Origin of the sequence: Bradyrhizobium oligotrophicum, from assembly GCF_051168495.1 — a bacterium.
GTDB lineage: Bacteria > Pseudomonadota > Alphaproteobacteria > Rhizobiales > Xanthobacteraceae > Bradyrhizobium > Bradyrhizobium oligotrophicum_A.
This window is the reverse complement of record NZ_JBNPVB010000002.1, coordinates 1-227123: the sequence shown is the minus strand read 5'-3', so window position 1 is coordinate 227123 and position 227123 is coordinate 1. Positions and strand designations below refer to the sequence as shown.

Sequence of the window (227123 nt, the reverse complement as noted above, 5' to 3'; positions counted from 1 at the left end):
GCTCGCGCAGCCACGGATTCCACGGTCCGAGCAGCGCGCCGTCGTCGCGGATGTTGATGAAGCCCTTGAAGCTCGCCTGAATGCCCTGCTTCATGTCGGCATAAAGCGGCTTCTGCTCGTCGCTCAACGCGTCCGGGCTGAGAATCGGGAGGCGCATGATCGATGTTCTCCTGTTGCGGTGCATCAAGGATAGGGACCCAGCGCAGCAGGGCAAGTACCGGACCGGTCACGATCAGGGCCGTTTCGACCTCGTTGATGAACTTTTGGGCAGATCGGGCTGTAGTGGCCGCGTGCAGTGGACGATGAGAGTCGACGCTGCTCCGCGATTGCCCTGATCGCGCCGAGCATGCGCCGACGATTGAGGCCGCTCGCGGGCCGGATCGACCAACACGGCAGGACCGTCGGCCGCGACGCACGATCCCGACGGTCGACCCGCGTCTCGGTCACGCGGCACGTCCACTCGCTTTCGGATACAGTGGATCCGAGCGGTCGCGCGGCAGCTCCAGGTCTGGATGAGATCCGACAGTGCGCCGGGCATGCGCATGACGTTCGCCGGATTGGTAGTTCGGAAGAACGCGATCGATCGAGACCATGAGGCGATCTTACAGGACGTCGCCCACCCGAGCGCGAGCGGCCTGCGGAACGGCCACGTCCAGGAGGCGTCCGCGACGCACCCGCGCTGCGCGACTTCGCATGCCCGCCATGCCGAAGCCGCTCGTCGTTGCAGTTTTCTGCAGGACTTCTGCTTGCGCCGCGGGGCAAATCGCTCCACACTTGCCGGCACCGCGCGAACATCGACGATGTCGTGCGCCACTTCAAATGACACCCTGCGCTGGTTCGAAATTTCTCCATCCATCCGTGTTGGACAGCTGAACCTCGGTCGCCTGGATCGAGGAGGTCAACCACCGGATACTTTTATGTTCGTTTCACCCTGAATGGGCCTTCGGGCCCTTCGCAACCAAAGATTTAGACTAAGGATTTTTCCCGTTATCGTCGGTTCGACATCCGGCGGTGACCGCAGAGGCAGCAGAGGTCGAACCGGGCTCGCCCGGATGGCTCCGAACATGGACCGCAACTGAAGCCCGAGAGGTCGCTCCTCTCGGGTGCGGCGAATATGACGGGCCGACAACCTCAGCCGTCGGATTTCAACCGCCCGGGCACGCTGCTCGGGACAATTAGAGGTGCAGGGGCAATGCTTGCGACGTATGGGGCCAAGATCAACACGGTGCTGAATGCCGTCGGCCTTCAGCTCGTCCGTCGGTCGACGCTGGATCGATTGATCTCCGAGCGGGATCGCGACGCATCCCCCACCGCCGTCGCGGCACCTCCCGAGCCCGTGGAGCTCGCCCCCGTGGAGCTCGATGGCGCGCTGCGCTTCAATGAGGCGTCACATAATTTCAGAAAGGTTCCGCGGAACGGTGAGCCGGTCGAGGCTGTCCCGGTCTGGTATCTGCAGAACCTGCAGCGTGAGAGCCTTGCCCTGCGCGATGCCACGGCCGAACTGGTCAGCCTGCGGCTCCAGCTTGCAAACGCAGCCGGTTCTCCAACGTCATCTTCGCCCGGGCCGGCGACGGCACCGCCGCAAGACGGGCTCTACACCCCGGTCTACGATCATTGGGGGCTGCGGACCGACCCGGCCATCGTGCACAACCACGACTTCATGCGCGACCAGCGCTTCGTTACGGCCTATGAGCGTGGCGCGATCGCCGAGGGCTATGATCCCAAATATTTCTGGCGCACTCACGTCGCCCTCTGGTGCGCCAGCGTCGCGCGGGCCTTGGGTGGCGACTTCGTCGAGTGCGGTGTCTGCCGCGGGATGCTGAGTTCGTCGATCATGACCTATCTCGACTGGAACAACATCGACCGGCGGTTTTTCCTGTTCGATACCTTTACCGGCCTCGACGAGACCCAGTTGACCGAGGAAGAGGTCGGCTCCGGAAATCTCGCCAATTTTCGCGAGATGTACAAGGAAGACATCTATGAGAGGGTCGTAAAAAACTTCGCCGAGTTCAAGAACGTCGAGATCGTTCGTGGCAGCGTCCCCTCGTCTCTCTCCAATGCTGCGGTCGGCGACGTCGCCTATCTCTCGATCGATATGAACAATGCCACGCCTGAAATCGCGGCCGTGAACTACTTCTGGGACAAGCTGCAGCCCGGCGCCCCGATCCTTCTCGACGACTATGGCTTCGTCCGCTACGAAATCCAGAAACGGGCCTTCGATGCATGGGCAGCGCAGCGCGGTGTCGAGATCCTGGCACTGCCGACCGGGCAGGGCTTGATCCTCAAACCGCCCGGCTAGGATCGGCAGCAAGTTCCGGCTCGTTGCTATCTTGCTATTTCGTCAGGCCGAGATGATTTCGACCGGATCTTGATCGGCCTGGCCTTCGGATGTGATGACATCCTTGCGCGAAACCTCGCGCCGTCTCCTCGCTCCTGAGGCGACGACTGATGCGCTGCCTTGCGCGTCGAGGCATTTCGAGCGGAGCGGCTCGCGTGTCCGTCGTCTTCACGGGCGCGGGCGACGTGCGGGTGCGTGGCGATTCCGGGTGTTGCAGAAACTCGCCTGGTCGGCATCGCGGCCACGCCCCTTGATTTGCGGGGCGCAGAGACCAGAACAATGCTGAAGCTCGATCATCTCACGGTCATCGCGCCGAGCCTCGCTGAGGGCGTGGCGCATGTCCGTCATTGCATCGGTCTCGATGTCCCGTTCGGGCAGCGCCATGCCTATATGGGGACTCACAATCATCTGCTGCAGCTCGGCGATTCGGTCTATCTGGAGATCGTGGCCGTCGATCCCGCGGCGGCAGCGCCGCGGCGGGCGCGCTGGTTCGGTCTGGATGACCATGAGCGGGTGAGGGCGGATTGGGACGAGGGACACCGCCTGCGCGGCTGGGTCGCAAGGACCGATGCGATCGATCAGGTGATGGCCGGGCATCCCGACGTGTTCGGCGAGAAACTCGCATTGCCCGACCGCGATCCGGTCTTCGATTTCACCGTTCCGAACGACGGCTCGCTGCCGCGCGACGGCGCAGCCCCCTCCCTCATCGACCGGCGCGGCCGGCCGCGTGCGATGGCGGGCATCGCCGATCTCGGCGCGCGCTTGCGGTCGTTCACGCTCGAACATCCGGACCCCGGGGCGCTGCAAACTTTCTATCGCGCGCTCCCGGTGGATCGTCCGCCCGAGATCAGGCCCGGGCCGCGGTTGCGCTATCGCGCGCAGATCGAAACACCGGCCGGCTTGAAGGAGCTGACGTGACCGGCAGCGATGTCACCGTTCCGGCTCGCCATCGCACCCAGAGCGATCGCATTTTTGAGAGAATGGAGCAATCGCGACACGGACGCCTGCTCATGAGTTGCTCCGTCATGGCCGGGCTTGTCCCGGCCATCCACGTCGTCCTACGCCCGTGGAATGAAGTGGATGCCCGGGCCTTCGCCGCGCCGAAGCGCTTCGGCCGCGCAGGCGAGACAAGCCCGGCCATGACGGCGTGAAACAGACGAGCGCGATACGTAGAGCGCCATATGCGATCCCCCGCCATCGCACCGTGGTTTTCGACGTGGGATTTGATCCAGCTGGCCTGCTCGATGTGACGCCAGAGGCGCGCTAACTAAGCCGGCCTGCGCTGCTCCGCGATCGCCCTGATCGCGCCGAGCATGCGCCGGCGAATGAGGCCGCTCGCGGGCCGGATCACGAGCCAGTACGGCAGGAACCTCAAGTAGGACATGCGGTCGGGACAATAGACCCGCGTCTCGGTGATCAGTCGTGTGAGCTCGCCCTCCGGCTCCGCCATGAAGCCGAGCACCAGCTTCGGCGTGCGCGGCGCGTTGAAGGCGATGAACGCCTCCGGGCTCGCGATGGGCACGAGCCCGAAATCGTTGCGCCAGAACTGCCCGATCAGCCCGCCGACCATGGCGCCGTCGCCGTCGCGGCCGAGCGGCGCAAAGCTCTTCAGGCCGAACGGCTGCGGCGCCGCATGCCGCCCCGGCGCCAGCCGATGCATCAGCCGCGCCGGCATCTGGCGTAGCGTCATCGCGATGTCGGAGAAGCGGTCGCGCGGCGGCTCCCAGCTCTGGATGAGGTCGAGCAGTTCGCCGGGCGGGCAACGCACCCGCGTCTCGTGGCGTTCTGAGAATTGATAGTTCGGCAGAAAGCGGTTGAGCAGGCACATGAGGCGATCTTACAGCATGTAGCCTGCATGTGCGTCAGCGATATGCGGGTGTCGCTGACCCGATCCGGGCTACGGGCCAGATCAGGTCATCCACCTTGATCCGTGGCACGCGGGCGACTGTCTTGAGCGTGGCGGCGTATATTGCGGCCTTGGTCAGACGCTCACATGCGCCGCGCTCGTCATCTTGGAAGCGCTTCCGTGGCACTGGTCATTCGTCGTCAGACCAGGTCGTCAATACGGAGCTTCAGCACGTCGGCGAGCTTCTTGAGCGTCGCGGCCGTGCCCGGCTTGTTGCCCGCCTCGATCTCGGAAATGACGCCCTGCGCGACGCCCGACGCTTTGGACAATGCGCCTTGCGTCAGACCACGCTTCTTCCGCCAGAAGCCCAACGGGATCGGGGCGGCCAACAGCTCCTTTGCTTCGTCGCTGGTCAGGGTTTCCAGTTCGCCGCGCTCGATCGCCAGCCGGGAGCGCTCGGCGAGCGCGCTGTCATGCGCGTCTTCGGCGGCCTCCACCAGGCGCTCATAATCGGCGGCCGCCATGATCACCATGTCATCGCCGCTCGGGCTCTTGATGCGCTGTACCTTCATCGTCCCGTCTCTCAATCGTAGATGCCGCCGCGAGGGCCGACGCCATGAATGGTGATGGTATCTGCCGTTTCCGTGAAGACTATCCGGAAGTCGCCGACCCGCAACCGATAGTCGGGGCGGCCCTTCAGCTTCTTGACATTGTTGGCCTGCGCGGCCGGGTCTCTTGCATAGGCGTCGATCTTCGACATGATCAAGGCCTTGCGGTTTGAATGCTTCCGCAAGTCTCGGATGGCATCGACGCTGAAAATGACCTGTTTCACGGGCGGTGCAATACCGTAACCCTTCCGCCGCAATCAATCCCATTTCAGATATATATTATCTCCTATTTGGAGATCTCATGCAAACCCATACCTTCCTGCGATAAGTGACTACCGCTCGATTTCGATGAAGTAGGTACGGCGGCTCGCCACGAAACCAGAAGGCAATACTTTGGTGTTCAACAGGTAGGTTGGTGAAATTCGTTATCACAGTCATATCTTTCCTTCGCAAAATCAGAATCTCGCATCCTGATGTATACGTCAAAACGAAAATGATAACCTGGGGCACATGGGTGCTTAAGAGAGCATAAAAAAGGGGGCCGGACTGTTCTGCGAAGAAAGGTCGGCCCTTGATCACCACCCCATGGTCTCGACGAAGGCATCACGTGCACAGGTTGGGAGTCTCGTCAATCTCGCTGCCGGTGGTTTCGGCTTTCGAGCTTCTGACCCGCGATAACGCCCCCGCATGCTGTCACGCACGCGAACATGATATCCGCCAGTTTCTTCACAAGAAAGTCGGCTAGAGGGATATGAAACCACGCATCGAGCCCGGCCAAAGCGCCGGCCAACAAAGCGCTAACTAGGAAAATGGTGCTGAATAGACGCAGCACTCTTTGGAAGTCAGACACGACGCTCTCCCATGAGTTGGAGAAAGCGTAGGGCGGACACCCTAACAAAAAGGTTAATGCGCGTTAGGGATTGTGGCGGGGAGAAAATACCAAACATGTCGGCTCCGACAGTTTGGCCTCTTTCGCAGGGGTGTGGTCTTGAATTGTCAAGGCACATCGAACCCCGGCTTCGAGAAGCCAGTAGTTTGAAGTGCTTGACGGCGCTTGTCCCCTCAAAACCGTAAGCGGATGAAAGTCTTAGTGTCGGGACACCTTTCCGCGAACCTCGCGGCGGCGAGTCTAGACAAGCTGGGCCACAGCGTGTGGCCTGATGATTATGTATTGGCCTGTTCCTCTCCGCAAGAGGTTTAACCGAAAATCCCGGCCTAGGCGGCCGGTGTCGTCTCAATGGGCGCCAGGATCTGGCGGCTGTAAGGTAGGAGGGTTGGGCAGAAGACGCCAACCGGACGTCCGTGGATTACGGTGACGGTGCTGGACTGCACCAAACAAAGCCGCTCCGCCGTCTGCATCCCAGCTCTGCTAAGACTGCCCGTCGTGCCACTCTGCCGCACTCATTCCCCTTGCACCGTCGGGCAAATCACCTTCACATTTCCGCCCGTCCCGCGCTCATCGAAGAGGGGCGCTTCGCGAATCGTCACGAGCGTTGGGTGTGGGATGCGATGGCCGGATTGAAGTTGCAGCTACGCATTCGCGGGCGGACGAACGACTTCGATGCGGACGATGAAATCGTGTGGTCCTGGCCTCCCGACGCTGAGGCCAAGCTCGCTGGTGTGCGTCACGCGCATCGCGGGTGATGGGGGCAAACAAGCCGGTCCCCAGGGAGAGCGCGTATAATTCGTAAGCCCATCGCGCAGGGAGGGCCGGGTGTGTTCGGCCAGACCTGTGGTACCTGCCGCCTGCATTTTTTTTCGCAGGCGGGCCACGGGCGCGGCCAGCGCCCGGCCTTCCCTGCGCCCTCTATCGAAGAGGGCGGTGCTCACCGTAAAGCTCGGACGCAAAACGCGCCGCGAGGACGCGGGTCCATGACCTCCAACTCGCATGCACCGTGATCCCAATCCTCTGCACGAGAACGCCGGGAACCTTCGGCTGCGCAGGATTTTGATTCGGCCGCGACCACCCGGCGCGGGTAACACGTATCAAAGCCTCATCCGATGGGCTTCCCGTGCCTCATCACGTCAAGGACATTCTCAGCATGACAACCATTGCAGACCAGATCGTCGACACGCTCGAAATGGCCGGCGTCAAGCGCATCTACGGCGTCGTCGGCGACAGCCTCAACGGCCTCACCGAATCGCTGCGCGTCCGCAAGACGATCGACTGGGTCCATGTCCGCCACGAGGAGGTGGCGGCGTTCGCGGCGTCGGGCGAGTCGCAGGTCACGGGCCGACTTGCGGTGTGCGCCGGCTCCTGCGGGCCCGGCAATCTGCATCTCATCAACGGCCTCTACGACGCGCAGCGCAGCCGCACGCCGGTGCTGGCGATCGCGGCGCAGATCCCGTCGGCCGAGATCGGCGGCGGCTATTTTCAGGAGACGCATCCGCAGAATCTGTTCCGCGAATGCAGCGTGTATTGCGAGCTGGTCTCCGATCCCGCGCAGATGCCGTTCGTGCTGGAGAACGCGATCCGTGCCGCGACCGGCGAGGGCGGCGTGGCCGTGATCGTCATTCCCGGCGACGTCGCGCTGAAGCCGGCGCCCAAGCGCGCGCCGTCGCCGGCGATCGGCCTGCTGCCGCCGAAGCCGCTGGTGCGGCCGGCCGAGCCGGAGCTCGACGCGCTGGCGGCGTTTCTCAACAGAGCAAGCCGCGTCACGTTGTTCTGCGGCCGCGGTTGCGCCGGCGCCCATGCCGAGCTGATGCAGCTTGCCGAGACCCTGCAGAGCCCGATCGTGCACGCGCTCGGCGGCAAGGAACATGTCGAATACGACAATCCCTACGACGTCGGTCTCACCGGCTTCATCGGCTTCTCGTCGGGCTATCACGCCATGCATAGCTGCGACGCGCTGCTGATGCTCGGGACTGATTTTCCCTACAAGCAGTTCATCCCCTCCGACGTTGCGATTGCGCAGGTGGACATCCGGCCGAGCCAGCTCGGCCGCCGCGCGCGGCTCGATGTCGGCGTGGTCGGCGATGTCGGCGAGACCCTGCGCGCGCTGTTGCCGAGGCTGACGGCGAAAACCGATCGAAGCCATCTCGACGACAGTCTGGCGCGCTATGTGTCGGCCCGCAAAGGCCTCGACGATCTCGCCGTCGGCACGCCCGGCCGCCTCCCGATCCATCCGCAATATCTGACGCGCGTCATCAGCGATATGGCCGCGGCCGATGCGGTGTTCACCTTCGACGTCGGCACGCCGACGATCTGGGCCGCGCGCTACCTCGCGATGAACGGACGCCGTCGCCTGATCGGCTCGCTGGTGCACGGTTCGATGGCCAATGCGATGGCGCAGGCGATCGGCATCCAGGCGGCGCAAGCCGGACGGCAGGTGATCTCGCTGTCGGGCGACGGCGGCTTTGCGATGCTGATGGGCGATCTGATCACCCTGACGCAGGAGAAGCTGCCGGTGAAGGTCGTGATCTACAACAACGGCACGCTCGGCTTCGTCGCGCTGGAGATGAAGGCCTCCGGCTTCGTCGAGCACGGCACCGATCTGGAGAATCCGGATTTCGCCGCCATGGCCCGCGCGATGGGTCTCCATGCCCGCCGCGTCGAGGATCCCGGCGAACTGCCGGGCGCCGTCGCCGACTGGCTCGCGCATGACGGCCCCGCCGTGCTCGATGTCGTTACCGCCAAGCAGGAGCTGTCGATGCCGCCGACCATCGCGCTCGAACAGGTCAAGGGCTTCAGCGTCTGGCTGATCCGCGCCGTCATGAGCGGCCGCGGCGACGAGGTGATCGACCTGGCAAAGGAGAATCTGCTGCCGCGGTGAGGCGAGGTGCTGAGCTGCGATGACAGCGCGGAGCCGACACTGGAGGCCATGTTGCATCTGGGGCGCACAGCTGGCGCCACGACGACGCTGCACCTCTCCCGCTTGCGGGTGGGGGAAGTCTCTCCACACCAAGAGTTTCGCTTGGAGCTGCCCCCACCCCAACCCTCCCCCGCGAGCGGAGGAGGGGGCGCATAGCCGGTTTGGCGGGCGTCTCGACTCAAACTCGCGGTGACGCCATCGCCCCTCATGGTGAGGAGCGCCGCGCCCTGGTCGAGGCGGTTAGTCGCGATACCAGAGGCGGCGCGTCTCGAACCATGAGGCCGAGATGGTGAAGGCAAGCTGGGGGAAATTGAATGGTGCTGCCGGACAGGATTGAACTGTCGACCTCTCCCTTACCAAGGGAGTGCTCTACCACTGAGCTACGGCAGCAAAGGGACTCGGCGGTGGCGGGCCCGAAGGCCGCGACCGAACGCGGGCGGTTCTTGCCACAAGGTCCCCGCCTGCGCAAGCGCGGCTCGTCCGGTTTTCGGGGAAAGACGGCAGGCAGATCCATCGAAACGGATCCAAAGACCTCCGAATCGGACCGAATCGCCCGTTCACAGCGGATTCTCGCGGGTTTGTCGCCGGAGGCGGCAGATGACGGCGACCGCCGCGGCAACTCCCCATCCGGGCAGGCGACGTCGCGCGGCGCGGAACCTAGCGTCTGCGTCGCCAATGCCTCTTGGCTTTCGCACCCGTGGCCCCAATTGTGCGTCTGGTATGGGATGACCGGGAGACGGGGATGGCGGATCAGACCGGCAAGGCGGCGCCTAAGGGCTCGCGGGAGCAGCGGCTGAAGCTGGCGCTGCGCGAGAACCTGAAGCGGCGCAAGGCGCAGAGCCGCGGGCGCAGCCAGGCGGTGGCCGCCACGGAGGCCGGCTCGGACGAGGCCGCGGCGTGCGGTCCCGAGGAATCGAAGCGTTGAGCAGATGGGAAGCGGGGACAGTGATGGCGAATGACGGGATGGCGGATGCGACGGCACAACGGGCGGAGCTAGCGAAGATGCTGCCGCGCTTCGAACAGACTTTTCCGGACCTGACGCCGCAGGAGATCGCGCGCCTGCGCGGCTTCGGCGAGATTCGCAGCTACCACGACGGCGAGCTGTTGTTCGAGACCGGCAAGCCCGGCCCCGGCATGTTCGTGATCCTCAAGGGCCATGTCGCCATCACCCAGCGCGACGGCCTCGGCCATGTCACCCCGGTGATCGACCAGGGGCCGGGCCAGTTCGTGGCCGAGATCGCCCAGCTCTCGGGCCGCGCTGCGCTGGTCGACGGCCACGCCGAGGGCGATGTCGAGGTGATCCTGATTCCCCCGGAGCGGTTGCGGGCACTCCTGATCGCCGAGGCCGAACTCGGCGAGCGCATCATGCGGGCGCTGATCCTGCGCCGGGTCAATCTGATCCAGGGCGGCGCCAGCGGCCCGGTCATCATCGGCCCGCCGCAATCGGCGGCGATCGCGCGGCTGCAGAGCTTCCTCACCCGCAACGGCTTTCCGCACCATCTGCTCGATCCCGCCACGGATCATGACGCCGCCGAGCTGATCGCGCGCTATTCGCCGACGCCGGCCGATCTGCCGCTGGTCGTCCTGTCCGACGGCAGTGTGCTGCGCAATCCGGGCGAGACCGAAATCGCGCGCGCGATCGGCATGATCGGCGGGCCGCGCGGCGAGAAGATCTACGATGTGGCGATCGTCGGCTGCGGGCCGGCGGGGCTCGCCACCGCGGTGTATGGCGCCTCCGAAGGTCTGTCGGTGGCGGTGCTGGATTCGCGCGCCTTCGGCGGCCAGGCCGGCGCCAGCGCCCGCATCGAGAACTATTTCGGTTTCCCCACCGGCATCTCGGGTCTGGCCCTGACCGCGCGCGCCTTCAACCAGGCGCAGAAATTCGGCGCCGACATCATGATTCCCGTGTCGGTGTCGGCGCTCGACTGCGAGCGCAAGAACGGCGCCTTCGTGCTGGCGCTCGACGGCGGCGACGAGGTGCGGGCGCGATCGGTCGTGGTCGCGAGCGGCGCGCGCTACCGCCGCCCCGGTCTCGACCGGCTCAAGGAGTTCGAGGGCCGCGGCGTCTGGTACTGGGCCTCGCCGATCGAGGCGCGGCTGTGCGCGGGGCAGGAGGTGGCGCTCGTCGGCGGCGGCAATTCCGCCGGCCAGGCCGCGGTGTTTCTGTCCGGGCATGTGAAGAAGGTGCGGATGATCGTCCGCGGCGGCGGGCTCGCCGCATCGATGTCGCGCTATCTGATCGAGCGCATCGAGGCGACGCCGAACATCGAGCTGTTGTTCAACACCGAGGTGGTCGCGCTCGATGGCGGCGCCGACACCGGGCTCGAGCAGATCACCCTGAAGAGCCGGCTGTCCGGCGAGCAGACGCCGGCCGAGATCCGCAATCTCTTTCTGTTCGTCGGCGCCGATCCGGCGACCGCCTGGCTCGGCGATTGCGGCGTCACGCTCGATCGCGCCGGCTTCGTCGTCACCGGCGCGCAGTCGGAGCAGAATGCCGGGCGGATGGTGTCGCCGCTGGAGACCTCGGTGCCCGGCGTCTATGCGGTCGGCGACGTCAGGTCGGGCTCGGTCAAGCGCGTCGGCGGCGCCATCGGCGAGGGCGCCCAGGTGGTCGCCGCGCTGCATGGGTTCTTGGCCGATGCGCTGGTGCCGCCCGTCTGATTCGCGGCCGCTGCCGCGACGGGCTGCATCGCCGTGGGATGATTCCCAGGGCGATGCGACCTGCCGTTGCGAACCCATCAAATCGCCGTAATGTCGGTCCTGTTGCGCCAACCTCACTCCGATTTCCCGGCCAGCTCCACAGGATCAGCATGGATCGCATTCGCATCGTCGGCGGCACCCCGCTTCACGGCATCATCCCGATTTCGGGCGCGAAGAACGCTGCCCTGCCGCTGATGATCGCGGGCCTTTTGACGCCGGAGACGCTGATCCTGGACAACGTGCCGCGGCTGGCCGACGTCGCGCAGCTGCAGCGCATTCTCGGCAATCACGGCGTCGACATCATGGCCGTCGGCAAGCGCCCGGGCGATGGCCAATACCAGGGCCAGACCCTGCAGATCTCCGCGGCAAACATCATCGACACCACTGCGCCCTACGAGCTGGTGTCGCGGATGCGCGCCAGCTTCTGGGTGATCGCGCCGCTGCTCGCGCGCATGCACGAGGCGCGGGTGTCGCTGCCCGGCGGCTGCGCCATCGGCACGCGTCCGGTCGATCTCCTGATCATGGCGCTGGAGAAGCTCGGCGCCAGCATCGACATCGACGCCGGCTATGTCGTCGCCAAGGCGCCCGGCGGCCTGCGCGGCGGTCGAATCGAGTTTCCGAAGGTCACCGTCGGCGGCACCCATGTCGCGGTCATGGCGGCGAGCCTCGCCAAGGGCACGACGATCATTGCCAACGCGGCCTGTGAGCCTGAGATCACCGATCTCGCCGACTGCCTCAACAAGATGGGCGCACGCATCACCGGCGCCGGCACCCCTGTCATCGAGATCGAGGGCGTGGCGTCTCTGCATGGTGCGCGGCATACCGTGCTGCCCGACCGCATCGAGGCCGGCACCTATGCGATCGCGGCCGCCATGACCGGCGGCGACGTCCAGCTCGCGGGCGCGCGGCCGGAGCTGCTGCAGTCGGCGCTCGACGTGCTGGCCGAGGCAGGTGCGGAGATCAGCAGCGACGCCGAGGGCATCCGCGTCGTCCGCAATGGCCACGGCATCCGCCCGGTGCAGGTCACGACCGCGCCGTTTCCCGGGTTTCCGACCGACCTGCAGGCGCAACTGATGGCGCTGATGGTCCGCGCGCAGGGCGCATCCGCAATTACCGAGACCATCTTCGAGAACCGCTTCATGCACGTGCAGGAGCTCGCCCGCTTCGGCGCGCGGATCAGCCTCGATGGCGAGACCGCGCGGATCGAGGGCATCTCCACCCTGCGCGGCGCGCCCGTCATGGCGACCGACCTACGCGCCTCGGTGTCGCTGGTGATTGCGGGCCTTGCTGCGGAAGGCGAAACCATGATCAATCGCGTCTACCATCTCGATCGCGGCTTCGAACGGCTGGAGGACAAGCTGAAGGCCTGCGGCGCCACGATCGAGCGCATCCGCGAGTGAGGGCGCAGCCCAAGGGAATGATGCCGTGACCGACCGGCTGAAACTGATCGCGCTCGATGCCGACGACCTCGCCGTCATCTCCGCCCATGTGCAGGACGCGCGGGTGCAGGCGGCCGACATCATCTGGCGCCAGGCCGAGAAGCGGCTGGTGATCGGCATGAACCGGCTCGACTGGAATCAGGCGCTGCATGGCGAGAGCGAGCCGCGCCGTCTTTTGGCGGCGCTGCGCTTCGACCGGGTGCTGGCCTGCAAGTCGCGCCGGATCGACCTCGACGCGCCCCAGACCGTGCTGGAGCTGATCGGCATCGAATTCCATGCCGGCGCCGAGCCGCCGGCGGGTAGCGCGCTGCTGCTGTTCTCTCACGGCGGCGCGCTGCGGCTGGATCTCGAATGCCTGGAATGCGAGCTGACCGATCTCGGCGAGGACGATCTCGGCACCAGCGACATCGACGACGTCCCGCCGCTGACCGGGTAGGCGCGGGTTCTGAGGGTTGACGGCCCCGCGCTGCCGCGCCATTGAGCAGGAGGTCGGGGGCCAGCCACCCCTTCGGAAAGTGCCAGAGATGTCCATTCGCCTGTCCCGTGCCAGCACCGATTTCGACGCCCAGTTTCGGCAGTTTCTCGCCGCCAAGCGCGAGACCTCCGCCGACGTCGAAGCCGCCGCGCGCGCGATCGTCGACGACGTCGCCAAGCGCGGCGATGCGGCGCTGCTCGAGGCGACGCGCAAGTTCGACCGGCTGGAGCTGACCGCATCGTCGCTTCGCGTCACGGCCGCCGAGATCGAGGCCGCAGTGAAGGCCTGTGATGCCGCGACCGTGGATGCGCTGAAATTCGCCCGCGACCGCATCGAGGCGTTTCATCTCAAGCAGCTGCCGGTCGACCAGCGCTTCACCGATGCCGCCGGCGTCGAGCTCGGCTGGCGCTGGAGCGCGATCGAATCCGCCGGTCTCTACGTGCCCGGCGGCACCGCGGCCTACCCGTCCTCGGTGCTGATGAATGCCATTCCCGCCAAGGTCGCCGGCGTCGGACGCCTCGTGATGGTGGTGCCGGCGCCGGACGGCAGGCTCAACCCGCTGGTGCTGGCGGCCGCCTATCTCGGCGGCGTCTCCGAGATTTACCGCGTCGGCGGCGCCCAGGCGATCGCGGCGCTCGCGCATGGCACCGCGACGATCGCGCCCGTCGTCAAGATCGTCGGTCCCGGCAATGCCTATGTCGCCGCGGCCAAGCGGCTGGTGTTCGGCAAGGTCGGCATCGACATGATCGCCGGGCCCTCCGAGGTGCTGGTCATCGCCGACGACAGCGGCAATGCCGACTGGATCGCTGCCGATCTGCTCGCCCAGGCCGAGCACGATGCCAGCGCGCAATCGATCCTGATCACCGACAGCCGCCGCCTCGCGGACGACGTCGCCCGCGCCGTCGAGGGCCAGCTCAAGACCTTGCCGCGGGCGCAGATCGCCGCAGCGTCCTGGGCCGATTTCGGCGCCATCATCGAGGTCGACGATCTCGATCAGGCGGTGCCGCTGGCGGACGCCATCGCCGCCGAGCATCTGGAGATCATGACCGCCGACCCGGACGCGTTCGCGGCCCGGGTGCGCAATGCCGGTGCCATCTTCCTCGGCGCGCACACGCCGGAGGCAATCGGCGACTATGTCGGCGGCTCCAATCACGTGCTGCCGACCGCGCGCTCGGCGCGGTTCTCCTCGGGCCTCGGCGTGCTGGACTTCATGAAGCGCACGTCGCTGTTGAAATGCGGTCCGGAGCAGTTGCGCGCGCTGGGACCAGCGGCGATGACTCTGGGCAAGGCCGAGGGTCTCGACGCCCATTCACGCTCCGTGGGAATACGCCTCAATCTGCCATGACCCAGCACCCGCCAGGCGACGACCGGACCAATCGCATCGTGGCGGTGACGCTCGACGAGGAGTCGATCGGCCGCTCTGGTCCGGACATCGAGCATGAGCGGGCGATCGCGATCTACGACCTCGTCGAGGAGAACCTGTTCGCACCCGAAGGTGCCGACGGCCAGGGCCCCTTCACCCTGCATCTCGGCATCACCGCCAACCGGCTGATGTTCGACATCCGCCGCGAGGACGGCACGCCGGTGGTGACGCATCTGTTGTCGCTGTCGCCGTTCCGGCGGATCGTGAAGGACTATTTCATGATCTGCGACAGCTATTACAACGCGATCCGCACCGCGACGCCCGACAAGATCGAGGCGATCGACATGGGCCGCCGCGGCATCCATGACGAGGGCTCGCGCACGTTGCAGGAGCGGCTGAAGGGCAAGGTGCGGGTCGATTTCGAGACCTCGCGCCGGCTTTTCACGCTCATCACCGTGCTGCACTGGAAGGGCGAGGGCCAGTGACGCCGCGGGCCTGCGATCGCGCCGTGCCGACCGCCGCCGAGGGCGCGTAGGCATATGGCCGATCTGCCGCCGCGCGCCCGCCAGCCGCAGGCGGTGCTGTTCGCCTGCGGCCAGAACAGCGTGCGCTCGCCGATGGCCGAGAGCCTGCTGCGCCAGATGTTTCCGAAAGGCCTCTACGTCCGTTCCGCCGGCGTCAAGAAGGGCGAGCTCGATCCGTTCGCAGTGTCCGCGATGGCCGAGCTCGGCCAGGACATCTCGCAGCACAAGCCGACCACCTTCGAGGAGCTCGAGGACTGGGAGGGGTTGAATTTCGACCTCATCATCACCCTCTCGCCCGAGGCGCACCACAAGGCCCTGGAGCTGACCCGCACCATCGCCGCCGATGTGGAATACTGGCCGACGCCCGATCCGACCGGCGCCGACGGCAACCGCGAGCAGAAGCTCGCCGCCTATCGCGAGGTCTGCGACGGCCTGTTCACGCGGATCCGCAAGCGCTTCGGCAAGCCGGGCCCCGCCGGCCTGTAGGAGCCTGGTTCCCGCACGGGTGTCATCGAACCGAAATACCAACGTCGTCCGCCGCTCAAACTGGCGCCGTACAGCAAGCCTGTCGCAGCCTTGTCGCACCCGGCGGGTTGTGGAATGGCAGCCCTTCCGATAGGTTCCGCGCGCCCGCCCCACAGCTTTCGAATCCCTCAGCGAAATCAGCATGCTCGGCCGTCCCAAAATCGTTCTTGCATCCGGTTCGCCGCGGCGGCTGGCGCTGCTCAACCAGGCCGGCATCGAGCCCGACGCGCTGCGCCCGGCCGATGTCGACGAGACGCCGAAGCGCGGCGAGCTGCCGCGCGCCTGCGCCAACCGTTTGGCGCGCATCAAGGCCGATGCCGCGCTGAAATCGGTCCAGCTCGACGACGAACTGCGCGGCTCCTTCATCATCTCCGCCGACACGGTGGTCGCCGTCGGCCGCCGTATCCTGCCGAAGGCCAACCTGGTCGACGAGGCCTCGCAGTGCCTGCGCCTGCTGTCCGGCCGCAACCACCGGGTCTACACCGCGATCACCCTGGTGACGCCGAAGGAGGCGTTCCGCCAGCGCCTGGTCGAGACCCGCGTCCGCTTCAAGCGGCTCAGCGAGGACGACATCCAGGCCTATATCGGCTCCGGCGAATGGCGCGGGAAGGCCGGCGGCTACGCCGTCCAGGGCATCGCCGGCTCGTTCGTGGTCAAGATGGTCGGCTCCTACACCAACGTCGTCGGCCTGCCGCTCTACGAGACCACGACGCTGCTCGCCGGCGAGGGGTTCCCGATCCGCTTCGGCTGGCTCAACACCGTCGGCGTCTGACCATTCGCGTACGGGGGTGCATCCGCGCGTCCGGCCCATTAAATAGCCGCCGATGTCCGACGAATCGCCCAGCCGGAGCGCCCCCGCTTCGAAATCCGCCAAGCCCATCCGCCGCTGCCCGATCTGCAGCCGGCCCGCGGCCGAGGCCGTTCGCCCGTTCTGCTCGCCGCGCTGCCGCGACGTCGACCTGCACCGCTGGCTGAGCGGCTCCTATGTCATCCCGGCCACCGAGGGCGACGAGGACGACGTCGAATAGCCCCGTTTCTTCATGGCTTTGCCCTTGCGGCATCCACCGCCGCAGGCGGGCCTGCGCCGCTGCTGCGCGACTGCAAAAGGAATGTGAAAACTTCGCCTCAGGGCGGTAGACAGCGCCGGCCGGTCCCACTATAACCCGCCGGCTCGCCGGGCTTTTCCGCCCGCAAGAGACCTGCCCAGGTAGCTCAGTTGGTAGAGCATGCGACTGAAAATCGCAGTGTCGGTGGTTCGATTCCGCCCCTGGGCACCACGCTTCGCCCTGCGGGCTACGCGTGGCGCAGCCGCGCAGTAGCCCGCAGGGCGAAGCGTGCCCGGCGTAGCCTCTTGGCGAAGCCGGGCGTTTGAGCCCGCCAAGTGCCAGCTTGAGCCGCGCTCTCTGATCTCCGATCAACCCTGTCAAACAGCCTGCCGCGCATCGCAGCTCGCGCCCACGCCGCCGCGATCCCGCAGGCTGATCGCCCCGAGCTCTGCTGCCGATGGCGTCCTCATCGATTGAGAGGGCGCAGGGAAGGCCGAGTGCCGACTGGCACCCGCGGCCCCCGTGCGAAAGATAAGCACGGGGAAGGAACCACAGGCTCAGCCGGAAACAACCCGGCCTTCCCTGCGCGATGGTTTGAACGGCTGCTCCGCGCTCTCCCAGGGGACCGGGCTTGCTTGCCCCCGTCATCGGCATCGTCGCCGACCAAGACACCAGCGTCGGGGTGTCGGGACCACACGGCTTGACCGTCCGCACGACGACGTTCGTCCGCACCCCCAATGAGATGCTGCGTCGCCCCACGGCCACCACTCCCCGCCGCAACGTCCCGTGACGATCGCGATACGCCCCTCTCAGTGCGGGCGGGATGGCGCGAAATGTGGAGCTGATTTGCCCGACGGTGCAAGGGGAATCAGCACGACGGGCAGTTTGTGCAGGGCTGAGATGCTCTGGCCGATGACATGTGAGTTGGCAGAAATAGCGCGAGCAACTCAGAGACATCGCCATCGTTTGACGTATGTATCATTAGATGATACATACGTCAGCATGATCAGAAGCTTCCGGGACAGGATCACCGAGGCTGTCTTCGACGGTGAGAACCCGAAGGGCTTTCCGTCCGATCTGCTGAAAGTGGCCCGCCGGAAGTTGCGCTACCTCAACGCTGCGGCAGATCTTGGCGACTTGCGATCGCCGCCCGGCAACCGGTTGGAGGCGCTGATGGGCGATCGCCAGGGGCAGCATTCGATCCGCATCAACGATCAATTCCGGGTATGCTTTACCTGGACGGTGGACGGCCCAGCGAACGTCGAGATCGTGGACTATCACTGAAAGGCGCTGCAATGACCAAGAAGTTGAAGCCGATGCATCCCGGTGAAGTTCTGCGCGAGGAGTTTCTCACTCCGCTCGGAATGTCTGCCGGCGCGCTCGCCAAGGTGTGCGGCCTGCCGCGGACACGGATCGAGCGGATCGCGAGCGAGCAGACCGGCATCACCGCAGACACCGCGCTCCGGCTCGCCAAGGCGCTCGATACGACGCCCGAACTCTGGCTCAACCTGCAGACGGACTACGACGTTCAGATCGCGAAGCGCAGCATCGGCAAGACGCTCGACCGGATCGAGACGGTGAACAAGCCGCGGGCGGCGTGACCGGGCCGCGGGCGCCGAGCAGTCGCGCATGGCGGCCCGGAGTTTTGTGCGTCACCGCAACTTCCACGAGATGAGGACACCGCGTGGTGGCCGCCGGTATCAGTTCTCGGTGGCGAACCTGCTGCGGAGGCTTGAGGTAGTCTGACCGTCAGAGTGCCTTGACCAATTCGCCCCATGCTGGGCGCCACAGGCGGGATTCGTCGACTACCAGGACATGCTGCACGCCGTGCCGCCGTGCGATCTCATTCACCATCGAAATGGCTCGTTCAATCGGCGGGTCATTTGGAAATGTTGAGCCCATGGACGGAAGCCCGGAGGCCACGATGCGTCCGTTGACGGACCCGTCTTCCGCTTGGAGCACGCCCAACGTGAGAGGTGACTGCGGGCCTTTCCCCTCTGTCCAATCGATCAGTGTAACCACAGGCCAATCCATTCCCGCTGTTTGCTGCTGCAACAGATATGTTGCCCCCCCCCCCGAGAGTTTCAAGGGTAGGACAGGCTACGGAGGCGCCGGGTGGTGCAGTCTGGGACTTCCATCGTTCATTCGCTGAGCCTGTCGTCCAGGCCGCCCTCGTGGCGAGGTATGCGGGGGAAGTCGCTTTGAAGCTCCCACGCCGTAGCCTTCGTAATTTGAACCACTTAAATGTGGTGGAAGGGTCGAACCTATATTAGTTCTGCGTGGCGTAGGAACTCTTCGACTACAACGCGGAGGCCCGTCTCAAGCTTGTCAATGTCGGAGGGCTGCGCGGTGAAGTAGCGACCGTGCGCGGACATGTGTCCCACTGTTTTCAGCTTGGGCAGCGCGGACTTGGCGTTGCGGCTGAGTGCGAATTTTGGCTCATTTAGCGCTCGATCAATCAATGCTGTCAGTTGGAAGTAATCGTCATTGGCATCTTTGATTTTTGCGGCAATCCCTTTCTTCTCGAAAGCTTCGATAATTGCAATTTCGATCAAGCGCCTCATCATCACCGCGCAGGCGTCCAGCCATCCCTCTCTTCGGCACCCGTTCATCTGCTTAGCAATCGTGGTCAAATAGCCTCGATTAGCCTTGGCGATCAATGCGAACGGGAATAGCTCATTACCTGGTGGCTTTGCCTCCGTAGTACCAACCCACTTGGTGCGCAACAAATGCGACAGCTCGCGGAAAGCATCCAACCTGTCGGATGATTTGGTGTCGGGGCTGAAGCACGTATCTATTAGCTCCGCTAGATCGGATGTGTCATCAACCGAATGACGTGATAGCGCTGCGAGCTGTATCGTGGCATCACTTCGAAGGCTGGCAAATTTGTTGCCATAAAAGTTGTCACCTTTGAGACTATTTCGATGTCGGCGAGCGGTCTTGGCGACATTCAGTGCATCCTTGGCCAGCTTCTCAAGCGATGCGCTCGGCGAAGCCGTCTCGTTATTGGTAGTCTTCTGCTTCACCCTCTCTCGCTTGGCCATCGAAGTCGGCTTCAATAATTTGAGTATGCGAAGGTTTTCTTGCTGCCCGACCCGCCAGTCTTCTGTCGCCGAAGCACTTTCTCTTTGCAGAGGGCCTGGAGAGGGCCACTAAGCGAGGTGCGTGGAATATGGTGCCCTCGGTTTTCTAGTTCGTCCTTCACCTCCCCCATCGTCTTCTGCTTCTTGAAGAACGCATCCTCCACCATCTCCAGAATATAGGCTTTTGGACCGGTGGCCGCCTTGGCTCCCTTTGAGGTGGGACGATGCCCTGTGCGAGGCGCCTGCGTCCGCCTTGACGAAGGAGTTGATGAGCCCCCTCCAGCCAGCAACTCATCCAGCACTTTCTGAAAAGCGATCCGCTTTAGCTCCGGGTCTTTGACGCCTGCCACGGCCTTTTCAGCCTGTGCAACTAAGGCCGCAAAATCTGGTGCTCCGCTCACGGCAACTCGCTCCGACAATCGCAATACGTGCATCAGTAGGAACGTGCGCCTGATTCGCAAGCGACTGCGCCCGTGTACTCTCGATGTTCACAGGCGCCTGCCTGAGGGGAGTGATCTTAGGTGCGTGACGTTACAGGTAAACATTTGCGCCGTTCCGCTAGAAATTCACTAGATATTTCAATGGTAAGATTGTCGGAAAGCGCAATCCGCGCCTGGGCACCACGGTTCGCCCGGGCTACGCGTGGCGCGGCCGAGCCCGGTTCCTTGACCCGCAAAGCGGTGAAGCGTGCCCGAGCATAGCCTCTTGGCGAAGCCGGGCGTTTGAGGCCCCCTTTGCTCGCCATTGAGTTGCGCTTGGATCTCCAATCAACCCTGTCAAACAGCCTGCCGCTCTTCGCAGCCTTGTCCACGCCGCCTTCTATGAGTTCAGTTCAGTGCGCTACAGTCACCAGGATTACCGTGACGGTGCACGAAATATCCTGCTGGGCTTTATGCACTTCAATTTGGAATCCGCCCGTCGCCGCGCGCAGGATGGCGCATGGCTCGCCTTGCCCGTGTCGTCATCCCCGGCCTGCCGCACCACGTCACCCAGCATGGCAATGGCTGTGCGCGGACGTTCTTCGGCGATGACGATTATGCGCTCTATCGCGACCTGCTCGCGACCCATTGCCGGGCGGCTGATGTCGCCGTGTGGGCGTGGTGCCTGATGCCGAACCACGTGCATCTGATCCTGGTGCCGTCGGACGCCGATGGCCTGCGACGTGCGCTGTCGCGCGTGCATCGCACCTACGCCGGCGTTGTCCAGGCGCGCCGCAAGCGCAGCGGCCATTTCTGGCAGGGGCGGTTCGGCGCCGTGGCGATGGACGAGGCGCATCTCGCCGCGGCGTTGCGCTATGTCAGCCTTAACCCGGTGCGGGCGCGGCTGGTCACGCGCACCCAGAACTGGGCGTGGTCGAGCATGCGCGCGCATCTGCGCGGCCGCGACGATGGCGTGACCGCGCGCGAGCCGGTGAAAGCGATGGTCCCGGACATCGCGGGGCTCCTGGGCGGCGGGCTGGACGACGAGGAGGCTCTGCTGGCCCGCCTTCGCGCCGCCGAGAGCATCGGCCGGCCGATCGGCAGCGATCGTTTCCTGAGCCGCATCGAGAAGATGACCGGTCGCGTGCTCAAGCCGGGCAAGCGCGGGCCGGAGCCGGCCGAGGGGATGAGCGGGAGCGGACTTGGCAAGCTGGCTCTGCGGAGCTTTATGCACCGTAACGATTGAGGTATATGGAACATTCTCCGCGTGTTTCGTGCACTGCGACCCAGTCTCGCGCGTCGAGAAGAAAGCCATGGTTGGTTCCTCTCCAAAGATCCCATTCGACGAATACTGCGCGATGCTGCTGGAGTTCGTCGAAATGCCGGAGGCGCGTGAGCGGCTTGCGGCCTGGGACGCTGCGGAAGAGCGCTATTTTGAGAAGGGCGGTGAATCCGACTCGCCCTATGAAGATGATGACGACGTCTATGATGCGCGATCACGCTTTCAGCATGTAGGCTTTCTCGTCTTGAAGCGCCATGGCTGGGGTGCCCGTCAGGATATGACGGGCGATAAGACTTCGCAGGCCGTCGCATTCTGTGGCCTTGGCGAGATGCTGCTCAGAGGGCGGCTGCCGGGTTGGGCGGAGGATGCTCCAGCGCCGAATCATCGTGACAAGGCGGAGGTCCGCTCCTTCGTGAAGCAATTCATGCTGCGCTTTCCGAACAGTCGTAGCCGGTTTCCGATCGACTTCGGGGACGAGGGGGACATCGGACCCGAAACATGGTGGCCAATCCGATGCGGTGAGCGAGACTCGGACTGATCGCCAGCTTCCGCCTGCTCTCGAACTCGCGGCCTGCCGCCGGATTGTGGCGATAGTGCTGGACTGCACCCTCAATACGGTCAGACAGGCGCGACGCCGCGCCTGAGACTTTCAAATATCACCGGCAATTGCCTCTTTGCGTCATGAGGAACCGCAGCTACCATGATGACGATGGCGGAGGAGATGGCGCCGAAGCCGATGCGTTCCGGCGCGGCCGCTTGATCGCGGCTATCATGTATTTTTCACGTAACTATCTTTGCCGGAGGGACGAATATGCGTGCCCTCCCTCGAAAAAATCTCGGGAGGGATCGCTCCGTTCCAGGCCGTCCTTATGAACCTACGGCATTGTCACGGGTGCTCAGCTATCATTTATTCATCAATACTAATGGAGTAATGATGCGCCAACCCAGAGACTTTGATGCAGATCTAAAAGCGCTCGAAGACAAGGCGCGCGGACTAAAAACCCGCAAGTTGCGCCAGCTCGGCGAACTGGTCATAGCAACCGGAGCTGATGCACTCACCGTTGAAGAGCTGGCCGGTGCGCTGATCGTGCCGGCCGAGACGAAGGAGGCCGGAAGGAGGGAGGTATGGGCGAGACGCGGGGCTACGTTCTTTCAGAGCCGATCGCGGCGAACTGCTCCGGCAACTGACCGCGACGCTGGCGGCGCTCCGGCGCAACTGGGCGGCACGCAACCGGCATCAGGCCGCAAGGGCAAGATGTGATATGCGCACGTGGCAGGTCAAGCGCCGCAAGCGCACGCGGCATCTCATCGAACTCGGCGGTCTCGTCGTCAAAGCCGGGATCATCGAACTGACCAGTGACGATCGCGTCATCATCCTCGGCGCGCTGCTGTGGATGGCCGAAAAGCTCCAGAGTGACCAAAGCGAACAGGCCCGCGCGCTCAAGGTGACGTAACAGTCGCGACATCGCTCCGCACTGGCCTGCAAGGGCCAAATTCTATCAAATCGCCACCGCCATCGAGTGTCGGTATCGGTGGTTGCGCCGCAACCAACGACACTCCCGTAGCCTTCCAGGCTGCGGGAGTTTTCGTTTGAGCTCGAAAAATCTCGGGAGGCGCCGTCCCGATGACTTTCCAGCATTGCGCAGGTCGTCCAGCTTTCGATTCTCCGTCAACACGATGAAGATGAAGAGACGCAAATCGAGGCCCCCGGCGGCTGCACGACGTGAGCGTGGCTGGGCGATGCAGGATAGCTGCAGGGCTGCTCAGCGCTCCGGCAAGCCCGCGTCGACCATGAGCTGAACGATACGGCTCGCGGCCTCGCGATACACCGGACTTGTGTTCTTCATCGGCGGGGCGACGTTGAGCGCCGTCGTGCCTGGCCGCAGCTTCAGGCCCTTCTCGATCGCGGCCTTGGCCTCCTCCGTCTGGCCAGCTTTCTGATACGCGGCAGCGAGGAGCAAATACGGACGCCCGGACGCGGCCGTAATGGCGATCGAGCGCTGCAGCCAGGGCAGGGCGTCATCGGCACGATCCATCGTCATGTAGGCCCACCCGATGCCGAGAAGCCACGTCCACCGCGACACCGACGGCGTGTCGTAGCGGTCAGCCTGCTGGAATGTCGCAAGCCCATCCTCGAAGCGGCCAAGATGCAATTGTCCGAGACCGACGAGATAGAGCGCGAGCCCGTCCCATGGATCGAGACTCAAGGTCCTGGCGCAGATGACGAGGCTTTCGACGAAATGATTGGTCGCACTGAGGAAGCGGCAATAGGTTTCGAGCACTGCAATGGAGTTCGGCTTGGCGCGCAACGCGCGCTCCATGCTCGCGGCCGCCTGGGACTCGGCCGCCGCGGCGGCATCGGGATCGTACCAGACCATCTGGATGCCGCGCATTTGCAGCGCTGCAAGCGCGACCGCTGCGTCGACATTGTCGGGCTGCTCGGCGAGAGCATTCTGCAGCATCGTCTGGGCCATGACGAAGCGCTCTTGCGTCACGCTGTTGATCGATGCGGTCGCCTGTTCGATGGCGACCTTGACGCGGCCCGACGTGGCGGGACCGTCCGCAGCAGACGTCCCAGCCTCCGTCAATTCGTTGAGGCGGCGCGCCAGCACGTCGCCCACGCCTGCAGCGAGCCGCGTATGTTGCAGCTGCGGGTCAAGTTCATCCGCTTCGACGGAGATGGCCGCGACGGCTTCAACCTTGCCCGTCGCGGTCTGGAGTAGGCGGCTGCGCAAGGTCCAGGACGATCCGCTGCGCTGCAGCTCACCACGAATCTCGAAATCCGGCGGCGCCAACGATGCGGCCGCCAACTCCGGCTGCGGTGCGGCCGAGCGGGGGGCGATCACGCTGATGGTGTTGATCCTGGCGAAGCCGTCGGTCAGGCGGCCGGTGACTTCCGCTGCCATCGCTGTCCCGAGCGGATTACCGCTTGCGTCGGCCACTGCCATCACCGCGACCACCGGCGGCGTGCGCTTGAAGATGAGTTCCGATTTCAGCAGCGGCGCGGCCACTGCAAGCCCTACGACGGCGCAGAGTCCGACAACCGCGGCGGCCGCCATCCGTCCGGTGAGCGCCGACAGCCATGAGACTCGCGACGGCTCAGCCGTTCGATCCATGGACGGCGCGGCATCGGGGTCAACCCCGGCGGCCGTGACGGCTTCGGGTGGGGCGTTATCGGGGGACCGTGCGGGGATGTCAGCCGCCGGCGACACGTCGGCCGTGAAGATGTATCCGCCTCCGGACGCCAGCTTGACCGTCTGACGGCGGTCGTCGCCGAGTGCGCTGCGGATCTCCCGGATGCACTGAAACAGGTTGTCTTCGCCGACATGGACGTCTGGCCAGATCGCCTCCATCAGCTCCTGCTTGGTGAGCACCCGGCCAGCATTGGTCACCAGCAGGCGCAGCATCTCGAAGGTCTTCGGTCGTAGCCTGATCGGCGCACCATCGGCGCCGCGCAGCTCGGCGCGCTGCTGGTCGAGCTCAAACCCGGCAAAGCGGAATATCATTCAGCAGACTCTCGGAACGCACGGCTGTCGCGGCGGCAAGGTAGCAAAGCGGGGTGCCAATAGGTCGGATGACCATAGGCTGAAATCAGGCTGAGGTGAAAATTTCAGAAAACTTCAGAAATGCCATCGCTATCATATTACCGTAAAAACCCCGGGAGGTGACCCTGTCCCACCTCCATCCTGCCTCCGTTTGCGTGTGAGCCGAGGGCAGCCGTCAACGGTGCGCCATCGTGTCGCGACAGGCCGCCGTTCGCAATTGAGGCGGTCTTTCCGGGTGCTCCGGCTCGCATGGCTTTTCGGGTCGCAGGGGAACGGGGGGCTTCACACGGCGATTTCATCAACATTTCAGAAAATTTCAGAGTCCCCACGGCCGCCCCCTCAGGACATCTCATCGTGCAGATGAGACACGATGCAAGGAAGGAATGCCCTGTCCGGTGATGACCTGAAGGGGGACATCCGGGGCATCGCCGCGACGCGATGACGGCAGGGGCATGACGCTGACGATCGATGAGATCCCGGATCCTCCAGCCCTGGCGCTGAGCGTTCGCGGTCGGACACCGCGGAAGCAGCTTCCTACGCCAGGGGAGCCAGCGCCGGTGGCTGACAAGGCGGCGCTCGCATGAGACCGGATTCTCACTCGGGCCAAGTTTTTTGAATGTCGGGGCGAGCGACCCGCCCAGCGCTGAGGGCGCGTTGTGACGCTTGAATACGTGCCCGACGCATTGTCGACGAGGATATTTAAATGTCGGAAACGACGCTCGGGACGGCTGGTATTATCTCGTCGGATACGTCGCACGTCCCGTTGATTGCGAGTTCATCAACCGGCCAGGCCGGCACGCTTGCCGACGCGGGAGCCCTGGTCGATCCCGTCCATCGAGGCCCGGACCAGCGTCAGGCGAATTCGGTCGGGCCGGTCGACGCCGTGAGCAGCCCGCCGTGGGGAAAGCAGCCTTCGGCCCGGCCGTCCGCCAATGCAACACGCAGTGACGACCGGTTCATTCCTCTCGCCGGCCGCCAGGATGTGGCCGGACAGGTCCCGCCGCATCTCGCCACGCAGGTCATTGGACGCGTTGTCGAAACCAAAGGACACGTGGTCGTCGTCCGCAACGGCGTCGAGATCGCACTTCACGATGGAGACCCGCTGCGGAAGGGTGACGTCGTCCAGACCGATCGCGACGGCGGCGCCAGCCTCGTCTTCAAGGACGGCAGCGTGTTTCAGCTCGGGCACGATTCGCGCCTGGCGCTGAGCGAATTCGATTATGGCCGCCCAGGTCAGGCCAATCTGGAACTTTTCAACCTCCTGCACGGCGCGTTGAGCTTCGCTTCCGGCGCAATTGCGCGCAGCGGCGACATGCGCATCGGCATGGCCTCTGCTTCGGTCAAGATCCTCGGCGGGATTGGCGGCGCCGAGATTGCTGATCTCGACGGCGCCGTCACGTTGTCCATCTTCCATCAGGACCGCGGCCTGAGCCGCGCAACCATCTACGACCAGAATGGCGAACCCATCACGGCGATCAGTGGCGACGGCGGCAAGCTGACCTTGACGCCCACCAGCTTCTCGCATCTCGACACCGACATGCAGGCCAAGTCGGATGCCGACAGGGCGTTCGAGTTCGACTCGCTCAATCGAATCCTGCAGATCAGGACTCGCGCGGGAGAGTTCGTCGCTATCGGTACGCACGGCTCATCATCTGCATCGATCGGTGACGATGGTGGCAGCCAGGCTCAATCTCCCCATACGTCCGTCGGATATACTCCGGCCCAAAATTTTCCAGGTGCAGAGAGTTTCCTCCCGCGCGACCGCGATGGCCTCTCTGCAAATCAGCCCGCCAACCCGCCTGTCACCATCGGGCCGGTCAACCACGCGCCGGTGCTCGATCTCCATGCCAATGCGATCGGAGTGTCCGCTGTCGAGCAGGTGCCGATCGCGGTCGTGCCGCGACTGACGCTGACCGATGACGACAGCAAGACGCTGCTGCAGGCGACGGTCAAGATCACCGGCCATTTCGAGCCCAGCAAAGACACCCTGTCCTTTGCCGGCACGCCCTCGATCGAAGGCAGCTTCGACGCCGGCACGGGGACGCTGACGCTGCGTGCCGTGCCGGGCCACGCGCCGAGCCTGGCCGACTTTCAGGCTGCGCTTCGTACGGTCATCTACACTTATGCCGGCGATGCGCCTTCGACCTCGCCGCGCACACTCACCGTCACCGTGCAGGATTCCGACGGCACCGCGCACGGCGGGCACGACATCGCGTCCGCCTCAATCACGCTGATCGTTAAGGGCATCAATGACGCGCCGACGCTTGCGTTGGGCGAAGTCTTGGTCGTCGCCGCCGAGCAGACCGCGACGGCCGTTGCGCCGCACGTGTCGCTGTTGGACGTCGACAGTGCGACGCTCGATCATGCCACGCTGCAGATCACCGGAAACTATCTGCCCGGCGAGGATGTGCTGTCGTTCACCGCCACGACACAGATCCACGGGTCCTTCGACGCTGCGACCGGCACGCTGACCTTGACCGCGCGCCCAGGTCAGTCGCCGACGGTTGCCGATTTCGAGGCCGCGCTGCGATCGGTCACCTATACCGACATCAGCGATAATCCGTCGCCGCTGACCCGCACGCTGACCATCACCGTACAGGATGCGGATGGAACTGCCAATGGCGGGCACGACACGACGGTGCGCAGCGTCACCCTGACGGTCGTTCCCGTCAACGATCCGCCGGCCATCACCGGCGGGACCAATCCGGCCGCGGTGTCTGAACTCCTGGACGCGCGGGCGCAATTGCTTGGACCGATCACGGGTACGCTGTCGGCAAGCGACCGCGATATCGGCGACGTTCTGACCGGGCACGTGGCGGTGTCCGCCACGGTGAGCTACAGCGCTGGAGCGCTGCCGGCCGGCGTCAATCTAGACGCGTTACGCGATGCTTCAGCGATCTCGTTCGACAGCGTCACGACCACGATCAGCGGCGCCGCCAACACGCTGACTTGGACCTATCATCCCGCCGCGGCCGACCTGGACTGGCTGGCCTCCGGAGAGACGCTGACGATCACCTATCTGGCTGAGGTCACCGACGGGACGGCAAGCGCCGGCAGCCAGCCGCTCACCATCACCATCATCGGCAGCAACGACACGCCGGCCATCATTGCCGCGCAGACGGCGGCAACGGTGACGCAGGATGTCGCTGTCGATGCGCAAGGACAACTGCATGCTGGCGGCAGCTTCGGTTTCATCGACCTGGATCTCTCCGATGCGCATTCCGCCTCGGCCACGCTGCTGAACACGACCGCTTCCGGCGGCGTGGCGCTCGGGACCATGAATGCGCTGGTCGACAACGATACGGTCAATGGTGTCGGCGGCGAGGCGGCCTGGAGCTACCACGTCGACAACAGCGCGGTGCAGTTCCTCGCGGCCGGCGAGAGCGTGGTCGAGACCTACCGGGTTACGGTCAGCGACGGACATGGCGGATCGGTGAGCCGCGACGTCAGCGTCACCATTACTGGCGCCAATGATGCGCCCGTGATCACCGCTGCGCAGACGACGGGCGCGGTGACCGAAGACAGTACCGCCGATGCGCAGGGGCGGCTGCATGCCAGCGGCGTCATCGGCTTTGGCGATGTCGATCTGACCGACACCCACAGCATCTCGGTCGCCCTTGTCAGCTCGAGCCATGCCGGCGGCGTCGCGCTGGGGACGATGAGCCCGCAGCTGACCGCCGAGACGAGCCACGGTCTCGGCGGTGAGATCGCGTGGACCTACCAGGTCGACAACGGCAGCGTTCAATTCCTGCAGGCTGGTCAGACCGTCACCGAGATCTATGCGGTGACGGTCAGCGACGGTCATGGTGGACTCACGACGCAGAACGTGACGGTCACGGTCACCGGCACCGAGGATGCGCCGACGCTGGCTGCCGGCGGCTCGGGCGCCGTGACCGAAGCTGCCGATGCCAGCGCTCAGGACATCGCACCGATCACCGGTACGCTCGACGTGACCGATCGCGACATCGGCGACACGCTCGTCGCGTCCATCGTCGGTTTGCCCGCCGTCATGCTGGACGGCCGCGCCTTCTCGCTGCCGGCCGGGGCCGCATCGCTGATCGACCACGCACTGTCGTTCCAGACCGGCGTCACATCGAACGGTAGCGCGGCGAGCATCGGCTGGAGCTACGATCCCGCGGCCGCCAATCTCGATTTCCTGCGGGAGGGACAGCAGCTTGTCCTGACTTACACCATCGCCGTCAATGACGGGCATACCGGCAGCGGCACGCAAACCGTCACGATCATCATCACCGGCACCAATGATCTGCCGGCCATCAGCGGCAGCGCTGCCGCGATTGATGAGGCCGGCGACGCCCACGCCCAGACGATCTCGCTGGGCGGTACGATTGCTGTCACCGATTTCGACACCGGCGACATGTTGACGGCCTCGGTCACGGGCGCACCGGTCGTCATGCTGGATGGCCACGCCTTTACTCTGCCGACCGCGGCGGCTGCGCTGATCGACAGCGCGGCCTTGTCGTTCGACAATGCCGGACACCTGTCGAATGGCGGCGCCACCGGCATCGCCTGGACCTATCAGCCGGGCGCTGCGGATCTGGATTTCCTGAAGCAGGGCCAGACGCTGACGCTCACCTACGACGTCGATGTCAGTGACGGCACCGGGACCAGCGCGCCGCAGACCGTGACCATCACGATCAGCGGTACCAACGATGCGCCGGTGGCGACCGGGGACAGCTATGCGACGGCCGAAGACACCGCGCTGATCGTCCCAGGCGCAGGCGTGCTCGCCAACGACCGCGATGCCGACGGCGACGCGCTCAGCGCCATCCTGGTCAATGGCCCCAGCCACGGCACGCTCGCGCTGAATCCCGACGGCTCATTCACCTATACGCCGTTCGCCGACTACAATGGCACCGACAGCTTCACCTACAAGGCCAATGACGGCGTCGCCGATTCCGGCAACTCGACCGTCAGCATCACCGTCACGGCGGTGAACGACCCGGCCGTGATCTCTGGTGTCACCACCGGCTCGGTCACGGAAGCCGGGGGCGTGAACAACGCCGTCGTGGGGACGCCGACCGCAAGCGGCATGCTGACCGATACCGACGTCGACAATCCGGCCAATACTTTCACCGTGGTCACGACGCCGGCCGCGAGCGCGGGCGGTTACGGCACCTACACGATGACCTCCGGCGGCGTGTGGACATATACGCTCGACAACAGCAATTCCGCGGTTGAGGCGCTCGACGTCGGTGCGACGCTGACCGATACGTTCACGGTGACCACCATCGATGGCACCGCACAGCTGGTGACGATCACCATCAACGGCGCTCATGATACGGCCACGGTGACGGGGGCAATCACCGGCGCGGTCACCGAGGCCGGCGGCGTCGCTAACGGCACGCCGGGAACGCCGGTCGCGACCGGCACGCTGACAGTCGCCGAGGGCGCTTTCGTCGCGGTGGCTGCCGCCACCTCCAGTGCCGGCGGTTACGGCACCTACGCCCTGACGTCGGGTGGGGTATGGACCTACACGCTCAACAACAGCAATCCGACGGTCCAGGCGCTCAATGCGGGCGCCTTTCTCACCGACACCTTTACCGTGACCACGACAGGCGGCAGCACGCAGGTCGTCACCATCACGATCGCCGGCACCGACGATGCGCCGGTTCTCTCCGGCGATGCTTCGGCCTCGCTGCTGCAGGGGACGTCGACGGTGATCACCACCGCCGACCTTAGCGCTGCTGATATCGACAACACGGCGAGCCAGCTCACCTTCAACGTCAGCAGCGCCGTTCACGGCTACGTCGCACTGGCGAGCGCGCCGGGCGTGGCGGTCTCGAGCTTCACCCAGGCCGAGCTCGCGGCCGGTCAGGTGATCTTCGTCCACGACGCGAGTCAGAACCCCGCAGCGAGCTTCACAGTCCGCGCGACCGATGGCAGCCTGAGCACGGCAGGAGTCACCTTCAATGTCGCCGTCAGCAGCGACTTCGTCATTGCGAGCAATGTCGATCTCGGCGGCGTCTCGGAGACGATCCACAGTCTGAGCCAGTCCGGCGGCACGTTGTCAGGCACGGGTACGCTGATCGACAGCGGCGGCGCGACGTTCACCGGCGGCACCGAGAGCGGTAGCGGCACGACGGTCGTCAACGGCCTGGCGACGTTTTTCGATGCCGGCAACCAGACATTCACGCTGGACGGTCGAACGATGCAGTTGCACGGCTCGGCGCAGAGTGGCGCGTTCGCCGGCGATACGCTGCATCTCAACAATGGCGCGGTGCTCGAGATCGACGCCGGCGCCACCTTCACCGATGCATCAGCCAGCGGCGCTGCCTTCAGCATTTCCTCCAGCGCCGGCACGGGCGCGGTCAATGTCGCCGGCAGCTACGAAAAGACCGGCGCCGGGACCACGGCGATCTCGACCGCGCTCACCAACACCGGAACGATCGACGCCAAGGCCGGCACGCTCGACCTCGCCGGCAGCGTCGCCAACTCCGGTACGCTGAAGGCGGAAGGCGGCGGTACGCTGCTGGTGACCGGCAACGTCACCGGATCGGGTGTCGTGGTCGTCGACGACAACGGCACGGTCGAGTTCGGCGGCAATGTCGGCGCCGGGCAGACGATCACGTTCGGCGGCTCGTCGGGCACGCTGAAGATCGATCATCCCGCCAGCTTCGCAGGCACTATCACCGGCTTCAGCGGCGCGACCGATTCGATCGACCTTGTCGGGATCAACCACAACTCGGCGCAGTTCGCGCAGTCGTTCAACGCGGCGACCGGCATCCTGACGGTGACCGACGGCATCAACACCGCCAGTCTGCATTTCAGCGGTGCCACCTACGGCTTCGCCGCTACGAGCGACGGCGCCGGCGGCACGGTCATCAAGCCGGCCAATGTCTACACGGTCCACAACGCGGCCGAACTCAACGCGGCGCTGCTCGCGGTCAGCCAGGGCGGCTCGGCGGCCGCTGCCAACACCAGCTATTCGATCGAGCTCGCCGCCGACATTTCGATGGCCTCGCTCGGCGCCAATCTGACCGCGATCAATCTGGCGAGCGGCAGCTCGCTCGTCATCCACGGCGCGGGACATTCGCTGGATGGCGGCAACGCCTATCGCGGCCTGTTCGTCTATGGCGGCAATGTCGCGATCGATAATCTCGCCATCAACCACATGCTGGCGCAGGGTGGCGCCGGAGGGCGACAGGGTGGCGGTGGTGGCGCCGGATTGGGCGGCGGCCTGTTCGTCGCTGCGGGCGCGACGGTGTCGATCAGCGACGTCAGCTTCAGCGGCAACAGGGCGGTCGGCGGCAATGGCGGGGGCCTCGACGGTGGCGCCAACTGGGGGGCCGGTGGCGGCGGCATGGGATCGGCCGCCAGCGCCAACAGCGGACAATATCGGCACGACACGACACAAGGGCCGCAGGGCCATGCCACCTACGTCGCAACAGCGATTGATGGCACCGCCGGCGGTGGAACCGGACTCAACATTCCCGGTCAGCCCGGCCTCGCGCATGGTGGTGCCGGCGGTGCGTGGAGCGGCGGAAGCCTCCGCAGCTACACGGCGGCTGCCACCGGTGGGTTCGGCGGCGGCGGCGGTGGCGGCTTCTATGCGTACGCGAACAGCATCGAAAGTACCCCCCAAGGCTCGGTTGATCATATCTCGCGGGTAGGCTCAAACGGCGGCAATGGCGGCTTCGGCGGCGGCGGTGGCGGCGGGGCGAGCGGCTCGGCCCGTTTGCACACCACCGGCGGCACCGGCGGCTTCGGTGGTGGCGGCGGCGGCGGGTATTATGGGGGCGCCGGCGGCTACGGCGGCGGCGCCGGTGGTGGCCATGGCAGCCCCGGTCTGCTCGGGGCTGGCGGCGGTGGCCTCGGCGCTGGCGGCGATATCTTCGTCCAGGAAGGCGGACATCTCATCGTCGGCGGTGGCTCGCTGTCGGGAGGCACCGTTGCCGGCGGTGCGGCAGGTACGAACGGTACGGCCGCGCAAGGCGGCCAGGCGCTCGGCTCCGGCATCTTCATCCAGGGCAACCAGACGGTCACCTTCGCGCCGGCCTCGGGCGATGACCTCACCATCTCTGACGTCATCGCCGATCAGCATGGCAATGGCGGCACCGGCAATGTCGAGATTTCCGGCGCCGGCATCGTGCATTTCGCCGCGGCCAACAGCTATGTCGGCACGACCACCGTCGACGCCGGCGCCACGCTCAATATCGACACGAGCGGGGGACTGGGAACGGGCGCGGTGACCGACAACGGCATCCTGAACGTCAACGCCGCGACGACGTTTGCCAGCGGGGTCACCGACGGCGGGGTCCTCAACGTCAACGCGGCGACCACCTTTGCCGGCGCAGTCACCGACAGCGGCGTTCTCAACGTCAATGCGGTCACGACCTTCGCGAGCACCGTCACCGACAACGGCGTGCTCAACGTCAACGCAGCGACGACATTTGCAAACACCGTCACCGACAACGGTGCCCTGACAATCAACGCGGCAGCGATCTTCCAGGGGACCGTCGTCAACAACGGCACCGTCACCATCAACGCCGCCAGCGCCGATTTCGCCGGATCGATCACCGGCAGCGGCACGATCAACTTCGGGACCTCGGGCGGCACGGCCGTGTTCGAGCACGGCGTGCCGACCCAGACCATCACGGGATTTGCCAATGGCGACGTCATCGACCTCAGGTCGGTGGTGGCGACCACGGCTTCCGTCGAGGCCGGCAACGTCGTGACGTTGAAGAACGCCGGCGGCACTGTCGTCGCGACGCTGCACTTCGATCCGTCGCAGACGCTCAGTCCCTTCGGCGTGACGAGCGACGGGCAGGGCGGCACCAAGGTCGTCGCGATCCGCACCAGTTTCGACGTCGGCTCCGCCGCGGAGCTCAATGCCGCGCTTACCGCGATCAGCCAGGGCGGCACGTCCTACGCGAAGAACGTCGCCTATACGATCCACTTCTCCGGCGACATCTCGCTGGCCTCGCTCGCCACCTCCGCGCAGCTCGCCGCCATCAATCTCGACACCGGCAGTTCGCTGCTGATCGACGGCGCCGGCTTCACGCTCGATGGCGCCGGCGTCCATCGCGGCTTCTTCGAGTATGCCGGCAATGTGAGACTCCAGAATCTCACGATCGCGCACACGCTGGCGCAGGGCGGCGACGGCGGCATCGGTGGTGGCGGCGGCGGCGCCGGGCTCGGCGGCGGCCTGTTCGTCGCAGCCGGCGCGTCAGCGACGATCGCCAACGTGACCTTCCTGGACAACGCGGCCCATGGCGGCGACGGCGGCGGCGTGAACCCGGCCGGCCGGATTTTTCAAGGCGGCGCCGGCGGCGGCGGCATGGGCATCGACGGAGCCGCTGGCGCCACGACCGGGGTGCAACATCTTTATGGCTATCGGGGCTACACCGGCTGGGGTTATGCAGGTGGCGGCGGCGGCGGGCTCGGCCTGTCGAATCTTCCGGGCGGAGGCGGCGCGGGAGCGACGTCGTACCGCGGATCGTCCCCGGCCTCCGGCAGCTTTGGCGGTGGTGGCGGCGGCGGCAACGGCTATCTCGCCACACGGAAAGCCGGAAGCGCCGGTGCGAACGGCGGCTTCGGCGGCGGCGGCGGTGCCGGTGGCGGCTACAACAGCAATGATTCCTACGGCGGTGGCGCCAACAGTGCCGGCGGCAATGGCGGCTTCGGCGGCGGCGGTGGCGGTGGCGGGTTCCGCGGTCACGATGGCCTGGGCGGCTTTGGTGCCGGCAACGGCGGCGCCGCGCTCGCCTATCTTGCCGACGGATCGTTCCAGGCGAGGATCGGCAATGTCGGTGGCGGCGGGCTTGGCGCAGGCGGCGGCGTCTTCGTCCAGGAAGGCGGCACGCTGATCTTCGAGAGCGGCTCGCTGTCCGGCGGCTCCGTGGCCGGAGGCGCTGCGGGTGCCATCCAGGCGGCCCATCAGTTGTATGACATGCCCGGTGCGGGGCAGGGGCTCGGCAGCGGCATCTTCTTCCAGGGCAATCAGTCGATCGTGCTCGCGCCGACGTCGGGCAACGCGATCACGATCGCTGATGCGATCGCCGACCAGGGCGGCAATGGCGGCAGTGTCTCGATCGAGATCAAGGGGCCGGGTACCGTCGAGTTCGACGGCGCGAATTCCTATGTCGGCGGCACCACGATCGATGCGGGTGCCAAGCTCACGCTTGGCGGCCAAGGGACGCTCGGCAGCGGCGCCGTCGTCGACAATGGCGACCTCGTCATTGCCCATTCCGGCACGTTCGGCAATGCGTTCACCGGCAGCGGCGATCTCGCCTTCGGCGCCCAGATCATCACCGTCACCTTCACCGCGTCGGTCTCGCTCGGTGGCTCACTCGACCTCGGCAACGGCGACAATGTGGCCGCCTTCAACGGCGGGCTGTCGGGCGTTCAATCGATCAATTTCGGCACGGGGATCCAGACGCTGTCCGTCGCGGGCGCGATGCCTGGTGCCGTCGTGCACGGCTTCGGTGCCGGCGACACCATCGATCTGACCACGGTCAATGCAACCGGCATCGGCAGCTTCGTCAATAACGTGCTGACGCTGACCGGGCCCGGCGGCACGCCGGTCGCAACCATTCATTTCGATCCGGCCCAGCAGAATCTCGCGCCGCACGGCTTTCTGCTGGTGTCCGATGGCGCCGGCGGCACCGACGTTATCCTCAACGAGGTCCCAGTCTATCACGTGTCGACCGCGGCCCAGCTCGCTCGCGCGATCAACGAGATCAGTGTCGGCGGTGTGTTTTCCTCCACCAATCAGAACTACGAGATCGACATCGTCGGCAGCTTCACGCTGGATGGCGCGCTGCCCGACATCAATCTCGCCAGCGGCGACACGCTGACGATCCATGGGCTCGGCCATGAGATCGACGGCGCCGACACCTATTCCGGCTTCGTTCTGCGATCCGGCGATGTGACAATTGATCACCTGACCGTCGCCGACTTCGTCCGGCACGGCGGTGACGGGTCGTCCCCGGGAAGTGAGTCGAAGTTTGGCGGCGGCGGTGGTGGGCTCGGTGCGGGCGGCGCGTTGTTCGTGGGTGCCGGTAGCTCGGCGAGCCTGACCGATGTCGCTTTCACCGACAATCACGTCGTCGGCGGACATGGCGGTCAGGGCGGCTACTACGCACCAAGGGTGCCGAATGGCGATCAGGGGATCTCGACGGGAGGCGCATCGAGCCCGGGGCAGGTGGGCTTCGGCTATGGCGGGGCCGGTGGTCATTTCACTGCCAACGGAGGCGGCGGAAGCTTCGGCGGTGGTGGTGGCGGTGGCGGCGGTGGACGCAGTCCGGTCTCGTCGTTTCCGCCCGGTGGTGGCGGCGACGGCGGCTATGGCGCCGGCATGGGCGGCACTGGAACCTCTGGTGGTGGAGGTGGTGGCGGCGGCGGTGGCGGCGGCGCGGGCCTCGGCGGCGCGGTCTTCGTCGCCTCCGGCGGCGAGTTGAACATCACCGACTGGACCTTCTCCAACAATGGTGCAACGGGCGGCGCCGGCGGCGGCAGCCTATGGGCCGGCAGCGGGACGGCGGGCCAGGGCATCGGCAACGATCTCTTCAACTACGGCGGCACCATCGGCTTGAGCTCCAGCGCCGGACAAACGCTCACGATCGATCAGTACGTCGCCGGCACGCAAGGCACCTTCAACATCTACGCGTCCGGAATCGTCGTGCTGTCGCAGGGCATCGGCACCGGCGTGCTCAACATTTCCGGCGCCGGCAATGTCACCGTGCTCAACGACATCACGGCCACCGCCATCAACGTGACGGGAGCGGGCAATGTGCTGTTGCAGGGCGAATTCCACGGCCAGCAGTCCATCACCCACACCGGCGCCGGCACGCTGACGATCAAGCCGGTCTACACCGTCTCGACGGCGGCCGAGCTCGTCACCGCCATCCAGACCATCGACGGCAATCCGATCTCGGGTCTGCCGGTCAACTACGTCATCAACCTCACCGCGGACCTGAACCTGAGCGCGGTGCTGCCGTTCCTGTCGATCGCAGCCGGAGACACGCTGACCGTCGAAGGCAACGGCCACATCATCGACGGCGGCAACCTCTATGGCGGCTTCTCAGTGCAGTCCGGCGTCGTCACCTTTGACAACCTCACCATGCAGCACATGGTCGAGCGCGGTCAGGACGGCTCTGCCGGCATCACCAACCTCGGCCACGCGTCGGCGGCGGGTGGCGGCGGCGGTGGCGGTCTCGGCGCGGGCGGCGCGTTCTACATCGGCGGCGGTGGCTCGGCGACGCTGACCAATGTCAACGTGCTGAGCAATCAGGCCGTCGGCGGCAATGGCGGCGCCGGCATCGGGACCTACTCGAGTCCCAATGGCGGATCCCGGGCCGGTGGTGGTGGCGCCACCAATGGCGGGCTGACCGGAATCAAGTCGGGCGGCGATGGTGGCAACTGGAACACGGGCGGCGGCTTTGGCAGTGGCGGCGGCCTCGGTGGGGGCGGCGGAGGCGGATATGGTCCCTGGCAGGCGGCGGGCATTCCCTGGGCTTTTCAATATCCGGGAGGCGCCGGTGGTTACGGCGCTGGCGCCGGCGGCAGGGCCGCTTTTGACGGCAACAACTCCGAGCACGGCGGTGGCGGTGGCGGCGGCGCCGGCCTTGGCGGCGGCATCTTTGTCGCGTCCGGCGGCTCGCTGACCATTGGCGGCAGCACATCGGTTGCCGGCAACGCGGTGCAGGGCGGCCTCGGCGGCGCGGGTGGGAACGCCGGCGCCAACGGAGCCGGCATCGGCGCGGGTCTCTTCACCGCGTCGAGCAATGTCACGCTGGCTCCTTCGCTCGGGCAGACGATCCATATTTCCGATTCGATCGCCGGCAACATGACCGGCACGCTCCATATCGATGGCGCCGGCATCGTCGTGCTGGACGCGATCGCGGCGACGGTCATCGACATCACCGGCAGCAGCGCGCTGACGCTGCCTGCCTCGCTGATCAACGACTCCCTGACCGTGTCGGGTTCGGCCACCTACACCATCACCTCGACCGGGTTCAGCGGCGCCGGCCACTTCGGCGCCAATGGTTATGGTGTGCTCACGATCGCGGTTGCGGAGACCGTGACCGGTGGTGTTCAACTGGCCGAGCACGGCACGGTCGAGCTTGGCGCCGCCAATGCGGCCGGCAGCGGCGCGATCACCTTCCAGTCGGGCGCGCAGGCGACCCTGATCATCGATCAGGGCGCGACGCCGACCAATGAGATCGACGGCTTCCTTCCCGGCGACACGATCAAGTTGGCCGGCTTTGCCGCCGGCGCGACCGCTGTGCTCGGCGCCGGCAATGTGCTCACCATCAGCGACGGCGCGCACAGCGCCCAACTCCATCTCGACCCGAGCTTCAATTACTCGACCACCCAGTTCAACGTGACCGCCTATAATGGCGGCATCGCGCTGACCGGGATCATCTCGCCGAAGATCACGCTGGTCGGCCAGCCGTTGAACGGCAACCAGGTCGTGCTCAGCGGCAGCGGGGCGCCCGACAGTACCGTCCAGATCTTCATCGACGGCAATCAAGTCGGTACCGCTACGCCTGATGGCTCCGGACGTTTCACGTTCTCGACCTCGGCGCTCGCCGACGGCGAGTACCATTTCACGGCGACCCAGACGATCAGCGGCCAAGCCCCGATCACGACCTCGCTGGTCGTCGACGTATTGCCAAGCGCACCGTCGATCGCGCTGGCGCCCGGGCAGCCGCTGCTGGCCACCAATGTCGGCGTGCATCTGCAGGGCAGCGGCGAGCCGAACCAGACCGTCACGCTGCATCTCAGCGGGCCCGGCGGCAGCACTTTCACATACACCACGGCAACTGACGACAGCGGCAATTACGACTTCGTCACGCCAAATCTGCCTGACGGCCACTACACGCTCAATGTCACCGAGACCAACGCGCAAGGCCTGGTCAGCCCGGCATCGGGCGTGTTCGCCTTCGATGTCCATCCCAAAGCCCCGGTGATCGCTGTGGTCGGGCAGCCGCTCGACGGGGGCAGGATCGAGGTCGCCGGCAGCGCCGATCCCAACATCACGATCAACATCTGGGTCCGCAATCCGTCCGGCGACCAGTTCATCGGTTCCGGCAGGGCCGACGCCACAGGCCATTTCGATTTCACGGCGAGCCAGCCGATCGGCCACGGCAACTACACGCTGCTCGCATTGGCGCAGGATTCCGTAAACCTGATCAGCGACCAGGCGATCCCGTTCACGTTCCACGTCGATCCGCAGGCGCCCGTGATCACCTCGATCGTCGGGCAGGGCGTCAACGGCGGTACCGTCGAGGTCAAGGGCTCTGCGCTCGCGTTGAGCACCGTCACGCTCTATGAGGGCAGCACAGTGGTCGGATCTGGCGTCGCCAATGCCGCCGGTGTTTTCGACATCGTCACCACCGCCACCTTCGCCGAGGGCGTCCATTCCTTGCGGGCGACGGCCGCGGATGCCGACGGCCTGACGAGTTCGCTCTCCACCGCGATCAACGTCACCGTTCTGCCGACGGCACCGGTGATTTCGGCCGTCATCGCGACAGCGCCGCAGACGATCGAGGTTCAAGGCACCGGCGAGGTCGGAGAGACCATCAAGGTCTATGCCGATGGCTCCACGCTGTTGGGCTCTGGCGTGGTCGATCAGACCGGGCATTTCGATTTCAGCGTCGATGCACCCGGCGGTCATCACGTCATCACCACGACCGAGACCAATAGCAGCAATCTGACCAGCCCTGTCTCGGCGGGCGTCGCGATCGACGTGACACCGAAGGCGCCCGTCATCACGTCGGTAGCGCCGCTGGTCGCGACACAGATCGATGCCAGCCACGACTTCATCGTCAAGGGCACCGGCCAGCATGTCGGCGAGACCATCACGCTCTACGCTGATGGCGGCACAACCCCGATCGGCACGGGTGTCGTTGCAGCCGACGGTACCTTCACCATCACGACCACGGTGGCGCTCACGAACGGCAATCATACGCTGACCGCCACCGATGCGGCGGGCGCCGACGTCAGCGCGCCATCGAGCGGCTTTGCGATGTACGTCGATCCGGCTCCGGTCACCAATATCAGCCAGGTCGGGGTCGCCGCGGATCACGGCGTCATCGAGCTGCAGGGCACGGGCCAGCCGGGCGACACCATCACGCTGATGCTTGGCAACACCGTGATCGGAACCGGCGCGGTCGATGCATTAGGTCATTTCGACGTGACGACCGATCCCGCTGCGGGCGCGCTGCTAGGCCCCGGCCACCAGCATATCACGGTCATCCAGACCGACAGCCTCGGTCACGCCAGCCCCGGTACCACGTTCGATGCCGGTGTGGCGCCGGCCGCGCCCGTCGTCGCGTCCGTTCTCTCGGTGCCCGACGCGGTCGGCCGCGTGGAGGTGAAGGGCAGCGGCGAGGCCGGCACCATCGTCAAGCTCTATGCCGACAATGGCACCACGGTGATCGGCGCCGGCACGGTCGACGCATCAGGCCATTTCGACATTTACAGCGACTTCCAGTCTGTCGGCGGCGGCGCGCACAGCATCGCCGTGACCGCGACGACCATCGACGGCATCGTGGGACCGGCCTCGGCGGGCGCTGATGTCACGGTCACGCCGGTGGCGAACACCTGGACCATCACCTCGGCGGTCGATCTCGCCAAGGCGATCGCCGCGATCGACGTCTCCGGCGCGAGCGCGCAGACCGGCGCGCACTACACGTTCGATATCGTCGGTGATCTGCAACTCAGCGATCAGTTGCCGGCCTTCAATCTTCCGCCGGGCGCCTCGCTCACGATTGCCGGCCATGGCCATGTGCTCGATGCCCACGGCCTGCCGGGGCTGTTCGTCTATGCCGGCAGCGTCGAGATCGACGATCTCGGCATCGTCAATGCCGTGGCGAAGGGCGGCGACAGCAATTTCGGCGGCGGCGGCGGCGCGGGTCTCGGCGGCGGCCTGTTCATCGCATCGGCAGGCACGGTGACGCTGTCCAACGTCAATTTCGCCAACGACAAGGCGGTCGGCGGCAACAGCAGCGGCGCGTTCGGTTATATGGGACTTGCGCTCTATGGCGGCGGCGGAGGGCTCGGCGGGGCCGGCGGTTTCCAGGGCGGTGGCGGAATTGGCATTCATGCCGCCGGCGCCAGCGTTTCGCATGCGTTCTATAGCGGCACGCCTGCCGGGGCGGGCATCGCCCTTGGCGCGGCGTCCGGAGGTGGACAGGTCGTCGGTACGAACCCGGCCTATCTGGGCGGAGCCAATGGCGGCGGCGGCGGCCTGGGCGTTGGCTTCTACACCAGCGCGGCCATTTTCGGCGTTCCTGGATACGGCAACCCGGGCAGCGGCGGTGGCATCGGCGGCGGCGTCGGCACCGTCGATGGCAGCAGCGGGATCGCGACGGGCGGTGCGGGCGGCTTTGGCGGCGGCGGTGGCGGCGCCACTCTGGTGCTGCCGTCGAACGTCAGTGGATATGGCGGCACCGGCGGCTTCGGTGGCGGCGGCGGCGCCGGCCGGCATGGCGGCGGCGCCGGTGGTTTCGGTGGCGGCGGCGGTGCTGGCGGCTACGGCACGGCTGGTGCGGGCGGCTTTGGCGGCGGTGCTGGAGGCGCATGGGGCTATGGCGGCGGTGGTCTCGGCGCCGGCGGCGCGATCTTCGTGCAGCAGGGCGGCACGCTCATCTTCGTCGGCTCCGGCAGCGAGCAGAACGGCGGCGTGACCGGCGGCACCGCTACGACCTGGACCGGCGCCCAGGCAGGCGCGGCGTTCGGCAGCGGCATCTTCCTGCAGGGCAACCAGACCATCACCTTCGCGCCCGACGCAGCGCATATGATCACCATCAGCGACGTGATCGCCGACATGACCGGCTCGCATGATGCCAGCGGCCAGACCGGCGCCGGACATCTGCTGCTCGATGGCGGCGGCACACTGGCGCTTGCCGGTGCCAACACCTTCACCGGCGGCATCACGATCGAGAACGGCACGCTCGATCTGACCGCGCACGGCGCGGCAGGGTCCGGCGCGATCGTCTTCTCTCCGGCCGACCACGCCGCGCTGGAATTCAGCGCTGTGAACGCGCCCACCAACGCGATCGAGAATTTCGGCACCCGCGACCAGATCATCATCGATGGCTTCCATGCCACCAGCGAAAGCTACAGCAACGGCGTGCTGGTGCTGAACAGCGCGACCGGCTCGGTCAGCCTCACCGTCGGCGGTGCGGATCTGCACGGGCTGTCGGACTTCCAGTTCGCCTTCGACGCCGCCACGGGCAATACGATCATCACCGGCGGACCCGACCGGTCCGGCGCCGATGTGATCCATGGCGGCCCTGGCGCGCATGTCCTGACCGGCGGCACCGGCGACGACGTGTTCTACTTCCGCGCCGCCGATCTCGCCGCTGATGTCACCGACAAGATCGCCGATCTGTCGTGGGCAAACGGCAGCGGCGAGCACGACCGCATCCATCTCGAAGGTGTCGATCCGAATGCGGTCACCGTCACCAGCATTAATGGCGGCCATGACACCGACATCGCGATCGGCGTCAACGGCGGCACCGCGCATATCCTGGTCCAGGGCAGCGGCGCGTCGCCGCTCGAGATCGAATTCCAGAACACGATTCCGACCAGCGATGCGGATCTGAACACGCTGCTGACGCCGTCGACCATCAACGAAACCGTCGGCCAGTTCACGACCGGCGCCAATCCGCCCTACATCAAATCCCTGGTCAGCTACGGCGCCGATGGCGGCGTTGTCGCGCAGGACGTCACCAACAATGACGGCTCGCACACCATCACGGTGCAGGCGCCGAATGCAGCGCTCACCGCCTCCGCTGCCAACGACACCTTCGTGTTCCAGTTCGGCTCGCAGCCGGCCGGCAACGCAACGATCGGCAATTTCGATGTCGCGCACGATGTCCTGCAACTCAGCCACAGCGTCTATGCCGATGCCGCGGCGGCGCTGGCCGCGATCGCCGCGGATCCGCACAACGCCGGAAGTCCGGTTGACACGACCATCACGATCGACGCCAATCACATCATCACGCTGACGGGCGTGAACCCGACCCAGCTTGCACAGCACGATATTCTGCTAGTGTAGGGTTCACAATTGCAGGCTATCGAGGATCATGCAGGGCGACATTCACTTCATTTCCGGCCTGCCGCGCGCCGGCTCGACCTTGCTGTCGGCCATCCTGCGGCAGAACCCGCGCTTCCGCGCCGGCATGACCGGACCGGTCGGCTCGCTGGTCGACGCCATGCTGCGCAGCATGAGCATGAGCAACGAGACCTCGATCTTCATCACCGACGCGCAGCGCAGGGCTTTGATCGAAGGCATTTTCTCGGCCTATTATTCCGACGTGCCCAAGGGCGATGTGGTGTTCGACACCAACCGCAACTGGTGCACGCGCCTGCCGCTGCTGACCGAGCTGTTTCCGCGCGCCAAGGTGATCTGCTGCGTGCGCGACATTCCCTGGATTCTCGACTCGGTCGAGCGGCTGATCCGCAGGAACAAGTACCAGCCCTCGGGCATCTTCAGCTTCGAGCCGGGCGGCACGGTGTACTCGCGCGTCGACGGGCTGGCCGCGCCCAACGGCATGGTCGGCTTCGCCTGGAATGCGCTGCGCGAGGCGTTCTGCGGCGAGCAGACCGATTGCCTGCTGGCGCTCACCTATGAGACTCTGACGCGGCGGCCCCAGCAGGCGATCGCCGCCGTCTACGAGTTCATCGGCGAGACGCCGTTCGCGCATGATTTCGAGAACATCGAGTTCGACGCCGAGGAGTTCGACCGCAGGCTCGGCACGCCCGGCCTGCACAAGGTCGGCCGCCGCGTCGAGGCCGCGGGCCGCAAGACGGTGCTGCCCGGCGATCTCTGGCGCAAATACGAGAACGACGCGTTCTGGCGCGATCCGGCCCGCAACCCGAACAAGGTGCGGGTCATCTAGCCGGGTTCATCGCCGCGCCCTCGAGAACATGTCGCGTGCACGACGTGCGCACGAGCGGAGACGGCGCAATCTTTTTTTGCTGGATTGCGACAAGCAGGCGACGTCGGTATCGATGGTTGCGCCTCCCCTCAACCACCTACGGCATGAACAAAAAGCTTACACGGCGGCCGGGTTACGGCGAAAGCGAGCGGGTATACTGGCGGGTACACTACAGAGGAAGCATACAAAAAGTGCCTTGATTTCAAATCGGTAACTGGATGTTCGATTCCGCCCCTGGGCACCATCCCCCTTTTCCGGTTCCGTTCGTTCCCGGTGGTGCGCGTTCGTCAAGAAGGTCGGGCGCAGGCCGTCTCTCGCGAAGGAAGACGAAGATATATGGAGTTCTCGGTCGGCGCTCCCGCGCCATCGGTCCATGCTTTTCCTGCAGTCGCGCCATAGCTCATGACAGGAAGTCATAGCGGCGAAAGAATGCACGCAAGTGGATGCCGAGGGCGGGCTCCGGCATGGATGTCCGCTCCTGTGTCGGTTGATTTCAGATTGCCTCTGTCGAAGCCACCATATGCAAAACCGATGAGCCAATGCAATCTAAACGTGTATTTTAATATGATACCGCGCCGAGATGTTTGGTGATCTTCTAGCGCTCCTGCGGGATGCGCCTTGGGCATGATCTCAAGCAGCGCTGCCCGGGAAAAAGTCGCTCGACGATGTGGCTCTGGATTCAGGGCGCGTCGTAGCTCAGGTCGAGGAGCATCGGAGGAGGTGGAACCTTGTATTTGGGACCGCCTGTGCGGTGGCCGACATTCGATGTCGGCTCGGTCATTGTCGAATATGTCAGCTATTCAGGCGGAGCGAATGTGGATCGCGTACGAGTCGCAATGCCTCAAATGCTCGCGCTCGACGAATTGGCTGAGCCGCCGCCAATGTCGGTCGCTCTCGTGTGCTGGCCGGCCAAGACGCCGTTCGGTGGCCATGCAGCAAACGGCGGTTGATCGTGCAGAGGCCGACTCTCAGTGTCGCGAAACTGAAGCCTGTTCCTTCATACTACCTTAAGTTATGTCCCGTAGTTTTGCGGAGTGAGGATTTTGGCGGTCTGCGGGCCTTTGGCCGGGCTACGAAGCCCTGCCTGAGGGTTGCTGCAAGGATCTGCTCGGTGGGAATGCGATCAAATGCGCCTTGGCTTCCCTAGATGTCGTGCTCGATCATCGAAAGAGCTTCGTCGAAGGAAATGGCGGCCTGCCCCATGAACAGTGACGAAGCAAGCCTCGCATGGAGCACGTTCAATCTCAATTGGCTGCCGGTCGCTCTGTTGGGTGCGGCGCTGTTGAGCGCCATGGCATATTCCGACTTCTCGCTGGAGCCCAAAGGCTTCGGTTTTTTCGTCGGCATTGCGGGTTCGCTTGCGGCTGTCGCCTACACTTACGCTCACATCAAACGATCTTCCGCAGATCCAAAGCTCGTTTTCTGGTTCGGTGTAACCGCTCAGATCATGTTGCTCACGGCGATCGCCGGGCCTCTCAGCTACGTCGCAAACGCGACGAGTTGGCCACTGCAGGATCAAAGTCTGCTATGGATCGACCGGGCGCTCGGGGCTGATCCGCAACGAATCGCGGCATTTTTCAACGACCATAGTTGGATCGTGCGCTATCTCAAGGTTGCATACAGTTTCATCAAATGGCCCTTGCTGGGCATCCCGATCATTCTGACGATGGGATCGCGCTTCTTCAGACTTCAGCAGTTCGTTCTGACGTTGAGCGTTGCGCTCGCCGTAACGATTGTGCTGTCGGCATTCGTTCCGGCGATAGGGACCTACTATGGTCTGGGCTTGTCGCCAGGCGAGCAGTTTCCGCGGATCGATTCGACGAATTACGCGGCGCAGCTTCGAGATATTTATGCGCTCCGTGACGGATCGCTGCGACAGCTCGACGTGCTGAGGTTGGCGGGCATCGTTTCATTCCCGAGTTTCCATACGGCATCGGCGGTTCTCTATGTCTGGGCTCTGTGGCCGATCCGAGCTTTGCGGCCGGTGTCGATCGCGCTCAATGGCTGGATGGTCGCGGCGACGCCCTTGATCGGTGCGCACTACATCATCGACCTCATCGGAGGCGGTGGTGTGGCTGTCGGATCGATCATCCTGGTCAAGCATGTCCTGAGTTCTGCGCCCGCCGATTCGCAGGGCCGGGCGGAATGGGAGCCAGCCATGCAAAATGCGGAGCGAGTCTCCGACCCGACCCGGGTCACATCGTGATAGCAGCCATGGAGTCCGGAGGGGCTCAGTGCTCTGCCGGAGTTCGGATAGCGCGGATGTACGCCGCTGGTTGAGTTCTAAGTCAGTTCTTGTCGCCGCGGATGTTGATGGGCGCGCCATGGCAGATGTCGTTTCAGATTCGGGCCCGGTTGCAAACCAGCCAAGAGCAGCAACCATCGGTGTTCCGATCGCGCTGCTCGGGCTTGCTGCCGTGATGGCGTTCAAGCTGCTCTCGATCAGGAGCGGCACCTTCGACGCCATGTCGACCGATGATGTGATGCGCTTGGTCGAAGTCCGCGACTTTCTCGACGGCCAGGCCTGGTGGGATCTCCGGCAGTATCGCTTGGGGCCGTCCGGGGTGCTCATGCATTGGTCGCGGATCGTCGATCTGCCGCTGGCGATGTCGATCCTGGCGCTGAAACCTTTGGTCGGTTCGCACGAGGCCGAAGCGGTGACGCTGTTTGTCTGGCCGCTGCTGTTGTTTGGCGTGGCGCTCATACTTGTTGGAAAGATTGCGTCCCGTCTGAGTGGAGGCGCCTCGAGTTCCGTGCTGGGCGCCGCCGTCTTGGCCATGCTGGCCGCGCCGGCGTTGATTCATTTCAAACCGGGCGCGATCGATCATCACAACGTGCAGATCGACCTGTTGCTCCTGATGCTTCTCTCTGGCGTGCAGGCCGAGCGGAGTGCGACCATGGCCGCGCTTGCGGGAGTGACGGCAGCGGTGTCGCTCGCGATCGGGGTCGAGATCCTGCCGGTGATCGCCACGATATGCGCTGCTCTCGTCGGCCTCTTCATCTGGCGCGGCGGGCCGGTTGCGCGCCAGATCTCGGCGTTTGGCATCGCGCTGGCCGGATCGTCGGCCGCTCTCGGCCTGATGTTGGTTCGGCCGGAGGCGCTGACCTTGCCGGTGTTCGACGCGCTCGGAGGCCCGCTGCTGTTGCTGACCGTGGGCGGGGGGATCGGCCTGGTCCTGATGGTCGAAATCGATCGGTCCCGATCCGCGCTGTGGCTGCGTGCCGTCACGGCGACCGCAACCGCGATCGTCCTGATCGGGGCGTTCGTCCTGCTGTTTGCGAAATCGCTCGTGTCGCCCTATTCGCAGCTCGATCCCCTGGTCGTTTCGCTGTGGCTCGACCATGTTCAGGAGACCGTATCGCTGGTGACGATGGCCCGGCTCGGCCCGGAGGAGGTGCTCGGCTTCTACGCGTTTCCCTTCATCACGCTGGCAATCGTAACGGCGGCCTTCTTGCGATCCGACCCGGCCGATCGATTTCGTTGGGGTCTTTGTGGGGCTGCGCTCGCGGCGTTGATCGCGATCAGCGTCTGGGAAATGCGCGGAACGGGCGGAGCTGCGATGGCGGCCGCGCCGATATTCGCTGCGGCCGCCGTGTTCGTCTGGCCATCTCTTGCGCGGGGAAACAACCTCGTGCTGCTGGCATTCGCCGTCTCTCCGGTGATGTTGTCGATCCTTGGGCAAGGCGCGAAGCCACTGATTGAAACGATGGTGCAGCCGACGGACATCGTGTTCGATTCCGACGCGTCCCGTTGTCAAACTGTTTCCGACGCCGAGCCGATGAGGCGGCTGCCGAGAGGAAACGTCGTGGCGCCGATCGATCTCGGCCCGGCCATCCTGGCCGACACGACACATGTCGTGTTTGCGGGCCCGTATCACCGGAACAATGACGGCAATCTGGCGATGCTCAAGCTGATGCTGGCGTCGGCGGCGGCTGCGCAGCAGATTCTTCGGGACTATCACGTCGACTATGTGGTCGTGTGCCGGACATCTCCCAATCGGGACATCATCAAGCTCGCTCCGGATGGCTTGGAGTCGTTGTTGGTCCAAGGTGAAACGCCTGAGTTTCTCGAGCCGTTGGAGTTCGCGTCCTCACCCAAGATCGCGGTCTGGCGCGTGCGGCAATGACATCCAGAACCGAGCAATGGCTAGCCCTTCGCGGCGGGGGCCGGCGGCACCGGCAGGATGATTTCGGACGCGACCTTCCAGTCCTCGCCGACGCGCAGCCAATTGATGATCATCAGGAACGGCCTGGGTGTTCCATCCTGTCCCGCGTAGGAGACCGTGATGGTCATCGGCACGTAGGATTCCGCGACGTCGCGCGTCAGGCCGACGACCTTGAGCTTCGAATAATCCGGCTCAAGCACGACGGGACCGGAGCTACCGATGTCGTGCAGCTTTTGATCCACCGCTTCGTTGCCCCAGAAACCGGCCCAGTTGCCCTCGGACGGGATCGCGCTCTTCGCCACCAGCAGGGTCGATGGCGACTGCCAGAACATCCCATGCAGCGCCTCGAAGTCGTGCTTGTTGGCCAATTGCATCAGCCTGCCGAACTGCGATTTGATGGTGTCGAGCGCCGCGGCATCCAGCGGCTCGGCGCTGACGGCGAGAGGTGCCGCGACAGCCATGGTGGAAAGAACCGTGGCGGCGAGGGCGGCAAGGAGTGTCTTGGACATGTCGGGAGTCCCTTCCAGGTTGAACGGCCATGCGTCCGGGCCGCGTCACGGCGTTGCCGTCGTGCGTGGCGCGGCCGGACACGTCATCAGAGCGTCTCAGTTTGCACACTCGCGCAACAGGGTCGTAATTTTCGCATCGAGATTGCGGGCGACGGTGAGGGCTGCCGAACTGCCATAGGGCAGCAGATAGCTCTCCATCTTGTCGTAGGTGACGTGCACGCCGTCGGGACGTTCATCGATCAGAATCGTGACTGGCGCGTAGGATCCGGCGTCGGGGACGTGCTTGACCATGTCTTTCATGATGAGCGGATTGCCCACCACGAACCGCATGATCCTGGGCGCCTTGGCTCCCGTCTCGCGACGCAGAATGTCGCCCAGGTCGAATTCCGCGAACAGCATGAGGCCCGTGCGGCCGAGGCCGCGTTGGACAACGCGCTCCAAGTCCGGGAAGGAATTTGTCGCCCTCGTCGCTTTGAAAAATTCGACCATGTCGGGTTGCCCGACCGCCGATTTGAGCGCGGCCACGACGGCGTCGAACGGTTTCGAGCTCGTGAGACTGAACCGTTCCACTTCGACTCTTGCGCTTGTCATTCTCTCCTCCGTAACATCTCGCACGATGCCGCCGCGGATCACGCGGCCACGGGCGGTGCGTCCAGGAAGGTGCGGACGTGACTGACGAACGTCTCATGGTGCTGAAACAAGGCGCCGTGCCCTGAATCGGGATACAGCGCCAGTTGCGCGTTGCTGAGATGCTCGAACATTGCGTAGGCGTTGTTGGCGGGCAGCATGGTGTCGTGGCTCCCGCTGACCACGAGCGTGGGCTGGCGGATGGCCGCGCAGAAGGGCGTGCTCGGGATCGGGTGTGGCGCACCAGGTGATCAGCGCCTTGGCTTGCGGATCGGTGACTGCGCTGCCGTTGTCGGTGTCCCGATCGTCCTTGCGCAGCCTCGTCCGCGTCAGGAACGCCAGGCCGGACGACTGGCTGGCCGACGACTGGGTGAAGAACAGCGGCAGGCGGGGGTCGGGCGCATCGGTCTGGGCAAACGCCTCCTGGAGAACCGCCAACAGGTGTTCCTCGCCGCCCTTCGGCGCGGTGCCGACCAGGATGAGCTTGCGGACCAGCCGTCCGTGCTCGGCGGCGATCTGCTGGGCGACGCAGCCGCCGAGCGAAAAGCCCATCAGGTCGACCTCGGACAGGCCGAGCAGGGTGATGAAGGTGACCGCGTCTCGCGCCATCGCCTCGACGTTGTCCGGCGTCTGGCCGGTCGAGCGGCCGACCCCGGCATTGTCGAAGGCGATGACCGGGCGATCGGCGGCGAGGGCGTTGACGACGGCGGGATCCCACGCATCGATGTTGCCCGAGAAGTGCTGCAGCAGCACCAGCGGCGTTCCGAGCTGTGGGCCAAGACGGCGATAGGCGAAGCGGATTCCGCGGCCTTCGATGTAGCGGGTGGGCGCCGTTTCGAGCGTGGCGGCCCGGGTCGCGATGTCGAGTTCAGTCATGTCATTCTCCGGATGCTGGGCATGAAATGATCGCGTGGGCGCTCCCGGCCCGAACGTGCAGGGAGCGGCGCTGTCACTTCACGAAACTGGCCTTTTCGATCACCGCGGCGACGTCCTTCGCATGAACCACGAGCGACGCATGGCTGCCTGCGACATCCGTCGTCTCGGCCTTCATCTTGTCGGCGAAAAACTTCTGGGCCTCGGGCGCGATCACCTTGTCCTTGGTGCTGATCACGTAGAACGTCGGCTTGTCGCGCCAGGCGGCCGTATCGACCGGGGCCTCGAACGCCACGTGGTTCAACGGCAGCTGATGGTTCGCCAGGGCTTCGGCGATATGCGCGGGAAGATCAGCGGCGACCGCCGCAGGAAACACCTTGGGATCGATGGTGAGATCGCCCTTGTCGTCGGCATGAATCGCCGTGGCGCCTTCGGTTGCCGGACCGCTCTTGGCGAGGGCGGCCAGAGATTGTCCGACGTCGGGCGCGAAAGCGGAGACGTAGACGAGCGCCGAGACCTTGGGATCGTTGCCGGCCTGCGTGATCACCACGCCGCCCCAGGAGTGGCCGACGAGAACGGTCCTGCCGTTCTGCTTCGCCAGCGCGCGTTTGGTGGCATCGACGTCAGCAGCGAGCGAGGTCAGCGGATTTTCGACCAGCGTGACGTTGTAGCCCTTCTTCGTGAGGATGTCGGCCACCGGCTTCCAACTCGTCTGGTCGACGAAAGCGCCGTGGACCAGCACGATGTTGTGAGCCGCGCCCTTGGGCAGTTCAGCCGATGGCGCGGGGGCGGCAAAGGCCGCTCCGCCAAGGATGGTGGCGACGGTCGACAGCAGAAAATTTCGCATCAACAGCTCCTGTTGGACAATGGACGACGCAAGGTCGGGGGGATGGGCAGACGCTGAGTAGAGGCGCGAATGTTCCATCGGCCGCTTTGAAAATGGACGGCCGCATGATGCGTCCGCCCCTCGGGAGGACCTAATACGAGGCTTGATCGGACGGTAGAGCTCGATCGTCCAAGTGTTGTGTCGGATCGTCCGCGGGACTAGCATGACCGCCATGGACATCCTCGCCGAAGTACTCGACCGCGTTCGCCTGGGCGGGACTCTGCTCTTCCATTTCGAGCTCGGCCAGCCGTGGAGCCTGGCGTTGCCGCAACGCCCGTACGCCCTGTTCCACTATCTCAGTCGTGGCGCGGCGACCCTCGCGCTCGAAGGCGGGCGAGAACTCCGGATGACCGCCGGCGACTTCGTCGTCATCGCGCGCGGCGAGCCGCATGAGTTTTATTCGGATCGCGGCACGAAACCATTCTCGGTTCTCGACCTCGATCGATCGTCCGCGCATCTCGGCGTCGTTCGCCATGGCGGCAGCGCGCAGCCGGTGTCGACGATGATCTGCGGCAAATTCACCGTGGCGCGGCCGTCGCGCGGCAACGTGTTGCAATTGCTTCCGCCGGTGCTTCTCCTGAAGCCGACCGAGGACGGCGAATGGCTCGAGGCGATCCTGCGACGCATGGTGAGCGAGTCGGCGCGTCAGCGTCCCGGCCAGGGCGTCGCGCTGTCGCGGCTGACGGAAGTGCTGTTCGTCGAGGTGTTGCGAAGCTGGATCAAGTCGCTCGCTCCCGGAGAGGGCGGCTGGCTCGGCGCGATGGCGGATCCGCACATCGGGCCGGCGCTGCAGTTGATCCACGAACGGCCGGACCGGCCATGGACCCTCGACGATCTCGGGCAACGCGTGGGGCTCGGCCGCTCGGCGTTTTCGGCCCGCTTCACCAAACTCGTCGGCGAGTCCATGTATCGCTATCTGATCGCGCGCCGGATGTCGGAGGCGGCGTTTCTGCTCGAAACGAGCGACGAGGGGATTGCGCGGATTGCGAGCCGTGTCGGCTACGAGACCGTGGCCGCGTTTTCGAAGGTGTTCCTTCGACATCACGGCCTGTCGCCCGGCCGCTACCGCGCAGTTCGCGGCTCTGACGGCGACCGCACGCAGCAAGACGTTCTGGAAACGGCAGGCGCCGATTGATCGCGGCCGGGCGCGCGGCCTTGTCATCATCGATCGATGATCCGGACGAACGCCATTTGCTTCGTCGGTATCCGCCTGTCGACCTATCAATGGGAGCGGTCGGCGAGGGGGTATCAGATCAACGGGCAAGGCGTGCCCGGCGAGCCTCCGGCCAAAACGGCGGCGTGCGCCGAACCTCCTGATTTACGGATGTCATACAGCCCGCAGGCGTGCGGAGACGAGCTCGCGGCCCGAATTGCCCGAGTTGTTGTTGGATCGTGTCGCCCTCGCTTGCGAGAGGGTGCGGGAAAGGCCGGGTGCTGGTCGCACCCGCGGTCCGCGTGCAGCAAAAAAGCACGCGGCAGAACCACAGGTACGGCCGAACATCCGGCCTTCCCCGCGCAATGGCTTTACGGCTTATACGCGATCTCCCCGGGGACCGGCTGTCTTGCCCCCGTCGCCCGCAGCGCTCGTCATGAACGCTGCGACCTTGACGCCAGCATCGGGGCGCCAGGACCACGCGACTTCGCCGTCCGCACCTCATCACTCGTCGCGCAAGAGCGCCTGACGAGGCCGCGGCCACCGCATCCCCGCCTCACGTGCCGTGACGATCGCGATACGCCCCTCTCGGCGAAGCAGGATGGCGGGATAAGATCACTGATTTGGGGGCGGTGTCAACCGAATTTCTGGTATTCGGAATTTTTGGCGTGCGTGTTGACGCGCCGCACACGTCGATCGCTTCGTGTTGATCGCCGTCAAACTCATGTTGATGCCGACCAGCTTCCCAAGCACGACGAACATCGTCGTTTGCCGGCCCGTCAGAAACGCCACGAGAAAAGCTCCGTCACCGCGCCTCGAAAAAAAGCCCGTTCAAATAGGCAACAGTATACCTCGATACAGTTGCATATCCGACATTTCGCTTTTTGGTTGATATTGTCGATTTCACTATCCATAATTTTGATGCTGTTACAACTAAATCACCATTGCACCCGAGGCATCTTGGATGTTTCCGCTAGATATTCTCCAGATGATGAGCGACTGGGCGACAAATACTGTTCGGCACACAGGCGTCGACAAAATTTTCGTATTTGGGAGTCTAGTTCAGGACGAAGGCAAACAATTCGACGCAGCCACCAGTGACATTGACTTGCTCACTGTCTTGAAACCCAATGAGGCCCTCTACTCCAGAGTAGAAATTCTGAAGAAGTTGCGTCACTCCATGGAGGAGTTAGAGCTTATCCTACTAAAACTACTGAAGCGCCGTGATGCGGGACAATCGATAGTCAGCAATGTTGTCATGACGCCAACGGAACTTGAATACAGCATCCACAAATCTGGCGATCGCTCGCTTCTATCATTCCCTCGATTTGTCGACCTAGTTAATCCGACAAGTAATCCGCAAAGCTTGTCCTCGGGTGAGGATGAAGCACACTTCCTTAGCAAGAACTCTGATCAGCTGTCGATCATCAGACACTGCCAGGACAAACGAAACAAATTCTTGTCGACCTCCGTGAACGGATCAAAGATTTTCTTGGAATTTGACGGCTTGGATGCGATCCCGAAAGATATTATGCGAATGTCAGCAATTCTCTCCTGGAATCGCGGCGATTCAACTGACGATCGACGAGAAGATTTAATTGAAGGGATGTCGTTTTTTCAACGTCGACTGGATGATTTAGCCCCCAAGGATTTCTTCATTGAGAGGACTGGCATTCTAGTCGCGCGACGTCGGACTGACCGTGGAGTGCGCCCTCCGTTGCCCGACGAGCATGTACTGGCGCTCTACGAAATCCTTTTTGATGAGGCCGTCCTCCAGCTTTCACCCAGTTTGCGAAAGCGGATCGACGACTTCATCTCAGATACGGCAAGCAACAGCAGAAGATGATGTGATCATACAGAGAATTGTAGAAGTGAGGTGAAGTAAGCCTTGTTTTCATATTGTATTTTAGATTCGTTTCAAAAAAGCGATTGTGGAAATCGAAGTAGAATTTTACGTGATCCTTGACGCATGATGAGCCGTCGCATTTCTGCGATGTGAATTGGCTACAATGACATCGTACATGGTCATCGAACGGCGCAGAGCCGCCACCAGTCGTACCTAGAAACATAAGGCCAAGCTCAATCGCTACATCCTCGTTGACATCAACAATTTCAGCGAGGCTTTTGTCGACCGGGTAAGAAGGGTGCGCCGTTTCATAGGCTACAGAAATTGGCCTCAGGCGAGCGATCCAGTAAGTTAAGTATGCACAAAACTTGGTAACGGATAACTCGCCGTCTTCTGCGGATTCCACCCTGTACATATCCCTTAGAAAGTATCTGGCGACGTCGAAGATTCTCTCGCGGGAAAGGGTGAAATCGCTTGCCTCCTGCGCAAGAGCGCAACGAATGAGCTCCTCGAGGGTGCTAGCAAAATGAACGCTTTGCTTTTTCGGTGGGAATTCGGTCGAGCGGCGATCGCCAGCCATGCGAAAAGGGTCCCGCACTAGGGCAGAGAAGCATTGACAATGAAACTTTGGTCTACGAGGCGGACTTCTTTGGTGATGCCCGGAATAGAACAGCTCCGGTAGGTCGATAGTTTTTGACGAGCTCGTCTGCCCTTACAAGAAAGCTTGAGAGCGCTCGCCCGGCATTCTTGGGACGATCGTTCTTGATATTGTCAGCTATGTCTTGATAGTATTTTTCATATTTAATCTCTAAGTCATTAGGAAGTACGGATTTATCATCTGTCTTATTCATAGTTATTCCTCGCTACATGCCTTGTTGATTTGTGACTCGCAACCGAATGTTCCGAAATAGAGCGCCATGGGTATCGACCTGTCTTGCCGCCCGGCTAACGGTCGCGATGCTGACCTTCGCCATATTTCGCACCTCGCGTTGCGATCGTCCGTCTAGCAGTAAAGATATGGCCATCCATCGATGACTGACCTTTCGAATCTCGGCAGGGCTCAACAGGGCTGTCAAAAACTGGCGCCGATCGGTGTCGGTCGTGAGGCAAGCCAACGTCGCTACTAAGGCGTCCACGGCGAAGTTCCTGATGTTCTGCTGTACTAGTACACGCTCAGTTAGGGCCAGTATTGCCTCTTTTGATATTCAAGTGAATAGCCGTTGCTCAACCTGCGCGAGTAACTCTGTGCGTGAATATATCGTTCTCGATCAGAGGTTTACGGTTCGTTTCAATGCAAACCCTCCGTGAGGATGGTAAATCAAAATCACAGATTCGTTATCGATGTTGCCTAAAATCCACAGAAAATCGCGATTGTGAACGAAGCGCGGCTATTTGTTCGCCGCCTAAGTGCACTTGCTCGTTCGTCTAAGCCCCAATCGCTAGCCAGCAGGCGCCCTCCAAAGGAGGTGGTTGTTCTGAGCGCCCGACCATTTTTTGCCTGCTGTCGTCTGAGCTGGAGCGAAAGAACAAGTGCGCGGGGATTGCGGTGACGCTGCTGGACTGCATAAATTCCGCCGAGGCATCCGGCAAGCCGATGCCCCCCGCGAACAAGCGTCGGCTCAGGAGCTGAGATAACGGCTTGATGTCGATGTGACATCTCTGACGGCCCGCCCTGCGATCGCGCGTCAAACCATTCCCATGTGTTCCCGATACGTCGAACAAGGGGGGGTGATGACATGCGGTGGAGTGACTCAGCCTAGGGATTTGCGGTCGTCCTGATGGTGGCTGTCGCCGGATGCCCATATCAGGACCTTTGCCGCCGTTCTTGCAGCGAGGCATTTCGCCTCTCGGCATCGGTCGCCGATTGCTGCGGAGCAGGTGATGAGTAAGATACATCTCCCAAAATCGCGGCTCGGGCTGGCAGGAAAATTCCCTGCGAAACGCCGCGTCGGCGTAAAGCTCGTGCACCTGCCATGGACGTTCGAGTTCCGCCTTTATCAAGGCTTCGGTTTTGTATTCAGCAGCTTTGATATTGCGCGCACCCCTGGGTCGCCCCTTCGGCCTCGATATCAAATAGAGTCGTCGGGCGGTGCCGGCTCAGACCAGATCATCCACAGTGAGCTTCAGGACGGCGGCGAGCTTCTTGAGCGTCGCGGCGCCTCCCGGCTTGTTTCCGGCCTCGATCTCGCTGATGAAGCCCTGCGCTACGCCCGAAGCCTTGGACAAGGCGCCCTGCGTCAGGCCGCGCTTCTTCCGCCAGAAAGCTAACGGGCTCTTTGCCGCCAGCAGCTCCTTCGCCTCTTCGGAGGTCAGGTATTCGGACTCGCCGCTCTCGATTGCGCGGATGCGTCGCTCGCCGATTTCGATGTCACGCAGGTCCTCGGCGGCCTCCACCAGGCGCTCGTAATCGGCGGCGGACAGCATCACCATGTCCTCACCATTCGGTGTCTTGATCCGCTGTACCTTGTTCATTGCCGTGCCTCTCACTCGTATATGTCGCCGCGCGGGCCGATGTCGTGGACGTTAATGGCGTCGTCCGTCTCAGTGAAGACCACCCGGAAGTCGCCGACGCGGAGACGAAGCAGCACGCTACCCTTCAGCTTCTTCACGTTGTTCGCCTGCTCGGCCGGATCGCGAGCATACTGCTCGATCTTCGACACGATCACCTTAGCGCGGTTCGCGTGTTGCCGCAGGCTCTTGCCGCGATCCGGCAGTCAATCCCATTAGAGATATTGTTTTAATTCCCATAGAGATTAGGATTGCGGTGATGCTGCTGCACTAAATAATTGCCCAAGGGCGCCGAGGCATCCCGCAAGCCCAAGGCCGGCCCCCGCAAACAAGCGGGCCGATAAGGAGCCGAGACAGCGGCTCGATGTCGATGTGACCTCTCTCACAGCCCGCTGGGCGATTGCGCGTCAAACCATTCCCACATGTTCCTTATACGCCGAACACGGGGATTGATGACATGCGTTGGAGTGACTCAGCCAAGGGATTTGCGGTCGTCCTGGTGGTGACTGTCGCCGGATACGTGTCCACGACCTATGTCGATCACCGATTTGCCGCGCTCGACGCGACCTCGGAGGCGACAACGAGTCCGGCCCCAACAGGCTCCGCCTGCGTCGGCGACGATGGGCGCTGGCAGAATTGGCCGTGGGCGAATGTGCCGATGCTCTCGCCGGCGTGTCGGAGCGACCGTTAGTGCTGTGACGGTGAACTCAAAGAGCTAAGGTCAGGCACCCGAGATAGAGGTGGTTCGTCCGTATTGCTGTCGCGGTGGGACCGCGCGGCGGCGTGTGTGGATGGGTCTTGCCATCTGCCGCTCTTGATTCGTCGTGGGCCTGTTGATAATGCGCCGCTCGTCTGGTCATCGATACGCTGGGGCTTCCATGACTCGAAAGAACAAGCAACCGCTGTCCGACCGCGTTTCCCGCGCCGCCGAGGCGGCGTTGGCGCGCGAGCACTCCGTCAGCGTCGTCGACGTGTTCTGCGGGCTCGGGTGGCTCGATGCGTCGTTGCTGCAGCAGTGGCGGCGCGGGCAGGTCGGGTCGCTGGAGGAGGTGATGCGCGCGAGCCCGCCGCGCATCGGCGAGGCGATGACCCATCTTCGCGAGTGGGCCACGGCGAAGGGGCTGACGCCGAGCGAGACCGCCTATGTCGCGCAGACGCCGCGGCGCCAGACGCTCCGCTTCAGCCTCGGCGACGATCCCGACATCGAGACGGCCTACCGGACGCATTGGATGTCGCCGGCGCTGCCGGAGAAGAAGCGGGCGCGCATCGCCGCGATGGCGAGCCGGGCGCCGGAGCTCATCGCGATCGTGCCGACGCGTGACGACTGGACCTGCCATCGCTGCGGCGGCACCGGCGATCTCTTGATGATGGAGGATGGCGGCCCGGCGTGCCTTGCCTGCGTCGGGCTGGGCGATCTCGTCTTCCTGCCGGCCGGCAACGCGCTGCTGTCGCGGCGGGCCAAGGCGAACAGCAAGCGCCATGCGGTCGTGGTGCGCTTCAGCCGGACCCGCGGCCGCTATGAGCGGCAGGGGCTGCTGGTCGAGCCGCAGGCGCTCGCCGGGGAGACCGCGTGACGGCGGCGCGGCAGGTGCGGCGGATCGCCTCGCCGCCGCCTCGGCCGTAGGTCAAAACGCTCAGCGAGCGCCTGCAGCCATCGGCATGGATGGGCAAGCGGCGTCTCGATACCGGCGTGCGCTGCGGCGGGCCACCCGCTGGCGACGATCTTTGCATTGCTACACGTCGTCGGAGTGGACAACCTGTACGGGTTGTGAGACGCTTGTCGTGCACTCAGGCTTTCAGCAAGAACTCATTACTACTCCTTACTACTCTATTGATTGGTCGCCGTGACGGCGATGCCGGCAGGTTGATGTCGGCGAAGACGATGCAGACAAGCAACGACATTTGATCAGGGCGAGGTCAGCCCATGACTGTTTTTACCGGTCCTCCACCCGGTGCCACTCGAAACCAGCCGATCACGGACGAGCTGAAGCGCGTCCTCGACGCCGCGGCTCGGGCGGCCGGTGTCGATACGGTACGGATCACGTCGGGCGGCCAGGATCCGCCGGGGCCCGGCGCGCGCCGGACCGGGTCGACGCGTCACGATCACGGCCGCGCGGCCGACCTGCAATGCGTCGTCGGCGCCACGACGCTGACCTTCACCGATCAGTCGGCGCCACCCGGCATTCTGACATTCGTCACCGCCGCCGCTGCGGCCGGTGCGACCGGGATCGGCGCCGGCGTCGGCTACATGGGAAACAGGACGATCCATGTCGGCTTCGGCACCTCCGTGAGCGACAAGACGAGGCTGACCTGGGGGGCAGGCGGCCGGTCGGCGACGGCGCCGCAATGGCTGCGGGACGCCGCGGGTGCCGGATGGGCGGCCCCGGCGCCGATGCAGCCTGCTGCTGCCGGCGCCGACATGGCGCCCGGCCGCTATGCGGTGATCGCGCGCAATGGATTGAAGTTGCGCGGTGGCCCCGGCACCAATTTCGCTTCGGAGATCACGCTGCCCGCCGGCACCGAGCTGACGCTGGTCGAAAAGGCCGCATCGAATCCGGCCTGGGCCCGCGTCGACGTGCAAGGCGATGGCCTGCTCGACGGATACGTCTTCGCGGCCTTTCTGGCGCCGTCCGGTCCGGGCGGCCCTCATCAAGACGCGCTTGAAGACGCGCTTGGGCCCGGCGGCGGCAACTGATTGCTGACCGGCAAGGCCAGTCGCGAACGTCGAGTCTCGACCGTCTCGGGTCTCGAACCTCTCAAATCCTGAACGTCTCTTCCTGTGATGGAGCGTCCCGTGGTTACAGCTGACGACATCGGATGGTTCAAGCGGCAGTTTCGCACCCAGACCCAGGCGGCCCTGGCGGGGACGCCCTTCGATCTCGACATGATCGTCGCGATCGCATGCCAGGAGACGGGCTACATCTGGGCCGTGCTTCGCAAGAAGGAGCTTTCGCTGGATCGCGTCCTCGCGCTGTGCGTCGGCGACACGATCGATTTCCGCGGGCCCGGCAAGGGCCGGCAGGCGTTCCCGCGCAACAAGGAGGCGCTCGTCGCCGAGCCGAACGGGCAGGCGATGTTCGACATCGCGCGCAAGGCGCTCGAGGACATGGCGGCGTTCATTCCGGGCTACAAGGATGCGGTCGCCAATCCGAAGAAGTTCTGCCACGGCTTCGGCGTGTTCCAGCGCGACCTGCAGTTCTTCAAGGTTGACCCGGACTACTTCCTGCAGCGACGCTACGAGACCTTCGCCGACACGCTCGCGCAATGTCTCGGCGAATTGCGGCGCGGATTGAAGAAGCTCGGCTTCGAGTCCAGGACGAGCCTGACCGATCTCGAATTCGCGAAGGTCGCGATCGCCTACAACACCGGCGGCTTCAACCCGGCCAAGGGGCTGAAGCAGGGATTTTTCGACGGCGAGAAGTTCTATGGCGAGCGGATCTTCGACTATCTGGAGCTGTCGCGCACCGTCGAGACCGGCACCGCACTCGCCCCGGGGCGCTACGTCGTGGTCGCGCGCGGCGGCCTCAAGCTGCGCGGCGGCCCGGGAACGAACTTCCCCTCCGACCGGACGCTGGCGGCCGGAACGGAGCTGACGGTGGTCGAGAACGACGACCACGATCCGGCATGGGTGCGGGTGGATCTGGAAGGCGACGGCCTGCTCGACGGCTACGTCTTTGCCGGCTTCCTCGCGCCGGCCGAGCAGCATGTCGCCGCCAGAGAGGATGTCCCCGAGCCCGCATGACCGGCGTTCGGGCTTCGTCGGAAGTCGGCTAGACCTTCATGTCGATGACGGTGCGGCTCATCTCGTCGCTCGCCTTCAGCACCTGCGCGTTCGCGGCGAAGCTGTATTTGGCGAGGAGCTGGCTGATCATCTCCTGCGCGAGGTCGATATTGGGCGAGGCGACGAGGCCGTCCTCGTTGGCGAACGGCGCTGACGGATCGTAGCTCGCCGATGTCCCCTGGCTCACTTTGGTGATGGTCGCCTGCGTGCCGCCGCCGGCGACGTCGCTCTGCACCAGTTCGAGCGGCACATAGGCCATCGGCGCGCCTGTCGGCACGTTGCCGTTCGCGTCGGGCAGGGCGCCCGTGCTCCTGGCGTTGGCGACGTTCGAGGCGGACACTTCGAGCCGTGTCGAGGCCGCTTTCATGCCGGAGACTGCGATGGTGGCGATGCTGCTCATGGGCCGCTTGCTGCTGAGGACGAAGCCGCAGCTAACCCCTGGAGTCGCGAAGCAAGCGTCAAGCCGGAGGCGGACATTCGAGCGACCGGAGCAAGGTTTCGTTCACCATCGGTGCACCTTGCCGGTTGGCCCGGCTCAGCCCATCTGTCGCCACATCTTCCCGGTGGATTTGGCTCCGGCGGCGGTGTCCGCCGGACCCGATTTTGCGTTAGCTTCGCGAGAAGGAGCCGCCTCATGGCCAAACCGCACGCAAAACCATCCGGTCTCGACCATCACGCCAGGACGCTCGCGGCCGGGTTCGCCAAGGGGCGGCTGCCGCGGCCCACCCCGGACCTCGAGCGCTTCCTGCTCGCCAATGCCACCGAGATCTTCGCGGCGGCCGAGGGCGTCTGCCGTCACATGCCGCCGGCCGGCGACGACGAGGCGCTCGGCACCGGCTATCTGTTCCTGCTGCAGATCCTGCTGACCGGTTTGAACGAGCGGGCCAGGCGCGGCGCCAAGGACGCGGCCGATCTCATCGCGCGCTTCCAGTCCGATTTGGCCGGGCGCGCCGCAGCCGGCGAGATCGAGGGCACGCTGCTCGCTTATCTCGGTGGTGCGCTGCACCAGGCCGGCATCGCCGCATCGCCCGAACTCACCGCGGTCTCGGCCGCTCTCGGCGACGACGATGATGCCGAGGTGCTGCCGGCCGACATCATCGCGGTGCTCGACGAAATCCTCGAGGCCTGCGACGGCGATCCGTTCGAACTGGTGTCCTCGTTCGCCGACGGCGGGCACCTGCTCCCCGAGGAGGCCAAGCTGGCGCTGATCGGTCATCTGGCGCAGAACGAGCGGCCGGATGCCCGCGCGGCCGTGGTGCTGTTCCTGCAAGATGACAGCGCAGTGCTGCGCAAGGCAGCCGCCCGGGCGCTCGCGGAGCGGGCTTCGAGCTTGTCGCCGGTCGACCTGCGGCGCCTGATCGCGATCCGCAACTGGCGGCCGGAGCGCGAGCGTGCCGACGTCGACGCGGTCATCCAAAAGGCCCGCGCCGCCGGCGTGCCCTGTGCGCCGTGGCCCGAGGGCGCGGTCGACGAACTGAAGGCCAGCGCGATCGACGGCTCCGGCGCGCAGCTCCTGATGGCGGTCTCGCCGGTCGACCGCAAGACCAGGCGGATCTCGACGATCTTCACCCGCAGCGGGATCAACGAGGCGATGACCAGCCCGCCGCAGCCGGTTCGGACCATCAAGCAGGTGATGGGTCCGGGAACGGTCGGCCCGGTCCTGGGCGTCAGCCGCGCCTTCGTCGTCCGCATGATCGGGCATCATCTCGGGCTCACGGTCGGACGCGGCGAGGTGCCGCCGGCCGGGCTGTTGCAGGTCGCCGAGACGATCGGCGGTACCGACTGGCAGCCGTCCCGTCTCGACGTTCGCGAGGTCTTGAACGAGCTGATCGCTGACCTGCCCGAAGAGCTGCAGGACCCCGAGGACATCGCGCTGGCGCTCGCAGACAGCGACGATATCGCCATGCTGGAGGATATCCAGGACAGCTGGTTCGAGGACGACCCCGAGCTCGAGAAGAAGGTGCGGAGTGCGAGCCGCCGTGCCCGCGACAAGATGCCGGCCAAGCTGCTGCAGCCCGGCGGCGCGATCGGTGCCAACCGCGCGCGCTGGGCCGAGCTGTTCGTGTTCACGGCGCTGTGGATGCGCGAGGGGGTGCATGACGCAGGGGCCGACTGGGCCGATCTCGCCGTGGTGGCGCGGGCCGTGCTCGACGGCCACGATCTCGGCCAGATCGGGCTGATGCGCGCGATCGCCGAGCGCTCCGTCCTGGATCCGGTCGAGGATGACGACGCTTTTCAGGACGATCCGTTCTGATCTTTGCGAAGCAGGGTCAGGGCGGCGTCGACTTCCGCGGCGTCAGCGATCAGCACGTAGTCGCCGCGCGCCGCGCCGGGGCCGCCGGTGACGACGACCGCCCGCTTCGGACACAGGCCGAAGCAGGACGTCATGATGACGCGCGCCGGCTTGCCGCGCGAAGGGGCCGCGTGCGTCGTCGCTTTCTTGATCGCCTTCTTGATCCCTTTGGGGTCGTCGCTGCGCCCGAGGCATTTGCGGCAGACGAACACGGGAGCGGGGCGGCGCGGGCTCACGAGGGAGGGGGAAGCCATGCCCTCCAGGTGGGAGGCCGTGTGATGCGCCGCATCCCCTCGCCGATGCGCAGCCGGTGTGCGGCAGGCGGGGGTCCGCGCGCATGTGCGGGGGCAGACGATTACGGCGGGCTATTGCTCATGTCCGGAGCATATGATCTGGTTCGCAGGAATGGCGGCGGCGCGCGGGTTCGCGGAGCCAGCGCGGCTGGATGAAGGAGAGCGCTCGGCGTCATGGCGGGCAGCGACAACGACAAATCACGGCTCGACGACGCCGCGCGCGCCGGATGGCTGTATTTCATCGCCGGCCACACCCAGGACGAGATCGCGCGGATGCTGCAGGTGTCGCGCGCCTCGGCGCAGCGGCTGGTGTCGCTGTGCCTCGCCGAGCGGCTGATCACGTTCCGGCTCGAACATCCGATCGCCTCCTGCATGGCGCTGGCGGCGCAGCTCAAGGAGCGGTTCGGGCTGGTTCACTGCGAGGTGGTGCCGACCGATCCGGCCGCGCCCGCCGGCGCCGCCGGCATTGCCGAGCGCTGCGCCAATCTGCTCGAGACGACCTTGCGCGCCGAGACGCCGGTGATCATCGCGCTCGGCACCGGGCGCGCGGTGCGCGCGGCCGTCGAGCGCGTCTCGCCGGTCGACCGGCCCGAGCACCAGATCGTCTCGCTGGTCGGCAACATCCTCGCCGATGGCTCGGCGAGCTTCTTCGACACGGTCGGGCGGCTCGCCGACCGCACCGGCGCCCGGCATTATCCGATGCCGCTGCCGTTCCTGATGGGCTCGCAGGACGAGCGCGACCGCATGGTGCGGCTCGATGCCATCGCCAAGGTGAAGGCGGTCGCGGACAAGGCCGACCTCAAGCTCGTCGGCATCGGCCAGATGGACCAGAAGGCGCAGATGCATGTCGACGGCTTTGTCACCCGCGACGAACTCACCGAGATGATGCGGCTCGGGGCCATCGGCGAGATCACCGGCTGGGCCTATGACGCCAAGGGCAAGCTGATCGCCGGCGGCACCAACCGGCGGCTGACCAGCATTCCGCCCGACGTGCCCGCCCGCGCCATGACCATCGCGGCCGCGCTGGGCCCGGCGAAGATCGCCGCGATCCGCGCCGCGCTCATCGGACGGCTGATCAACGGGCTGATCACCGACGAGGCCACGGCGCGCGCCATTTTGGCGTAGCCGGCCGAGACGGGTCGCGAGCGCTCGATTTCAATCTCAGGACCTCTACCTCTCGCATCGCACAACCTGTGAGTGACGACGCATGCTTGACAAAGTCTAACCGTTGTTGTGAACATCAGCTCAGCCCGTGAGCATATGTTCAAAAGACACGGGAAGGGAGGGACATCGTGAAGACGATCTTCAGTCGGACGAGCATGCTTGGCGCCCTGATGGGTGCTGCCGCGCTGCTGACCGCGGCGCCCGTGATGGCCGAAACGGCGCTGACCATCGCCACCGTCAACAATGGCGACATGATCCGGATGCAGGGCCTCACGAGCGAATTCACCAAGGCCAATCCCGACATCTCCGTGAAATGGGTGACCTTGGAAGAGAACGTGCTGCGCCAGCGCGTCACCACCGACATCGCCACCAAGGGCGGCCAGTTCGACATCCTCACCATCGGCACCTATGAAGTGCCGATCTGGGCCAAGAAGAACTGGCTGGTGCCGCTCGACAAGCTCGGCGCCGACTATGACGCGGGCGACATCCTGCCCAAGATCAAGGATGCGGTCTCCGTCGACGGCAAGCTCTACGCCGCGCCGTTCTACGGCGAGAGCTCGATGGTGATGTACCGCACCGACCTTTTCGAAAAGGCCGGGCTGAAGATGCCGGAGAGCCCGACCTGGGACTTCGTGATCGACGCCGCCAAGAAGCTCACCGACAAGCCGGGCGGCGTGTTCGGCATCTGCCTGCGCGGCAAGGCCGGCTGGGGCGAGAACATGGCGTTCCTGACCGCGATGTCGAACTCGTTCGGCGCGCGCTGGTTCGACGAGAAATGGCAGCCGCAGTTCAACACGCCGGAATGGAAGAAGACGCTGTCGACCTATGTCGACCTGATGAAGGACGCCGGCCCTCCCGGCGCCAGCTCCAACGGCTTCAACGAGAACCTCGCGCTGTTCAATTCCGGCAAATGTGGGATGTGGATCGATGCGACGGTCGCGGCCTCGTTCGTGACCAACCCGAAGGAATCCAAGGTCGCCGACAAGGTCGGCTTCGCCCTGGCGCCGAACACCGGCCTCGGCAAGAACGCCAACTGGCTGTGGGCGTGGAGCCTCGCGGTTCCGGCCGGCTCCAAGAAGGTCGAGGCGGCCGAGAAATTCATCGCCTGGGCGACCAGCAAGGACTATCTGAAGCTGGTGGCCTCGAAGGACGGCTGGGCCAACGTGCCTCCGGGCACGCGCACCTCGCTCTACAAGAACGAGGAGTATCTCAAGGTCGCGCCGTTCGCCAAGCTGACCTTGGCCTCGATCGATGCCGCCGATCCGAACAAGCCGACGGTCAAGCCGGTGCCTTATGTCGGCGTGCAGTACGCGGCCATTCCTGAATTCCAGGGCATCGGCACCGCGGTCGGGCAGCAGTTCTCGGCGGCGCTCGCCGGCTCGATGACGGTCGACGCGGCGCTGGCTGCGGCGCAATCGTCCACCGAACGCGAGATGAAGCGGGCCGGCTACATCAAATAGGCGCGTCACGGTCATCAGCTCGAAGCCAAAACTCCTCCCGAGCTGATCACTGGCGGCCATCCCTCCCCATAAGGGATGGCCGCATTTTCTCTCCGCTCCAACGCGAGATCCGTAGGGTGGGCAAAGCGCAGCGTGCCCACCGCGGAGCGGCCAGCCGCGAGGACGGTGCCCATGAATGCGCCCTCTCCCCCAAGGCGAAGCGTAGCTTCGCCAGGGTGGGAGAGGGCATCTCCGGCCCATCCGCGCGCAAGGTTGGGTGAGGGGTATGTCTCCGCAAGCGGCGCTCGTGGAGAGAGACCCCTCACCCAACCGAGTTGCCGCACTTTCCTACATGCCCTCTCCCACAAGGGGAGAGGGCGCATTCACGGACACCGCCCCTGGGCTACGGTGAGAGTCATTTTGTTGCTAGTGCAAGCTATCACCTCGTCATTGCGAGGAGCGAAGCGACGAAGCAGTCCAGAGCCCCGCCTACGACTCTGGATTGCTTCCGCCTTCGCTCTTCGAGCTACGGCGGACAAGTCGCTTCGCTCGCAATGACGGCACTGCTGATTCAGCGAATGGGACAACCCGAATGGCCACCAGACAGACGCAACTCCTCGCCCGCGCGCTGCTGTCGCCCGCGGTCATTCTGCTGTTCATCTGGATGATCGTGCCCTTGGCGCTGACCATCTACTTCTCGACCTTGCACTACAGCCTGCTCGATCCCGGCTCGGAGCGCTTCGTCGGCCTGGAGAATTTCGAATACTTTCTGACCGATCCGGCCTTCCTCGCGTCGCTGCAGAACACGCTCGTGCTGGTCGGCTCGGTGCTGCTGCTGACCATCGGCCTCGGCATTCCCCTGGCGATCCTGCTCGACCAGCCCGTGATCGGCCGCAGCATCATCCGGCTGATGGTGATCGCGCCGTTCTTCGTGATGCCGACCGTCAGCGCGCTGGTGTGGAAGAACCTCTTGATGCATCCGGTGTCCGGCCTGTTCGCCTGGATCGCGACCTCGCTCGGGATGACGCCGATCGACTGGTTCACCGATGCGCCGCTGCTCGCGGTCATCTTCATCGTCGCCTGGCAATGGCTGCCGTTCGCGACACTCATTCTGCTGACGGCGCTGCAGTCGCTCGACGAGGAGCAGAAGGAAGCGGCGGAGATGGACGGCGCCAGCGCGCTGTCGCGCTTCATCTACCTGACCGTGCCGCATCTGGCGCGGCCGATCACGGTCGTCATCCTGATCGAGACCATCTTCCTGCTCACGGTGTTCGCCGAGATCTTCGTCACCACCGGCGGCGGGCCGGGCCTGCAGACCACCAACATCGCCTTCCTGGTCTATTCGCAGGCGCTGATCCAGTTCGATGTCGGCACGGCGTCGGCGGGCGGCCTCGTCGCCGTCGTCATCGCCAACATCGTCGCCTTCTTCCTGGTCCGCATCGTCGGCCGCAATCTGGAGGCATGAGATCATGGCGCGCAAGGTCACCGGACGTCATGTCGCAATCGCCACCGTGGCCGCGTGGCTGGCCGGGTTCGTGATCTTCTTCCCGATCCTGTGGATGGTGCTGGCGAGCTTCAAGACCGAGCTGGAGGCGTTCGCAACGCCGCCCTCGTTCCTGTTCTTTCACTGGACCACCGAGAACTACGCCACCGTGCAGGAGCGCAGCGACTATCTGCATCACGCGATGAACTCTCTGATCGTCGCCGGCGGTTCGACCTTGATCGCGATGCTGATCGCTATCCCTGCGGCATGGTCGATGGCGTTCTCGCCGACCAAGCGCACCAAGGACATCCTGCTCTGGATGCTCTCGACCAAGATGATGCCGCCGGTCGGCGTGCTCGTGCCGATCTACCTGATCTACAAGAACATGGGATTGCTCGACACCCGCAGCGGGCTGGTCTTCATCCTGTGCCTCGGCAATCTGCCGATCGTGATCTGGATGCTGTTCACCTACTTCAAGGAGATCCCGAAGGACATCCTGGAAGCGGCGCGGATGGACGGCGCCACGATCGGGCGCGAGCTGATCTATGTGCTGACGCCGATGGCGATCCCCGGGCTCGCCTCGACGATGCTGCTCAACCTCATCCTCGCCTGGAACGAGGCGTTCTGGACCTTGAACCTGTCGACGTTGAATGCGGCGCCGCTGACGACCTTCATCGCCTCCTATTCGAGTCCGGAAGGCCTGTTCTGGGCGCGGCTGTCGGCGGCCTCCACGCTCGCGATCGCGCCGATCCTGATCATCGGCTGGTTCAGCCAGAAGCAGCTCGTGCGCGGGCTGACCTTCGGCGCAGTGAAGTAACGAAAGGGCTGGGATCACATGGGACGGATCACGCTGGAAGGTGTGCAGAAATCGTTCGGGCCGGTCCACATCATCAAGGGCGCCGATCTCGACATTCCCGACGGTGCCTTCGTGGTGTTCGTCGGCCCCTCCGGCTGCGGCAAGACCACCTTGCTGCGGCTGATCGCAGGGCTGGAGGACGTCTCCGGTGGCCGCATCCTGATAGACGGCAACAACGTCGTCGACGTGCCACCGGCCAAGCGGGGCCTGTCGATGGTGTTCCAGTCCTACGCGCTCTATCCGCACATGAGCGTGCGCGGCAACATCGCGTTCGGTCTCAAGATGGCCGGGCTGCCGAAGGCCGAGATCAACCAGAAGGTCGAGGCGGCGGCGGCGACCCTGAACCTCACGCCCTATCTCGACCGCAAGCCGCGTGAACTCTCCGGCGGCCAGCGCCAGCGCGTTGCGATCGGCCGTGCCATCGTGCGCGAGCCCAAGGCGTTCCTGTTCGACGAGCCCTTGTCCAACCTCGATGCGGCGCTGCGGGTGCAGATGCGGCTGGAAGTCACGCGGCTGCAGAAGCAGCTCGGCACCACCGCGATCTACGTGACGCATGACCAGGTCGAGGCCATGACCATGGCCGACAAGATCGTGGTGCTCAACGCCGGACGCATCGAGCAGTACGGCTCGCCGATCGAGCTGTATCAGCGCCCGGCCAATCTGTTCGTCGCCGGCTTCATCGGCTCGCCGAAGATGAACCTGATCACCGGCGCGGAAGCGGCGAAGTACAAGGCTACCACCATCGGTGTGCGGCCGGAACATGTCGTGGTCGTCGATGAGGGCGGCGAGGGCTGGCCCGGCAAGGTCGTGATTGCCGAGCATCTCGGCAGCGACACCTTTCTCTATGTCGATGCGGGCGCGCTCGGCACGCTCACGGTGCGCGTCGTCGGCGAGAAACGCCTCAGCGCCGGTGACGCCGTGACGCTGCGGCCTGAGCCCAACCGCATCTATCGCTTCGATGCCGACGGCAATTCCATCTTCGCATGAGAGGTGACGTCCCCTCCGGACGTCAACGACAACAACGGACGAACGACCATGTATCTTGAGAAATTCAAGCTCGACGGCAAGACGGCGCTGGTGACCGGCGGGGGGCAGGGCATCGGGCTCGCCTGCGTCGAGGCGTTGGCGGAGGCAGGCGCGCGCGTCGTGATCGCCGATCGCGACGCCAAGGCGGCGGCGGACGGCCAGGCCGCGATGAAGGCCAAGGGCTTCGCCACCGAGACCGCGCTGATGGACGTCACCAATTCTGCGCAGGTGACGGCGGTCGCGGACGATCTTGTGGCGCGGTACGGCAAGGTCGACATCCTCGTCAACAATGCCGGCATCGCCCGCAGCGAGACGCCGGCCGAGACCGTCACCGACGAGCACTGGCTCAACGTGCTCGACGTCAACCTCAACGGCACGTTCTGGTGCTGCCGCGCCTTCGGCAAGCACATGCTGGCGGCCAAGAGCGGCACCATCGTCAACATCGGCTCGATGTCCGGCTTCATCGTCAACAAGCCGCAGGAGCAGTGCTTCTACAACGCCTCCAAGGCCGCGGTGCACCATCTGACCAAGTCGCTGGCGGCCGAATGGGGCGCGCGCGGCATCCGTGTCAACGCGGTCGCGCCGACCTATATCGAGACGCCGCTGAACGCCTTCGTGAAGAGCAATCCGCGGATGTATGACGCCTGGATCGGCGGAACCCCGATGGCGCGGATGGGGCAGGTCGAGGAGATCGCTTCGGTCGTGCTGTTCCTGGCGTCGGAAGCTGCAAGTTTGATGACCGGAAGCGTCGTCGTTGTCGATGGCGGCTACACTTGCTGGTAAGCTCACGTCAAAATTGACGGGAGCGGAACATGGGTCAGGCTTTTGCCGGTGTCGCCTCTGCTGGCGTCGCCTTTGTCGGTGTCGATGTCGGCACGACCAGCACGCGCGCCGGGATCTTCGACGGTCACGGGCGCCTGCTTGCCGCGGCGCGGCATCCGATCCAGACTTGGCATGAGGCCGGCGATGTCGTCGAGCAATCCTCCGACGACATCTGGCGTGCCTGCTGCGCCGCCGTCAAAGCCGCCTTGGCGGAGGCGGCGATTGCGCCGGAGCTGATCAAGGGTATCGGCTTCGATGCGACCTGCTCTCTGGTGGTGCTCGATCCATTGGGCCGGCCGCTGACTGTGAGCAGCTCCGGCGATGCCGCGCGCAACGTCATCGTCTGGATGGATCATCGCGCGCTGACCGAGGCGCGTGACATCAATGCCACCGGGGACGAGGTGCTGCGCTATGTCGGCGGCTCGATCTCGCCTGAGATGGAGATGCCGAAGCTGTTGTGGCTGAAGCGGCATCTGCGCGCGAGCTTCGACGCCGCCGGGCATTTCTTCGATCTCGCCGATTTCCTCACCTTTCGCGCGACGGACTCGCCGGCGCGTTCGATGTGTACGGTGACCTGCAAGTGGAACTATCTCGCCCATGAGTCGCGCTGGAGCGCGGCGTATTTCCGCCGCATCGGGCTCGACGACTTCGTCGCCGAGGATTATGCGCGGATCGGCACCGCGATCGTGGCGCCCGGCACGCCGCTCGGCCGCGGGCTGTCGCAAACGGCAGCGGCAGAGCTGGGCCTCGTCGCGGGCACGCCGGTCGGCGCGGCGCTGATCGACGCCCATGCCGGCGGCATCGGCGCGATCGGCGGCCGCGCCGCCGACGGCGGCGAGGTCGAGGTCTGCGACCGTCTCGCCTACATCATGGGGACGTCGGCCTGCATCATGGCGACGACGCGAACGCCGTCCTTCGTGCCCGGCGTGTGGGGGCCTTATTATCAGGGCATGGTGCCGGGGCTCTGGCTCAACGAGGGCGGCCAGTCCGCAGCAGGAGCTGCGATCGACCATCTCCTGCGCGCGCATCCAGCGTCTGCCGAGGCCGGCGCTGCGGCCCGCGCCGAGGGGCTCGACGTCATCAGCTTTCTCGAGAAGCGGATCATGGCGCGATCGCAGAGTGTCGGTGCGGCGGCGCTGCTGGCGCGTGACATCCACATCCTGCCGGAATTCCTCGGCAACCGTTCGCCTCATGCCGATCCGGGCTCGCGCGCCGCCATCGCCGGCCTCGATCTCGATTCGGATATCTCCGCGATGGAGCGGCTGTTCGTCGCGGGCCTGTGCGGGCTTGCTTATGGTCTGGCCGACGTGATCGACGCCTTCGCCGCCAACGGCGTCAGCAGCCGGACGCTGGTGATGGCCGGCGGGGCCTCGCGCAGTCCACTGGTCCGCCAGATCATGGCGGATACGACGGGATTGACGGTGGCGCTGCCCGGCACCCAGGAGCCCGTGCTGCTCGGCGCGGCCATGCTCGGTGCGGTCGCCAGCGGCGCATTCCGCTCGATCGGCGAGACGATGGCCTCGATGTCCTCGCTCGGCCGCCTCAGCGATCCGACCGAGCCCGGCATTGCCAGCTTTCATCACCGCAAGCGGCGCGTCCATCGCCTGCTGCAGACGCTTGATCGCGAGAGCCGTTCCGTGATGCATGGGGCCGATGGCCGGCAAGAGCACGCATCTTGACATCGGATTCAGGCTCTTGAAGGCAAGGACGGTGCGCTCCCTCGCCCCGCTTGCGGGGAGAGGGTTGGGGTGAGGGGGACTCTCAACGAGCGCGGTGCGTGGAGAGTCCCCCTCACCCGGATTGCATCTTTCGATGCAATCCGACCTCTCCCCGCAAGCGGGGCGAGGTGAGGTCCCGACGCCGCGAGGATGCGTGCTCAAACTAGGGCCGATGGGGAGGGCTGACCATGATCCTGAGCTGCGGTGATGCGCTGATCGATTTCGTTCCGGCCCGACTGGCCGACGGCCGCGACGTCTTGCGGCCGGTGGTCGGCGGCTCCTGCCTGAACGTCGCAGTCGGCGTCGCGCGGCTGGGCGCGCCGACCGGCTTCGTCGGCGGCATCTCCACGGACCTGTTCGGCACCATGATCGCGGCCCATGCGCAAGGCTCGAACGTCGACCTCGGCTACGCGACCCGCAGCCCCGACCAGACCACGCTGGCTTTCGTGCGCCATGTCGGCAGCGAGGCGCAATATGCCTTCTACGACGCCGAGACCGCCGCGCGGAAATGGACGTTCCGGCCGGGCAGCATTGCCTTCGCCGGCATCGACGCCATCCATGTCGGCTCGACCACGCTGATCCATGACCAGGGGGCCGCGGAGACCCGGGCCCTGGTCGCCGCCACGCAGGGCGCCGTGACGATCTCCTTCGATCCCAACTGCCGCCCGAACCTCGTGCAGGACAAGGCTGCCTATCGTGCACACATGGATGGGTTTGCCGCGAGCGCCGACCTGATCAAGATGTCGGACGTCGATTTCGACTATCTGCATGGCCACGATGATTATGCCGCGCGGGCCGCCGACTTGCTGGCGCGCGGCACCCGCCTGGTCGTCGTCACCCGCGGTCCGAACGGTGCGATTGGCTGGCATGCGCAGGCAGGCGCGGTCGAAGTCGCGGTCCCGGCAGTCGATGTGGTCGATACGATCGGCGCCGGCGACACCTTCCAGGCCGGCCTGCTGTTCGCGCTCCGCAAGCTCGGCCGGATCGGCAGGGACGCACTTGGCGCATTGAGCCAGGCCGAGTTGCGCAGGGCCCTCGCCTTTGCGGCGGCGTGTGCCGCCGTCACCTGCACGCGCGAGGGGGCCGATCCGCCCCGCTGGAGCGAAATGGCCGCAACCTGGAATCATCTTGGCTGAAGCTTCCCATTGCGCTCGGCATTGGGAACTGGTTGGCTAGTTTCCCGTCATATGTGAGGACCCGCGAACCGGCGCGCGCTCGCGAAGGCGCGCACGGCCCCGCCGCCGACATGACGCACAACGCGTTTGCAGGGAGGAGACACATGGCACCAGCCGCCAGGACTGAACCGCTGTCCCGTCATGCGCTGGCCTTCGTTCTGGCCGGCGGACGCGGCAGCCGGCTGCTGGAGCTGACCGACCGGCGCGCCAAGCCCGCCGTCTATTTCGGCGGCAAGTCGCGCATCATCGATTTCGCGCTGTCGAACGCGGTCAATTCCGGCATCCGGCGGATCGCGGTGGCGACCCAGTACAAAGCGCACAGCCTGATCCGCCATCTGCAGAACGGCTGGAACTTCTTCCGCCCCGAGCGCAACGAGAGCTTCGACATCCTGCCGGCCAGTCAGCGCGTGTCCGAGACCATGTGGTACGTCGGAACGGCCGACGCCGTTTATCAGAACATCGATATCCTCGAGACCTACAACACGAAATACATCGTCGTGCTCGCCGGCGACCACATCTACAAGATGGACTACGAACTGATGCTGCAGCAGCATCTCGACCAGCGCGCCGACGTCACCGTCGGTTGCCTGGAAATGCCGCGCGAGGAATCCTCGGGCTTCGGCATCATGCACGTCAACGAGGACGACACCATCCGCGACTTCATCGAGAAGCCGGCCGATCCGCCGCCGATGCCCGGCAAGCCGGACAAGTCGCTCGCCAGCATGGGCATCTACGTGTTCGACGCCAAGTTCCTGTTCGAGGAGCTGAAGCGCGACGCCGCCGACCCGAACTCCAACCACGATTTCGGCCGCGACATCATCCCCTACATCGTCAAGAACGGCCGCGCCGTTGCGCACCAGTTCTCGCGCTCCTGCGTCCGCGCCAGTCATGATAAGCACAGTTACTGGCGCGACGTCGGAACGGTGGATGCCTATTGGGCCGCCAATCTGGATCTGACCGACGTCGTGCCCGAGCTCGATCTGTACGATCGCTCCTGGCCGCTCTGGACCTATTCCGAGATCACGCCGCCGGCGAAGTTCGTCCATGACGAAGACGGCCGGCGCGGCGAGGCCACCTGTTCGCTGGTGTCGGGCGGCTGCATCGTCTCGGGCGCCTCGGTGCAGCGTTCGCTATTGTTCACGGGAGCTCATCTGCACTCCTATGCGAAAGTGCATAATGCCGTGCTGCTGCCTTACGTCACTGTCGCCCGCCACGCGCGGCTGACCAACGTGGTCGTCGATCGCGGCGTGCAGATTCCGGAAGGGCTGGTTGTCGGCGAGGATCCGGAATTCGATGCCAAGCGCTTCAGGACGACGGAGACCGGCGTGACCTTGATTACCCAGCCGATGATCGACGGGCTCAATTCATGACGTTGCGCGTCCTCTCGGTCGCGTCCGAGGTCTATCCCCTCATCAAGACCGGCGGTCTCGCCGATGTCGCCGGCGCGCTGCCATGGGCGCTGATGGCCGAGGATGTCGAGGTCCGGACGCTGATCCCCGGCTATCCCGCAGTGATGGCCGCGCTGGAGCAGCCCAGCGAGATCAGCTCGCTGCCGAATTTCTTCGGCGGCAACGCAAGGCTGGTCGGCGGCAGCCACGGCGCGCTCGACCTGTTCGTGCTCGATGCGCCGCATCTCTACGAGCGCGAGGGCAATCCCTATCTCGGGCCGGACGGCAAGGACTGGCCGGACAACGCCTACCGTTTCGCGGCGCTGGCGCGTGCGGCCTCCTATATCGGTCTCGGCGCGGTGCCGGCGTTCGTTCCCGATGTGGTTCACGGGCACGACTGGCAGGCGGGCCTCGTGCCGGCCTATCTGCTGTACAGCCACCGGCCGCATCCCGGCACGGTCATGACCGTGCACAATCTGGCGTTCCAGGGCCGCTTTCCCCGGCACTTCCTGCCGCCGCTCGGACTGCCGCCGGAATCGTTCTCGATCTATGGCCTCGAATATTACGGCGACATCAGCTTCCTCAAGGCGGGACTGCAGTTCGCCGACAAGATCACGACGGTGTCGCCGACCTATTCCAGGGAGATCCAGAGCGACGAGCACGGCATGGGCCTGGGCGGCCTGCTGCGCCAGCGCTCGTCCGACCTCGTCGGCATTCTCAACGGCATCGACACCGCGGTATGGGATCCCGGTAGCGACTCGGCGATCGCGTCGCATTTCGGCATCGAACGGATCGAAGCGCGGGCGCCCAACAAGGCCGCGCTGCAGGCGCGCATGGGCCTGCAGGTGTCGCCGGAGACGTTGCTGCTCGGCGTGGTCAGCCGGCTGACCTCGCAGAAAGGACTCGATCTCCTGCTGTCCTGCCTGCCGACGCTGACGAGCAGCGGCATCCAATTGGCCCTGCTCGGGGACGGCGAGGCCGAACTGCGCGAAGGGTTTCGGGCGGCGGCCGCGAACCATCCCGGGCAGATCGGCGTCGTCATCGGCTATCACGAAAACCTCGCCCATCTGATCCAGGCGGGCTGCGATGCTCTGGTCGTGCCGTCGCGGTTCGAGCCGTGCGGGCTGACGCAACTCTGCGCGCTGCGCTACGGCGCGCTGCCGATCGTCGCGGCGGTCGGCGGGCTTGCCGATACGGTGACCGACGAGACCGAGGCGGGTGTCGCCGCCACCGGCTTCAAGTTCAGCCCCGTCACCGCCGAGGCGCTCGACCAGACCCTGCGCCGCGCCGCCGCCGCCTTTTACGCCGCCCGCAGCAACGCCTCGAACTGGACCCGCATGCAGCTCAACGCGATGCTGACCGACGTGTCGTGGCGGCACCGGGCCGGGCGCTATGCCGAGCTGTACCGGCAGATCGTGGCGCAACGGCGCCCGGCAGGTTGAGCACAGCAACCATCTCAAGCCTTTCTCGCTGCACCTCGCTCCGCTTGCGGGGCGAAAGAGCGCACGGCCCGTGATGCCTAGAGCTCGCGTCCAAATGTGCTGATCGACGTCGCCTTCGTCAGTCTCCCGAGGGCCTGAAGGTCTACCATACCGACAGCCCAGCTCAGCGTGCGCCTCATGTGGATCGTGCTGGACGCATCGAGGTGCTCCGCGGATAGTCTCGCCACCTTCGACCCAATTCCGCGCGAGACCTCATGACCGATCCCCAGCCTTCCTCCGTCTCCTTCGATCTCATCATCCGCGGCGGCACCGTCGTCGACGGCACGCGGGCGCCGCGGTTCGAGGCCGATGTCGGCGTCAGGGATGGCCGTATCGTTGCGATCGGTGATCTCGCGGGCCGGACCGCGCCGCGCGTGATCGATGCCACCGGACGCATCGTTGCGCCGGGCTTCATCGATTCCCACACCCATGACGACGGCGCGGTGCTGATCGATCCCGACATGATCTGCAAGGTCTCGCAAGGCGTGACCACGGTGGTGACCGGCAATTGCGGTGTCAGCATCGCGCCGCTGAAGCCCGGCACCTCGCGGCCGATGCCGCTCGGCCTGCTGTCACCCGGCGAGGGCCCGCTGGTCGAGTATGCGGCGTTCGCCGATTACGTCGCTGCGTTGCGTGCGGCGCCCGCTGCGGTCAACGTCGCGCCGATGGTCGGCCACACGGCGCTGCGCGCCTCGGTCGTGGGCGATCTCGGCCGTGCCGCGACCGGGCCGGAGATGGACGAGATGCGCGGCTTCGTGCAGGAGGCGCTCGATGCCGGCGCCATCGGGGTCTCGACCGGGACTTTCTATCCGCCGGCAGAAGCAGCGTCGACCGAGGAGATCATCGAGGTCTGCCGCCCGCTGACCGGCAGCGGCGGCGTCTACGCGACGCATATGCGCAACGAGGCCGACGAGGTGATCCGGTCGCTGGAGGAAAGCTTTGCCATCGGCAAGGCGCTCGACGTGCAGGTCGTGATCTCGCATCACAAGGTGGTGGGACCGGCGAATTTCGGCCGCACCAAGGAGACGCTGCCGCTGATCACGAAGGCGATGAGCTGCCAGTGCGTCGCGCTCGACTGCTATCCCTACAACGCGTCCTCGACCATGCTGCACACCGATCCGGCCAAGCTGCAGGTCAAGGTCGTGGTCGCTGCGTCGAAGCCGCATCCGGAAGTCGCCGGGCGCGATCTCGCCGACATCGCAGCCGGCTGGGGCGTCGACCGGCTCGAAGCCGCCAGGCGGCTGCAGCCGGCGTCCGCGATCTACTTCGCGATGGACGAGGCCGACGTGCGGACGATCCTGGCGTTCGAGCCGACCATGATCGGCTCCGACGGCCTGCCGTTCGGCGAGCGTCCGCACCCGCGTCTCTGGGGCACGTTCCCGCGCGTGCTCGGCTATTATTGCCGTGAACTGGAGCTGTTCTCGCTGGAGACCGCGGTCTGGAAGATGAGCGGGCTGACCGCGCAGAATTTCGGCATCGGGGAACGCGGCACCATCGCGGTCGGCAATCATGCCGACATCACGATCTTCGATGCGGCCTCGGTGCGCGACACCGCGACCTATGACGACCCGTGCGTGCCCGCTGCCGGGATCGAGGCCGTCATCGTCAACGGCGCGCTGACATGGTGGCAGGGCCACCATGAGGGGACGCGCGCCGGGCAGGTGATCTCGCGCGCCGCGCGGCAGTGATCAGGATCGCTGCGCTGCCGTCGAGCCGCGCAGGATGAGGCTCGGGGTCAGCACGATGTGCTCACCCTCTGCGGCCGGATCGGTGATGCGGGCCAGCAGCAGCCGCGCCGCCGCTTCGCCCATGTCGCGCTGTGCAATCCGTACCGTGGTCAGCGGCGGCGACACCAGGTCGACGAACGGCATGTCGTTGTGTCCTACTACCGAGACGTCGCCGGGGCAGGCGAGGCCGTGCGCGGCGAGCGCGTCATAGACGCCAAGCGCGAGCAGGTCGTTGGCGGCGACGATCGCGGTCGGCGGCGTCCGGCGCACGAACAGGCGCAACGCCGCCTCGCGGCCGGCCGAGCGTGTATAGGCTTCGGTCGTTTCGACCGGCGCTTGGCGCGCGGACAGGCCGGCCTCCCGGACGCTGGCCTCGAACCCGGCGCGTCGGCGCGCACCGGTCGAGATGTGCTGCGGGCCCGCGACATGGCCGATGTGCCGGTGGCCGAGCGCGACGAGATGTTCGACGGCGAGACGCATGCCGGCGGCGTCGTCACTGGCCGCCGAGGGCAGCTGTCCGGCGGCATCGACGCGATTGACCAGCACCACCGGCAGCGCCGCGTCCAGGCAATGCGTCACGACCTCGTCGTGCAAGGTCACCGTGGCCAGCACCAGACCGTCGACGCTGCGGGCGATCAGGCGGTCGACCAGCTCCTGCTCCGACCCCTCCTTGCCGGCGTCGGCCACGATCGTTGCATAGCCTTGGGCATGGAGGTGGTCGGCGATGCCGGAAAGAACAGGCGGAAAGCCGGGGTCGGCGATATCGGGCGCCAGCACGCCGATCAGGCCGCTGCGTCCGGTGCGCAGGCCCTTCGCGGCCATGTTGAGCCGGTATCCGAGCGCGTTGGCCGCGGCCTGGATTTTCTCTGCGACATCGGCAGCGACGAGGTGCTTCATCGCCGGGCTGAGGGCGCGCGAGACCGTCGAGGGATGTACGCCGCAACGGGCGGCGACGTCCTTGATCGTCGGGCGCGAGGATGCCGCCTGCACGCCTGCTTCCGATCGCAATGTCTGCTTCATTCCCATCCCCCGATGTCGTCGCGAAATGACGTTTTGATCATGCTATACCTTGACGCGAGTCGCGTATATGCATTAAATCGGGCATTGCAATCGATTGCAATGGAACCATGGGAAACGTCCACATGACAGCGAGTGCGCTGAAGCCGCATCTTGTCAGCCCCGAGCATCTCGATCCGCATTGGCGCTGGACCCGTGCGATCCCCTCGCACGGCCACGTTTCGGTGGATTTCGAGCGCCGCGTCGACTTCGACCGGCTGAGGCGCTACCGGCTGGCGCGGGCGCGGGTGGCTCTGAAGAACTCCGGCTGCGGTGCGCTGCTACTGTTCGACGTCAACAACATCCGCTACGTCTCCGGCACCAAGATCGGGGAATGGGAGCGCGACAAGCTGTGCCGGTTCGCGCTGCTGGCCGGTGACGGCGAGCCGATCGTGTGGGATTTCGGCTCGGCCGCCGTGCATCACCGCATCTTCTGCGACTGGCTGGCGCCGGATAATTGCCGCGCCGGCATGCTCGGCATGCGCGGCACCGTGCCGCCGGCCGTCGGGCTGATGAAGGCGCATGCCGAGGAGGTGATGAGCCTGCTGCGCGCGGCCGGCGTCGCCGACATGCCGGTCGGGGTCGACCTGGCCGAAACCGCCATGTTCTTCGAACTGCAGAAGGCCGGCATGAAGGTGGTCGACGGCCAGCAGGTGATGCTGGATGCGCGCGAGATCAAGAACATCGACGAGATCATGCTGCTCAACCAGGCCGCCGCCATGGTCGACGGCGTCTATCATTCGATCTACGAGAACCTGAAGCCGGGGATCCGCGAGAACGACATCGTCGCGCTCGCCAACAAGATGCTCTACGAGATGGGCTCCGACGACGTCGAGGCCATCAACGCCATCTCCGGCGAGCGCTGCAATCCGCATCCGCACAATTTCACCGACCGCATCCTGCGCCCGGGCGATCAGGCGTTCTTCGACATCCTGCAGTCCTATCAGGGCTACCGCACCTGCTACTACCGCACCTTCAATGTCGGCCGCGCCACGCCGGCCCAGCACGACGCCTACAAGCAGTGCCGCGAATGGCTCGACAATGCGATTGCGTTGATCAAGCCGGGTGTCTCCACCGACGTCGTCGCCAAGGTCTGGCCGAAGGCCGAAGAGTTCGGTTTCCCGTCCGAGATGGCCGCGTTCGGCCTGCAGTTCGGCCACGGCCTCGGGCTGGCGCTGCACGAGCGCCCGATCATCTCGCGGCTGGTGTCGCTGGACAATCCGATGGAGATCAAGACCGGCATGGTGTTTGCTCTGGAGACCTATTGTCCGGCGACCGACGGCTTCTCCGCCGCGCGCATCGAGGAGGAGGTCGTGGTGACCGACAAGGGCTGCCAGGTGATCACGCTGTTCCCGGCGGAGGAACTGCCGATCGCCAACCGCTATTGAGCGAACACATCAGATGGGAGTGACGCAAATGTCAGCGACGCATTCGCTCGGCTGGATCGGCATGGGGCGCATGGGCTATCCGATGGCCGAGCGCCTGCTCAAGGCCGGCCACGAGGTGTCGATCTACAATCGCACCCGCGCCAAGGCCGAGCCGCTGGCGGCGAAAGGCGGCGTGATCGTCAACCAACCCAGCGACCTCGCCGGCTGCGACATCGTGTTCTCGATGGTATCGACCGGCAAGGACCTCGAGCAGGTCTATTTCGGCGATAACGGCGTCGTCGCGTCGCCTGCGGGGCCGCGTCCAAAAATCCTGGTCGACTGCTCCTCGATCGGGGTCGAGCAGTCGGAGGCGATCGATGCGAGACTGAAAGAGCTCGGCTGCGCATTCGTGCGCGCGCCGGTGTCGGGCAATGGCAAATGCGTCAAGGCCGGCAAGCTGTCGTCGGTGGTCTCCGGTCCAAAAGCGGCGTTCGATGTCATCGCGCCGTATCTGGCCAAGATCGCCGTCTCCGGCGTGTCCTATGTCGGCGAGGGCGAACTCGCGCGCATCTGCAAGATCGCCCACAACGTATTCCTCGGCGTCGTCATCCAGAACCTCGCCGAGATCACGATCCTGGCGCAGAAGGCCGGCGTGCCGCGCCATGCCTTCCTGAACTTCATGAATGCCAGCGTGATGGGCTCGACCTTCACCAGGTACAAGAGCAACGCGCTGGTCAATCTCGACTGGACCACGACCTTCACGCCGCCGCTGCTGCGCAAGGATCTCGATCTCGGCCTGTCGGCGGGGCGCCAGCTCGACGTCGCGATGCCGGTGACGGCGGCGGCGCGCGAGGCGCTGCAGGCCCATGTCGGCGCGGCCTCGCTGCAATCCGATCCCGCAGGTTACCTGGAGAAGGATTTTGCGGCGCTGCTGGAGACTGTCGCGCTTGCCGCCGGGCTCAAGCTGCAGCCTGAGAATGTGCCGATGCCGACCGGGCTGGAGACGGAGGGATAGCTTCCGTCATCCAACCGTGAGCGCCCGCCACCGCATGTCCCGCGCGGAGGGGCGGCGGTGCAGGCGGGCGTCGAGCACGGCGCGCGCCTTTTCCGTTGCGCCGCTGCGGATCAGGGCCAGGATCCAGGTATCCTCGATCACCTCGCGCTGGGCATGGCTGCCGCCGAGGCGGGCGAGATCGCCCATGACCGGCGTCAACTCGCGGGCGCAGCCGCGCCAGTTGCCGTCGGCAAACGCGCGCAGGGCCCGCAGCATGTGCGGCACAATGCGGCCGGCCGCGAGCTTGCCTTCGGCCAGCCGCCGCTCCATGGCCGCGAGCCGGCCCTTGAGGGCGGGGCCGTCGTGCATCGCCGCCGCAATCATCACCAGGTGCATCTCCGCGAACGGCAAGGTCGATCCGGCGAAGCGGTTCTGCGCGTAGGTCGCGACCTCGGTCCAGGCGTCCGGCGGAATCGGCTGCGCGTCGGCCATCAGCCGCCACAGCAGGGAGGCGCAGTCGGACAGCGTATTGAGCGGCGGCGCGGTGTCCATCGCCGGCCGCAGCACGTCGGCATAGATCGCCAGCGCCTTGTCGGCATCGCCCCGGTCGAGCGCGCCGAGCGCCTGGTGCCAGCAGATGTGACCGTGCAGCATCCCGGTGCGATCATAGTCGCCGATCCACCCCTCGACCAGCGCGTCGGCCTCGTCCGGCGCACCGGCCTCGAACATCGCATGCAGCAGCGCATGCACGGCATAGGCGTTGTGCCGGCGCAGCGCGAAGCTGCGTTCGGTGATCTTGCGGCCCTTGGCGAGCTCGCCGGCCTCGGTCAGCGCCCAGCCGTGGTTTGACATGAACCACCAGTCCTCGCCATAGGCGCTCGCAAAGCTGTCGCAGAGATCGCGGCGCGCAGCGTCGTGGTCGGCGCGGCCGGAGAAGGCGAGCAGGCCGAAGGCGCCGAGCGGCAGCGCCATGATCATGGCGTCGCGCGGCCAGCTTGCAAGATGAGTCAGCGTCGAGGCCAGCGCGTCCGTACCGCGGCCTTCGATCGCGAGCACCAGCGCCGCGACATGGCTCTGCTCGCGCGCAGTGCCACGCTTGGCGACGAGGTCGCGGGCGCGGGCGATGGTCTGCAGCGCCGCTTCGCGCTGCAAGTAGATGGCATGGATACGGGCACGCGCGGCATGCGCCAGCGCGAAATCCGGATCGAGCATGATCGCGCGCTCGAACGCTGCGGTGGCGCCCGGCCAGAACGCAAGCAGCAGATCGATGCCCTCGCGATAGGCGGCCGCCGCCTCGGCCGAGGCGGTCGACAGCGGCAGGCCGTAGCGATCCTCCTCCATCTCAGCCCACCCGCGGCCTGCGGCCTTCGATCGGATAGGCCGGATCGTTGTAGCCAGGGGTGGAGGCGTGGCCGGTGACGACCAGCCGGTCGATCAGCGCCTCGTCGTCGGCGGAGAACGGATAGTCCAGCGCGCGGATGTAATCGTCCCACTGCGCCTCGGTGCGCGGCCCGGCGATCACCGAGCTGATGAAAGCCGAGTTCAACACCCACGCGACCGCGAACTGGCCGGGCGCAAAGCCGTTGGTTTCGGCGTGGCGCTTGATCTCCTGCGCCAAATTCAACGACTCCGGCCGCCACTCGGTCTGCATCATCCGGGTGTCGTTGCGGCCGGCGCGCGTCTCCTTGTCCGGCGGCGCATCGGGGTTGTATTTGGCCGTCAGCACGCCGCGCGCCAGCGGGCTGTAGGGCACGACGCCGAGGCCGTAATAGCCGCAGGCCGGCAGGTGCTCGACCTCGGGCATGCGGTTCATCGCATTGTAATAAGGTTGGCTGACGACGGGACGGTCGATGCCCATCCCGTCACAGAGATTGCAGATCTCCGCGACGCGCCAGGCCCGGTAGTTGGAGACGCCGAAATAGCGGATCTTGCCGGCGCGGATGAGGTCGCCGATCGCGCGCACGGTCTCCTCCAGCGGCGTCGCATGGTCCTCCTTGTGCAGGTAATAGATGTCGATATGCCCGGTGCCGAGCCGCCTCAGGCTTTCGTCGGCCGCCTGCAGCACCCAGCGCCGCGACAGGCCGGAGCGGTTGGGATCGTCGCCCATCGGATTGGCGAGCTTGGTCGCGACGATCCAGCGGCCGCGCTCCCTGGCGATGGCGCGGCCGACGACTTCTTCCGAGGCGCCCTTGTTGTATGCGTCGGCGGTGTCGATGAAGTTGATGCCGGCGTCCCGCGCTTTCGCGATGATGCGCCCCGACGTCGCTTCGTCGGTCGGGCCGCCGAACATCATCGTGCCCAGGCAGATCGGCGACACTTTCAGGCCGGAACGGCCGAGCTGGCGATAGTTCATGAATGCCTCATTCCTGACCATATCCGCGCACGGACATGCATCGATACGATAACCGTCTCTGCCCGGCATTGCGAGCGCAGCGACGCAATCCAGTGCCGGGTCGGGACTCTGGATTGTTCGTCGCGGCGCCTCATCGGGCCGCGCTTGGCGCGGACCGGCTGGCTTCTCGCAATGGCGGCTTCAAGAGCGCGAGCCTCACTCGCTCTTCAAGATCTTGAACACGCCCGACGCCATCGCGATGACGCGGCTGGCCGCCGTAACCTCGGTGGTGATGAACACCAGGCTGCGAGTGATCCGGACGACGTGCGGCCGTGACACCAGCGTCTCGCCGATCTTTCCGGACTCGACGAAATGCGTATCGAACTGAATGGTCGCCATGTGCTCCTTGCCGGCGGCGTAGCGGGCGGTCATGCCACAACTGCGGTCGGCAAGCGTCATGATCACGCCGCCCTGGACCAGGCCGCGGCGGTTGTGATGCTTGTCCTCGGTGACGATGGCATATTCGTGGGCGCCGTCCAGGTTCCGCTGCCACAGCGGGCCGATCAGATGCAGGAAGCCGGAGGTATCGACGATCTCCCAGCCGTCGGACTTCATTTTCGCCGCGGCCGATTTGGTCATGTGGGGGCACCCTTCGAAGTCGCTGCCGCACGCCGGCACGTGGTCGTTTCATCCGTCGCGGGGCTGGTGTAGTCAAGCCGCATGCCCATGCCGTTCGACGATGCCACAAGGCGGAAAATCGAGAGACGCTGCGCCGGCTTCGTGCGCCGGGATGCTGGGGCGCCGACCACGCCGCTCAAGCGTGCAGCGGTGGCCCTCGTGCTGGCCCCGCACCCCGAGACCGACACCACGGCGCTGCTGCTGACCTTGCGTGCCGCGCGTCTGCGCAGCCATGGCGGGCAATGGGCGCTGCCGGGCGGACGTTGCGAGGCCGGCGAGACGCCTGTCGAGGCCGGCTTGCGCGAACTCGCAGAAGAGCTTGGGCTCAGCTTGGCGCCGGACGCCGTGCTGGGCCTGCTCGACGACTACCCGACACGGTCGGGCTATCTGATTACCCCCGTGATCGTGTGGGCGGCCGATGGCCGCACGCTGCGGCCGAATCCGGACGAAGTCGCCTCGGTGCATCGGATCGGACTGGATGCCGTCATGGCGGATGACGCATTCGATTTCACCGCGATCCCCGAAAGCACGCGGCGGGTGGTGCGTTTTCACGCCCGCGAGGGCGTGATTCACGCGCCCACCGCCGCCTTGATCTATCAGTTCCGCGAGGTGCTGGCCGGCCGCGACACCCGCGTGCACGAGCTGGAACAGCCGGTGTTTGCCTGGAAGTAGCCGCGGTTTCGGCTACAAGGGCGGCATGCTCCATCAGCCGATTCGCAAGCTTGCCCTGATTCTCGCCTGCGCCGTCTCGAGCGCGCCGCTCCTGCTGGCCGCGGAACCCGGCTCGCTGGCCGCGCCGCGCGAAGCTCTGGCGCAGATGGCCTCGCCTGCCGCGATCGAGGAGTACCAGCGCAGGCTCGCCGAGTATCAGCAGGCGCGCGCCGAATTCGACCAGGGGGCGGGCGCCTATTGGAAGGCGATCGCCGACAAGCGCCGCGCCCGCAATGCCAAGCGCCGCGATCGGCAGCCGATCGGTCTCGACGATTATGTGCTGGAGCAGCCGCCGGTCTACACGGGGCCGAAGCGGCCGGTGAATCCGGAGCCGGAGCCCGAAGGCGAACCGCGCGAGCGAAAATACATCCCTGTCGTCGCTGATCTCTTGAAAGCGGCGCAGGAGCATTTCCAATGGTCGCCGCAGCGCCCCGCCAACGACACCGATTTCAAGCGCGCCTATGCGCGGTTCGCGTCCGCCGCGGGGCTGACGCGCGAACAGGCGGTGCGGGTCTACGCCTTCGAAACCGGCGGCAACGGCAAGCATGACTCGCAATCGGGCTTCAAGGGCAACCGCGCGATCTCGACGGCGATCGGCTACAACCAGCTTCTGACCACCAACAGTGTCGAGTTGCTGGCGGAGCAGGGACCGCTGTTCATCCGCCTGCTCGGCGAGCGCGTGGCGAAATCATCGGGCCCGGCGCGGGCCGCGATGGAGCACAAGCTCGCGGTGCTGAAGAAGATGGTCGCGATCGCCCGTTCGGTGCCGGACGACTGGTCGGCGCATGAGAAGATCGGCAACACCCAGCAGGGCTGGGCGATGCATGCGATGGTGCTCGACATCGACGTCGGGCCGATGCTGCAGACCCACAAGCTGCTGACGTCGGTGCTGTTCGCGCGCGCCAAGGGCTACACGCGGCCGCTCTCGGCCGCGGAGCTCGAGATGATGAACCTCACCGGCGACGGCACCGGCTTCGACATGGTGACCATGCCGCTCGAGATGCGTGAGCAGGTACCGACCGCGAACTTCTTCCAGCGCGGCGGCTATGAGCGCAATCCCGTCGCGGTACGCCACAACACGGTGGCGAAACTGCTCGCCGTCACCGATGCCAGGATGGATTCGCTGAGCAACCTGCCCGGCGCCAAGGAGCTGGCGGCGGCGTTCTGAGGAACGGCCCGTGCCGTCGTGTCGGTGTACGACGCGCGACCGCGCCACATAGTCCAGTGTCGTCCCGGGCAAGCCCTGACGTCGCATCGCGACGGCAGGGCGCCGACCCGGGATCCATAACCCGAGGCGCTCGTGATTGCGACGAGCGTAGCTCCAGCGTGCTCAACAACCGGGGACGGTGGTCATGCTTTCGCTGGGGCTATCGCATGTGACAATCTGAGTTTTTCGCGAGTCTGTCTCCACATCGTCATGCCCGGGCTCCGTCCCGGGCATCCATGTGCTTCCCAGGATGCCGAACGACGTGGATGGCCGGGACGGAGCCCGGCCATGACCGTGTGGAGGGAGCCAAACTCAAGCTTGGATCACCACATGCGATAGCCCTGCTCTCCAGAGCTGCTTTCGCAGGGACGACACCGTCGGTGAAGCGAGATCAATCATCCGCGCCGAACGAGAAGCTGCCGTCGCCTTCGAGATAGGGCGCAGTGCGCATGTAGAGCTGGCCGTTCTGGCCGACGAAGAACAGCGTGCCCTTCGGCACCTTCTTGGCGCCCTTGAGCAGCATGTCGGCGTTCTTGGTGCCCATCTTGTAGGCGAGCGTCTTGCCGTCCTTGCCGTAGGCGTAGCCCGTATCGGGCTTCAGCTCCCACGTCTCCGGCGGGGCCGCACGGGTGACGCCGGTCAGCGCGCACAGCGCTGCCACGGCGACGAGGGCTTTCAAAACCGGGCTCTTCATGTCCTCCTCCAATAACGGCTCAGCATCACATTGAACAAATCACGAACATTGCTGCGGCGGCAACGTCGCCGACCCGCAGCGTCCGTAATCGTTTCCGGATTTCCCATTCCTGATCTCGCGATTATCGTGCAGCGTGGTTTAGAAACATACGTCAATAAAACACTTTGGGGATGATTCGGATGAGCCTCGTCACGAAGATCGGTTGGGTTGCGGCGCTGTCGCTGGTGACGTTGGCATCCGCCCGGGCCGACGACTTCAAGCTGTCGAACAACCAGCGCATCGCCTGCAGCCGCGGCCTCTCCGCCGGCAAGCTCAATACGGCCGTGTGCAAATCCTACGCCTACCTCTTCAACGTGAAGACCTCGGAATATTTCCGCTGCCAGGTTTCGCTGTCGCTGACGCGCGACAACAAGGAGGTCATCAACGTCCAGACCGACGGCGGCTGCGCCAAGAAGCCGCGCGTGTTCGACACCGACTCGAAATACGAGTTCGACGCGACCGAGACCGAGCCTGCGAACACCAATTCCTTCTTCGGCAATGGCGGCTACTCGATCTGGGTGGCGGATACGACCCAGCAGAAGGTGCGCGGCTGCATCACCATCTCCTCCGGGCTCGGCTCGGACATCTCCAAATGCCTCGACATGTCCTTTCAATGAGCGCATCGCGCTGGACCGGTTGCCCGTAAACCACCTGGTGAAGCGACTGCGGCCGTCAATGCAGGGGCGAAACCGAGCCGGCTCGGCTCCCGGCGCGCCGGACGGCGGTCCGGCCGCCTTTCGGATGGGTTGACCCCGCGCCTGCATCCGTCCAATTTGCCGCCAAACAATGGGAGGACCAATGCGTTTCTTGAAATCCTTTGGCACTGCAACCGGCCTGATCGTGGCCGCCGCCGGCCTGTTTGCGGCCCCCGCGGCGCAGGCGCAAAACTTCATCAACGTGCTGACCGGCGGCACCTCGGGCGTCTATTATCCGCTCGGTGTGGCGATTGGGAAGATCTACGGCGACAAGATCCCGAACGTGAAGACGCAGGTGCAGGCGACCAAGGCCTCGGTCGAGAACCTGATCCTGTTGCAGCAGGGCCGCGGCGAACTCGCCTTCGCGCTCGGCGACTCCTTGAAGGCGGCCTGGAACGGCGAGGAGGAGGCCGGCTTCAAGAGCAAGCTGGATAAGCTGCGCACGCTCGGCGCGATCTACCCGAACTACATCCAGATCGTCGCGACCGCCGAGTCCGGCATCAAGACCTTGGCGGACCTCAAGGGCAAGAGCCTGTCGGTCGGCGCGCCGAAGTCCGGCACCGAGCTGAACTCGCGCGCGATCCTCGCGGCGGCCGGCATGAGCTACAAGGATCTCGGCAAGGTGGAGTATCTGCCGTTCGCCGAATCCGTCGACCTGATGAAGAACCGCCAGCTCGGCGCCACGCTGCAATCGGCCGGCCTCGGCGTCGCCTCGCTGAAGGACCTGTCGACGTCGTCGCCGATCACGGTGGTGTCGGTGCCGAAGGAGGTGGTCGACAAGATCGGCGCGCCATTCGTGGCGGCGACCATCCCAGCCAACACCTATACCGGCCAGGACAAGGACGTGCCGACCGCGGCCGTGATCAACTATCTCGTCACCAGCTCCGCGGTGTCCGACGACGTCGCCTATCAGATGACCAAGCTGATCTTCGACTCGCTGCCTGAACTCGCCAATGCGCATGCGGCCGGCAAGGAGATCAAGCTGGAGACGGCGGCGCAGGACAGCCCGGTGCCGCTGCATCCCGGCGCCATCCGCTACTACAAGGAGAAGGGTGTCCTCAAGTAAGGGCGCCGTTCGGTTCGCAGGCCGGATCGTTCACAATCGGCTGCGCGGAAAGCTCCCGCGCAGTCTCGTCGTTCCAGGCGGTTGCGCGCATCGTCGGCAGCGCCTGATCGGGGCGCGTTTGGGGGGATCATGACGATTGAAGCCGTGAACATGGAAACGCCGGTGAAGGTCGAGTTCGATAATTTCGAGCACGGCTTTCCGGACGGCTTCGGTCCGGGCCGCTGGGGCTATCTCGCCTATGGCATCGGGCTCGCCTTCGCGGTGTTCCAGCTCTATGTCGCCGCCTTCAACTATCTGCCGAGCCAGGTCGTGCGCGGCGTCCATGTCGGCTTCCTGCTGCTGCTCACCTTCGGCCTGATCGGCAATTTCACGGCCAAGACCGATGCAGGCCGCATCGCCGGCTGGACCATCGGCACGATCGGCTTTCTGTGCGGCCTCTACCAATGGATCTTCTACGCCGACCTGATCGCGCGCGACGGTGATCCGACCCGTATCGATCTCGTGGTCGGGACCTTGCTCGCCGTGCTGATCTTCGAAGGCACGCGGCGGTTGATGGGGCTGGCGCTGCCGCTGATGTGCGGCGCCTGCCTGCTGTACTGGTTCTTCGGCCAATACCTGCCGGCGCCGCTCAACCATCGCGGCTATGATTTCGATCAGGTGATCACGCATCTCTCCTTCGGCACCGAGGGCTTCTACGGCGTGCCGATCTACGTCTCGGCGACCTACATCTTCCTGTTCATCCTGTTCGGCTCGTTCCTCGAACATGCCGGCATGATCCAGCTGTTCACCGACGTCTCGCTCGGCCTGTTCGGCCGCACCCGCGGCGGCCCCGCCAAGGTCGCGGTGTTCGCCTCGGGCATGATGGGCACGATTTCCGGCTCCGGCGTCGCCAACGTCGTCACCGTCGGCCAGTTCACGATTCCCTTGATGATCCGGTTCGGCTACCGCCGCGCCTTCGCCGCCGGCGTCGAGGCGACCGCGTCGATGGGCGGCCAGATCATGCCGCCGGTGATGGGCGCGGTGGCTTTCATCATGGCCGAGACGCTCGGCGTCGACTACTCGGTGATCGTCAAGGCGGCGGTGATTCCGGCCATCCTGTATTTCGCCTCGGCGTTCTGGATGGTGCATCTGGAGGCCGGCAAGCATGGCCTGACCGGAATGAAGCCGTCGGAGATTCCGAGCGCCTGGAAGGCGCTGGTCGCGCGCTGGTACCTCGTGCTGCCGCTGGCTGCGCTGGTCTACATGCTGTTCGAAGGTTTCACGCCGCTCTATGCGGGCTCGATGGGCCTCGCGCTCACGGTGGCCCTGATCCTCGGCACATCGATCACGATGGGCTTCTCCAACCAGGTGCTGCGCTACGTGTTCTGGATCGGGCTCGCGCTCGTGGTCGGCGCGCTGTCGCGCAACGGCCTGCAGATCGTCCCGGTCGCCGCCGTCGTGGTCGCGCTCGTCGTCATGACCGGCTTCGTCCGCGGCGGCATGGGCACGCTGCATGCCTGCCGCGATTCGCTGGCTGAGAGCGCGAAGTCGGCGCTGACCGTCGGCATGGCCTGCGCCATCGTCGGCGTCATCATCGGCATGATGACGCAGACCGGCGTCGGCTCGATCTTCGGTAGCTGGGTCATCGGCCTCGGCAAGACCAGCCTGTTCGCGGCGCTGATCATGACGATGCTGCTGTCGATCCTGCTCGGCACCGGCATCCCGACCATCCCGACCTACATCATCACCGCGGCGCTGGCTGCGCCCGCGCTCGCCAAGCTCGGTGTGCCGCTGATCGCGAGCCATATGTTCGCGTTCTACTACGGCATCATGGCCGATCTCTCGCCGCCGGTGGCGCTGGCGGCGCTGGCCGCCGCGCCGATCGCCAAGGAGAACCCGGACAAGATCGGCTGGGAGGCGATGCGGATCGCCCTCGCCGGCTACGTCATTCCGTTCCTGTTCGTCTACTCGCCGGCCTTGATGCTGCAGCCTGGCGATCCGATGGAGGCGCAACTCGGCTTCGTCGGCGCGGTGGCCTATGCCGGCATGAAGGCGCTGATCTCGATCGCGCTGTTCGGCATGGTCGCGATCGGCTTCCTGTACGTGCGCATGACCGTGATCGAGCGGCTGATTGCCTTCGTCGCGTCGGTCTGTCTGCTAGGCGAATTCCCCTACAGCGATCTGCTCGGCTTCGCGCTGGCGCTGGCCATTATGGCGTGGCAGTGGCGGCAGCGGCCGCCGGCCGCGGTGGTGGCCTCCGCGTGAGCCTCTGTCTCGCGTCGGCCGGCATCGTGAAGGCGCTGGCGCTGGCCGGCTTCACGCTGGCCTGGACCCATTCGGTCGAGAAGACGGCATGGCAGGAAGACTGGCGCGTGACCGCCGACGGGCTTCAACTCGTCGCGGCCCGCGTCAAGGGCTCGGGCGCCGGCATGGAGCCGCCGCCGGGGGCGCGGCTGGTGGATGGCTGGTTTCAGTGGCCGCTGGATCGCCCGCCGCTGTCGCGGATCGTGCTCGCCAATTCCGGCGCGGCCGGGGAGTGGCGGATCTGCGCGGACGGGCAATGCCGGACGATCTCGGAGATCTTCGGTCACGACGTCGGCGTCGCGACCATCACGATGAGCGCCTGCGACCAATAAACGAACAACAAAGGGAGGACGCGATGGATCGTCTCGAGGGCAAGGTGGCGCTGGTGGTCGGCGCCGGCTCGATCGGACCGGGCTGGGGCAACGGCAAGGCTACTGCCGTGACCTTCGCGCGGCAGGGCGCCAAGGTGTTCTGCGTCGACCGCAATACCGAGGCAGTGGCGGAGACGGCGTCGATCATCTCGGGCGAGGGCGGCCAGGCCGAGGCGTACACCGCCGACGTGTCGAAGGCGGCCGAAGTCGAGGCCATGGTCAAGGCCTGCCTCGCGGCTTACGGCCGCATCGACGTGCTCGACAACAATGTCGGGATCGCCGAGATGGGCAGCGTCGTCGACGTCGAGGAGGCCGAGTGGGACCGCGTGTTCGCGGTCAATCTCAAGAGCGCCTATCTCGCCATGAAGCACGTCATTCCGGTGATGATCGGGCAGGGCGGCGGCTCGATCATCAACATCTCCTCGGTCGCCTCGATCCGCCAGGTCGGGATCACCTATGTCAGCTACGGCGCCAGCAAGGCGGCGATGAACCAGATGACGCGGACGACCGCGGTGGAGTTCGCGCCGAAGCACGTCCGCGTCAATGCGATCCTGCCCGGACTGATGAAGACGCCGATGGTCGCGCATTCCGCGGGGCTGGCGGCGAGCTACGCCAAGGGCGATCTCGAAGAGATGTGGCGCAAGCGCGATGCGCAGGTGCCGATGGGGCATATGGGCGACGCGTTCGACGTTGCCAATGCCGCGCTGTTTCTCGCCTCCGACGAGTCGCGCTACGTCACCGGCATCACGCTCGTCGTCGACGGCGGGCTGACATGCCGGAGCTAGGTCTCGGCGGTGAGAGTGTCGCCATCATTGCGAGTGGCTTCTTGCGATGATGGCGATGATGAGACGGGGCGTCTATTGCGCCATCGCCAGCATGCCGCCTGCGATCGCATGCCACGCCGGGGTCATGCTGATCGGCCAGTTCAGGAGCTTCACTGCGATCAGTGCAAGCCCGCCATAGACATACACCGGATGCACCCGTCCGAACGTGCGGCGATCGTAGATGATCGCGACGACGAGCAGCAGATAGGCGACGAAGGCCGGCGGGATCGTGACTGGCACGGGGGGAGGGCCGAGCGGACCGGGCGGGGCCAGGAATGTCAGGAACCAGCGCGCCACGGCCGCATCGAGCAGCGAGATGCCGGCGAGCAGCATCAGCCGCTTGTGGGTTTCCGGCCGGCGCACCTGGGCGACCGCGAGCGCAAACACCACGGCGAAGAAGGCGATGCCGCTGAGCGGCACGATCGCAAAGGCGATGCCGGCATCGGCTTGGCCGATCGCTGCCGAGCGCTTCATCGCCTCCACGGCCACGAGAAAGCCGAAGATCGTCATGGCCGTGGCGAGCGACACGCCAAAGATGCCGAGCGAGCGATGCCACGCCGTGCGGCCCGATGCAGCAAGCCAGCTCTGCAGGGTGAAATACAGCGTCCAGGTGAAGAACAGGAAGCCGTGGAAATGAACCACGGGCGCGCCGGAAAATGAGCCGCGCGCCAATGGCAGCCAGTAGGTCGGCGCAAAGCCGAGCAAGGCGGTGGCCATGCAGGCCAGGGCCATGTTGAAATAAGAATAGCGCGCAGGGGACGCAATGACGCCGCGTGCGCGCGAATGGTCTGTCAAAATCGTCATGCCGGTTCTGTCTGCGTGAGACGCAACAGGTTCAATGCCGGCTCAACGGGCGATCATTGTGCCGATCCCGATCTCGCGAGAGCAGCGCATGGCAGGATCACGCGCATGTCATTTCGGGAAGACCAGTCGTTGGTCGGCAGGATGCGATTCGCGGGTGGCGGATTCGCAGGAGAGGACTGTCGCGGCGAGGCTGCCGCTGTATAGTTGTTGGAGCTGCGGCATCGATCAGGCTTCGCGGCATTTGTCATGATCGCCCGCCCCTCGAGGAAGCATCCGTCGTGTCTGTTGCCGTCCCGGCTCTTGCCACAGCCGTTTGCCATCGCTGGTCCCGTCGTCTTGCCGCGCTCGTCGTGCTGGGATGGCTGGTCCCAACGCAGGCCCATGCGGTTGGTGCTGCCGAGCCGGGCAAGGAGCCCGTGGCGGACGCCGGCGCCTGCATCGCCGCATCCGAGGCGCGCGATGCCGACAGGGTGCTTACCGAATGCAGCGTGGTGATCGACAACATCAAGGCCGCGAAGAGCGACCGCATCAACGCGTTGATCGCGCGGGCGTCGATCTTCATCACCAAGGGTGAAGCCGATCGCGCCATCGCCGACTACGACGTCGCACTCCAGCTCGATCCGACGCTCGCCGACATCTTCAACGCGCGCGGCGAGCTGCACCGGAAGAGGGGGGATCGTCCCAAGGCGCTGGCCGATTTCGCCGCGGCGCTGCGGCTCAATCCGGATCATGCCAGTGCGCGCAGCAACTATCACGTGCTCGCCGTCGAGCTCGAGCGTCTGGGCGCGCAGATGGCGGTCGCGGGACGGCCGAGCTTCAACTGCGCGACCGCGCGGCGCGCGGTGGAGAAGGCGATCTGCGCCGATCCGGAGCTTGCCAATCTCGATCGCGAGATCGACGGCTCGCATGCGCGTGTCGTTCGCGCGGCCGCAGGGCCGGCCGCGGCGCGCGCCCTGCAGCGCGACCAGGACGCCTTCATCGCTCGCCGCAACGCCGCCTTTGGCCAGCCCGGCTACGATCTGAAGAGGGCGATGCAGGATCGCCTGCGGCGGCTGAACGGCGTTGACGGCTATTAAACATCGTTCAGGCGGCTTGAACCCGGTTCCGGGCGGAGACGACAACGGGAGAGACCCGCGTCTCTCAACCATTGTCCGTCCACGCCACAGCCGAAAAGCCGACGACCATGCACGCTTCCGTTCATGCAAGCCCGCTCCGCCGATCGTACCGCACGTCCGCCTGCGCTCTTCGTCTCGCGGCCGGCTTTCTCCTCTGCCTGGGTGCCGTCCCCGCCTATGCCGCGGAGACCGAATGCGTGGTCGGCAGCAAGGCGCCTCCGTCCGAGCTGATCACGGCCTGCACGAGTGCGATCGAGCAGAGCGCGAGCTCGTCCCGGGATCAGGCGGCGGCTCTCGTGGCTCGTGCCGATGCCTATGCCCGAACGTCGAGCGGGATGACCCGCGCTCTGAAAGACCTCGACCGGGCAATCGCGCTGGACGGCAAGAATGCGCGCGCCTATCGGCTGCGCGGCGATCTGATGCGCGAGGGCGGTGGCGATGCCAGCAAGGCGGCGGCGGATCTCAGCATGGCGATCTCGCTCGATCCTGACGATGCCGAGGCCTATGAGCTGCGCGGCGTCATCTACACCGGCCAGCGCCGGCTCGAGCGCGCCCTTGCCGACTACGACCAAGCCATTCGTCTCAAGCCGGATTACGCCCAGGCCTATGCCGACCGCGGCGTCGCCTTTTATCTGCGCGGCGACAACGAAAAGGCCGTGCGCGACTATGACGAGGCCATCCGCCTCGATCCCGATCGTCCCCGCACCTTCACCAATCGCGGCGCCGCCTACAAGAAGCTCGGCGATCTGGACAAGGCGCTCGCCGATGACAGCGAGGCGATCCGGCGCGATCCGAAAGTGCCGGAATATTACGACAATCGCGGCCTGACCTACGCCGCCATGAAGGACTACGACAAGGCGATCGCCGATTACGACCAGGCGATCAGGCTGCAGCCGAAGCCGAACTTCCTGACCAATCGCGGCGACGCCTATCAGTTCAAGAACGAGCTGGGCTCGGCGCTGGCCGATTACGACGCGGCGTTGCGGCTCGATCCGAATTTTTCGCTCACCTACAACAACCGCGCCGTGCTGTTCAAGAAAATGGGCGAGCGCGCCAAGGCGCTGGCCGACTACGAGGCTGCGCTGCGGCTGAATCCTGGCAATGAGAACGCCGCGAGCGGCCGCCGCATCATGATCGCCGAGATCAAGAAGTTCGGCGCCGAACCGCCACGTCCGCTGAATGCGCCGTCGGAGCGCAGCGGCCCGTCGTTCGATTGCGCGACCGCCGGGCGCGAGGTCGAGAAGGTAATCTGTGCCGATCCGCAGCTGTCGGTGCTGGATCTCGGCATTGCCGAGAGCTACGCCCGGCTGGTCAAATCCTCCCGTGGCCGCTTCGCCGCAGAGCTGCGCACTGCGCAGCGCGACTTCCTCGCCGAGCGCAACGCCCGGTTCGGCAAGCCCGGCTACGACCTTCGTCTAGCCCTGCAGCGCCGCCTCGATACCCTGCGCGACGCAGCGCATTGATCTTCGCCGGAAAATGACCGGGCGTCGGGGGGCTCCTGATCTGGATCAATTCATGACGGCTTGAACTGTCGCTTTGTCCCGGACAATAGTCGGGAATAAACACAGATCTTGGGGAAACGTCATGAGCGCTGCGAGCCGCTATCACGAGGTCCATGCCCGGTCGCTGCGGGACCCGGAAGGATTCTGGGCCGAGGCCGCCCGCGCGATCGACTGGATCGAGCCGGCCGCGAAGATCTTCGATCCATCGATGGGCGCCTATGGCCGCTGGTTCGCCGGCGCCGTCGTCAACACCTGCTACAATGCGCTCGATCGTCACGTCGCCGCCGGCCGCGGCGAGCAATTGGCGCTGATTCATGATTCGCCGCTCACCCATTCCGTCACCCGGCTGACCTATGCCGAGATGCTGAAGGAGGTGCAGACGCTCGCCGCGATCATGCAGGATTTCGGCGTCGGCAAGGGCGACCGCGTGATCCTCTACATGCCTATGGTGCCGGAGGCGATGGTCGCGATGCTTGCCTGCGCGCGCATCGGCGCGGTGCATTCGGTGGTGTTCGGTGGCTTCGCGGCCAAGGAGCTTGCGACCCGCATCGATGATGCGACGCCGAAGCTGGTGCTGTCGGCGAGTTGCGGCATCGAGCCCGGCCGCATCGTGCAGTACAAGCCGCTGCTCGACCAGGCGATCGAGCTGGCCGACAAGCGCCCGCAGGCCTGCATCATCCTGCAGCGGCCCGAGCATGTTTGCGAGCTCAAGCCCGGCCGCGACTATGACTGGGCGGCGCTGCGCAAATCCGCGCTCGCCAATGGCAAGCGCGCGTCCTGCGTGCCGGTGCTGGCGACCGACCCGCTCTACATCCTCTACACGTCGGGCACGACCGGCAAGCCGAAGGGCGTGGTGCGCGACAATGGCGGGCATCTCGTCGCGCTGAAATGGTCGATGGAGAATCTCTACGGCATCAAGCCCGGCGAGGTCTGGTGGTGCGGCTCCGACATCGGCTGGGTGGTCGGCCACAGCTACATCATCTATGGCCCGCTGATTCACGGCGCGACGTCGCTGATGTATGAGGGCAAACCGGTCGGCACGCCCGATGCTGGCGCCTTCTGGCGCGTCATCGCCGAGCACAAGGCGGTGGCGCTGTTCACCGCGCCCACCGCGTTCCGCGCCATCCGCAAGGAGGATCCGGACGGCAACTTGCTGCGCCAATACGATCTGTCGCAGTTCCGCACGCTGTTTTTGGCCGGCGAGCGCGCCGATCCGCCGACTGTGGAATGGGCCGAGCAGCAGCTCAAGGTGCCGGTGATCGACCATTGGTGGCAGACCGAGACCGGCTGGTGCATCGCCGGCAATCCGGTCGGCCTCGGCCTGCTGCCGGTCAAGCACGGCTCGCCGACGGTGCCGATGCCGGGCTATCAGGTCGACATCGTCGACGAGGCGGCGAAGGCGGTGCCCGCCAACACCATGGGCTCGATCGTGATCAAGCTGCCGATGCCGCCGGGCTGCCTGCCGACCTTGTGGCAGCAGGAGGACCGCTTCAAGGAGTCCTACCTCAGCGAGTTCCCCGGCTACTACAAGACCTCGGACGCCGGCTTCAAGGACGAGGATGGCTATGTCTTCGTGATGGGCCGCACCGACGACATCATCAACGTCGCCGGCCATCGTCTGTCGACCGGCGGCATGGAGGAGATCCTGGCCTCGCATCCGGATGTCGCCGAATGCGCCGTGCTCGGCATCAAGGATGCGATCAAGGGCGAGGTGCCCTGCGGCTTCCTGGTGCTGAAGGCCGGCGTGTCGCGCAGCCCGTCTGTGATCGAGAAGGAGATCGTCGCGCTGGTGCGCGACAAGCTCGGCCCCGTCGCCGCGTTCAAGCTCGCCATCACGGTCGGGCGGCTGCCCAAGACGCGTTCCGGCAAGATCCTGCGCGGCACCATCAAGAAGATCGCCGATGGCGAACAGTGGAGCATGCCCGCCACGATCGAGGATCCCAAGGTGCTCGAGGAGATCGGCGAGGCGCTGAAGAGCCGGGTCTAACGCCGTTCGTTGCGGCCCATCCTTCGAGACGCCCGCCTGCGGCGGGCTCCTCAGGATAAGGGCTGTGTTTGCGGCAAAGCTGCAAGACCCTCTCCATGAACATGCCTCTCGGCGTGTTCATGGTCCGGTGTGCAGTGCCTCGGCTTTTACCCCTCTCCATGAGCACGCTGCTCATGGTCAATGTGCAGCACTGGTCTCCGTGCAAAACCCTCATGGTGAGGAGCCCGCCGCAGGCGGGCATCTCGAACCATGAGGCCCGGAAATTCGAACTCACGCGAGCGCCCCCCAGGCTTGACCCGGGCGTCCATTGTCGTCAAGCAACGGCTGAGAAGTCCGATTGACGAAGATGGAACGTTCGATGCGACAGACCTCCGCCCGCCTGGCTCTGGTGCTGATGGCCGCGCTTTCGCTCGCGGCCTGTGCCAGCCGCAATGCCGGTCCCGCCGTCGCGGTCGGCAATGATGACGACGACGCGGTGTGCCAGGCCGGCGGCAAGGTGCCGGCGGGCTCGCCCGAATATGTCGCCTGCCGCAAGGATCGCGACGTGCAACGGCAGCGCGCCGAGGCCCGCGCCGATCGCAGGCAGCGCGATCTCGGCGAGTACATGCTCAACCACCCCAACCGTCCCTGAGTCTCGCTGCAAGCGCTTCTCAGCGCGCGTGACATCAAGGCAACACTCTTGCGACATTGCCGCAACCGCAGCATCGATTGATCGAGATCAAATCCAAGCCAATGCCTGCGCTGCAACACCTTTGCGTGTAAGGCGCGGCTTTGCCCGGGCCGGAATGTGGCTATGGGGACCTTGATGAATACAATGCTGAAACTCTCGTCGTCGCTGCTCGTGCTGGCGGCGGTCTGCGGAGCCATGGGCTCAGCGCAAGCGGCCGACCTTCAGGCGGCGCCGGTCTACACCAAGGCGCCCGTGGTCGAGGCCTGGAATCCCTGGATGATTCGCGTGCGCGCGCTCGGCGTGCTGCCCGATGCCGGCGGCTCCAGCGTGAACGTGGCCGGCGTGCCGGCGCTGTCGTCGCCGAATTCGGGCCTGAAGATCTCCGACCAGGTCGTGCCCGAGATCGACATCAGCTACTTCTTCACCAAGAACATCGCGGCCGAACTGATCCTCGGCGTGACCCGGCACTCCATCAGCGGCACCGGCACGCTGGATGGCCTCAACGTCGGCAAGGCCACGCTGCTGCCGCCGACGCTGACGCTGCAATATCACTTCACCGATTTCGGCGCCTTCAAGCCCTATGTCGGCGCGGGCGTGAACTACACGGTGTTCTTCAACCAGAGCGCATCCAATCAGGTGTTCAACGGTCTCGCAGTGACCAACCTGCACATCTCGAACCAGTGGGGCGGCGCCGTCCAGTTCGGCTTCGACTACATGCTCGACAAGCATTGGGGCCTGAACGTCGACGTCAAGAAGCTGTGGCTGCAGCCGAACTATTCGGCGACCGTCAACGGTGCCATCCCGATCTCGGGACGCGCCAACATTGACCCCTGGCTGGTCGGCGCCGGCGTCACCTACAAGTTCTGATTTCGATCATTCCTCCCAAGACTGCGATGGCGCCGGCATTCCCGGCGCCATTTTTTTTGGAGGTTTTCTGCTGGCAGGCCTTTTAATTCGACGGGAGCTCGCGCCTCTCCACCGCTGTCGTCCCGGCCTTGAGCCGGGACCCATCACGCTGCAGCAGGAGTGAGGAAAGATGCGCTGAGTCACGACCAGCTTGGGCCGCTACGCAACCCTGTGGTTATGGGTCCCGGATCTGCGCCCACCGCCGCTACGCGCCGGGACGACCGAGTATTGTCACGCGCATCGGTGCAAGGGTCGAGGTCGGGATGACATGGAGCCGCGGACGACGACGCGCCCGCGCGTCCTTATTCCTCGTCGTCCTCGTGCTTCTTGCCGCCGATGGTCTTGAGCTTGGCGAACACGGCGTCGACGTTGAGGTCGTCCTCGTCGCGCCCCGCAGGCTCGTATTCGTCCTTGCGGGTGGTCTCGGAGGCCGGCAGCAGAGTGGCGCCGCTGTAATTGGCGTCGAGCGGCTTTTCCTTGGCGGCGCGCTGCACCTCGAAATCGAGTTCGATCTGCGAGCATAGGCCGAGCGTCACCGGATCCATCGGCGTCAGGGTCTGCGCGTTCCAATGGGTGCGGTCGCGCACGCTGGCGATGGTGGTCTTGGTGGTGCCGACCAGCCGCATGATCGACGCATCCTTGAGCTCGGGATGGTTCCGCACCAGCCAGAGGATGGCGCTCGGGCGCTCGTGGCGGCGCGACACCGGGGTGTAGCGCGGGCCCTTGCGCTTGGGCTGCGGCGGCAGCACGACCTTGCTCTCCTGCAGCCGCAGGCGATAATTCGGGTCGCGCTCGGCCTTCTCGATCTCCTCGCGGGTGAGCTGCCCGGTCGAGATCGGGTCCATGCCCTTGATGCCCTGGGCCGCGTCGCCGTCGGCAATGGCGCGCACCTCCAGCGGGTGCATCTTGGTGAAATCCGCGACCTGGTCGAAGGTCAGCGCGGTATTGTCAACCAGCCACACGGCAGTTGCCTTCGGCATCAGCGGGGCGTTGCTCATGGCAAATCTCCTTTGTGCTCCGCCCCGGCCCTGGAGGCGAAACCTGCGGTCATCGGCGATGACGGGAATTGGCCCTATATAAGCCGTCCGGGGGGCGGGGCGCAATGGCCTGAAGAAACGGCCTTGACAGCGCTCGAAAGCAGTCCCAAGTCCTACCCAAACGAGTTCTAGCTCCAAGCCGTGACGTATCGACCGCCCCCGCTTGCCGGCCCGGGGGCTCAGGTCGCCGCAACAAGCCCGCACAGATCAGCTCAGATCCGCCCCATGGCAGCCAAACCAGACCTCAAAATCGTGCTTTGTTCGCCGCGCGGCTTCTGCGCCGGCGTGGTGCGCGCCATCGATACCGTGGAACGGGCGCTCGCCATCTATGGCGCTCCGGTCTATGTCCGCCACGAGATCGTGCACAACAAATACGTCGTGGACAGCCTCAAGACCAAGGGCGCCATCTTCGTCGAAGAGCTGGCGGAGATTCCCGACAGTACCAATGCACCGGTGGTGTTCTCGGCCCATGGCGTGCCGAAATCGGTTCCCGCCGAGGCCCAGTCGCGCAATTTCTTTTCCCTGGACGCGACCTGCCCGCTGGTGACCAAGGTCCACCGCGAGGCTGCGATTCATTTCAAGCGCGGCCGCGAGATCCTGCTGATCGGCCATTCGCATCACCCCGAGGTGGTCGGGACGGTCGGCCAACTGCCGCCGGGCGCCGTGACCCTGATCGAGACCGCCGAGGACGCCGCGACCTTCACCCCGAAGGACCCCAACAACCTCGCCTTCGTCACCCAGACCACGCTGTCGATCGACGACACCAAGGATATCGTGGCGATCCTCAAGGGCCGTTTCCCGAACATCTCGGGCCCGCACAAGGAAGACATCTGCTACGCCACCACCAACCGCCAGCTCGCGGTCAAGAAGGTGGCGCCGGTGGTCGATGCCCTGATCGTGGTCGGCGCGCCGAACTCGTCGAACTCACAGCGCCTGCGCGAGGTCGCCGAGCGCGAGGGCTGCCGTATTGCGGTGCTGGCGCAGCGCGCCTCCGACATCGACTGGGCGCGTTTCGAGGGCATCAAGAGCCTCGGCATCACCGCCGGCGCCTCGGCGCCGGAGGTGATCGTCGAGGAGATCATGGGCGCCTTTGCCGAGCGCTACGTGCTCCACGTCGAGACGGTCTCCGCCGCCGAGGAGAACGAGTTCTTCCCGCTGCCGCGCTCGCTGCGCCCGGAAGCGGCCGCCGAATAGGGCAACTTCCCGGCGGCTGTCGTTTTCGCTCCGCCGGCGGCGCATCGGCCTTGAACACGGCGCCTGCATGCGCGATGAAGGCGCAACGGGCCTCCCTGGTCTCGAAGTTCGCATCGGGGAGGCGGGGGCCAGGCGAACTTCGACGATCAGGACAGGGCATGGCGGTCTATACCGATGTCGCCGCCGACGAGCTCGCGGACTTCCTCAGGACCTACGACATCGGCGAATTGCTGTCCTACAAGGGCATCGCCGAGGGCGTCGAGAACTCCAATTTCCTGCTGCACACCACCAAGGGCTCCTTCATCCTCACGCTCTATGAGAAGCGCGTGGCGGTGGATGATCTGCCCTATTTCCTCGGACTGATGGCGCATCTCGCCGAGCGCGGCGTGAGCTGCCCGCAGCCGGCGCGCAACCGCGACGGCGCGGTGTATTCGAGCCTCGCCGGGCGGCCCGCCGCGATCATCAATTTCCTGGAAGGCATGTGGCCGCGCAAGCCGAACGTGGCGCATTGCGCCGGCGTCGGCCATGCCCTGGCGCAGATGCATCTCGCCGGACGCGATTTCCCGCTGGTGCGCAAGAATCCGCTCTCGGTGTCCGGCTGGCGATCGCTGTTCGCCCAGGCAAGCGGGCGCGCCGACACCGTGCAATCAGGTCTGTCTGCGCTGCTGTCGACCGAGCTCGACCTGCTCGAGCGATCCTGGCCGACGCATCTGCCGGAAGGCGTCATCCACGCCGACCTGTTTCCCGACAACGTGTTCTTTCTCGGCGACGAGCTGTCGGGACTGATCGACTTCCCGTTCTCCTGCAACGACATTCTCGCCTATGACGTCGCGATCTGCCTGAATGCGTGGTGCTTCGAGCCCGATCATTCGCTCAACGTCACCAAGGCGCGCGCCTTCTTCAACGCCTATGGCCGCGCGCGGCCGCTGTCGGACGCGGAGCTGCAGGCGCTGCCGCTCTTGGCGCGCGGCGCCGCGATCCGTTTCCTGCTGACGCGCCTGGTGGACTGGCTCAACGTGCCGGCCGGCGCGCTGGTCAAGCCGAAGGACCCGCTCGAATATGTCCGCAAGCTGCGCTTCCATCAGACCGTCACCAGCGTGCGCGACTATGGCATCGGCGGAGCCGTGGCGTGAGTGAGCTTCCCGTTGTCAGCATCTACACCGACGGCGCCTGTTCGGGAAATCCAGGACCGGGCGGCTGGGGGGCTATCCTGCGCTTCGGCGACAAGGAAAAAGAGCTGAAGGGCGGCGAGCCGCACACCACCAACAACCGCATGGAGCTGATGGCCGCGATCTCGGCGCTGGAAGCGCTGAAGAAGTCGTGCCAGGTCGAGCTCTACACCGACAGCCAGTACGTCCGGCAGGGCATCACCGGCTGGATCCACGGCTGGAAGCGCAACGGCTGGAAGACCGCCGACAAGAAGCCGGTCAAGAATGCCGAACTGTGGCAGCGCCTCGATGAGGCGCTGAAGCCGCACAAGGTGAACTGGCACTGGGTCAAGGGCCATGCCGGCCACGCCGAGAACGAGCGCGCCGACCAACTCGCGCGTGACGGGGTGGCGATGGCAAGGATGCAGAAGAACGTGCGGGGCTGACCGGCTCATGAGCCGCCGTTGTTGCCACACTCTCCACTGTCATCGCCCGGCTTGACCGGGCGATCCAGTATTCACTGACAGTCGTGTTGTGCCGAGCGGCCTCGGTGTACTGGATTCCCCGCCTTCGCGGGGAATGACACTGTTGGTGCGGAGGCGGTGTGCCTCAACCGAGAGGTCGTCAGATCACAGCTGCCCGAGCAGCGTATCACCGCCCGAAACCTCGACCTTGCCCGGTGCGGCTTCGAGGTTGAGCTTCTTGACCACGCCGTCTTCCACCAGCATCGAATAGCGCTTGGAGCGGATGCCGAGGCCGGCGCCGGAGGCGTCGAGCTCCATGCCGATCGCCTTGGTGAAATCGGCATTGCCGTCGGCCAGGAACACGGCCTCGTCGCGCTGGTCGGTGTCGCGCTTCCAGGCGTTCATGACGAACGCGTCGTTGACCGAGATGATGGCGATGGTGTCGACGCCCTTGTCCTTGATCGCATAGGCGTTGAGGAAGATGCTCGGCAGATGCATCTTGTGGCAGGTGCCGGTATAGGCGCCGGGCACCGCGAACAGCGCCACCTTCTTGCCCTTGAAGATGTCGTCGGTGGTTTTGACCTGCGGACCTTCCTCGGTCATCACGCGGAATTGGCCCTGCGGCAGCTTCTCGCCAACCTGGATCGTCATATCGAAAACTCCTTCCCCTGGATGTGTCTTGTGCAATGTCTTGCGCGGTGCGCGCTACACTAGGCGGCGGGCCGGAAACAGCAACGGCCCGCCTCGTTCACGTGTCCGTCATCGCACGGCCGGTGGTCCCGAGCCAATGGGCTCAGGCGGCCGCCGCCGGATCCTTCTTCTCGTCGCGCAGCTGCCGCCGCAGGATCTTGCCGACATTGGTCTTCGGCAGCTCGGTCCTGAACTCGATCTGCTTCGGCACCTTGTAGTTCGTCAGCTGCTCGTGGCAGTGCTTGATGACGTCCTCGGCCGTGAGGCTGGAATCCTTCTTCACGACGAACGCCTTGACGACCTCGCCGGTCTTCTCGTCCGGCAGCCCGATCACTGCGGTCTCCAGCACGCCCGGATGCATCGCGATCACTTCCTCGACCTCGTTCGGGTAGACGTTGAAGCCGGAGACCAGGATCATGTCCTTCTTGCGGTCCACGATCTTGACCGAGCCGTCCGCGGCCATGACGCCGATGTCGCCGGTGCGGAAGAAGCCGTCCGCGGTCATCACCTTGGCGGTCTCGTCGGGCCTGTTCCAGTAGCCGGCCATGACTTGCGGGCCCTTGGCGCAGATCTCGCCGGCCTGTCCGAGCGGCACCTCGTTGCCGTCATCGTCGCGGATCGAGAGCCAGGTCGAGGGCAGCGGAAGTCCGATCGTGCCGGTGAACTCCGTCGACGTCGGCGGATTGCAGGTCAGCACCGGCGCGGTCTCGGACAGGCCGTAGCCTTCGGCGATGCTGCAGCCGGTCGCCTGCTTCCACTGCTCGGCGACCGCGCGCTGCACCGCCATGCCGCCACCGTTGGAGATCTTCAGCTTGGAGAAGTCGACCTTCTTGAAATCGGGATGGTGCAACAGGCCGTTGTAGAGCGTGTTGACGGCCGGGAAGTTGCTGACCTGGTACTTCATCAGCTCCTTGATGAAGCCGGCGATGTCGCGCGGATTGGGGATCAGCAGATTGGCGCCGCCGGCGCGCAGCGCCAGCAGGAAGCAGCAGGTCAGCGCGAAGATGTGGTAGAGCGGCAGCGCGCAGACGACGAGCAACTGATCGACCTGCGGCGGCCGGTCCAGCGCCGGCTGCAGCCAGGCGTCGTTCTGCAGCACGTTGGCGACGACGTTGCGATGGAGCAGGGTGGCGCCCTTGGAGACGCCGGTGGTGCCGCCGGTATATTGCAGGAAGGCGACGTCGTCGGGCCCGATCACAGGCTTCTGGAATCGCTTGCCGCGCCCGGCGGCGAGCGCATCGTTGAACGTCACGGCGCCGGGCAGCGAGAATGCCGGCACCATCTTCTTCAGCCGGCGGACGACGAGATTGACGATCACGCCCTTGAAGCCGAGCAGGTCGCCCATGCTGGCGACGACGATGTGCTTGACCTCGGTATGGCCGACCACCTGCTGCACCGTGTGGGCGAAGTTCTCCAGCACGATGATCGCTGTGGCGCCGGAATCCTTCAACTGGTGCTCGAGCTCGCGCGGCGTGTAGAGCGGGTTGACGTTGACCACGGTGTAGCCGGCGCGCAGCACCGCCGAGATCGCGATCGGGTATTGCAGCACGTTCGGCATCATCAGCGCGACGCGCGCGCCCTTCGGCAATCCCAGGCCCTGCAGATAGGCGCCCATCGCGACCGACATGTCGTCGAGCTCGCGATAGCTGATCGCCTTGTCCATGCAGATGAAGGCGCGGCGATCGGCGAATTTCTTGAAGCTCTCTTCCAGCAGCTCGACCAGCGATTGATATTTGCCGGGATCGATGTCTGCGGGAACGCCGGCCGGATAGTGCTTGAGCCAGATGCGCTCCATGAACCCTTCCTCTCTTGTCGTCTCTTATGGTCGCTCGACCCGTTCGCGCCGGTCGCAGCCGGCGGCCAATATCGAATCTCCGGCCGGGCAAGGCAAGCGGCGCAGGCGTAGACGAAAGAGGAAGAGACGACGGCCGTCCGGCCGGCGGCGAGGATCAACGCCGGCCGCGCGTGCGGCGCGGGATCAGCCGTCCTTCGGCGCCGGCTTGCCGTCGGCCTTGGGCTTGCCGTCGGCGTTGGGCTTGGCGGCCGCCTTCGGCTTGGCGGGCTTGGCCGCGGCGTCAGACCCGGGTTTTTCCGCCGATTTCGTCCCGTCATGCTTGGCCGCGACATGGCGTGCGGCGGCCGGCTTCGCCGGGGTCGACTTTCCATCGGTTGACTTGGCATCGGCCGACTTGACGTCGGTCGACTTGGCACTGGGCTTTCCGGCCGGCTTCGCGTCGCCGTCGGTCTTGGCCGCCGTCCGGGTCGCGGGCTTGGCATTCGTCCTGGCGGCGGCATGCGCCTTCTTGCCGCGCTGCTTGGGCGGGGTCTGGGCGTCGGCATCGGCAGCCACCGCTGCGATCAAGGCCGCACCGGTCCGGGTCGGGCCGGTATAGACGACCACCGGTTCCGACGGCGCCTGGGCGGCAGCGAGGATATCCGACGGCTTCAGCGTCGGGGCCTGCAACCCGGCCAGCAAGGTGCCGCCGGTGGCTTCGCCGTCGGCGCCGGCGATCGTCTCCTCGTCGTCGTCGCTCGCGGGCCGGTGCCGCTTGCCGCCGCACATGTCGTCGCGCAGATTCGGCGGGGTGGCATCGACCGGCGCCAGCTGATCGACATTGCCGAGCGGCGCCTTCAGCCAGCCGAGCTGGTTGGTGTTGAAGCCGCGATCGAGCATCTGGATCGCACGCACGGCGCGCATCTGTCCCGACGAGGCGCCGAGCACGACAGCGATCAGGCGCTTGCCGTTGCGGGTCGCGGACGCGACGAGATTGTAGCCGGAGGCGCAGATGAAGCCGGTCTTGAAACCGTCGGCGCCGGGGTAGCGCCCGATCAGCCGGTTGAAGTTCTGCACCACGCGGCGGCCGTAGCGGATCGAAGGGATGTGGACGAAGTATTCGTACTCCGGCAGGTCGCGGATGATGGCCCGCGCCAGGATCGCGAGGTCGCGCGCCGAGGTGATCTGTCCGTCGGCCGGCAGGCCGTTCGGATTGACGTAGCTCGTCTGCGTCATGCCGAGTTTCTGCGCGGTCTCGTTCATCATGATCGAGAAGCCGTCAATCGAGCCGCCGACGCCCTCGGCGAGCACCACCGCCATGTCGTTGGCGGACTTCACCAGCATCATCTTGAGCGCGTTGTCGATGGTGAGCTGCGTGCCCGGCCGGTAACCCATCTTCGACGGCGATTGCGAGGCCGCCGTGGGCGAGACCGTCACCAGCGTGTCGAGCGACAGCTTGCCGTCCTTCACCGCCTTCAGCGTTACATAGGCGGTCATCAGTTTGGTGACGGAGGCGGGATACCACGGGTAGGTCGCGTTCTGCGCTTCCAGCACCTTGCCGCTGTCGGCTTCGACGAGCAGCAGCGCTTCGGCATTGGCCCCACGGGGAGCAAGCACGAGAGTCGCAGCGAGCAGAAGGATCGTGATGGGGGTATGGCGGAACAACAGGCGAAGCGTCTGCACTGGTCGGGTCCGGTCCTTTGAGAACCCGCCTCGCGCGGCGAGGTGGGCAAACGGGCTATCGGGTTTCAAGCGTGTCCGGCGCCGCTATGCTCGCGGCAGGCCGCGAACCTATACCGGGTCGATGCGCCAGAACAGGGGCCAGCCGTTCAATTCACGATGAAAGCGTACCGCTACCGGACCTTGACGGGGGCGGAGTCGTGCTCGATTGCGCCGAGAGTCGCGCGCGCGTTTTCCTGCACCATGAACTGAGCCTTGGCGAGTTCCGCAAAGTGGCCGGCCTTGGCAACGAGTTCATCGAACGTTCCGCTTTCGATCACGCGTCCGTTCTCGAACACCAGGATCTTGGTCGCGTTGCGGATCGTCGAGAGCCGGTGTGCGATCACGAAGGTCGTGCGCCCCTTCATGACCTCGTCGAGCGCGGCGTTGAGCTTGGCCTCGGTGACGGCATCGAGCGCCGATGTCGCTTCGTCGAGAATCAGGATCGGTGGATCCTTCAACAGCGCGCGAGCGATCGACAGCCGCTGCCGTTCGCCGCCCGACAGCATGCGGCCGCGCTCGCCGGCATTGGTCTCGAAGCCCTGGTCGGCGCGCTCGATGAAGTCGAGCGCCTGGGCGCGGGCAGCCGCGCTGCGCAGTTCCGCCTCGGTCGCATCGGGCTTGCCGACCAGCAGGTTCTCGCGGATCGAGCGGTTGAACAGCAGCGCCTCCTGGAACACGACGCCGATGTTCCGGCGCAGCGCCGCGAGCTTGAGACCGCGGACATCCATGCCGTCGATCCTGATGAAGCCGGACTGCGGATCGAAGGCGCGATGCAGCAGTGCGATCGCGGTCGATTTGCCGGCGCCGGTCGGTCCGACCAGCGCGATGGTCTGGCCGGGCAGCGCCGTGAAGCTGAGGTCCTGCACCGCCGGACGCTTGCCGTCATAGGAGAACGAGACGTCGTTGAATTCGACGAGGCCCGAAAGGCGTCCGACATCGATCGCGTCGGGGCGGTCGCGCACCGCGGGCACGGCGTCGAGCACGGTGAAGAACTCGGCCAGCCGCGGCGCTTCCATGAACACGTTGTTGATGAACGACACGACCTGCTCGAGCTTCTGGATCAGCATGGTCGCGAACGACACGAACATCACGATCTCGCCCACCGACGTGATTCCGGCCTGATGCAGGGCGATGCCGAGCGTGAAGATCGCGAGCACCGTGATGGTGGTGGAGGCGCGGGTGATGACCGTCACCAGCGCCCACCAGCCGAGCACCGGCATCTGCAACGACAGCAACTGGCCGACGACGTTGCGCAGGCCCTGCACCTCGGCATCGATCCGCACGAAGCTCTGCACCAGCGCGACGTTGCCGAGCGCGTCGGAGGCACGCGCCGACAGGTTGCTGTAGTGCTCCTCGACCTCGCTCTGCATGCCGTAGGTCTTGCGCACGACGAGCGTCGTCAGCACCGTGAACACGACGCAGAGCACGAACAGCAGGATCGCGAGCCGCCAGTTCAGGTAGAGCGACAGCGGCAGCAGCACGACCACCGACATGATCGCACTGAAGTGCTCGCGGAAGAACGACAGCCACAGGTGCCACAGCCCGTCGGTGCCGTTGATCATCACCTTCATCAGCCGGCCGGAATGGGTGCCGGAATGGAACGTCAGCGGCAGCTGCAGGATGTGCTCGAAATAGCTCGTCAGCACGGCGTGGCGCTGGCGGTGGGCGAGACGGTCGGCCTGCAGCGCCACCCAGGCGCTGGCCAGAATCGTGAACAGGCCGAACCCCGCCCAGGCCGCGAGCAGCGGCCACGCGGTACCGGTCGACGCGTTGCCGGACAGCGCATCGACGATGCGTCCGAACAGCACCGGCTCGGCGAACTGCGCCACCGCGAGCGCGAGGTTGGCGAACGCGACGATCCAGGCCAGCCGCCCCTCCTTTCCGAGCAGATGGAGCACGCGGACATAGAGGCGGAGCAGGGACATGGGCGAGGGCTTCGTGCAGGCAGAGACGGAATCGGGGCGCAGCGCCGCGACATGTTAGCAAGGGATCGCCATCGAGCGACAGCGCAATCGCGGCGCGTCAGTTGACGAGGCGGCTGTCGGCGGGCGGCAGGAAGCTGTCGTCGAAGATGTCGGCCGGCAGCGGACGCTTGTGATGGAATTTGCCGTCCTCGGCGAGTTGGTCGAGGGCGCGCTCGAACCGGGTCGGATCGATGCCGCCGATGCCGTCACGGCGGACGTCGGATGTCAGCACGTTGTCGGCCAGCACGGTCTGCAGCCGTTCCAGTTCGAGCTCGCGCGAGGCATCGTCCATCCGGCTCACCACGTCGGCGACGGCGCCGGCGGGATCCTTGATCGCGAGCTGGAGTCCGGACGTCAGTGCCCGCAGCACGCCCTTCACCGCAGCCGGCTGCTTGGCCGCAAAGCCGGGACTGACGATCACCGCATGACCATACGCCTCGCAGCCGTAATCGGCGAAGCGCAGCACCACGAGATCGGCGGCCGGTACGCCGCGGTCCCGCAGATTGAGCGCCGAGAGGTAGGAAAATCCGCTGACGGCATCGACCTGGCCGGCCGACAGGATCGGCTCGCGCAGGGCCGCGCCGACGCGCGACAGCTTGATCGTCTCGGTCTTGAGATGATTGTGCCGGGCCACCGCCGGCCACAGCCGGATCGCGAGGTCGCCCTCGGCGACGCCCAGCGTCTTGCCCTCGAGGTCGGTCAGCCCGCCGATGCCGCGGCTCCTGCGGGCGATGATGGCATAGGGCGCCGTGTTGAACAGCATGAACACCGCCTTGACCGGCTGACTTCCCGCGCCGTCGCGATAGCGGATCAACTCGTTGATGTCGGCGAGCGCAACGTCGCTCTCGCCCGACGCTACGCGCGCGATCGCATCGGCGGAGTTCTTGGCTGTGGTCAGGGTGACGGCCACGCCCTCGGCGCTGAACAGCCCGCGGCTGGCTGCGAGCACCAATGGTGCCATGCTGCCATCGATCGGACGATCGAGCGCGAACATGACGGCGACGGGGCGCTTCGGCTCCTCCGCTGCGGCGACCTGCGGTGACAGCCATGCGGGCACGACGAAAGCGGCGAGAAGCACCATGGCAAAGAGGGTGGCTGGTCTTAGCATACGCATCAGGTCACGCCGGTATTCGCAGGTCGCACCGGTCTTGTCACGCCGGTATTCTAATCAGTTCACCGGCCCCTGTGGCACGCGACGTGTCAATTTCGTGACGGGCCGCTCGGCACCGGCGGTGCCTGATCATGTCCGATCGAATCTGAATGGTCCATGAGCGAGGCCTGCGGCTTTTTGCGGCTTCGACTCATGGTTTCCGCGAGGGAACTGTAGGACGGGTTCGAGAGTTGGTTCGCGAGATTGATCAATGGAGGATTCACATGATCGCACAGCGGGGAAGTGTTTCACGCTTCGGCCGTGCCACCGTCCTAGCGACGATGGCCGCGGTGGCTCTAACGGCAGTGCAGCCGACTCTCGCTTTTGCCGGCTCTGCGCCGGCCGAGAAGGGCGCCGTCGCCAAGATGGCTCATGATGGCGGCCTGACCGACGTCAGTGCGCGCCGTCGGCACTATCGCGGCAATGGCGGCGCGGCCGCAGCGGCCGCCTTCGCCGGCATCGTCGGCACCGGCCTCGCCATCGCGGCGGCGCAGAACCGCCGCTCCTATTACGAGGACCACTACTATGGTCGCCCGGCCTATTACGGCTACGGTGGTCCGAGCTATCAGTATTACGGCGGTGGCCCGTATTACGGTGGCGGCTACTACAATCAGTGGTGATAACGGACCCAGGAACAAAATCCGCCGGCCCTGCGCCGGCGGATTTTTTCATGTCTGCTGCAAACGTTAACACCCGCGCCACCGTTTTTAACTATTGTGGCTGAATGACCGATTCGATCGAGCGGCTCTATCGCGCGGTTCTGGCAGCCAGGGATCTGGATCCTGCGCGCTCGCGCACGGCCAAGCTGATCCGGCAGGGCGCTCCCAAAATGGCCAAGAAGCTCGCCGAGGAGGCCATCGAGGTGGCGATCGATGCGGTCAATGGCGACGCCCAGGCCGTCGTGCGGGAAAGCGCCGACCTGATGTACAATCTGGCGGTGCTCTGGGCCGAACTCGATATCCGGCCCGAGGATGTCTGGCGCGAGATGGATCGGCGTGAGCTGCTGCTCGGCATCGCCGAGAAGCTGCCGAAAGCGGAGATGAAGCTCGCGAAGGCCGCGCCCGAGCGCCTGTCGCGACCGATCGTCGCGCTCGGGGAGCGCACGATCCGCAAGCGGAATTAGCGGATTCGCATCCGTCCGCAGGGATCGGCAGCGACTTCGGCACATCGCCATGGACAAACCCGGCCCGGTTTGCTTCATCGCGGACCATGCTCAGACGGATCTATGACTGGTGTATCGACGCCGCCCACAAGCCGCATGCCCTCTGGATCATGGCTGCGATTGCCTTCGCTGAAAGCTCGTTCTTTCCGGTGCCCCCGGATGTGATGCTGATCCCGATGTCGCTGGCCAAGCCGCAACGGGCCTGGCTGTTCGCGGGCGTCTGCACTGCGGCCTCGGTCGCGGGCGGCCTCGTCGGCTATGCGATCGGCGCGCTGCTCTACGACTCGCTCGGCCAATGGCTGATCCAGCTCTACGGGCTGGGCGACAAGGTCGAGGCGTTTCGCGCGTCCTATGCCGAGTGGGGCGCCGTCATCATCCTGCTGAAGGGGCTGACGCCGATCCCTTACAAGCTCGTCACGATCACGTCGGGATTCGCCGGCTACAACCTGTTCCTGTTCATCCTCTGCTCGATCGTGGCCCGCGGCGGCCGCTTCTTCATCGCTGCGATCCTGCTCAACCGCTACGGCGAATGGATCAGGGTGCACATCGAGAAGCACCTCGGACTATGGGTGGCCATCGGCGCGATCGTGCTGGTGGCGGGCTTCGTCATCGCGGTGAAGCTGATCTGATGACGCTGCGGCGCCCAGGGCTGGTGGCGGGCTCGGCGTTGATCGCCGTCGCGCTCTCCGCTGCCGTGGCATGGGCTCAATCGCCGCCCGCCGCCGGCCTGCGCGAGGCGCCGCAACCGCCGCCTGCCGCCGCACCTGCGCCGCAGCCTTCCAACCCGGGTCTGGTGGAGGAACTCGGCAAGCTGTTCGAGAAGATGTCGATCATTCCGCTGAAGCGCCCAAGCGACGCCGGCGCGGAGCCCGCGGCCGCCGGCGCCGAGGCGGCGGCACCTCCCGCGGACCAAGCCGGACCCGAGCCGCAGCCAGCTGATCGGCCAGCCGCGCCGAAAGGCGGTGGCAACCCGACCGGCGTGCTGAAGGAGACCGGCGACACGCTCTCGCGGCTCGCCAGGCCCTCCACCATGATCTCCGGCCGCATGGCCTGTCCGGTTGCCGCCAACGGCACGCCCGATTGCAAGCTCGGCGCCGACCGGCTGTGCCAAGGCAAGGGCTACAAGGAGGGCAAGAGCCTCAACACCGATTCCGCGGAGAGCTGCTCGGCCCGAGTGCTGATCCCCGGCCGACAGCGCAAGCCGGGCGATTGCCGCATCGACACGTTCGTGACCTCGGCGCTGTGCCAGTGAGCGGGCGCGCGCCAGCGCCTCAACGCAAGACCACCCACGGGCTTTTCCGGTCCCTCTGCGAGCGAATTGCCATCACGGCATGATGTCGGGCATGCTCGCGACACGAGCGTTTCCGCATTTCAACGCAAGAGGAATTCCCGTCCATGTCCATGCCCGCCTTGTTCAAGGGGCGTCTGTCGATCCCCGTGATCGGCTCGCCGCTGTTCATCATCTCCGTGCCGGATCTCGTGATCGCGCAGTGCAAGGCCGGCGTGGTGGGCTCGTTTCCGGCGCTAAACGCGCGGCCGGCCGCGCTGCTCGACGAATGGCTGGCGCGCATCACCGAAGAACTCGCCGCCCATGATCGCGCGCATCCGGAAGCGCCGTCGGCGCCGTTCGCGGTCAATCAGATCGTGCATCGCTCCAACAATCGGCTCGAGCAGGATCTGGCGCTGTGCGAGAAGTACAAGGTGCCGATGATGATCACCTCGCTCGGCGCGCGCGAGGAACTCAACCAGGCGGCGCATCGCTGGGGCGGCATCGTCTTTCACGACGTCATCAATCAGAAGTTTGCCCACAAGGCGATCGAGAAGGGCGCCGACGGCCTGATCCTGGTCGCGGCCGGCGCCGGCGGTCATGCCGGCACGATCTCGCCGTTCGCCTTCGTGGCGGAGACGCGGACCTGGTTCGACGGGCCGGTCGCGCTGTCGGGCGCCATCGGCAACGGCCGTGCCATCCGCGCCGCGCGCATTCTCGGCGCCGACTTCGCCTATGTCGGCTCGGCCTTCATCGCCACCAAGGAGGCGAACGCGGTCGAGGGCTATAAGCAGATGATCACGAGTTCAGGCGCCGACGACATCGTCTACTCGAACCTGTTCACCGGCGTGCACGGCAACTATCTGAAGCCGTCGATCGTCGCCGCCGGTCTCGATCCGGACAACCTGCCGACCTCGGATCCGTCAACGATGAGCTTCGGCACCGATGCTTCCGGCGAGCGCGCCAAGCCGAAGGCGTGGAAGGAGATCTGGGGCTCGGGCCAGGGCATCGGCGCCATCAAGGACGTGCTGCCGGCCGCCGAGTTGATCGCGCGCTTCAAGAAGGAATATGACGAGGCAATCGATCCGCCGTTGTGAGGCGAGGCGGTCCCGGCTCTCCCGACCGAGCGCGAGCCTGCCGCTACGGGGAGCCGCGCTTGCGTCCCGGCTCTCTCCCGATGCGTCACGTTGCAGGCACCACCGCGGCTGCTCGATCGCGCCAAGGGCTTCCGAGCCGCGGCGCGGCTCCCGCCGACGCTCACACGTCGCCAAGACGGCAGAACGGCTCGAAAACAGAACGGCCAAAATCAGAACGCGGCAACCAGGGGCTGCCGCGTTCTCGACGTTGAAGTTCGCCTCGGGGCGGGCGGGCTATTCCAGCTCGATCGCCTGGAACTTGCCGCGCTCGTCCAGCGCCGTACCCCAGATCTTGTGCGAGGCCTGGTGTTCGGCGCGGCCGAAGCCGAGCTTGGCGCCGAGGCCGAGATCGAGGTCGCGCATGTTCTCGAGCGTATCGATCAGCGCCTCGGTATCGAGCTGCGGGCCGACCTTGCGGAGCGCCTGGATCAGGACGTTGGCCGCGATGTAGCCCTCGAACGAGACGTAGGACGGAGCCTCGCCCGGGAAGTACTTCTCCAGCGCATTCTTGTATTCGAGCACGGCGCTGGAATACCCGCCGACCGCCGGCACCACCTGGGTGACGATGACGCCGCTGGCGTAGCGCGGGCCGAGCAGCATCAGCTCGTCGGACAGCTCGGTCGAACCCACGAACGATACGTTGGTGTAGATCATGCTCGGGTGCTGATCGCGGGTCTTCTCGATGAACTTCGCCGCCGCCCGGTAGGTCGCGACCATGACGATCGCCTTGGGCGGATTCTTCATCGCCCGCAGCTGGTTGACGGCCTCGTCGACATCGACCGTGTTGCGCTTGTAGTTGAAGCGCACGATCGAGGTGTCGGCCAGTCCGAGCGAGCGGAACGCCTTCGCCACGCCGGAGAAGCCGGCATCACCGTAGGAGTCCTGCTGCGCAAAGACTGCGATGTCGCGCGGCTGCAGACGGCGCAGTTTCACGAGATAGCGCACCACCGTGTCGGTCTCTTCCGCATAGCTGGCGCGGTAGTTGAACACGTAGCGATCCGGCGGGTCGTTGCGCAGGATGTTGGCGCCGGTGAACGCGCCGTAGAACAGCACCCGGCGCTGCAGCGCATAGGGCATCGCGACGGCGGAGGTCGGTGTGCCGACATTGCCGACGAAGCCGAACACCTTGTCCTTATCGTAGAGCTGTTTCATCGCGTCCAGCGTCCGCGACGGCTCGTAGCCGTCGTCGGCCGAGAACAGGCGCAGCGAGCGGCCGCCGATGCCGCCACTGTCGTTGGCGCGGTTGAAGGCCGCCTCGATGCCCATCTTCATCTGCCGGCCGAGCTCCTTGGCCGCGCCCGAGAACGGTGCGGCAATGCCGAACCGGATCTCGTTGGGGGTGACGCCCTGGACGTTGCTGGCGGCCGGCGGCGGCAGTGTCGCCGTCGGTGCGGTTGCGGCAACCGCGGCGGACGGAGCGATCACCCCGGCGAGGCTGGTGGCGGTCTGGCTCGGCGCCGTCTGCCCGAGCGAACGCTCGAGCTCGGCGAGCTGGCGGCCCGCGGTGTTGCAGTCGGTCTGGGACGCGCCCACGCGATTGCGGCCGTCGGCGACATAGCCGTTGAACACGCGGGTCAGTTCGTCGCGATCCGAGCCGCCGGTGGAGGCTTCCCGGATCACCTCGCGAAACTTGTCGACGATGGCCTGAACGCGGCCTTGGTCGATCGCCTGACAGGCGGACGCTGCTCCCACGATCGGCCCGACCCGGCTCGCGAGATTACGCACCACGTCCGCATTGGTGCCCGCCGCGCTGGCGGGCGTTGCGAGCAATGCCGCAACCAAGAATACGCTAGAACGAAAACTCATTGCCACTATCCCACTATGGACCCCATCCAGGTCTTCCGCCTGGTGATTTGACGCTCTGTGTCTGCGATGGAGAAAACGCGAGACCGCCACCATGCACAGACCAGCCTTCCCTAAGAGCATGACCATTTCGGTAACCCGGCACGGCTTTTTCCGATCATACTTTAGACTTTGCTAATGCGTCGCGTACAACCAGTTCGTCCCCTCGATCTCGGTCTATTCCAATTCGATTGCCTGATACGTGCCGTTTTCGTCGAGCGCGGTGCCCCAGATCCTGTGCGAAGCCTGATGCTCCGCGCGCCCGAATGACAGGGGAGCGCCGAGGCCCAGATCGAGGCTGCGCATCGATTCGAGCGTGTCGACCAGCCGTTCGGTGTCGAGCGGGTTGGTCTGCTTCAGCGCCTGGATCAGGATCGTCGCCGCGATGTAACCCTCCAGAGACGTGTAGTCCGGCGCTTCGCCGGGCGCAAATTTCGTCAACGCATTCTTGTAGTCCAGGACAAGGCTCGAATAGCCGGAAACCGCCGGGACGCCCTGCGTCACGATGACGCCTCGGGTGAAGCGTGGTCCGAGCAGCTTCAATTCTGTCGCGAGCGCCGTCGATCCAACGACGGAGATCGTAGCACAGATCAGGTCGGGCATCGCATCCCGTGTCTTCTCGATGAACTTCGCGGCCGCGCGGCTGGTGGCCACCATGATGACGGCCTTGATCGCGGGCTTGTGGGCCTTGATCTGGTTGACGGCGTCGTCGACATCGATCGTCGCGCGTGGATAGTTGAAGCGCGCCACGGGCTCGCTGATGTTCAAATGCCGAACGGCCTTGGCGACACCTGCGTAGCCGTCGTCGCCCAGGGCGTCCTGCTGCGTGAAGACGGCGATCTGGCGCGGCGGAATCCGCTTCATCTTGACCAGATAACGCACCAGCGCTTCAGCCTCCTCGGCATCGCTCGGCCGGTAGTTGAAGACGTAGCGGTCCGGCGGATCGCGCCGCACCGAGGCCGCGCCGGTATCGGGGGCGAAGAACAGCATCCGCCGCTCCAGCGCATAGGGGATGGCCGCCTGAGCGTTGGCCGTGCCGATATTGCCGATGAAGCCGAACACCTGCTCCTTCTCGTAGAGCTGGGCCATCGCCGCGGCGGTGCGGTTCGGATCGTAGCCGTCGTCGGCCACGACCAGCCGCAGCATGCGCCCGTTGATGCCGCCGCCCTCGTTGGCGCGGGCGAAGGCGGTCTCGATCCCCAGCCTCATCTCGTGACCGACCTCCTTCTGGACGCCGGAGAACGGCAGGACCATGCCGAAACGGATTTCGCGGTCGGTGACGCCGCGCACCTCGGCTGCGGTCACGGCACCGGTCGTCGCCTCGGCCGGAGAGGACGGCCGCGGGCCGGCCGCCGCCGGCTGACTCAGCGAACGCTCGAGCTCGACCAGCTGCTTTTCGGCGTTCGCGCAGCTCGCCTGCGAGGCGCCGATGCGGCTGCGGCCGTCGGCGATGTAGCCGTTGAAAGCGCGTGTCAGCTGATCGCGCTCGCCGTCATTGGTCGACGCCTGGCGAATGACTTCGCGGACCTTGTCGACGATGGTCTGAACGCGCCCCTGCGCGATGTCCTGGCAGGCGGAGGCCTGCCCCACGATCGGGCCCACGCGGCCGGCAAATTCCCGCACGGCATCGGGCGCGGCTGCCAATGCAGGGCCCAAATATGCTCCAAAAAAGCTAACGACTATCAACGCAGACCACTGCACCGTCATCTGGACTATCCGCTTCTCTCGTTAGACTGCTCCTCGTCACTCGTTCATTCGTGCCATTTCGAATTAATGTCGGGTTTCTCTGTCGCGCTTTTATCGTTGGTAGCAGGTGCCGGTTTCTTCCCGGCGGTATTCTAGTCAAGTTCGATCGGCTGATAGCTGCCGCTTGCGTCGAGCGCGGTTCCCCACACCTTGTGCGAGGCCTGGTGCTCTGAGCGGCCGAAGCCGAGCTGGACGCCGAGTCCGAGATCGAGGTTGCGCAGGGTCTCGAGCGTCTCGACCAACTGCTCGGTGTCGAAACGGGGGCCGACGCGCTTCAATCCTTCGATCAGGATGCTCGCCGAAACGTAGCCTTCGAACGACATGTAGTCCGCCGGCTCGCCCGGGAAGTACGTCGCCAGCGCGTTCTTGTAGTCCAGCGCCAGGCTGGAATAGCCCGAGACGCCCGGCACCGTCTGCGTGACGATGACACCCTCGGTATAACGCGGGCCGAGCAGCATCAGCTCGCTGGCGAGCGCGGAGCCGTCGACCGCCGAGATGTTGGCGAAGAGAGCGCCAGGAAAGACGTCGCGCGTCTTCTCGATGAACTTGGCGGCGGCGCGCGTGGTGGCCAGCATGATCACGGCGCGGACCGGCGTCTTCAGCAGCTTGAGCTGGCTGATGGCGTCGTCGACGTCGACGCTGTTGCGCGGATAGTTCACCCGCACGATCGCGTTCTCGTTGGCGCCGAGCGTGCGGAACGCCTTGGACACGCCGGCGAAGCCGGCATCGCCGAAGGTGTCGTTCTGGGCGAACACGACGATCTGCCGCGGCTGCAGCTTGCGGATCTTCACGAGGTAGCGGACCAGCGCGTCGGTCTCCTCGGCGTAGCTCGGCCGGTAGTTGAAGACGTAGCGATCGGGCGGATCGTGGCGCACCACGTTGGCGCCGGTGTAGGGCGCGAAGAACAATGCGCGCCGTTCGAGCGCGTAGGGGATCGCGACGGCTGCGGTGGCCGAGCCGAAATTGCCGATGAAGCCGAACACCTGGTCCTTTTCGTAGAGCTGCTTCATCGCGTCGAGCGTGCGCGCCGGATCATAGCCGTCGTCTGCGGTGACGAGCTTCAGCACGCGGCCGTTGACGCCGCCGGCTTCGTTGACGCGGTTGAAGGCGGCTTCGATCCCGATCTTCAGCTGTCGCCCGCTTTCCTTCACGGGGCCGCCATAGGGGATGACCATGCCGAACTTGATGTGGTTCTGCGTGATGCCGTGGGTCTCGACCGCGGGCGGCAGAATCTGCGCCGGCATCGTGGACGCGACGGCGCTCGTCGGGCCGATCGTCACGCCCGGAAGGTTCGGACGCGTCGGGGCCGGCGCTGCAAGGGATTGCTCGAGATCGGCGAGCTGGCGGTCCGCGGCGCGGCAATCCATCCGGCCTGACGTGACCAGGCTGCGACCTTCCGCCACATGTTGGTCGAGCAGGCGGGTCAATTCGTCACGGTCGGCCACACCCGTGGCGGCTTCGCGGATGACGACCTGGAATTTCTCGATGATGGCCTGGACGCGCGGCCGTGAGATGTCGCGGCAGGCGAGCGCCGAGCCGATGATCGGGCCGACGCGGCCGCCGAGCTGGCGCGCCACGCTCACGGACTCGCCGGGTGCGGCATAGGCCTCGCCGGGCACGGCAAAGGCTCCGCTCGCCACGAGGGTCCCGAGCAGCAGGGCTGCAACACGGGCGTGAGCCAACGGACCGCGTGCTGCCGCTTTCTGCGGTAGGACGTCGATCATGATCGCCTTGTGCGAGATGTTTGAATTCGGCTCGGAAGGAACGCGTTAGCGAACCCGCTCCATCTGACCCGACTTCTGGTTCCACTGCATGAATTGCTGCAGCATGGGCTTTTCGGCGGTCTCGGCTTCGGCCGCCGGTGCCGGGGCATCCGAGGCCAGCAGCGACTTGAACTGCGACAGGGCCGGGGCCTGCGGTTCGGCGCGCTCCGGAAGCGCGCTGGTCTGGTCGGCCTTGGCGTCCTGCACGTCGGCCGCGACCGCCGGCAGCGTCTTCATCGATTGCACGGCGGCGACGAACGACGAACTCGCATCGGGCTGGCGCCACACCGGAACGATGTTGACGAAGAACAATGCGACGACGGCGGCGACACCGGTTGCCGCCGCGAACCGGCCGGCGATCTTGAACACGACCGAGCGGCGGTCGCGCTCGCGCTCGAATTCTGGCGGCTCCCGCATCACCTGCGGGTTCAGAGACTGACGGAGGGATTCGAACACGGCGGTCTCCAAACGAGCATCGAGTGGACCTTGCTGTCCCGAAGCGGGACGCTCGGCCGCCTCTGCTGCTGCCTTGGCGTTGTCACCGACGAGAGATAGACGTGCGGCTTCCGGACGTTCACGCAGCCACCGAGGTGCATAGTGCAGCGGGTCCTGCGGGTTCATCGGATTTTGTTCACTCAACGAACTCATACGCTACTCCTCTGACGCTCGATTCCGGTAAACTGATACGCTTCTGCTGCGGTCGTATGAGAGCTGGTTCAAACGAAGAGCGGGAGCGCCTTGCCACTTCAGTTCACACGGAATCACTTGCAGAATCAGACGTTTCGCGTCGATCACCGATCGCACGCCAGCAGTCCCTTCCTGCAAGGCGCCCTGGCACTTTGACCGTGCCTTCAGCGCCTCTATCGATCCCATGCCCCGCCCCCTGACGAGTGTCAATCGACGGAACCGCCTAAAGCCGTCGGTTCCAAATTATATGTACGTTAAAGTTATCATCATGATGTGATTAAAATGAGGCGCGACGGGGCTTGACGCAGATGTTCGGGATTTGCGTCTCATTCGTGCCGGATTTGCGCCTTGATTCGATCATCATCGAACTGTGTCGGGCGGGCCGCTGTCGATTTTCGAGCGACTTAGCGTCGATTTAACCCTCCGTTAACCATCTGGCGCCGACAGTTAACCATTCGCTAAGAAGGGTTGTCGGATGGTCATGAGTGCCAGCGCTGAAACGGTGCGTCCTGTTATTCGTCTGCGCGGGCGCTCCTACGTCGCCTTCGTGTTCTCGCCGGTCGTGCCGATCGCCGACTGGCTCAACGAGCTCGATGCCACGCTCAAGGGCTCGCCCGGCTTCTTCGTCGGCAAGCCGATCGTGCTCGATCTGTCGGCGGTGGATCTCAGCCCGCTCGCCATCACCCATCTCGTCAAGAGCATCGAGGCACGCCACATCCGCGTGCTCGGCCTCGAAGGCGTCGAGCAGGGGCGGCTGTCGCCCGGCATGCCGCCGTTGTTGTCGGGCGGCCGTCACTGCGCCGTGCAGGAGATCGAGCCGGAGAAGCCGCAATTGCAGCAGCCGACCTCGCTGCTGCTCGACCAGCCGGTGCGCTCGGGCCAATCGATCGTGTTTCCCGACGGCGACGTCACCGTGCTCGGAGCGGTGTCGTCGGGCGCCGAGATCGTCGCCGGCGGCTCGATCCACGTCTATGGCGCGCTGCGCGGTCGCGCCATGGCCGGCATCAACGGCAATTCGGCGGCGCGCATCTATTGCCAGAAGATCGAGGCCGAGCTGGTCGCGATCGACGGCTACTACCAGACCGCGGAGCAGATCGACGCCGCATTGCGCGGCCGGGCCGCGCAGGCGCGGCTCGACGGTCATTCCATGAAAATCGTAGCTTTGAACTGAGTACCGGGAGGATTCGTAAGATGGCGAAGGTTCTTGTTGTGACGTCGGGCAAGGGTGGGGTCGGGAAGACCACCACGACGGCGGCGATGGGCGCGGCGCTGGCGCAGGCCGGCGAGAAGGTCGTGGTCGTCGATTTCGACGTCGGCCTGCGCAATCTCGATCTCGTCCTGGGCGCCGAGCGGCGCGTCGTGTTCGATCTCATCAACGTCGTGCACGGCGTCGCCAAGCTGCCGCAGGCCCTGATCCGCGACAAGCGGCTGGAGAACCTGTGGCTGCTGCCGGCCTCGCAGACCAAGGACAAGGACGCGCTGACCGAGGATGGCGTCGGCCGCGTCATCCACGAACTCCGCAAGACGTTCGATTGGGTGATCTGCGACAGCCCCGCCGGCATCGAGCGCGGCGCCATGCTCGCGATGCGCTATGCCGACGAGGCGATCATCGTCACCAACCCGGAAGTGTCGTCGGTGCGCGATTCCGACCGCATCATCGGCATGCTCGATTCCAAGACGGTGCGCGCCGAGAACGGCGAGCGCGTCGAGAAGCACATCCTCATCACCCGCTACGATGCCGGCCGCGCCGCGCGCGGCGAGATGCTGTCGATCGACGACGTGCTGGAGATCCTGGCGACGCCGCTGCTCGGCATCGTGCCGGAGAGCCAGGACGTGCTGCGCGCCTCCAATGTCGGCTGCCCCGTCACCTTGAACAGCCCGGCGAGCGCGCCGGCGCGCGCCTATCACGATGCGATGCGCCGCCTGCTCGGTGAGGAGATCGAGATGCAGATCCCGACCGAGCGCAAGGGCCTGATGAACCGGCTGCTGGGACGGAGGGCTGCATGAGCGTGCTGCGGCTCTTCAAGGGGCGAACAGCCTCGGCGCCCGTCGCGCGGGAGCGGCTGCAGATCCTGCTCGCGCACGAGCGGAGCCTGCGCGGCCAGCCCGATCTGCTGTTGCAACTGCGCGAGGAAATCCTCGCGGTGGTTTCGCGCCATGTGGTACTCGATCCGGACAAGGTCATCGTCCGCATGGACCGGGGGAAGCATGTCTCGACGCTCGAGGTGGACATCGAACTGCCCAACGGCGCCGATCGCGCCTTTGCCAGCGCCGGCTGACGCGTGGCGAGGCGCGCGCTGATGCGGCCGATCTTCCACGTCGCGGACGGTCAGGTCGCGGTCAGTGCGGATGCCGCGGGTCCCTGGGACCCGACGATGCAGCATGGCTCCGCGCCGTCGGCGCTGGCCGTATGGGCGGCCGAACGCATCGCCACCAAGTCGCCGATGCGCATCGCCCGCGTCACCATCGATCTGATGCGGCCGGTGCCGCTCGCTGCGCTCACCGTCGAGACCGAGGTGCTGCGCGAGGGCCGCAAGATCCAGCTTTGCGCCGTGCGCCTGCGCGCCTCCGATACGGTCGTGGTGACGGCGACCGTGCTCAAGATCAGGCAGGACGCGGTGCCGCTGCCGGATGATATCCGCGGGCTGCCGGTCGATCTCGTCGGGCCTGACGACGCCGAGCCGGAGCCGGCCGATTTCTCCACCAGCCCGTTCGTGCGCGGCATGACCCTGCGCGCCGCGCGCGGCCGCTTCGGCGTCAAGGGGCCGGGCGCGATCTGGTACCGCGTCGACTGGCCGCTGGTCGAGGGGCACGCCGTGTCGCAGGCGATGCGCGCGGTGGTCGCCAGCGACTTCTGCAACGGCACCTCCGCCGCGCTCGACTTTCACAGCTACACCTTCCTCAATGCCGACCTCACCGTGAACATGGCGCGCGAGCCGGTCGGCGACTGGATCCTGCTCGACGCCGAAAGCTGGATCGGCCCCGATGGCGCCGGCCTCGCAATGGCGCGGCTCGGTGACGTCAGGGGCTATTTCGGGCGCGTGGTGCAGAGTCTTGTGATCGAGAAGCGATCGTCGTGATATGGCATCAATCTTCGGTCGCTTGGATTCGACCTCTCACCGCGACGGCAGTGCGCTCCCTTCCCCCTTGCGGAAAGGGGAGCTCACCGCATCGCGGTGAGTGCATCGATCCCAGCCCCCAGCTTCGCATGTTCGCCTCTTGCGTCGCCTCCGCGTACTCAGGAGACCAGTTCAGGACGGCGGTCGCGGGCACTTCCTCGGCGACGCATTGCGCTGGATCAGCGCGGCGGACCCGCGCCGCCGTGTAGTCTCGGTCGCGTTGCTGAGACTGTGCCGAGGCCCGCCATGAAGATCGCCATCCCCACCAAGGACTGGACCGCCGTCAGCGGTCACGCCGGGCAGGCGCGATGCTGGCTCGTCTATGATCTCGCGGGTCAGGGCCAGGACGCCCCGCTGCCGCAGCCGACGCGGATCGAGCTCGCGAAGGAGCAGGTGCTGCATCATTTCAACGACGACGGGCCGCATCCGCTCGACGGCGTCGCGATCGTGCTGGCCGGCAGCGCCGGCGACGGCTTCATCCGCCACATGAAGGCGCGCGGCGCCGACGTGGTGCTCACCGGCGAGACCGATGCCGCGACCGCGCTCGCACGCCTCGTCGCCGGCGAGCCGCTGCCCGAACAGCGTTTCGATATCACCACCTCGCTCTGCAAATTGCGCGATCTGTTCTCGCGGCATTGAGACCTGTTGCACAGGTGCAGCAGCGCTATCGGGCTCGCACGGGTTGCCACGATCGTGTATCGGTGTTGCTCGTGGGAGGACCAAGGCCATGGCGAAGGCACCGCTCGCCTCGAAGCCGACGGAGGCAAAGGAATCCGCGTCGGACCTGATCGATGCCCGGATCAAGGAACTCGGCGACGGGCGCGGCGCAACGCTCGCCCGTATCCGCGATCTGATCAAGCAGGCTGATCCGGAGGTGGTCGAGGAATGGAAGTGGCGCGGCGTGCCGGTGTGGTCGCATGCCGGCATCATCTGCACCGGCGAGAGCTACAAGGCCGCGGTGAAACTGACCTTCGCCAAGGGCGCCTCGCTGCCCGACCCGGCCGGCCTGTTCAACGCCAGCCTCGACGGCAACACCCGCCGCGCCATCGATCTCCACCAAGGCGACGAGATCGACGCGGCCGCGTTCAAATCACTGATCCGCGCCGCGGTGGCCCTCAACATGGCGAAGGGAAAACGGTAGGCCCCGACGCGAGCAGGCTGCTCACGGTTGATGTGCCGCGCCGGTTTTGGGACCGTCCCCTCTCCATGAGCATGCGGCTCTCATGGTCAATCTGCAGCGCCGCCCTGGGCGCCAAACCCTCATGGTGAGGAGCGCCGCGCCGATCGGGCCGGTGTTTGGTACGATCGCCGTCTGCGGTGCGTCTCGAACCATGAGGCCGGGACGTCGTCGGATCGTAGTTGTCGCCGCAGGGCTTTGCGGGAAGGCCGACAGGATGTCGGTCGCGCACGAGCCGGCGCGACGTCTCTTCTCGACCGGCCGGAACATCGCCGCGTGCGGGACGTTGCCGCCCCATCATGAGGAGCATGGCCATGCGCAATTCGACGGCTTTTTTCACGGGGGCTGGAACGGTTGCCATCGCCGTCGCGGCGGGGCTGGGCGGCGGACTACTGATCGGCGAGAGCATGAATCCGAGGACCGCCTCGCTGGACCCTACCCGGATCGAACGTCCCGCGCCATCGCCGAGCCCGACCGGCACATCCTATCTGGCTGCGACGCAGGCGGCTGCATCGGCACCGATCAAGGTGACCCCCGCGGCTGCGGCAGACACGGCCACGAAAGCTCAGCCGTCCGCCAATGCCTCGCCGCAGCCCGGGGTTGCGCCGGCGACGACGGAGACGGCAGCCGCATCCTCGTCTGACGCTCTGGCCGGTGCGCCGGACAACGCGCCGACGAAAGCGCAGGATACGGCGCAGGAGAAGGCCCAGGACGCCGACGTCAAATCGCGTGACGCCGAGCGCAAGCGTGTCGCGGAACAGCGGCGCGCCGAGCGGCATCGCCAGGTCGCCGAGCGCCGACGGCAGCGACGCGAGCAGGATCTGCGCGACGTCGAGCGGGCGGTGCGAGACGATTCGTCGCCGCGCGCCTATGCGGCGCAGCCTGTCGACATGGACGGTCCGCGCTTCCGTTTCTTCGGCGACAACTGATCGCCGCGCGGGCATTGCCGAGCAGGCGAGCATCGCTCGTGGTTGACGTTTTGATGCCGAGCCAATCGAGGGCGGGCAAGTTTTCGGGTGGCAGGAGAATCTCGATGCTCCGGGGAATACCGGGCTGACGAACGAACCCGTGGCATTGGAGGGGGACGACGCGAGATGGCGCTGCATGTCGGTTTCGGCGGGTGAGCGCCCGAACATGTGCGCGCGGGAGTCGATGAAGTCAGGTGGTGCCCTGCTTCTCGGTGGAATGCACGCCTGATTATTGACTCATCGCTGGATTCGTCCCGGCCTCCGACAAAGAGGCAAAGCATGTATGTACGTCGGGTCGAACTGAGCCACGCCGAGCGGGACGAACTGATGGCGCTGCTCGGGGACGGCAAGCATGCCACCCGCAAGCTCGAGCGGACGCAGATTTTACTTGCGGCTGGTGCCGGCAGCCGCGACGAAGAGATTGCCCGGACCGTGAGCGTCAGCCTCTCCACCGTCGGTAGGACCACGCGCCGCTTCGCGATCGCGTCCTTTGGGATTCAGTGCCACGCTTCCGGATACGTCGCCTGCGAGCGTGAGGGTTCTATATAACCTTCTCTGTCCCGCTCTTGGTTGTTTGCGATCGCCTCTCCAGATCTCTGATTTTTGATTGCCTGACGCTGCACAGAATTTCGCACCCAAAGCACCGACGGTTTCATGCAGCGTCACCATGACGAGCCGCATTGCGGGCAGCTTCGTTCGTCGAATACCGCTGTCATCTAATAATATGACTAGCGGGGCTCAAAAAATAACTACACCAGCGGGCGCATCGTCCCCGGTCCCTCACCTGCTATTCGCGCCTGGGTGTTGGAATACGCCGGTACCCGATGCGCTGATCCGGGTTCGAACTACACGTCGTGCGAAGGCTGCATTTTTGCCAAAGTGTTGATCTTCAATCGACGCATCGCGGCCCGATACGCGGTGCTGAAAAGTTGGCCGTGCTGGCGATCATGCGGAAACTTGATCTCGGCCTCGGTCGATTGCGATCGATTGCGCGACCAAAAACAAAGGAGGAAAACACGCCGGGACCAGCTAACGAAGCACTCCCCCTGACTCATTCGAACGGATTCAAGATCACGCGCCACAGCTCACCGACAAGGACCGGATCGTGCCAATGACGTTTCGCTGGACTGCACTGCTGATCGGGACTTGTGTTGCGACGTCTGCAACTGCCGCTGCTCCTCGACACATCGAAACTGTTGGCGCTCTTGCCACGCGTGTCGGGCTGATCGTTGGTTCGGCGCTGGCCTGTAGCGAGGTCTCCCGCCCACGGGTCCAGCTCATCGTCGAGAAATTCCAGGCCGTCATTAAGGAGGTTTCGGACACAGAAGCCGATCGCAGCGAGTTGACACGCTTGTTCGACCGCTATCTCGCCGACGGACGCAGAGCCACGAGCATCGGGCTCGTGGAATGCCGCTCCGCAGTTCGTCAATTCGCCGACCTTGAGCAGTCGGTCAAGGACCCGCCACCCCAGATTACCTACGCGCTGCCTCAGGTGGCTTTCGCTCCGCCGGATGACATTACCACGATTGCTCCCTTGCCGATGTTGCCGCAGCAGTTGAACGTCCCTGGCGTGACCCGCGACGAGATCAAGTTCGGCACGGTCATACCGTTCTCGGGCCCGGTGAAAGATACCGGTCGACAGCTCAAGCTGGGCATCGATGTGGCTTTCAACAGCGTCAACGACCGCGGCGGCGTCAACGGCCGCAAGTTGAAACTGATCGCCGCCGATGACGCCTATGAGCCGACCCGCACCCTCGCCGCCATGAAGCAGCTCTATGACAACGAAAAGGTTTTCGGCTACATCGGCAATTTCGGAGCCGCCACGGCCGAAGTCGCGGTCCCCTTTGCGCTGGAGCGGCGGGTTCTGTTTTTCGCCGCCTTTACCGGCGCCAATGTTTTGCGCCGCGATCCGCCGGACCGCTACGTCTTCAATTACCGGCCAAGCTTTGCAGAAGAAACCAGCGCGATCGTGCAGCATCTGGTGAAACGGCGGCAGCTGCAGCCGCGACAGATCGTGGTGTTCGCGCAGAACGATTCCCTCGGCGATACCGCCGCCGCAGGCGTGGCCAAGGCGCTCCGCGCGCTCGGCGCGAACGGGACTGCCGTGACGCGGCTTAGCTACAAGCGCAACACGGTCGATGTCGACGAGGCGGTCAATCAGCTGCGAGCGTCGAAAATCCCGGTCAAGGCCGTGGTGATGGCGGCGACCGCCCGGGCAGCGGCGAAGTTCATCGAGAAGACCCGCGACCTCTATCCCGGCATCATCTACAGCAACGTGTCGTTCGTCGGCTCGACGGAACTCGCCAACGAACTGATGCTGCTCGGCCCGCGCTACACTGAAAATGTCATCGTTACGCAGGTCGTTCCGGGGGTATCGGGTTACTCGACCCTGGTCCTCGAATACAAGAAGGCGCTGGGCAAGTACTTTCCCGGCGAGACCCCGAGCTACACCTCGCTTGAAGGATACGTTGCTGCGAACATCCTGATCGAGGGCCTGAAGAACGCCGGGCCGATGATCGATACCGAGAGGCTGGTCGACGCGCTTGAAAAGCTGCGCAACTTCAATCTCGGCCTCGGCGTCAATCTTGCTTTCGGGGACACCGAGCACCAGGCTTCGCACAAGATCTGGGGCACCGCGCTCGACAAGACCGGCAACTACCAACCACTCGAACTCGACTGAGGCCCGCGTCTCGACAGCGGCGTCGGGGGGAAACAGTCGGCGAGGAACCGCCCGATCGATTGCCGGTCAAGCGCTTCATCGGAACCCCATTGCGAAGGCATGACGGCCAGATGCGCTGGCGACGACGGCGAAATAGACCCGAGACCCCATCAAATGGATGTTCACAACCGACGAGGCACGCGCCAAACTCGGCCGCGCCTATCCAACCTCCGCCAAAGAGTCAAAATCACCAGAGATGAAACCACGAGTTCAGTGAACGCCCGCGCTGTGCTTAAGGCCGCATTAACCATCCCGTTCCACAATCAGCCGAGTTGAACTTGGCGGAATTGCGCAATGGGAATCGCGGTTGGGCAGGTCAAGGAGCGTGCGACGCTCGAGGAGATGCGCATCCGGGTCGGGCATGCGCTGCAGCGGCATCCGCTGTGCCGCAACGTCCAGTTCGACATCATGAGTGTTCCACGCACCGCCCGCGGTGGGAACTGGACCATCAGCCTTCGTTCCGTCGAACCCGCCGCCTTGTGGGAAGCCTCCGACATCATTGCCGACATCCAGGCCGCCTACGATCTGCAGATGCCAGCCGAGCTGTCTTCCGCGGCATGAAAAAAATATCCCGCCATGGTCCCAGGGCGGAATGGTGGTCGGCGTGTTTCTGTGGCATCGTATAGCCTTAATTAACTCCCACTTTTCGGCCAAGTGCGGTGTTTCCGCCGGGATACGGAGATTTGCGTGACGAAGTCGATCGCTTTTGTCGCTTTGCTGGGGGTATTGATCGCAAGCGCGGCCATGACGAGCGTCCTGATGCGTGACAGCGTACCGTCAGCGGGTGCGATGATGCCGCCGGTGGTGGTAAAGAGCCCGATCTCCAACCGCGAAGCCAAGGGTGACCGCCTTGCTATGGTCACGTTTGCGGCACCCGAGGAGAAGCAGCAGCCGAGCGCTCCGGCGAGCACGACGCTGCGCCAGGCCTATGCCTATGCTCCGACCGAGTCCGAGATGCCGAAGGCGCCGGCCGCCGCGGCTGTCGCCGTCGAGCCGGTGGTGCCGAAGTCGAAGATCCTGGCCAGGAGCGAGCCGGCACCGGCGCCGCTGAAGCCCGAAGTGCAGAAGGCCTATTCGCTGCTGTCGGATACCCAGATCGCCAGCATCAAGGAGCGGCTGCGGCTGTCGTCGAGCCAGGAATATTACTGGCCGGCGGTCGAGACCGCGCTGCGCGCCGTCGCCCGCAAGATTCACGTCGCCCGCCAGGGCGCCGCCAAGCCGGGCGCCGTGCCGATCGATCCGGATTCCGACGAGGTGCAGCAGCTCAAATCGGCGGCCATGCCGCTGCTGTGGCAGCTGCGCGACGACCAGAAGGATGAAGTGCGCCGGCTCGCCCGTACCATCGGCCTCGACAAGGTCGCCGCCGCGATCTGATGATCGAGGCGGGCGCCTGACAAATAGAAAAAGGCCGCGCATGCGCGGCCTTTTTGATTCTGGGTCTCTGTCTTGTTCGGGTCTGCGCTCTCACCGGGCCGGCGGAGCCGCCTCGGGATGCCCGCCGCTCTCGGCACCGGCGCCATTGGCTGATCCCGTCGGCGCGACGCGGGTGTCGGGGGCGGGCCGCATCGGCTGGGTCATGGTCGGGGATTGCGGCGGCGTGATCGCCGCACCGGCACCGACCGTGGTGCCGCGATCGGTGTTGGTGGGGGCGGTCGGCACCGGCGTCGGCTTGTCACCACCGGCAAAACGCGTCGCACCGCCGCTCTGATAGCCGGCGACCAGCAGGCCGCAAACGAGCAAAGCGAGCACGAACACGCCGCCGAGTTCGGGCAGGGCGCCCGACGGCGCGATGCCGCGGCCGCGGCCATCACCTTCGAGCGCGACCGCCGCGATGTCGCGGTTGCGCTGCGAACGCAGGAACGCCAGGAACGCCCCGGCCGCGATCAGGATGGTGGCCGCCAGCGTGAAGAACATCAGCCAGCTGATCGGTTGGTCGCTTTGCATGTCGAACGTCCTTTGTGTGTGAGCGGTGTGCGACGTCAAATCGCGTCAAGCCCGCATGACAATCTCTGTTCGTAGCAATCGCCGATCCCGGCAAAGGTTTCTGCAAGGCGCGCGAAAATCTCGCAGCTCAGCGTCCTTCGCCGGCCGCCCACAGCGCATCCAGCCCGGCGCGATAGGTCGGGTGGGCGAAGACCAGCCCGAGGTCCTGCTTGGCGCGGATATTCCGGATGCGCCGGTTGCTGGCGTAGAAGCTGCGCGCCATCGGCGACAGCTCGGCGCGGTCGAACGGCAGCTCGGGCGGCGGGTCGATCCCCATCAGCGCGGCGGCGTAGGCGATGACGTCCTGCGGCGGCGCCGGCTCGTCGTCGACGATGTTCCAGGCGCCGCCCTGCGTGCGGCTGATCGCGCCCATGATCGCGCTCGCGGCGTCGTCGACATGGATGCGGTTGAAGACCTGGCCCGGCTTGACGATGCGGCGGGCGCGGCCGGCGCGCAGCTCGACCAGCGCGTTGCGGCCGGGACCGTAGATGCCGCCCAGCCGGAGCACCGCGAGCCGGTCGCCGATCCGCGCCCGCCAATCCTGCTCGACGCGGACACGCGCCTGGACACGGTCGTGCTCCGGCGCCAGCGGGGTCTCCTCGTCGATCCAGGCGCCCTGATGGTCGCCATAGACGCCGACCGTGGACAGATAGACCACGCGCCGCGCCGGCCCCGTCGTGATCGCATCGCCGAACGCGGCGAGGGCCGGATCGTCGCCGGATCCCGGCGGCACCGAAATCAGCACGACATCGGCCGCGGCAGCCTTGGCCAGCGTCGCGGCCGCGGGGGTCGTGCCGTCGAACAGATCGATGTCGTGAGCTGGCAATTGCGCGCGCTTGTCGGCGCTCCGCACCGTGCCGGAGATGCGCGCGAAGGCGCCGCCGTGACGATCGACGAAGCGCTGGGCGGTGTAGCCGAGGCCGATGACGAAGAGGTTCATGCGTACGGTCGACCGGATCTGCTCGAATGCGTAGGCCCCGAATTAGCCGGCATCGGGCAGCGCGCGCAAATCAATTGACGCGCGCCCGAGCCGGCTGGGCCGCCGCCGCCTGCGGACCGGGCGGTGCTGACCTGCCGCCCTTGTTATGGCTCCCGTCATGGTCCATGTCGTATGATCGGGCGACAGGAGATGGACGGCCACGATGAATTTCCACTCGATCTACCGCCACGGCTTCGCCCGCGTCGCAGCCTGCGTCACGGCCTCCAGCGTCGCCGACCCCGCCGCCAATGCGGCGGCGATCCTGGCGGCGGCGCGCGCCTGCCACGACCAGAATGCGGCGGTCGCGGTGTTTCCGGAGCTGTGTCTGTCCGGCTACGCGATCGAGGACCTCGTCAAGCAGGACCCGCTGCTCGACGCCGTGCAGCGCGGGCTGCTGACGCTGGTCGAAGCCTCGCACGATCTGACGCCGGTGCTGATCGTCGGCGCGCCGCTGCGCTTTTCCCATCGCGTCTACAATTGCGCGGTCGTGATCCACCGCGGCGAGGTGCTCGGCGTGGTGCCGAAGATCTATCTGCCGACCTATCGCGAGTTCTACGAAGGCCGTCACTTCGCCTCCGGCGCCGGCATCCGCGGCGAGATGATCGAGGTCGCCGAGACCGTGGCGCCGTTCGGCATCGATCTGTTGTTCGCTGCCGCCGACGTCGCCGGCCTCGTCATCGGCGTCGAGATCTGTGAGGACATGTGGGTCCCGGTGACGCCGGCATCCCAGCTCGCGCTCGCCGGCGCCACCGTGCTCGTCAATCTCTCCGGCAGCCCGATCACCGTCGGCCGCGCCGAGTCCCGCTCGCTGCTGTGCCGTTCGACCTCGGCGCGCTGCCTCGCAGCCTACATCTACGCGGCCGCCGGTGTCGGCGAATCCACCACCGATCTCGCCTGGGACGGCCAGACCTCGATCTTCGAGAACGGCGTGCTGCTGGCCGAGAGCGAGCGCTTCCGCCAGACCGGCCAGACCATCTTCGCCGATATCGATCTCGACCTGCTGCGCCAGGAGCGGGCGCTGATGGGCACGTTCGACGACAATGCGCGCGCGCAGGACGCCAACGTGCATTATCGCCGCATCGGCTTCGAGCTGCAGCCGACCGAGGGCGACATCGGTTTCATGCGCGCGGTCGAGCGCTTTCCCTTCGTACCGAGCGATGCGGCGCGGCTCGATCAGGACTGCTACGAGGCCTACAACATACAGGTCGCCGGCCTGACGCAGCGGTTGCGCGCCACCGGCACCAAGCGCATCGTGATCGGCGTCTCCGGCGGTCTCGACTCGACGCATGCGCTGATCGTCGCCGCCAAGGCGATGGACCTGCTCGGCCTGCCGCGCACCAACATCCTGGCCTACACGATGCCGGGCTTCGCCACCGGCGCGCAGAGCAAGTCCTACGCCCATGCGCTGATGGCCTCGCTCGAGGTCAGCGCAGCCGAGCTCGACATCCGTCCCGCGGCGACGCAGATGCTGAAGGACATCGGCCATCCGTTCGGCCGCGGCGAGGCGGTCTACGACGTCACCTTCGAGAACGTGCAGGCGGGCCTGCGCACCGACTATCTGTTCCGCCTTGCCAATGACCGCGGCGGCCTCGTGCTAGGCACCGGCGATCTCTCCGAGCTCGCGCTCGGCTGGTGCACCTATGGCGTCGGCGATCAGATGGCGCACTACAACGTCAACGCCGGCGTGCCGAAGACCCTGATCCAGCATCTCATCCGCTGGGTCATCGCCTCGCATCAGTTCTCCGCCGATGTCGACCGCACCCTGGAGGCGGTGCTGTCGGCGGAAATCTCGCCGGAGCTGGTGCCGGTGAAGGAGGGCGAGACGCCGCAGAGCACGCAGGCCACGATCGGCCCCTACGAGCTGCAGGACTTCAATTTGTTCTACACGCTGCGCTACGGCATGCGCCCGTCCAAGATCGCCTTCATGGCGCATCACGCCTGGAAGGATGCCGCCGCCGGCGCCTGGCCGCCGCACTTCCCGGCCGACAAGCGCAACGCCTACGCGCTCGCCGACATCAGGAAATGGCTGGAGGTGTTTCTCAAGCGGTTCTTCGCCTTCAGCCAGTTCAAGCGCTCGGCGATGCCGAACGGGCCGAAGGTCGTGGCCGGCGGTTCGCTGTCGCCGCGCGGCGACTGGCGCGCGCCGTCGGACGGCAACGCCGCGGCGTGGCTCGAGGACCTCGATCGCAACGTGCCGAAGTGAGGCCATCTTGCCCCACGGCGCCGCTTGCCATATCCGAACAGGCAAGCGTGCGGCGGCGTCTTTCGCGCTGCACAACATCAAACGGAGCCCATCATGAGCGTGACCGCCGCCGGCATTTCCTCGATGGCGACGAGGCAGATTCTCGCCGAGCTCGCCGCCGCCTATGAGGAGGCGACCGGCGAGGTGATCACGATCGACTCCGTCGGCGGCGTCGACGCGGCCAAGCGCATCCGCGCCGGCGAGGCGTTGGACTTCGCGGTGCTCGCCTCCGATGCGCTGCAGAAACTCGAGGCCGACGGTCATCTGGTGCCAGGCAGCATCATCGAGATCGCGGAATCGCCGATGGCAATGGCGGTGCGTGCAGGGGCGCCCAAGCCGGATCCGCTCGACGAGGCCGCGGTGCGCCAGGCGATGGAGAACGCCAAGGCGATTGGCATCTCCACCGGGCCGAGCGGCACCCATGTGCAGAAGCTCGCCAGCGAGTGGGGCCTGGAGAACGAGGGCGCCTCGCGCCTGGTCCAGGCCAAGCCGGGCATTCCCGTGGCAAGACTGCTGGCCGATGGCGAGGTCGAGGTCGGCTTTCAACAGCTCAGTGAAATGCTGGGCGCGCCCGGCATCGAGATCGTCGGCCTGTTGCCGGAGTCGCTGCAGCCCGGCACGGTGTTCGCCGCGGCGCTGTGCAAGGCCGGCGCGCATGCCGAGGCGGCGCGGGCCTTCATCGAATATCTCGTCTCGGAGGAGACCGCCGAGACCAAGCGCCAGCACGGCATGACGCCGGTGTGAGGCGAGGGATTGAGGCGAAGGGTTAAGGCGCAGACGAAGACATCGCTTCGCGGCGCGTCGTCAGGCCGCCCGCAACGGTTGGCATCAACAGGGCAATGACGAACTCAGGAGGAGCTGTCTTCCCGGCTCGTCTCGTTGTCGTCGGCGCTGCTTCGGGCAAGGCGCTCCGATCGGAGCCGCTCGCGATTGTCGTGAAACGCCTTCTGCAGCTCGGAATATTCGGAAGCTTTCGGCTGAACGGGCTTGAACAGCCTGTTGGCCTCGACGACTGCGCGGCTGGGGGGCTTGCGGTGGAGCATCTGGTTGGTCCTGTGCGTTGTCATGTGTTCTGTCACGTCTGGAGTTGTCGATCGCCGCGATCATGGTGACATCCGCGAATGCAGACCGGCATCAAGCCGTCGTTCTGCGGTCGATTTGACCTTGACCTGGGTCGGCGGCGTCAATTGAGAGGCTAACGAGGTTTGCTGGATTTGGTTCGCCACGGCGGCTAAAGCGCCGAGCAAAACACGCTCCGCGGTCCAACGCTCTGCAGCCGAAAGGAGCCGAATTGTCGAGAAGCGCTTGTCAGAACGCATCCGAGGGTGCTCAAGGCACCACCATGCATCATCTACAAGAACAATTAGTATAGCACCGGCCCGCATAACGCAAGGACCAACGCCGAACCGCTCGAGTCCTAGCGAACGACGCTCACCATCGTCCGATCGCCTCCAGCAGGCTGCCCGTGTTCAGCGGCTTTTCGAGGAATCGCGCGCGTTGGGGCAGTTCGTCGCAGGTCGGGCGCCTCTTACCCGACATCACCACGATCTCGACCGGCGGCCACCCCTCCCGCACCGCGGCGGCAAGCTTGAGACCGTCCATGGAACCCTCCATGTCGATGTCGGTTAGAAGCACGTCCACCACGCGGTCGGCCAGCACTTCGATCGCGCGATCTGCGTTGCGAACTGATATGACCTCGTGTCCCGCTCCCTGCAGCTGGAGTTCGATATCCATGAGAATGAGCGGCTCGTCTTCCACCAGTAGCACTCTCAAGCGCAATCTCCTGCAGGCCAAAAGCCTTTAAACGTTTAGAGTTGCAAGTTTCCCACGCAGCATACGTTCCGAGCCCGCTCGAATGTTTCCCCGCGCCATCGCCGACATCATCATCACCGACGAGCTCGCGCAGCGCAGTTCGGGCAATCCCGACTATCTGCGTGAGAAGCTCGCGTTTCGCGATCTCGCCCATGACATGGCCAACAGCCCCGACGAGGTGTTGCCGCGCCTCGTTCGGCTGGCCATGGAAGCGAGCCAGGCCGTGTCCGCCGGCATTTCCCTGCTCGACCGCGATGACCGGACGTTTCGCTGGTTCGCCGTTCACGGCTCCCTGGCCGCGTTCGAAGGCACGCGCACGCCGCTGGATTTCTCTCCGTGCGGCGTCACGCTGGCGACCGATGGGCCGGTGCTGATGAAGCACCCGGAGACCGTCTATGGCTGGATCAGCGATGCCGGCATCGTCGTTCCGGAGGTGCTCCTGTTGCCGCTTCAGCTCGGCGCCGCGGGCGCGGCCAGCGCGGTGGGAACGCTCTGGGTCGTCGCTGGGGACGGCGGGCATTTCTCGCAGGAGCACGCGCGCGCCCTGACCGAGCTCGCCGCCTTCGCGGCGGTCGCGCTGCGCATGGTCCAGTCGGAGGAGCGCCTGCAGACGGCCTTGCGCGACCAGGAGCAACTGACGCAGGAGATGGCACATCGGGTCAAGAACCTGCTCGCCGTCATCGGCGGCATGCTGCGACTGACCGCGCGAAGCTCGAGCTCGAAAGACGAACTGGTGAGCAAATTGTCCGGTCGCCTCGATGCGCTGTCGACCGCTCAGGAACTGGTCAGAGGATCGTCCGGGCCCGGCAAGATGTCGGGCGCGAGCCTGCAGCAGGTGCTGGCGACGGTGCTGCGTCCGTATGAGCGCGTGCTGCTGACGGGGCCGGATGTTCGCCTCGGCGATCATGCGACCAACAGCATGGCGCTGATCTTTCACGAGCTCGCCACCAACGCCACCAAATATGGCGCGCTCAGCGCCGAGCGCGGCATCGTCGAACTCAGCTGGTCGGTGGAGTCCGAGCAGTTGAGCATCGTGTGGAAGGAGACCGGCGGCCCGGCCGTGGCAGAGCCTGCCATCGCAGGCTTCGGCACCTCCCTGGTGCGTTCCACGGTGAGCCGGCATGGCGGGCAGATGACATGGCAGTGGCTCCCCGAGGGATTGACGATCACGATCGACGTCGCGACGACCAGCCTCGTCAGGTGATCTCACGCGCGTCGCCTTCCCGAACGGGCCGGGGTTGGTGCGGAGGCACACGTCGCAACAGCCATCGAGACCGTCATGACGGGCCGTGCCGTGGCCCATCAAAAAGCCGTTCGCCCGGTGTCGTCTTCGTCGGCTTCCATTCGTCTTCCAGCAGATGACGAGGGAGACGAGGATGAGCATAGAGCGCTATCGTTGGGTGATCGTTGCGGCCGGCGGCCTGCTGGGCTGCGTCGCGGTCGGCGGCCTGTTCTCGTTGCCGGTGTTCCTCAAGCCGATCGTCCAGGAGACCGGCTGGTCGGTAGCCGGGGTGTCCAGCGCGATGACGATCGGCTTCCTGGCCATGGCGGTCACAAGCATGGGCTGGGGCACGCTGTCCGACCGTATCGGCCCGCGTCCGGTCGTGCTGACCGGCTCGATCCTGCTGGCCGCGAGCCTGGCGCTGGCGAGCTTGGCGCCGTCGCTGCTCACGTTCCAACTGCTGTTCGGGCTGATGGCGGGCAGCGCCACGGCGGCGATCTTCGCGCCGGTCATGGCGACCGTCACCGGCTGGTTCGACACCCACCGCGGCCTCGCCGTCTCGTTGGTCTCCGCCGGCATGGGCGTGGCGCCGATGACGATGTCGCCGCTCGCGGCCTGGCTGGTTTCGACCTGGCACTGGCGGACCTCGATGCAGTGCATCGCCGCCATCGTCGCCGCCGTCATGATCCCGGTGTCGCTGCTGGTGCGCCGCCCGCCTTTGCCCGCGCAGGGTGACGCCGTCGCGTCCGGTCCGGCGGAGATGACGCGTTCGGCGGCATTGCGCTCGCCGCAATTTGCGATCCTGCTCGCCACCAACTTCTTCTGCTGCGCCACCCATTCCGGCCCGATCATCCACACCGTGAGCTACGCAGTTTCCTGCGGCATCCCGTTGATGGCGGCGGTGACGATCTACAGCGTCGAGGGGCTCGCCGGCCTCGGCGGCCGCGTCGCCTTCGGCCTGCTCGGCGACCGCTTCGGGCCTAAGCGCGTGCTCGTGCTCGGCCTGCTCGCGCAGGCGTTCGGCGCGCTGGCCTATGTGGTCGTGCGCGACCTCGCCGCGTTCTATGCCGTCGCGGCGATTTTCGGCTTCCTCTATGCCGGCACCATGCCGCTCTACGCCGCGATCGCGCGCGAGAATTTTCCGCAATCGATCATGGGCACGGTGATCGGTGGCACGGCGATGGCCGGCAGCTTGGGCATGGCGACCGGCCCGCTCGCCGGCGGCCTGATCTACGACAGCTTCGCCAGCTACTCCTGGCTCTACGTCGGCTCCTGGATGATGGGCCTCGGCGCCGTGCTGATGATGACGATGTTCAGGCCGTTCCCAAGGACCTCGCCGCAGCCCGGGTCCACGCCGATGCCAGCATCGGCCTGAAACGCTGCAGCGCACCCGGTGCGTCGTCGCGGTCTGACAAGCGGTCTGACAACAAGGCTTGATCGGCCGGCAGGAACGCACCGGTCGCGGCCGGGTTGGGCGAGCGTGGAGTTCAACCCGCTGGAGATCCGACCCATGAAGAAGACTCAACTCGCCATCGCCACCTTCGTCGCCGCAACCCTCGCCGCCGTTCCGCTCGCGGCGCAGGCGAAGCATCACAAGAAGCATAACGCCGCGAACTCGGCGACCTCGTCGCAGACCAGCGGTCAGACTACCGGCAGCAACATGAAGTCCGGCCGCGATTCCACCTCGTCGAGCCAGGGCAATGTCGGCCCGGGAACGAACCAAGCGGGAAGCATGAGCAAGTAGGGGGCGGCATCGGTCGCCTGTTAGCATTGGAGAGCCCAACGGCTCTCCAATGCCGGAGTTTGATCCGGAACGTGCAACGATTTGAGATTCGGTGCGGTGCCTCAACTGTCCGTCTCGGAAGGCTTCCGATATGCAAGTCGAAGGGGCTTGAGGAGGCTCGCAGTTTGAGCGTCAGGCAGGCGGTGCCAGTTTGGCGACGGCGGTGCTCAGCCGTTTCGTGGCGGCGATCAGATCGGCGAGTAGCTTCTCGCCGATATCGATCCGGCCCTGGTAGCTCGCAAGGTTGCGTTCGTTGTGCGCTTTCAGAAAAATCTGAATATCGGCGTTGCTCACACCGATCGTGTGCGTCAGTGTTTGATAGACCGTGATCCGATTTTCAGAGCGATAGCCCTCGCGCCGAAGCGCCGCGAGCGCGAACTTATGCGCAGCTTCAACGGCAAGATCAAATTGGCTATCCGTTTCGATGCTTTCATTCTGCGCATCGGCGAGGCCGCGCTGCGCCGATTTCAGCATGCTGTCATACTCTTTGCGCAACGGCGGCTCGGCCTTGAGCTGGTTGATTTTGACCAGATTTCGAGTTCGGGCCTAGCCATGGCGGAGCTCGTTTTCGGAGCCGATGAAGAAGAGCTTGGGCGATTGGCTGATCTTGTTCATCACAGATCCCTCATCGCAGACATGACGTTGCCAATCCTGTGATGACACGAACAGCGGATGAACGGGACGCTTCAACGTCAGTTCGGCTTCTTGAGCCGCGGCGTAGAGTTCCGAATAATTGAGGTCGTCTCCAATCACCATGATGTCGACGTCGCTCTCGGCGGTGTCGGTACCTTTGGCCACGGAACCAAATACAAAGGCCGATTGGATTCCACTCGCATGCCGCTCGAACGATTTCTTCAGCGGCTCGGTCACGTTGACCGTTTTTTCGAGTAGACCGCGCAAGTCCTCGAAGACCGGCGCCTCTTTGTTCGCGCGGTAATGCTTTTGATTGCCGACGCGTTCGACGGTCACAAGTCCAGAGCGATGCAAGCGGCGCAGCTCACGATCCACTGCTCCTACTCCTGAATCGACATGGCGGAGGATCTCCGAGGTGTAAAAGCTGCGCTCCGGGTGGCCGAAGAGGAGCGCCAGGACGCGTTGCTGCACTTTCGAGAACAGCGCGTCGGATAAGCCGAAATTTTTAGGTGTCGTTCCCATATTGGGAAGTATAGTACCGCAAACGATGAACAATCAATCATCGCGAGTTAAACGCAATCAGATCAATGGCTTGAAGGCGCGGCGAATTTCAGTCCGAGATGACGGCGACAGTGCACAAATCGCGCCGATCGCCCGTCTAGCCTTGCCCTCTCACGCGCCGCAGCCAGCAAGGTTCGCACGAGACCAGCGGATTGCTCACGCTATTCGTGCGAACGGACGCAACGGTTCGCCAAACTCACCGATCACTTCGAAGCCTGCCTGATCTTGTGATCGAGATGCCCGGTGCCGTGGTCGCGGCGCAGCTGGCTCAGCGAGGTCTCGTTGAGCTGCAGCAGCACCTCGCCGAGCTGGGTCGACTCCGGGTAGCCGGCCGCGAACGTTTTGCCGTAGATCTTGCGCAATGTGCCGACCAGCGTATTGCCGTGCTTCTTGCTGATTTCGCCGTCCTTGTCCCGATGGCGGCCGTCGAGGCCCGTTTCTTTCATCCGTCTCTCCCCTTGCGACTTCTGCGGTCGTGACAGCCTGCGCTCAATCAACGGGATTGGCAACGCTGCAGCGCGATAGATGGCGTCGCGTGAGCTTTCCGCGTGCCGGTCCGGGTCACGGCCTCTTTATCAAGGCGGCGGTCAGAAAGATTTCTGTTGCCGTTTTTCCGAAATCGTGCTCTACTCCGCGCATCCCGCCTCATGCAGAGGGCGTACGCGTCGTCACGATACGTGGAGGTGGGTTGCGATGGACGTGGATGCTGCGCCAGACGAGCGTGGTGTCGCGGACGGCGAAGTCGTGTGGTCCCGGCCTCCCGATGCTGAGGTCAAGCCTGCTGCGGATGCGCGAGCGTCCCGCGGGTGATGGGGGCAAGAAAGCCCGGTCCCCAAGGAGAGCACGAAGGACACCGTAACACTATCGCGCAGGGAGGGCCGGGTCGTCCGGCTGGACCTGTGGTACCTGCCGCCTGCATTTTTTTCGCAGGCGGGCCACGGGCCTCAGTCGAGGTCCGGCTCTCCCTGCGCCTCTCGCAATTCGGGGCGCGCGACCAAGGCATCTCTCGGGCCGATCCAGCCGCGAGATCGCGCGCGCATGCCCGAGGCGGCTGCGGCCGGCTGTTTCACAGGAGCAGGAGGGAATCTCATGCTGCGCTGCGGGATGTGCGCGCCGCGGAGAGCGATGCAGGAGTGGACGGCGACTTGCCATCGGAGACCGTCGTGTCGGCTTGACAGCGTGCGAGGGGCGTGTGGGATTCCGCACATTTTCCTCCCCGTGAGACGGATCGGCTGCGGCCGGCCAATTTGTCTCAGTTTTTGCGCCGGCTTCCGCAGCAAACGTGCCACGCCGAACTTGTCAGCCGCGTTTAATTCTGCTCATTGCTCCTTCGAATGCGTTTGCATGCGCGTCCAACGATCGACCGAAGTCGACAGTCAGTGAGGAAACCGATATGCGCAGATTAAGTTTAGTCATTGCCCTCGTCCTCCCCATGTTCGGTCACGCGGCCTCGGCCGAGGACACCCTCAAGATCGGATACATCGATCCGCTGTCCGGAGGCGGCGCCAGCGTCGGCGAGGGCGGCCTGAAGACGTTCCAGTATCTGGCCGACGAGCTCAACGCCAAGGGCGGCATCCTCGGCCACAAGATCGAGATCGTGCCGTTCGACAACAAGACCAATCCGCAAGAGAGCCTGGTGCAGGCCCAGAAGGCGATCGACGCCGGCGTTCGCTACGTCACGCAAGGCAACGGATCGTCGGTCGGTCTGGCGCTGTCGGATTTCGTCACCAAGCACAACACGCGCAACCCCGGCAAGGAAGTCCTCTACTTCAACTATGCCGCCGTCGATCCGAGCATGACCAACGAGAAGTGCAGCTACTGGCATTTCCGCTGGGACGCCAGCTCGGACATCAAGATGGAGGCGCTGACCAACTACATGAAGGACATTCCGTCGATCAAGAAGGTGTACCTGATCAATCAGGACTACTCGTTCGGACAGTCGGTGCGCAGCGATGCGCGCAAGATGCTGACGGCCAAGCGGGCCGATGTCCAGATCGTCGGTGACGAGCTGCACCCGCTGCTGAAGATCACGGATTTCTCGCCCTATATCGCCAAGATCAAGGCGTCCGGCGCCGACAGCGTCATCACCGGCAATTGGGGCCAGGATTTCGCCCTGCTGCTCAAGGCCGCTGCGGACGCCGGCCTGAAGGTCAACTGGTACACCTACTACGCCGGCGGCGCCGGCGGGCCGACCGCGATCAAGCAGACCGGGCTCGATCACCAGGTCTTCCAGCTCACCGAAGGGTTCGCCAATTCCGGCCATCAGGCAGCGATGGATTTCGAGAAGGCGTTCCGTGCGAAGGTCAACATGTCGCTCTGGTATCCGCGCGCGGTGAACGAGATGCGCATGTTCAAGGCTGCGGCCGAGAAGGCCAATTCGATCGATCCGGTGAAGGTGGCGGCCGCGCTGGAGGACCTGAAATTCGAGGTTCTCGACGGCGGCACTGGCATCATGCGCAAGGATGACCATCAGTTCTTCCAGCCGATCTACATTTCGTCGTTCGGCAAGCTCGCCGCGAACGAACCGTTCGACGAGGAGAACACCGGTTGGGGCTGGCACCTGGTTTCCAGGGTCGATACGCCGCAGGCCATGGTGTCCACGACCTGCAAGATGGCGCGGCCGTAAATCGTCCACGCCGCCGGCCCGCGGCCGTTGGTCGCGGTCGGGCGGCGTCCGGACGTTCCAACGGCGGCGACGACGCCGCGGGCCTCGAGACCATCGATTCACGAGTGCGCTGTGCTTGAACTCATTGTCATATCGACCCTGAATGGCGTGCTGTTCGGCATGCTGCTGTTTCTGCTGTCGAGCGGTCTCACGGTCATTTTCAGCATGATGGGCGTGCTCAATTTCGCCCATGCGAGCTTCTACATGCTCGGTGCCTTCTTCGGCTTCCAGCTCACCAAGCGGATCGGCTTCTGGCCGGCGCTGCTGCTCGCGCCACTGCTGGTGGGCGCGATCGGGATGGCCGTCGAGCGCTATGGCCTGCGCAACACCCATCGGCACGGCCACGTCGCCGAGCTGCTGCTGACCTTCGGCCTCGCGTTCGCGATCGAGGAGATCGTGTCGATGATCTGGGGCCGGAGCCCGGTCGACTACCGCGTGCCGCCGCTGCTCGACTTTCCGGCCTTCACCGTGTTCTCGACCAATTATCCCGCCTACAAGATCTTCATGCTGGCGGTGTCGATCGTGATCTTCGTGGCGCTGCTGATCGTGCTCAGGCGCACCCGGGTCGGCCTCGTCGTCCAGGCGGCGTTGACCCATCCGCATATGGTTGGGCATCTCGGTCACAATGTCGGACGGGTGTTCATGGCCGTGTTCGGCGTCGGCAGCGCGCTCGCGGGTCTTGCCGGCGTGATCGCCGGGCCCGCTCTGGTGACGCAGTCCGACATGGCGGCGTCGCTCGGGCCGATCCTGTTCGTGGTGATCGTCTTCGGCGGCCTCGGCTCCCTGCCTGGGGCGTTCATTGCCTCGCTGGTCATCGGGCTGGTGCAGACCTTTGCAGTCGCGATCAACGGCTCGCTGGCGAGCGCGTTCGGTCCGCTCGACCCGGCGGCGGCGCCGTCCGTGCTCGGCGACATCTGGAACGTCTCGGTCGCCCAGGTCGCGCCGATCATTCCCTATCTGCTGCTGGTCGTCGTTCTGATCGTGCGCCCCGTCGGGCTGTTGGGGACGCGTGAATCATGACCGCTGCAGCGACTTCGACGCCGAGCATCCCGGCGAAGCCCGCAGGCGACCAACTGCGCTTCTACGCCGTCTGGCTGGTCGGCGTCATCGTGCTGATCGTTCTGCCGCTGCTGTTTTCGTCCGGCGGCTCGCTGACGTCCTTCAGCCTGATCGGGATCGCGATCGTGTTCGCGCTCTCGTACAACATCCTGCTGGGCCAGACCGGGCTGCTGTCGTTTGGTCACGCCGTTCACTACGGCCTCGGCGGCTTCGCGGCCTGTCACATGATGAATGCGGTGGTCGCCCACGGCTGGCCGATTCCGCTCCCATTCATTCCGCTGTTCGGCGGCCTCGGCGGCCTCGCCTTTGCGATCGTCATCGGCTGGGTCATGACCAAGCGCGCCGGCACCGTGTTCGCGATGATCTCGCTCGGCATCGGCGAACTGGTGGCGTCATCGTCGCTGATCCTGCGCTCGGTGTTCGGCGGGGAGGCCGGCATCACCACCGACCGCACCGCCTTGCCGCGCATGTTCGGCTGGACGTTCGGGCCGCAGCTTCAGGTCTATTATCTGATCGCCTTCTGGCTTGTGATCTCGGCGATCGCGATGTACGCGCTGACCCGGACTCCGCTGGGGCGGATCAGCAATGCCGTTCGCGACAATCCCGAGCGCGTGCAGTTCATCGGCTATGATCCTCACGTCGTCCGCTACCTCGCGTTCTGCTTTGCCGGATTCTTCGCCGGCATCGCCGGCGGCCTGGCTGCGATCAGCTTCGAGATCGCGAATTCCGCCTATCTCGGGGCGATCCAGTCCGGCCTCGTGCTGTTCGCAACCTTCATCGGTGGCACCGCTTATTTCTTCGGGCCGATCCTCGGCGCGGCCCTGGTGACGTATCTGCAGCTCGGACTGACCAACGTCACCAGCGTGTGGCAGCTCTATTTCGGCATCATCTTCATCGGCATCGTGATGTTCGCGCCCGGCGGCATCGCCGGAATCCTGATGATGCACCGGCCGCTGGCGCGCGCCGGAACGTTGTGGTCCGTGCTTCCGTCCTATCTCGTCGCGATCGTGCCGACCGCGGCGCTCGCCTGCGGCATCATCCTGACCATCGAGACGGTCGCGCGTTCTTCCGGGGGAGAGGGCAACCCGATCAACCTGTTCGGCATCGCCTTCAATCCCGCATCACCGGTGACCTGGATCGCGGCTGCGGTTCTTCTCGTCGGCGGCTTCTTCGTCGCGCGACTGACGTGGCAGCGCCTCGCGGAGGCGTGGGATCGCGCCGCCAGCGCCGCGCGTGAGCGGGAGGATCGGGCATGACTGCAGCCATCGAAGTCCGTGCCGTCGAAAAGCGCTTTGGCAATGTCGGGATCATCCACGACCTCAATCTCAGCGTCGCACAGGGCGAGCGGCATGCCATCATCGGTCCGAACGGCGCCGGCAAGTCCACCACCTTCAACCTGATCAGCGGTCACATCAGGCCGACCTCGGGCGAGGTGAGGCTGAACGGGGACGTGATCTCCGGCCTGCAGCCGTTCGAGATCAATCGGCGCGGCCTGTCGCGCTCGTTCCAGGTCACCAACGTGTTCGCCCGCATGACCGTGTGGGAGAATGTCCGTTGTGCGGTGCTGTGGGCGACCGGGCACCGCTACGCGTTCTGGAAGAACGTGGACAGCCTGCCCGAGGTGCGCGAGCGCACCGCGCATATTCTCGAGGACATCCATCTGACGCACCGCCGCGACGTTCCGGCCGGCCTGTTGACCTATGCCGAGCAGCGCGAGCTGGAGATCGGCATCACCATCGCGAGCGGCGCCACGGTCGTCATGCTCGACGAGCCGACGGCCGGGATGAGCCATGCCGAGACCGAGCGCGCGGTGTCCCTGATCCGGCGGCTGACCGAGGGCCGCACGCTCGTCATCGTCGAGCACGACATGAGCGTCGTGTTCGGCCTCGCGGATCGCATCTCGGTGCTGGTCTACGGCCACATCATTGCGTCCGGGACGCCCGAGGAGATTCGGCGCGACCCGAAGGTGAAGGAAGCCTATCTGGGCCAGGAAGCGCACTGATGCTCGAGGTCAGAAATCTTCACGCCTATTACGGCAAGAGCCACATCCTTCAGGGCGTCGATCTCGATGTCGGGGCCGGCGAGGTCGTGAGCCTGCTCGGCCGCAACGGCGTCGGCCGTTCCACGACGGTCAAGGCGATCATGGGGGAAGTCCATCCGCAAGGCACCATCCGCTTCAAGGGCAAGGACATTGCGGGTCTGCCGAGCTACCAGATCGCGCGCCTCGGCCTCGGCTACGTTCCCGAGCATCGCGACATCTTCCCGAGCCTGACCGTCCGGCAGAACCTCCTGCTCGGGATCAAGGACACGCGCCGTCCGGGCAAGTGGCGGCTTCAGGACATGCTCGACATGTTTCCCAATCTCGCCGCGCGTGCCGATACGGCCGCGGGCGTGCTGTCCGGCGGCGAGAAGCAGATGCTCACGACCTGCCGCACGCTGATGGGCGATCCCGACCTCATCATGATCGATGAGCCGACGGAAGGTCTGGCGCCGCTGATCGTGCAGCAGGTGGGGGATCTCATCGCGCGTATCGCGCAGGCCGGCGTCTCCATTCTGCTCGTCGAGCAGAAGCTGTCGATCGCGATGCGGATCTCGAAACGCGTCTACATCATGGGCCACGGCCGCGTGGTGTTCGAGGGTACGCCCGATCAGCTCAAGGCGAATGCCGCGGTGCGGCAGGAGTGGCTCGAGGTCTGACGGCCTATCGTCGGCGCAGCTCGGACGGGCTATGTCCGAATTTGCGCCGGAACACGGTGCTGAAATGCGACGAGCTGCTGAATCCGAGCTGGTAGGCGACCTCGGTCACCGACAGCGCGCGCTGCGCCGGTCGCGTCAGCATGTCGTACCCGCGTTGCAGGCGACGGTCGAGGATCCACTCCGACACCGACATGTCGGTGAGCCGAAACAGATAGTGCAAGTGCCGGAGCGAGACCCCGTTATTCCTGGCAATCTTCTCGAGCGAAAGATCATGGTCGGTAAGATGTTCCTCGATCCAGGCCTTGACCGAGCGCAGACGGGCTTTCCGCGCCGTGGCATCCTCGGAAAACTGGTCCTTGTCGCCCATGTCCAACGCAAGCGCCAGCACGTCCATCAACTCGTCGCCGAGCCGCGATCTCGCAGCTTCGTCGACCGACGATGCTTCCGACGCCAGCGTCGCGCAGAATTCGGCGGCGATCCGACCAAGCCCGCGTCCGGTCGCGATCGTCATCGCGACCGGAATCCGGTTCTCGCTGAACCGCAGCGAAAAGTCCTTGCGCGGGATCTCGAGGTAGAGCGATCGGACCTTCCCGACGCATTCCAGATCGTAGGCTTCGGCCGCGGAGAAGATGGCACCTATGTGCGCATTCGTATTCAGCGTCTGGCCCGCCTGAAGGACGTTGACCTTGCCCTGCTGAACGAATTCGACGTAGTAGCAGTCCTTGTCGAGCCTCGCGATATGCCGCCGCCGTCGTGATATCCGCTGCTCTGACAGCAGGACGTCGGTCATCGTCAGCACGCCAAATCGTGCCTCCCGGATGAAGCCCTGATAGTCGGAGCGTTGCTCGGCCTCGACGTCGACATGGACATAGACGTCGCAGATGGCGCCTTGCCAGGCAGCGTAGCGCTTGGAAGGCTCGAGGCTTTCCGTCGTGAACACCAGCTCCATCGGTCATCCATCGCGTGCAGCCCGAGCTGCATTTTGCATCGCACAAGGACCGTTCCGCAATTCTAGTTGCCCAGCGGCTCTACGCAAGCCAACTTTGCGCGGGCATGAAAAAGCTTTGCGCTCCGACGCAAGCGTCACTCGGGACGGCAAGCTAAGACAACAGAAACGGGAGGAAGCAGTCGCGGATGCCAATGTGGGCGTGCGTGATTTGCCGTACCAGGAATGCAGCAATGGGGGGAGGTCTGCCTTCACCGATGACGACGAGGTTCACGCGTCCTGTCGGCTCCATTGCCGACATCGCGGCGCTGGAGCGGCTGTCATATGACGCCCTCGTCCCTGCTCGAAATCTCCATCACCTGTTCGAGGCGACCGCCCGATTGCATCCGGACCGGCAGGCACTGACCGTTCTGACCCCTCGCGAATCCCGCGACGTCAGCCTCACTCACCGTGAATTGCTTGTCGACATATCCCGCGCGGCGAACTTGTTCAGGGTGTCCGGCATCAGACCGGATGGACCGACCGTTGCATTCCTCTGCCCGAGCCTGCCGCAGGTCTTTCCGGCCTTGCTCGGCGCCCAGGTCGCCGGCGTCGCGAGCTCGATCAACTATCTGCTGAACGAGGACGCGATCGTCGATCTCCTCGAAGCGCAGAATGCAGCGCTGCTTGTGATCCCTTCTGAAGCCGACGATCCGGCGCTCTGGCACAAGGCGAACAAGGTCGCCGCGAGGGTCAAATCTTTGCGGAAGATCCTCGTTCTAGGCGAGGGCTGCGACGCGAACGGCCGAATGGCCGGCTTTGACGAAGCCGCTTCGAAGCACCGGGATGCGCTCGATTTCGAACCCTCGAATGATCGGCAGTCGGTGTGCGCGCTCTTCCACACGGGAGGAACGACCGGACGTCCGAAGCTCGTCCGCCTGACCCATGGCAACCAGATCCACGCCGCATGGGGCTTCGCCCAGGTTCACGGCCTCGACGAGTTTGACATCGCGCTGAACGGGTTTCCGCTGTTTCATGTCGGCGGCACCATGACCGCAGGTCTATCGATTCTCGCCGCTGGCGGCCACGTGATCATTCCATCGCCCTACGGTCTGAGACTCCCGGAGGTCATCCGCGACTATTGGCACACCGTCGCGCGACATCGCGTGACGATCGTGAGCGGCGTGCCGACCTCCATTGCGGCTTTGGCGGAGGTGCCGATCGGGTCCTGCGATATCAGCTCGGTCCGGATGGCGCTGACCGGGGGGGCGGTGCTCCCGAAGGCGGTCGGTGACCGTTTCCAGGCCAGGACGGGAGTGAGGTTGTTCGAGACCTACGGGATGACGGAGACCGCGGCGGCGATCGCGTTCAACCCGGGCCGCGGCGAGCCGCTTCAGGGCAGCGTCGGATTCAGGGCGCCATTCTCGAGAACGAAGATCGTGGCGCTCGATGACCCGGATCTGAGAAAGGCGTGTCCTCCGCTCACGAGCGGCTTGGTGCTGGCCAAAGGCCCGCAGGTATTCCCCGGGTACGTCGACCCCGCGCACAATGTCGGTGTCCTGACCGACGATGGTTGGATCGTGACCGGCGATATCGGCTACCTCACCGCGGACGAGCGGCTGGTTCTCACAGGTCGGGAGAAGGACCTCATTGTCCGGAGTGGCCACAATATCGATCCGGCCGCCATCGAAGATGTCGCCAATGCATTTCCTGGCGTGCAAATGAGCTCTGCCGTTGGCATGCCGGACGCCTACGCCGGCGAGGTGCCGATTCTCTTCGTTGTGCCATCGCCTCAGCAGACGATCGAGGTGGCGCAGCTCTGCGAGTACCTCGAGCAGAATGTCCACGAGCCCCCCGCGCGCCCGAAGCGCGTGGTGGTGCTGGAGGCGCTTCCGGTCACCGCCGTGGGCAAGATCTTCAAGCCGACACTTCGTGATCTCGCCGTTCGGGAGAAGGTCAGGACGGAAGTCGATCGGATATTCGGTCCTGCAACCGCGGCAGACATCCAGGTCAGCAAGGACGACAAGCTCAACACCGTCGTCTGCGTTTCGGTCGAAACGATCGACGAGGTCGCGCTGGGCCGGCTTGCAGAGAGCCTGTCGGCGTTGCCGCAGACCTATCGCATTGAAGGGACACCGCCACGCGGGCGGGCATAGTCGGGAATTGGTGAGAGCGACAATGAAGCACTTTCGGCTGGGTCAACAGGAGATCGTGTTCGCCGTCTTCGCGGTGCTCTTCCTGGCCTTCTCGATCTTCCTCAAAGGCTTCCTGACTGCCGACAACATGCTCACGCTGCTGCAGAACGTCGCCGTTCTCGGCATTCTGGGCCTGGCGATGGCCGTTGTCGTCATCGGGCGCGGCATCGATCTGTCGCTAATCGCCGCCCTCGCGGTCCCCGGCGGGCTCGTGCTGCAGATGGTGCAGAACGGTCACTCGTTGCCGGCCTCCTTGCTCGCCGCCGGCCTTCTGGCGGTCGCCATCGGTCTCGTCAATGGCTGGCTGATCGCCTATGCGGAGGTGCCGCCGCTGTTTGCGACGCTCGCGACCGGGCTGTTTGTTGCGGGTCTAGGGCAGGCGGCCCTGTTCCAACTCGACGTCGTCCAATGGAGCGACGGCATGGCGGGATTCGAGCGGCTCGGGCAGGGCAGCATCCTCGGCATTCCGACCTCGATCGTGATGTTTGCGATCGCCGCGGTCGCGGTGTTCGTGCTGCTGCGTCAGACCCGTTGGGGAGCCTTCATCTATGCAGTCGGCGACAATCCGTTCGCCGCACGGGTGACCGGCATGCCCTCGCGGCCGATCGTCGTGCTGCAATATGTGCTTGCCGCCCTGATCGGCTGCTTTGCCGGTCTCGTGATGGCGGCATCCGTCAACTCCATGCCGACCCGGATCTTCAACTCGACCATGATCTATGACGTGATCCTCGTCGTCGTGCTCGGTGGCATCGGATTGTCCGGCGGCCGCGGCGGCGTCGTGAACGTCATCATCGGCACGCTGCTGATCGGGACCATGCTGAACGGCATGACGATTCTGGATATCCCGTATGCCGGGCAGAACCTGATCAAGGGTGTCGTCCTGCTGATCGCGGTGATCACCGATACGATCTTGAATCCGCGTAACGAAGAAACGGCCCAACAAGGCGACATCTAGTCCAGTACGAAGAATGAAAACATCAAAACGGGAGAAAACGATGATGATGCGCACGCACAGCTTGGCACTCGGAAGTCTGGTGGCGGTGACGCTCGCTGCAGCGCCAGCGCTCGCGCAGCAGGGACTCGACGAGCCCTTTCAGAAGACGTTTCGCGAGGCGCTCGCCGGCAAGACCGTCGCCTATGTACCGGTCGCCATGAATTTCGATCTGACGGAGGGCTGGTACGCGGGCCTGAAGAAGGAGCTCGAACCCTATGGCGTCAAGTTCGAGATCCGCGATCCCAACTGGAACACCAACGCGGGCGCGCAGGCCGTCACCTCGCTGATCTCAGAGAAGCCGGCGGTCATGGTGATTCACAATCCCGACGTCCAGACCTACGCCAAGCTGTTGCAGCGCGCAGAAAACGAAGGGATCTACGTCATCCAGATCAACATGGGATCGGCCTATCGCAGCTCGGCCTTCGTCGGCGCGAACTGGATCGAGATCGGCGAACGCCAGACCGAGGGCGTGGTCAAGGCCTGCCAGGGCAAGTCGAACAAGATCGCGATCATCCAGGGGGCGCTGTCGGCGGCCGCCAGCGCCTACACGCTCAAGGGCGTCGAGAACGTTCTTGCCAAGCATCCTGAAATCAAGGTGGTGTCGAGCCAGGCCGCCGATTGGGATGCGGCGAAAGCCAAGGCCATCACGCAGACGGTCCTGAAGCAGAATCCCGACCTGTGCGGCATCGTCGGCTTCTGGGACGGCATGGATATCGGCACGGCCGCGGCGATCAAGGAGGCCGGCCTCACCGGGAAGGTCTTCCTGGCGACATCGGGCGGCGGAGAGCGCAAGGGCGCCTGCGAGCTGGTGAAGAACGGCTCGTTCGATCTGAACATGAGCTACGACGTGCCGACGCAGGCGGCGCAGATGGCCGGGACGATCAAGTGGCTGCTGTCCTCGGGGGTGAAGGCGGGTTCGGTCAAGGGCTTCGAATACAGCACGCTGATTCCGATCACCAAGGAGAACGCAGACTCCCAGACGTCGTGCTGGAACCTCTCCGATCTCAAGAAATGACGGCGCTCCACGGCGCGCGTTCCGGCCCGGCCGGGACGCGCTTCAGGATTTTTGCATTGGCAATACCCATGGAAGGCAGATGCGCGAGACATTGACCAGGCTGCGATATCGCTACTGGCCCGACCATCTCCTCGGCGAGATCTTGTCCAAGAGGTGGACCGAAACCGCCGTTCCGGTGCTTCTGCTCCTGATCGTCGGCTTCGCATTGAGCCGGGTGCTGGAGCACTTTCTGTCCCCCGCGAGTCTCGCCGACACCGCGCGCCAGGCCGGAGAGATCGGTTTCATCGGTCTCGGAATGGGGCTCGTGGTCATCGTCGGCGGCATCGACCTCTCGGTCGGGTCGATGTTCGCCCTGACGGATTTCTGCGCGCTCTATCTGCTGGACGTTCTCAACTGGCCTGTGCCGGCCGTGGTCGTCGCGACGATGATTGTCGGCGGGCTGCTTGGCGCAGTGAACGGAATCCTGATCGGGTATCTCAGACTTCGCGCCTTCATCGCCACGCTGATCACGCTGATCATCTATCGCTCGGCGTTCGATCTGCTGATTCAGCGCTATTCGAACGCCATCGCGTCGTCGCTTCCGGATATCCCGTCGTGGGATTTCATCGGCGGCGGGGATGTCCTCGGAATCCCGAGCGTGGCGCTGCTCTATGTCCTCGTTGCCATCGGCGGCCACGTGTTCCTGACCCGGCTGCGGCCGGGCTGGCACATCACCGCGATCGGCGGATCGCGCCGCTCGGCCTACAATTCCGGCATTCCGGTGCGGCGGACCATCGCGCTGTGCTACGTCGCGAGCGGCGTCCTGACCAGCATTGGCGCATTGTTCTTTGCCGCCCGCCTCGGAACCGTGGGCGGCGATATCGGCGTCGGCCTCGAGGTGATCGTGCTGACGGCAACCGTCCTCGGCGGGATCACGCTCGGCGGCGGCAAGGGGTCGGTCGTCAAGTCGCTGGTCGGTGTCCTCATCGTGCTGCTGATGACCAATGGCTTGACCGCGATGAACGCGCGCGGCGGCGTCAACCGCATGGCGCTCGCGACGATCCTCCTGGCCGCCGCCATGGTCGATATCCGCTGGCAGAAGAACCGCACGCGGATCATCAGCAAGGTCTACGTCGCACCGACCTATCACGCGCTGCCGCCGCCACCCCCGACCGAGATCGGCAAGGGCGGACCATTCGAGCAGAACGACAAGCTGCGCGACGTGTCTCTCATCGGGCTCGGACGCATCGAGGCGCCCGAGGATGTCATCCTCGACCGCAACGACGTGCTCTATGCCGGCTCCCGTCACGGCGACATCATCCGGTTCTTTCCGCCGGACTATGAGCGGATGGAGGTGTTCGCTCATATCGGCGGCCAGCCGCTCGGGATGGCGTTCGACCGCCAGGACAATCTGTACGTCTGCATCGGCGGCATGGGCCTCTATCGCATCACGCCTGACGGGACCGTGGAGAAGGCCACCGACGAGACCAATCGCAGCCTGTACTCGGTGAACGACGACAGCCGTCTGCGGCTCGCCGACGACCTCGACATCACCGACGACGGGCTGATCTTCTTCTCCGAGGCAACGGTCCGCTACGAGATGGACGAGTGGCCGGTCGACGGGCTGGAGGCCCGCGGCAACGGGCGCATCATCTGCTACGACACGAAGAGCGGAACGACCCACACCGTGCTGCGCGGCCTCAAATTTCCGAACGGCGTCGCGGTGGCCAGTGACGGTCAGTCGATCCTGTTCGCGGAGACCTTCGGCTGCTCGATCAAGCGATACTGGTTCGCTGGCCCGAAGAAAGGCGCGGTCGAGACCGTCATGGACAACCTGCCGGGCTATCCCGACAACATCAACCTGGCGTCGGACGGCAATTATTGGCTGGCGCTGGTCGGCATGCGCAGCCCGTCGCTGGACCTCGCCTGGAAGATGCCGGGCTTCCGGCGGCGCATGGCCAAGCGGGTGCCGATCGACGAATGGCTGTTTCCGAACATCAACACCGGATGCGTCGTCAAGTTCAACGAGCAGGGGCAGATCCTGGAATCCCTCTGGGACCTCAAGGGCGTCAATCACCCGATGATCACTTCGATGCGCGAACACCGCGGCTATCTCTATCTCGGCGGCATCGCCAACAACAGGATCGGGCGCTTCAAGCTGGAGAACGCCGATCCCGACTTCGTGCAGTACGACAGGCGCTGGAGGAAGCAGTCGTGATCGCGGCCATCCGTGAATTCGCAGGCCGCCTGCTCGGCCGAGGCGAAGCGACCATCACCGTGCCGTCGTTCGACGGAGCGTTGAAAGCCAATCAAATACTGGAGTCGGCGGAGACGCTGTTCGAATGCGACGCACCGGAGGACGTTGCGTCCGACGGCCATACGCTTCTCATCGCCGATGGGGCCCGTCTCCTGCGTTGGGACGGATCGGCGGCCGCGGAGATCCGCAGCTTCGCGCGGCCGATCTCTGCGCTCGCGATGCTGCCGTCCGGCGGCCTGGCCGTTGCGATCGGCGGCACTGAGGTTCATGTCTATGGCGACGTCATCGCCAAGACGCCGGTCGCGACCTTCACGGGTGAGTTGCGCGCCGTCAACGCGCTTGCGCCCGCAGGCGACGGCACCCTGATCGCAACCGACGGTTCGTCTTTGTACGAGGTCGGCGATTGGGCGCGCGACCTGATGGAGCTCGGTGATACCGGCCGTGTTGTCCGGCTCGATCCGAGGACGCAGGCGACGCAGCAGCTTGCCGGCGGGCTTCGCTACGCCTTCGGCGCCGTCGCAAACGGCAATGACGTGCTCGTCAGCGAGAGCTGGCGGCACCGCCTGGTCTCGATTGTACCCGACGGCACGCGCAATGTCGTGCTCGGCCACCTGCCGGTCTATCCCTCCCGGCTTGCACCGGCGCACGGCGGCGGCTTCTGGCTGACGGCCTTCGTCGCCCGCACGCAATTGGTCGAGTTCGTGCTGCGCGAACCGGCCTACCGGCGCCGCATGATCGCTGAGATCGAGCCCGACTATTGGGTGGCGCCACGGCTGAGGTCCGGCCAGTCGTTCAAGGAGCCGCTGCAGGGAGCGCACATCAAGACCATGGGGATCATGAAGCCATGGGCTCCGCCGCGGTCGTACGGACTCGTCATCCGCCTTGGTGCCGACGGGCTGCCGCGCTATTCGCTGCATAGTCGCGCTGATGGCGTCAATCACGGCATCAGCGCCGCGGTCGAGTTCGGCGGCGATCTCGTGATGATCGCGAAAGGGCCGGGCAGGGTGCTCAGGCTGCCGCTTGCAAACCTCGGCCAGGAGGTCCGTCCATGAGCGAGGTCATCCTGTCTCTGGCGAAGGCAACCAAGCTCTATGCCGGTGTGCCGGCGATCGAGGGGGTCGATTTCGAACTTCGCCGTGGCGAAATCCACGCGTTGGTCGGCGAAAATGGCGCGGGCAAGTCGACGCTGACGAAGGTCATGGCGGGGGTCGTGGCCTTGACCTCGGGAGCAATGACGGTCGACGGCGTCGCGGTGTCTCCCAGGACGCCACTGGAAGCGCGGCATCTCGGCATCGCGATGGTGTTTCAGGAGAACAGCCTGGTGCCGACCATGACGGTGGCGCAGAATCTCTTTCTGGGCCAGGAGAGATTCTACAACCGGCTGCGCGGCATCTACATCGCCGCTCAGCAGTTCCTCCAGTCGCTCAATTTCGACGTGGCACCGACGGCCACCGTCGGCGGCCTCGGCGCGGCCAAGAAGCAGATGGTCGAGATCGCGCGCGCCGTATTGCATAAGGCCAAGGTCATCATCTTCGACGAACCCACCGCCACGCTCACGCCCGAGGAGAAGAAGTACTTCTTCGACCTCATGCGGGATCTGAAGAAGCGCGGTGTGTCGATCGTCTTCATCTCGCATGCGCTCGAAGAGGCGCTGCTGCTGGCCGATCGCATCACGGTCCTGCGTGACGGAAAGCACGTCGTGACCGACGACGCATCGGCGTTCGATCGTGCGCGCATCGTTCAGGCCATGGTCGGACGGGATCTCTCGAATACGCTCTATGGTGTGCGCAAGGAGAGAGTGCGTCCGGCAGGCAAGCGCGTGCTGACGGTACAGAATCTCAAGATGGCGCCGATGGTCAGGAACAACTCCCTGTCGGTCTTCGCGGGCCAGATCACGGGCGTGTTCGGACTTGTCGGTTCGGGCCGTACCGAGACGTTCAAGATCGTCTCGGGCGTGTTGAAGCGCGATTTCTTTCACGGCGGCGAAATTCTGCTCAACGACAAGCCCGTACGCTATCGCGTGCCGGCGCCGGCCGTGAGGGCCGGCATCGCCTACGTGACCGAAGATCGCAAGATGGAGGGATTTTTCGAAACGGCCTCGATCGTGCGCAATATATATCTGGGCCTGCTCGCCAAGTTTCCCTCGGGGCGCGCCTGGTTGTCGCGACGGGAGCGGAATGAGGTCGGCAAGACCTGGATCGAGCGGCTCAAGGTTCGCGCCATCGGCGACGAGGTCAAGGTCGTCGAGCTGTCCGGCGGAAATCAGCAGAAGGTCGTCATCGCCAAATCCCTGATTCAGGACCCGGAGCTGATCATCTTCGACGAGCCGACGCGCGGGGTCGACGTCGGAGCCATCGTTGAAATTCATGAGTTGATCAACAGGCTCGCCGATGAAGGCAGGGCCGTGGTCGTGATATCATCCTACCTGCCGGAAATCATGGCCCTGTCCGATCGGATTCTGGTGTCGCGGCAGGGCAAGGTCGTCGAGGAATTCTCCGCGCTCGAAGCGACCGAAGAGAAGATCATGTACGCCGCCATCCACTGAAAGCGCGCGGGCAACGTCAGGTGGCTGTTCGAACCTGCAATAACGAGACGTGGTGCCGACGGCGCACTCGCCAAGGTCGGTCGGGATCGAGAGCGCGATAACCGACGGCCCACCAAATCCGAGAAATTCGCGTCCATCACGGCCGCGCCACGCGCAGCCCGCAGGGCGAAGCGTGGTGCCCCTGGCCGGAATCGAACCAGCACTCCTTGCGGAACTCGATTTTGAGTCGAGCGCGTCTACCAGTTCCGCCACAGGGGCATTCGCGCGGGCCCGTGCAGGAACCGGCGAAGCGGGCGGACTATAGCGGGCGGCCGGGCCGGGTCAACCCGCACGGACGTGATGGGCGCGCATCTCGACAGCTTTCGCTGGCGGGAGTAGGAGCCGGAACGGCCCGGTGTGGGGGCCGGACGCTTGCCCGTTGGGGGAGGACCGATGACCAATATGTCTGTGATGGCGCGCCCGGCGGCGGGGGCCATGAGCCCGGCGGTGACGGCGGCGCTGCTCGCGGCCGGCATCGCAGCGGCGGTCCTGGCGGGGGCCTGGTACATGCAGCTGGTCTGGGGCCTGCAGCCCTGCGAACTCTGCCTGAAGCAGCGCTGGGCGTATTATGCGATCGTCCCGCTTGGGCTGGTGATCGCGCTGCTGGCCGGCCGCGGCGCGCCGCGCGGGCTGGTCTGGGCCGGGCTCGGCCTGGTCGCGCTGGCTGCGCTCGGCAATGCCGGGCTCGGCGTCTATCACGCCGGCGTCGAATGGGGTTTCTGGCCGGGGCCGACCGAATGCACCGGCCCGATCGGCAATCTCGGCAGCGCCGGCAACCTGCTGGAGCGGCTCGACAGCGTCCATGTCGTGCGCTGCGACGAGGTGCAGTGGCGCTTCCTCGGCCTGTCCTTGGCCGGTTACAGCGTGCTGATCTCGCTGCTCATCGCCGCCATCGCCGGCTGGGGCGCGATTCGGAAGCCGATCGCCACCTAATCGTCGACATCCTCCTGCGGCCGTCCGAACAGATGGACGATGCCGGGGGTGGCGATGGTGACGAACACGAAGCGCGACAGATGATGCGCGCCGACGAAGATCGGGTCGATGTGCAGGGTCAGCGCCAGCGCCATCATCGCATCCATCGCACCGGGTGCGAAGGCGACGATGGTGTCGGAGAAGCGGACATGCGTCGTCAGCACGATGACGGTGACGAACGCAGCCGAGATCACGACCGCGATCGCGAACGAGCCGAGCGCCGCTCTGAGATGGCCGACCAGCGTCTTCACCCGCATCCGCGCGAAGCGGCTGCCGATCAGGGCGCCGATGCCGATCAGCGCCACGCCGCGCATCCAGTCCGGCAGGCCGCCCTCGACGAGATCGGTGCCGTGCAGGACTCCGCTCGCGACCATGGCGCCGAACAGCCAGCTCGCCGGAAACTTGATCAGCTGCATCAGCATGGCGGCGGCCAGTGATGCCACCAGCAGCGCGAGCAGGCCGAGCGGCGAGGCGACAGCCTGACCGAGCGAGATCGGCGCGGCCGGCGCCACGCCGGCGAGCGCCAGCACCAGCGGCAGGGCTGCCGTCAGGATGATCACGCGCAGGGTTTGCACCACGGCGATCGCCGGCAGGTCGGCGCCGCGCTCGACCGCGAGCATCGTGATCTGCGACAGCGCGCCGGGGCTGCCGGCGAGCAGCGCCGAGGTGCGGTCCCAGCCATGGACCCGCTGCAGGTAGAGGCTGGAGCCGAAGGTCGAGCAGAATGTCGCCAGCGCCAGCAGCGCGATCGTCACCGGATAGGCGCTGACATGGGTGATCAGCTCGCGCGAGACGACCGCGCCGATCGAGATGCCGAGCAGCAGCAGCACGGTCTGGGTCAGGATCGGCGGCATCGCCAGGGGACGGCCAGCGATGGCGGCGATCGCGGTCGCGATCATCGCGCCCGAGATCAGCCCGCCCGGCAGGTGGGCGACGAGGAAGATCAGGCCGCCGGCGGTGCCGAGGGCGAGCGTCTCGAGCGTACCCAGGGTCTTGGCACGGCTCGGCAGGTCGAAGGGGAGGGAGGAGATGATCTGGCGCACGACGCGCTTTATGCCAAAACCGAAGCGCGGGAACAATTCCCGCCGCTGCGATGCGGCCATGCATGCCGCAGACGGCGGCGCCGGATCATTTCGGCTTGTCCGCCGGTGGCGTCGGCGTCGGCGCTGCTGCGGCCGCGGCCTTGTCGCGCTTGCAGGCGGAGCGGAATTTGCCGCGGGCCTTGCCGCGCAGCCCCTGGTCGTCGGCTTCCTTGGAGCAGGCCACGGAGATCGCGCGGCGCGCCGGCTTGTCCATGGTGGCGAATTTGTCGGTGGCGGCATCGGGCCTTGTCGGCAAGGTCAGTGCCGGCTGCGCCGAGGCCGAGCCCGCGGCCAACAGGGCGGCGATGGCAGCAGCGGCCGCTGCTGCGCGGGCAGAGAGAGTCATGCTGAAGTCCTCGAAAAACGCGTGGCGCGAAGCCCGATGATGCTGAACCCGGTGTGAATGCCATGAGCCGGATCGGTCCGCGAGGCAAATTATATTTTCGCGCGTGTCCCGGCCCGCCTGCCTTGTCGTGGAACGGCCGCCCGCTAAAATTGCGGTCCCATTCCATCATGCTCCACAGGGAGATCGAGGATGAGTTTTTACGCAAAATCATTGGTTGCCGTCGCAGCTCTCAGTCTGGCTGCCTTCGCCGCCGCGCCGGCTCAGGCGCTGACTGCGCAGGAGTGCAGCGCCAAGTACAAGCAGGCCAAGGAGGCCGGCACGCTGGGCGGCCAGAAGTGGAACGACTTCCGCAAGGCCCAGTGCAGCGGCGATGCCGCGGCCGCAGCCCCCGCAACGCCTGCAGCCCCGGCTGCTCCCGCCGCCGAGACCAAGCCCGCCAAGGAAACGAAGTCCGCTGCCAAGGAGGCCGCGCCGGCGGCGGCACCGAGCGGTCCGGCCGTCTATCCGAATGCGGTGGATCCGAAATACGCCAAGGAGACGCCCGGCAAGGCCCGCATGCACACCTGCGTCGATCAGTACAACGCCAACAAGGCGGCCAACGCCAATGGCGGCCTGAAGTGGATCGAGAAGGGCGGCGGCTATTACAGCGAGTGCACAAAGAAGCTGAAGGGCGCCGCCTGAGCCGGCGCCTCCCGACATGCGCGTGACGTCCGGATACCACGGTGTCCGGCCGTCGCCGTCGCAGCGTGAAGCCGATGGTTTGCAATCTGCACCGACCTGAGCGAGAGCCGCCAGATTCTGAGCCGACGATCGCAAGCCTCGGCATCATTGACGTCCGCGCCAGGGGGCTTGCGGCCGACTTTGCCGCGCGCGGCCTCGGGACCGTGCGCGCGTTCCGGGTCGATGCCAGCTGGCACCTCTCCGGGATCGCCGTGAGCCTCAGCGCGCTGGTCGCCTCGTTTCTCGTTCCCCTCGCCATCGCACTGTTGGTCCGGTGATTTTGGGGCTTGCCTTGGCGCGCGGGAAGTGAACGTGCTGCCGCCATGATGTCTGCTAGCCAAGGTGTGCTCGGCCTGTTGTGCGGCGCGATGGTCGGGTTCTCGCTCGGCCTCGTCGGCGGCGGCGGCTCGGTGCTGGCGGTGCCCCTGATGGTCTATGTCGTCGGCGTGCCGGAGCCGCATATCGCGATCGGATCGAGCGCGATCGCGGTTGCGACCAATGCCGCGATCAACCTCGCCAATCATGCGCGCGGCGGCACCGTGATCTGGCCGATCGCGGCGCTGTTCGCGGCGGCGGGCATCGTCGGCGCCTTCACGGGCTCACTGCTCGGCAAGATGGTCGACGGCCAGAAGCTGCTGGCGCTGTTCGCGCTGGTGATGATGGTGATCGCCATGCTGATGCTGAAGACGCGGGCGCGCATCGGCATCCCCGACGTGAAGATGAGCATGGCCAATCTCCCGGCCATCGCCGGCTTTGGCCTCGCCACCGGCACGCTGTCCGGGTTCTTCGGCATCGGCGGCGGCTTCCTGATCGTGCCGGCGCTGATGGCGGCCACCGGCATGCCGATCATGAATGCGGTGAGCTCGTCGCTGGTCGCCGTGACGACCTTCGGGCTCACCACGGCGGCGAACTATGCGTGGTCGGGTCTGGTGGCGTGGGACCTCGCCGGTCTGTTCATCGCCGGCGGTATCGCCGGAGGCCTTGCCGGCACGCGGCTGGCGCGCCATCTGTCCGAGCGACGTGGCGCACTGAACGTGGTGTTTTCGATCGTGATCACAGCCGTGGCGCTGTACATGCTGGCGCGCAGCCTGCTGCATATCTGGAGCTGACTTCAATGAAACGCACGACATCGAACGCGCTCACGCCCGCGACCAGCCGGCGCGACCTGCTCACGCTTCTCGGCGCGGGTGCCGCGCTCTCGATGTGGCCGCGCGCCGGCCTCGCGCAGGATGCGGACGAGCCGGACGAGGCCTCGGTGCTGCGCGATGCCGATGCGCCGGTGCTCGGCAACGCGTCGGGCGACATCGCGATCGTCGAATGGTTCGACTACAATTGTCCGTATTGCCGCAAGCTCGATCCCGAGCTGCAGCAGGTCGTGCATGACGACGGCAAGGTGCGCTGGGTGCTGAAGGAGTGGCCGATCCTCGGGCCGGTATCGGTCGTCGCATCGCGGATGGCGCTGGCCTGCAAATACCAGGACAAGTACGCGAAGGCGCATGACGCGCTGATCGGGACCAGCTCGAAACTCACCGAGCCGCGGATCGACGAACTGCTCGCGGAGGCCGGAATAGATGTCGATCGCGCCAGGCGCGATCTCGCGACCAACGCCAAGGCGATCGACGCGATGCTGGCGCGCAACGACAAGCAAGCGAGGGGCCTGCGCTTCCGCGGCACGCCGTCGTTCATCGTCGGCAAGTTCAGGGTGCCCGGCGTGCTCACCATGGCGCAGTTCGAGCAGGTCATCGCCGATGCGCGCAAGGCCAAGGCGGCCAACTAGTCGAATCCGTCAGGCACGCAAAAGGCGCCTCGACACGAAGCCGGGGCGCCTTGAGCGGAGGTGAAGCGCGGGTTACTTGGACGAGATGCGAACCCAGTCGTCATGGGCGCGGGTCTTCAGCGAATTCCAGCTGTCCGCAGCGACGTCCCAGTTGACGATGGTCCGGCGCGTCTGTGCCGTTGGCCCGTTGGCAACTTCCGATGTCTGCATCGAATCATGGATGTAGACGCCGAATCCCAGGATGAGCGCGCCGAGGATCATTCCCACGAATGTCCGCATAGTCTTGTTCTCCAGTGTGACGGCCAACAACGCCGCGGTCGAAGCTTGGTTCCGCAGTTTCGCGGTGCCCGGTCCGTTGCGATCAGGACATCCTAACTGCGCGATTTTTCGGGCCGGGAATCAGGCACGGAGGTGACGAGATTGAGCGCTTTCAGCTCGTCGGGCTTGAAGATGAACAACTGGTCATGTGGCGTTTCCATCGCATGCACCCAGACCTTAAGGTCGATGCCCATGTCGCTGAGGTAGCGCTGGCAGCGCGCCGAGACGTTCTGCGCAAGGCTCATGTCGTTGTCGGAGCGGGCCGCGTTGGCGGAGCGGACCGCGGCGACCTGATGTACGCCGATGGTGGCGCGCTCGCCGGCACGGCGCTCGAGTCCTCCGGCGAACATCAGCGGGCACGACGAAACGCAGGTCTTGCCGGCCTCGATCTCCGTGGCGAATTTGCGCGCACGGATCAGCCTTCCCATCGCGAGCGCATCGGCCACCGAACCGCCTGGCGAGTTCAGCACGACGGTCTTGATGTATTCGCCGTGCCGATCGACTTCGTCGGCGAAGGCGCGGGCGCTGCCGGGCGTGATCGTGCCGGTGGCATAGAGCCGTCCGCCGCCGCGCAGCTCGAGGCTGATCGGCTGCTCCAGAGCGGGATCGCTCTTCGGCAGCGGCATCAGCCGTTTCAGCAGCGGCGCCAGCACCGAGGGTGCCTCGGCCGGTGCATCCGGCTCTTTCCGAATGTCGAACTGAGGTGATGCGGCATCGGACGAGACATGCGGCTCATTCAGCCCGATCAGATCCGCGACGAGGACCACGACCGTGACGACGACAATCGTGCGGAAGACCCAACGCAGGATGCTCTCGTCGGGATTGCCGGCGAGCCAGGCATGGATGCGTCGGTTCAGCGCCGAGCCCACCGGACTACTTTCCGATCCTTGCGGAGGACAGCGAGGTCACGTTCTCCTCCGCGCTCGCCGCCGGGACGGGAGCCGATGGCGGTTCGAGCGGCGACGCGGCCGGCGGTTCATCGCGCGCAACAGTCGGCCGCATCTCGGCGGCGCGCCGTGCGTCTTCGACCTCGCGTGCGATCTGCAGCGCGGTGACGAGGTCGCTGGCGGTCAGGCTCGACGCACTCACGGCCGGCAGTCCTTCGCGGCGGATCGCGGCATGCACGACGCAGAGAATGAGGACCAGCACCGCCGGCATCAGGTCGATGGAGATCGCGCCGGCCCAGCTCGGGATGAAGTCGCCGGCATAGCGCAGCACGGCCTCCGCTGGCGACAGCGTCTGGAAGCGGGTCGGCTCGATGCGCGGCAGCGCCAGGATCTTGTCGGCGGCGTCGGCGAGCGAGGCGGCCTGGGTCGCGATGGCGCCTTCGACCTTGCCGACGACGGCCGTCTGCCGCTCCGCCAGATCGCCGCTGCGTCCGCCTGCGGCGGGCGCGATGAAGCCGGCCGAGAGCGATGTCGCCGTTCGCCTCACGGCAGGTGCGACCGAGGTCTGCTGCAGATTGGCGATCACGCCCATCAGGTTCAGAGATTCGGTGGCAAAGGCGTCGCTGCGCGTGGCGATCGGGCCGCGGTCGGAGATCAGCTCGCGCATCTTGGCGAGACTCTTGCTGCCCTGCTCGTACAGTCCTGAGACGCGTTTGCCGGAATCCTGCACCTGCTGCCCGAGCCCGTCGAGCTGCGTCGACATCTGCGTGAGCAGCTGCACCACCGTGCCCGAGCCTGAGGTGCCGGTGAGCGAGCCGGCGCGCTCGGCCTCCGCCAGCTTGGCGAAACGCGACGAGGCGAGCTGGATGTCGGGCAGCAGGCTCTGCGCCGCGATCGCCTGGCTGTTGGCGCGGTCGAGGTCGCGCGTGTAGTTCTGCACGGTGATGGCGAGATGCTGCTGGATGGCCGCGGCGCCGGCCAATGCCGAGGCATTCAGCCAGGACGACATCGCGACGATCATCAGCGAGCCCAGCAGCATGCAGCCGGCCATCAGCAGGCGGCCCATCATGCTGGTGACGTGCGGCATGAACTGCATCATGAACACCCAGAAGGCGTAGATGCCGACGGAGACCGCGACCGAGTAGATCACCGCCGCGAAGAACACCGTGGTCGGGCTGCCGTTGAGCAGTTCGCGGACGCCGAGATAGGTGTAGACGCCGGCAGCAAGTGCGAGGATCGCGGTCGTGAGCTTGAGCGTGACCTCGAGACGGGTCACGCCGTCGGCGAGCACAACGGAGGTGGGACGGGCGGAGGACAGACGCGCGGCGGGCGCAGTGGGCGAGAGCATGGGCGGTCCTTCGGCGGTGTCACATCCGCCCTGAGCAGCGCCCCCGCTGTTTGGCCAAGCCGTAACCAATGCGGAGAAAATCCGTCGAAATTACGTCGCGGATCCCGGCCGATCGGTCCTCTCGCGAGATATGTGCAAAAGCAGACATGCGCAAGACAAGGCCGCGTCAGCTCATCAGCCAGCGCAGCAGCTCCACATTCACCTCGCGCGGATAGCAATGGCTGAGATCGTCGATCTCGCGATAGACGACATGGGCGCCGGATTTGGCCAGGGCATCCTGCGTGTGCCGTGCGATTTCGACCGGGAACATCCAGTCGAGCCGGCCGTGCACGATCTGGATCGGCAACCCGCGCAGCCGATCCCGATCGGCGATCTGCGCCATCAAGGGGTGGAACGTCGCCGCGACCGGCGCGAGGTGGGTGAATGGCGACGTGCGCTCGAGGCCGCTGACGTAGCAGAAGGTGCCGCCGTCGCTCATGCCCGTCAGCAGCATCCGCGCCGGATCGATGGCGACGCGGCTGCGCACCAGATCGAGGATGCGCACCAGATTCGGCGTATCGGCGTCCTCGCCCATCAGCGCCCAGGTCGGGCCGGTCGCGGTCGGCGCCACCAGGATGGCGCCGAGGCTGCGCGCGGCGCGCAGCCAGCTCCACAGGAAGTCGCGTCCATTGCCGCTGCCGCCGTGCAGCGCCATGACGAGCGGCCAGGCGCGATCGGCCGTATAATATTCCGGGACGTAGAGCGAGAAGCCGCCGCGGTTGCCGATCTCGTTGTGGTCGTGAAACACCGCATCCTTGCCGGCGGACGCCGCCAGCAGCTGGCGCAACGTGCCGTCTCCCTCGACGGCCGGATCGAGGAAGAACTCGCTCAGCGGCGGCAGCGTCGCCGCCAGCGGAAACAGCGCCTCGAGTGCGCGCGGCAATTGACGCAAGGCGCGGAAGACGTCGAGCAGGTCGCCTTCGCCGCGCTGGACGGCGCGCAGGCCTGCGAACGACATCAGCGCGGCGTCGGCCGCGCCGTCGAAGGCGATGCGGATCTGCGAAAAATCCGCCGGCCACGACGTGAGATGGGATCGCGCCGTATGCAGGGTCTGCTCGGGATCACCGAGGTCGGCCATCACGCGATCGAAATCCGGCGGATTCAGATAGCGCGCGACGAAGGACAGGGCTTCGAGCGTCTGCAGCAGCGGCGGCAACATGATGAGGATGTCGTCCACCACGGCGTCAGTCATGCGCGTCTCCCTGTCGAGCGGTCGAATTTGCCACCCGCTGGCCCGCGAGCGCTCCCATGCAACGCAAAATCGGCCGCGTGAGCAATGATCATTTTCCGAACGCGTGTTCGCTACGCGTAGCGCGAACTTGGAGGCATCAAATTCAAGTCAACAAGATGGCTGATCAACTCGCCAGCCGGCGCGAATACATGGACGCATCGCGATCAACGACAAATCAGGCGCGAGGACCGCTCCTCAGGAAAGCCGGTGCGCAGCACCAAGTTCCCGAACGGCGCGCATCGCTGCCGAGCGGCCAACAGATGCGGATCATGATGACGTCGCCGTCGGCTGCGCTGGCCGACGCCGTACGCGATCCGATGAGTCTGCACGCGATCACGCCGCGCGTTGCGGCCGCCTGGCTCGTCACCCCATGATGCGCCGCGCCGCGGCTGTCTCAGTGCAGCCGCGGCGCCTTCAGCAGCTTAGCGCGGTCGGTCGACGCCACCGTAACGTCGAAGTCGACGCCGTCATGGTGCACGGTCAGCGGCACGTCGACGCCGGCGTTACCGAGCGCCCAGAGCTTGCGATAGAACTCGCTCTGGCTCGTGACCATGTCGCCGTTGATGCCGAGAATGATGTCTCCGGCCTTCAACTCGGCGCGCGCGGCCGGCCCGTTGTTGGACACGCCGATCACCACCACGCGATCGTCGACCTCGGTCGCGAACATGCCGAGCCAGGGCCGCGCCGGCTTGTTGACGCGGCCGAATCGCTTGAGATCGTCGATGATCGGATTCAACAGATCGATCGGCACGATCATGTTGACGTGCTCGGCCTTGCTGTCGCGTTCGCGTTCGAGCTGCAGCGACCCGATGCCGATCAGTTCGCCCTTGGCCGAGAGCAGGCCGGTGCCGCCCCAGTTGGGATGCGCGGGATGGGTGAAGATCGCCTCGTCCAGAAGATATTCCCAATAGCCGGCGAATTCCTGCTTGGCGATGATCTGGCTCGCGACCGACCGCGTCCGGCCGCCGGCGCCGCCGAGCACGACCTGATCGCCGACCTTGGTGGCTGCCGAAGATCCAAGCGGCAGCGCCGGCAGGTCGAGCTGACCGAGCGCCTGCACCAGGCCGAAGCCGGTGGTGAAATCGAATCCGAGCACATGGCCTTCGACCACCCGGCCGTCGTTGAGGTGCAGCCAGACGGATTCGGCCTCGGTGATCAGATAGCCAATCGTCAGCACCAGGCCGTCGTCGATCACGACTGCATTGCCGGCGCGCTCGGTGCCCAGCGTTTCCGCGCTGAATGCATCCGATGGAATGATGGAATGCAGGCCCACGATCGAGGACAGAGCATGGTCGAGATCATATTGGTAGTCTTCGGCGCGAGGCTGGAAGGCAAACGGCACTTTCCATTCGGTCAAAGAAGGCATTTCTTTCTCCTGCTCTGTCGATACCCGTGGGAGCATCGACCAAGCTTCTGTTTGGTGTCGCGTGATTTCGCGTCTCGGCCTCAGCGTTGACGCGAGCTTAACATTTTTGGGCGCGGGCGCCAGTTCCGAGGGCCTCGCCGTCCCGCGGGCCGAGGCCTGCGCGCGACTATCCGCGGCCGCAACCCCTGGCCATGATCGGCCAGACCAACCACGCCCCGGCCGCATAGAGGCTGCCGACGGACGCTGCCCCCGTTCGTGCCGACACGTGGAAGCGCCCGGCATCGAGCAAGGCGCCATCGGAGGCGATGATCGCCGGAATCATGCGGTCTGCCGGTCCGAAGATGACGACCGCGTCGGGCTTGACCACCAGCGCCATCGCGGCCATGCCCGCGAACCACGCGAAGGCGACCACCAGCAGCCCCCGCATGGGCAGGGCGCGCAACGAAGGCGGCGTGTCAATAGTCGTAGGCATGCTCGAACGTATAACCGGCGGTTTCGAAACGGGCGATGTCCTGAACCAGCGAGCGGACCGGTACGTCGACGCCGATGCGGCGGGCGCCGGGACGGGACTGGATTGGGATACTGAATATAGGCAGTCCATCGAAGGCTGCCAGCCGCCGATCGCCGGGAGGCACCACGATCGTGACCAGGATGCGATGGTTGCCGGCCACTTCCGCGAGCGCGGCGCCGGCATGGCGTCCGAGCTCCCTGGCGAAAGCATCGAACTTGGCGTAGCGCTCGGTCTGCACCAGCACGCCCTTGCCTCCCTTGGCGTCGGTCACCTCGCGGATCACCCTGACGCCCGGGATCGCGCCCAGTTCCGTAGCCGCCACGCCGGTGACGACGCTCTGGATCGTCAGGATCGCGGGATCATAGCCGGCCGCATAGCCGATCACGGCTGCATAGGCGGCCCGCCCGGCATATTGCAGGCTCAGCGAGCCGCGCCGTTCCACCGCGCGCACCGACGGCACGAACGGCGTCTCGCGCCAGAACTGCTCGAGCTTGGCGGTGAACGGATATCTGTACCACGGCGTCTGATAGAGGAATGCCGCGTAGTCCTTCAGCAGCGCCAGGTTGAAGGCGTCCTCGGCGGTCTTGACGCCGTCGGTGGTCTCCGCAGTGATCGCGCCGATGGATTTTTCATAGGCGCCCTGCAGCGCCATCTCGGCGGTGAAGCTGAAGCCGATGATGTAGTTCGTCAGCTTCTGGTCCTGAGTCGCGGGGCCCGATCCCGCCGCCTGCCGCGTCGCGCGGCACAGGCTGCGCCAGAAGCCGGCGATGCTCGACAGATAGCGGAAGTCCGACTCCGAGCCCCGTGCGGTCACACCGGCGAGATCGCTGTAGGCGTGAACGATGTACCATTCGGGAAAGGTCAGGAAGCTGTCGCCCTGCGACCTCGCATAGCCGGGATCGGTGATGCCGAATGCCGACGTCACCGAAGGCGTCGGCACGTCGGCCGTGCAGACCGCTTCGACGCTGATCACCGTCGCCGTGATGCCGAGGGCTGCTGCGACCACGACCGCACCGGCCAGATAGAAGATCTTGCGACGCAGGCTCATGCAAGTGCGGGCCTCGCGCCCCAGGGCGACCAGCCGGCCGCGATGCCGAGCGCACCGAGCGCGAGGTGCGGCACGCTGGAGAGAAACTTCACCAGCCAGGACGTGTCGCGGATGCCGTCGATGAAGATCGAGAGATCGAGGTAGCCCGAACCGGTTAACACGCCCATCATACCGTCGAGGAAATAAAGCGTGCCGAACACGCGCAGGAAGAACACGGCGCTGCGCCGCGACAGCGTTGCCGCCAGCGCCCACAGGCCGGACGCAACGTGGAGCGCATCCTTGTAGATGTCGAGCTGGAACAGGCCGAATACGCGGCCCTGCGCGTCGATGAAGGCGGGGATGTAGTCGGTCGCGGCGGCGAACAGCAGTGCAATGGCGAGCGCGAGTGCCGCGATGCGATAGCGGTCCAGGGCGAACCCCTCCGTGGCTGATGGCGTCATGCGAAATAAGCGTCCCACATCGCGTTGCGGAACAGGAGGTTCGGATCATACTGCCGCTTGGCGGCGACGAAACGCCCGACCGCCGGATAGGCCGTCTCGACCTGGTCGCGGCGGGCATGCAGACGATAGGGCAGATAGAACGCGCCGCCAATGGCCGTGATGCGATCGATCAGCGCCTCGGTCGTTCTGAGCATGTCGATCTCGCCTTCCGGCGTCGTCATCTGCGAGAACGACATCACGGCGGCGATGCGGCGCACCGGGGCGATGGTGAGCGCCGGCGTCTTGTCCTCGGCGACGTAGCGCAGCGTGACGTTGAGGAACTCGGCGCGCGCCTTCGGAATGATCTCGCGGCAGGCGGCGAGGAACTCGCCGAAGCGCTCGGGCGCGACGAAATATTCGTGCAGGATGTCGGTCCGGTGCATGTCCTTCTGCGCGAGATTGGCGACCGGCTCGGCCATCAGCGAGTTGCGGGTGTAGTGATTGTCGGAGATGGCGGGGCCGAGCCGCGTCTCCATGAACCAGCGCAGGCCCTTGGCGACCTCCCACCCGGTCTGCGCGCGATAGATCGTATTGGCGACGCCGGTGAGCTTGCCCGAGCTCGCGACCGGCGGCAGGGCTGACGGAGCATTGGGAGCGGGGCGGAAAGTGACCAGCAGCGCGTCGTCGAAGAACGCCTTGCGCGACACCGACATCCGGCCATAGGCCATCCTTACATTGGCGTCTCCATCGATGCTGCGCGTAAACGCCTCGGCGAATTTTTCCGGCGCCATGCGCTCGAACCGCGGCTCCAGCAGCAGGTTCGGCGCCATCTCGACCTCGAGATCGACGATGATGCCGAACAGGCCGTAGCCGCCCATCGCAAGGCCGAACAGCTCGGCATTCTCGCTGCGCGAGCACTGCACCAGGGTGCCGTCGGCCAGCAGCATGCGGATCGATTTCACCGTCGAGCCGAACGGGCCGTAAGGCACCGGCCAGCCATGGGCATTGACGCTGAACGTGCTGCCGACGCCGAAATCGCTGTTGGACTGCATCACCGCCGGCGAGAAGCCCTTGGCATCGAGCGCGGCAATGACGTCCCACCAGCGGTTGCCGGCTGCTGTGCGATAGGTCCGCGCCGCCGTGTCGAGTTCGATCGCGCCGCCGTCGAGCGTGATGGCGGTACCGTCGCGCGGCAGGCTCTGGCCGCCCATCGAATGCCGGGCCACGGCTGCGGTCACCGGGCGCTTTGCTGCGGCAGCCTCCTTCAGCTCGGCGCGCAGGCGTGCGATCAGGTCGTCCGTTGCGGGTTTGGAGATGACCACATGCTTGGCGACCGGGGTCGGATTGAGACGGCTGGCATCGTTGAGGATGGTGCGCAATTCGGCGCGCGCCCGCGGCATTTGCGCAAAAGGCAGCGCCGCAGCCGCACCTGCGGTGCGCAGAAACCGTCGTCTTGAGATCATGCGCAGACTCTCCTTGCCCTCTCGGAGTCTACGCCAGCATCGTAAACGTTCGAAAAAATTTGTGGCCCGCACTCCGAAGCCGCTCGTGCGCGCCGGCGGCGGATGGACGTTGCGGCCGTCCTTGATCCACGCCGCCCGCTCGTCGCGCAGCATCACGTCGATCAGCTCGTAGCTCTCCGTATGCTTGTAGCGGCCGAGTTGATCAGCGAGGAACGCGCCCATGCCGTCGACGATCGTCTGCGCATTCCTGGAATGGTCGATCTCCACGAGCGCATGCACGCGCTGGCCAAGCTCTGGCTCGGGCAGGCCGGCCACTTCATGGCAGCGGAGACATGATTGCGCATCCGGCTGTCCCAGGAGAGTGCATTGACGCAACGTCCGTACGACGACAGCGGGCGACAGAAAAGCAAAGGCCGGGCGCGAGGCCCGGCCCGTCCGACCATGGCGACCGGATTGCTCCGGTCCTGAGAACGCCATCCAGACGAAGTCGATCGATCAGCCACCGTTCAGTTTGGTCAAGAGGGTCGTGAAGATGCCTTCGAGTGTCAGGCCGAGCTTGTTGAGGATCGTGATGATGGCAAGCGCGATGCCGACGGCGATCAGGCCATATTCGATGGCGGTCGCACCTGATTCATCTTCGTAAAATTTGACGAGCAATTTCCTCATGACCCCCTCCGCACGCCCGTCGATCCAACCCCGAGACGACACCCGCGAAAATACGGATTGGAACCTAAGGTAGTGTGAACGGCATTTCGCGAAGTTTCCGGATGATGCCGAATATGTCGTTATATTCCGTATGCCTCGGGATCCGCTGCACGCCATCGGTCCAAGCCGGCGCGCCCGTGGTCCGCAGAACCTCCGCATAGGTTGCAGCCTGAGGCGCCGGAGATTGCGTCATGGCCGCCGGCGTTGCAGCCACGTCTCCCGCCGCACGATCCACGTCTCGGATCGTGTCTCGCCATTGTGGTGGGCGAGTTCGATCAGCCCGACGAATTCGGCGCCGGTCTTCTGCTTGACCCGGCGCGAGGCGGCATTGGTCGCGACATTGCAAACGGTGAAGTGATCGAGGCCGAGCGGACCGAAGGCGAAATCGTTCACGGCAGCGATAGCCTCGCTCATCAGTCCCCGATTCCAATAGGGCTCGGCGAGCCAGAAGCCGCGATGGCCTTTCACGGATTGCATCCGCGGACGGAAGTGGATGTTGCCGATCGCCTCGCCATCGCCGTCACGCAGCACCGGGACCCACTGATAGATCTCCTCGCCGGCCGCGATCCTGCCGAGCTGCAGCCTGACGAACGTCTCGGCGCCGTCGGCAGGGTAGGGCCACGGCACAACCGCCGCGAGGTTACGGATGATGTTCCAGTTGTCGAAGTGACGCTGGATGGCCGGCGCATCGGCGAGGGCCAGCGGCCGCAGAATCAAGCGATCTGTATGCAATTTGGGCGTGAGCATGGAGCCGGTCGCCGTTAACCACGTTCTGCCGCGAGCCGCGGCGGCTTTCGTCGCCCCCGTGATATCTCATTGGTCCATCGACCGCGATCCCCGTTAAGGTTGCCAAGAGCTTTCGGTCGCGCGGTGGAGCCGGATACCGCTCACAACGCTGCATTGCAGTGCATGAGTCGACTACACGCAGTTGCAATGGATGCAGCCTGTGTACAACCCGCCGCAGGTGGCTGTGACGGTTCTCGCGCGGTGTTGCGCCTGAACGTCCGCGATCGCGCCAGCGGGATCAGAACGCAGGTCTTGGGTGGATTCGATTCGGAGTGCCGTCGACATGAAGCGCGGAGAGACCGTTCCTCACTTCAATCGTTTGCAGGCGGAGCAGACGGTTCGTCCACGCGCATGGCGCGGACGGCAGCACAGCCGCGCCGTGCCGTTCTATGGCTCGGAGTTGTTCCAACTGTGTTGTCCGCCGCTGGCCTCCTTCATTGCCGGCTTCATAGGCTGTCTGATGACGCTGCATCTGAGCGCGTCGGGGCTGTCGCCGCTGGTCTCGTCCGCCATGGTCGCGCTGCTGCTGTGCGCGTCGCTGATCCTGACGCGGACGGCCCATCTGGTGCCGGGCGCATTCTTCTCGTCCGCCTATGGCGGCAGCCTCGTCGGCATGACTCCCGTGACCTTGTTGAACGCGAGCGCGCTGCGGGCCGGTCTGGCGCTCGATGCGGTGTTCGTGCTGCTGGCGCTGTTCTGCGGCCTGGTGTTCTGCCTCGCCTGCGCGCTCGACCTGTGGCTGCGGGGTGGCCTGGCCCGTGGCTATGGCGGCCGGTTGGGCGCGCTCGCTGCCGTCGCATCGGTGCTGTTCGTCGGCCTGGCGCAGATGCTCGGCGCCGAGGGCGAGCTGTTTCCGATCCTGCGCAGGGGCATGCTGGAGCAGCGACCCGGCGGGGCCGCGATCACGTTCGCACTTTGCACGGCGGGAATGTTCGCGACGATCGCCGCCTTGCGCTGCCCGCCGGTTGCAGCATCGCGGCGTGCGGTGCGCATCTTCGCCGCCGCCGGCGTGGCGCTCGCCGGCCTCGTGCTGTTGCAGCAGTTCGTGCCGACCGGGACCTGTGATCCCGACGCCTATTATGCCGGCTGCTTTCTCGGCATGTCCTCGCCGCGCCGGCTGCGCAGCCTGCTGCAGGCGATGGCCGCGGTGGTTCTGCTGACGGCGCTGCTGGTCCTGACTTGTCCGATCCTGCCCGCCGTCGGCGGCAGCCTCGGATACGTTGCCTTCGCTTCGGTCCTCTTCGTTGACGCGGCGGTACGGCTGTTTGTCGAAGCCGGAGATTCACCGCACCAGACCATGATCGCGTGGACGCGCGGCCTCGTCGCTGCGCTCGCCATTTTCGGCGTGCTGCTGCCGAGCGAAATTCTGCTCGAGCAGGCGTCCACCGGGGCAACCGCTGCGATCGTGAACGCAGACGAGCACATCGGACCTGTGCCCGTGCGGCTCTCTGCTCGCGCGGAGCCGGATGAGTCTCGCGACGGTTCGAGCGGCGGATCCGGCGAGCCGGCGCCCGGTGTCGGAGCGACGTCTGATCTGCCGCTACAGAAATTGCGCCCGGACGACGGCGAACACGGCCGCGGCGACGATGCCCCTGGCGCGACGCTGCCGATGTCCGCGGAGCCGCCACGGCGCATCATCCGCTCCGGCCAGGGCATTGCAACGGGACAGCCACCACGTGTCAGGCGCAGCCAGGCGCATGTGGTGCCGCGCGCGACACCGCGGCCGCGCCTGGTCGCGCGGCAGGATGTGTCGCGCGCGGAAGAGTGGCGGCCGGACCCATCGACGTTGGCAGGGCCGTGACGGCCGAACATTTATCCGAGGCGAGGAGCCCGATGTGGCCCCACTCCGGCATAGTTTTGGCGCATTCCTCCGCCCTTTTGTCACATCAAGGATCTCTTCAGCTTCCTGTCGGTGCCGCGACTGTCGGCTCCTTCCAGGGCGCAGCCTCTTGAAGGCATCGTCCCGGTGCGTCTCGCGGCGCTGATGACGCATGTGTCGGGGCGGAACAGGGCTCTCGTCGGCTTCGGCCCACGACGACGGCCTGCAAGCGAGGTCGCCGGACAGGATGTGCGGCGTTCACCCAGCCATCGCGCGCCAGCGCCCGATGGCCGTGAGGACGTGAGGGGCGAATGGCCGATCTTCATGCGGGTGGTTCGCAAGCGCCGCAGGCGTTCGATCCGCCTGCATGGCGGGAGGATCTGCGGACGCCGCTTCTGGCGCTCTTCCTGGTCCCGCTGGCCTCGTTCGCGGGCGCTTGTCTCGGCTGCCTCGCGACCTTGCATCTGAGCGCATCGGGCGTGCCGCCGGCACTTGCGTCCGCCACCGCCACGTTGTTGCTCTGCGCTGCCTTGGTCATCGAGCCGATCAGGGATCTCATCCCGACGACCTTCTCGTCGTCCGCCTATGGCGGCAGCTTCAGCGGCATGACATCGATCGTGATGCTCAGCGAGAGCGTGACGCGCGCGGGCTTGCCGGCGGGCGCGTCGTTCATCCTGCTGTCGCTGTTTTGCGGCCTGGTGTTCTGCACCGTCTGCGCGATCGAGATGCGCATGCGCGTCGTGCTGTTGAGCGGCTATGGCGGCCGGTTCGGCGCACTCGCCGCGGTCGGGTCGTTTCTCTTCCTCAGCCTTGTGCCGCTGCTCGGCCCAGGAGGCGAGGCGCTCCATCTCGGGCGTCTCGATCAATTCGACAAGGGTCTCGGCGATTCCCTCGCCATCTTCGCATTGTGCATGGCCGGAACGTCCTTGACCATCGTCGCGCTGAGGTCGCCTGACGTCGCCGGCTCGGGGCGGGCGCCGCGCATCTTCACCTCAGCCGCCGTGGCCTTCGTGGGCCTCGCGATTCTGCAGCAACTGCGGCCCGGCGATCGCTGTCTGGCCGATGCCTATTATGCGGGATGCTTCCTCGGGATGTCGTCGCCGCAGCGGTTGAGCGGTCTGGTCCAGCCGGTGGTGGCTGCGGCGGCGCTCACACTGTTTCTGGTCCAGGCCTCGACGATCCTGCCCAGCGTCGGCGGCAGCCTGGGCTTCGCCGCCTTCGTCGTCGTGGTCGGCGTGGATGTCGCGTGCCGGGTCGGCCGCCTGCTTCCGCTGGATGGCCCCGCCGTGACGGTCGGGCTCGGCCGGGGCCTTGCGGTCGCGCTCGCCACCGCCGGTCTGCTAGTGCCGAATGCCGTGTTGCGTGTGCAGTCGGTGGTCGAGACGACCGGCTCGGTCCAGAGCGTGGAGATGCCCGTCGAGGCGCCCGCTCCGGCGCCTGCGGCGGTCGATCCGGTCGCCGAGCAGGTGGCGGAAGTGACCGTCGCGGCGGCTCCGAGCAGCGCGCCCAGCGATCCGCCGCCGGCCGCAGACCCGGACCCCGATGTCGTGCCTCCGATCGTCCCGTCTCCTGTCGTCGTGGCTCCCGTCGTCCCGCCGCCGGTTGCGACACCCGTGCATGACGAGCCGCCGCGTCCCCGCGCGCGCCGCGCGGGCCGAGCCGCGTCGGTTGCTCCGCGTCCGCCTGTGGATGATCCGGAGCCCTGGCGCATCATTCGCACGGCACGGCCGGCGCCTCCCGGAGCCGGAACGACGGCCGCTCCCCCGCCGGCGCCCGCGAAGCGCAGCCCGGTGCGCGTCGTGGTCCCGACCGCGACGTCGTCCCGTCCCTCGGCGCGCCCTGAACCGCAGCGTGTCCGGGAGAGCCAGCCGGCGGCCGCAGCGACCGCCGCGCCGCAATGAGCCGACGGCTCAGCCGAACTTGCGCCGGGCGTCGAGCGCGAGCCCGAGGCCGACGCTGCCGAGCAGGTCGGTTTCGGCGACGCGGCCATCCGGAAACAGCGCCAGGATCGCCTCGCGCAGCGCCGGCACCATGCTCGAGCCGCCGGTGAGGAAGATCGTGTTGATGGCTGCGGCCTCGACGCCGGCATCGCGGAGCAGCGTCGTGACCGTGCGCAAGATTCGCTCGATGGAATCGGCGATGGCGCCGTCGAACGCCTTGCGCGTGAACTTGATGCGCGCCCAGTCGTCCTTCTCGGACAGCACCGGCGTGATGGACTTCGCCGCGGTCAGCGCGATCTTGGCCTGCTCGACGCCGATCGCCAGCGTGTGGCCGCGATGCTCCTCCACCACCTTGATGAAGCGGTCGACGAGGTCGCGCCGCTCCGCCTCGTAGCGGATCTGGCGCAGTTCGTTCAGCACGTTCTTCTTGTAGAGCTGGTTGATGCGGTGCCAGGTCGCGAGCTCGTGATAGTACAGCGTCGGCAAATTGCGCTTGCCGTCGACGGTCAGGCTGCCATAGCCGAGATGCGGCATCACGCTTCTGAGGCTCAACAGCCGGTCGAAATCGGTGCCGCCGATATGGATGCCGCCATTGGCAAGAATGTCGGCCTCGCGATTTGCTTTTCTGCGCCGTTCCGGCGAGACGCGGACGATCGAGAAGTCCGAGGTGCCGCCGCCGATGTCGACGATCAGCACCAGCTCCTCGCGCGTCACCTGCTGCTCGTAGTCGAGCGCCGCGGCGATCGGCTCGAACTGGAAGGCGATGTCCTTGAAGCCCTGGTCGCGCGCGATCTGTTCGAGCGCAGCCTGCGCCTCCGCATCGGCCTTGTCGTCCTTGTCGACGAAGCGCACCGGACGTCCAAGCACCACCTGCGTGACCTCCCGACCGAGCTGCGTCTCGATCTGCGTCTTCAGATGCGCGAAGAAGAAGCCGAGAATACCGGCGAACGGCACCGCCTTCTGCCGGATGTAGGTCTTCTCGTGGATCAGCGCGGTGCCGAGAATGCTCTTCAGCGCGCGCATGAAGCGGCCGTCATGGCCGGTCAGATAGCGCTCGATCGCGGCGCGCCCGAACTGCACGCCATGGTCCTCGAAATCGAAGAACATCGCGCTCGGCAGCGTCCGCTGCTCGCCCTCGAGCGGGATGAGCTGTGCGGAGGCAACATCGCTGAGGCCGACGGTGGTGTTCGAAGTGCCGAAGTCGATGCCGCAATGGGCCGCTGCCGCCATGCTCGTCTCGTTTCAGTCCGGGGGGCGGTCCGCTTAGCCGTTTCGCAGTGCAATGTCATGTGCGAATGTGAGGCATGACCGGCATGAGAATTCCTCACATGATGCATGGCTCCTTCGTCGCGCGACGGGGTGAGCCCGCTCGGCAGGTGACCAGCGCGCCGCGGTGCTCACGAGCGCGAAAAGGGCGTTGCATTTCGCCGTACGACCGGATGCCGTGGATGCCGGTCGTGATGAGTGCCGCGACCGTTTCCCCGGCGCTGATGCGCCCATATCAATCATTCAGAACGTAGCAGCCGAGCTGCTGACACCGGCTCGGCCAGGGGAGAGGTGACGGTTCGACCCGGCACCAGTGGCACCGGTGCGAGCCGTCACCTTCGTGCTGGACGGCGGATCTGTGGGCGGGCGAACGAGATCGGTGAGGAATGTGCAGGCCGTGCCGAGAAGGACTGCCGCGTGCATTCCTACGCGTTCATCGCGCCCATCGCGACGAATGAGAAGGTGCGGGGCACCCAGGTGCTCAAGCTGTTTCCCGTCTCGACGGTGGCGGAGTTCGCCGTCACCTGCGGGAACACCAGGCCGTCCTTCGTGCTTTCGTTGATCGGCGCGCCGGGCTTGTCGTACTGACACTGGGTCCCGACGATCGCGGGCGGGGCCGTGAACGGCGGATCGAAGTTGATCGTGTAGACGCCGGGTTGCGAGCTCTCAACGGTGAAGTTCGTTGACGATCCCGGCTGGATCGAGGCGTCCGCATTGACGACTCCCCAAACCGTGTAACCAGGTGCGTTTGCCATGTGATGCCTCCTCTGGCTGCATTGTGAATGTGCCGATGTGCCGGCGCTGCGATCCAGGCCCGGGAACGATCCGTCTCTGGATCTGCCGAGGAGATTACACGTCGCGTCGGCCGACGTTTGCGCGGGCGTCTCAGATTGCTGTTCAATCCGTGCCAAATGCGATCACCTCGCATTGGATGCGCCGACGATGATGGCTGGAGGAAGACGGCCCGCCGCACGCAATCCGGCGCCGGCTTCGGCGACAGGCGGCGTCGGGCCTCGGTCATGCACGGGCCGGCAGTCCGGCGTGGGCCGCAGAGGATCGCGATGTGGTCACGGATCCCGAAACGATGCAGGTATCGATCCGTTGCGGTTAGGCTCCGCCGTGCAAGTGTCGAGTCAAGGAGGTTGCCCAACGCGCCATCAGTTCGGCGGTGCCGAGCGCGTTCGTCCCCACGGGTGGCGGCGTGATTGGGCCGGATTCCCGAGCCAGGCCTGCTTCGCGGGCCTGGCTCGGCGTCATGCCGAAATGGTCGTGGAACATCCGACTGAATTGGCTGGCGGAGTCGAAGCCGAAATCGACGGCAATGTCGAAGATGCGGCGATGACGCATCTTCGGATGCGTGATCGTCAGCATACAACGGATCAGCCGGCGATTCTGGATGTGGTGCCACACGCCCCCCTGCGGCTTGAAGAGCCGGTAGACCGTCGAGCGCGAGCAGCGAAAATGCCTGCAGATCTGCTCCGTTCCCAGATCGAAGTCGCCCAGATGCCTTTCGATATAGCGACAGATGGCTGCGAAGGACGCGTCCTTTGCGGCTGCCGATTCGAGGTCCCCGGACATCGCCAGGGAATCCATCAGTCCCATGGTCGTGCGAATGAGACTCTCTGCCTCGTCGGGCCCGGCCATGGGCAGATTGCGGTAGAGCGAAACCAGGTAGTCGACGAGTATCCGGGCCGCGGCGGAGCCATCGGGCAGCAAGGCGCCACTGGCATCGCTCAGATAGGGAAGATGCTCGCGCAGCAGGGTGCGCGGGAGCACCAAAGTCATGACGCTGGCGTCGGTCGATTGTGCGTCGAGCTGCCGTGCCAGGTTGACGGCATATACGTTGCCTTGTTGTTGCGTGAACTCGGCGTCTCCATTCACCACCCTGTTGCGGCCCTCGAGGAGAAGCTGAAACAGGATATGGTCGCAGTCTTCGAAGCGAGCCATCCAGCGACGGTCGCGCTTGAAGCGCTGCGCCGGGAAACTCGAGCTGGCCAGAACCGCAACGCCGAGATGGTACTGATGGATATCAGGCAGCTTGTGGCCGGGGGCAGGCCTCTCGACTGGTTCAGCATCAAAATAGGGCGCGATGCTTTGACGCCATAACAGGCGATACTGGTCGTCGGGCAGCCCACCCGGCACCAGACTCGCCTTGGTAATCCCGTCTCCCATGACCCGTCGCTCGTCCGTTGGGAAAACCTGTCCCTCGTTACAGGACGGCATGTGCGCATTGCCATCCGGCTCGGTCACCCGTCCGGGGGCGCAGCTTTGCCGCGGCCTCGGCCGTCCTGCCAACGAAGCCGCCGAACGCCAAATCGACGATCATCGAGGCCAGGTGCGCGTCTGACACCATGTGCATGTCCGCCTCCGGGAGCACCTCTTTTGAGCGCCCAGCCCCCGTTGGACGACAAACTAACGGGAGCCGTGCTGGCGGCCTGGGATAATGAAAGTGAAGGGTCGCGCACCCGAACGGCGCGTTATGAATGGATCGCGACTTTTAATAGAAGGCGCCGTAGCTCGGGCAGACGGTGTCGCGAGATCATGAAGCGTGGCGCGGTGAGACACCGCGGCCGCTAGGGCCATGTGCATGCAACGGCGCGGGCTACGCGCTGTGCGGCGAAGGCTCGACCGCGGCGGCAGCGTGGCGATGGCGGACGAGCCAGGCGAGCGCGTCGTCCTCCTTCATCGGCCTGCCATACAGCCAGCCCTGGCCGTAGGAGCAGCCGAGCATGCGCAGGCACTCCGCGTCCGCCTCTTGCTCGACGCCCTCGGCGATGATGCGGTGGCCGAGCGGCAGCGCCACCGCGGTGATGGCGGCCACGAGCTGCTGATCGCGTCGATTGCCGGCGATGCCGTGGATGAAGGAGCGGTCGATCTTGATCGTATCGATCTCGACCGCCATCAGGTTGGCGATCGAGGAGTGGCCGACGCCGAAATCGTCGATGGCGAGACCGAAGCCATATCGGTCGATCAGCTTCAGCTCGTCGGCGCAGCGCCTGGGATCGAACATCGCCTCCTCGGTGACCTCGATCTCGATCCGCGTGGGGTCGACGCCGTAGCGCTCCGAGACCAGCTTGAGCGTCTGCGCCGGCGAGTGGATCGGGAATTCGCGCGGCGAGACGTTGATCGATACCCGGATGCCGTGCGCCTTCTTGCGGTCGAGCGCGCGCAGGAACGCGCAGACGCGCTCGCCGACGAACTTGGTGAGCTGTCCCGACAGGCGCAGCCGGATCGCGGCCGAAACGATGTCCGGCGGCGGGATCAGTCCAGCGCTTCCGTGCTGCCAGCGCAGCAGCGCCTCGAAGCCGATGACCTCACGGGTCGCCATCGCGAGCTGCGGCTGGAATTCGACATGCAGCTCGCGCCGCGCCAGCGCCGCCGGCAGCTCGGCATCGAGCCTTCGCTGCAGCGTGAGCGCGCACTGCATCCTCGCATCGAACACCCGCATGCAGGCGCGGCCGTCGTCCTTGGCGCGATACAGCGCGGCGTCGGCCCGCGCCGAGAGCTCTTCCAAATCGATGGCGCCGTCCGGATGCGCCGCGATGCCGACCGAGCAGCTGACGCCCAGCGGCTGGCCCGCGATCATGATCGGCCGCAGCAGCGCGCTCATCAGCCGCTCGCCGAGGGCAACGGCGCGGCCGGCCACGTCCTCGCCCTGCAGCACCACGATGAACTCGTCGCCGCCGAGGCGGACCGGGAGATCATCGTCGCCGCAGGCCGCGCGCAGCAGGGCGGCGATCGTCTGCAGCACGCGGTCGCCGGCATCATGGCCACGGGTGTCGTTGATGGTCTTGAAGTTGTCGACGTCGAACAGGAGGAAGGCGACGCCGTGTCCCGCGGCGCAGGCAGCGCCGGCGACCGTGCGGAAGTGGCTGCGATTGGCGAGCCCGGTCAGCGAGTCGGTCCGCACCAGGCGCTCGAGCGCATGGTTGGCCTCGGCCAGCGACTCTGCCAGCACCGTCGCCTCGATGGTCGTGCTCTGGCTGGCGATGAAATTGCGTTCGCCGAGCCGGGACGCGCGGAACAGCATGACGGTGAGGAACGCGATGTCAGCGGCGACGATGTGGCCGACGTCACCCCCGGAGAGCAGCATCCGCAGGATCGTCGCACCCATCAATGGCGCCCCGAAGGCGATCGCCATCGGCGAATAAGCGAGGCTCTGGATGATCGCGCCGGTGGTCGTGCCGGCCATGATGAAGACGACGTCGTTGACGTTGTGCTCGTTCGTGAACGCCGGGAGCCCCAGCGGGACCACCGACCACAAGAGGCCGCTGGCCAACGCCATGACCGTCAGGCTGCGGAGCACACGGTGCGGATCCCGTTCGATGCGTCCCGAGGATTTGAGGCGCGAGACCCATGCGGTCCGCAGCACCGCAACCGCCACGGCCGCAGCCAGCCACCACAGGATCGGCGCGCTGCCATCCCGCAGATAGATCAGCAGGGCCAGCGACGTTGCAATGGCGACGTTCGCGAACAGGGTCAGGAAGATGTTCTGCAGTGAGCTCGCCGCCTGAGCCTTTGCGAGCGCCGCCGCCTTGCAATCGGTGGGTGCGGTCTGCATGCGCGAAAGAGGAGGGCCCGATTGGATTGGTGACGAGACGCGGTTGCTGCCCACCGCGCGTGGCAATACGCGAAAATACCGAAAAAGGGCCTAAGGTGCAGTTAATCCGGAATATTATACCGTTGAACCAGCATGCTCCCCGACAGCGCTGCGGCCGGATCATGCGATGGATGATGGCCCGCTGACGTTCGAGCCGATCGCATCGGCAGCCGTTGTCCGCCGCCCTGCAAGCGAGCCGGGCGGCGGGCGATGTTCTGGCCGGTCATGGGAGCGTCCAGGATCGGGTGGCGACGCCACTGTCTCGGGCGCCGCTATCGGACCCGCAGCGAGCTCGGGCCCTTGGGCTTCTTCAGGCCGCACAGCGGATCGTTGTTGGGGCAGTCGATGGTGATCGGCGTCTTGCAGACCGTTTCTCCGTTGCCGCCCCTGGCGTTCTTGAACGCGCAGACCTGCCCTTTGGGACAGGGCGGATCGCAGCCTTCAGCCGCCGTCGCAGCCGTCGACATCGATGCGAGCCCCGTCACGAGGATTGCGAACGTGAACGCGGTGATCGGAATCCGGAGCAATGCCGGGACCAGACACGTCATTTTGGCCGAAAGCTTCATGTCCTTCTCCTGTATCCGTTTGATCAATGGCGAGATGTCCGGCGTGGTCGCTTCGGACCACCGTCTCGCGCCATGATCTTCGGTCGTGCTGGAGAAGGGCGGCGTTCGGGCCAAGCCACCGAAAGTCGTGCCCAACGGCTCGGTGTACGTGATCTAGGTCACCTCCACGAAGTGCAGGTGCTGGCTGGACGTGAGCCATCTCGTCGTCGCCGACGATCCGAATTCGCACGCGACAATCTCATCGGGACGCAGCCGTCGCTACGGATCGAGCTCGGTGTCCCAATAGAGATAGTCGAGCCAGCTGTCGTGCAGGTAGTTCGGCGGAAACAGCCGGCCGTTGCGGTGGAGCTGGTGGACGGTCGGCGCGTAGGGCGCCTGCTTGGGAAACATCTTGGCCTGCTGCGGCGTCAGATTGCCTTTTCGCAGATTGCAGGGCGAGCAGGCGGCGACGACGTTTTCCCAGGTGGTCTGGCCACCCTTGCTGCGCGGAATGACGTGATCGAAGGTGAGGTCGTCGCCGGAGTGGCAATACTGGCAGACGAAGCGATCGCGCAGGAAGACGTTGAAGCGGGTGAAGGCCGGGTGCGTGCTCGGCTTGACGAAGGATTTCAGCGACACCACGCTGGGCAGCTGAATCTCGAACGACGGACTTCGGATCGCACGGTCGTAATACTCGACGATGTTGACGCGATCGAGGAACACCGCCTTGATCGCGTCTTGCCACGACCAGAGAGACAGCGGGTAATAACTCAGCGGCCGGAAGTCCGCGTTCAGCACCAACACCGGCCAACCGCCTTGCGAGACATGTGCGTTCAAGTAACGCTCCTGGCCTCCATAACGGCTGCGAAGCAGCATGCCCTCACATACTACATGCAGCGTGACGGGATTGTGAAGCCCCAAGAATGGCTTGACATCACTTCTCCCGGCTTTCGAAGGTCCGTCCAAAGCGTGTCGAAAGCATGGTGTCGCAGCGCTCCGCCGCAGTGCAACTCAGTTGCAGAAGGGACTTCAGACCGGCACCCGCTCCAGCTTCTGCAGGCAGCGATGGATCCTGACCTCGTCGGGCATCGGCCGGTCCGGGAAGCTCGTGCTCCAATTGGTGACGCCGACCTCGCCGACATAGATGTCGCCGCGACTGTCGATGGCGAGACCATGCGGCGCCAGGAAACGCCCTGTTTCCAGCCCCGGACCGTGCTCGCCGCCGAGCCGCGCCAGCCGCTTGCCGGTGGCATCGGCGATCGTCAGGCGCGGACCGAGATTGGGGACGTTGAGATTGACCGGCAAGCCGGGACCGAGTTCGCCGATGATGAAGGTCTTGCGCTTGGCGCCGCAGGCGCACAGCGCGCACGGCCGGTGCAGGTTGTTCCACTGCGTCTCGTAGCGGCCGTCGCCGTCGAAGATCTGGATGCGGTGGTTCTCGCGGTCGGCGACGTAGACGAAGCCGTCGGCATCGGTCGCAATGTTGTGAACGATGTTGAACTGCCCGGGGTCGGAGCCGGGCTCGCCCCAGCTCCTGATCAGCTTGCCATCGGGCGTGTATTTGTGGACCCGTGCATTGCCATAGCCGTCGGAGACATAGATCTCGCCGGAGGGCGACAGCGCCGTGTGGGTGCAGCGGTTGAACGGCTCGCCGCTCATGAACGGCGTGGGCCGCTCCGGCAGGCCGATGGTCAGCAGCACCTTGCCGTCATCAGTGCACTTGCGCACGGTGTGGTCGCCGTCATCGGTGCAATAGAGATTGTCGTCGGCATCGATCGACAGGCCGTGGGCGCGGCTGAACAGGCCTTCACCCCAGCTCCTGAGAAAATTGCCGTCGCGGTCGAACACGATCATCGGATGAGCGCCGCGGTTGAAGGCGTAGACGCGGTCCTTGCTGTCGACGGCGACCGACGCAACGTCGGTCAGAGCCCAGCCCTCGGGCAGCTTCGCCCAGTCCTTGACGACACGATAGGTGAAGTCGCCGGTCCCGAGTCTAGCCATCGCCTTTGTTCCCCATGCAAGCTGCGTTTCCGCAACGCTACACGGGTTCGGCCGCCGGCGGAAACCCGCTCAGCTCGCCATCGACAGCATGTGGGCTTCATGCGGTGGAATCAGCCCCTGCAAGGTGTCGAGATAAACACGCTGCACGGCCTCCGGTCCGCGTCCCTCCGTCACCGTCAGCCAGCCGTCGAGGCGCGGAGCGAAGTCTCGCCACGCCGCGCCGAGCCGCGTCTCGATGCCACCCGGTCCCCACTCCCTGGCGCGCTTCCTGATCTGGTCGGGCGCGAAGAACCAGGTGGGCCTCGCGCCGGGCAGGGGTTCGGCATCGTCGCTGCCGTCCTGATGCGTCAGGCCGACGCGGCCCGAATAGACCAGATGATCGCCGAAATGCCGATGCAGCGCGGCGCGCAGGCGCGCGTTGCCGGCCATGTCGACGAACGCCACGCGAGCGGCCGCGTCGAGGCGGTCCACTGCATCATAGGTCACGACCTCGTCGTAGCAGCCGAGCGAACGGACGAACGCCGTGTTCGACGGCGAGGTCAGTCCGACCACGCGGATGCCCGGGCGCTGCGTCTGCAGCAGGTGCGCAAGCCCGAACGCGGTCTTGCTCGAGGCCGACGACAGGATCACCGCCGACGCGCCAAAATGCGCCTGCTCGGCGAGTGCGTCGTCGACCAGGAACGACAGCATGAACAGCGGACGCAGCAGCGCCTGGTAGTCGCCTTGTCGGCCGCTGAAGGCGGGATCGTCACCGACCCGCGCATAGGCATTGTAGACCGGGGCCACGCTTTGGCGGTGCGCGGCGGCGTCGCGCAGGCCGCGCTTGCTGACATCGGCCGCCCCGATGACGAGATGCGTTGCCATCGGAAAATAGCCGAACAGGCGCGCGCCCGGGGCCACGGCGGGATGGCGCGAGGCGATCACGTCACCGAAGCCCCATGCGGGAATGATGCCGAAGCCGGTGGGTGCTGGAAACAGCTGCCAATATTTCAACGGCTCGCCGAGCAGCGCGTAGGTGATGTTGTTGGCGGTGAAGGCAAAGCGGTCGACCTTGACCAGCAGCCCGTCTGCGGGGAGCGCATTGCCCTCGGGCAATTCGGTGACAATCGTCCGGCAGGTCTTGAGGTCGTTGCGCGCGACGATGAAGTCGGTCGATTGCATGGTGATGACCTCGGGCGTTGGTGGATGTCTCCCATGCGATCCTGGCCGAGATCGATGACCGTTTTGCAACCCCAACTTTGTTTCAAACGGCGTTCGCGAAGGTTGTTAGTTGGCCGAAGCGATCACGCCCTCGCGGTTCTTGATCACGCGATAGTAGCTCCACCACAGATGCGCCGCGGCGCCGCGCAGCGGCCGCCAGACTTCGGCCAGCGGCATCATCTGCTTGGTCGTCGGGCGCGCGCTGAGGCCGAGCCCGACTTTCACTGCCTCCTGCACGGCGAGATCGCCGGCCGGCCAGGCATCGCCATGGCCGAGGCAGAACAGCAGATACACGTCGGCCGTCCACGGCCCGATGCCGGGCAGGTCGGTGAGCGTCGCGTGCGCGGCGTCGGCATCCTCGTTGGCGAGCACGTCGAGGTTCAGCCGCCCGGCACTGAGCTCGCGCGCGATGTGCTTCAGCGTCTTGATCTTGGCGGCGGAGAGCCCCAGGCGTCCCAGCCGGTCGGCGCGGGCGCGGCGGATCGCATCCGCCTCGAACGGATCGAACGCCGCCTGCAGCCGGCCCCAGATCGCTGCGGCGCTCGCCGTCGACAGCTGCTGGCCGCAGACGATGTGGGCGATCCCCGCAAAGCCCGGCTCCCGCCGCCGCAGCGCCGGCATGCCGGTGGCGTCGAGGATCGGCGCCAGCCGCACGTCCTGTCTGACCAGGTCGCGGATCGCATCCTCGAGGATGGCCTGGCTGTCGAGATGGAGGGTCATCGTGGCAGGACTTTCTGGATCGTTATGCGCGGGCTTGACCCGCGCATCCATCTCGGATCGAAGGGGCCCGCGAAAGCATGAGTGTCGGATCACGCGAGCTCAAGTCCGGCAAGGACGATCTGCCATGCCACCCGTTTTCCGATTTGCCCCCAGCCCCAATGGCTATCTCCATCTCGGCCATGCTTTTTCGGCGCTGCTCAACTTCCAGCGCGCGCAGGAGAGCGGCGGCCGCCTGCTGCTGCGCATCGAGGATATCGACCCGACCCGTTGTCGTCCCGAATTCGAGCAGGCGATCTACGAGGACCTGGCCTGGCTCGGCATCGCCTGGGAGCAGCCGGTGCGGCGGCAGTCGGAGCATCTGTCGGAGTATCGCGCGGCGCTGGCGCGGCTGCAGGCGATGGAACTGGTCTATCCGAGTTTCGAAAGCCGGGCCGAGATCGCCCGGCTGGTGGGACAGCGTGACGCCGACGGCGGCTGGCCGCGCGATCCCGACGGTGCGCCGCTCTATCCGGGACACGCCAAGATGCTCTCTGAAGCACGGCGTGCAGAGCTGATGGCGGGCGGCGCGCCCTATGCGTTGCGGCTGGACATGACAGCGGCGGTCGCGCGCGCCGGCCGGCTGAGCTGGGATGAAGTCGGCCGTGGGCCCGGTGGCGAGGCCGGGACGGTCGAGGCAAGGCCGGAGGCGTGGGGCGACGTCATCCTGGCGCGCAAGGAAACGCCCACCAGCTACCATTTGTCGGTGGTCGTGGACGACGCGCTCCAAGGCGTGACCGAGGTGGTGCGCGGCCAGGACCTGTTTCATGCGACCAGCGTGCATCGGCTGCTCCAGGTCCTGCTTAGCCTGCCGGCCCCGGCCTATCGGCACCATCGACTGATTCGCGACGATCAGGGCCATAAGCTGTCCAAGTCCAGTCAGGCGACCGGATTGCGCGCCCTGCGCGCGGGAGGCATCTCGCGGGCTCAAATCCGACACAGGATCGGCATGGTGTAGCCGCGTCCTGGCGCAAGTCCCGATGTCGTCGCATGTTTCCGGCGGGGACAACCTTTGCGGCATCGTGACACCCGGAAACGACCGTGCCATGCTGAACAATGGCGCGGGTTAATCGGGAGCTTCAATCGAAAGCGGCACGACAGACATGACAGTGGGAGTGCCCCTTCGTTTTTCGGAGTTCATGTCACAGGGGCCATGATGAAGCGCGTTCGGAAGATGAGTACGGGGCGTCGGGCCCGACCGGCCACGGCGGCTGCGCCCAGGCCCGCCGGCGCGTCAAGCACGGCCGCCGGCAAGACACCTCTCGGCAAGAAACCTCTCGGCAAGACGTCCCCCGGGACACCCAAGTCCAGCCCACCACGGTCGCAGACGCCTGCGGCCAAAGCGGCGCCGGCCAAGGCGGCGCCGGCCAAGGAACGCGCGAAGGCGCGGCCGCTGAAAAAGCACGTTCCACAGGTCACGGCGAAGGCGGGGGGCCGGCGAAGTGCCTCCAAATCGGCAGTCACGAAACCGCAAGCGACGCCGCAGGGAGCCAGGACCGCCGGCCCGGGCGCGCCGGGCGTCGTCGAAGCCGCGCTGGCCGTGTTCGCGCACGAGGTGCGCACGCCGCTGACGGGCATTCTCGCCATCAGCGATCTGCTCGCGACCTCCGAACTCGGCGAGCGCGAGCGGCGCTGGGTCGACACGATCAAGGCCGGCGCGGAGCACCTGTCGAGTCTCGCGACCCTGTTCGTCGCCGCCGCCAAGGACGAGACCACGGGGGCGCTGCTGCGCGAGGATCTGTTCGATCTGCGCGTGCTGGCGCGAGCTGCCGGCGACTCGCTCGCCGGCCGCGCCGCTGCGAAGGGGTTGGATGCAAAGATCGAGGTCTCCGACGCGTTGCCGGGGCTCGTGATCGGCGACCCCGTACGTCTGCGCGCGGCGCTGGAAAACCTGATCGACAACGCCGTGAAGTTCACCGAGCAGGGCGGCGTCGGTCTCCGGATCTCGCTTGCGGGCCGTGGCGGTCGCGCCAAGGGCGGCGGCAAGGGGCGTGTGGCGGTTGCCTTCCACGTCTCGGATTCGGGCATTGGTCTGACCCTGCAGGAGATCAAGCGGCTGTTCCGCCCGTTCAGCCAGGCCAATGTCTCGATCGCATCGCGCTTCGGCGGCGCCGGCCTCGGCCTGTCCTCGGTGCGGCAGCTGGCGCGGGCGATGGGCGGCGACGTCGCGGTGGCGCCGCATGAGGGAGGCGGGACGACCTTCACGCTGACGGTCACGCTGGCGGTGGCGGCGGAGCCGCACACGACGGCCGGCGGCGGCGAGGATGGCGTCACCCTGGCGCCGACGCGGCCGCTGCGCATTCTCGGGGTCGAGGACAATCCGTTCGGCCGCGTGGTGCTCAACACCATCCTCAACGAACTCGGCCACCAGGCGGAGTTCATCGGCCGCGGCGAGGCCGCGCCCGAACGGATCGCGGCGGGCCACTACGATGCGGTGCTGATGGACATGGTGCTGCCGGGCATCAACGGCGTCGAGGCGATTGCCCGGGTGCGCAAGCTCGATGCGCCCCACGGGGCGATTCCGATCATCGGGGTGTCCGGCCGTGGCGAGGACGAGGCGGCCTCGCGCGCCGCCGGTGCCAACGCGTTCCTGCTCAAGCCCGTTTCGCCGCGGGCTCTAGCGACTGCGCTTCTTGAAGCGTCACGCCGCGCGGCAGCCGCGACTTGATGATCGATGCGTTCAACTCGCCGCCATAGACGAAGATCGCGGCGATGAAATACAGGAACACCAGCGCGATGATGACCGAGGCCAGCCCGGCATACATCGTCACGTAGTTGTTGGCGAAGCGTGCCAGATACTGGCCGAACACGATGCCCGACACCAGCGAGGCGACGAAGGTGAAGACGATGCCGGGCATGATCTGCATGAAGCTGCGCCGCCCGGCCGGCAGCCAGGCGTGCAGGATGAACAGCGCCACGATCAGGGCGCTGATGGTGATGCCGTAGCGCGACAGGTTCACGAACCGCTCGTTGGCTTCGACCGCCAGCGGCAGATAGCGCCGGGCCGTGGCCACCATCAGCGGGCCGAGCACGATCAGGAACGACATCGCCAGCGCGGTGAAGGCCGCAACCAGCGTATAGCCGATCGATTCCAGCCGCAGCCAGTACCAGCTGCGCTGCTCGATCACGCCATAGGCGCGGTTGAGGGCGACCCGCAGCGCCTCGACGCCGTTCGAGGCGAAGTACACCGCGAGCACGGCGCCGATGGTCAGCGCATCGGTTCGGGTCGTGGTCAGCACGTCGTGGATCTCGCCGGTCAGCGCATCCGCCACCTGCGCCGGCCAGGTCTCGAGCATCAGGGTGGCGGCCTGGTCGGCCAGGTCCTTGGAGCCGAGAAAGCCGGCGAGCGAGGTCAGGACGATCAGGAACGGAAACAGCGCCATCAGGGTCGACAGCGCGATATGGCTGGCGATCGCCCAGCCGTCGTCGGCGAGGAAGGTGTAGAACGCATCCATGACGACGTGGACGATGTAGCGAAGCGCCTTCACCTGTTCCTGCACTCCGCGAAAGAACGTGATTTGTACAATCCGATATTACGGGCCCAAAAGCCAGAAGTTGCAGGGGCGGGCGTCCCGATCCGGCATGGCGCTCCTGCGTTTGCGGTGTTATCTAGCCAAAATGGCTTCGCTTCTCGGTAAATTCATCCTTCCTATCGCCGTCGGCGCGGTCGCGCTGGTGCTGTTTCTCGGCCTCGTCAACATGACGCGCGGCGGCTCGCCGAATCTGTCGCAGAAGCTGATGCGCTGGCGGGTGATCCTGCAATTCGTGGCGATCGTCATTGCCATGGCGGCGATCTGGGCCATGGGGCGTTGATGACGGGACGTTGACGAACTGCGCCGTTGAGACAGTGGGCGCTGAGACTGGACGTTGAGAAAGCATCATGGTTGTCCTCAATCGCATCTATACGCGGACCGGTGACGACGGCACCACCGCGCTCGGCAACGGCGAACGCCGTCCCAAGTTCGACCTGCGCGTTTCCGCCTATGGAACCGTCGACGAGACCAACGCCGCGATCGGCGTCGTCCGGCTGCATCTGGCCGACGCGCCGGAGATCGACGCGATGCTGGGCCTGATCCAGAACGATCTGTTCGACCTCGGCGCCGATCTGGCGGTGCCGCAGCGCGAAGGCAAGGCCGAGCGGCTGCGCGTCGTCGCCAGCCAGGTCGACCGGCTGGAGCGCGACATCGATACGCTGAACGAGCGGCTCTCGCCTTTGACCTCGTTCGTGCTCCCGGGGGGGACCCCGGCGGCGGCGCATCTGCACGTCGCGCGCACCATTTGCCGCAGGGCGGAACGGATCATGGCGGAACTCGCAGGCAAGCCGGATGAGCCGGTCAGCGAGGCCGCCATTCGTTATATGAACCGGCTGTCGGATTTCCTGTTCGTCGCCAGCCGCGCCGCCAACCGGAACGGCGCCGGCGACGTGCTGTGGGTGCCGGGCCAGAACCGCTGAACGCAGAACCGTTAACCCGGCGACGTGCGAGCTTGCTTTTTTCACCCCTCGCGCGTTGACCGGGGGGTACGGGCGCTTTAGGTTCCGCGCCCGAAAGGTCAACCCCGGAAGATTGAGAGCGAAAGAGGATCGATGAAGGTTCTGGTGCCGGTCAAGCGGGTGGTCGACTACAACGTCAAGGTCCGCGTCAAGAGCGACGGATCGGGCGTTGAGCTCGCCAACGTCAAGATGTCGATGAATCCGTTCGACGAGATCGCCGTCGAGGAAGCACTGCGGCTGAAGGAAGCCGGCAAGGCGACCGAGGTGGTGGTGGTTTCGATCGGGCCTGCGCAGGCGTCCGAGACGATCCGCACCGCGCTCGCCATGGGAGCCGACCGCGGCATCCTGGTCAAGGCCGAAGGCAACGTGGAACCGCTGGCGGTCGCCAAGATCCTCAAGGCTGTCGCCCAGGAGGAGCAGCCCGGCCTGATCATCCTCGGCAAGCAGGCGATCGACGACGACAGCAATCAGACCGGCCAGATGCTGGCCGCGCTGCTCGGCTGGGCGCAGGCGACCTTCGCCTCCAAGCTCGAAGTCGAAGGGTCCGGCTTCAAGGTCACCCGCGAGGTCGATGGCGGCCTGCAGACCGTGAAGCTCAAGGGACCGGCGATCGTTACCACCGATCTCCGCCTCAACGAGCCGCGCTACGCGTCGCTGCCGAACATCATGAAGGCGAAGAAGAAGCCGATCGCGGAGAAGACCGCGGCCGACACCGGCGTCGATCTCACGCCGCGGCTCGAGATCCTCAAGACCTCCGAGCCGGCCGGCCGCAAGGCCGGCGTCAAGGTCAAGGACGTCGCCGAGCTCGTTTCCAAACTCAAGACCGAGGCGGGGGTGCTCTGATGGCCACGCTGCTGATTGCCGAACACGACAATGCCGTCATCAAGGATGCGACCAACAAGGCGCTGACGGCGGCTGCCGCGCTCGGGGCCGACGTCGACGTGCTGGTCGCGGGCCAGGGCGCCAAGGGCGCGGCCGAAGCGGCTGCCAAGCTCGCGGGTGTCAAGAAGGTGCTGCTCGCCGATGACGCGGCCTACGCCCATGATCTCGCCGAGCCGCTCGCCGACCTCGTCGTCAAGCTCGCGGCGAACTACGACGCGATCGTCGCGCCCGCGACCTCGCGCTTCAAGAACGTGATGCCGCGCATCGCCGCCCTGCTCGACGTGATGCAGGTGTCGGAGATCATCAAGGTGGTGGCCCCCGACACGTTCGAGCGGCCGATCTATGCCGGCAACGCGATCCAGACCGTGAAGTCGAAGGACGCCAAGAAGGTCATCACCGTGCGCACCTCGACCTTCGCCGCCGCGGCGGGCGAGGGTGGCAGCGCGTCGGTGGAGACCGTCGCCGCGGCCGGCGATCCGGCGCTGTCGACCTTCGTTGGCGAGGAGGTCGCCAAGAGCGATCGTCCCGAGCTGACCTCGGCCAAGATCATCGTCTCCGGCGGCCGCGCGATGCAGAGTCGCGAGAACTTCGCCAAGTACATCGAGCCGCTCGCCGACAAGCTGGGCGCCGGTGTCGGCGCCTCGCGGGCCGCGGTCGACGCCGGCTACGCGCCGAACGACTGGCAGGTCGGCCAGACCGGCAAGGTGGTGGCGCCGGAGCTCTATGTCGCCATCGGCATTTCAGGCGCCATTCAGCATCTCGCTGGTATGAAGGACTCCAAGGTGATCGTCGCGATCAACAAGGACGAGGACGCACCGATCTTCCAGGTCGCCGATTACGGCCTGGTGGCCGATCTCTACCAGGCGGTTCCGGAACTGACGGAAGCGCTCGGCAAGTGACGTTGTGGACGCCGGCCGCATGGGACCGTGGCGGCCGGTGTTCTATCTTCTAGGACATGGACGGACGCAGATGGCGTGCCGTTCCGGTGGATGACAACATGGCTCAGATCAACAAGCTCGGTGTGATCGGCGCAGGACAGATGGGCAACGGCATCGCGCATGTCGCCGCGCTGGCCGGGCTCGACGTGGTGCTCAACGACGTCAGCGCCGACCGCTTGAAGTCGGGCATGGCCACGATCAACGGTAATCTGACCCGTCAGGTCGCCAAGAAGGTCATCGCCGAGGAGGCGCGCAGCCAGGCGCTGGGGCATATCTCGCTGGCCCACAGCCTCGACGGTCTGGCCGACTGCGATCTCGTCATCGAGACCGCGATCGAGAAGGAGGACGTCAAGCGCAAGATCTTCCACGATCTCTGCGCCGTGCTGAAGCCGGAGGCGATCATCGCCTCCAACACCTCGTCGATCTCGATCACCCGTCTCGCCGCCTGCACCGACCGGCCGGAGCGCTTCATCGGCATCCACTTCATGAACCCGGTTCCGTTGATGGAACTGGTGGAGCTGATCCGCGGCATCGCCACCGACGACACGACCTTCGAGGCGGCCAAGGAGTTCGTCGGACGGCTCGGCAAGCAGGTCGCGGTGTCCGAGGATTTCCCGGCCTTCATCGTCAACCGCATCCTGCTGCCGATGATCAACGAGGCGATCTACACGCTGTATGAGGGCGTCGGGAACGTCGAGGCGATCGATGCGGCGATGAAGCTCGGCGCGCACCACCCGATGGGTCCGCTGGAGCTGGCGGATTTCATCGGCCTCGATACCTGCCTGTCGATCATGCAGGTGCTGCACGAGGGGCTCGCCGATTCCAAATACCGGCCTTGTCCGCTGCTGGTAAAGTATGTCGAGGCCGGCTGGCTCGGCCGCAAGACCCAGCGCGGCTTCTATGATTACCGCGGCCCGAAGCCGGTGCCGACCCGCTGAAACAATCTGAAACGATCCACACGCTTCGTTAAGGCTGATCGGTTACTGTTCGGCTCAACGAGGTATAAGCGTATGGATATGAGCTTGGTCGCTGCGGTCATGGCGCAGCAGGCGAGTGCGACCCAGCAGCAGGTCGCGACATCGGTGATGAAGCAGAACCTGGACGCGCAGAAGGATGCCGTCCTGACGCTGCTCGGCGGCGCGCAGCAGACGCTCTCGCTCGCCAATGTCGGCCCCGGCGTCGGCGGCAACCTGAACATCGCCGCCTGAGCGCGACGCTTCCAACCAATCAGTTGCTCGTTGTGCCCGGGCTTGTCCCGGGCATCCTCGCGGTTCTGCGCATGCCGGCCGACGTGGATGGCCGGGACAAGCCCGGCCATCACGACCTGGGAACAGCTTCGCGCACAATGCCGAGCGTCAGAGCCCCGCGGCGGCCTTCGCCGTCACCGCCTGGATCAGCTTGACCGCATCGGCGCTGTCCCATTCGGCGGGGCCGGCGATGGTCGCGATCTCGCAGCCATGGCCGTCGACCAGCACCGAGGTCGGCATCCCCAGCGCGCGCCCGACCGCTTTCAGATCCTGGAACACCTTGGCCTTCTGGTCGCTGAAATAGGCGAGCTTCGTCAGCTTGGCGTCGGCGAGGAACGTCTTCGGCTTCTCCGGATCGCGGGTGTCGATGTTGACCGCGACGACCTGGAAATCGTCGCCGCCGAGCCTGGCCTGCAGCCCATCCAGCGCCGGCATCTCCTTGCGGCAGGGCACGCACCAGGTCGCCCAGAGGTTCAATAGCACCGTCTTGCCGCGGAAGTCCGACAGCTTCTTTGCCGCCCCCATGCCGTCCTCGAAGGCGAGGTCCGGCAGCCGCAGCGGCGCCGAGGCCGCCGTCAGCGCGGCGACCTCGCCCTTGATCAGCGGCGCGATCCGCTTGGCGGTCGCGACTGCTGCCTGGCAGGCCTGGTCGCCGGCCGGCTTGCCCTTCAGAAGCCCCCCGAACGCCACCGCCGCGAGGCCGGCCACGGCGACCACCGCCACGGTGCCGGCCAAAAGCAGCGTCTTCCGCGAGGAGGCGGGGCGGGCAGGGGACGGCTCTGGCTTATCGTTTGTCATGGCGGGTCGGTTGCGGCTATCAGGAGCGCGGGTTTCGGGAGGTCGCCGGACGGTGTCCCATCCCGTGGCGATCAGCAAGTTCAAGAGCAGTCAGGCATGAGCAACAAGATGTGGGGCGGCCGGTTCTCGGAACGTCCGGACGCCATCATGGAGGACATCAACGTCTCGATCGACGTCGATCGCCATCTCTACGCGCAGGATATCGCCGCGTCCAAGGCTCACGCCGCCATGCTCGCCGCCCAGGGCATCATCACCGCGGGTGATGCGAAAAATATGGCCAAGGGTCTAGACACGATTCTGTCAGAGATCACCAAGGGGTCGTTCGAATTCAAGCGGGCGCTCGAAGACATCCATATGAACGTCGAGAGCCGCCTGTCCGAGCTGATCGGGCCCGCCGCCGGCCGCCTGCACACCGCGCGCTCGCGCAACGACCAGGTCGCGACCGATTTCCGCCTGTTCGTGCGCGACACGCTCGACGACATCGACGCGTCGCTCGCCGCCTACCAGCATGCGCTGGCGAGCCGCGCGCTCGACCATGCCGGAACGGTCATGCCCGGCTTCACCCATCTGCAGACCGCCCAGCCCGTCACCTTCGGCCACCATCTCATGGCCTATGTCGAGATGGCCGGCCGCGACCGCGGCCGCTTTCTCGACGCCCGCAAGCGGCTCAATGAATCGCCGCTCGGCGCCGCCGCGCTCGCCGGCACCTCGTTCCCGATCGACCGCCATGCCACGGCGGAAGCGCTCGGCTTCGACCGCCCGATGGCCAATTCGCTCGACGCCGTGTCCGACCGCGATTTCGTGCTGGAGACCTTGTCCGCCGCCTCGATCTGCGCCGTGCATCTGTCGCGCTTCGCCGAGGAGATCGTGATCTGGACCTCGCCCTTGGTCGGCCTGATCAAGCTGTCGGACAAGTTCACCACCGGCTCCTCGATCATGCCGCAGAAGCGCAATCCGGACGCCGCCGAGCTCGTCCGCGCCAAGACCGGCCGCGTCATCGGCGCGCTGAACGGGCTCCTGATCGTGATGAAGGGCCTGCCGCTCGCCTATCAGAAGGACATGCAGGAGGACAAGCAGGGCGCGATGGAGGCCTTCGCAGCACTCTCGCTCGCCATCCGCGCCATGACCGGCATGGCGCTCGACCTGGTGCCGGACGAGGCCCGCATGAAGGCCGCCGCCGGCGAGGGCTATGCCACCGCGACCGACCTCGCCGACTGGCTGGTCCGCACCCTGAAGATGCCGTTCCGCGACGCCCACCACGTGACGGGGCGCATCGTCGCGCTCGCCTCGAAGCAGGGCGTCGCCCTGCACGAGCTGCCGCTGACGGCGATGCAGGAGGTCGAGCCGAAGATCACGGCTGACGTGCTCGGCGTGCTCTCGGTCGAGTCGTCGGTGAAGAGCCGCACCAGCTTCGGCGGCACCGCGCCGAAGAACGTCGCCGCGCAGGCCAAGGCCTGGCTGAAGCGGCTGGAAAAACAGCGAAAGTAGGGCTCCCGGCCGAAATTTGATCGTCCTGGCGTGGCACTCCGGCACTCGTCATGTCCAGCCGATCTCTGTATGGTGCCGCCCGCATGGGGATTTCACACGTGAATCGCGCTCGCCGTCCAATGTCCGCTGCCCGGGTCGTTCTGGTCCTGGGCGCCACAGCCCTCTCGCTCGCCGCCTGCGGGCGCAAGGGCCCGTTGGACCTGCCGGCCAACTCCCCGCCGGCGCCGCAGATGTCGGCCGCTCCCGCCGACACCGCGACCGAGGCCGCCAACAGGCCGGGCGTGTTCAACTCCGGCTACGGCGCCGACGCCGCCCCCGCCGCCTCGCGCGGCCAGAAAAAATCCTTCATCCTGGATCCGCTGCTCGACAGCAAATAGCGGCTGCGGCCGTTTCGGCCTGCCACGTGCAGGCCTGATGTGCTCTCCGGCTCTCCGATCGTAAGCAGCTGCCCGCCGCGAAGCCAGTCTTCGCCTCTCCCGCGCGCGGGGAGAGGCCGGATTGCATCGTCAGATGCAATCCGGGTGAGGGGGCTCTCCGCGAGTCCGGTGCGCATGGAGAGCCCCCCTCACCCCAACCCTCTCGCCGCAAGCGGGGCGAGGGGGCGCACCGTCACCGAGGCGACAGCCCGAATCCGACTATCCGGTGATCGGCGGTCTTATCGTCGTCCTCTGAAGAGGAGGACACATGCCGTCCCCGGCCGCCTCAATTGACATTCCGCCGCATTTCCCGGCAATTCGCCGCCACAATCACTCAATCTCGCAAGCCGTGCGCGGACCCGACCCATGAACCATTTCGACTACCGCGACGGCGTGCTGCACGCCGAGGCCGTCAATCTCACCGCGCTCGCAGCCCAAATCGGCACGCCGTTCTACTGCTACTCGACCGCGACCCTGGAGCGGCACTACCGCGTGTTCACTGATGCCTTCGCCGGCCAGGACGTGCTGATCTGCTACGCGATGAAGGCCAATTCCAACCAGTCGGTGCTGCGCACGCTCGCCAAGCTCGGCGCCGGCGCCGACGTCGTCTCCGGCGGCGAATTGAAGCGCGCGCTGGCGGCCGGCATTCCGTCGCGCAAGATCGTGTTCTCCGGCGTCGGCAAGACCGAGACCGAGCTGCGCGCCGCGCTCGCGGCCGACATCCACTGCCTCAACATCGAATCCGAGCCCGAGCTCGACCTGCTGGCGCGGCTCGCCAACGAGACCGGCCACACCGCCCGCATCTCCATCCGCGTCAATCCGGATGTCGATGCCGGCACGCACGCCAAAATCTCGACCGGCAAGTCGGAGAACAAGTTCGGCATTCCGCTGGAGCACGCCCGCAAGGTCTACGCCCGCGCGGCCAAGATGAAGGGCATCAAGGTCACCGGCGTCGACGTCCATATCGGCAGCCAGATCACCGATCTCGGCCCCATGGAAACCGCGTTCCGCATCCTCACCGAGTTCGTGCAGACCCTGCGCGCCGACGGCCACGACATCTCCCATGTCGATTTCGGCGGCGGCCTCGGCATCCCCTATCACATGGACCGCGCCGTGCCGCCGGAGCCCGCGGCCTATGCCGCGATGGTCAAGCGCGTCTCGCACAATCTCGGCTGCACCCTGATGTTCGAGCCCGGCCGCATGATCGTCGGCAATGCCGGCATCCTGGTCGCCAAGGTGATCTATGTGAAGCATGGCGAGGCCAAGAACTTCGTCATCATCGACGCCGCGATGAACGATCTGATCCGCCCGACGCTCTACGAGGCCCATCACGACATCCTCCCCGTGAAGCAGCCCGCGCCGAACGCGCCCGCGTTCGTGGCCGACGTCGTCGGCCCGGTCTGCGAAAGCGGCGACTACCTCGCGCTCGACCGCACGCTGCCCGAACCTGCGCCCGGCGACCTCCTCGCCATCATGACCGCAGGCGCCTACGGCGCCGTCCAGGCCTGCACCTACAACACCCGCGCTCTGGTCCCCGAGGTCTTGGTCAAGGGCGACCAGTCCGCCGTGATCCGCCCGCGCATCGAGGTCGAGCAGCTGATCGCGATGGACACCCCGGCGCCGTGGCTGTGAGTGCGGCCTGACGCGCACGCAGCTCGCGCCGCCGCGCACATCTGTCTCCACATCGTCATGCCCGGGCTTGTCCCGGGCATCCACGTCCATCCGAGCGCGCGGGACGACGTGGATGGCCGGGACAAGCCCGGGCATGACGGAGTAACTGATGAGCAGGTCGCTCGGCGCACCAGCATAGATCGTCGTGACTGCCACGATCCCTGCCGAGTTGGTACTCACACCGCTTCGTAAGCCGCGATCTTCTCGATGTCAGGCGCGAGCGTGTCTTCCGCTGTTTCGAGATCGTATCGCGCCTGCATGTTCATCCAGAATGCACCGCCGGTCTTGAAGAACTTGCCGAGCCGCAGCGCGGTGTCGGCCGTCACCGGTTTCTCTTCGCGCGCAATGCGTTCGATCCGGGTGCGTGGCACCTTCAGCGCGGCGGCGACGGCATAGGGCGTGAGCTTGAGCGGAACGAGGAACTCTTCCCGCAGGATTTCACCGGGATGAACCGGCGGAAGTTTCTTCGCCATCTCCGCTCTCGCTTGTCCATGGCCACATCGGGCCTGTTCATATCTAGTGATAGTCGATGATCTCCACATCCTCCGGCCCGGCGTCGGTCCATCGGAACACGATCCGCCACTGATCATTGATGCGGATCGAATGCTTCCCCGCAAGGTCGCCCTTGAGAGCCTCGAGGCGATTGCCGGGAGGCGAGTTCAGGGCTTGAAGAACCTCGGCCGAGTCCACCATGATCAGTTTGCGGCGAGCGATCCGGGCGAGATTGGTCGGGAAACCCTTCGGCACCACACGGCCCTGAAGGATCGGCTCAGCCAATTTCCCCTTGAAGCTCCGGATCACCGATACCTCCATATCACTTCGTGATCTCTATAGCAAGGTTTTCGTATCACGCGGAGATACCAAAGCATGATTGGGAAGGAGCGGAAACCGGATCCCTGAAGAGACCATGCTCAAACGGTTTGATTAGATCGTGATGCGATCCGGTAGAACCGCATCATGATCCAATGGTAAGACGCGCAAGTCAGGCTCCACCATCAGGACCCCCACCCATGAGCATTCGCGTCGGCATCGTCGGTATCTCCGGTTTTGGCGGCGGCGAGGCGATGCGCCTGGTCGCGGGGCATCCGGCGTTCGAGCTGGTCTACGCCGCGGGCGAGGGCAGTGCCGGAAGCCGGCTGGCGGAGCGCTTCCCCGGCGTGCCGGCCAGGCTCGCCGATCTCGTGATCGAGAAGTGGGACCCCGCGCGCCTGCCGCAGCTCGACGTGCTGTTCGCCTCGCTCCCCACCGGCGCCTCGGCCGACGCGCTGGCGCGCGTGCCGAAGGAGGTGAAGATCGTCGACATCGGCGGCGACCACCGCTACGTCGACGGCTGGACCTACGGCCTCGCCGACGTCTGGCCGAGCGAGATCGCGGGCCAGACCCGCATCGCCAATCCCGGCTGCTTCCCGGCGGCGGCGCTGACCCCGCTGGCGCCGCTGCTCGCCGAAAAGCTGATCTCGCCCGAGAACATCGTGATCGACGCCAAGAAAACTTGAAGACCGGCATCTCCGGCGCCGGCCGCGGCGGCGACAGCAAATTCGGCTACGCCGAGAGCAACGAGAACCTGATCCCCTACGGCCTGCTCAAGCACGTCCACATGCCCGAGATCGAAAGCACGATCGCGCGCCTCAGCGGCGGCAGCGCCGCCGGCCTCGTGTTCACGCCGCATCTGGTGCCGATGACCCGCGGCATCCTCGCCACCATCTACGCCCGCGGCCGCGCCACCACGGCGCAGTGCCTCGACGCCGCCCGCCGCTTCTATCGTGACAGCGCCTTCGTCCGCGTCACCGACAAGCCGCCGCAGACCAAATGGGCCACCGGCTCCAACCTCGCCTTCGTCAGCTACGCCGCCGACCCCGACCGCAATTTGGTGATCGCGCTCGGCGTCGTCGACAATCTCGGCAAGGGCGCCGCCGGGCAGGCGGTGCAGAATGCGAATTTGATGTGCGGGCTGCCGGAAACGGCGGGACTGGAGGGGGCGCCGGTTTGGCCGTGAGGGCTTGGCTGTTGTCGAAGCCAAGCTGGCGGCATCCGCAGTTAAGATGGGAGGCGATCGCTTCAGCCGATGCGCCGGGCGCGGTCTAGCTGTTCCTTCCGAAGAGATCGGTCTGTTCAGGTATGGGCGTATCCTTTCGTTCTGCGATTTGGTACCCCAAGTGCGGCCCTAAGTCGGTAACCACGCGATTCAAATGGTGGACGGTATTCACTTTACGCCAAGTAGTTGCGTTCCCGGGGCCATCTCTGCCACTCGCTGTATCAGCAATGTAACGGTCGCCGCGAGAAAATGCGCGGCCAGCGAAGTGTTCGCTAGATACAAGCCTCGTTGCAATCTCTTTCATCCCTTCCCTTACGGTTACAGCTTCCAAAGCGCGGATCACTATCCAAAGTCGCGGTGTGCTGTAGCGATAGTGGCAGATCGGCGCAATGCCTCCTGATCCAAACGCGAACTTCGCGCTATCTGCGGCGAAATCGCCAAACATAAGGTGTTTCCGCAGTCCTGAATCCAAATTGATGGCATGGCTCCAAGCCAGCCATTCGTTGCGCGGCAACTCAACAAGCTGCCCTGGACTGGCGGGATTCTTTTCTGGATAGCTAGTGGCATGCCAAATCACTTGGCCCCAGAGCCCCAACTCCATGACCTTCTGAAACTGGGCCAGCAAAATTTCACCAACCGCTTGAGGATCAGATAGTTCAGCCTTTCCAAAATCTAAGATCAGGATGCAATCCTGCGGCTTCAAACTAATCTTCAGTAGCGCGCTGTGAATGCGCGTTCGAAGATCGGTGCGGGTCAAATCGTCGAGCGTGACCCTTAATGCGAGATTGTGCGTTAAACGATGGACAACTGAGCGGATTGCGTCGAGCGCGCCCCTCTCAACGGTTCGCAGATCAACAACCGGTATCGGACGGCCGTGTGCTGCCATCGCGACTCGAAATAATTCAGGCAGCCACTCTGCGGCATTGTCTGCTCCAAGTTGTTTGAACAAAAATCGTGGATCGAACATGCAAGGCCTTAGCGGCCAATGCTTTCCTAACCGCTGGCCTGGAATAGACACGAGCTCAGAAGCGGTGAGCTGTCGCTGCAATTCCGGATCGCGTTCTTTGGCAGGTGGAATTACGAATAAGGGAAGCAGCCTAGCGAGAACATCCGCAGGCAATTGACCGAGGGCTGTATACTCACCCTCCTTCAGACGCAGCACCGGCGAGTAGACACCGCTACCGATGTTCAGCATCGGGCAATCTCCATTAGGCTGACGACAGTTGCTTCCGAACTACTCCGAACCCCACGCGATCAGAGAAAATCTTATAGTTGTTACGCTCTTTTCTTATCCTGCCAAATACTATCGCAGGATGTATCTCCAATTGATTCGCAAGACTTTCAATTGGCCCGGCACTTCGAGATATACGGGCTGGAGACAAGCGCCAAGCCTCCGGTGGAATTAAAGCCGACGATGCGAAACGATCTGCTTCAACTTCAAGCTCGTCACTTTTTTCGCCCTCAAGATCTTCGTCAAAGAATCCAGCGGCTAAGCCCGAAAGATAGTGGAGGTAGACATGGGCCAGCTCATGAAGAAGTGTATACCAGAAATTGTCGAGTCGGTCATGGCGTAAGGTTAATCCAATGACCGGCGTTCCTCCCAAGAGAAACGCTGCGCCATCCAATCGCAGTCCCGTTAGCTGCGGTTCAATGACGACGACGATTCCCTTTTCTTGCGCAAGACGCAGGGCGCGCTTGGGCCCGTCAGGCAGCACGCTCAGACGGACGAGATCGGCAAGCCATGAAATCTCGAGATGATCGAACGTCGTTTGTATCTCGATACCAACTGCTTCGGCGCGTTGAATAACCCTTGCTCGCCAAGCCGCAAGCAAGGCGTCGTCTTTGAGATCAAGTGACTTCAGTCCAGTTCTCAGTAGCCCAGGACTGCCAAACTTTGCATGGCTATCGCCGATGTAGTCGAGCACTGCTCGAAGCCGCTCCGTGGGTTCTGTGGGAACAGTAAACCAGCCGAATTTCTTTGCATGTTCGATGATGGCCTTTAGCTGCTGGTCTGGAACGTCGGGTCGGTTGGGAGCGCCCAATGTGGAGAGGAAGGTCGTCGTGTGCTCGCTCGCGATAATCGCCTGCAAATCTACGCCTAGTACCGCAGCGACTCTCTTGAAGTTCTGCAAGCTGATGGATCTATAGCGCTCGCTTTCATATCGCTGTATCTGTTGTTCGCGCATTGCGAGCCGGTCGGCTAGTTCGGCTTGCGATAGGCCCTTTGCAATCCGAGCGATAATAAGCACCACGCCAGGTTCAGAGCGCCATCTATCGGCGAATTCGGTGAACTCGCCAGATTGTGCTTTCTCGTACCCCTCGAGCATGGCCGCAAAGGATTTGCGTGCGCCTCGAAGGGCGTTTTCGTGCATGCCGAGAACTTCGGGTGGTAACCTTCCTAAAGCGGCAGAAAAATAGCTGTCTGAGGATAGAAGCTTGTCGATACGAGTGAGCGCCGCGCGCGCTTTGCGAGCTTCACGTTCGTTTAGGATAAGTGGCGCATCGAGCATGATGCCCTCTAACACAACAAAATTGTTGTGTCTACCCTTCTGCCAAATTGGTAAGCTGGGACCTTTGCACAGTATTGGGCGTCGGCCCGTTGAGAATCTCAACAGTGGCAGAAACCGAAGTATCTGTTGCGGGAAGCGCGCGCCGGCCAAGCGAGTGCCAAGGGGCAGGTTCGAAGGCATGTTGGGGATTGCAGCGGCGCCGCGATTATCTTGCGCCTGGGCTGGTCGCGCACGACAGGCTTGTCCCTGCCGGCTTCACCGAATGCGCTGTCATCGAAATCCGAAGGCCTAGAGCAGGTCACGGCTAAATCACAAGATCGCTTGCCACGCCCACAAACTAGTGCAAAAAGATCTAACGCTGGAGGGTGGAGCCGCCAGCGTTAGATGGCTCAAGTCATTGATCGGGATCACATCAGGAAGAACGGGGGCCTCACCTCAATCAACCAGATGATGATCGCTATTACGACTATCACGGCGGCGCCGGTACCGTATCCGGTACCGGTGACCCCGATCGGGCCAAGAGAGACCTTCAAAGTCGAGGTATTCATTTCAGTCACCTTCCTTTCGGTTGAACAAGCCCATCAGGGCTGCTCCTCGCACCCCGGCTGACATAGCGGGTGCGAGTCACTACTCCGGCGATCCACCAGCGACACAGCCTTACGAAAAGCAGGCCAGACTACGAGCCCTGTTTTTGACAACTTAGACTATTCATCGGCGTCGATTCGTCGTGACGCTCGCCAAATAGTTCTAGGAGATACTCAGGGACTCGCAATCCATTTGATCGGTGCACGCGTAACGAGGCTTTGCACCGCTTGCAGTGTGGTGTTCAGCGTTAAGAAAGCAAGGGTTTGAAACATCGCGAGAATTCTTAGATGTGATAAACAACATGGTCTGCCCAAAATTTCTTCATAATTTTTCCCGTTTGAGCGAGGTTTGGCCCGGTTTTCCAAACACGTGGTCGCGCTATGCGCTTAACTCATTCTCGAGTCGATGTTTTTCGCGATTGCTTTGCGGGGTAACTGCTCTTCGGACGGAAGCAGGTGCATGTATAGATGGCGAAGTTCTGGATGCTAGCTCCCGTTCAAGGCGGCGCCCCGTGCCGAGCACCGCTCAGAGGGAAATAAGCGTATGCGCTTTATCCGAAATCATGGCTGCTCCCCGCATCCCGTCCATAGAGGGTGCGCTTTGCGATCGTCACGGACGTTGGGTGCGGGATGCGGTGGCGCATCGAGTCGCAGTGCAGGTCTTTTCCGTGCGGACGAACGATCTCGAATTACGTTGACATTGCACTAATAAACCGTCGAGACGCGCCTCGACCTCTGCCAACGGCACGCCCTCGCCGCGGTCGATCTCGGCGATGGCCTCGGCCAAGAGCGGCTTGGTCCATTCCAATTCATCGTGGACGTCACGCAGCCCGGCAATCCGCTGCACAAGCGCGGCGTCCTGGGCCGGGGTCAGAGCCACGCCTTCGGCGGCCGGACTCTCCAAGAGGTCGAGGGTGAGGTCGAGCCGCTCCTGAGGCGAGAGGGTAGCAAGGTCTTGGGGCGTCATGGGTCCAGAGCCTTTGAAATCGTGGCGCTCGTAGTTGAGCAGCGTTGCTGATGGACGTCAGAACGCCTTCGGCAATCCGGCTTGTTTCAGAACGGCATTGGCGAGGTGGCGCGAGGGAATGGCATTGTCGACGACGAAGCGGTGGCCGTTGATTGGGCTTTGCCAGATCTCATGATCGCCGCGTCCACGCCTCACGAATTCGCAGCCCGCTTCGCGCAGGATCTTCTTGAGCTCTGGTGTGAAGCTCTTCACGCGGCGACGTGGGCGCGAACCTTTGTCGAGATGGAGGCGATGATCTCAACGGGGATTTCGGTCTCCGTCACATCGGGGCTGTCAGGACTTTCGAGCAGGTCCTGGATGATGCCGGGCAGCTTGGCGGCCAGTTCGTTGAGCGTTGCCGCGCCGGTAGCGAGGCCCGGCACATCAGGGCTTTCGGCGACCCAATAGCTGGCTTCCGGGTCCCAGGTCGCGCGAACGACGATCGTCGACATTTCGGCGTGCTCCTCTGCTCGATGCATGTTGTGGCGCGCCGTTTTGAAAAATCAACCCCGCAGCGAAGATTGCTCTTGCGCTTTATCCGAAATCGTGCTCTACTCCGCGCATCCCGTCCCGCTGAGGGGGCGCTTCGCGATCGTCACGGACGTCGGGTGCGGGATGCGGTGGGCGCATGGGGACGCAGCGCGGGCTTGCTCGCGCGGACGAACGATCCCGGTGCGACGAGGAAGTCGCGTGGTTCTGGCATCCCGGTGCTGATGCCAAGTGGGCGATGACGTGTCGTCCGCGACGGGGCCAACAAGCCGGTCCCCGGGAAGATCGCGTATAAATCGTAACACCATCGCGCAGGGAAGGCCGGGTGATCCCGGCTGAGCCTGTGGTTCTGCCGCGTGCTTATTTGTTGCACGCGGACCATAGGCGCCGGCCGGCGCCTGGTCTTCCCTGCGCCCTCTGTTTGAAGAGGGTGACGAATTCACGGATAACTCGGGTGCAAACGCGCCGCGAGAACGGGTTTGCATGGTTGGCAGCGGGGGCCTCGCCCTTCGAGACGCCCGCCTGCGGCGGGCCCTCAGGGTGAGGGGCGCGAGTCGTCTCTCGCGTTGCGGCGCGGGTCTCGATGCCAGCGCATGGCGAGGAGCGACGCGCCGGACGAAGTTTGATGTGCGGCGATACTGCCTCGGGCGCGGCGCGTTCAGGCGATGCGCTCGCATCGCCTTGAGAACCATGAGGCCCCGGTACGTCCGTAACTCCCCGGGAACCCGCGCGCGCGGTCACACTCCCGTGTGAACCGCCTGTGCCGGCGCAAAGGCCCGCAGGAACGGGTGCCTCACCGGCGCCTTTGTGCTAGCGTCAAGGTCCGGGCAACCTGGAGAGATTGTTGAGCGGTGTCACCCCCGAGCCGGCTGGTCCGGCAAGCAGCCCCCCCGATGGCCTGACGCGTGATGGCCTCGCGCATGATGGCGTGGCGCGGCTGAAGCTGGCGCAGGCGCTGAAGCGGGCTCGGTATGCCCTCGCCTGGGAGCGCGGCTGGCCGCATCTCGCCCGGCTGCTGATGGTCGTCGGCCTGTTCCTGATCGTCTCCTGGGCCGGCCTCTGGCTCGGCCTGCCGTTCGCGGCCCGCGCGGTCGGAATTGTCCTGTTTCTGCTGCTTCTGCTCGGCGCCGCGGTGCCGGCGCTGCGCTCGTTCCGCTGGCCGACCCGCGACGAGGGGCTGGCGCGGCTCGATCGCGGCTCGGGCATTGCCCACCGGCCCGCCACGGCGCTCACCGACACGCTCTCGACCCAGGATCCGATCGCCCGCGCGCTGTGGCTGGCGCAGCGCGAGCGCACCTTGGCCTCGATCCGGCGCATCCGCGCCGGCACGCCGCGGCCGCGGCTGCTGCTGCATGATCCCTGGGCCGTGCGCGCGCTGGTCGTGGTGCTCTTGGTCGCGACCTATTTCGCGGCGGGCGACGAGCGCACGCTGCGCGTCGCCTCGGCGTTCGACTGGAACGGCGTGCTGGCGCCGGTCACGATCCGCGTCGATGCCTGGGTCAAGCCGCCGCTCTATACCGCCAAGCCGCCGATCATCCTGTCCGCCGCCAACAAGGAAGGCGCCGTGCCGGCCAATGGCCCGATCGTGGTGCCCGCGGGCTCGACGCTGATCGTGCGCTCCAGCGGCGGCACGCTCGACGTGATCACGTCAGGCGGCATCGCGGAGGCGGCGCCGGGCGAGGGCGCGCCGGGCGAGGCGGCGCCGAAGGGCACCACCGAGAAGCACTACACGATCAAGACCGACGGCACGGTTCACGTGCGCGCGCCCGCCGGTCAGCCGCAATGGGTGTTTTCGGCGACGCCGGACAAGCCGCCCGTCATCAGCATGGCCAAGGATCCCGAGCGCCAGGCGCGCGGCGGGCTGAAACTGTCCTACAAGCTCGAGGACGATTACGGCGTCACCGAAGCCCGCGCGCGCATCGCCGCGCGTCCGCCGGAGGGCCAGAGCGCCGATGCGCCGCCGCCGCGGCCGCTGTTCCAGCCGCCGGAGTTTCCGCTGGTGCTGCCGAACGCGCGCACCCGCAACGGCGTCGGCCAGACGGTCAAGGATCTGAACGAGGACCCCTATGCCGGCGCCGACGTCACGATCACGCTGACGGCCAAGGACGAGGCCGGCAACGAGGGCACCAGCGAGCCGGTCGACACCAAGCTGCCGGAGCGGCTGTTCACCAAGCCCTTAGCGCGGGCGCTGGTCGAGCAGCGGCGCGTGCTGGCGCTCGATGCCAACCGCAAAGGCGAAGTGTCCACCGCGCTGGATGCGCTCCTGATCGCGCCCGAATTGTTCACGCCGGATGCCGGCTGCTATCTCGGCCTGCGCAGCCTGGCGTCGCAGCTCGAAGCCGCGCGCGCCGATGATGCGCTGCGCGAGGTGGTCGGCAATCTCTGGTCGTTCGCCGTCACCATCGAGGACGACAGCGTCGCCGGCAGCGCCAATTCGGCGCTGCGTTCGGCGCAGGAGGCGCTGAAGCAGGCGCTGGAGCGCGGCGCCAGCGAGGACGAGATCAAGGCGCTGACCAAGAAGCTGCGCGAGGCCATGGACGGCAAGCTGCGCGACCTCGCCAGGCAATCCGAGCAGAACCCGCTCGGGGCGCGGCAGCCGCTGGCCGAAGAGGTCCAGGTGATCCTCAACCAGGCGATCGAGCTGCGGCAGAAGACGCTGCGCGCGGCGCCCGAGCAGGTCGAGGAACTGGCGCGGCAGCAGGATGCGCTGCGCGAGCAGCTGCAGGCCTATCGCAAGGCGGCGGCGCGTGCCAGCAAGCCCAATGAACCGGCGGATCAATTCATGCGAGACCGTAAATGCGGCGGCTAGGACCCTGGTCAGTTTTCACCGCGCTGCTGATGGCAGGCTTCGTCGTCGTGTCGGCCTGCCGCGTCGCCGCGGCCGCGCCGCAGGATCAGGTCGATCTCGATGAGCTGCTCGACGGCGTCGACAAGGCGATGCAGGACTCGTCCGACAATCTCCGGCAGAAGGATGCGCCGAAGAGCCTGAACAACCAGGCCGACGCGATCCAGAAGCTCGAAGCCTACAAATCCGCGCAGCCGAAGGCACAGCGGCAGTCGACGATCTCCCGCCGCGACCTCGAGAACATGCTCAACCAGATCGAGCAGGCGATGCGCAAGGGCGATCGCGAGACCGCGCAGAAGCTGCTCGAGCAGCTCGCGCAGATCATGGAGAACCTGCAGCTCGCGCAGCCCAACCAGGGCGGCGACGACGACATGGAGCAGGCGCTCAACGAACTCGGCGACATGATCCGCAAGCAGCAGCAGCTTCGCGACAAGACCTTCAAGCAGGGCCAGGACTCCCGGCGCAACCGCGGCAAGCAGCAGCAGGGCGGCGACCAGGACCAGAGCATGAGCGACCTGCAGCAGGATCAGCAGGCGCTGCGCGACCGGCTGAAGCAGCTGCAGGAGCAACTCGCCAAGCGCGGCATGGGCCAGAAGGGCGACAAGGGGCAGAAGGGTCAGAAAGGCCAGAAGGGGCAGCAGGGCCAGCAGGGCGATCCGGACGATCAGGGGGACCAGGGCGACAGCGGCGATGGGGGCCTCGACGAGGCCGACGGCGCGATGGGCGATGCCGGCAGCCAGCTCGGCGACAACAACGCCGAAGGCGCCGTGGAATCGCAGGGCAAGGCGCTGGACGCGCTGCGCAAGGGTGCGCAGAGCCTCGCCGAGGCGATGCAGCAGGGCGACGGCGACCAGCCCGGCGATGGTCCCGGCCAGCGCGCCGGCCGCCAGGCGGGCGCCCAGCAGACCGATCCGCTCGGACGTCCGATGCATCCCGGCCGCGACATCGACGATTTCTCGCAGAAGATTCCCGGCGAGATCGACGTGCAGCGCGTCCGCCGCATCCTCGAAGAGCTGCGCCGCCGCTTCGCCGACCCGTCGCGGCCGCAGGTCGAGCTCGACTACATCGAGCGGCTGCTGAAGGATTATTAGTCCGCGCGCCGCTCGCGCGGGCGGGGCGTCAGTAGCGCTTCTCCGACAGGATGCGCGCGGCGTGCTGCAGCCGGTCGACCGAGCGCTCGGTGTCGGTCAGGGCGCAGCAGCTCACCAGCGTGTCGATGATGGCGAGCTGGGCGACACGGCTGCTCATCGCCTCTGGCCGGTAGCGGGTCTCGTTCGCCACCGTGTGCAGCAGCACCTCGCAATGCGCCGCGAGCGGCGACTTGCCGAGCCGGGTGATGCCGATGGTGCGGGCGCCGGCTGCCTGCGCCAGCCGCGTCGCCAGCACCGTCTCGACCGTGCTGCCCGAATGCGACACCGTGACGGTGGCGACCTCGGGCCCGGTCATGCCGGCGCTGACCGCCTGGACGTGGGAATCGACGATGGCGCTGGCCGCGAGCCCGAGTTGCAGCAGCCGATAAGAGAGATCCTGCGCGATCGGCGCCGCGCTGCCGATGCCGTAGATCTCGATCCGCCGCGCCTGCCGCAACAGCCTCGTCGCTTGCGCCAGCGCGTCCATCGACAGCAGCCGCCGCGTCTCCTGCAGCGAGGCGGCGTGGGCGGCGAAGATGTGGGCGGTCACCGTCGCCGGATCATCGCCCCGGTGCAGATCCTCCTGGATCAGCCGCACCGGCTCGATCAGATCCCGCGCCAGCATGATCTTGAGCTCCTGGAAGCCCCGCACCCCCACGCGGCGGCAGAACGACACGATCGTGCCCTCGCTGACATCGCAGGCCTCGGCCACCTCCGTGATCGACTTGTGAATGAACGGCTCCGGCTGAGCCATGATCAGCTCAGCAATCTGCCTGGCCTTTGGCGGCAGCTCGTTCTGCAACTCGCGCACGCGCGAGAGAATGCCGGTCGCAGCCGGCCCGGAGCTGAAGGTGGAACCCGTCACGCGCGCCTCATTCGTCATGCTGAGAAAATCTCATCATAAGTCATATCATAAATAAATATTTCACAGCGACGTCAAGTCGCACTGCTAACCCTTCGGCCGTTCTCGGGCGAAGGCCGTCACCCGGCCGTCGCCGAATTCCTTCCCAGGATTTCAAAAGGCCGAAACACCATGACAACACGTCGCAATTTTCTGGCAGGCGCCACGGCGGCGGCTGCCTTTGCCAGTATCCGCCAGGCGTTGGCCATTCCGGCGCGGCGCCGGACCGGCACCATTCAGGACGTCAAGCACATCGTCATCCTGATGCAGGAGAACCGCTCGTTCGACCATTACTTCGGCACGCTGCGCGGCGTCCGCGGCTTCGGCGACCGCTTCCCGATTCCACTCGAAAGCGGCAAGCCGGTCTGGTTCCAGTCCGACGGCAGCCGCGAGATCCCGCCCTATCACCGCGACTCCACGACCTCCAACGCGCTCGTCGGCTACGGCACGCCGCATTCGTTCGGCGACAGCCAGGCGGCCTGGAATCAGGGCAAGATGGGATATTGGGCGCAGTACAAGACGCCCTATGCGATGGGCTATTTCGGCCGCGACGACATCCCGTTCCAGTTCGCGCTCGCCGAGGCGTTCACCTTGTGCGACGCGTACCACGCCTCGATCACCACCGGCACCGATCCCAACCGGATCGTGTTCTGGTCCGGCTCCAACTTCAATCCGGCGCTGCGCGCGCAGGGCGTCAACAGCACGACCAACGATTCCGAGCCCAACAACCTCCGCTGCTGGCCGAACCCGTCCAAATGGGTGGCTGGTCAGCCGCAGCCGCAGCCGACCTACAAATATGTCGGCAGCGACTTCAACTGGGACACGCTGCCCGATCTGCTGAACAAGGCCGGCGTCAGCTGGCACATCTATCAGGACATGAACGACAACTGGACCGGCGCGATGCATGGCTGCCTGGCATTCTCCAGTTTTCGCCACGCTCAGCCGAACGATCCGAACTACGTGCACGGTCTGACCGGCGGCGCGGACTATCTGGACCGGCTGAAGGCCGACGTGATGGCCGGCACCCTGCCGCAGGTGTCGTGGATCCTGCCGACCCAGGCCAACTCAGAGCATCCCGGCGGCGGCAGCCCGACCCGCGCCGGCAATTTCACCGATCAGGTGCTGGAGGCGCTGACCGCCAATCCCGAAGTCTGGAGCCAGACCGTCTTCTTCCTGACCTTCGACGAGAATGACGGCTTCTTCGATCATCTGCCCGCGCCGTCGGTGCCGTCCTACGACATCAACGGCAAGCTGATGGGTAAGGCGACGCTGCCGCTCGACGGCGAGTACTTCTCCAACACCGTCGGCAACGTCCTGACCGCGACCGATACGATCAGCGGCAACGTCCGTCCCTGGGGCCTCTCCGCGCGAGTGCCGATGTACGTCGTTTCACCTTGGAGCAAGGGCGGCTGGGTCAACTCGCAGGTGTTCGATCATACGTCGATCGGGCGATTCCTCGAGAAGCGCTTTGCGATCAAGGTCGACGCCATCAGCCCGTGGCATCGCGCGGTGTCGGGCGATCTCACCTCGGCGTTCGACTTCGCCAGCCCGAACGATCCGCGCTTCCCGGAATTGCCCGACCAGAGCAATTGGCAGGCCTCGGATGCGCATCAGAAGACGCTGCCGGCGCCGGCTGCGCCCGCGACGCCGCAGCCGCTGTTCCAGGAGACCGGCGTGCGCTATTCGCGCCCGCTGCCCTACATCCTGCATGCCACCGCGAAGGTCGATGCCGCCTCAGGCAAGGTGAAGCTCTTGTTTGCCAACACCGGCTTCGCCGGCGCCGTGTTCCACGTCTACGACAAGCAGCACCTCGACCTCATCCCGCGCCGCTACACCGTCGAGGCCGGCAAGATGCTCGACGACGAATGGCGTGTCGGCAACGACGGACTCTATGATCTCTGGGTGCTCGGCCCGAACGGCTTCCATCGCCACTTCAGGGGCGATGTCGGCAAGATCAAGCAGGCGCATGCCGCCAACCCCGAGATCTTCGTCGGCTACAACGTCTTCGAGGGCGGCCTGCACATGCAACTGCGCAACGACGGGCAGGGGCGCGTAAACTTCGCGGTGAAGTCCAACGAGATCTACGGACCGCTGCAGGCCGTCACCGCGTCGGTGTCGGCCGCGCTGGAGCCGATGTGTCCGGGCTTCGGTCCGCGGCCGGGGCTGCACCCTGTCGGGTTCGGCGTCGTGCCGGGCTTCCGGCCCGCACCGGATTTCGATGCGCCGGGCTTCGGCTTCGGCGCGCCGGGCTTCTTCCCCGGCCCGAGCCATGGCGGTCCGTCGACGTCGTGGACCGTCAAAGTGTCGGCGCCCGGCCGCCACGGCGAGCTTTACTGGCCTCTGCGCAAGTCCGGCCTGTGGTACGACTTCGTCGTTACCTGCGAGGACGACGACAGCTTCTACCGCCGCGTCGCCGGCCACGTCGAAGCCGGCCGTCCCTCGTTCAGCGATCCCGGCATGGCGCTGGCCGATCGCTTCTGATCACGGCATCCGATACGAGGCTTGCGGAGGGCGCCGATTGGCGCCCTTTCGTTTTGCTTCAGCCGCCGCCGAGATCATGGATCACGGGGGACAGGCCACCTGACGAGACATCCAGCGTGGCGAGCGTGATCGGCAGCTTGAAGCGACGCGGGCCTGCGCTGCCCGGATTCAGGTAGAGCACGCCGCCGATCGTTTCGACCCGCGCACGATGCGAGTGGCCTGAGATCACGACGTCGATGCCGGCCTCAACTGGATTGATGGTCAGATCGTGGACGTCGTGCACGAGGAAGAATGTCCGGCCCTCGAATTGCACGCTGGCGGTCTCCGGATAGACCTTCGCCCACGCGCTCGTGTCGATATTGCCGCGGATCGCGGTCACCGGCGCGATCAGGGCAAGCCGGTCGATGATCTCCGGCCGGCCGATGTCGCCGGCGTGCAGGATGTGATCGACGCCGGCCAGGCATTGCTCCGCCTCCGGCCGCAGCAGGCCGTGGGTGTCGGAAATGATCCCGATCTTCGGCATCGGTCCTGCGAACGAGAGGGGCGGGGTTCAGGCGATCGCGAGGACCTCGATCTCCTGGCCGGACGCCTCGACGACGTCGCCGGCCGCCTTGCCCATCAGGCGCTGTGCCACCGGCGAGACGTAGGAGATCATGCCGCGCTTCGGGTCGGCCTCGTCCTCGCCGACGATCGTGTAGGTCTGCACGCGGCCGTCGCCGCGCCGGAACGTCACCGTGCTGCCGAACGCGATCGCCTCGGTCGAGGCCGGTGGCTGCATCACCTGCGCCGTCCGCAGCCGGCTTGCGAAATAGCGTGCGTCGCGCAGCGGCAGCGCCGATTCACGCCGGCGCTCGTTGACGTCCTCGATGCCCTGCGCCGATTCATAGGCCAGCTGCGCCTCGCGCAGCTGGTCCTCAAGCGCCTTGAGGCCGGCCTTGGTGACGAAATTCGGATGTGGCGACACCGGCCGGTCGGGGAGCAGCGTTTCCGCCGCCGTCTCGGCGCTCTCTTCCTTGGTGAAGGCGACGCTCACGCGAGCAGAACTCCTGCAGAGGGCCGGCGAAATGTCGCCGCCCATTCGGGAGAGATCATGCCGGACGGGCGGATTTCAAGTGGGGCGGCCGCGCCGGGGCCGCCCGAACGATCGTCCGCCCTACGCCTTCGGCGCCTTCGAGGCCAGCGCGTCGGCGACCGCGGTGCGGATATCGGCGACCGAGAACGGCTTGGTGATCACGTCATGCGCGATCGCGTTGAGATTCGATGCCCGCTCGCGCTGATGCGCGAAGCCGGTCATCAGCAGGATGATCAGGTCGGGAAAATCGCGCGCCGCCGACAGCGCCAGTGCGATGCCGTCCATGATCGGCATCTGGATGTCCGTCAGCAGCAGGTCGAAGGCCCCGTTCTCGCGCGTCAGGATGTCGAGCGCCTCGGCGCCATCCTGCGCGGTGACGATTTCGTGCCCGTCCATCGCGATGGCGCGCGCGACCAGGGTCCGCATCGAATCTTCGTCGTCGGCGATCAGCACGCGCGACATGTCATGGCTTCTCCGTCTCGTGGGCCCCGCGGGCGAGCCACGAGACCATCGTCATCATGCATTACCGGCGGCGAGATCGCGCCGGTTGAAGAACCGTATATCGATATTGCGGCCTTCGGGAGGGGGCGAGGCCAGGCGCGATTTGAACGTGGCGCGCTCGCCCGGCTTGAGCGCCGTCTGCTCGAGCAGCGTATTCCAGGCATAGATCTCGGTGCCCTGCGCGTCGCGCACGCTGAAACGCAGCCGGGGCAGGTCGACCGCCTTCTTCGTGACACTGACGATCGTCCCCTCGATCACCAGCACCGGCTTGCCGTCGACGGTTTCGGTCGCCACCTTCACGTCCTTGAAGAAGAGGCCGCGCAGGTTCACCTCGAGCCCGGCCAGTTTGTAGAACGATGCGGTCTGCGGCATCAGCCGGACGACGTCGGCGCGCCACACCACAAGGGCGATCGCGAGCGCCGCCATCGCCGCGGTCAGCACCGGCAGGTGGATCGCCTTCTGGCCCGGCACGTGCAGCCAGGTCGGGCGCTTGATGAATTTGCCGAGGCCGGCGAGGCGCGAGAGCCTGCCTGGTTCCGGCTCCGACTGCTCGGCATCGGCCGTGGTCTCGCTGGGTTCTGCGGTGACGGCGTCCTCGGGCCAGCCGGAAGCGATCGACGGGCTCTCCACCTGGGGAGACGGCTCGTCGGTTTCCTCCCGGGCCAGGGCTTCCCATTCATCGGCGGCGTCGCGCGGCGCAGATGTGTCGCCGGCCTCGGCCATCGCCGGGATCGGCGCCGGTGCCTCGACCGCATCTTCCGGACGTGCCAGCCAGATCTCCCTGCAACGGGAACAGCGTACGTTGCGGCCGGCCATACCCAGGGTTGCCAGATCGATGGCGTAGGACGTCGTACAATGGGGGCAAACGATGAACATCGCGCCGGTTCTCCCAACGGGGCATTGCCGCTTCGTTTCCGACAGTTCGTGCTACAAGGAACGCCATGTGGACGACCGTCGGAACTCAATCGTGCCATTGGTACATGGCAACCATTAACGAACCGGAAACCATAACGAGCGCTCAATCGGGCGATCGTTCCACCGGGCTTGTCGCGTGCGGATCGACTCTGCACGCCGTCGAACGGAGCTGACGCTTTGGTTCGGTTCGAAAACGTTGGGCTACGCTACGGACTGGGGCCGGAGATCCTCCGCGACCTCAGCTTCGCGATTCCGGCCCATTCCTTCCAGTTCCTCACCGGCCCCTCGGGCGCCGGCAAGACCTCGCTGCTCAAGCTCCTGTTCCTGTCGCTGCGGCCGACGCGCGGTCTGGTCAATCTGTTCGGATACGACATCTCGCTGCTGAGCAAGGATGAGATCGCGGATCTGCGCAAGCGTATCGGCATCGTGCTGCAGGACTTCCGCCTGCTCGACCACATGACCACCTATGAGAACGTGGCGCTGCCGTTTCGCGTCATGGGCCGCGACGAGTCGAGCTACCGCAAGGAGGTCATCGACCTCCTGAAATGGGTCGGCCTCGGCGAGCGCATGGATGCGCTGCCGCCGATCTTGTCCGGCGGTGAAAAGCAGCGCGCGGCGATCGCGCGGGCCGTGATCTCGCGGCCGCAACTGCTGCTCGCGGACGAGCCGACCGGCAACGTCGATCCGACGCTCGGGCGCCGCCTGTTGCGGCTGTTCATCGAATTGAACCGCTCGGGGACGGCGGTGATCATCGCAACCCATGACATCACGCTGATGGACCAATACGAGGCCCGCCGGCTGGTGCTGCATCAGGGACGATTGCACATCTATGAGTAGCGTGGACGATCGCGGCCTTCTGGTCGATCTCGGCGATGACCGCCCGCAACTGCCGGCGCAAGCCCGCATCGTGTCGCCGATCGTGCCGCGGGCGTCGATCGCGGGCCGCGCGCTCGTCGCCGTCGTGGCGATCATGACCTTCCTGGCCTCGATCACCACCGGTGCCGTGCTGCTGGTCAGCGAATCGGCGGCCGAGTGGCAGTCGGAGGTGGCAAGCGAGATCACGGTCCAGGTTCGTCCCAGGACCGGCCGCGATCTCGATCGCGACATTGCCCTGGTGACGGAGGCGATGCGGGCCCAATCCGGCATCGTCGAGGTCCGGCCTTTCACCAAGGACGAGTCGGGCAAGCTGCTCGAGCCGTGGCTCGGCAGCGGCCTGTCGTTCGACGAGCTTCCGGTGCCGCGCGTCATCATTGCGCGGGTGCAGCCCGGGACGGCCTTCGATCTCGCGGCACTGCGCAACCGCGTGACCCAGGTTGCGCCGACCGCCAGCGTCGACGATCATCGCGCCTGGATCGAGCGCATGCGCTCGATGACCGGCGCGACGCTGTTCGCCGGATTCGGCATCCTCGTGCTGGTGATCGTGGCCACCATCATCTCGGTGTCGTTCGCGACCCGCGGCGCGATGGCCGCGAACCGGCCGATCGTCGAGGTGTTGCATTTCGTCGGCGCGGGCGACCGCTACATCGCCAATCACTTCCTGCGCCATTTCCTCCAGCTCGGGCTCGAAGGCGGCGTGATCGGCGGCGGGCTCGCAATGCTCGGCTTCGGGTTCTCGGAGTCGATCGCGAACTGGTTCTCTGGTACGCCGGTGGGCGATCAGTTCGCGGCGCTGCTCGGCACGTTCTCGCTGCGCCCGCTCGGCTACGTGGCGATCGCGCTGCAGGCCGTCGTGATCGCCGCGGTGACCGGCTGGGCGGCGCGCCGGACCCTGTTCGCGACGCTGGCGAGCATCGACTGATGGCGGCCTCTATCCCCAGCCGTCTCGTTGCGGATTTCACTTGGCCCAAAAACCGCCTAGAATCGTCTGCGCTGGGATAAGGCAGGGTGGGGTGAGTTGGGTCACGAACACGGTGGAGGTCGCGCGCCACGATCGGCGGCGAGCGAACGTGATCGGGATGCCGGCGAAACCTGCCTGCGGTCCCGGACTTGAAGGACGGGATCGCGCGACGGCATGGCGCCACGCGCAGGCAGGCAAGGAATCGCCAAGCGTTATCGAATGGGGCCAGGGACCGACCATAAGCGCAGGCTGCCGCTCACCGTCGTGGTGGGACGGATGCTCGCGGGCGCCGTCGCCACGCTCGGGATCGGCTTCTTCGTCGCGGCCGTCGGCTTCGTCGGCTTCCTGTCGCAATTGCGGGGCGCCGAGATCAAGCCCGAACGCAAGGCCGACGGCATCGTGGTTCTGACCGGCGGCTCGTCACGGGTCTCGGACGCGGTCGAACTTTTGGCGGGCGGCTATGGCCGCAGGCTGTTGATTTCCGGCGTCCACCCGACCAACGAGGCCAGCGACATCACCCGGTCGCTGCCGGAGGCGCGGTCGTTCATCAATTGCTGCGTCGATCTCGACTATTCCGCGATCAACACCCGCAGCAATGCGGCCCAGACGCGGCGCTGGGCGGCCGAGCGCGGCTTCAAGTCGCTGATCGTGGTGACGTCGAACTATCACATGCCGCGCGCCATCGTCGAACTCTCGCATGCGATGCCGAGCATGGATCTCATTCCCTACGCCGTCGTCGGCGAAAAATGGCGGGACGAGCCGTGGTGGACCAGCGCGCCGACCTTGCGGCTGCTGTTGTCCGAATATGCCAAATATGTCGCCGCCGAAGCGCGGCTGCGGCTCGTCGATCTCGGCCTCGATCTCGTGCCCGAGAGCGAGCAGCCGACCGGCTCGGTCCCGCGCCGTCCGGCGACGGCGCAAGCCAATTGAACTGGGTTTCTGATGGTACTGATCTTCCTGCGTTCGCTCCTGTTCAACATCCTGTTCTATCCGAACTTCGTGTTCTGGGCCGTGGTCGCGCTGCCGACGCTGGTCATGCCGCGCAAGGCGCTGTTGCGCGTCGCGAACTGGTGGGCGCAGAGCAACATTCTGTTGATGCGCATCGTCTGCAACATCCGGGTCGAATATCGCGGCGTCGAGAAGATCCCTACGGGGCCGCTGATCGTCGCCGCCAAGCACCAGTCGATGTGGGAGACGATCTCGCTGCTGCATTTCTTCGATGCGCCGTTCTTCGTGCTGAAGCGCGAGCTGCTGCGCATTCCGGTGTTCGGACAATATCTGGTCAAGGCGAACATGATCGCGATCGACCGCGGCTCCGGCGCCCGGGCCTTGAAGCAGGTGATGCGGCGGGCCGCGGAAGAGGTGAACCGCGGTCGCCAATTCGTGATCTTTCCGGAGGGCACGCGGCGCCCCGTGGGCGCGCCGCCGGACTATAAGGCCGGCGTCGCGCTGATCTATGCCGATTGCGGCGTGCCCTGCCTGCCGGTGGCGCTCAACTCGGGTCTGTTCTGGCCGCGCCGCACCTTCCTGCGCTATCCGGGAACCCTGGTCGTGGAGTTTCTCGATCCGTTGCCGCCGGGCTTGCCGCGCGATGAGTTCATGCGTCGCATCGAGACCGTAATCGAGGATGCGACCAATCGCCTCGTTGCTGCGGGGAGGGCCGAGCAGGCGCAATTGTTCAGCCGTGCGGCGGCGCCTGAACGCGCGTGATCTCTGGTCACGCGGCGTCTCCCCTATCGGCGTGCAGCGAATGAGCGTCGTCGTGCAGCATCATCGCGAGCCGGTGCAGCTGCGCGTCCCGGAAACCCTGAGCCTCGATCGCCTTCACCGTCGAAATCACGTAGTCGCGGTTGGCGCCGGACTGCCCGTGTCCCTGGCGGACATGGCGCAGCTGCTCCTGCTGCGACAGCCGCCCGGCGTATTGAACGTGGCCGCGATCGACGACATAGACCAGCGCGCTGACGCGCTCGCGAGGTTCGTTGTCCAGCCACACCGAGCGCGTGACCTCACGATAGACGGAGGTCACCTGCTCGCGGGCCCGCAAATACGCAATCGTCTCGTCGCGTCTGGCTTCGGCGACACGAAACGCAATCCCGCGACACGCACCGCCACGATCCAGACCCAGCACGAGGCCTGGTTTCTCCGGCGTTCCGCGATGGACGAAGGAGTACACACATAGCGCGCGATGCTCGCCGATCAGCCGCGCCGGCACCTGCTCGACGAAGTCGAAACCGGGACGCCACATCAGCGAGCCATAGCCGAACACCCAGAGATCGCCGTGGGGAAGGTCGCGTGCGGACAGAGTCATTGCAGACATCAGAGCGGAAGCCTAAGTGAGGTGCTCGCGAATTGTTAACTCAGGTACACAATCCGTGATCGTGGAATTGCCAAATTTGCTGCCCAAAGGGTGTCCTGCATGTCTCGTTCGTCGCAAGCGCCCCGCAGGCGCCCGCTCTGGGGGCTCTTCATTGCTCCCGTCCTGCTCCTGATCGCAGCCATCGCGTGGAGCGCATTCTGGTTCTTCGCCGCATCGCAGGTGGATGTCCAGGCCGATGCCTGGCGCGCCCGCGAGGCGAAGTCCGGCCGCGTCTATGACTGCGCGAAGCGCTCCGTCGCCGGCTTCCCGTTCCGGCTCGAGATTCGCTGTGCGGACCCGAGCGTCGCCCTGTTCTCGCAGTCGGCTGGCACGCCGCTGATGAACGCCAAGCTCGACGAGATTCTGGTTCTCGCGCAGGTGTGGGACCCGCAGCGGATCATTGCCGAGTTCAAGGGACCGGCAACCATCGCCGATGGCCGCGGGCCGGCCTCGTTCGCGGTCAATTGGCAGGTCGGCCAGGCCAGCGTGCGCGGTCTCCCGGCTGCGCCCCAGCGCGCGGATCTGGTGTTCGAACAGCCGACCATCGACCGCATCGAGGGCGGCGCCGCCGTGCCGGCGGCGCGGGCCGATCACGCCGAATTGCACGGCCGTCTCGCCGAGGGCACGCCGTCCGATCATCCCGTGCTGGAGACGTCGCTGCAGATCGTAAACGGCAGCATCCAGGGCAGTCATCCGCTGCTTGCCGAACCGTTCAATACCGACATCCAGGCCCGGCTCACGGGGCTGAAGGATTTCCGTCCCAAACCCTGGCCCGAGCGGTTTCGTGAGATCCAGGCGGCGGGCGGTCATGTCGAGATCGTCCAGTCGCGGATCCAGCAGGGTGAACTGCTGGCGGTCGCCTCGGGCACGCTGACGCTGACCGCCAATGGCGGGATCGACGGCGAGGTCCAGATGACGGTCGCGGGCATTGAAAAGGTCATCCCGGCGCTCGGCCTCGACAAGATGCTCGACAACGGCGTGCCGCAGGGGGCGCTGGATCGCGTCGCGCCGGGCGTGAAGTCGCAGGACGTCAACAACCTGCTGGGGGCGCTCGACCGCGCCATTCCCGGCCTCGGCAAGGTCGTCAAGCAGAACGCCAATGTCGGCGTCGCGCTCGGCATCAATGCACTGGGCAAGGAAGCCACGCTCGAAGGCCGCAAGGCGCGGACCTTCCCGTTGCGCTTCTCCGACGGGGTGGTGATGCTCGGTGCGTTCAAGGTTGCCCGCGTCCCTCCGCTGTTCTGATCGCTCAGGGCTTCTTGATCTGCGGCAGCGGCCGGCCGAAATCGGCGGCTGCCGAATCCTGGCCGATGTCGACGATGCCGCGGCGGATCGCGCGGGTGCGCGTGAAGTGATCGAACAGCGCCTCGCCGTCGCCGCGGCGGATCGCCCGCGTCAGCTTGGACAGATCCTCGGTGAAGGTGCCGAGCATGTCGAGCACGGCGTCCTTGTTGCTCAGGAAGATGTCGCGCCACATCGTGGGGTCGGAGGCGGCGATGCGGGTGAAGTCGCGAAAGCCGCCGGCGGAGAACTTGATCACCTCGGACTCGGTCACTTGCGCCAGCTCGTCGGCGGTGCCGACGATGGTGTAGGCGATCAGATGCGGCAGATGGCTGGTGATCGCGAGCACGCGGTCGTGATGATCCGGCGTCATGATCTCGACCTTGGCGCCGAGCGCGGCCCAGAAGGCGCGGAGCCGATCGATCGCGCCGGCATCGACGCCGTCCGGCGGCGTCAGGATGCACCAGCGGTTGATGAACAGCTCGGCGAATCCGGAATCGGGTCCGGAATTCTCCGTGCCGGCGACCGGATGCGCCGGGACGAAATGGACATGCGCCGGCAGATGCGGAGCCATGTCGCGGACGATCGCCCCCTTCACCGAGCCGACGTCGGAGACGATGGCGCCGGGCTTCAGATGCGGCGCGATCTCTTCCGCCACCGGGCCGCAGGCGCCGACGGGAATGCAGAGGATGACGAGATCGGCATCCTTCACGGCCTCTGCATTGCTCGTGACGACGCGGTCGACGATGCCGAGCTCGGCGACGCGCGCCCGCGTCTTGTCCGAACGCGCCGTGGTGACGATCTCGCCGGCCATACCCTGCAGCTTTGCCGCGCGCGCGATCGAGCCGCCGATCAGGCCGAACCCGATCAGCGCGACGCGTTCGAAATGCCCCGACCCGCTCACTTAGCCCCCATGAAGTCGCGCAAGCCGTCGACCACGAGACGATTGGCCTCCTCGGTGCCGATCGTCATGCGCAGTGCGTTCGGCAGCTTGTAGTTGGCGAGCGCGCGCAGCACGAGGCCGCGGCGGGTCAGGAACGCGTCGGCCTCGACCGCCGTCCTGCCGTTCTTGGTCGGGAAGTGGATCAGGATGAAGTTGGTGACGCTCGGCGTCACCTTCAGCCCGAGCTTGCCGATCTCCTCGGTCAGCCAGTTGCGCCACGTCTCCGTGTGCGTCTTCGACATCTGCTGATGCGCGGTGTCCTCGATCGCGGCCACTGCCGCCAGCATCGCCGGCGACGAGACGTTGAACGGCCCGCGGATGCGGTTGATGGCATCGACGATGTGCGCCGGACCGAACATCCAGCCGACGCGCAGAGCGGCGAGGCCGTGGATCTTGGAAAAGGTGTGCGTGACAACGGTGTTCTCGGTGGTCGCGACCAGCTCGAGGCCGAACTCATAGTCGTTGCGCGAGACGTAGTCCGCATAGGCCGCGTCGAGCACCAGGACGACATGCGAAGGCAGGCCGGCGCGCAGCCGCCTGACCTCGTCGAACGGGATGTAGGTGCCGGTCGGGTTGTTCGGGTTGGCGAGCCACACCAGCTTGGTGCGCGGCGTCACTGCGGCGAGGATCGCATCGACATCGGTGCGATACTCGGTCTCCGCGGCGACCACGTTCTTGGCGCCGCAGCCCATGGTCGCGATCGGATAGACCAGGAAGCCGTGCGTGGTCGAGATCGCCTCGTCGCCCTGGCCCAGGAAAGCGTGCGCCAGCAAATTGAGGATCTCGTCGGAGCCGGCGCCGCAGACGATGCGGTCGGGATCGAGGCCGTAGGTGCGTCCGATCGCCTCGCGCAGCACCCGCGAGGTGCCTTCCGGATAATCCTCCAGATGCGTGGCCGCGCTCTTGAACGCCTCGATCGCCTTGGGCGAGGGGCCGAACGGGGTCTCGTTGGCCGAGAGCTTGAACACCTTGCGGCCCGCCTCCGGTTGCGGGCTCTTGCCGGGCGTATAGGGCGCAATGTCTGATATGCCGGGGTTCGGCACGGGGCGGTTCATCATCAACTCCGGAAAATCGTCACTGGCGCGGGGCGTCTCAGCTGGGAACCGTATAGCGCTTTGCATGGCCGCCGACGAGGGCCGCGGAGCGCACCGAGGCACCTGCCGCGATCAGGGCGGACTTGATTTTGTCGAGGGTGGACGGCGCCTCGATCGACACCAGCAGCGCGGCGCCGTCGAAGGCGGTATCCGGTACGGCGATAACGTCGGCGAGCGGCGACAGCGCGCGCGACACCTGCGCATTCCAGCCGGAGACGCGAATGCTCCAGGTCTCGACCTCCAGCAGCAGCGCATCGTCGGCGACGCGCGACACCGCGAACACCGGCAACGCCGCCGGATGATCGGCGCGCTCGATGAACGGCAGCCGCGCGATGACCTTTGGGGCGCCCGCCGGCTCGAGCGTGATCCACCACGGCGAATGGCCCGAGGTTGTCGAGACCAGCGCGAGATCGCCCTTCGAGCGCGCCACGGCTTCGACGGCGGCCTGAGCGCTGAAATGCGCGACATACGGCACCACGAAGCCGAAATGGAACCGGGCGGAATCGCGCATCGCGGATTCGCCGACCGACACGTCGGCATGCACCGAGAACGGCGCCTGGACATAGGTGAACGTCGAGACGATCACGCGCCAAATGCCCTCGACGGTGTCGAGCGGCAGGATGCCGCGATGGCGCTGCACCAGGCGGCGCATCATGTCGGCCTCGCGCGCGGGCCGGAACGCCGAGCCGACCTCCTGGGTCTTCTTGACCTTGATCAGGCGGTCGATGATGTCGCCCCGCTGCATCAGCAGCTGATGCACCTGCTCGTCGATCGCGTCGATCTCCTTGCGCAAATCGGCAAGCGAAGGCGGGGCGGGCGGGGGGTTCGACATGGGCTCAAGTCACTCTGCGCGGGCGACGCGCTGACGCGCGGCCGACTGGAATGGATGCCGTTCTCTCCGATGCGGCAGGCCGGTGCAACACCAAGTTTACCCGGGTCTGCCTACGCTGCAGGCGGGCCGCGGCGGCGGGCCCTTGGAGCTGCCTTTCGCAGCGGGGCTTGCCTTGACGAGAGGCGGCCGCGGGACTAGCTTCTGCCTGTTCCGTGGTCATTTGAGCCGGCCGGCTTGCAGCCACGTTAAAAAACTCGCTAAACAGGCCGGGGACGTTATCGATCCCGGCCGACCCCCAGTTCGGGCCGGGTTTTTCATGGCCTGATGTGTCACGTGGTTCGGGAGCCCTTGCCGGATGGCCGGGGTGAAAGACATGACAGGCCTGACGCCGAAATCCACACCTGCTCTGCGCGCGGTGACCCCCCAGGAGCGATCCGAAGAAAGGTCGCACGAGGTCGATCATCCGAGCTCGCCGGTCGCGCAGTTCGGCGCCGACAAGCCGCTCAAGCTCGATTGCGGCGTCGACCTCGCGCCGTTCCAGATCGCCTACCAGACCTATGGCGAGCTCAACGCCGAGAAGTCGAACGCCGTGCTGGTCTGCCACGCGCTGACCGGCGACCAGCACGTCGCCAACCGCCATCCGGTCACCGGCAAGCCCGGCTGGTGGGAGACGCTGGTCGGTCCGGGCCGGCCGCTCGATCCCAGCCGCTATTTCATCATCTGCTCGAACGTGATCGGCGGCTGCATGGGCTCGACCGGGCCGGCCTCGCTGAACCCTGCGACCGGCAAGGTGTGGGGGCTCGACTTCCCGATCATCACCATCCCCGACATGGTGCGCGCGCAGGCGATGCTGATCGACCATCTCGGCATCGAAACGCTGTTCGCCGTGGTCGGCGGCTCGATGGGCGGCATGCAGGCGCTGCAATGGACGGTGGCCTATCCGCAGCGCGTGTTCGCCAATCTCGCGATCGCCTGTGCGACGCGGCACTCGGCGCAGAACATCGCCTTCCACGAGCTCGGCCGCCAGGCTGTCATGGCCGATCCCGACTGGGACCATGGCCGCTATGGCGACAAGGGCACGCATCCGCATCGCGGGCTCGCGGTGGCGCGGATGGCCGCGCACATCACTTATCTGTCGGACGCGGCGCTGCATCGCAAGTTCGGCCGCCGCATGCAGGACCGCGAGCTGCCGACCTTCTCGTTCGACGCCGACTTCCAGGTCGAGAGCTATCTGCGCTACCAGGGCTCGTCCTTCGTCGAGCGCTTCGACGCCAATTCCTATCTCTATCTGACGCGCGCGATGGATTATTTCGACATCGCCGGCGACCATGACGGTGTGCTGGCGGCGGCGTTCCGCGGCATCAAGACCCGCTTCTGCGTGGTGTCCTTCACCAGCGACTGGCTGTTCCCCACCTCGGAATCGCGGGCGCTGGTGCACGCCCTCAACGCCTCCAGCGCGCGGGTGTCGTTCGCCGAGATCGAGACCGACAAGGGGCACGACGCGTTCCTGCTCGACGTGCCCGAATTCATCGACATCGCCCGCGCCTTTCTCGAATCTGCCGGCAAGGCGCGCGGCCTCGAGGCCGTGACAGGAGGCTGAGCCATGAGCATGCAGGGCGTGTTGCCGCTGAGCGGCTTTTCCGGCGGCGAGGTGCTGGCCTATCGTCCCGATCACCTGCTGGTCGCCGGCATGGTCGAGCGCGGCTCCAAGGTGCTCGACATCGGCTGCGGCGATGGCGACCTGCTGCAACTGCTGGAGAGCCGCGGCATCGACGGCCGCGGCATCGAGCTGTCGCGCGAGGGCGTCAACCATTGCGTCGCCAAGGGGCTCGCGGTGGTGCAGGGCGATGCCGACACGGATCTCGTCGACTATCCCGACGACGCCTTCGACTACGTGATCCTGTCGCAGACGCTGCAGGCGACGCGGCGGCCCAAGGACGTTCTGGAAAATCTCCTGCGCATCGGCCGCCGCGCCATCGTCACCTTCCCGAATTTCGGCTTCTGGCGCCTGCGCCTGCAACTGCTCGTGGGCGGCCACATGCCGCGCACCGACAATCTGCCCTTCACCTGGTACGACACGCCCAACATCCATTTCTGCACCATCAAGGACTTCGTGCAGCTCTGCGACGAGATCGGCGTCAAGATGGAACGCGCCGTCGCCCTCGACGCCTACGCCCGCCCGCTGCGCGTCGCCATGCCCTGGTGGTTCTGGAACATGTTCGGCGAGCAGGGCGTGTTCCTGCTGAGCAGGGCAGAGAAGGGGCGGTAGGGCGAGGGTGCGACCGCCCAGGGTTGCCATCGACGTTTGTGTGTCCGCTCTCTCCACCGTCATGGCCGGGCTCCGTCCCGGCCATCCACGCCGTCCGGCATCCTGCGAGCCCCGTGGATGCCCGGGACGTAGCCCGGGCATGACGAGCAACCCAATTGCGACCGAGCATGGGGTGAGCGATGGTTCACGTCTTTCTCTCCACCGTCATGGCCGGGCATGTCCCGGCCATCCACGTCGTTCGGCATCCTGAGAACCACGTGGATGCCCGGGACGGAGCCCGGGCATGACGAGTAACCCAATTGCGATCGAGCATGGGTGAGCGATGGTTCATGTCTCTCTCTCCGCCGTCATGGCCGGGCTTGTCCCGGCCATCCACGTCTTGCAGTATGGCGACATGGCGGGTGGCTACGTTTACTTCATGACCAATCGTCCCAACGGCACGCTCTACGTCGGCGTGACCAGTGATCTCGTGCAGCGCGTCTATCAGCACCGATGCGGCTTCGTCGATGGCTTCACCAAACGATATGGCTTGAAGCGGCTCGTCTACTTCGAGGTCTTCGACGACATTCAGAGCGCGATCCAACGGGAACACAACATCAAACACTGGTCGCGTGCCTGGAAGGTTGGACTGATCCTTGCTAGCAATCCCGACTGGGATGATCTCTACGATACGATCACAGCTTGAGGCGTGCACGCGGACGGACGTGGATGGCCGGGACAAGCCCGGCCATGACGAGCTTGGGGTTGGCGGATTTCACGTTTCAAAGAGCCGGACTGGTTGAGACAGGTTCAAGCGGCAGAGTTGGCCGAGACACAATTCCGCGTCCTCGCCGCGCATCTGCGCCCGAGCTATGCGTCACGTCTCGCCTCCGAAAACGCAGAGGCGCAGGGAAGGCCGGATGCTGGCCGCACCCATGGCCCGCCTGCTCAAAAAAATGCAGGCGGCAGGTACCACAGGTACGAGCCGGAACACCCGGCCTTCCCTGCGCGATGGTTGTACGGCTGCTTCGCGTTCTCCCCGGTGCGCCGGGCTTTCTGGCCACCGTCGTCGGCGAAATTCATCGCCAACTTGATCCTAGCGTCGGAGGATCAGGACCGCGCGACTTGACCGTGCGTGCCGGAATTGTTCGTCTGCGCAGAGCAAGCCCCACGCGCAATCCGACACGCCCACCGCATCCCACCTCAGCGTTCGTGACGACCGCGATACGCCCCTCTTGCTGTGAGGCGGGACGGGCGGGAATCTGCGCTTGATTTGCCCGACGATGCAAGCTCGCAAGGTGCGGCAAACCAACACGACGGGCAGTTCATGCATGAGGTCCATGCGCAAATTGCCCGTCGTGCAACGCGTGAGGCGCACATTCGTCAGAGCCTGGCCTGCGGGCCCCCGGATATCTTCACGTCATTCCATGTCGCGCCCAGGTCGGGATGGTCATGCAACTCAGAGCAATCCGGCCTTGTGCATGATGTCCCGGATCTGGGCCGGACTGGGGTCGCCGACGGCCGCGTTGGACCACTCGGCCGTCGTCTTTGCCGGCCCCCGCGCGACTGCGCCCGAGCCGTTCGGCTTCGCATGAGGGACTTGCGGCTTCGTCGGCGTCGCGCTCTGGGCGTCGCCCCGCGCAAGTCCAAACAGGCGACGCAGGATATCCAGCGAGGGATCGGTGGCGGGTGAGGCGCCCACGTTCCCCTCCAGGCCCAATGCGCGCACCGCGTTCGGCAGTCCGGCGCCCGATCGGTTGGAATCGCCGAACTGCAGCGGCGTCGACGTGTCCTTCAGGATCTGGAACAGCCGCTCCACCCGACGCGCGTCGCGCGTCTGGAATGCACCCTTGAAGTCGGGGTGATGCGCCAGCACGAGCGCGGCCAGGCCGGTGACGTGTGGCGTCGCCATCGATGTGCCGTCCCAGGCGCCGAAACCATCGGCCGGAAGCGAGGACACGATGCCGACGCCGGGCGCGCAGACATCGATCTCCGGGCCGAAGCAACTGAACTTCGCGGGGAAATATCCGTCGCGGCTCTGGAAGCCGTCCAGTGCCTGCTGCGCGTGGAAGCTGTCGTCGGGAAACTCGCCCCATTTGCCCATCGCGGCGACCGACAGGCAATGCGGCGTCGAGCCCGGAAACTGAACGGGCCCCGAGGAGTTTCCTGCGGCGACGATGCAGGCAAGGCCCATCTGCTTGGCGCGCAGAATCCGGTCCTCGATGATCTGCGACGGCTCGCCGCCGCCGAGACTCATGTTGGCGACGTCGATGCCATGTTCCATGCAGTAGTCGAGTGCCGAGATGAGATCGCTGAACCGGCCACCCGGGAAGATTCGGCAGACATGGATTTCGGCCGCGGGAGCGAAGCCGCGAATGCCGCCGCCGGTCCCGATCGGACCGCCGGCGATGATTCCGGCGCAATGCGAACCGTGACCGATGGTATCGACGCTCCAGGCCGCGGGATCGCCGACCATGCTGGTGCCGATCGTGACGCCGTGCAGATTGCGGTGCGTCGGCGCCGCGCCGGAGTCGATGATCGCAATCTTCACTCCCGCGCCGTTGTAGGTCAGAGGGACGCGGTCGAGTCCCATCGCGCGCTGGCCCCAGCCCAGGATCTGCTGGCCGGGAAAGTCCCGCAGATACGCGCCGAGCGCCTTCGGCCCAATTCGATTCACGGCGTCAGGGATGAGCTGCGGACGATCGAGCCAGAAGGTCCAGTAGTCGACGCGCGGCTTGACGAGGATGGCGCGGATCGTATCCGGCGTTTCGCCCTGAATCTTCAGCGTGACGCGGCCATTGGCGTCGGTGACGCCCTGGACCGGCCACACGCTGCCGAAAACATATACTTCGGTCTCCGGCAGCGGACCGTTCTCGCCGGACACCTCGATCGTCGTCGAGAACCCGTCTGCCAAGGGAAACAGAACGCCGGGATTGGGAAGCTGGTGGGCCGCCGGCACATGCGGCACCGTCGGATCGAGCATGTAGCTCAGCGGCGCATCGCGCTCGACCGCGAGCCGGGCTCCTGCCTGGGTCTTCAACAGCTCGGCCTTGTCGGGAGCCATTCGGGCAAGCACCATCGGACCGAGCGGGACTTGTCCCGGATCGGCGCTCTGAAATCCGAACAGCCGCGGCGGATGGATCGTTTTCACCACGTCGATGTCCGGACTATTCGTCAATTGCTGAACGACGAAATCGGCGCTGAAGGTCTCGACCCCCATCTGCTGACGCGGGGCGAGCATGTACTGTGCCCGCCGCGGTGCGATCGTTGCGGCAGGCTGCTCTTCCGCAGGCGCTGCCGTGCCGCCGTCGCCGGGGGCTCGGCCGGTCCCTCGCGCCGCAGGGCCGGGCGCGCCGGCCCCGGAGGCTGCCGCATGCAGCGCCGGGGCCGGGTCAGTTGCCGGCTGATCCGCGACTCCGGGCTGTGCGCCGGTGCCGTTGACGGCCATCCCGGCCTCTTTCTCGTCGGACATTTCGGGTTTGCTTCTCGCAGCCATTTTGTGGGCTCCTTCATCCTTCAAACCGTCGGGGGAGGGGCGCAGCAAGGGTCAGCCGGCGCCATATGATTTCAGTTGGGCATTCGGCTCCACCACGATCGTGCTGAACGTCGATCGGAGGTGATCGGCCTGGGTCTTCGTCATGGAGAGGATGACGACGTCGGGCGCGACTTGCCCGACGCGTTTCACGTTGGGCTCACCACGCAAGTGATCTGCCAGTTGACCGGATTTGACCGGTTCGCCTTGCACGATGAATTCCTGGGGCGTGTTCGAGTCCGCCATGCGTCGCTCCATCCATGTCAGGTCGGCGGCGGGCGGACTTGCATGCGCCCGCCGCTTGCATGTTTCTTGTGATCCGACATCTGGCGTTCAGTTCGTTGCAGACTGATGCGAAGGTCGGAGCCGTATCGTCAGTGCATCGTGGTGCCGGTCTGTCCGGCGTTGAAGACGCCGAGCTTGTGACCGATGTCGAGGCCGGTCTGGGTGGTCTTGCTGATCTTCTTCAGCACGTTCCAGAAGTTCTGCAGCTCCATGTCGGTCGGGGGCGGCTCGGCTGCCGCCTGCGGCTGCGGGCCGGCGTTGAAGATGCCGAGCTTGTGGCCGATGTCGAGACCGGTCTGGGCACCCTTGCCGATCTTCTTGAGCACGTCCCAGAAGCCCTGCAACTCCATGTCGGTCGGGGGCGGTTCGACGGCGGCCTGCATGCCGGGCTGGCCGGCGCTGAAGATGCCGAGCTTGTGGC

At 65.5% G+C, this 227123-nt stretch carries 208 protein-coding genes, 3 tRNA genes, 2 pseudogenes and 1 riboswitch (1 of these 214 running past the window's edge); of the genes and pseudogenes, 123 read left to right on the top strand and 90 right to left on the bottom strand.

Annotated features, from left to right (window positions below; genetic code table 11):
• Positions 1–157 carry the 5' portion of a carboxymuconolactone decarboxylase family protein gene (locus tag ACQR1B_RS04565; protein WP_434837272.1) on the bottom strand. It extends 404 nt beyond the left edge of the window, so only the first 157 of its 561 coding nucleotides appear in the window; it begins with the start codon at positions 155–157; its stop codon lies beyond the left edge, outside the window.
• A gap of 379 nt (positions 158–536) precedes the next feature.
• Here ACQR1B_RS04565 and ACQR1B_RS04560 point away from each other — a divergent pair, with 379 nt between their 5' ends.
• The 4 genes from ACQR1B_RS04560 (at position 537) to ACQR1B_RS04545 (ending at position 3489) form a co-directional block, all read left to right on the top strand.
• Complete coding sequence (locus ACQR1B_RS04560; protein WP_434837273.1) at positions 537–935, top strand: hypothetical protein; 399 nt, start codon at positions 537–539, stop codon at positions 933–935.
• 257 nt (positions 936–1192) lie between these two features.
• Positions 1193–2299 carry a TylF/MycF/NovP-related O-methyltransferase gene (locus tag ACQR1B_RS04555; protein ID WP_434837274.1) on the top strand — a complete coding sequence of 369 codons (1107 nt, stop codon included), beginning with the start codon at positions 1193–1195 and terminating at the stop codon, positions 2297–2299.
• Between the two features lie 318 nt (positions 2300–2617).
• Positions 2618–3256 carry a VOC family protein gene (locus tag ACQR1B_RS04550; RefSeq protein WP_434837275.1) on the top strand — a complete coding sequence of 213 codons (639 nt, stop codon included), beginning with the start codon at positions 2618–2620 and terminating at the stop codon, positions 3254–3256.
• On the top strand, positions 3253–3489 hold the full coding sequence (locus ACQR1B_RS04545; RefSeq protein ID WP_434837276.1) for a hypothetical protein: 237 nt from the start codon (positions 3253–3255) through the stop codon (positions 3487–3489). The genes ACQR1B_RS04550 and ACQR1B_RS04545 overlap by 4 nt, the downstream gene beginning before the upstream one ends.
• Positions 3490–3605: 116 nt before the next feature.
• Here the strand turns inward: ACQR1B_RS04545 and ACQR1B_RS04540 are convergent, their stop codons facing one another.
• From ACQR1B_RS04540 to ACQR1B_RS04525, 4 genes are all read right to left on the bottom strand, one after another.
• Positions 3606–4166: a hypothetical protein gene (locus ACQR1B_RS04540; RefSeq protein WP_434837277.1), complete on the bottom strand. Its 561-nt coding sequence runs from the start codon at positions 4164–4166 to the stop codon at positions 3606–3608.
• Positions 4167–4384: 218 nt separating this feature from the next.
• The gene (locus ACQR1B_RS04535; RefSeq protein WP_434837278.1) at positions 4385–4717 is read right to left on the bottom strand and encodes a helix-turn-helix domain-containing protein; all 333 of its coding nucleotides are present in this window, start codon (positions 4715–4717) and stop codon (positions 4385–4387) included.
• Between the two features lie 50 nt (positions 4718–4767).
• Complete coding sequence (locus tag ACQR1B_RS04530) at positions 4768–5016, bottom strand: type II toxin-antitoxin system RelE family toxin (protein ID WP_434837290.1); 249 nt, start codon at positions 5014–5016, stop codon at positions 4768–4770.
• Positions 5017–5420: 404 nt separating this feature from the next.
• Complete coding sequence (locus ACQR1B_RS04525; RefSeq protein ID WP_434837279.1) at positions 5421–5642, bottom strand: hypothetical protein; 222 nt, start codon at positions 5640–5642, stop codon at positions 5421–5423.
• Between the two features lie 1192 nt (positions 5643–6834).
• Between ACQR1B_RS04525 and poxB the strand changes: the two genes are divergently transcribed.
• The gene (gene poxB, locus ACQR1B_RS04520; RefSeq protein ID WP_434837280.1) at positions 6835–8565 is read left to right on the top strand and encodes a ubiquinone-dependent pyruvate dehydrogenase; all 1731 of its coding nucleotides are present in this window, start codon (positions 6835–6837) and stop codon (positions 8563–8565) included.
• Positions 8566–8919: 354 nt separating this feature from the next.
• Here the strand turns inward: poxB and ACQR1B_RS04515 are convergent.
• Positions 8920–8994: transfer RNA gene (locus tag ACQR1B_RS04515), tRNA-Thr, on the bottom strand.
• Between the two features lie 352 nt (positions 8995–9346).
• Here ACQR1B_RS04515 and ACQR1B_RS04510 point away from each other — a divergent pair.
• The 12 genes from ACQR1B_RS04510 to ACQR1B_RS04455 all read left to right on the top strand — a co-directional run bounded on the left by ACQR1B_RS04510 (position 9347) and on the right by ACQR1B_RS04455 (position 18277).
• A complete protein-coding gene (locus ACQR1B_RS04510; RefSeq protein WP_434837281.1) occupies positions 9347–9529 on the top strand; it encodes a hypothetical protein in 183 nt (60 codons plus the stop codon).
• 38 nt (positions 9530–9567) lie between these two features.
• Complete coding sequence (locus ACQR1B_RS04505; RefSeq protein WP_434837291.1) at positions 9568–11265, top strand: FAD-dependent oxidoreductase; 1698 nt, start codon at positions 9568–9570, stop codon at positions 11263–11265.
• Between the two features lie 149 nt (positions 11266–11414).
• The gene (murA, locus tag ACQR1B_RS04500; RefSeq protein WP_434837282.1) at positions 11415–12704 is read left to right on the top strand and encodes a UDP-N-acetylglucosamine 1-carboxyvinyltransferase; all 1290 of its coding nucleotides are present in this window, start codon (positions 11415–11417) and stop codon (positions 12702–12704) included.
• A gap of 25 nt (positions 12705–12729) precedes the next feature.
• Entirely contained in the window at positions 12730–13179 is a 450-nt protein-coding gene (locus tag ACQR1B_RS04495; RefSeq protein WP_434837283.1) for a DUF2948 family protein, read from the top strand.
• An 88-nt stretch (positions 13180–13267) separates the two neighbouring features.
• On the top strand, positions 13268–14563 hold the full coding sequence (gene hisD, locus ACQR1B_RS04490) for a histidinol dehydrogenase (RefSeq protein ID WP_434837284.1): 1296 nt from the start codon (positions 13268–13270) through the stop codon (positions 14561–14563).
• Positions 14560–15066, top strand: coding sequence for a UPF0262 family protein (locus ACQR1B_RS04485; RefSeq protein ID WP_434837285.1), 507 nt, complete (start codon positions 14560–14562; stop codon positions 15064–15066). Before hisD ends, ACQR1B_RS04485 begins: the two co-directional genes overlap by 4 nt.
• Positions 15067–15120: 54 nt before the next feature.
• Positions 15121–15591, top strand: coding sequence for a low molecular weight phosphatase family protein (locus ACQR1B_RS04480; protein ID WP_434837286.1), 471 nt, complete (start codon positions 15121–15123; stop codon positions 15589–15591).
• Between the two features lie 181 nt (positions 15592–15772).
• Positions 15773–16402, top strand: coding sequence for a Maf-like protein (locus tag ACQR1B_RS04475; protein WP_434837287.1), 630 nt, complete (start codon positions 15773–15775; stop codon positions 16400–16402).
• A 52-nt stretch (positions 16403–16454) separates the two neighbouring features.
• Positions 16455–16658, top strand: coding sequence for a DNA gyrase inhibitor YacG (yacG, locus tag ACQR1B_RS04470; RefSeq protein ID WP_434837288.1), 204 nt, complete (start codon positions 16455–16457; stop codon positions 16656–16658).
• Positions 16659–16831: 173 nt separating this feature from the next.
• Positions 16832–16907, top strand: a tRNA-Phe gene (locus tag ACQR1B_RS04465).
• Positions 16908–17678: 771 nt separating this feature from the next.
• A complete protein-coding gene (locus ACQR1B_RS04460; protein ID WP_434837664.1) occupies positions 17679–17960 on the top strand; it encodes a type II toxin-antitoxin system RelE/ParE family toxin in 282 nt (93 codons plus the stop codon).
• An 11-nt stretch (positions 17961–17971) separates the two neighbouring features.
• Positions 17972–18277, top strand: coding sequence for a HigA family addiction module antitoxin (locus ACQR1B_RS04455; RefSeq protein ID WP_434837663.1), 306 nt, complete (start codon positions 17972–17974; stop codon positions 18275–18277).
• Positions 18278–18940: 663 nt separating this feature from the next.
• Here the strand turns inward: ACQR1B_RS04455 and ACQR1B_RS04450 are convergent.
• Both ACQR1B_RS04450 and ACQR1B_RS04445 read right to left on the bottom strand, forming a co-directional pair.
• On the bottom strand, positions 18941–19720 hold the full coding sequence (locus ACQR1B_RS04450) for a hypothetical protein (protein ID WP_434834062.1): 780 nt from the start codon (positions 19718–19720) through the stop codon (positions 18941–18943).
• A gap of 11 nt (positions 19721–19731) precedes the next feature.
• The gene (locus tag ACQR1B_RS04445) at positions 19732–20160 is read right to left on the bottom strand and encodes a hypothetical protein (protein ID WP_434834063.1); all 429 of its coding nucleotides are present in this window, start codon (positions 20158–20160) and stop codon (positions 19732–19734) included.
• Positions 20161–20698: 538 nt separating this feature from the next.
• Between ACQR1B_RS04445 and ACQR1B_RS04440 the strand changes: the two genes are divergently transcribed.
• The 4 genes from ACQR1B_RS04440 to ACQR1B_RS04425 all read left to right on the top strand — a co-directional run bounded on the left by ACQR1B_RS04440 (position 20699) and on the right by ACQR1B_RS04425 (position 22914).
• Positions 20699–21424, top strand: a complete 726-nt coding sequence (locus ACQR1B_RS04440) for a transposase (RefSeq protein WP_434834064.1) — start codon at positions 20699–20701, stop codon at positions 21422–21424.
• A gap of 67 nt (positions 21425–21491) precedes the next feature.
• Positions 21492–21998, top strand: a complete 507-nt coding sequence (locus tag ACQR1B_RS04435) for a hypothetical protein (RefSeq protein ID WP_434834065.1) — start codon at positions 21492–21494, stop codon at positions 21996–21998.
• Between the two features lie 396 nt (positions 21999–22394).
• Positions 22395–22721: a conjugal transfer protein TraD gene (locus ACQR1B_RS04430; RefSeq protein ID WP_434834242.1), complete on the top strand. Its 327-nt coding sequence runs from the start codon at positions 22395–22397 to the stop codon at positions 22719–22721.
• A gap of 1 nt (position 22722) precedes the next feature.
• Positions 22723–22914: a conjugal transfer protein TraD gene (locus ACQR1B_RS04425; protein WP_434834066.1), complete on the top strand. Its 192-nt coding sequence runs from the start codon at positions 22723–22725 to the stop codon at positions 22912–22914.
• A gap of 309 nt (positions 22915–23223) precedes the next feature.
• Here the strand turns inward: ACQR1B_RS04425 and ACQR1B_RS04420 are convergent, their stop codons facing one another.
• Both ACQR1B_RS04420 and ACQR1B_RS04415 read right to left on the bottom strand, forming a co-directional pair.
• On the bottom strand, positions 23224–24966 hold the full coding sequence (locus ACQR1B_RS04420) for a winged helix-turn-helix domain-containing protein (RefSeq protein WP_434834067.1): 1743 nt from the start codon (positions 24964–24966) through the stop codon (positions 23224–23226).
• 817 nt (positions 24967–25783) lie between these two features.
• The gene (locus ACQR1B_RS04415) at positions 25784–26419 is read right to left on the bottom strand and encodes a hypothetical protein (protein ID WP_434834068.1); all 636 of its coding nucleotides are present in this window, start codon (positions 26417–26419) and stop codon (positions 25784–25786) included.
• Between ACQR1B_RS04415 and ACQR1B_RS04410 the strand changes: the two genes are divergently transcribed.
• The 4 genes from ACQR1B_RS04410 (at position 26405) to ACQR1B_RS04395 (ending at position 48046) form a co-directional block, all read left to right on the top strand.
• A complete protein-coding gene (locus tag ACQR1B_RS04410) occupies positions 26405–43036 on the top strand; it encodes a VCBS domain-containing protein (RefSeq protein WP_434834069.1) in 16632 nt (5543 codons plus the stop codon). The genes ACQR1B_RS04415 and ACQR1B_RS04410 overlap by 15 nt on opposite strands.
• A 28-nt stretch (positions 43037–43064) precedes the next feature.
• Positions 43065–43880: a sulfotransferase family protein gene (locus ACQR1B_RS04405; protein ID WP_434834070.1), complete on the top strand. Its 816-nt coding sequence runs from the start codon at positions 43065–43067 to the stop codon at positions 43878–43880.
• A gap of 1240 nt (positions 43881–45120) precedes the next feature.
• On the top strand, positions 45121–46125 hold the full coding sequence (locus ACQR1B_RS04400; protein ID WP_434834071.1) for a phosphatase PAP2 family protein: 1005 nt from the start codon (positions 45121–45123) through the stop codon (positions 46123–46125).
• Positions 46126–46243: 118 nt separating this feature from the next.
• The gene (locus ACQR1B_RS04395) at positions 46244–48046 is read left to right on the top strand and encodes a hypothetical protein (protein ID WP_434834072.1); all 1803 of its coding nucleotides are present in this window, start codon (positions 46244–46246) and stop codon (positions 48044–48046) included.
• Positions 48047–48066: 20 nt separating this feature from the next.
• Here the strand turns inward: ACQR1B_RS04395 and ACQR1B_RS04390 are convergent, their stop codons facing one another.
• From ACQR1B_RS04390 to ACQR1B_RS04375, 4 genes and pseudogenes are all read right to left on the bottom strand, one after another.
• Entirely contained in the window at positions 48067–48594 is a 528-nt protein-coding gene (locus ACQR1B_RS04390; protein ID WP_434834073.1) for a hypothetical protein, read from the bottom strand.
• Positions 48595–48690: 96 nt separating this feature from the next.
• Positions 48691–49185 carry a DUF302 domain-containing protein gene (locus ACQR1B_RS04385; protein WP_434834243.1) on the bottom strand — a complete coding sequence of 165 codons (495 nt, stop codon included), beginning with the start codon at positions 49183–49185 and terminating at the stop codon, positions 48691–48693.
• 38 nt (positions 49186–49223) lie between these two features.
• Positions 49224–50097: pseudogene (locus ACQR1B_RS04380) on the bottom strand (alpha/beta fold hydrolase).
• Between the two features lie 73 nt (positions 50098–50170).
• Positions 50171–50941, bottom strand: coding sequence for an alpha/beta hydrolase (locus ACQR1B_RS04375; protein WP_434834074.1), 771 nt, complete (start codon positions 50939–50941; stop codon positions 50171–50173).
• A gap of 211 nt (positions 50942–51152) precedes the next feature.
• Between ACQR1B_RS04375 and ACQR1B_RS04370 the strand changes: the two genes are divergently transcribed.
• Together ACQR1B_RS04370 and ACQR1B_RS04365 are read left to right on the top strand one after the other, a co-directional pair.
• Positions 51153–52115 carry a cupin domain-containing protein gene (locus ACQR1B_RS04370; RefSeq protein WP_434834244.1) on the top strand — a complete coding sequence of 321 codons (963 nt, stop codon included), beginning with the start codon at positions 51153–51155 and terminating at the stop codon, positions 52113–52115.
• Between the two features lie 982 nt (positions 52116–53097).
• Positions 53098–53979 carry a hypothetical protein gene (locus ACQR1B_RS04365; protein ID WP_434834075.1) on the top strand — a complete coding sequence of 294 codons (882 nt, stop codon included), beginning with the start codon at positions 53098–53100 and terminating at the stop codon, positions 53977–53979.
• Here ACQR1B_RS04365 and ACQR1B_RS04360 read toward each other — a convergent pair.
• The 4 genes from ACQR1B_RS04360 to ACQR1B_RS04345 all read right to left on the bottom strand — a co-directional run bounded on the left by ACQR1B_RS04360 (position 53945) and on the right by ACQR1B_RS04345 (position 56639).
• Positions 53945–54559 carry a hypothetical protein gene (locus ACQR1B_RS04360; RefSeq protein ID WP_434834076.1) on the bottom strand — a complete coding sequence of 205 codons (615 nt, stop codon included), beginning with the start codon at positions 54557–54559 and terminating at the stop codon, positions 53945–53947. The two genes, ACQR1B_RS04365 and ACQR1B_RS04360, sit on opposite strands and share 35 nt — an antisense overlap.
• 283 nt (positions 54560–54842) lie before the next feature.
• A complete protein-coding gene (locus ACQR1B_RS04355; protein ID WP_434834077.1) occupies positions 54843–55115 on the bottom strand; it encodes a Trp family transcriptional regulator in 273 nt (90 codons plus the stop codon).
• 961 nt (positions 55116–56076) lie between these two features.
• Positions 56077–56409 carry a helix-turn-helix domain-containing protein gene (locus tag ACQR1B_RS04350; RefSeq protein WP_434834078.1) on the bottom strand — a complete coding sequence of 111 codons (333 nt, stop codon included), beginning with the start codon at positions 56407–56409 and terminating at the stop codon, positions 56077–56079.
• 53 nt (positions 56410–56462) lie between these two features.
• A complete protein-coding gene (locus tag ACQR1B_RS04345) occupies positions 56463–56639 on the bottom strand; it encodes a type II toxin-antitoxin system RelE family toxin (protein ID WP_434834079.1) in 177 nt (58 codons plus the stop codon).
• Positions 56640–57365: 726 nt separating this feature from the next.
• On the opposite strand from ACQR1B_RS04345, the gene ACQR1B_RS04340 reads away from it, so the two are divergent.
• The 3 genes from ACQR1B_RS04340 (at position 57366) to ACQR1B_RS04330 (ending at position 60229) form a co-directional block, all read left to right on the top strand.
• A complete protein-coding gene (locus ACQR1B_RS04340) occupies positions 57366–58061 on the top strand; it encodes a hypothetical protein (protein ID WP_434834080.1) in 696 nt (231 codons plus the stop codon).
• Positions 58062–58411: 350 nt separating this feature from the next.
• Positions 58412–59182, top strand: coding sequence for an SH3 domain-containing protein (locus ACQR1B_RS04335; protein WP_434834081.1), 771 nt, complete (start codon positions 58412–58414; stop codon positions 59180–59182).
• A 99-nt stretch (positions 59183–59281) separates the two neighbouring features.
• Entirely contained in the window at positions 59282–60229 is a 948-nt protein-coding gene (locus ACQR1B_RS04330) for an SH3 domain-containing protein (protein WP_434834082.1), read from the top strand.
• Between the two features lie 28 nt (positions 60230–60257).
• On the opposite strand, the gene ACQR1B_RS04325 is transcribed toward ACQR1B_RS04330, so the two are convergent.
• Positions 60258–60668: a flagellar basal body rod protein FlgC gene (locus tag ACQR1B_RS04325; RefSeq protein ID WP_434834083.1), complete on the bottom strand. Its 411-nt coding sequence runs from the start codon at positions 60666–60668 to the stop codon at positions 60258–60260.
• 234 nt (positions 60669–60902) lie between these two features.
• On the opposite strand from ACQR1B_RS04325, the gene ACQR1B_RS04320 reads away from it, so the two are divergent.
• On the top strand, positions 60903–62522 hold the full coding sequence (locus ACQR1B_RS04320; protein WP_434834084.1) for a hypothetical protein: 1620 nt from the start codon (positions 60903–60905) through the stop codon (positions 62520–62522).
• Here the strand turns inward: ACQR1B_RS04320 and ACQR1B_RS04315 are convergent.
• A complete protein-coding gene (locus ACQR1B_RS04315; RefSeq protein WP_434834085.1) occupies positions 62504–62815 on the bottom strand; it encodes a hypothetical protein in 312 nt (103 codons plus the stop codon). The genes ACQR1B_RS04320 and ACQR1B_RS04315 overlap by 19 nt on opposite strands.
• A gap of 213 nt (positions 62816–63028) precedes the next feature.
• On the opposite strand from ACQR1B_RS04315, the gene ACQR1B_RS04310 reads away from it, so the two are divergent.
• The 11 genes from ACQR1B_RS04310 to ACQR1B_RS04260 all read left to right on the top strand — a co-directional run bounded on the left by ACQR1B_RS04310 (position 63029) and on the right by ACQR1B_RS04260 (position 77094).
• A complete protein-coding gene (locus ACQR1B_RS04310; RefSeq protein WP_434834086.1) occupies positions 63029–63979 on the top strand; it encodes a sugar-binding transcriptional regulator in 951 nt (316 codons plus the stop codon).
• Positions 63980–64188: 209 nt separating this feature from the next.
• Complete coding sequence (locus tag ACQR1B_RS04305; RefSeq protein ID WP_434834245.1) at positions 64189–65478, top strand: ABC transporter substrate-binding protein; 1290 nt, start codon at positions 64189–64191, stop codon at positions 65476–65478.
• Positions 65479–66049: 571 nt separating this feature from the next.
• A complete protein-coding gene (locus ACQR1B_RS04300) occupies positions 66050–66922 on the top strand; it encodes a carbohydrate ABC transporter permease (protein ID WP_434834087.1) in 873 nt (290 codons plus the stop codon).
• Positions 66923–66926: 4 nt separating this feature from the next.
• The gene (locus ACQR1B_RS04295; protein ID WP_434834088.1) at positions 66927–67757 is read left to right on the top strand and encodes a carbohydrate ABC transporter permease; all 831 of its coding nucleotides are present in this window, start codon (positions 66927–66929) and stop codon (positions 67755–67757) included.
• 18 nt (positions 67758–67775) lie between these two features.
• Entirely contained in the window at positions 67776–68783 is a 1008-nt protein-coding gene (locus ACQR1B_RS04290) for an ABC transporter ATP-binding protein (protein WP_434834089.1), read from the top strand.
• Between the two features lie 48 nt (positions 68784–68831).
• Positions 68832–69605, top strand: a complete 774-nt coding sequence (locus ACQR1B_RS04285) for an SDR family NAD(P)-dependent oxidoreductase (protein WP_434834090.1) — start codon at positions 68832–68834, stop codon at positions 69603–69605.
• Between the two features lie 29 nt (positions 69606–69634).
• Complete coding sequence (locus ACQR1B_RS04280) at positions 69635–71323, top strand: FGGY-family carbohydrate kinase (protein ID WP_434834091.1); 1689 nt, start codon at positions 69635–69637, stop codon at positions 71321–71323.
• A 227-nt stretch (positions 71324–71550) separates the two neighbouring features.
• Positions 71551–72498, top strand: coding sequence for a carbohydrate kinase family protein (locus ACQR1B_RS04275; RefSeq protein WP_434834092.1), 948 nt, complete (start codon positions 71551–71553; stop codon positions 72496–72498).
• Between the two features lie 143 nt (positions 72499–72641).
• Positions 72642–73907 carry a glucose-1-phosphate adenylyltransferase gene (glgC, locus tag ACQR1B_RS04270; protein WP_434834093.1) on the top strand — a complete coding sequence of 422 codons (1266 nt, stop codon included), beginning with the start codon at positions 72642–72644 and terminating at the stop codon, positions 73905–73907.
• Positions 73904–75367: a glycogen synthase GlgA gene (glgA, locus tag ACQR1B_RS04265; protein ID WP_434834094.1), complete on the top strand. Its 1464-nt coding sequence runs from the start codon at positions 73904–73906 to the stop codon at positions 75365–75367. Before glgC ends, glgA begins: the two co-directional genes overlap by 4 nt.
• A 254-nt stretch (positions 75368–75621) precedes the next feature.
• Positions 75622–77094, top strand: coding sequence for an N-acyl-D-amino-acid deacylase family protein (locus ACQR1B_RS04260; protein WP_434834095.1), 1473 nt, complete (start codon positions 75622–75624; stop codon positions 77092–77094).
• On the opposite strand, the gene ACQR1B_RS04255 is transcribed toward ACQR1B_RS04260, so the two are convergent.
• Positions 77095–78153: a LacI family DNA-binding transcriptional regulator gene (locus tag ACQR1B_RS04255; RefSeq protein ID WP_434834096.1), complete on the bottom strand. Its 1059-nt coding sequence runs from the start codon at positions 78151–78153 to the stop codon at positions 77095–77097.
• 122 nt (positions 78154–78275) lie between these two features.
• Between ACQR1B_RS04255 and ACQR1B_RS04250 the strand changes: the two genes are divergently transcribed.
• Both ACQR1B_RS04250 and ACQR1B_RS04245 read left to right on the top strand, forming a co-directional pair.
• On the top strand, positions 78276–79577 hold the full coding sequence (locus tag ACQR1B_RS04250; RefSeq protein ID WP_434834097.1) for a M24 family metallopeptidase: 1302 nt from the start codon (positions 78276–78278) through the stop codon (positions 79575–79577).
• A gap of 28 nt (positions 79578–79605) precedes the next feature.
• On the top strand, positions 79606–80571 hold the full coding sequence (locus ACQR1B_RS04245) for an NAD(P)-dependent oxidoreductase (protein ID WP_434834098.1): 966 nt from the start codon (positions 79606–79608) through the stop codon (positions 80569–80571).
• 6 nt (positions 80572–80577) lie between these two features.
• Here the strand turns inward: ACQR1B_RS04245 and ACQR1B_RS04240 are convergent, their stop codons facing one another.
• The 3 genes from ACQR1B_RS04240 to ACQR1B_RS04230 all read right to left on the bottom strand — a co-directional run bounded on the left by ACQR1B_RS04240 (position 80578) and on the right by ACQR1B_RS04230 (position 83521).
• A complete protein-coding gene (locus tag ACQR1B_RS04240) occupies positions 80578–81891 on the bottom strand; it encodes a tetratricopeptide repeat protein (RefSeq protein WP_434834099.1) in 1314 nt (437 codons plus the stop codon).
• 1 nt (position 81892) lies between these two features.
• Positions 81893–82903, bottom strand: coding sequence for an aldo/keto reductase (locus ACQR1B_RS04235; protein ID WP_434834100.1), 1011 nt, complete (start codon positions 82901–82903; stop codon positions 81893–81895).
• Positions 82904–83098: 195 nt separating this feature from the next.
• On the bottom strand, positions 83099–83521 hold the full coding sequence (locus ACQR1B_RS04230) for a PaaI family thioesterase (RefSeq protein WP_434834101.1): 423 nt from the start codon (positions 83519–83521) through the stop codon (positions 83099–83101).
• An 81-nt stretch (positions 83522–83602) separates the two neighbouring features.
• Between ACQR1B_RS04230 and ACQR1B_RS04225 the strand changes: the two genes are divergently transcribed.
• Positions 83603–84232 (top strand): NUDIX hydrolase, encoded by a 630-nt coding sequence (locus ACQR1B_RS04225; protein ID WP_434834102.1) that lies wholly within the window; start codon positions 83603–83605, stop codon positions 84230–84232.
• A 25-nt stretch (positions 84233–84257) separates the two neighbouring features.
• Entirely contained in the window at positions 84258–85439 is a 1182-nt protein-coding gene (locus ACQR1B_RS04220) for a hypothetical protein (RefSeq protein ID WP_434834103.1), read from the top strand.
• A 430-nt stretch (positions 85440–85869) separates the two neighbouring features.
• Here the strand turns inward: ACQR1B_RS04220 and ACQR1B_RS04215 are convergent, their stop codons facing one another.
• Positions 85870–86172 carry a hypothetical protein gene (locus tag ACQR1B_RS04215; protein WP_434834104.1) on the bottom strand — a complete coding sequence of 101 codons (303 nt, stop codon included), beginning with the start codon at positions 86170–86172 and terminating at the stop codon, positions 85870–85872.
• A 179-nt stretch (positions 86173–86351) separates the two neighbouring features.
• Here ACQR1B_RS04215 and ACQR1B_RS04210 point away from each other — a divergent pair, with 179 nt between their 5' ends.
• From ACQR1B_RS04210 to ACQR1B_RS04190, 5 genes are all read left to right on the top strand, one after another.
• Positions 86352–86828, top strand: a complete 477-nt coding sequence (locus ACQR1B_RS04210) for a hypothetical protein (protein WP_434834105.1) — start codon at positions 86352–86354, stop codon at positions 86826–86828.
• Between the two features lie 181 nt (positions 86829–87009).
• Complete coding sequence (locus ACQR1B_RS04205) at positions 87010–87972, top strand: TAXI family TRAP transporter solute-binding subunit (RefSeq protein WP_434834106.1); 963 nt, start codon at positions 87010–87012, stop codon at positions 87970–87972.
• Positions 87973–88122: 150 nt separating this feature from the next.
• Complete coding sequence (locus ACQR1B_RS04200; protein ID WP_434834246.1) at positions 88123–90216, top strand: TRAP transporter permease; 2094 nt, start codon at positions 88123–88125, stop codon at positions 90214–90216.
• On the top strand, positions 90213–90587 hold the full coding sequence (locus ACQR1B_RS04195) for a DUF1850 domain-containing protein (protein WP_434834107.1): 375 nt from the start codon (positions 90213–90215) through the stop codon (positions 90585–90587). Before ACQR1B_RS04200 ends, ACQR1B_RS04195 begins: the two co-directional genes overlap by 4 nt.
• A gap of 23 nt (positions 90588–90610) precedes the next feature.
• The gene (locus ACQR1B_RS04190) at positions 90611–91411 is read left to right on the top strand and encodes an SDR family NAD(P)-dependent oxidoreductase (protein WP_434834108.1); all 801 of its coding nucleotides are present in this window, start codon (positions 90611–90613) and stop codon (positions 91409–91411) included.
• Between the two features lie 72 nt (positions 91412–91483).
• Here the strand turns inward: ACQR1B_RS04190 and ACQR1B_RS04185 are convergent, their stop codons facing one another.
• Positions 91484–92254, bottom strand: coding sequence for a hypothetical protein (locus tag ACQR1B_RS04185; RefSeq protein WP_434834109.1), 771 nt, complete (start codon positions 92252–92254; stop codon positions 91484–91486).
• Between the two features lie 350 nt (positions 92255–92604).
• On the opposite strand from ACQR1B_RS04185, the gene ACQR1B_RS04180 reads away from it, so the two are divergent.
• The 5 genes from ACQR1B_RS04180 (at position 92605) to ACQR1B_RS04160 (ending at position 98395) form a co-directional block, all read left to right on the top strand.
• Positions 92605–93330 carry a tetratricopeptide repeat protein gene (locus ACQR1B_RS04180; RefSeq protein WP_434834247.1) on the top strand — a complete coding sequence of 242 codons (726 nt, stop codon included), beginning with the start codon at positions 92605–92607 and terminating at the stop codon, positions 93328–93330.
• A gap of 107 nt (positions 93331–93437) precedes the next feature.
• Entirely contained in the window at positions 93438–94832 is a 1395-nt protein-coding gene (locus ACQR1B_RS04175) for a tetratricopeptide repeat protein (protein WP_434834110.1), read from the top strand.
• A 121-nt stretch (positions 94833–94953) separates the two neighbouring features.
• Positions 94954–96858 carry a propionyl-CoA synthetase gene (locus ACQR1B_RS04170; protein ID WP_434834111.1) on the top strand — a complete coding sequence of 635 codons (1905 nt, stop codon included), beginning with the start codon at positions 94954–94956 and terminating at the stop codon, positions 96856–96858.
• A 358-nt stretch (positions 96859–97216) separates the two neighbouring features.
• Positions 97217–97489 (top strand): hypothetical protein, encoded by a 273-nt coding sequence (locus tag ACQR1B_RS04165; RefSeq protein ID WP_434834112.1) that lies wholly within the window; start codon positions 97217–97219, stop codon positions 97487–97489.
• A 174-nt stretch (positions 97490–97663) separates the two neighbouring features.
• Positions 97664–98395, top strand: a complete 732-nt coding sequence (locus ACQR1B_RS04160) for an OmpW/AlkL family protein (protein WP_434834113.1) — start codon at positions 97664–97666, stop codon at positions 98393–98395.
• A gap of 341 nt (positions 98396–98736) precedes the next feature.
• On the opposite strand, the gene ACQR1B_RS04155 is transcribed toward ACQR1B_RS04160, so the two are convergent.
• A complete protein-coding gene (locus ACQR1B_RS04155) occupies positions 98737–99432 on the bottom strand; it encodes a DUF1013 domain-containing protein (RefSeq protein ID WP_284418265.1) in 696 nt (231 codons plus the stop codon).
• 264 nt (positions 99433–99696) lie between these two features.
• On the opposite strand from ACQR1B_RS04155, the gene ispH reads away from it, so the two are divergent.
• The 3 genes from ispH (at position 99697) to rnhA (ending at position 102259) form a co-directional block, all read left to right on the top strand.
• A complete protein-coding gene (gene ispH, locus ACQR1B_RS04150) occupies positions 99697–100665 on the top strand; it encodes a 4-hydroxy-3-methylbut-2-enyl diphosphate reductase (protein WP_434834114.1) in 969 nt (322 codons plus the stop codon).
• 158 nt (positions 100666–100823) lie between these two features.
• The gene (locus tag ACQR1B_RS04145; protein WP_434834115.1) at positions 100824–101798 is read left to right on the top strand and encodes a homoserine kinase; all 975 of its coding nucleotides are present in this window, start codon (positions 100824–100826) and stop codon (positions 101796–101798) included.
• The gene (gene rnhA / locus ACQR1B_RS04140) at positions 101795–102259 is read left to right on the top strand and encodes a ribonuclease HI (RefSeq protein ID WP_434834116.1); all 465 of its coding nucleotides are present in this window, start codon (positions 101795–101797) and stop codon (positions 102257–102259) included. The genes ACQR1B_RS04145 and rnhA overlap by 4 nt, the downstream gene beginning before the upstream one ends.
• 183 nt (positions 102260–102442) lie before the next feature.
• Here rnhA and ACQR1B_RS04135 read toward each other — a convergent pair whose 3' ends face one another.
• The 5 genes from ACQR1B_RS04135 to ACQR1B_RS04115 form a co-directional block, all read right to left on the bottom strand.
• Positions 102443–102928 carry a peroxiredoxin gene (locus tag ACQR1B_RS04135; RefSeq protein ID WP_434834117.1) on the bottom strand — a complete coding sequence of 162 codons (486 nt, stop codon included), beginning with the start codon at positions 102926–102928 and terminating at the stop codon, positions 102443–102445.
• Positions 102929–103070: 142 nt separating this feature from the next.
• Positions 103071–104762: a long-chain fatty acid--CoA ligase gene (locus tag ACQR1B_RS04130; protein ID WP_434834118.1), complete on the bottom strand. Its 1692-nt coding sequence runs from the start codon at positions 104760–104762 to the stop codon at positions 103071–103073.
• Between the two features lie 183 nt (positions 104763–104945).
• Positions 104946–106424 (bottom strand): serine hydrolase, encoded by a 1479-nt coding sequence (locus ACQR1B_RS04125; protein WP_434834119.1) that lies wholly within the window; start codon positions 106422–106424, stop codon positions 104946–104948.
• Positions 106425–106594: 170 nt separating this feature from the next.
• Positions 106595–108388, bottom strand: coding sequence for a glucan ABC transporter ATP-binding protein/ permease (locus ACQR1B_RS04120; RefSeq protein WP_434834120.1), 1794 nt, complete (start codon positions 108386–108388; stop codon positions 106595–106597).
• Between the two features lie 97 nt (positions 108389–108485).
• Entirely contained in the window at positions 108486–109541 is a 1056-nt protein-coding gene (locus ACQR1B_RS04115; RefSeq protein ID WP_434834121.1) for an ABC transporter substrate-binding protein, read from the bottom strand.
• Positions 109542–109801: 260 nt separating this feature from the next.
• On the opposite strand from ACQR1B_RS04115, the gene ACQR1B_RS04110 reads away from it, so the two are divergent.
• The 5 genes from ACQR1B_RS04110 (at position 109802) to ACQR1B_RS04090 (ending at position 113103) form a co-directional block, all read left to right on the top strand.
• Positions 109802–110197: a hypothetical protein gene (locus tag ACQR1B_RS04110; RefSeq protein WP_434834122.1), complete on the top strand. Its 396-nt coding sequence runs from the start codon at positions 109802–109804 to the stop codon at positions 110195–110197.
• Between the two features lie 104 nt (positions 110198–110301).
• Positions 110302–110700, top strand: a complete 399-nt coding sequence (gene hisE / locus ACQR1B_RS04105) for a phosphoribosyl-ATP diphosphatase (protein WP_434834123.1) — start codon at positions 110302–110304, stop codon at positions 110698–110700.
• Positions 110701–110786: 86 nt separating this feature from the next.
• The gene (locus ACQR1B_RS04100; RefSeq protein ID WP_434834124.1) at positions 110787–111368 is read left to right on the top strand and encodes a YqaA family protein; all 582 of its coding nucleotides are present in this window, start codon (positions 110787–110789) and stop codon (positions 111366–111368) included.
• Positions 111368–111991, top strand: coding sequence for a hypothetical protein (locus tag ACQR1B_RS04095; RefSeq protein ID WP_434834125.1), 624 nt, complete (start codon positions 111368–111370; stop codon positions 111989–111991). The genes ACQR1B_RS04100 and ACQR1B_RS04095 overlap by 1 nt, the downstream gene beginning before the upstream one ends.
• Before the next feature lie 143 nt (positions 111992–112134).
• Positions 112135–113103 (top strand): NAD(P)H-dependent flavin oxidoreductase, encoded by a 969-nt coding sequence (locus tag ACQR1B_RS04090; protein ID WP_434834126.1) that lies wholly within the window; start codon positions 112135–112137, stop codon positions 113101–113103.
• A 273-nt stretch (positions 113104–113376) separates the two neighbouring features.
• Here the strand turns inward: ACQR1B_RS04090 and ACQR1B_RS04085 are convergent, their stop codons facing one another.
• The 4 genes from ACQR1B_RS04085 to ACQR1B_RS04070 form a co-directional block, all read right to left on the bottom strand.
• A complete protein-coding gene (locus tag ACQR1B_RS04085) occupies positions 113377–114948 on the bottom strand; it encodes an ABC transporter substrate-binding protein (RefSeq protein WP_434834127.1) in 1572 nt (523 codons plus the stop codon).
• 213 nt (positions 114949–115161) lie between these two features.
• Positions 115162–116691 carry an ABC transporter substrate-binding protein gene (locus ACQR1B_RS04080; RefSeq protein WP_434834128.1) on the bottom strand — a complete coding sequence of 510 codons (1530 nt, stop codon included), beginning with the start codon at positions 116689–116691 and terminating at the stop codon, positions 115162–115164.
• Positions 116692–116822: 131 nt separating this feature from the next.
• Entirely contained in the window at positions 116823–118454 is a 1632-nt protein-coding gene (locus tag ACQR1B_RS04075; RefSeq protein WP_434834129.1) for an ABC transporter substrate-binding protein, read from the bottom strand.
• A 45-nt stretch (positions 118455–118499) separates the two neighbouring features.
• On the bottom strand, positions 118500–118949 hold the full coding sequence (locus ACQR1B_RS04070; RefSeq protein ID WP_434834130.1) for a hypothetical protein: 450 nt from the start codon (positions 118947–118949) through the stop codon (positions 118500–118502).
• Positions 118950–119661: 712 nt separating this feature from the next.
• Here ACQR1B_RS04070 and minC point away from each other — a divergent pair.
• The 11 genes from minC (at position 119662) to ACQR1B_RS04015 (ending at position 128537) form a co-directional block, all read left to right on the top strand.
• Positions 119662–120351, top strand: a complete 690-nt coding sequence (gene minC, locus ACQR1B_RS04065) for a septum site-determining protein MinC (RefSeq protein WP_434834131.1) — start codon at positions 119662–119664, stop codon at positions 120349–120351.
• Between the two features lie 20 nt (positions 120352–120371).
• Positions 120372–121187: a septum site-determining protein MinD gene (minD, locus tag ACQR1B_RS04060; protein ID WP_434834132.1), complete on the top strand. Its 816-nt coding sequence runs from the start codon at positions 120372–120374 to the stop codon at positions 121185–121187.
• The gene (gene minE, locus ACQR1B_RS04055) at positions 121184–121459 is read left to right on the top strand and encodes a cell division topological specificity factor MinE (protein WP_434834133.1); all 276 of its coding nucleotides are present in this window, start codon (positions 121184–121186) and stop codon (positions 121457–121459) included. Before minD ends, minE begins: the two co-directional genes overlap by 4 nt.
• 21 nt (positions 121460–121480) lie before the next feature.
• Positions 121481–122260: a thioesterase family protein gene (locus ACQR1B_RS04050; RefSeq protein WP_434834134.1), complete on the top strand. Its 780-nt coding sequence runs from the start codon at positions 121481–121483 to the stop codon at positions 122258–122260.
• Between the two features lie 285 nt (positions 122261–122545).
• A complete protein-coding gene (locus tag ACQR1B_RS04045; protein ID WP_434834135.1) occupies positions 122546–122938 on the top strand; it encodes a NifB/NifX family molybdenum-iron cluster-binding protein in 393 nt (130 codons plus the stop codon).
• Between the two features lie 88 nt (positions 122939–123026).
• The gene (locus tag ACQR1B_RS04040; RefSeq protein WP_434834136.1) at positions 123027–123440 is read left to right on the top strand and encodes a DUF1801 domain-containing protein; all 414 of its coding nucleotides are present in this window, start codon (positions 123027–123029) and stop codon (positions 123438–123440) included.
• 350 nt (positions 123441–123790) lie between these two features.
• Positions 123791–124405: a hypothetical protein gene (locus ACQR1B_RS04035; protein WP_434834137.1), complete on the top strand. Its 615-nt coding sequence runs from the start codon at positions 123791–123793 to the stop codon at positions 124403–124405.
• Between the two features lie 318 nt (positions 124406–124723).
• Entirely contained in the window at positions 124724–124993 is a 270-nt protein-coding gene (locus tag ACQR1B_RS04030; RefSeq protein WP_434834138.1) for a hypothetical protein, read from the top strand.
• Between the two features lie 562 nt (positions 124994–125555).
• Entirely contained in the window at positions 125556–127124 is a 1569-nt protein-coding gene (locus tag ACQR1B_RS04025) for an ABC transporter substrate-binding protein (protein ID WP_434834139.1), read from the top strand.
• A 333-nt stretch (positions 127125–127457) separates the two neighbouring features.
• On the top strand, positions 127458–127724 hold the full coding sequence (locus ACQR1B_RS04020; RefSeq protein ID WP_434834140.1) for a hypothetical protein: 267 nt from the start codon (positions 127458–127460) through the stop codon (positions 127722–127724).
• Positions 127725–127907: 183 nt separating this feature from the next.
• The gene (locus ACQR1B_RS04015) at positions 127908–128537 is read left to right on the top strand and encodes a hypothetical protein (protein ID WP_434834141.1); all 630 of its coding nucleotides are present in this window, start codon (positions 127908–127910) and stop codon (positions 128535–128537) included.
• A 90-nt stretch (positions 128538–128627) separates the two neighbouring features.
• Here the strand turns inward: ACQR1B_RS04015 and ACQR1B_RS04010 are convergent, their stop codons facing one another.
• Positions 128628–129107, bottom strand: a complete 480-nt coding sequence (locus tag ACQR1B_RS04010) for a hypothetical protein (protein ID WP_434834142.1) — start codon at positions 129105–129107, stop codon at positions 128628–128630.
• A gap of 127 nt (positions 129108–129234) precedes the next feature.
• Positions 129235–130086, bottom strand: a complete 852-nt coding sequence (locus tag ACQR1B_RS04005) for an NAD-dependent epimerase/dehydratase family protein (RefSeq protein WP_434834143.1) — start codon at positions 130084–130086, stop codon at positions 129235–129237.
• Positions 130087–130288: 202 nt separating this feature from the next.
• On the opposite strand from ACQR1B_RS04005, the gene ACQR1B_RS04000 reads away from it, so the two are divergent.
• Positions 130289–132328 carry an NAD(+) synthase gene (locus ACQR1B_RS04000; protein WP_434834144.1) on the top strand — a complete coding sequence of 680 codons (2040 nt, stop codon included), beginning with the start codon at positions 130289–130291 and terminating at the stop codon, positions 132326–132328.
• A gap of 93 nt (positions 132329–132421) precedes the next feature.
• Positions 132422–133111, top strand: coding sequence for a substrate-binding domain-containing protein (locus ACQR1B_RS03995; protein ID WP_434834145.1), 690 nt, complete (start codon positions 132422–132424; stop codon positions 133109–133111).
• A 104-nt stretch (positions 133112–133215) separates the two neighbouring features.
• Here the strand turns inward: ACQR1B_RS03995 and ACQR1B_RS03990 are convergent, their stop codons facing one another.
• From ACQR1B_RS03990 to ACQR1B_RS03980, 3 genes are all read right to left on the bottom strand, one after another.
• Complete coding sequence (locus ACQR1B_RS03990) at positions 133216–133434, bottom strand: hypothetical protein (RefSeq protein ID WP_434834146.1); 219 nt, start codon at positions 133432–133434, stop codon at positions 133216–133218.
• Between the two features lie 36 nt (positions 133435–133470).
• Positions 133471–133686, bottom strand: coding sequence for a hypothetical protein (locus ACQR1B_RS03985; RefSeq protein WP_434834147.1), 216 nt, complete (start codon positions 133684–133686; stop codon positions 133471–133473).
• Positions 133687–133798: 112 nt separating this feature from the next.
• Positions 133799–134134, bottom strand: a complete 336-nt coding sequence (locus ACQR1B_RS03980) for a response regulator (RefSeq protein ID WP_434834248.1) — start codon at positions 134132–134134, stop codon at positions 133799–133801.
• 88 nt (positions 134135–134222) lie between these two features.
• Here ACQR1B_RS03980 and ACQR1B_RS03975 point away from each other — a divergent pair, with 88 nt between their 5' ends.
• From ACQR1B_RS03975 to ACQR1B_RS03965, 3 genes are all read left to right on the top strand, one after another.
• Positions 134223–135383, top strand: coding sequence for a sensor histidine kinase (locus ACQR1B_RS03975; RefSeq protein ID WP_434834148.1), 1161 nt, complete (start codon positions 134223–134225; stop codon positions 135381–135383).
• A 172-nt stretch (positions 135384–135555) separates the two neighbouring features.
• Positions 135556–136776: an MFS transporter gene (locus ACQR1B_RS03970; RefSeq protein ID WP_434834149.1), complete on the top strand. Its 1221-nt coding sequence runs from the start codon at positions 135556–135558 to the stop codon at positions 136774–136776.
• Between the two features lie 135 nt (positions 136777–136911).
• On the top strand, positions 136912–137145 hold the full coding sequence (locus tag ACQR1B_RS03965; protein ID WP_434834150.1) for a hypothetical protein: 234 nt from the start codon (positions 136912–136914) through the stop codon (positions 137143–137145).
• Between the two features lie 171 nt (positions 137146–137316).
• Here ACQR1B_RS03965 and ACQR1B_RS03960 read toward each other — a convergent pair whose 3' ends face one another.
• The 3 genes from ACQR1B_RS03960 to ACQR1B_RS03950 form a co-directional block, all read right to left on the bottom strand.
• On the bottom strand, positions 137317–137658 hold the full coding sequence (locus ACQR1B_RS03960) for a hypothetical protein (protein ID WP_434834151.1): 342 nt from the start codon (positions 137656–137658) through the stop codon (positions 137317–137319).
• A gap of 72 nt (positions 137659–137730) precedes the next feature.
• Positions 137731–138372 (bottom strand): nucleotidyltransferase domain-containing protein, encoded by a 642-nt coding sequence (locus tag ACQR1B_RS03955; protein ID WP_434834152.1) that lies wholly within the window; start codon positions 138370–138372, stop codon positions 137731–137733.
• 209 nt (positions 138373–138581) lie between these two features.
• Entirely contained in the window at positions 138582–138824 is a 243-nt protein-coding gene (locus ACQR1B_RS03950) for a hypothetical protein (RefSeq protein WP_434834153.1), read from the bottom strand.
• 947 nt (positions 138825–139771) lie between these two features.
• Between ACQR1B_RS03950 and ACQR1B_RS03945 the strand changes: the two genes are divergently transcribed.
• From ACQR1B_RS03945 to ACQR1B_RS03925, 5 genes are all read left to right on the top strand, one after another.
• Entirely contained in the window at positions 139772–141004 is a 1233-nt protein-coding gene (locus tag ACQR1B_RS03945; protein ID WP_434834154.1) for a branched-chain amino acid ABC transporter substrate-binding protein, read from the top strand.
• Between the two features lie 111 nt (positions 141005–141115).
• The gene (locus ACQR1B_RS03940) at positions 141116–142063 is read left to right on the top strand and encodes a branched-chain amino acid ABC transporter permease (RefSeq protein WP_434834155.1); all 948 of its coding nucleotides are present in this window, start codon (positions 141116–141118) and stop codon (positions 142061–142063) included.
• Positions 142060–143358: a branched-chain amino acid ABC transporter permease gene (locus ACQR1B_RS03935; protein WP_434834156.1), complete on the top strand. Its 1299-nt coding sequence runs from the start codon at positions 142060–142062 to the stop codon at positions 143356–143358. The genes ACQR1B_RS03940 and ACQR1B_RS03935 overlap by 4 nt, the downstream gene beginning before the upstream one ends.
• Positions 143355–144104 carry an ABC transporter ATP-binding protein gene (locus tag ACQR1B_RS03930; RefSeq protein WP_434834157.1) on the top strand — a complete coding sequence of 250 codons (750 nt, stop codon included), beginning with the start codon at positions 143355–143357 and terminating at the stop codon, positions 144102–144104. The genes ACQR1B_RS03935 and ACQR1B_RS03930 overlap by 4 nt, the downstream gene beginning before the upstream one ends.
• Positions 144104–144799: an ABC transporter ATP-binding protein gene (locus ACQR1B_RS03925; protein WP_434834158.1), complete on the top strand. Its 696-nt coding sequence runs from the start codon at positions 144104–144106 to the stop codon at positions 144797–144799. Before ACQR1B_RS03930 ends, ACQR1B_RS03925 begins: the two co-directional genes overlap by 1 nt.
• 4 nt (positions 144800–144803) lie before the next feature.
• Here the strand turns inward: ACQR1B_RS03925 and ACQR1B_RS03920 are convergent, their stop codons facing one another.
• Positions 144804–145748: a helix-turn-helix domain-containing protein gene (locus tag ACQR1B_RS03920; RefSeq protein WP_434834159.1), complete on the bottom strand. Its 945-nt coding sequence runs from the start codon at positions 145746–145748 to the stop codon at positions 144804–144806.
• Positions 145749–146002: 254 nt separating this feature from the next.
• Between ACQR1B_RS03920 and ACQR1B_RS03915 the strand changes: the two genes are divergently transcribed.
• The 6 genes from ACQR1B_RS03915 to ACQR1B_RS03890 all read left to right on the top strand — a co-directional run bounded on the left by ACQR1B_RS03915 (position 146003) and on the right by ACQR1B_RS03890 (position 154709).
• Positions 146003–147880, top strand: a complete 1878-nt coding sequence (locus ACQR1B_RS03915; RefSeq protein WP_434834160.1) for an AMP-binding protein — start codon at positions 146003–146005, stop codon at positions 147878–147880.
• Between the two features lie 22 nt (positions 147881–147902).
• Positions 147903–148874, top strand: coding sequence for an ABC transporter permease (locus ACQR1B_RS03910; RefSeq protein ID WP_434834161.1), 972 nt, complete (start codon positions 147903–147905; stop codon positions 148872–148874).
• A gap of 43 nt (positions 148875–148917) precedes the next feature.
• Complete coding sequence (locus ACQR1B_RS03905; protein ID WP_434834249.1) at positions 148918–149928, top strand: sugar ABC transporter substrate-binding protein; 1011 nt, start codon at positions 148918–148920, stop codon at positions 149926–149928.
• A gap of 79 nt (positions 149929–150007) precedes the next feature.
• On the top strand, positions 150008–152125 hold the full coding sequence (locus ACQR1B_RS03900) for an ABC transporter permease (protein ID WP_434834162.1): 2118 nt from the start codon (positions 150008–150010) through the stop codon (positions 152123–152125).
• Positions 152122–153216 (top strand): hypothetical protein, encoded by a 1095-nt coding sequence (locus ACQR1B_RS03895; RefSeq protein WP_434834163.1) that lies wholly within the window; start codon positions 152122–152124, stop codon positions 153214–153216. Before ACQR1B_RS03900 ends, ACQR1B_RS03895 begins: the two co-directional genes overlap by 4 nt.
• Positions 153213–154709: a sugar ABC transporter ATP-binding protein gene (locus ACQR1B_RS03890; protein WP_434834164.1), complete on the top strand. Its 1497-nt coding sequence runs from the start codon at positions 153213–153215 to the stop codon at positions 154707–154709. Before ACQR1B_RS03895 ends, ACQR1B_RS03890 begins: the two co-directional genes overlap by 4 nt.
• Before the next feature lie 173 nt (positions 154710–154882).
• Here the strand turns inward: ACQR1B_RS03890 and ACQR1B_RS03885 are convergent.
• A tRNA-Leu gene (locus ACQR1B_RS03885) sits at positions 154883–154967 on the bottom strand.
• Between the two features lie 174 nt (positions 154968–155141).
• Between ACQR1B_RS03885 and ACQR1B_RS03880 the strand changes: the two genes are divergently transcribed.
• The gene (locus tag ACQR1B_RS03880) at positions 155142–155681 is read left to right on the top strand and encodes a disulfide bond formation protein B (RefSeq protein WP_434834165.1); all 540 of its coding nucleotides are present in this window, start codon (positions 155142–155144) and stop codon (positions 155679–155681) included.
• Here the strand turns inward: ACQR1B_RS03880 and ACQR1B_RS03875 are convergent.
• On the bottom strand, positions 155678–156763 hold the full coding sequence (locus tag ACQR1B_RS03875) for an AbrB family transcriptional regulator (RefSeq protein ID WP_434834250.1): 1086 nt from the start codon (positions 156761–156763) through the stop codon (positions 155678–155680). The two genes, ACQR1B_RS03880 and ACQR1B_RS03875, sit on opposite strands and share 4 nt — an antisense overlap.
• An 85-nt stretch (positions 156764–156848) precedes the next feature.
• A complete protein-coding gene (locus ACQR1B_RS03870) occupies positions 156849–157148 on the bottom strand; it encodes a hypothetical protein (RefSeq protein WP_434834166.1) in 300 nt (99 codons plus the stop codon).
• Between the two features lie 189 nt (positions 157149–157337).
• Between ACQR1B_RS03870 and ACQR1B_RS03865 the strand changes: the two genes are divergently transcribed.
• The 4 genes from ACQR1B_RS03865 to ACQR1B_RS03850 are packed head-to-tail and all read left to right on the top strand — an operon-like array spanning position 157338 to position 159645.
• Positions 157338–157829 (top strand): hypothetical protein, encoded by a 492-nt coding sequence (locus ACQR1B_RS03865; RefSeq protein ID WP_434834167.1) that lies wholly within the window; start codon positions 157338–157340, stop codon positions 157827–157829.
• 41 nt (positions 157830–157870) lie between these two features.
• Entirely contained in the window at positions 157871–158146 is a 276-nt protein-coding gene (locus ACQR1B_RS03860; protein WP_434834168.1) for an LrgB family protein, read from the top strand.
• A 45-nt stretch (positions 158147–158191) separates the two neighbouring features.
• The gene (locus ACQR1B_RS03855) at positions 158192–158977 is read left to right on the top strand and encodes a sulfite exporter TauE/SafE family protein (RefSeq protein ID WP_434834169.1); all 786 of its coding nucleotides are present in this window, start codon (positions 158192–158194) and stop codon (positions 158975–158977) included.
• A 5-nt stretch (positions 158978–158982) separates the two neighbouring features.
• Complete coding sequence (locus tag ACQR1B_RS03850) at positions 158983–159645, top strand: DsbA family protein (protein ID WP_434834170.1); 663 nt, start codon at positions 158983–158985, stop codon at positions 159643–159645.
• A gap of 72 nt (positions 159646–159717) precedes the next feature.
• Here the strand turns inward: ACQR1B_RS03850 and ACQR1B_RS03845 are convergent, their stop codons facing one another.
• From ACQR1B_RS03845 to ACQR1B_RS03830, 4 genes are all read right to left on the bottom strand, one after another.
• Positions 159718–159924: a hypothetical protein gene (locus ACQR1B_RS03845; protein ID WP_172111383.1), complete on the bottom strand. Its 207-nt coding sequence runs from the start codon at positions 159922–159924 to the stop codon at positions 159718–159720.
• A gap of 92 nt (positions 159925–160016) precedes the next feature.
• Positions 160017–160832 (bottom strand): hypothetical protein, encoded by an 816-nt coding sequence (locus ACQR1B_RS03840; RefSeq protein ID WP_434834171.1) that lies wholly within the window; start codon positions 160830–160832, stop codon positions 160017–160019.
• A gap of 4 nt (positions 160833–160836) precedes the next feature.
• Positions 160837–162198 carry a hypothetical protein gene (locus ACQR1B_RS03835; protein ID WP_434834172.1) on the bottom strand — a complete coding sequence of 454 codons (1362 nt, stop codon included), beginning with the start codon at positions 162196–162198 and terminating at the stop codon, positions 160837–160839.
• Between the two features lie 166 nt (positions 162199–162364).
• The gene (locus ACQR1B_RS03830; RefSeq protein ID WP_434834173.1) at positions 162365–163429 is read right to left on the bottom strand and encodes a phospholipase; all 1065 of its coding nucleotides are present in this window, start codon (positions 163427–163429) and stop codon (positions 162365–162367) included.
• A gap of 56 nt (positions 163430–163485) precedes the next feature.
• Between ACQR1B_RS03830 and ACQR1B_RS03825 the strand changes: the two genes are divergently transcribed.
• Positions 163486–163842 (top strand): hypothetical protein, encoded by a 357-nt coding sequence (locus ACQR1B_RS03825; protein ID WP_434834174.1) that lies wholly within the window; start codon positions 163486–163488, stop codon positions 163840–163842.
• 20 nt (positions 163843–163862) lie between these two features.
• Here the strand turns inward: ACQR1B_RS03825 and ACQR1B_RS03820 are convergent, their stop codons facing one another.
• From ACQR1B_RS03820 to ACQR1B_RS03790, 7 genes are all read right to left on the bottom strand, one after another.
• Positions 163863–164834 (bottom strand): S1C family serine protease, encoded by a 972-nt coding sequence (locus ACQR1B_RS03820; RefSeq protein ID WP_434834175.1) that lies wholly within the window; start codon positions 164832–164834, stop codon positions 163863–163865.
• Between the two features lie 166 nt (positions 164835–165000).
• Positions 165001–165306, bottom strand: coding sequence for a hypothetical protein (locus ACQR1B_RS03815; protein ID WP_434834176.1), 306 nt, complete (start codon positions 165304–165306; stop codon positions 165001–165003).
• On the bottom strand, positions 165290–166393 hold the full coding sequence (locus tag ACQR1B_RS03810) for a hypothetical protein (protein WP_434834177.1): 1104 nt from the start codon (positions 166391–166393) through the stop codon (positions 165290–165292). The genes ACQR1B_RS03815 and ACQR1B_RS03810 overlap by 17 nt, the downstream gene beginning before the upstream one ends.
• A complete protein-coding gene (locus ACQR1B_RS03805) occupies positions 166390–166833 on the bottom strand; it encodes a DUF4383 domain-containing protein (RefSeq protein WP_434834178.1) in 444 nt (147 codons plus the stop codon). Before ACQR1B_RS03805 ends, ACQR1B_RS03810 begins: the two co-directional genes overlap by 4 nt.
• A complete protein-coding gene (locus ACQR1B_RS03800; protein WP_434834251.1) occupies positions 166830–168275 on the bottom strand; it encodes an FAD-binding oxidoreductase in 1446 nt (481 codons plus the stop codon). Before ACQR1B_RS03800 ends, ACQR1B_RS03805 begins: the two co-directional genes overlap by 4 nt.
• Positions 168276–168770: 495 nt before the next feature.
• Entirely contained in the window at positions 168771–168941 is a 171-nt protein-coding gene (locus ACQR1B_RS03795) for a Flp family type IVb pilin (protein WP_434834179.1), read from the bottom strand.
• A 228-nt stretch (positions 168942–169169) separates the two neighbouring features.
• The gene (locus ACQR1B_RS03790) at positions 169170–169727 is read right to left on the bottom strand and encodes a GNAT family N-acetyltransferase (RefSeq protein WP_434834180.1); all 558 of its coding nucleotides are present in this window, start codon (positions 169725–169727) and stop codon (positions 169170–169172) included.
• 322 nt (positions 169728–170049) lie between these two features.
• Here ACQR1B_RS03790 and ACQR1B_RS03785 point away from each other — a divergent pair, with 322 nt between their 5' ends.
• Together ACQR1B_RS03785 and ACQR1B_RS03780 are read left to right on the top strand one after the other, a co-directional pair.
• On the top strand, positions 170050–171567 hold the full coding sequence (locus ACQR1B_RS03785) for a hypothetical protein (RefSeq protein WP_434834181.1): 1518 nt from the start codon (positions 170050–170052) through the stop codon (positions 171565–171567).
• A 329-nt stretch (positions 171568–171896) separates the two neighbouring features.
• Entirely contained in the window at positions 171897–173486 is a 1590-nt protein-coding gene (locus ACQR1B_RS03780) for a hypothetical protein (protein ID WP_434834182.1), read from the top strand.
• Between the two features lie 9 nt (positions 173487–173495).
• On the opposite strand, the gene ACQR1B_RS03775 is transcribed toward ACQR1B_RS03780, so the two are convergent.
• From ACQR1B_RS03775 to ACQR1B_RS03735, 9 genes are all read right to left on the bottom strand, one after another.
• Positions 173496–174755: an Hsp70 family protein gene (locus ACQR1B_RS03775; protein WP_434834183.1), complete on the bottom strand. Its 1260-nt coding sequence runs from the start codon at positions 174753–174755 to the stop codon at positions 173496–173498.
• A gap of 461 nt (positions 174756–175216) precedes the next feature.
• Positions 175217–175546, bottom strand: coding sequence for a hypothetical protein (locus ACQR1B_RS03770; protein WP_434834184.1), 330 nt, complete (start codon positions 175544–175546; stop codon positions 175217–175219).
• A gap of 352 nt (positions 175547–175898) precedes the next feature.
• Positions 175899–176963, bottom strand: coding sequence for an AraC family transcriptional regulator (locus tag ACQR1B_RS03765; RefSeq protein WP_434834185.1), 1065 nt, complete (start codon positions 176961–176963; stop codon positions 175899–175901).
• Positions 176964–177393: 430 nt separating this feature from the next.
• Positions 177394–179352, bottom strand: coding sequence for a putative bifunctional diguanylate cyclase/phosphodiesterase (locus ACQR1B_RS03760; protein WP_434834186.1), 1959 nt, complete (start codon positions 179350–179352; stop codon positions 177394–177396).
• 311 nt (positions 179353–179663) lie between these two features.
• The gene (locus ACQR1B_RS03755) at positions 179664–179957 is read right to left on the bottom strand and encodes a hypothetical protein (protein WP_434834187.1); all 294 of its coding nucleotides are present in this window, start codon (positions 179955–179957) and stop codon (positions 179664–179666) included.
• 258 nt (positions 179958–180215) lie between these two features.
• Positions 180216–180773 (bottom strand): HNH endonuclease, encoded by a 558-nt coding sequence (locus ACQR1B_RS03750; protein WP_434834188.1) that lies wholly within the window; start codon positions 180771–180773, stop codon positions 180216–180218.
• 192 nt (positions 180774–180965) lie between these two features.
• A complete protein-coding gene (locus ACQR1B_RS03745) occupies positions 180966–181937 on the bottom strand; it encodes a peptidyl-alpha-hydroxyglycine alpha-amidating lyase family protein (protein WP_434834189.1) in 972 nt (323 codons plus the stop codon).
• Positions 181938–182006: 69 nt separating this feature from the next.
• Entirely contained in the window at positions 182007–183098 is a 1092-nt protein-coding gene (locus ACQR1B_RS03740; RefSeq protein WP_434834190.1) for a DUF2855 family protein, read from the bottom strand.
• A 105-nt stretch (positions 183099–183203) separates the two neighbouring features.
• Positions 183204–183857: a DNA-3-methyladenine glycosylase family protein gene (locus ACQR1B_RS03735; RefSeq protein ID WP_434834191.1), complete on the bottom strand. Its 654-nt coding sequence runs from the start codon at positions 183855–183857 to the stop codon at positions 183204–183206.
• 124 nt (positions 183858–183981) lie between these two features.
• On the opposite strand from ACQR1B_RS03735, the gene gluQRS reads away from it, so the two are divergent.
• Complete coding sequence (gene gluQRS, locus ACQR1B_RS03730; protein ID WP_434834192.1) at positions 183982–184851, top strand: tRNA glutamyl-Q(34) synthetase GluQRS; 870 nt, start codon at positions 183982–183984, stop codon at positions 184849–184851.
• A gap of 576 nt (positions 184852–185427) precedes the next feature.
• Positions 185428–186561, top strand: a complete 1134-nt coding sequence (locus tag ACQR1B_RS03725; RefSeq protein ID WP_434834252.1) for an ATP-binding protein — start codon at positions 185428–185430, stop codon at positions 186559–186561.
• Here ACQR1B_RS03725 and ACQR1B_RS03720 read toward each other — a convergent pair.
• On the bottom strand, positions 186488–187381 hold the full coding sequence (locus ACQR1B_RS03720; RefSeq protein WP_434834193.1) for a YihY/virulence factor BrkB family protein: 894 nt from the start codon (positions 187379–187381) through the stop codon (positions 186488–186490). The two genes, ACQR1B_RS03725 and ACQR1B_RS03720, sit on opposite strands and share 74 nt — an antisense overlap.
• A gap of 130 nt (positions 187382–187511) precedes the next feature.
• Between ACQR1B_RS03720 and ACQR1B_RS03715 the strand changes: the two genes are divergently transcribed.
• From ACQR1B_RS03715 to ACQR1B_RS03690, 6 genes are all read left to right on the top strand, one after another.
• Positions 187512–187706, top strand: a complete 195-nt coding sequence (locus ACQR1B_RS03715; protein ID WP_008964842.1) for a twin transmembrane helix small protein — start codon at positions 187512–187514, stop codon at positions 187704–187706.
• Positions 187707–187773: 67 nt separating this feature from the next.
• A complete protein-coding gene (locus ACQR1B_RS03710) occupies positions 187774–188346 on the top strand; it encodes a cob(I)yrinic acid a,c-diamide adenosyltransferase (protein WP_434834194.1) in 573 nt (190 codons plus the stop codon).
• 132 nt (positions 188347–188478) lie between these two features.
• Positions 188479–189228 (top strand): electron transfer flavoprotein subunit beta/FixA family protein, encoded by a 750-nt coding sequence (locus ACQR1B_RS03705; RefSeq protein ID WP_434834195.1) that lies wholly within the window; start codon positions 188479–188481, stop codon positions 189226–189228.
• A complete protein-coding gene (locus ACQR1B_RS03700; protein ID WP_434834196.1) occupies positions 189228–190166 on the top strand; it encodes an electron transfer flavoprotein subunit alpha/FixB family protein in 939 nt (312 codons plus the stop codon). The genes ACQR1B_RS03705 and ACQR1B_RS03700 overlap by 1 nt, the downstream gene beginning before the upstream one ends.
• 98 nt (positions 190167–190264) lie before the next feature.
• On the top strand, positions 190265–191143 hold the full coding sequence (locus ACQR1B_RS03695) for a 3-hydroxybutyryl-CoA dehydrogenase (RefSeq protein ID WP_434834197.1): 879 nt from the start codon (positions 190265–190267) through the stop codon (positions 191141–191143).
• A 72-nt stretch (positions 191144–191215) separates the two neighbouring features.
• Positions 191216–191413, top strand: a complete 198-nt coding sequence (locus ACQR1B_RS03690; RefSeq protein ID WP_434834198.1) for a putative motility protein — start codon at positions 191216–191218, stop codon at positions 191411–191413.
• 147 nt (positions 191414–191560) lie between these two features.
• On the opposite strand, the gene tlpA is transcribed toward ACQR1B_RS03690, so the two are convergent.
• On the bottom strand, positions 191561–192250 hold the full coding sequence (gene tlpA / locus ACQR1B_RS03685) for a thiol:disulfide interchange protein TlpA (RefSeq protein ID WP_434834199.1): 690 nt from the start codon (positions 192248–192250) through the stop codon (positions 191561–191563).
• A 96-nt stretch (positions 192251–192346) separates the two neighbouring features.
• Between tlpA and argH the strand changes: the two genes are divergently transcribed.
• From argH to lysA, 3 genes are all read left to right on the top strand, one after another.
• Positions 192347–193738, top strand: coding sequence for an argininosuccinate lyase (gene argH, locus ACQR1B_RS03680; protein ID WP_434834200.1), 1392 nt, complete (start codon positions 192347–192349; stop codon positions 193736–193738).
• Between the two features lie 83 nt (positions 193739–193821).
• On the top strand, positions 193822–194115 hold the full coding sequence (gene lptM, locus ACQR1B_RS03675; RefSeq protein WP_434834201.1) for an LPS translocon maturation chaperone LptM: 294 nt from the start codon (positions 193822–193824) through the stop codon (positions 194113–194115).
• Between the two features lie 405 nt (positions 194116–194520).
• Entirely contained in the window at positions 194521–195786 is a 1266-nt protein-coding gene (lysA, locus tag ACQR1B_RS03670; RefSeq protein ID WP_434834202.1) for a diaminopimelate decarboxylase, read from the top strand.
• Positions 195787–196001: 215 nt separating this feature from the next.
• Here the strand turns inward: lysA and ACQR1B_RS03665 are convergent, their stop codons facing one another.
• Together ACQR1B_RS03665 and ACQR1B_RS03660 are read right to left on the bottom strand one after the other, a co-directional pair.
• Positions 196002–196298 carry a HigA family addiction module antitoxin gene (locus tag ACQR1B_RS03665; protein ID WP_434834203.1) on the bottom strand — a complete coding sequence of 99 codons (297 nt, stop codon included), beginning with the start codon at positions 196296–196298 and terminating at the stop codon, positions 196002–196004.
• 43 nt (positions 196299–196341) lie between these two features.
• Positions 196342–196626 carry a type II toxin-antitoxin system RelE/ParE family toxin gene (locus tag ACQR1B_RS03660; RefSeq protein ID WP_434834204.1) on the bottom strand — a complete coding sequence of 95 codons (285 nt, stop codon included), beginning with the start codon at positions 196624–196626 and terminating at the stop codon, positions 196342–196344.
• A 209-nt stretch (positions 196627–196835) separates the two neighbouring features.
• Between ACQR1B_RS03660 and argC the strand changes: the two are divergent.
• Positions 196836–197821: pseudogene (argC, locus tag ACQR1B_RS03655) on the top strand (N-acetyl-gamma-glutamyl-phosphate reductase).
• Between the two features lie 85 nt (positions 197822–197906).
• Here the strand turns inward: argC and ACQR1B_RS03650 are convergent.
• Positions 197907–199055: a beta family protein gene (locus ACQR1B_RS03650; RefSeq protein ID WP_434834205.1), complete on the bottom strand. Its 1149-nt coding sequence runs from the start codon at positions 199053–199055 to the stop codon at positions 197907–197909.
• 13 nt (positions 199056–199068) lie between these two features.
• The gene (locus ACQR1B_RS03645) at positions 199069–200370 is read right to left on the bottom strand and encodes a helix-turn-helix domain-containing protein (protein ID WP_434834206.1); all 1302 of its coding nucleotides are present in this window, start codon (positions 200368–200370) and stop codon (positions 199069–199071) included.
• A 384-nt stretch (positions 200371–200754) separates the two neighbouring features.
• On the opposite strand from ACQR1B_RS03645, the gene ACQR1B_RS03640 reads away from it, so the two are divergent.
• Positions 200755–200979 (top strand): hypothetical protein, encoded by a 225-nt coding sequence (locus tag ACQR1B_RS03640; protein ID WP_434871316.1) that lies wholly within the window; start codon positions 200755–200757, stop codon positions 200977–200979.
• Between the two features lie 585 nt (positions 200980–201564).
• Here the strand turns inward: ACQR1B_RS03640 and ACQR1B_RS03635 are convergent.
• The 3 genes from ACQR1B_RS03635 to ACQR1B_RS03625 are packed head-to-tail and all read right to left on the bottom strand — an operon-like array spanning position 201565 to position 202412.
• Positions 201565–201921 (bottom strand): hypothetical protein, encoded by a 357-nt coding sequence (locus ACQR1B_RS03635; protein ID WP_434834207.1) that lies wholly within the window; start codon positions 201919–201921, stop codon positions 201565–201567.
• A 57-nt stretch (positions 201922–201978) separates the two neighbouring features.
• Positions 201979–202173: a type II toxin-antitoxin system HicA family toxin gene (locus ACQR1B_RS03630; RefSeq protein WP_434834208.1), complete on the bottom strand. Its 195-nt coding sequence runs from the start codon at positions 202171–202173 to the stop codon at positions 201979–201981.
• Positions 202170–202412 carry a DUF1902 domain-containing protein gene (locus ACQR1B_RS03625; protein WP_434834209.1) on the bottom strand — a complete coding sequence of 81 codons (243 nt, stop codon included), beginning with the start codon at positions 202410–202412 and terminating at the stop codon, positions 202170–202172. Before ACQR1B_RS03625 ends, ACQR1B_RS03630 begins: the two co-directional genes overlap by 4 nt.
• Positions 202413–203293: 881 nt before the next feature.
• Here ACQR1B_RS03625 and ACQR1B_RS03620 point away from each other — a divergent pair.
• A complete protein-coding gene (locus tag ACQR1B_RS03620) occupies positions 203294–205258 on the top strand; it encodes a TIGR02302 family protein (protein WP_434834210.1) in 1965 nt (654 codons plus the stop codon).
• A complete protein-coding gene (locus ACQR1B_RS03615) occupies positions 205246–206385 on the top strand; it encodes a DUF4175 family protein (protein WP_434834211.1) in 1140 nt (379 codons plus the stop codon). The genes ACQR1B_RS03620 and ACQR1B_RS03615 overlap by 13 nt, the downstream gene beginning before the upstream one ends.
• Positions 206386–206413: 28 nt before the next feature.
• On the opposite strand, the gene ACQR1B_RS03610 is transcribed toward ACQR1B_RS03615, so the two are convergent.
• Complete coding sequence (locus ACQR1B_RS03610) at positions 206414–207289, bottom strand: MurR/RpiR family transcriptional regulator (RefSeq protein WP_434834212.1); 876 nt, start codon at positions 207287–207289, stop codon at positions 206414–206416.
• A 168-nt stretch (positions 207290–207457) separates the two neighbouring features.
• Here ACQR1B_RS03610 and ACQR1B_RS03605 point away from each other — a divergent pair, with 168 nt between their 5' ends.
• Entirely contained in the window at positions 207458–209806 is a 2349-nt protein-coding gene (locus ACQR1B_RS03605) for a phosphocholine-specific phospholipase C (protein ID WP_434834213.1), read from the top strand.
• Between the two features lie 58 nt (positions 209807–209864).
• On the opposite strand, the gene ACQR1B_RS03600 is transcribed toward ACQR1B_RS03605, so the two are convergent.
• The 4 genes from ACQR1B_RS03600 to ACQR1B_RS03585 form a co-directional block, all read right to left on the bottom strand.
• Positions 209865–210329, bottom strand: coding sequence for a metallophosphoesterase family protein (locus tag ACQR1B_RS03600; protein WP_434834214.1), 465 nt, complete (start codon positions 210327–210329; stop codon positions 209865–209867).
• A 27-nt stretch (positions 210330–210356) separates the two neighbouring features.
• Positions 210357–210839 carry a transcription elongation factor GreA gene (gene greA, locus ACQR1B_RS03595; RefSeq protein WP_434834215.1) on the bottom strand — a complete coding sequence of 161 codons (483 nt, stop codon included), beginning with the start codon at positions 210837–210839 and terminating at the stop codon, positions 210357–210359.
• Positions 210840–210959: 120 nt separating this feature from the next.
• The gene (locus ACQR1B_RS03590; RefSeq protein WP_434834216.1) at positions 210960–211340 is read right to left on the bottom strand and encodes a response regulator; all 381 of its coding nucleotides are present in this window, start codon (positions 211338–211340) and stop codon (positions 210960–210962) included.
• Positions 211341–211394: 54 nt separating this feature from the next.
• Positions 211395–212255: an MJ0042-type zinc finger domain-containing protein gene (locus ACQR1B_RS03585; RefSeq protein ID WP_434834217.1), complete on the bottom strand. Its 861-nt coding sequence runs from the start codon at positions 212253–212255 to the stop codon at positions 211395–211397.
• Between the two features lie 216 nt (positions 212256–212471).
• Here ACQR1B_RS03585 and ftsE point away from each other — a divergent pair, with 216 nt between their 5' ends.
• From ftsE to ACQR1B_RS03565, 4 genes are all read left to right on the top strand, one after another.
• Positions 212472–213131, top strand: a complete 660-nt coding sequence (gene ftsE, locus ACQR1B_RS03580) for a cell division ATP-binding protein FtsE (RefSeq protein WP_434834218.1) — start codon at positions 212472–212474, stop codon at positions 213129–213131.
• Positions 213124–214092 (top strand): cell division protein FtsX, encoded by a 969-nt coding sequence (locus ACQR1B_RS03575; RefSeq protein ID WP_434834219.1) that lies wholly within the window; start codon positions 213124–213126, stop codon positions 214090–214092. Before ftsE ends, ACQR1B_RS03575 begins: the two co-directional genes overlap by 8 nt.
• Before the next feature lie 258 nt (positions 214093–214350).
• The gene (locus ACQR1B_RS03570; RefSeq protein WP_434834220.1) at positions 214351–215061 is read left to right on the top strand and encodes a YdcF family protein; all 711 of its coding nucleotides are present in this window, start codon (positions 214351–214353) and stop codon (positions 215059–215061) included.
• A 12-nt stretch (positions 215062–215073) separates the two neighbouring features.
• Positions 215074–215841: a lysophospholipid acyltransferase family protein gene (locus ACQR1B_RS03565; protein WP_434834221.1), complete on the top strand. Its 768-nt coding sequence runs from the start codon at positions 215074–215076 to the stop codon at positions 215839–215841.
• A 7-nt stretch (positions 215842–215848) separates the two neighbouring features.
• Here the strand turns inward: ACQR1B_RS03565 and ACQR1B_RS03560 are convergent, their stop codons facing one another.
• Complete coding sequence (locus tag ACQR1B_RS03560) at positions 215849–216448, bottom strand: gamma-glutamylcyclotransferase (protein ID WP_434834222.1); 600 nt, start codon at positions 216446–216448, stop codon at positions 215849–215851.
• A gap of 99 nt (positions 216449–216547) precedes the next feature.
• On the opposite strand from ACQR1B_RS03560, the gene ACQR1B_RS03555 reads away from it, so the two are divergent.
• Positions 216548–217732: a DUF2125 domain-containing protein gene (locus tag ACQR1B_RS03555; RefSeq protein ID WP_434834223.1), complete on the top strand. Its 1185-nt coding sequence runs from the start codon at positions 216548–216550 to the stop codon at positions 217730–217732.
• Between the two features lie 4 nt (positions 217733–217736).
• On the opposite strand, the gene ACQR1B_RS03550 is transcribed toward ACQR1B_RS03555, so the two are convergent.
• Genes ACQR1B_RS03550 through ACQR1B_RS03540 form a run of 3 tightly spaced genes read right to left on the bottom strand, consistent with a single transcriptional unit; the run spans position 217737 to position 220637 of the window.
• Positions 217737–218672 (bottom strand): prephenate/arogenate dehydrogenase family protein, encoded by a 936-nt coding sequence (locus ACQR1B_RS03550; RefSeq protein ID WP_434834224.1) that lies wholly within the window; start codon positions 218670–218672, stop codon positions 217737–217739.
• Positions 218669–219766 (bottom strand): histidinol-phosphate transaminase, encoded by a 1098-nt coding sequence (gene hisC / locus ACQR1B_RS03545; RefSeq protein ID WP_434834225.1) that lies wholly within the window; start codon positions 219764–219766, stop codon positions 218669–218671. Before hisC ends, ACQR1B_RS03550 begins: the two co-directional genes overlap by 4 nt.
• A gap of 37 nt (positions 219767–219803) precedes the next feature.
• On the bottom strand, positions 219804–220637 hold the full coding sequence (locus tag ACQR1B_RS03540; RefSeq protein ID WP_434834226.1) for a chorismate mutase: 834 nt from the start codon (positions 220635–220637) through the stop codon (positions 219804–219806).
• A 202-nt stretch (positions 220638–220839) separates the two neighbouring features.
• A riboswitch (SAM riboswitch) is annotated at positions 220840–220919 on the top strand.
• Positions 220920–221010: 91 nt separating this feature from the next.
• On the opposite strand from ACQR1B_RS03540, the gene metX reads away from it, so the two are divergent.
• From metX to ACQR1B_RS03525, 3 genes are all read left to right on the top strand, one after another.
• The gene (gene metX / locus ACQR1B_RS03535; protein ID WP_434834227.1) at positions 221011–222237 is read left to right on the top strand and encodes a homoserine O-acetyltransferase MetX; all 1227 of its coding nucleotides are present in this window, start codon (positions 221011–221013) and stop codon (positions 222235–222237) included.
• Positions 222238–222240: 3 nt separating this feature from the next.
• Positions 222241–222906, top strand: coding sequence for a methionine biosynthesis protein MetW (gene metW, locus ACQR1B_RS03530; RefSeq protein ID WP_434834228.1), 666 nt, complete (start codon positions 222241–222243; stop codon positions 222904–222906).
• Positions 222907–223255: 349 nt separating this feature from the next.
• Positions 223256–223591: a GIY-YIG nuclease family protein gene (locus ACQR1B_RS03525; RefSeq protein ID WP_434834253.1), complete on the top strand. Its 336-nt coding sequence runs from the start codon at positions 223256–223258 to the stop codon at positions 223589–223591.
• Positions 223592–223833: 242 nt separating this feature from the next.
• On the opposite strand, the gene ACQR1B_RS03520 is transcribed toward ACQR1B_RS03525, so the two are convergent.
• The 4 genes from ACQR1B_RS03520 to ACQR1B_RS03505 form a co-directional block, all read right to left on the bottom strand.
• Positions 223834–223968 (bottom strand): hypothetical protein, encoded by a 135-nt coding sequence (locus tag ACQR1B_RS03520; protein ID WP_434834229.1) that lies wholly within the window; start codon positions 223966–223968, stop codon positions 223834–223836.
• 376 nt (positions 223969–224344) lie between these two features.
• Positions 224345–226357, bottom strand: a complete 2013-nt coding sequence (locus ACQR1B_RS03515; RefSeq protein WP_434834230.1) for a S8 family serine peptidase — start codon at positions 226355–226357, stop codon at positions 224345–224347.
• Positions 226358–226432: 75 nt separating this feature from the next.
• Positions 226433–226663, bottom strand: coding sequence for a hypothetical protein (locus ACQR1B_RS03510; protein ID WP_434834231.1), 231 nt, complete (start codon positions 226661–226663; stop codon positions 226433–226435).
• Positions 226664–226791: 128 nt separating this feature from the next.
• The coding region (locus ACQR1B_RS03505; protein WP_434871315.1) for a hypothetical protein at positions 226792–227123 on the bottom strand (332 nt) is incomplete at its 5' end.

Excerpts from the sequence above, each read along its gene's own strand:
- ACQR1B_RS04485 (WP_434837285.1), top strand. The coding sequence starts at position 14,560 with ATGACCCAGCACCCGCCAGGCGACGACCGGACCAATCGCATCGTGGCG.
- ACQR1B_RS03785 (WP_434834181.1), top strand. The coding sequence starts at position 170,050 with ATGAAGCGCGGAGAGACCGTTCCTCACTTCAATCGTTTGCAGGCGGAG.
- ACQR1B_RS04120 (WP_434834120.1), bottom strand. The coding sequence starts at position 108,388 with ATGTCCCTGCTCCGCCTCTATGTCCGCGTGCTCCATCTGCTCGGAAAG.
- ACQR1B_RS04165 (WP_434834112.1), top strand. The coding sequence starts at position 97,217 with ATGCGACAGACCTCCGCCCGCCTGGCTCTGGTGCTGATGGCCGCGCTT.
- ACQR1B_RS03820 (WP_434834175.1), bottom strand. The coding sequence starts at position 164,834 with ATGCCTTCTTTGACCGAATGGAAAGTGCCGTTTGCCTTCCAGCCTCGC.
- ACQR1B_RS04135 (WP_434834117.1), bottom strand. The coding sequence starts at position 102,928 with ATGACGATCCAGGTTGGCGAGAAGCTGCCGCAGGGCCAATTCCGCGTG.
- ACQR1B_RS04390 (WP_434834073.1), bottom strand. The coding sequence starts at position 48,594 with ATGTCCAAGACACTCCTTGCCGCCCTCGCCGCCACGGTTCTTTCCACC.
- ACQR1B_RS04100 (WP_434834124.1), top strand. The coding sequence starts at position 110,787 with ATGCTCAGACGGATCTATGACTGGTGTATCGACGCCGCCCACAAGCCG.
- ACQR1B_RS04340 (WP_434834080.1), top strand. The coding sequence starts at position 57,366 with ATGACTCGAAAGAACAAGCAACCGCTGTCCGACCGCGTTTCCCGCGCC.
- ACQR1B_RS03715 (WP_008964842.1), top strand. The coding sequence starts at position 187,512 with ATGGCTTCGCTTCTCGGTAAATTCATCCTTCCTATCGCCGTCGGCGCG.
- ACQR1B_RS04255 (WP_434834096.1), bottom strand. The coding sequence starts at position 78,153 with ATGAAGCAGACATTGCGATCGGAAGCAGGCGTGCAGGCGGCATCCTCG.
- ACQR1B_RS04010 (WP_434834142.1), bottom strand. The coding sequence starts at position 129,107 with ATGCAAAGCGACCAACCGATCAGCTGGCTGATGTTCTTCACGCTGGCG.
- ACQR1B_RS03565 (WP_434834221.1), top strand. The coding sequence starts at position 215,074 with ATGGTACTGATCTTCCTGCGTTCGCTCCTGTTCAACATCCTGTTCTAT.
- ACQR1B_RS03510 (WP_434834231.1), bottom strand. The coding sequence starts at position 226,663 with ATGGCGGACTCGAACACGCCCCAGGAATTCATCGTGCAAGGCGAACCG.
- ACQR1B_RS03600 (WP_434834214.1), bottom strand. The coding sequence starts at position 210,329 with ATGCCGAAGATCGGGATCATTTCCGACACCCACGGCCTGCTGCGGCCG.
- ACQR1B_RS04130 (WP_434834118.1), bottom strand. The coding sequence starts at position 104,762 with ATGGAGCGCATCTGGCTCAAGCACTATCCGGCCGGCGTTCCCGCAGAC.
- ACQR1B_RS03790 (WP_434834180.1), bottom strand. The coding sequence starts at position 169,727 with ATGCTCACGCCCAAATTGCATACAGATCGCTTGATTCTGCGGCCGCTG.
- ACQR1B_RS04430 (WP_434834242.1), top strand. The coding sequence starts at position 22,395 with ATGCGCCAACCCAGAGACTTTGATGCAGATCTAAAAGCGCTCGAAGAC.
- hisC (WP_434834225.1), bottom strand. The coding sequence starts at position 219,766 with ATGAACCGCCCCGTGCCGAACCCCGGCATATCAGACATTGCGCCCTAT.
- ACQR1B_RS04245 (WP_434834098.1), top strand. The coding sequence starts at position 79,606 with ATGTCAGCGACGCATTCGCTCGGCTGGATCGGCATGGGGCGCATGGGC.
- ACQR1B_RS04435 (WP_434834065.1), top strand. The coding sequence starts at position 21,492 with ATGGTTGGTTCCTCTCCAAAGATCCCATTCGACGAATACTGCGCGATG.
- ACQR1B_RS04205 (WP_434834106.1), top strand. The coding sequence starts at position 87,010 with ATGCGTTTCTTGAAATCCTTTGGCACTGCAACCGGCCTGATCGTGGCC.
- ACQR1B_RS03975 (WP_434834148.1), top strand. The coding sequence starts at position 134,223 with ATGTTTCCCCGCGCCATCGCCGACATCATCATCACCGACGAGCTCGCG.
- ACQR1B_RS03760 (WP_434834186.1), bottom strand. The coding sequence starts at position 179,352 with ATGCAGACCGCACCCACCGATTGCAAGGCGGCGGCGCTCGCAAAGGCT.
- ACQR1B_RS03700 (WP_434834196.1), top strand. The coding sequence starts at position 189,228 with ATGGCCACGCTGCTGATTGCCGAACACGACAATGCCGTCATCAAGGAT.
- ACQR1B_RS03705 (WP_434834195.1), top strand. The coding sequence starts at position 188,479 with ATGAAGGTTCTGGTGCCGGTCAAGCGGGTGGTCGACTACAACGTCAAG.
- ACQR1B_RS04420 (WP_434834067.1), bottom strand. The coding sequence starts at position 24,966 with ATGATATTCCGCTTTGCCGGGTTTGAGCTCGACCAGCAGCGCGCCGAG.
- ACQR1B_RS04370 (WP_434834244.1), top strand. The coding sequence starts at position 51,153 with ATGGACATCCTCGCCGAAGTACTCGACCGCGTTCGCCTGGGCGGGACT.
- ACQR1B_RS03810 (WP_434834177.1), bottom strand. The coding sequence starts at position 166,393 with ATGAGCCTGCGTCGCAAGATCTTCTATCTGGCCGGTGCGGTCGTGGTC.
- ACQR1B_RS04240 (WP_434834099.1), bottom strand. The coding sequence starts at position 81,891 with ATGGAGGAGGATCGCTACGGCCTGCCGCTGTCGACCGCCTCGGCCGAG.
- ACQR1B_RS04475 (WP_434837287.1), top strand. The coding sequence starts at position 15,773 with ATGCTCGGCCGTCCCAAAATCGTTCTTGCATCCGGTTCGCCGCGGCGG.
- ACQR1B_RS03780 (WP_434834182.1), top strand. The coding sequence starts at position 171,897 with ATGGCCGATCTTCATGCGGGTGGTTCGCAAGCGCCGCAGGCGTTCGAT.
- ACQR1B_RS04555 (WP_434837274.1), top strand. The coding sequence starts at position 1,193 with ATGCTTGCGACGTATGGGGCCAAGATCAACACGGTGCTGAATGCCGTC.
- poxB (WP_434837280.1), top strand. The coding sequence starts at position 6,835 with ATGACAACCATTGCAGACCAGATCGTCGACACGCTCGAAATGGCCGGC.
- minE (WP_434834133.1), top strand. The coding sequence starts at position 121,184 with ATGAGCGTGCTGCGGCTCTTCAAGGGGCGAACAGCCTCGGCGCCCGTC.
- ACQR1B_RS04505 (WP_434837291.1), top strand. The coding sequence starts at position 9,568 with ATGGCGGATGCGACGGCACAACGGGCGGAGCTAGCGAAGATGCTGCCG.
- ACQR1B_RS04190 (WP_434834108.1), top strand. The coding sequence starts at position 90,611 with ATGGATCGTCTCGAGGGCAAGGTGGCGCTGGTGGTCGGCGCCGGCTCG.
- ACQR1B_RS04075 (WP_434834129.1), bottom strand. The coding sequence starts at position 118,454 with ATGATCGACGTCCTACCGCAGAAAGCGGCAGCACGCGGTCCGTTGGCT.
- minD (WP_434834132.1), top strand. The coding sequence starts at position 120,372 with ATGGCGAAGGTTCTTGTTGTGACGTCGGGCAAGGGTGGGGTCGGGAAG.
- ACQR1B_RS03935 (WP_434834156.1), top strand. The coding sequence starts at position 142,060 with ATGACCGCTGCAGCGACTTCGACGCCGAGCATCCCGGCGAAGCCCGCA.
- ACQR1B_RS04280 (WP_434834091.1), top strand. The coding sequence starts at position 69,635 with ATGGGTCAGGCTTTTGCCGGTGTCGCCTCTGCTGGCGTCGCCTTTGTC.
- ACQR1B_RS03740 (WP_434834190.1), bottom strand. The coding sequence starts at position 183,098 with ATGCAATCGACCGACTTCATCGTCGCGCGCAACGACCTCAAGACCTGC.
- ACQR1B_RS04455 (WP_434837663.1), top strand. The coding sequence starts at position 17,972 with ATGACCAAGAAGTTGAAGCCGATGCATCCCGGTGAAGTTCTGCGCGAG.
- gluQRS (WP_434834192.1), top strand. The coding sequence starts at position 183,982 with ATGCCACCCGTTTTCCGATTTGCCCCCAGCCCCAATGGCTATCTCCAT.
- ACQR1B_RS04260 (WP_434834095.1), top strand. The coding sequence starts at position 75,622 with ATGACCGATCCCCAGCCTTCCTCCGTCTCCTTCGATCTCATCATCCGC.
- ACQR1B_RS03865 (WP_434834167.1), top strand. The coding sequence starts at position 157,338 with ATGAGTTTTTACGCAAAATCATTGGTTGCCGTCGCAGCTCTCAGTCTG.
- ACQR1B_RS03925 (WP_434834158.1), top strand. The coding sequence starts at position 144,104 with ATGCTCGAGGTCAGAAATCTTCACGCCTATTACGGCAAGAGCCACATC.
- ACQR1B_RS04325 (WP_434834083.1), bottom strand. The coding sequence starts at position 60,668 with ATGAGCAGCATCGCCACCATCGCAGTCTCCGGCATGAAAGCGGCCTCG.
- ACQR1B_RS03900 (WP_434834162.1), top strand. The coding sequence starts at position 150,008 with ATGCGCGAGACATTGACCAGGCTGCGATATCGCTACTGGCCCGACCAT.
- ACQR1B_RS04480 (WP_434837286.1), top strand. The coding sequence starts at position 15,121 with ATGGCCGATCTGCCGCCGCGCGCCCGCCAGCCGCAGGCGGTGCTGTTC.
- ACQR1B_RS03835 (WP_434834172.1), bottom strand. The coding sequence starts at position 162,198 with ATGCTCTCGCCCACTGCGCCCGCCGCGCGTCTGTCCTCCGCCCGTCCC.
- ACQR1B_RS04185 (WP_434834109.1), bottom strand. The coding sequence starts at position 92,254 with ATGACGATTTTGACAGACCATTCGCGCGCACGCGGCGTCATTGCGTCC.
- ACQR1B_RS04250 (WP_434834097.1), top strand. The coding sequence starts at position 78,276 with ATGACAGCGAGTGCGCTGAAGCCGCATCTTGTCAGCCCCGAGCATCTC.
- ACQR1B_RS03755 (WP_434834187.1), bottom strand. The coding sequence starts at position 179,957 with ATGAAGCTTTCGGCCAAAATGACGTGTCTGGTCCCGGCATTGCTCCGG.
- ACQR1B_RS03800 (WP_434834251.1), bottom strand. The coding sequence starts at position 168,275 with ATGATCTCAAGACGACGGTTTCTGCGCACCGCAGGTGCGGCTGCGGCG.
- ACQR1B_RS04235 (WP_434834100.1), bottom strand. The coding sequence starts at position 82,903 with ATGAACTATCGCCAGCTCGGCCGTTCCGGCCTGAAAGTGTCGCCGATC.
- argH (WP_434834200.1), top strand. The coding sequence starts at position 192,347 with ATGAGCAACAAGATGTGGGGCGGCCGGTTCTCGGAACGTCCGGACGCC.
- tlpA (WP_434834199.1), bottom strand. The coding sequence starts at position 192,250 with ATGACAAACGATAAGCCAGAGCCGTCCCCTGCCCGCCCCGCCTCCTCG.
- ACQR1B_RS03665 (WP_434834203.1), bottom strand. The coding sequence starts at position 196,298 with ATGGCGAAGAAACTTCCGCCGGTTCATCCCGGTGAAATCCTGCGGGAA.
- ACQR1B_RS04335 (WP_434834081.1), top strand. The coding sequence starts at position 58,412 with ATGACTGTTTTTACCGGTCCTCCACCCGGTGCCACTCGAAACCAGCCG.
- ACQR1B_RS03945 (WP_434834154.1), top strand. The coding sequence starts at position 139,772 with ATGCGCAGATTAAGTTTAGTCATTGCCCTCGTCCTCCCCATGTTCGGT.
- ACQR1B_RS04175 (WP_434834110.1), top strand. The coding sequence starts at position 93,438 with ATGCACGCTTCCGTTCATGCAAGCCCGCTCCGCCGATCGTACCGCACG.
- ACQR1B_RS04550 (WP_434837275.1), top strand. The coding sequence starts at position 2,618 with ATGCTGAAGCTCGATCATCTCACGGTCATCGCGCCGAGCCTCGCTGAG.
- ACQR1B_RS04350 (WP_434834078.1), bottom strand. The coding sequence starts at position 56,409 with ATGGTGATGCTGTCCGCCGCCGATTACGAGCGCCTGGTGGAGGCCGCC.
- ACQR1B_RS03905 (WP_434834249.1), top strand. The coding sequence starts at position 148,918 with ATGATGCGCACGCACAGCTTGGCACTCGGAAGTCTGGTGGCGGTGACG.
- ACQR1B_RS03635 (WP_434834207.1), bottom strand. The coding sequence starts at position 201,921 with ATGACGCCCCAAGACCTTGCTACCCTCTCGCCTCAGGAGCGGCTCGAC.
- ACQR1B_RS04510 (WP_434837281.1), top strand. The coding sequence starts at position 9,347 with ATGGCGGATCAGACCGGCAAGGCGGCGCCTAAGGGCTCGCGGGAGCAG.
- ACQR1B_RS03775 (WP_434834183.1), bottom strand. The coding sequence starts at position 174,755 with ATGGCGGCAGCGGCCCATTGCGGCATCGACTTCGGCACTTCGAACACC.
- ACQR1B_RS03830 (WP_434834173.1), bottom strand. The coding sequence starts at position 163,429 with ATGACTGACGCCGTGGTGGACGACATCCTCATCATGTTGCCGCCGCTG.
- ACQR1B_RS03515 (WP_434834230.1), bottom strand. The coding sequence starts at position 226,357 with ATGTCCGACGAGAAAGAGGCCGGGATGGCCGTCAACGGCACCGGCGCA.
- ACQR1B_RS03795 (WP_434834179.1), bottom strand. The coding sequence starts at position 168,941 with ATGAGGAAATTGCTCGTCAAATTTTACGAAGATGAATCAGGTGCGACC.
- ACQR1B_RS03735 (WP_434834191.1), bottom strand. The coding sequence starts at position 183,857 with ATGACCCTCCATCTCGACAGCCAGGCCATCCTCGAGGATGCGATCCGC.
- ACQR1B_RS03585 (WP_434834217.1), bottom strand. The coding sequence starts at position 212,255 with ATGTTCATCGTTTGCCCCCATTGTACGACGTCCTACGCCATCGATCTG.
- glgC (WP_434834093.1), top strand. The coding sequence starts at position 72,642 with ATGGCACCAGCCGCCAGGACTGAACCGCTGTCCCGTCATGCGCTGGCC.
- ACQR1B_RS04035 (WP_434834137.1), top strand. The coding sequence starts at position 123,791 with ATGCGCAATTCGACGGCTTTTTTCACGGGGGCTGGAACGGTTGCCATC.
- ACQR1B_RS03615 (WP_434834211.1), top strand. The coding sequence starts at position 205,246 with ATGCGGCGGCTAGGACCCTGGTCAGTTTTCACCGCGCTGCTGATGGCA.
- ACQR1B_RS04095 (WP_434834125.1), top strand. The coding sequence starts at position 111,368 with ATGACGCTGCGGCGCCCAGGGCTGGTGGCGGGCTCGGCGTTGATCGCC.
- ACQR1B_RS03765 (WP_434834185.1), bottom strand. The coding sequence starts at position 176,963 with ATGGGAGACGGGATTACCAAGGCGAGTCTGGTGCCGGGTGGGCTGCCC.
- ACQR1B_RS04275 (WP_434834092.1), top strand. The coding sequence starts at position 71,551 with ATGATCCTGAGCTGCGGTGATGCGCTGATCGATTTCGTTCCGGCCCGA.
- ACQR1B_RS03990 (WP_434834146.1), bottom strand. The coding sequence starts at position 133,434 with ATGACAACGCACAGGACCAACCAGATGCTCCACCGCAAGCCCCCCAGC.
- ACQR1B_RS03560 (WP_434834222.1), bottom strand. The coding sequence starts at position 216,448 with ATGTCTGCAATGACTCTGTCCGCACGCGACCTTCCCCACGGCGATCTC.
- ACQR1B_RS04220 (WP_434834103.1), top strand. The coding sequence starts at position 84,258 with ATGCTCCATCAGCCGATTCGCAAGCTTGCCCTGATTCTCGCCTGCGCC.
- ACQR1B_RS04400 (WP_434834071.1), top strand. The coding sequence starts at position 45,121 with ATGAACAGTGACGAAGCAAGCCTCGCATGGAGCACGTTCAATCTCAAT.
- ACQR1B_RS04110 (WP_434834122.1), top strand. The coding sequence starts at position 109,802 with ATGATCGCACAGCGGGGAAGTGTTTCACGCTTCGGCCGTGCCACCGTC.
- ACQR1B_RS04450 (WP_434834062.1), bottom strand. The coding sequence starts at position 19,720 with ATGGCCAAGCGAGAGAGGGTGAAGCAGAAGACTACCAATAACGAGACG.
- ACQR1B_RS03555 (WP_434834223.1), top strand. The coding sequence starts at position 216,548 with ATGTCTCGTTCGTCGCAAGCGCCCCGCAGGCGCCCGCTCTGGGGGCTC.
- ACQR1B_RS04460 (WP_434837664.1), top strand. The coding sequence starts at position 17,679 with ATGATCAGAAGCTTCCGGGACAGGATCACCGAGGCTGTCTTCGACGGT.
- ACQR1B_RS04305 (WP_434834245.1), top strand. The coding sequence starts at position 64,189 with ATGGGTGCTGCCGCGCTGCTGACCGCGGCGCCCGTGATGGCCGAAACG.
- ACQR1B_RS04425 (WP_434834066.1), top strand. The coding sequence starts at position 22,723 with ATGCGCACGTGGCAGGTCAAGCGCCGCAAGCGCACGCGGCATCTCATC.
- ACQR1B_RS04405 (WP_434834070.1), top strand. The coding sequence starts at position 43,065 with ATGCAGGGCGACATTCACTTCATTTCCGGCCTGCCGCGCGCCGGCTCG.
- yacG (WP_434837288.1), top strand. The coding sequence starts at position 16,455 with ATGTCCGACGAATCGCCCAGCCGGAGCGCCCCCGCTTCGAAATCCGCC.
- ACQR1B_RS04560 (WP_434837273.1), top strand. The coding sequence starts at position 537 with ATGCGCATGACGTTCGCCGGATTGGTAGTTCGGAAGAACGCGATCGAT.
- ACQR1B_RS04200 (WP_434834246.1), top strand. The coding sequence starts at position 88,123 with ATGGAAACGCCGGTGAAGGTCGAGTTCGATAATTTCGAGCACGGCTTT.
- ACQR1B_RS03650 (WP_434834205.1), bottom strand. The coding sequence starts at position 199,055 with ATGCTGAACATCGGTAGCGGTGTCTACTCGCCGGTGCTGCGTCTGAAG.
- lptM (WP_434834201.1), top strand. The coding sequence starts at position 193,822 with ATGGGGATTTCACACGTGAATCGCGCTCGCCGTCCAATGTCCGCTGCC.
- ACQR1B_RS04050 (WP_434834134.1), top strand. The coding sequence starts at position 121,481 with ATGCGGCCGATCTTCCACGTCGCGGACGGTCAGGTCGCGGTCAGTGCG.
- ACQR1B_RS03845 (WP_172111383.1), bottom strand. The coding sequence starts at position 159,924 with ATGCGGACATTCGTGGGAATGATCCTCGGCGCGCTCATCCTGGGATTC.
- ACQR1B_RS04230 (WP_434834101.1), bottom strand. The coding sequence starts at position 83,521 with ATGACCAAATCGGCCGCGGCGAAAATGAAGTCCGACGGCTGGGAGATC.
- ACQR1B_RS03540 (WP_434834226.1), bottom strand. The coding sequence starts at position 220,637 with ATGTCGAACCCCCCGCCCGCCCCGCCTTCGCTTGCCGATTTGCGCAAG.
- ACQR1B_RS03695 (WP_434834197.1), top strand. The coding sequence starts at position 190,265 with ATGGCTCAGATCAACAAGCTCGGTGTGATCGGCGCAGGACAGATGGGC.
- ACQR1B_RS04415 (WP_434834068.1), bottom strand. The coding sequence starts at position 26,419 with ATGGAAGATGGACAACGTGACGGCGCCGTCGAGATCAGCAATCTCGGC.
- ACQR1B_RS04295 (WP_434834088.1), top strand. The coding sequence starts at position 66,927 with ATGGCGCGCAAGGTCACCGGACGTCATGTCGCAATCGCCACCGTGGCC.
- ACQR1B_RS04385 (WP_434834243.1), bottom strand. The coding sequence starts at position 49,185 with ATGACAAGCGCAAGAGTCGAAGTGGAACGGTTCAGTCTCACGAGCTCG.
- ACQR1B_RS03590 (WP_434834216.1), bottom strand. The coding sequence starts at position 211,340 with ATGTCGCGCGTGCTGATCGCCGACGACGAAGATTCGATGCGGACCCTG.
- ACQR1B_RS03815 (WP_434834176.1), bottom strand. The coding sequence starts at position 165,306 with ATGCCTACGACTATTGACACGCCGCCTTCGTTGCGCGCCCTGCCCATG.
- ACQR1B_RS03915 (WP_434834160.1), top strand. The coding sequence starts at position 146,003 with ATGACGACGAGGTTCACGCGTCCTGTCGGCTCCATTGCCGACATCGCG.
- ACQR1B_RS03805 (WP_434834178.1), bottom strand. The coding sequence starts at position 166,833 with ATGACGCCATCAGCCACGGAGGGGTTCGCCCTGGACCGCTATCGCATC.
- ACQR1B_RS03850 (WP_434834170.1), top strand. The coding sequence starts at position 158,983 with ATGAAACGCACGACATCGAACGCGCTCACGCCCGCGACCAGCCGGCGC.
- lysA (WP_434834202.1), top strand. The coding sequence starts at position 194,521 with ATGAACCATTTCGACTACCGCGACGGCGTGCTGCACGCCGAGGCCGTC.
- ACQR1B_RS04160 (WP_434834113.1), top strand. The coding sequence starts at position 97,664 with ATGAATACAATGCTGAAACTCTCGTCGTCGCTGCTCGTGCTGGCGGCG.
- ACQR1B_RS04030 (WP_434834138.1), top strand. The coding sequence starts at position 124,724 with ATGTATGTACGTCGGGTCGAACTGAGCCACGCCGAGCGGGACGAACTG.
- hisE (WP_434834123.1), top strand. The coding sequence starts at position 110,302 with ATGACCGATTCGATCGAGCGGCTCTATCGCGCGGTTCTGGCAGCCAGG.
- glgA (WP_434834094.1), top strand. The coding sequence starts at position 73,904 with ATGACGTTGCGCGTCCTCTCGGTCGCGTCCGAGGTCTATCCCCTCATC.
- ispH (WP_434834114.1), top strand. The coding sequence starts at position 99,697 with ATGGCAGCCAAACCAGACCTCAAAATCGTGCTTTGTTCGCCGCGCGGC.
- ACQR1B_RS04015 (WP_434834141.1), top strand. The coding sequence starts at position 127,908 with ATGACGAGCGTCCTGATGCGTGACAGCGTACCGTCAGCGGGTGCGATG.
- ACQR1B_RS04210 (WP_434834105.1), top strand. The coding sequence starts at position 86,352 with ATGAGCCTCGTCACGAAGATCGGTTGGGTTGCGGCGCTGTCGCTGGTG.
- murA (WP_434837282.1), top strand. The coding sequence starts at position 11,415 with ATGGATCGCATTCGCATCGTCGGCGGCACCCCGCTTCACGGCATCATC.
- ACQR1B_RS03985 (WP_434834147.1), bottom strand. The coding sequence starts at position 133,686 with ATGCGTTCTGACAAGCGCTTCTCGACAATTCGGCTCCTTTCGGCTGCA.
- ACQR1B_RS04285 (WP_434834090.1), top strand. The coding sequence starts at position 68,832 with ATGTATCTTGAGAAATTCAAGCTCGACGGCAAGACGGCGCTGGTGACC.
- ACQR1B_RS04290 (WP_434834089.1), top strand. The coding sequence starts at position 67,776 with ATGGGACGGATCACGCTGGAAGGTGTGCAGAAATCGTTCGGGCCGGTC.
- ACQR1B_RS03570 (WP_434834220.1), top strand. The coding sequence starts at position 214,351 with ATGGGGCCAGGGACCGACCATAAGCGCAGGCTGCCGCTCACCGTCGTG.
- ACQR1B_RS04300 (WP_434834087.1), top strand. The coding sequence starts at position 66,050 with ATGGCCACCAGACAGACGCAACTCCTCGCCCGCGCGCTGCTGTCGCCC.
- ACQR1B_RS03520 (WP_434834229.1), bottom strand. The coding sequence starts at position 223,968 with ATGAATTTCGCCGACGACGGTGGCCAGAAAGCCCGGCGCACCGGGGAG.
- metX (WP_434834227.1), top strand. The coding sequence starts at position 221,011 with ATGACAGGCCTGACGCCGAAATCCACACCTGCTCTGCGCGCGGTGACC.
- ACQR1B_RS03710 (WP_434834194.1), top strand. The coding sequence starts at position 187,774 with ATGGTTGTCCTCAATCGCATCTATACGCGGACCGGTGACGACGGCACC.
- ACQR1B_RS03575 (WP_434834219.1), top strand. The coding sequence starts at position 213,124 with ATGAGTAGCGTGGACGATCGCGGCCTTCTGGTCGATCTCGGCGATGAC.
- ACQR1B_RS03950 (WP_434834153.1), bottom strand. The coding sequence starts at position 138,824 with ATGAAAGAAACGGGCCTCGACGGCCGCCATCGGGACAAGGACGGCGAA.
- ACQR1B_RS03930 (WP_434834157.1), top strand. The coding sequence starts at position 143,355 with ATGACTGCAGCCATCGAAGTCCGTGCCGTCGAAAAGCGCTTTGGCAAT.
- ACQR1B_RS04115 (WP_434834121.1), bottom strand. The coding sequence starts at position 109,541 with ATGCGTATGCTAAGACCAGCCACCCTCTTTGCCATGGTGCTTCTCGCC.
- ACQR1B_RS04535 (WP_434837278.1), bottom strand. The coding sequence starts at position 4,717 with ATGGTGATCATGGCGGCCGCCGATTATGAGCGCCTGGTGGAGGCCGCC.
- ACQR1B_RS04360 (WP_434834076.1), bottom strand. The coding sequence starts at position 54,559 with ATGGCTGGCGATCGCCGCTCGACCGAATTCCCACCGAAAAAGCAAAGC.
- ACQR1B_RS04440 (WP_434834064.1), top strand. The coding sequence starts at position 20,699 with ATGGCTCGCCTTGCCCGTGTCGTCATCCCCGGCCTGCCGCACCACGTC.
- ACQR1B_RS04005 (WP_434834143.1), bottom strand. The coding sequence starts at position 130,086 with ATGAACCTCTTCGTCATCGGCCTCGGCTACACCGCCCAGCGCTTCGTC.
- ACQR1B_RS04090 (WP_434834126.1), top strand. The coding sequence starts at position 112,135 with ATGTCCATGCCCGCCTTGTTCAAGGGGCGTCTGTCGATCCCCGTGATC.
- metW (WP_434834228.1), top strand. The coding sequence starts at position 222,241 with ATGAGCATGCAGGGCGTGTTGCCGCTGAGCGGCTTTTCCGGCGGCGAG.
- ACQR1B_RS03770 (WP_434834184.1), bottom strand. The coding sequence starts at position 175,546 with ATGGCAAACGCACCTGGTTACACGGTTTGGGGAGTCGTCAATGCGGAC.
- ACQR1B_RS04040 (WP_434834136.1), top strand. The coding sequence starts at position 123,027 with ATGGCGAAGGCACCGCTCGCCTCGAAGCCGACGGAGGCAAAGGAATCC.
- ACQR1B_RS04215 (WP_434834104.1), bottom strand. The coding sequence starts at position 86,172 with ATGAAGAGCCCGGTTTTGAAAGCCCTCGTCGCCGTGGCAGCGCTGTGC.
- ACQR1B_RS03965 (WP_434834150.1), top strand. The coding sequence starts at position 136,912 with ATGAAGAAGACTCAACTCGCCATCGCCACCTTCGTCGCCGCAACCCTC.
- minC (WP_434834131.1), top strand. The coding sequence starts at position 119,662 with ATGAGTGCCAGCGCTGAAACGGTGCGTCCTGTTATTCGTCTGCGCGGG.
- ACQR1B_RS03745 (WP_434834189.1), bottom strand. The coding sequence starts at position 181,937 with ATGGCTAGACTCGGGACCGGCGACTTCACCTATCGTGTCGTCAAGGAC.
- ACQR1B_RS04320 (WP_434834084.1), top strand. The coding sequence starts at position 60,903 with ATGGCCAAACCGCACGCAAAACCATCCGGTCTCGACCATCACGCCAGG.
- ACQR1B_RS04145 (WP_434834115.1), top strand. The coding sequence starts at position 100,824 with ATGGCGGTCTATACCGATGTCGCCGCCGACGAGCTCGCGGACTTCCTC.
- ACQR1B_RS04080 (WP_434834128.1), bottom strand. The coding sequence starts at position 116,691 with ATGACGGTGCAGTGGTCTGCGTTGATAGTCGTTAGCTTTTTTGGAGCA.
- ACQR1B_RS03825 (WP_434834174.1), top strand. The coding sequence starts at position 163,486 with ATGCAACGCAAAATCGGCCGCGTGAGCAATGATCATTTTCCGAACGCG.
- ACQR1B_RS03920 (WP_434834159.1), bottom strand. The coding sequence starts at position 145,748 with ATGGAGCTGGTGTTCACGACGGAAAGCCTCGAGCCTTCCAAGCGCTAC.
- ACQR1B_RS03890 (WP_434834164.1), top strand. The coding sequence starts at position 153,213 with ATGAGCGAGGTCATCCTGTCTCTGGCGAAGGCAACCAAGCTCTATGCC.
- ACQR1B_RS03690 (WP_434834198.1), top strand. The coding sequence starts at position 191,216 with ATGGATATGAGCTTGGTCGCTGCGGTCATGGCGCAGCAGGCGAGTGCG.
- ACQR1B_RS04000 (WP_434834144.1), top strand. The coding sequence starts at position 130,289 with ATGAATTTCCACTCGATCTACCGCCACGGCTTCGCCCGCGTCGCAGCC.
- ACQR1B_RS03525 (WP_434834253.1), top strand. The coding sequence starts at position 223,256 with ATGGCCGGGCTTGTCCCGGCCATCCACGTCTTGCAGTATGGCGACATG.
- ACQR1B_RS04155 (WP_284418265.1), bottom strand. The coding sequence starts at position 99,432 with ATGAGCAACGCCCCGCTGATGCCGAAGGCAACTGCCGTGTGGCTGGTT.
- ACQR1B_RS03605 (WP_434834213.1), top strand. The coding sequence starts at position 207,458 with ATGACAACACGTCGCAATTTTCTGGCAGGCGCCACGGCGGCGGCTGCC.
- ACQR1B_RS03855 (WP_434834169.1), top strand. The coding sequence starts at position 158,192 with ATGATGTCTGCTAGCCAAGGTGTGCTCGGCCTGTTGTGCGGCGCGATG.
- ACQR1B_RS03995 (WP_434834145.1), top strand. The coding sequence starts at position 132,422 with ATGAGCGTGACCGCCGCCGGCATTTCCTCGATGGCGACGAGGCAGATT.
- hisD (WP_434837284.1), top strand. The coding sequence starts at position 13,268 with ATGTCCATTCGCCTGTCCCGTGCCAGCACCGATTTCGACGCCCAGTTT.
- ACQR1B_RS04310 (WP_434834086.1), top strand. The coding sequence starts at position 63,029 with ATGGCGGGCAGCGACAACGACAAATCACGGCTCGACGACGCCGCGCGC.
- ACQR1B_RS04020 (WP_434834140.1), top strand. The coding sequence starts at position 127,458 with ATGGGAATCGCGGTTGGGCAGGTCAAGGAGCGTGCGACGCTCGAGGAG.
- ACQR1B_RS03640 (WP_434871316.1), top strand. The coding sequence starts at position 200,755 with ATGGCTCAAGTCATTGATCGGGATCACATCAGGAAGAACGGGGGCCTC.
- ACQR1B_RS03625 (WP_434834209.1), bottom strand. The coding sequence starts at position 202,412 with ATGTCGACGATCGTCGTTCGCGCGACCTGGGACCCGGAAGCCAGCTAT.
- ACQR1B_RS04085 (WP_434834127.1), bottom strand. The coding sequence starts at position 114,948 with ATGAGTTTTCGTTCTAGCGTATTCTTGGTTGCGGCATTGCTCGCAACG.
- ACQR1B_RS04375 (WP_434834074.1), bottom strand. The coding sequence starts at position 50,941 with ATGCGAAATTTTCTGCTGTCGACCGTCGCCACCATCCTTGGCGGAGCG.
- ACQR1B_RS03880 (WP_434834165.1), top strand. The coding sequence starts at position 155,142 with ATGACCAATATGTCTGTGATGGCGCGCCCGGCGGCGGGGGCCATGAGC.
- ACQR1B_RS03645 (WP_434834206.1), bottom strand. The coding sequence starts at position 200,370 with ATGCTCGATGCGCCACTTATCCTAAACGAACGTGAAGCTCGCAAAGCG.
- ACQR1B_RS03970 (WP_434834149.1), top strand. The coding sequence starts at position 135,556 with ATGAGCATAGAGCGCTATCGTTGGGTGATCGTTGCGGCCGGCGGCCTG.
- ACQR1B_RS04045 (WP_434834135.1), top strand. The coding sequence starts at position 122,546 with ATGAAGATCGCCATCCCCACCAAGGACTGGACCGCCGTCAGCGGTCAC.
- ACQR1B_RS04025 (WP_434834139.1), top strand. The coding sequence starts at position 125,556 with ATGACGTTTCGCTGGACTGCACTGCTGATCGGGACTTGTGTTGCGACG.
- ACQR1B_RS04395 (WP_434834072.1), top strand. The coding sequence starts at position 46,244 with ATGGCAGATGTCGTTTCAGATTCGGGCCCGGTTGCAAACCAGCCAAGA.
- ACQR1B_RS04225 (WP_434834102.1), top strand. The coding sequence starts at position 83,603 with ATGCCCATGCCGTTCGACGATGCCACAAGGCGGAAAATCGAGAGACGC.
- ACQR1B_RS04540 (WP_434837277.1), bottom strand. The coding sequence starts at position 4,166 with ATGTGCCTGCTCAACCGCTTTCTGCCGAACTATCAATTCTCAGAACGC.
- ACQR1B_RS04365 (WP_434834075.1), top strand. The coding sequence starts at position 53,098 with ATGTTTCCGCTAGATATTCTCCAGATGATGAGCGACTGGGCGACAAAT.
- ACQR1B_RS04315 (WP_434834085.1), bottom strand. The coding sequence starts at position 62,815 with ATGGCTTCCCCCTCCCTCGTGAGCCCGCGCCGCCCCGCTCCCGTGTTC.
- ACQR1B_RS04170 (WP_434834111.1), top strand. The coding sequence starts at position 94,954 with ATGAGCGCTGCGAGCCGCTATCACGAGGTCCATGCCCGGTCGCTGCGG.
- ACQR1B_RS03870 (WP_434834166.1), bottom strand. The coding sequence starts at position 157,148 with ATGACTCTCTCTGCCCGCGCAGCAGCGGCCGCTGCTGCCATCGCCGCC.
- ACQR1B_RS03910 (WP_434834161.1), top strand. The coding sequence starts at position 147,903 with ATGAAGCACTTTCGGCTGGGTCAACAGGAGATCGTGTTCGCCGTCTTC.
- ACQR1B_RS03960 (WP_434834151.1), bottom strand. The coding sequence starts at position 137,658 with ATGCTGAAATCGGCGCAGCGCGGCCTCGCCGATGCGCAGAATGAAAGC.